A 226,836-nucleotide genomic window follows, 5' to 3' on the forward strand; every position below is an offset into this window, starting at 1 on the left:
CAGCGCCGAGTCCACGATGACCACCGCGCGCACCGAGTCGGGCTGGGTCGCCGCGACCATTGCGGCGACCCAACCGCCCAGCGAGTGCCCGACCAGCACCACCGGTTCCGCGATCACCTCGGTGAGGAACTCGGTGATGTCGGCCGCGAAATCGGTGAGCGCGTAGTGCCCGCCGGCCCAATCGGATCGGCCGTGCCCGCGCAGGTCGGGCGCGTAGATGTTCCAGCCGGGGCCCAGGCTGCGTACGAACGGCCGGAACGTCTGCCAGCGGGCACCGAGGCCGTGCAGCAGGCACAGCGCGGGGCCGTCGCCGCCGAGGTGGGCGTAGTTGAGCATGGCGCCGCCGGCCCGGAAACTTCGCGACTCGATGAGCATCATCGCCCGCTGCCCCAGACCAGCGTCATGCCGGCGTACTTCCACTTGCTGGTCTCGATGGCCAGCAGCATCACGTTGTCGCCCGCGCGCACCCGCCCGGTCGTCGCGGCCTCGTCCAGCGCCAGCGGCACCGCGGCCGATCCGGTCGCGCCGACGCGGGCGATGTTCTCATAAACCTTGTCCCGCAACGCGAGCCATTCGTCGGTGAGCAGCCCGGCCGCCTCGAGCTCGCTGGTCATGTAGCCCGCGTTGCCCTCGGGCACGACCCAGAGCGCGATGTCCTCGGCGGCCAGGTCACTGGCCTGCAACAGAGCCTTCAAGGACCGGGTGATCATGTGCGGAATGAACTTTCCGGATTCGACGACGTCGACCTGGAGTGCCACCAGCCGCTTGGCCAGCGCCTGCTGATGCAGCGGCGCGTGGGTGGCGCCGCCGATCACCTGCATACCCGGCTTCTTCAGGCCGCCCATGGTCTCCAGGACCGAACCCAGCACGCCGGACCGGATACCCGGCACGGCCGCCTCTGCGCGCAGCACGAGTGCGCCCGCGCCGTCGCCGAAGGTGTAGGCCACCAGCCGATCTCGCATCCGCACCCGCTCGGGGTCGATGCCGCGATACAGCGGCACCAGCAGCGGCGAGATGGCCTCACAGCCGACCACGAGCGCGTTGCGGAAGGCGCCGCGCGTCAGGTAGCCGTAGGCGATGTCGGCGGCTTCGACGAAACCCGCGCAGCCGGAACGGATTTCGAGGGTGGCGCACTCGGCGATGCCGAGATGCTGCTGGACGAAGGTGACCGCGGGCGGCAGCTGGTACTCCGGGCTGGCGGTCGACATCACGATGAGGTCGATGTCGGCGGGGCGCAGGCCGGCCCGCTCGATGGCCTGCGCCGCGGCGCGGGCCGCCATCTCCGAGTTGCTGATCAGGTGTTCACCGGTGTGCGGGTCGATCATCCAATGCCGGTGCTGGACTTGGATGCCCTCGAGAATGTCCTCGGGCACCGGCCCGACCAGCGCCTCGACCTGCTTGTTGTCGATGGGCTCGCCGTGCAGGTAGCTGCCGGTGCCTACCAGGTGTACCGACAATCCGTTCGTAGCCATGCGGTGTCCTCGGTCTCTCGTATGTGTCGATCAGCTCGGCGACAGCACGATGCTGAAATGGGTGCCGCCGAGCGAGGAGCTGTTCACCAGCACCGCACCGTCGCGGGGCCGATCGGGCCGGCAGGCGGCCAGCGCCGCCGACAGCAGGCCGCCGACGCCGATCTGCTCGCCCAGCGACCGTTTCGCCGAAACACGGTGCGGCCCGGCGGCACCGAAGATCCGGTCCAGCGCGCGCTGCTCCGGTGCGTCGATAGCCGGCCAGCCGACCTCGTTCATCCACACCTGCGCGATGTCGGAGACCGCCAGCCCGGCGCTCTCGATCGCGGCCCGCATGGCGCGTTCACTGCCCGCGCCCCGCGGATCGGTCCGGCCGACTCCCAGCGCGTCGGCGGCCGAGGCGTGCCCGAGCACCTCGGCGTACACGGTGGCGCCGCGGCGGCGCGCGTTGTCGGCGCTTTCCAGGACGACGGCGGCGGCACCCTCGGCGAGTGTGAACGCGTCCCGCGGACCCATCGGGACGCCGAGCCGGTGGTAGGCGAGGGCGACCAGATCGGTGAGCGTGTCCGCCGCGGTGGCCAGGATCGCGGTGGCGCGGCCGACCGACACCAGGTCGAAGCCATAGCAGAGCGCGTTCGCGCCGGCGGCATGGCCAGCGGTGACCGTGGAGGTCGGGCCGAGCGCGCCGAGCAAAGTGGCCACGCTGCCCGCCGCCGCGTTGTACACGGTGTTCGGGAACACCGCCGGATTCGCGGCGGCCGCACCTTCTTCGCGCAGCGGCCGGACGAACTGCTCCATCGCCTGCATGGGACCGAGGCCGGTGCCGAAGACTACGCCGACCCGGTTCGGATCGTCGGCGATCAGGTCCGCCCCGGCCGCTTGCACGGCCTGCGTCGCGGCGCAGGTCGACAACAGGCCGAGCCGGTCCATCCGGCGAGCCTCGCGCCGGGTCAGATGACCGGCCGGATCGACCTCGATCCGCCCGAGCCGCATGCCGTCTTCGATCCGGCCGCAATCCCGGCCCTCGGTCAGCGCCCGCAACGCCGCCTCGATGCCGACTCCGGCGGCTCCGACGGCCCCCGCCCCGGTCAGCACCACGCGGGTCCGCAGCGCCGCCGGCCGGACGACACCGGTCGGGCGGTCGGCGAAGGCGACACTGGCGTTCGCGCCGGCGAAGGCGAAATTGTTCGAGATCGCGTTGCGCGGCCGGCCGACGCGTGGCTCGACGGCGACATGGTCGAGCCGGCATTCGGCGTCGGGGACAAGGAGATTCGCGGTCGGCGGGAGGACGCCGTGGCGCAGTGCGCCGACCGTGATGATGGCCTCCACCGCGCCCGCCGCGCCCAGCAGATGTCCGATCATCGACTTGGAGCTGCTCACCGGGACCGAGTCGGCGGCGTCCCGCAGGGCCAGGCGGGTCGCTTTGGCTTCGGCGCTGTCATTGCGCGGCGTGCCGGTGCCGTGGCTGTTGATGTAGCCGATCTCGTCGTCGCCCAGGCCCGACCACTCCATCGCGGCGCGCATCGCGCGGGCCGCGCCGGTGCCGTCGGGGCGGGGCGCGGTCGGGTGATAGCCGTCCGCCGAGAGCCCGTATCCCTTGATCTCGCAGAGTGGTTCGATGTCGGCCGCCGCCACCAGGTCGGCACGGGCCAGCACGAGCATGCCGCTGCCCTCGCCGAGCGAGAGCCCGGTTCGCTTGTCCTGGTACGGGGCGGCCGGAGTCGGGGACAGCGAGCCCAGCGAATTGAAGCCGGCATAGGCGACGTCGGAGAGGGCGTCGGTGCCGCCCGCCAGCACGATGTCGGCCCGGCCGAAGGCAATCAGGTCGGCGGCATAGCCGATCGCGTTCGCGCCCGCCGCGCACGCCGTGTTCACCGTCAAGGTTGGTCCCTTGCACTGGAATTCGGCGGCCAGCGACTCGGCGATCGCCTGCGGCGGGCCGTACATCGCCAACTCGGCGGCGCCGTTGCCGGTGCCGTCGCCCAACCACTCCATGGTGCTGAGCAGTCCGGCGTTGCAGGTGCCCAGGACCACCGCCCGCCGCTCCGGAGCGACCCCGGAGACGAGCGTGTGCGCCGCGTCCATCGCCTCCTGGGCGGCGGCGAACGCGAAATCGAAAGCCCGGTCGCGGAATCCGCCGACCGCGGCCGCGACCGGCGAGGGCGGTACGGGGGAGCGCACCTCGCCGCCGATCCGGGTCCGGTACTCGGCCATCGGCAGGTGCTCGACCAGGCGGATCGCGACGTGGCCGGTGCTGACGCCGTCCCACAGCGCTTTCGCGGTGTCACCCTGGGAGGTGACGGCGCCCACGGCGACCACGACCACCGTCTGCATCGGTGTGGTGTCGAATTCTTCTCGTTCCTTCACGACGGACTCCTGTTCGGATTTCAAATGCGCTTGAGGGCCAGCGCCGCGGACTGGCCGGACAGGCCCCGCCCGATCGCGAGGCTGTAGTCGGATTTCAGATCGCGCGCGGTGCCGGGCACCCAGTCCAGGTCACAGTCCGCCGCCGCGTGCTCGAGGTTGAGGGTCGGCGGGACGGCGCCCTCGCGCAGTGCCGCCGCCGCCAGTGCGACATTCATGGCGCCCGCGGCGGACAGCAATTGGCCGACCGCGGGTTGCACGCTGCTTGCCAGGACCGAGTCCGCGCCGGTGCCGAGCGCGGCCCGGAGTCCGCGGGCCTCGGCCGCGTCCGCGCGGGGTACGGCGGCGCCGTCCGCGGCCACGTACCCGACGGCGGCGCCGCCGATGGCGGCTTCGCGCAGCGCGGACCGGGCGGAGGTGGCCAGGCCGGACCCGTCGCCCCAGATTCGGCCGGGCACAACCGGTTCCCAGCCGCCGCCGAAGCCGACGATCTCCGCGTATGGCTCGATGCCGCGACGCAGCGCGGCATCGTAGTTCTCCAGGACGAGAATGCAGGCCCCTTCGCCCAGCACGGTGCCGGAGGCTGCCTGGTCGTAGGGCCGCACCGAGCCGGGGTCGCTTGCCGCCGTGAGTAATTCGAGCCGGTCCAATTTCGAGGCGCACCACCAAGAGACGGCGTCATCGAAAGCGCCCGCGACCGCGACCGCGGTATCACCACGCGCGACAGCCCGATACGCGTTGCCGATCGCGCTGATCCCCGCGTCGCCCGCCCCGGACTGGAAGGCGCTCGGCCCGGCGAACCCGAACTCGTCCGAAAGGAAGAACATTTCGGCCGAGGGCAGCCCCTCGATGAAGAACAGCGGGTACATGTTCGCCGCCGCCTTGCCGAGCCGCTCCATGTCGATCGATCCGTCGTCGGCACGGGCCTCGACCGTCGCGTCCAGCACATGGCGTGGATCGGCGATCTGGTTCTCGCTCGCCAGGTAGACCCCGACCGTGTCGTTGCCGGGTGTCGCCGGGTCGATCCTCGCCTCATCGGCCGCGAGCCGGACCGCAGTGTGTGCCAGCTGATTCGCCCGCGTCATCAGCCGCAGCGATTTCCGGTTGCGCACATAGGGTTTCGCGTCGAAGTCGGCGATCTCGGCGCCGAGCCGCGTGCGCAGCGCGGACGGATCGTAGTGCTGCACGCGGCGTACCGCACTGTGCCCGGCGAGCAGCGCCTTCCACGTCTGGGTGAAGCCGATCCCCAGGGGCGACACCACGCCGATGCCGCTGATCACAACGCGATTCATGGGACTTCCTTAGGTGGGGCCGAATTGTTGACCATGGCCAGTTCCCGGGCGAGCACGACCACGGTGTCGCCGATGGTGATCCGGCCGGACAGCACCGCGTGCGCGCGGTCGTGTTCGCGGATGTCCACCGCCAGCCGGAGCTGGTCGCCCGGGCGCACGTAGTGGCGGAACTGCACCCGGCGCACCCCCGTCAGCTGCCATTGCCCGCCTACCGTCGCGGCGAGCAGGGTGTCGGCCAGATTCGAGATTCCGTGCAGCAGCAGCACTCCCGGCAGCACCGGAAAGCGCTGGAAGTGGGTATCGAACACGGCCAGCGTGTTCGGCACGTTCGCCAGCGCCACCGCCCGGGCACCGACGTGCAACTCGACGATCCGATCCAGGCACAGCCCGCCCGCCCGCGCGAGTTCGTCGGGCGGGACCCGCAGTTCACCGTCCCAGCGCGGCGCGGACAGCATGCTGTCGATGGTCATGGTGCCTCCAGCAGCAGTGAGGCGTTGGTGCCGCCGAAGGCGAAGGAGTTGACCACCGCTACCGAAAGCTCCGCTGCGCGTGCCTGATTCGGGACGTAGTCCAGATCGAGCTTGGGATCGGGTTCGGTGTGGTTGATCGTCGGCGGCACCAGTCCCTCGGCGAATCCGCGCAGTGCGGCAAGGACATTGAGCGCACCCGCACCCGCCGTCAAATGCCCGGTCATCGACTTGGGCGAGGTGACGAGCAACTCGTGCGCATGCGCGCCGAAGACCTGCTTGATCGCCGCGGTCTCGGAGGTGTCGTTGCCCGGCGTGCTGGTGCCGTGGGCGTAAACGCAATCGACGGCGTCCGGACCGATGCCGGCATCGGCGATCGCGTTGGCCATCGCGGTGATGGAACCGCCGCCGTCCGGCGGGGAGTCGGTGATCCGGTAGGCGTTCATCGTCGCCGCGTAGCCGCCGACCCGCCCGAGGATTCGCGTCCCCCGCGCCCGTGCGATCCGCTCGTCCTCGAGCACCATCAGCACCGAGCCCTCGCCGAGCACGAACCCGTCCCGGTTCGCGTCGAACGGTTTGGAGGCCCGGGTCGGATCGTCGTTGTACCTGGTGGTCAGCGCGCCCAGCAAGGAGAAACCGGAGACATCCAGCCACGTCGTCAGCGCGTCCTGTCCACCCGCGATCGCCATGGTGATCTCTCCCGCCTGGATGCGCCGGAAAGCTTCGCCGATCGCGTGCGTGGCCGAGGCGCAGGCGGTGCTGATTCCGCTGATGGGCCCGCGGCAGCCGCCCACTTCGGCGATGGCGGCCAGATCGATCCCTTGATCACAGCGCAGGGTGCTGTCCGGGTCGCGCCGATAGATCTCGGCTCCGTCGCTGCGCTTGCGGGTCAGCCCGATCTCGGCCAGTTCGGCGGCTTCCGGCCGGCCGACATGCCCGCCGACGAAGACGCCCCGTGACTCCGGGGCATGATGCCCGGCCGGGTCGCCCGCGTCAGCGATCGCCTCGGCGGCCGCGACGACGCCGAAAGCCCCTGCACGAGTGAGCAATTCCCAGCGTTGGGTGTGTAGCAGCTCGGGCGCGGGTGCGAAATCGCGCACCATCCCGGCGATCTGCACCGAGAACGAGCCGGGATCGAAGGTGGCGATCCGGCCCACCCCGCTGCGGCCCGCCGCCAGCGCGGACCAGGTGTCGGGCGCGGTGTTGCCGACCGGAGTCACGGCGCCGATGCCGGTGATGACGACCTTGTTGTTCATGAGCGGTCCCCACTTCGCAGGATTTCTTCGCGACCGCGCACCGACTCGGCATCCTCGAGCATGTCGGCGTCGATCAGTGCGCACATCAGGTCCTCGACCTCGAGGACGGTCCGGTCGCCGACCGAGAGCCGGCCCGAGACCACGATGGTGTCTCCGGCCGACTGGATGTCGGCGGCGGCGACGACGTCGTCGCCCGGACCCACCTTCGATCGCGCCAGCACCGCGCCCACCGACAGCAGCACCGCGCGGTGCTTGCGTTCGGTGCTCAGATAGACCAGCCACGCCGCGCTCTGCGCGAGCACTTCGAGCTGTATCGGCAGCGGCATGTAACGGCCGTAATCATCTGCGGCCCAATATGTCTCACTAGAGCTGGTGCGCTTGATCGCCTCGATGCGGGTCCACGGTTCCAGGGCGTCGATGCGATCGACCAGATGGAATCTCATGACCGCACCGCGTCAGCTCGCCGCGCCGACATGCGGAGAGACCAGGTCAGCGAGGTTGCGCACCGTGAAGAGGTTCATCACGTCCTCGGCGGGCAGCTTGCCGCTGAGCTCCGCCGGATCGATCTGCGGCATCACCTTTTCCAGCTGCGCCAGGCCGACTTCGGAGACGACGCCGTCGTCGGTGCCGAACTGCTCGTCCGGGATGCCGCCTTGGATCCGCTCGCTCAGTTCGCTGGTCGTGATCTTGACGCCGAGCCGGCGCTCGATCCGGAAGAGGATGTCGAGCAGGTCGATCGACTCCGCACCGACCTCCCCGAAAAGCGTTGCGTCGGCGCCGACCTCGTCGATGTCGAGCGCGACCGCCTCGGCCACTATCGCACGGACGGCGTCGATGACACTGGTTTCGGACATGGCTGTTCCCTCTATCTGTGGTGGTCCGATCGCACTGACGTTGTGCGCGAGAAACGGGCCCGTCAGCGACGGGCGGTCTTCTTCAGTGGTTTGCCCAGAAGCAAAGTGCCGCCGCCCATTCCGTCGATCGGAATGAGCGCGCCGCTGAGGTGCCTGGTGTGTGCCGCAGCCAGGAAGGACACCACTTCGGCGACCTCCTCGACGGAGGTGGCGCCGGGGACGGGGACCTGCCCGATGATGCCGTCGCTGTTGCCGCCGCTGAGCACGTCGGCGATCATCTCGGTCTCCACGAAACCGGGCAGCACGGCGTTGACCCGGATACCGAACCTGGCGAACTCGAGTGCCGAGGCCTTCGTGAAGGAGTTGATCGCGGCCTTGGACGCGGCGTAGCCGGAGGCTCCCAGCCAGGCTCGCTGGCCCATGACCGAGGAGACGTTGACGATGGCCGCCCCGTCCTGCTGGGTGAGTGCGGCGGAAGCGGCACGCGTGCAGTTGAAGACGCCGCCGAAATTCACTCTCATCACGTCGAGCCAGTCGGCCTCGTCCATCTGCATGATCAGCTGGTTGCGGGTGATACCGCAGTTGTTGACCAGTATGTCGAGCCGGCCGGCCTGGGCCAGGGTTGCCTGTACCACCGCCTCGGCATCGCCTGGGAGTGACACGTCACCCTGTACCGCGATGGCCCGGCCGCCGTTGTTCTCGATCTCCGCGACGATTTTCTCGGCGGCCTGATCGCCGCGAAAATAGTTCACTGCTACGAATGCGCCTTCGGCGGCCAGCCGGCGGCATATCGCTTGTCCGATCCCGCCCGATCCGCCGGTTATCAATGCGGCTCGGCCGGTGTGAATGGATGACATACAGCCCTCCCCTGAGCACTGCTCTCGGAAAGGCAGGACCGTTCGGATAGAACGATCGGATCCACACTTTCCGAAACCGATGATCCAGCTCGAACCAATGCTATGCAACCGACTAAACTGTGACGCTAGTCACATATATGTCGCGGCTAGAAAAGTCGCCGGGGCAGCAATTCCCGAAGAATCGCAGACGGTCTGTTTCGGGGTATTCCCAGGCTGTCGGCATCGCCGGAGTTAATATCCGGGTTCGGCGCTGAAGTTTGCCGGACGTCGATTTTCCGCCCTCCTCGCGGGATTGCGACATCTGATGTTCACGATTTCGTATCACCGGCACCCATCACGAGGCCGGATAAATCAAACTGGGCAGGTGACTTTTTGGGTATCAGAGTGATGCATCCCACTCTCGGGCATAAATTTGTGCCCGCTGCGCGCATAATCGCATCCGTGGGGGCGGCCCCGATGCCGCTGTAAAACGAACCGGTCAGTCGTGGCCCGGATTCTTCGCTTTCGCTGGTATACCCGTATTTCTTGATGGAGATTTCGAAATGCAAACCTCGTACTTGTTTCCCGGTCAAGGTTCCCAGCGGGTCGGGATGGGACGCGATCTGCGCGCTGCCTATCCGGACCTACTCGGTCCGATATTCGATACCGCCGATGAGATTCTCGGTTTCGAACTCTCCCGCCTTTGCTGGGAGGGTCCCGAGGATCGACTGCAGCGCACCGACATCACGCAGCCGGCGGTCTTCCTCGCCAGTTATGCCGCGTACCGAGTGCTTGCTGAAAGATTGCCGCCGCCCGCGGTCGTCGCGGGGCACAGCCTCGGCGAATACACCGCGCTGGTTGCCGCCGGAGTGCTCGAATGGACAGACGCGCTCGCGCTGGTGCGGCGGCGCGGAACATTGATGGCCGAGGTGAACGAGTCGACCCCGGGAGCCATGGCGGCGGCGCTCGGGTTGCCCGCCACCGAAGTCGAACGGATCTGCGCGGCGGTGCGGGCCGAGACCGCCGAGGTGGTCGAGGTCGCGAACTACAACAGCGCTGATCAGACCGTGGTATCCGGCAGTGTGGCAGGCGTCGCCGCGTTCGGCGCGTGGGTGCTGGCGCTGGGCCGGGCGGAAGTGCAGGTCAAGCGCATCAAGGTCGGTGCGCCGTTTCACAGCTCGATGATGGCGGCGGTGGAAGCCGAGTTCGCCACCGATCTGGCCCGGGTGCGGTTCGCTGATCCGGTGCTGCCGATCATCGCGAACGTCACTGCCCAGCCGGTGCGGACGGGGGAGCAGTCGCGTGCTGTGTTGCGTTCCCAGCTCACCGGATCCGTCCGGTGGAGCGACACCCTGACGGCAGTGCTCGGATACGGTGTCGACACTTTCGTCGAAGTCGGGCCGGGCCGCGTCCTGGCCGGTCTCTGTAAACGCGCATATCCCGAAATCGCCTGCTGCTCCGCGGGTGATGCGCGGCGTATCGAAGCTATTGCCGCGGCCGTCGATTCCGAAGTGGATGCCGAATTGCGCGCGTCCTGAGCACTGTTTCTGGTCTTGCGTCCAGTTGAGCGGGCGGGTGATAAGTCGAGCTGAGGGCATGTGGTGATAGCGTGCTGTCGTGCTCTAATTGGGACGATCCGCGACAGTGTCCCAAAACTCCACGGCGAGGGACTCGTAGCGAATTCCGAATTCCAGGACCAGCAATTCGTGGACATCACTTTTAGGGGTTGCGGAAAGTGAGGTGTGCGCGGTGCGATAGCGGTCCAGGCGTTGCTGGTGTGCGGACTTCTCGGCTTCGGCGACTTTCGCGACATCCGCATGAGTGGATAGACTGCCGAAATAGAGCTTCAGCAAGCCGCTGTCCCGCAGTTCGTGTGTGGGTGCGTCCGCGCTGTGCGACAGCCATTCTTCCAGTCGTGCGCGACCGAGATCGGTGATACTATAAATTCGCCGACGGCGGCCTGCCGGTTCCTGATAACCGGAGAGCAGCATCTTGCCGGCCAGGCGCTCGGGTTCGGCGTAGATTTGAGAATGGGGAAAAGACCAGAAGAATCCAATTGAGCGGTCTACATGTTTTTTGATATCGAATGGTGTACAAGGGCCGGTGCGTGCCACCAGGCTCAGTACCAAATATGACGTCGGGCTTAGTTTGAAGTCGGACAAGCGGCTCACTCCTCTCGTGTCGAGGGCTAGCCGCGAATCGAAGCGACGGACCCTTTGTCGGTTGTTTGTGGATTCGCGCGTTTGGTAATTCACATAGTCCACTGTCTGGGACTCAACCTATGGGCCGGACTATACATTTCGGACTGTTGGCGAGTCAACCGGTGTGGGCGTCGCGCGCTATGCACGGCAATGCTTTTCAGATCGAATGTCCCGGCACCGCTGCGGCGCCGGGACATTCGCGGTGTCACTCGGTTGAGACCAAGGGGCTCAACGTTTTTCCCGCGAGTTCGATCACTCCGGGTTGATGGCCGTTGGCAACCATGTTGATGATCAGGCCGTCGACTCCGAGATCGAGCACCTGCTGTTGAATCTGCTCGGCCACCTCGTCGGGACTACCCAGGAACAACCGGCCGGCCATTCCGCCGCGGACTTGGTCGACCTTGTCCGGGTCACCGACCCGGCGGGCGAACATCTCGTCGACCGCGCGGTGCGCGCTTGCGGAGGACTCGTCCATGGCGACGAAGGCGAGATAGCTGACCTCGAGGGTCGAGCGGTCACGCCCGATCTCGTCGCAACGGCGTTGCAATGCCTCCAGCTTGCCGGGCAGTTCGACGGCGTCGCAGCCGATGCTGAGGTGGTCGGCATAGCGCGCCGCCAGGGCGAAGGTCTTCTTCTCACCGGCGCCGCCGAGCATGATGGGGAGGTCGTCGCGGATGCGCGGTTCGTTGATGGCGTTGGCGACGCGATACCACTTGCCCTCGAAGCTCGGCCGGGCTCCGCGCAGCATCGATCGGATGATCTGCAACGCCTCGTCGAGTTTCTCGAAACGCTCGGTGAACGAGCCGAATTCGTAGCCGTAGGACTTGTGTTCGAGTTCGAACCAGCCGGCGCCGATGCCGAGCATGGCCCGGCCCTGACTGACCACGTCCAGCGTGGTCACGATCTTGGCGAGTAACGCGGGGTTGCGGTAGGTATTGCCGGTTACCAAGGTGGACAGCTGAATTCGATCGGTTGTCGTCGCGATGCCGGCCAAGGCGGTGTAGGCCTCGAGCGTCGGTCCGTGCGGGGGGCCGAAGCGCTGGTAGAAGTGGTCGGTCAGGAATACGGTGTCGAAACCGGCGCGCTCGGCCTCCTGGGCCTGCGCGATGACCGTGGGGAAGAGCTTGTCGACCGGTCCGCCGAAATTGAAGTCGGGCATCTGGTATCCGAGGCGAACGATCGCCCGCTCAGCTGTATTCGTCATCTGTTTACTCCGATGCTGATGCGCGGATTTCTCACACGTCTTTGCGGATCAGGGCGCGGCGCCCCCCGAACAGAACACCGAGGGTGAGCAGGACGACCAGGGCCAAGCGTGGCCAGCCGCCCAGTGACCCGATCAGTTCGTCGGCGGCGTCGGCGCTTTGGGACAACTTGCCGACCACGGCGGTCGGGGCCACCAGCGTCATCAGTTTGTGCAATTCGCCGAAGGCAGTGGCGGAGGCCGCTTCCGGCAGCACCACGTGTGCGCTCACCGCGGCCACCGCGCCGGCCGAGCTGCGCAGCATCAGGCCGATGGCCAAGCCGAACAGTGCGACCGCCGGAAAGACCAGGTAGATACCGAGCAGGCCGGGGAAGGCTTGTCCCGCCGCGTATTTAGCGGCATCGATGGTGGCGAGGCCGACCAGGTAGGCCAAGGTGGTGGACAACACCCCCACGATGGCGGAGATCGCCGCCGTGGTGATCACCTTGGCGGCGAACACGGTGTCGCGTTGCGGTGTCGCCGCGAGCACGGGCCGGATGGTGCCGGAAGAGTACTCGGTGGTGATCATCAGCGCGCCCCACGCTCCGATCACCGCTACAGGCAAGGTGAGTGCGGTCAATGATCCGCCGAGCACCGTGTCATCGGCTTCGAGGCTGTCGGAGATTCCGACCAATAGTGCGCTGGCCGGGCCGATGATCACCGCCAGTACCGGCAGGAACCACAGCGATCGTGCGGACCGCGCTTTGACGAGTTCGGATTGCACTTGGAAGCGCAGCGGCGACCAGGAGCGAACGGGAGTGACGGCGGGTGCGGCGGTGCTGGTCATGCGGACTCCTGCATTACTTCATGAGGTTCGAAAGTGTGCTCGCCAGTGACCAATTGGGTATAGACGTCCTCGACCGAGGCTTGCAGCGGGGTCAGTTCGTCGAGCACGATGCCGCGGGCGGCGGCGATCTGGCCGATCTCGCGAGACCGGGTGCCGCGCACGGTGCCGATGTCGCCGCGGATCGAGATACGGTCGCCGAGCGCTTCGGCCAGTTCGGCCAGACCCGTGCTGCGGACCCGAACCGTCGGTTCGGCGACGCGCTCGACGAAGGACGCGGTCGGCTCGTCCGCGATGAGCGTGCCTTTACTCATGACCAGCAGGTGGTCGGCGACCAGTTCGGTCTCGCTCATCATGTGGCTGGACAGCAGGACGGTGCGGCCCTCGTCGGCCATCGCGCGCAGGGTCTGCCGGATCCAGCGGATGCCCTCGGTGTCCAAACCGTTGACCGGTTCGTCGAGAATCAGTACCGACGGGTCGCCGAGCAGTGCCGCGGCGATACCGAGCCGCTGCCGCATGCCGAGGGAGAACCCCTTCACACGCTTGCCTGCCACCTCGGCGAGACCGACCCGATCGAGCACCTGCTCGACGCGCCCGCGGGGAATGCCGTTGCTCGCCGCGAGGAAAGCCAGGTGCTGGGCGGCGGACCGCGATCCCAGCACGTCGCCGGCGTCGAGCAGCGCGCCGACGGTGTGTAGCGGATGGACGAGGTCGCTGTATTTGCGGCCGACCACCGAGACGTTGCCGGAGGTCGGAGTATCCAAGCCCAGGATCAACCGCATCGTGGTCGACTTGCCCGAGCCGTTCGGTCCGAGGAATCCGGTGACGCGGCCGGGTTCGACGGTGAAGGTGAGGTTTTGGATGGCCCGAGTCTTGCCGTAATGCTTGGTCAAGCTACGCGCTTCGATCATGCTTCGAGCCTATGGACGCAGGCAGCGAGGCACATCCCTCCTGCGAGCGAACTTTTGGAGTCACTCTCGAGAGTGACCCCGGTGTCCGAATGTGACAGGTATCCGTCGTTGCGGCCATGGTCGGGACCGTCGATGATTGAGCCATGCCACTGATCCATCGCGTACTGATCGCGGTCTTCCCGGAGGTCGACCTGCTCGACGTCACCGGGCCGGCCGAGGTCTTCGCGTTGGCGAACCGGGAAGGCGCGGTCCGGTACGAGGTCCGCCTCGCTAGTCCCGACGGTGGACCGGTGACCACGTCAGCGGGGGTGCGGTTGCTCACCGATGTGGCGTTCGACGACGTCGACGGCGGTGTCGACACGCTGATCGTGCCGGGTGCGGTGAAGCTGTCCCCGGACGGCCCCGTGGCGTTGGTCGATCCGGAGGTGGTGGCGTGGATCGAGCGGATCGCGCCGCGGGTGAGCCGCATCGCCTCGGTGTGTGTCGGCGCGCATCTGCTGGCTGCCGCGGGTGTGCTGGACGGGAAGGTGGCGACCACGCATTGGTCGACCGCCGATCAACTCGCGGCCGATCATCCGCAGATCGTCGTCGACCCGGACCCGATCTTCGTCCGCTCGGGCCGGGTGTGGACCGGCGCCGGGATCAGTGCCTGCCTGGACCTCGCCTTGGCCCTGGTAACCGAGGATCACGGCGAAGAGTTGGCGCTCGCGGTCGCGCGGCAACTGGTGGTGTACCTGAAACGGCAGGGCGGCCAGAGTCAGTTCAGTGTGCCGCTGAGCCGGCCGCCCGCGTCCCGGCGCGATATCGACGACCTGCGCCTCTACATCGCCGAACACCTCGACCACGACCTGTCGGTCTCGGCGCTGGCGGCCCGGATGTGCTTGAGCGAGCGCCATTTCGCGCGGGTCTTCCGGCAGGAGAGCGGTACCGGCGTCGCCGCCTACGTGGAGCAGGCCCGGGTCGAAGCCGCGCGGCGGCTGCTCGAAACCACCGATGAACCGCTGGCGGCCATCAGCGCCACCGTCGGGCTCGGCTCGGTGGAAACGCTGCACCGTGCCTTCCGCAAACTGCTCGGCGCCAGTCCGGGTGCGTACCGCCGCCGCTTCCGCACCATCGCCTGAATCCCCAACCCCTGTGCCGTAGCCACTCCGGCTGCGGATGCACCGAGTCGTCTCTCGGTACCTTCTCGAAAGGAATTGTCGTGTCTACTGTTTCGCCTTCACCAACGCTGCGCGAGGTCATCGGCCTAGATAACCAGCTACCCCGGCTGGCCGACGCCACCGTCATCATGATCGATTTCCAGAACACCTACCGCACCGGTGTCATGGCGCTGACCGGCCCGGAAGAAGCTCTCGCCGCGGGTGCCCGCCTCCTCGCCGCCGCCAGGGACCTCGGCCGTCCGGTGATCCACATCATCAACGACGGCGGCGCGGGCACGCCCTACGACATCCATGCCGAGATCGGTGCGATCAGCCCCGAAGTCGCGCCGCTGAGTACCGAGCCGGTCGTCGTAAAGCAGTTCCCCAACGCCTTTTTCGGCACCGAACTGGAGCAAACCCTGCAAAACATCGGTGCCGGCACCGATCTCATCCTCTGCGGCTTCATGACCCACATGTGCGTAACCTTCACCGCCCAGGGCGCGTTCAACCTCGGCTACCGGCCCACCGTCGTCGCCGAAGCCACCGCCACCCGCGCCCTGCCCGCCCCTGGCAACTCGGCCCTCTCGGCCGCCGCCCTGCAATCGGCCGCTCTGACCACCATCGCCGATCTGTTCGGGCTCGTCGCTCCCACGGTCGACGACCTGATCGGCTGACCGCCTCACCCGATTTCGAGGACCGCTTTGCCGTGCAAACGGCGTTCTTCCAGCAGGCTCGCGGCAGCGGCGAACTCCGACCAGTCGCCGCGCCAGGAGATGCCGGGGTCCAGCGCACCGGCGGCGACTCGTGTTGCCAGCCAAGACAAGTCGCGGGACAAGCCGGTGCAGGAGAGGAGAAAAAAGGTGACGATCGAGCGGTCGTGGCGACCCTGATCACCGAAGAAAGTGCCGAAGTCGAAGTGCTCGGCTTGACCGGCTGAGTGCCCGACGGCGATCAAAGTGCCTGTCTCGGTAAGGGAGTGGAAGGCTTCGACGAGTTGCGGGCCGCCGACCAGATCGATGACACCGTCGACGCCGGTATCCAGTTCGGCGGGGGTGGCGATGACGCGATCGGCGCCGAGTGCGCGCAGGCCCGCGCTGTGCGCCGAAGGGTTCGCGGTGGTGGCGATCACGTGCGCGCCTGCCTGGTGTGCCAACTGGACGGTGTAGCGGCCGACGCCGCCGGTCGCGCCGGTGATCAGGACCGTTCGCCCCAGGATCGGGCCGAGCCGGTGCAGCGCGCGCAACGCGGTGGCGCCCGCGACCGGGATCGTGCTGATCGCGCCGAGGTCGGCACCCTCGGGTACCACGCCGATCAAATCAGTATCTACAGCACGTAATTCGGCCCAAGCGCCGGCGATGCCCAGCGTCACCACGCGCGCGCCGGCCGCCGGACCGGAACCGTCGGCCGCGGCGCGTTCGACCACACCGGCCGCGTCCCACCCGAGGACCGCGCCTTCGGGTGCGTGTTTCACCGCGAACCGCAATTCCCCGTCGTTCAAAGACGTGGCCGTCACCCGGACCAGCGCCTGATTCGGCGCGGGTTCGGGATCGGGCGCCTCGCCCAGCCGTAGTCCGGCGGGCCGGGAATGGTCGACAAGCAGAGCGCGCATGGGGGACATCGCCTTTCGGAGGTGGCTGCTGGCGAGCCTCAATGTGCCACTCAGTGGCAAACGCCGTCAAGTGGCAAAAGGTGATGGTGGCCGTTAAGCTCTGCCCATGCCTGATGTCGCGACCGAGCTACCGCTGCGTGAACGAAAGAAGTTGCGCACCCGGCAGGCGCTGATCGACACGGCCCTGGCTCTGTTCGACGAACGTGGTTTCGACAGAACGACTTTGGCTGACCTGTGTCAGGGTGTGGAAATCTCCAAGCGCACCTTCTTCCGCACTTTCGCCAGCAAGGAAGCGGTGGCCATGGCTCCCTTGCAGGACATGTGGTCAGCCTTCCTCGACCAGCTCGAGCGCGGCGAGCCCCGCCCCGCCACCCTGCTGGAATTCCTGCAAGAAGCCCTGGTGGCGGCCATCGAAACGACAGCGACCGACGGCTGGGCCCAGCGCGCGACCCGCAGCCATCAACTCGCCCAGGACACCCCCTCGATGGCCGCGCACAATCTGCAGTTCTGTGACCAAACCACCCGCAGCGCCCTACTCGTCCTCCACCGTCAACTCGAACTACCCGACGACCTGCGCCCCCGTCTGGCCCTCGACATCCTGGTCGCGGCCTTCCACCGCGCGCTCGACACCTGGACCACCCGAACAACTTTCGAGACCGCCGACCTCCTCGCCGACCTCAACGCCGCCTTCGCGGCGATCCCTGGCGCGGTCACGCTCAGTGCGAGGATCTCCAGATGAGCATCCGCACGTTGTTCCAGCTGGGCGCTGAAATTGACGGCCCGACGCTCGCCCCCTAGTTGCGCACTGTGCGCGCGGCCTGAACCGAGTGCGCCAGGGCCCGGTGTAGCCACAGTTGGGCGGCGCCGGTGGTGGCGGGGCCGACGAGATCGCCGGTCAGCGTCCAGTAGCGGTGGGTCCACGGGTCGGTTTCGGTGGCGGCGTGCAAGAGCGTGGTGCGGAAGGCGGCGGTGTCGGTCGAGCCCCGTGCGGCGGCGTGGGCGGCGACGAAGTGGTCGAGTATCGGGCCGGGGTGGGGGTCTACGCCGGTGCTGACGAGGTCGGCGACCTGTTCACCGGCTTCCGCGAGACCGACCAGCAGTCCGCGCCGGTCTTTGATATCGGCAGGTTTGGAGCGCCAAATGCTCTGGGACATAGCGGCTTTGGCCGTGGGATAGGTCAGGTGTCGCACGAGTTCGGCGAAGGTGAGCAGTTGTCGAGGGGCGGGGTCGGCCGGGAGCGTGGGGATGTTCATGACAGCGAATGCGTCGAACATCGATGCCGGGAGCGGGCCGAGCAGTCGCCGCCAGAATTCCAGTAGCCGGTCCTCGGCGGCCTTCCGATCCTGCACGGCCGCAAGGAGTTCAAGTCGCCGCAGGGGCTGCCCGGGGTCGTCCTCGATGGCGCGCAGCGCGGAACGGCGCCACGCCAGCGCGGCGAGTTCGTCATCCAGGGCGGCGCGCTCGGCGGCGATCGCGTCGGCCACTCGCACGCCGCCGCTGAGAACGCCTGCGGCCGTGGGCAATCCGAGGCCGACGGCACGGAGCTGCCGCAACAGGGTGAGCTGCTCTACTGCCGCCTGCTCGAACATTCGATGCCCGCCGGTCGTGCGTTCGCACGACAGAACGCCTTCGTCACAGTAGAAGCGGATGGTTCGAACCGGCACTCCGGTCCGCCGCGACAGTTCCCCGATTCCGATCCACCCGCCACCGCGCTCCGCTGTGTCTTCTGTCACGTTGCCTTGAACCTCCACCCGGCTGGAGTTCCTACCGTACTGCTCAACGTACGAGGAAGGCCTAAGCCGATGACCGAGAACCATCCGATGACCGACACCCGAATCTGGGATGCCGTGGCAGATGAACGCCGCAACCTGCACGCTCTGCTCGCCGGCCTCCCCGGCCCTGCCTGGGACCACCCGTCCCTCTGCGCCGACTGGCAAGTCCGCGATGTGGTCGCGCACGTCATCCTGTCGGCCGACGCGGGCCTGGGCTGGATTCTGCGCGAACTGATCCGCGCCCGCGGCAGTCTCGACCGTGCCATCCGCGACACCGCCATCCGCCATGCCCGCCGAACTTCGACCTCCGGCCTACTGGCCGAACTGCATGCCGGTATCCCCAACCGCACCACCGCGCTGGGAACGACCCCCGCGGATCGCCTGATGGACCTGCTCGTCCACGGCCAAGACATCGCCGTCCCCCTCGGCCTGTCCTATGAAATGCCGCACAGCTCAGCGCAAGTGGCACTCGACCGACTCTGGACCACGGGCGCACCGTTCCACGCGCGCAAGAAGTTACGCGGATACCGGCTCGTCGCCACCGACACCGACTGGGCGGCCGGTGCCGGGCAGACGATCGCCGCGCCGATCGCGAGCCTCCTGATGGTGGTTACGGGGCGGGTGGAGGTCGACCGAATCGTCCGGCCCTGAACGCGCTCAACCGACCGGCTCGATGGAGCCGATCGGAAAGGGATCGCTGCGTCCGCGCGCCTCCAACCGGCCGTCGCCCCAGCTCGCGCTGCCGTAGGCGTCCACTTCGATGACGTACGCGCCGACGGCCAGCGTGTCCGGCAATCGCACTGCCGCCCAGGGCTTCCCGTCCACGATATCGAGGTATGTCCGCTGTGGATCACCTACGGCGGCAACGAAGAGGCGCGCGTATTCGAAACGGCTGCGGGCGGTTTCGGCGTCGGCGGGGGTCCACCGGACAATCAGCGATCGGTGTGCGGGATCGGCGGCTTCGATGGTGACGCGCAGGCGGCCCGCGAGTTCGGACTGATCCCGCACGGTTCCTCCTCGGCCAGCCATACGCTGCCTGCGTATTCAGCGTCGCTGACCCCAGGCTGGCACGGACCCCGGTCCGGGGCAAATGCGATCGTGGTCGGATGCGCACCCTCTTTGTCATCGCCCATCCGGAGGCGACGCACCACGTCGATGGTCTCGTCGGCGGCTGGTACGACTCGCGTCTCACCCCGGCCGGTTCGGTGGCCGCGGCCGCGATCGCGGAGTCATTGCGGGCGAGAATCCCCGAATCGGCTGGGGCCGAATTGTTCTCGTCTGACCTGCGCCGAGCACATGAGGCCGCCGCCATCATCGGTGCGCGGCTACAGGTGCAGCCGAAGCTCGATCGGCGATTGCGGGAGAAGTCGTATGGCGAGGCCGAAGGGAAAAGTCAGGACTGGTTGCGACGACGTTTCGTCCCGCCACCCGCGGTGGGGGAGCGGCTGAGCCATGACGAAGGCATCGCCGGTTCGGAGCGGATGATCGACTTCGGACAGCGGGTCTACGCGGCGATGGACGCCGTCCTGCGGCGTGACTGCGAGCACCAGATCATCGTGACCCACGGTGGCGTAATAACTTTCGCGGTCGCGGCGTGGCTCGCGCTACCGCTGGAGGTGCTCGGGTATGCCCGATTCGCGGCCGAGCCGGGCAGCATCACCGAACTGAGCGAGGACGACTATTTCCACAACCGCCGTTTGGTCACGCTCGGTGATGTCGGTCATCTCCGCTGACCGCGCGCGGCAACGTCTGATTCAGCTTGCGTAGCAGCGTGATCAGGGCGCGGCGCTCCTCGCCGGTGAGCCCGGCGAGCAACCGTGTCTCATTGCGCAGGTGCCGGCCGATGGCCTCGTCGATGATCGCCCGGCCCCGGTCGGTGAGCTGGATCAGCCGGCCGCGCGCGTCGCCCTCGGCCGCGCGCCGGTGCACCAGCCCCGCGCGTTCGAGCCGGTCGACCCTTTTGGTGACCGCGCCGGAGGTCACCATCGTCGACCCGCGCAGTTCGCCGGCGCTGAGTTCGAACGGCGCGCCGGAGCGGCGCAGGGTGGCGAGCACATCGAATTCGCCCCGGGACAGGTCGAATTCATCGAAAACCCGGGCCAGCTGTTCCTCCAACATCCAGTGCAGACGGCTGATCCGGCCGATCACCTGCATCGGGCTCGGGTCGAGGTCCGGCCGTTCCCGATGCCACTGGCGTTCGATGCGGTCGATGTCGTCGAGCTCGGTGGAGGTGCGATTCATAGCCATACATTGACATAGTTTCCATGGAAACTAATATGTCTTCCATGGAAACTAATGTCGTGGCGCACCCCCGGTCGGTGACGAGATCGTGGATGAGTGTCGTGGCGATCACCGCGAGCCTGTTCGTCTTCGTCACCACCGAGTTGATGCCGATCGGCCTGCTCACCCCGATCAGCGCGAGTCTGAGTATTTCGGTGGGCGTCGCCGGTCTGATGGTCACCCTGTATGGGCTGTCCGCCGGTCTGGGCGTGCCGTTCATCGTGGCGTGGACCAAGCGCGTCGACCGGCGCGCCCTGTTGTCGGCGCTGCTGGCGATCCTGGCGCTCGGCAATCTGATCACCGCCCTCTCACCGAACTATCCGCTGGTCCTGACGGTCCGGCTGATCATGGGATTCGCCAACGGAGTGTTCTGGGCGATCGGTGTGAGCATGGCCATGCGCGTGGTCCCGGAACGGCAGGCCAGCCGCGCCGCCGCGGTCGCGCTGTCGGGCATCTCGATCGCCACGGTGGTGGGCATACCGCTGGGCACGCTCCTGGAAAGCCTTACCGGCTGGCGCACCACCTTCCTGATCTGGAGTGCGCTGAGCGCCGCGGTGCTGGTCGCGGTCGCCGTCGTCGTGCCCGCACTGCCCTCGGAGAACGCGGTCTCGGTCCGCGAGGTCTTCGGACTTCCGGTGCGGAACACCCAGCTGCGGATAGTGCTGATCGCCGTCACGTGCTATGTGCTCGGCCACTTCGGGGCCTATACCTTCGTCCGTCCGTTCCTCGAGGAGAACTCTTCCGCCACACCGGCATTCATCGCGACCCTGCTGATCATCTACGGCGTCGGCGGCGCGGCCGGCAACTTCCTCGCCGGATACACCGTGACCAAGAATCTGCGGGCCAGCTTCGTCGTCGCCTGCACCGGCCTCGTCGCCGCTTTGCTGTTGCTTCTCACGATCGGGCAGTCGAAGTCCGGCGCGATCCTCGCCCTCGCCCTGTGGGGCGTGTCCTTCGGCGCGGCGAACCTGTGCCAAATCAATCTGACTCTTGCCGCCGCGCCGGACACCTTCGAAGCCGCCATGTCGATCAACACCTTGGCCTACAACATCTCCATCGCCCTCGGTGCGCTGATCGGCGGGCTGTTCGCGGACCGGGTCGGTGTGACCGGTGCTGTCTGGCTCGGCGTCGCACTGATGGCGGTTTCGCTGCTCGTCACCCTCGCCGCACGCCGTAAAGCGGGCGATGTCACAGTCGCGGGGGTTACCTCGTCCTCTTGATGACTGGAATCGAAACGAGAGGGAGCGGTAATGACGAATGCACACGAATCCACGAAAACGGTTGCGCACCCGGCGAAATGGAAGTTCTTTCTACTGACCCTGGCTGGCCTCTATCCGCTGCTGACCGTGCTGGTGACCCTCACCGCACCGCTGGTCGAGCCGCTGCCGGCCCCGCTTCGCCTAGCTTGCATCCTGCCGGTCGCGGTGGCCGCGATGGTGTGGGTAATCATGCCGTTCCTGACCCGGCGCTGCGCCGCTTGGCTCGCCGCCTGAAGTCCTGTTCCGGCCATCTCCAAGACCCGCAACCAGGCCTCCGGGCCCGCGCCGGGGAACGACGTGGAGGTGGGGACGTCGGCTTCGACCTAGCGGAGCGCTTCGTCGGCGAGGGCGAACGCGGCCTCATCCGGCGCGTAACTCGCCAGTGCGGCAACAAGACTGCGAATTCCGTGCCGAACCGGAGCGGGCAGTTGCGCGTGGCGAGCGACATCGAGTTCGTTGGCGATCGTGAGCACGGCGAAGTCACGCAGCTCCGATCCTTGGACCGCTCTGGAGCGACCCGTGAACCGATCGAATATGGGCAACGGCTGCCGACCGAGCCCGGGATAGGTCCGGGTGCGGTCGCCCGCGCCGTAGAGGTACACCAGCGCCTCCGCGTCGGATCCGATGACGTGCCGGAGCAGGCTGCGATCCGCGATCGGGAGCAGCGCGTGCGCGAAGCCGTCGGTGCCGTAGGTGGCGTGGCAGATGGCGGCCAGTCGCGTGCGCGGCGTGGCGTTCCACTCGACTGTCAGCGCGTGCACCCGGTGCAGATGCGTGTGCAGGGTGCCGCCCGGATGGTCGAGGTGCCCGGCTCCCAGTCTCTGTTGTAGTTCGAAGGCGCGACTTACGGCATCGTCGGTGGCGAGCCACAGCCGAGCGTGGTCCACCACCAGGCGCGCGAGTTCCGCCGGAGCATCGCGGGCTACGAGGTGACCTGCCTCGGGCACGCAGGTGACGGTCACGCGATGGTTGGCGGCACGGAAGCGATCCACGTCGGTATCGCCCAGTGGGGTTTGCCGACCCGCGCGTACCAGGAGGATGGGCAGATCCAGTTCGGCGGCGATGGTGAGCAGGGCTTTGCTCGATCCGAGGATGTCCTCCACGAGCTCGGTGAACTGTTCGCGAAGTCCGTGGTCGTCCCGCCATCGGCGCACGCGGTCCGGGTCGGCGTCCGGCACGACGTCGACGAGGACCAGTCCGGCGACCCGGGCCATGACGGACGGTTCCGCGAGGGCGGCCATCGCGGCGAGCCCGCCGAGGGACGCGCCCACCAGCACGATCGGTTCCGGCTCGCGACGCACCATCTCACGCACGTCGTCAGCGATTGCCCGAAGTGTGCCGACGCGGCCGGAGCTCTCCCCGTGACCGCGCAAATCGTAGGCCACCGTCCGCAGCCCGGATGTGTTCATCCGGGCCGCGACCGGCTCCCAGACGCTGCGCCGCTCCCCGCCCGCGTGCAGCATCAGCACCGTGGGTCCGGTGCCGCTCACCGTGGCTCGCAGTGTGACTTCGCCCAGCGTCATATCGACGATCGGCATTGCCCCGCCCCCTCTACCTTGAGCTACCCAGGTAGGCTACGACGGTCAACCTTGGGATGTCAAGGTATGGTTTCGAGTGTGAGCACACCCAGAACGCGGCGGTCGCCGGAGGAGGCGCGCCGGCTGATCATGGACGCCGCGGCGGCGCTCCTCGCCGAAGGCGGCGTCGCAGCCGTGCAGGTGCGCGCGGTGGCCGCCCGCGTCGGCATGACCGACGCCGGTGTGACCCACCACTTCGGCAATCGCGACAAGCTGCTCGCCGAGCTCCTCCGGCACGGTGGCCGCGAACTGCGGGCCGCGCTCCGCACAGCCTGCACCGAATGGCTCGAGCACGGCGCCGATCTACTCGAACTCGTCGAAGCCCTCGAGGCGCTGTACCGGCGCGGCTACGGCGAACTCGCGGTGGCGCTGCACGCCGCGGGCTGGCGCGACCCGGGCAGCGGCATGCTCGACCCGGTCGTCGACGCACTGCATAGGCTCCGCCCGCGCGGCACCTCCCTCGACGACACCCGGCACGCCGTCGCCGCCCTGCACCAGGCGATGGCGACAGAAGCCCTGTACGGCAGCGCCTTCCGGCGTAGCGCCGGCCTCACCGGCCCCGCCGCGAACGATTCGACCGCACACGTGCGCTGGTGGGCCCGCCAACTTCAGCTCGCGCTGGGACCGCTGGATCGATCGTCCTGAACGACCCGTCGCGGGGGCACGCTGACCGGGGATTCGGGAATAGCGAATGACCCCGAGGGCACCGCGGTGCGCGTCGGCTACATCAGGGTCTCGACCCTGGACCAGAACACCATTCGCCAGCTCGACGGGATCGATGTCGAACGCACCTTCACCGACAAGGCCTCGGGCAAGGACGCCACCCGACCTCGAGGAGATGCTCGGCTTCGTCCGCGTCGGCGACACCGTGGTGGTGCACTCCATGGATCACCTCGCCCGCAACCTCGACGACCTCCGCGGCCTCGTGCGTGCGCACCTTGACCGCCAAGGGCGTGCGCGTTGAGTTCGTCGAGGAGAGCCTGACTTTCACCGGCGAGGACACCCCGATGGCCACCCTACTGCTGAGCATGATGGGCGCCTTCGCCGAATTCGAACGGTCCTTGATCCTGGAACGCCAACGCGAAGGCATCGCAGCGGCCAAGGCCCGCGGCGCCTACAAAGGCCGCAAACCCGCGCTGGCCGCCGAGCAGATCACCCAGCTGCGCGGCCGAGCCGCCTCCGGGGAGGCGAAATCCAAGCTGGCCAACGACTTCGGTATCAGCCGCGAAACCGTCTACGCCTACCTGCGCGCCGCATCGTAGCCCGGCTCGCACAAATTTGAACTCGATGCGAGACCGACGTTTGAACCTACGGACCGTCTTCGATTCCTCGGCACTTCAGCCGGGAAAGTCAAGAGGGCTGGATTACCGCACGGAACCCTCTGGCTTCGGGGCGCGTCGTAGACTTCTGACGGGAGCACACATGACGGACACCAACGAAACTCACGCGACTCTGACAGGCGCAGCTCCGGCCCTGATCCGAGCCTTGCGCCACGCCGCCGAGTCAGCCGAGCGCAACGGCCGCGCGTGGTTCGGGGTCGAAGACGTCCTTGCGGTTCTACTCGACGAGAACAAGTCCGCGCTGCGGCACTACGCAGCCCAGCAAGGCTTGGTCGATCAGGTCGATGCGGTCAGCGAGCTGGCACAGTCGATCGTGCCCGGTCCCGCCAGCGGGGCAAGCACACCAGCGGCGCCGGTCAGTGTCGAATTCACGATCACGGGCCCCGACGCCGCTGAGCTAGAGGCGAGTATCCGCGCCTGAGCGTCCTTGTCTCGACCCATCGACTCGACCCTCTCGCGACCCATCTCGGAGCCGATTCAGGAATAGATATAGGTGATACACGTGTTGTGGGTCGTGGGTAAATCGTAGAAAAATCGTAGAAAGCAGGGGTGGACCCCGAAGATGACCAGGTCAGTGGTGGTATAGGCTTTGTCGGTCATGACGTCGGCTCTATCGGGCGGTGCTGCGCCCACCACGGTCTACCTCGATCATGCGGCCACCACTCCGATGCTGCCTGCCGCTATCGAGGCGATGACCGCTGCCCTGGCACTACCCGGGAACGCGTCCTCCCTGCACGGATCGGGCCGGGCGGCCCGCCGCATGCTGGAAGAGGCGCGGGAATCCATCGCCGCCGATCTGGGCGCCCGGCCGTCGGAGGTCATCTTCACCTCCGGGGGGACCGAGAGCGACAATCTGGCGATCAAGGGCATCTATTGGGCGCGGCGAGACGCTGAACCGCGGCGCACGAGGATCATCAGCTCCGCCATCGAGCATCACGCGGTAATCGACGCGATCGAGTGGCTGGAACAGCACGAGGGCGCGCGGGTGACGTGGCTGCCGGTGGACGCCGACGGGGTCGTGGCCCCGCGGGTGCTGCGGGCCGCGCTCGCCGAGCAGGCCGACGAGGTCGCGCTGGTGACCGTCATGTGGGCCAACAACGAGGTCGGCGCCATCCAGCCGATCCGCGAATTGGCTTCCGTGGCACAAGAATTCAGTGTTCCGATGCACAGCGACGCGGTCCAGGCGGCGGCCCAGCTACCCATCGATTTCGCGGCGAGCGGGTTGTCGGCGGCGAGTTTCGCCGGTCACAAGATCGGCGGTCCGCACGGGGTCGGCGTGCTGCTGCTGGGCCGGCAGGTGCCCTGCGTGCCGCTGCTGCACGGTGGCGGGCACGAGCGGGATCTGCGTTCGGGTACCTCCGATACCGCGGCGGCGGTGGGTTTCGCCACCGCGCTGCATCAGGCTGTGACCGAATTGCCCACGCGCGCCGCTGAATTGGCCGCGTTGCGGGACGAATTGATCGAACGGGTGCGGGCGGCGGTGCCGGAGGCGGTCCTCAACGGACCACGCGACGCGCTTCGGCTGCCCGGCAACGCGCACTTCCGGTTCCCTGGCTGCGAGGGCGATTCGCTGCTGATGCTGCTGGATGCCGCCGGAATCGAGTGCTCGACCGGCTCGGCGTGCAACGCGGGCGTCGCCGAGCCCAGTCATGTCTTGATCGCCATGGGCGTGGAGCCGTGGGAGGCGCGTGGATCGCTGCGCTTCTCGCTCGGGCACACCTCGACCCGTGCCGATGTGAATGCCCTGGTGCAGGTCCTGCCCCAGGTAGTGGAGCGAGCCAGAGCGGCTGGTCTTGCCGGTGCGAAAGGTGGTGTGTGATGCGGGTACTCGCGGCGATGAGCGGTGGTGTGGATTCGGCCGTGGCGGCGGCACGCGCCGTCGATGCCGGGCACGAGGTGGTCGGGGTGCATTTGGCGTTGTCGGCGAACCCCGGGACGCTGCGTACCGGCTCCCGCGGCTGCTGCTCGAAGGAGGATGCCGGCGATGCCCGCCGCGCCGCCGACGTGCTCGGAATCCCTTTCTACGTCTGGGATTTCGCGGACCGCTTCAAGGAAGACGTGATCGACGACTTCGTCGCGGCGTACGCGGCGGGGGAGACCCCGAACCCGTGCCTGCGCTGCAACGAGAAGATCAAGTTCTCGGCGCTGGCCGATCGCGCGCTGGCGCTCGGATTCGACGCGGTGGTCACCGGCCACTACGCGCGGCTCGAAGACGGCGTGCTGCGCCGTGCGGTCGACGCGGACAAGGACCAGTCGTATGTGCTCGCGGTGCTCACCGCGGCGCAGCTGTCGCGGGCCATGTTCCCGGTGGGTGACACCCCGAAGCCGCGGATCCGCGAGGAAGCCGCCGAGCGCGGGCTCGCGGTCGCGAACAAGCCCGACTCCCATGACATCTGCTTCATCCCCTCCGGGGACACCCGCGCGTTCCTGGGCGCCAAGATCGGCATCCGGCCCGGCGCGGTCATCGACGCCGACGGTACGAAGCTCGCCGAACACGAAGGTGTGCACGGCTTCACCATCGGTCAGCGCAAGGGGCTGGGGCTGCCGGGGCCCGGCGCCGACGGCAAGCCCCGGTATGTCACCGGTATCGATCCCGAATCCGGCACTGTCCGTGTAGGTTCCGCCGAGGACCTGCAGGTGTGGACCGTGCTGGCCGACCGCGCGATCTGGACCTCCGGCGTGACGCCGCAGGGCCCGATCGAGTGTGTCGCGCAGGTGCGTGCGCACGGGGGCACCGCACCGGCGGTCGCCGAGGCGGTCGGTGACGGTCTGGTCGTGCGCCTGCGGGAACCGCTCACCGGCGTCGCCAAGGGTCAGGCGGTGGTGCTGTACCGCCCCGACACCGCGGGCGACGAGGTGATCGGCAGCGGCACCATCAGCGGCACCGAACGCGACCACAGCGCCGTCGGCAGCGAAACCGGCGCCGCCGCACAGTGATTCCGGCGAATCGGCGCACCCGGGCTGGTTCGGTACGACAGGTGAGTGGCACACGGTTGCGGCAGACGCCGGGTGGTCCCGCCGCGGTGCGCCACTCGGCGCTCCGTTCAGCGAATACCGACTTGGGCAGGGCGTAGTGAGCGAAACTGGAACCGATGTAACCGCAACGGGCACATCGAGATTGTTGCCCGGCGGTATCGCGACCGCGGTGGGGTCCTGGCCGGGCACCGACCCCCGTGAGGCGGCGGCGATCATCGCCGGTGAGCTGCCCGACCTGGCGCATCTGGTCGAATTGCCGGAGCGCGGGGTGGGCGCGGACATGCTCGGCCGGGTGTCCGCGCTGCTGGTGGACATGCGATTCGACACCAGCGCCCGAGGCTATCGGCTCGCCCCGCGCCCGGGTTCGGTATCGCGCCGCGCTCGTGACCTGCTGCGCGCGGACCTCGATGCGCTCGAAGAGGTCTGGGAGACAACGGGTTCGGCGGGAACCGGCCGCGTGGTCAAAGTGCAGGTCGCCGGTCCGTTGACGCTGGCCGCCCAGGTGGAGCTGCCAGGCGGGCATCGCATCCTCACCGATTCCGGTGCGGTGCGCGACCTTTCGGAATCCCTCGCCGAGGGCCTGCGTACGCACGTGGCCGAGGTGCGTAAGCGGCTCGGTGCGGACGTTGTCGTGCAGCTCGACGAACCGTCGCTGACCGACGTACTGAACGGTTCGCTGCGGGGTGTGAGCGTTCTGAACACGGTGCGCGCGGTCCCCGAGCCCGAGGCGCTCGCCGTCCTCGACGCCGTGATCGCCGCGCAATCCGCGCCTGTCCTGGTACACAGCTGTGCCAGCCCGCCGGCGATCGGCTTCCTGCGGGGCAGCGCGGCCGCCGCCATCGGCTTCGACATCACCGCCATCGCGACCCGCGATCTGGACCGGATCGGTGAAACCCTCGACGCCGGAAAGCAATTGGTGCTCGGGCTGGTGCCCACCACGGCTCCGGCGATACCGCCGACCTGGCGCGATATCGCCGAACCCGCGGTCCGGCTGATCGACCGCCTCGGGTTCGCGCGCGGCACCCTGTCCACCCAGATCCTCGTTTCCCCGGCTTGCGGCCTCGGCGCGGCGTCCGCGAGCTGGGCGCGCCGTGCGCTGCACCTGGCCAACGACGTCGCGCGCGCGTTCGCGGACGACCCGGATTCGCTGAGCTTCGACGACCGAGACCAACGGCAGCGCGAACGCGCCGAGGCGCTCGAAGAGCACGCGGACGACTACCGGAATTCCGGCCGCCGCGACGACGCCTGAGCGGCGCCGCTCGGCCGGTCCAGTCGCTGACAAGGCCGTCTGACGTGCCCGAATGTGTCGGTGGGGTGGGCTAGGGTTCCTGGTGTGAGTGACAGTGTCGAATCCCTCCAGAACCCCGCCGGTGACAGTGCGCCCGCGCAGGCGTCGGCGGCGCTGCGCGTGCAATGGCAGCAGTTGGCCGATGAGGTGCGCGAGCATCAGTTCCGGTACTACGTGCGAGACGCGCCGATCATCTCCGACGGCGAATTCGACACGCTGCTACGCGAGCTCCAAGCGCTGGAGGAGCGGCATCCGGATCTCCGGACGCCGGATTCGCCGACCCAGATGGTCGGCGGCGGCTTCGCGACCGATTTCACCGCGGTCGACCATCTGGAGCGAATGCTGTCGCTGGACAATGTCTTCGACTTCGACGAGTTGCGCGCCTGGGCCGCCCGCGTCGAGGCCGAGACCGGATCCGACCTGCACTATCTGTGCGAGGTGAAGATCGATGGTGTCGCGCTGAACCTGGTCTACGAGAACGGCAAGCTGGTGCGCGGCGCCACCCGCGGCGACGGGCGCACCGGCGAGGATGTGACGCTGAACGCGCGCACCATCGAGGACATCCCCGGCGAGCTGACACCCAGCGCGGAATTCCCCGTCCCGGCGCTGCTCGAAGTACGCGGCGAGGCCTACATGCGGCTGGCGGATTTCGAGACGCTGAACGCGTCCATCGTCGCCGACGGCAAACCGCCGTACGCCAATCCGCGCAATACGGCGGCCGGTTCGCTGCGGCAGAAAGATCCGTCGGTGACGGCGCGCCGTCGGTTGCGGATGATCTGCCACGGCTTCGGCCGCATCGAAGGGTACGCGCCGACCTCGCAGCACGAGGCCTACCGGGCGCTCGCCGCGTGGGGGCTGCCGGTGTCCGAGCACACCCGGCTGGTGCAGGGCATCGACGCGGTGATCGAACGAGTCGCTTACTGGGGCGAGCATCGTCACGATATCGAGCACGAGATCGACGGCCAGGTCATCAAGGTCGACGAGATGGCCCTGCAGCGCCGCCTCGGGTCGACATCGCGGGCGCCGCGCTGGGCCATCGCCTACAAGTATCCGCCGGAGGAAGCGACCACCAAGCTCCGCGACATCCAGGTGAATGTCGGTCGTACCGGTCGGGTTACGCCGTTCGCGGTGATGGAGCCGGTCTCGATCGCGGGCTCCACGGTCGCGATGGCCACCTTGCACAACGCGTCCGAGGTGCAGCGCAAGGGCGTGCTGATCGGTGACACGGTCACCATTCGCAAGGCCGGTGATGTGATCCCCGAGGTGCTCGGCCCGGTGGTCGACGCACGCACAGGGGCCGAACGCGAATTCGTCATGCCGACGCACTGCCCCGAATGCGGCACCGAACTCGCACCCGCCAAAGAGGGCGATGCCGATATCCGCTGCCCCAACCAGCAGTATTGCCCGGCGCAGTTGCGGGAGCGGGTCTTCCACGTCGCGGGCCGCGGCGCGTTCGACATCGAAGCACTCGGCTACGAAGCGGCGGTCGACCTGCTCAAATCCGGCGCGATCTCCGACGAGGGCGATTTGTTCGACCTCGACGAACCCGCGCTGCTGAACACCACGCTGTTCGTCAACAAGAGCGGCACGCTGTCCGCCAACGGCAAACGGCTGCTGGAAAATTTGGAATCCGCGAAGGATCGCCCGCTGTGGCGGGTGCTGGTCGGCTTGTCCATCCGCCACGTCGGCCCCACCGCGGCCCGCGCCCTCGCCGCCGAATTCGGCAGCATGGACAGCATCATGGCGGCGTCGGCGGACGAGCTCGGAGCCGCCGACGGTGTCGGCCCGACCATCGCGAACGCGGCCGCCGAATGGTTCACCGTCGACTGGCATCGCGCGATCGTCGAGAAATGGCGCGCCGCCGGCGTCCGCATGGCGGACGAACGCGACGAATCGATCGAGCGCAACCTCGAGGGCTTGTCCATCGTGGTAACCGGCTCGCTGCAGAACTTCACCCGGGACGGAGCCAAGGAGGCGATCCTCGTCCGCGGCGGCAAGGCGGCCAGTTCGGTGTCCAAGAAGACGGCGTTCGTGGTCATCGGCGATTCACCCGGCACCAAGGCCGCCAAAGCCGAGGAACTGGGCGTGCCCATCCTGGACGAGGACGGTTTCCGCCGCCTCCTGGCCGAAGGTCCGGAGGCCGTCACTCCGCCATCGGTGGACGAGTAGCTCTCCCGGGGGCGATGTGACTTACCCACGGGACCGGAGGCTCTTCGGTGGGGCACAGGTGCAGAATTGGCCTGGCCGCAAGGCGACATAGCTTTAGTCGAACCGCGGCTGAACAGGCGTCGGATGCGGACTCGAATTATGGGCTGGTGAGGCGGACTCAGGTCTTCCTGGCTCCGTGCCGGGGGAGGAGGCGTCGCTGCTCTTGGCTAACCAGTCGTAGCGCGAAATGGCCTCCAATCCAAGTCGGACGGTGGCCTGATCGGCGGGACGCCTGTGCTGGCGGACCTCGGCGGCCTGACGTGATGCGGCGCAAAGCCGGTCGCCGATGTCGTCGTCCCCTTGTGCGGGACCTCCGCCGGGCTCAGCTTTGTTCGGATCGTCCCCGGCCCGGTTGTGTGAGTGCGGTGTTCGGTGTTCGGCTGCTACGCCTCGGTGCGTATGTGGGCTGTCGCCGCCAGCCGGATTCGAGGGGCGCGGTGGGGCGGGAGTCTGGGAGGCATGTGGAAGTTGAATCGCCGGTGGCGGCAGGCCACGTTGATCGTTCATCTGGTGGCGGCGGGGGCGTGGATCGGGATCGACGTTATTGTCGCCGTGCTGGTAACCGTAGGACGGTTCGGTTCCGGACGCGAGCTGAGAAGCCTTGCGTATCAAGCGCTTTCGGCGTTCGTGGTGTGGCCGATGCTGGTTTCCGCGCTGGTGTGCCTGGCCTCGGGTCTGCTGCTCGGGTTGGGGACCAAATGGGGTTTGGTTCGCTACTGGTGGGTGCTGGTCAAGCTGGTGCTCAATGTGGCGTTGTGCGCGCTGATCCTGGTGGCGCTCCGCCCTGGCATGGCTGAGGTCGGGCGGTACGGCCGGGAACTGCTGACGGGCGCGCCTGATCCGGCGCAGGTGTCGGAGTTGTTCTTCCCGCCCGCGGTGTCACTGACCGCGCTTACCATCGCGACCGTCCTGGGTGTCGTCAAACCTTGGGGCCGGGTGCGCGGCCGAACCGAGCAGGCCGTCGCGAAGGGCGATGCGGGTAGGCAACGTCCGGTGACTCTCCCTTGACCTGAACCATTGTTCAGGTCACACGATGGTTGGTGACTACCAGGAGGTATCCATGAGTCACCAACGCAACGCTCTGATCACCGGTGCGTCAGCTGGATTCGGGCTGGCGCTCAGCCGGGAACTCGTCCGCCGGAATTGGCGGGTGATCGGCACGGGCCGACGGGAGCACCGACTCGACACCGTTCGAGCGGAACTCGGTACCGCGTTCATCGCCGTAGCCGGAGATGTCACCGACGCCGCGGACCGGGCGCGTTTGGCCGAATCCGCCACTGCCCTCGGCCAACTCGACCTGGTCGTGAACAACGCCAGTGCGCTCGGCCCGAGTCCCATGCCGGTCCTCGCGGAATATCCGCTCGATGCCCTGGAGCAGGTCTACCGCACCAATATGTCAGCACCGCTGGCGATTTTGCAGCTCGTCCTACCGCTGCTGCGACCCGGCGGCGTCGCGGTGAACATCAGCTCCGACGCCGGTGTCGAACCGTATCCGGGCTGGGGCGGCTACGGCTCGTCCAAAGCGGCGCTGGACCACCTCACCGCGATTCTGGCCACCGAGCATCCCGATTTGTCGATCTACTCCTTCGACCCCGGCGACATGCGCACCGAGATGCATCAGGCCGCCTTCCCGGGCGACGACATCTCCGATCGTCCCGCCCCGGAAACAGTGGTGCCCGCACTGCTTCGCCTGATCGCCCAGCGCCCCAAGAGTGCGCGCTACACCGCCGCCGACTTCGCTGCCGAACCGGAGCACACGGGCGGAGGCGTGCGATGACGCTGTCGATGGCGGAGCGGGCCTTCGTGCTGCCGCCGGAGCGCAACGCGACGCAACCACCGGAGGCACGCGGTCTGGCTCGCGACGAGGTGCGCTTACTGGTGGCGCGGAACGGGCTGACCCACGCCCGGTTCCACGAACTGCCGCGGTATCTGCGGGCGGGGGACCTTGTGATAGTGAACAATTCGGCCACCCTGCCCGCCGCGGTGGACGGATTTCTCGGCGACCGTGCCGTCGCGCTGCACTTTTCGACCTGGCTGGATGACGGCCGCTGGGTCGTGGAACTCCGCGCGCCGGAACGGATCCCGTTCCCGCACCGCGAACTCGCGGCGGGCGCGCGCGTCCGGCTCCCCGGTGGCGCACAGGCCACCCTGCGCGCACCCTGGCTCGCACCGGCACGGCGCTTGTGGATCGCTGAACTCACGGTGGATCCGCACCAGCTCATGCGAGCCCACGGATATCCGATCACCTATTCCTATGTGCCGCAACGCTGGTCCGCGTCCTACTACACGACCGCATTCGGCCGCATCCCGGGCAGTGCGGAAATGCCCAGCGCAGCACGGCCGTTCACCGACCGGCTGGTGGTGGATCTGCTCACCTCGGGAATCGGCGTGGCACCGATCACCTTGCACACGGGGGTGTCCTCGCCGGAAACCGGCGAACCACCGAGCCCGGAACGTTTTGCGGTACCCGCCGCCACGGCCCGCCTGGTCAACGACACGAAAGCGGCAGGGGGACAGGTCATCGCGGTCGGTACTACGGTGACCCGCGCTCTGGAATCGGCCGCAGACCCAGCCGGGCGAGTTCGTCCGGCGGCGGGTTGGACCGAACTGGTCCTCGGCCCGGACAATCCGGCGCGGATCGTCGACGGACTGATCACCGGCTGGCACGCCCCGGGTGCGTCACACCTCGACCTGCTCGTCGCGGTAGCGGGCGAACGGGTGGTTCGCGACGCCTACGCCGCGGCCCTGGACACCGGCTACCTCTGGCACGAGTTCGGGGACAGCGCGCTGCTGCTGCGCTGAAGGGTCCTACACCGGGGTGAGTACCACCGACGCCGAGGTCTGCGCGGGCAGCGGGATCTGGGTGCAATGCCCGGGACCGAGTTCCCGGTCGATCGGCTTGGCCTTGCGCCCGGCGTATTCGACGTGCACGTTGACCCGCACCGGTCCCACCGAGCACACCTTGGAGACCCACCGCGGCGACGAGAAACTCGCCGAACCCGCCTGGCAGTGATTGTCTCCGCCTTCGAAGAAGATCCGCGCCGTACCGTCGGGACACGGTGCTCCCGCCACCGCCTCCGGGACGAAAACCACCGATCCGAGACCCATCGCGGCGATAACCGCACTCCGAAGTGCTATCCGCCGTACTGAAATTTCCATCGCTACCTACTCGCTCGAAACTTTCGCACCGCATCGCACACGGCAACTACTGCGCCCAGCATGCTAGTGCGCCGTGCCCACCTTGTCCGCACTTCCGTTATGCGTTACGGCTATCGCCGCCGCGCGGGCGCGGCCCCTTCCGAGGGCGTCGGTGTCGCGGACGCGCCGCGGGCAGGCAAGGATGACACCGTGTTGCGGAGTTTTCAGGTGGAGAATCATCGGTCGCTGGCCGAGCGGCAGGAACTGCGGTTGTACCGGGGGAGTGGGCCGGTGGCTGTGCCGGTGACCGCGGTGCACGGTGTGCCGGCGGCGGGAAAGTCCAGCCTGATCGATGCGCTGGGGCAGATGCGCGACGCGGTGCTGAACTCGGTGACCGGGTGGGATCCGTATGCCGGACCGGTGCGGTCGCCGCACCTCGGATTCCCGGACCGGCCAACGGAATTCGTGGCCGCGTTCGTCGCCGAGGGTGTGCCCTATACCTACGGTTTCCGGTTGGACAACGCCGACGTGACGGCGGAGTGGCTGCACACGCATCCGCGCAACCGGAAGCGAATCGTGTTCGAGCGCAACGGGGACCAGATCAAGGTCGGGCCGATGTTCGAGGCGGCGCGCTACGGGATCGCCGCGCTGGTGCCGCTGGTGCGCCCGAACGCGTTGCTGCTCAGCCTGGCCGGGCAGATGTACGCCGAGGCTCTGGTGCCCGCCTATCGGTGGTTCTCCTCGCTGCTGGAGGTGCAACTGGGTGCGCCGGAGCCGTCGGAGGTGGCGCATCGTCTGGGCGGGCACGTCTCGCGATCCGCGGAGAACGCGGCCCGGCTGCTCCTGCTGTTGCGGACCGCCGACCTGGGTATCACGGATCTGCTTGTCGCCGACCATGATCCGATGTACGCGGACTATCTGCGCGAGCTCGACGCCGATATCGCCGCTACCGCCGAACAGGTCGACCTGTGCGCCACCTCGCCGGGGCACGCGGAAAAATTGTTGCGCGCCAACGGATTCACCCCGCTGCTGCTGGAACGCGAACTCACCAACCTTCGTGCCGCCCGCGACGCACTGTATTCCCGGATGGTCGCCCGCCGCGGCGCCGGACTGAATCTGGTGCACGAGGGCATCGGCACACCGTTCGATATCACCGATGAATCCGCCGCCACGCTGTCGCTGCTCCGGCTGCTCCCGGCCATGCTGGACGCCCTCGACGCCGGCCGCGTCCTCGCCGTCGACGACCTCGGCGCGCACCTGCCCGCCGAGCAGGCCGACCGCCTGATCCAGCTGTTCCAGAACCCGGAAACCAATTCCCGCGGCGCGCAATTGATCTACACCACCAACAACCGTGCTCTCATCGATCGCGGCAACGGCCGTTCGCAGCGCACCCGGACCGCGGTCTGGCAGGTGCGCCGCACCGATCAGGGCGCGAGCGAGCTCGCCGTGCTGTAGCGGCGCTCACTAGGATGAACGGCATGCTGCAGTTCGTCTTCCTCGTGGTCATGGTGGTCGCGCTGGCCGCCCTCGTGGTGCCGTTGCTGCGCGGTCGCGGGGCGGCGCGGATCGCGCAGCCGGAAAACGGCTCGGTGTATGTCACCGGTATCAGTCCGCGCCCGCTGGAGGGGACCGAGGAGTTCGTCACCATCACCGGCAACCTGAGCGGGCCGTCGGTCTCGGAGACGGTCGTCTACGGCCGCTGGGTGTGGGATGTGAACCAGTGGCCGACGGTGGGCGAATTCATCCCGGTTGTCTACCCGGCCGGAAAACCGGACCGCTGGCAGCCCGTGCACCCCGGCGCCCGGTCCCTGTGGGGGTAGGCGCGCGTCGAGCGCCACTGGCACCGGTGGCAATATGCCCGGTATGGGTGCATACGACTCCGCGGTCGTCATCCGGACGGCGAGCCCGGACGAATACGACGCGATCGGCGAACTGACCGTCGACGTCTACGTGGGCGAAGGGTACGTCCAAGCGGACAGCCTGTACGTCGAGGAACTGGCCGACACCGCCAGACGGGCGGCCGCGGCGCAGATCTTGGTGGCCATGCACGGCGATCGAGTCGTCGGCTCGGTCACCGTGGCCCGGCCCGGCACCCCGTACGCCGAGATCGCCCGCCCGGGTGAATTGGAGTTCCGGATGCTGGCGGTGTCCAAACGGGCGCGCGGTCACGGTGCCGGTACGGCGTTGCTCCGGGCCGTGCTCGATATCGCGGCGGCGGAATCGTTCGAGGCGGTGGCGCTCACCACCATGCCCGCGATGGCCGACGCCCGCCGGCTCTATGACCGGTTCGGTTTCGTCTCGGTCCCCGAACGTGACTGGCGTACGCCCTCGGGCGAAGAACTGCGCGTGCTGCGGCTCCAACTCCGCTGAGCCGCACCTGGATTCAGCCCAGGACGGTGGCGACGATCCCGGCGAGGTACCCGAGGCGCGCGACCTCGGACGGCCGGAAATCCGGGCCGCCCGGACGGCCGAGCATCAGCACCTTCCCGGTATTGCCGAGCGGCGCGGCGGCCAATTTGGTGTCCATGTCGCGCCAGATCTGCGGCACCCACTCGGCCTCGGCATCGAGCACCGAGGGCTTCTCCAGCGGCATCCACGGGGCCGACGCCGCTTGCGTCTGCGGGGCACTCTGGCTGCCGACCACACGGTAGGCGCCTTGCGGGCCCATATCGAGAATCGTCGACCAGCCCACGCGCAGCACTCGCGGCGCACCGTCGACCAGGACCTGCATCCGGTCGTCGCGCGCGCTGGCGACCTGATCGATCAGTTCGAGTTCCCGATGGGTGTCGAGCACGCCCGAATACGGGCGGATCGAATCCACGAGCACGTCACCGATGGATTCGGCGGCGGTGATCAGAGTGTCGGGCAGGGCGCCGGGCGGCACCTCCACCACGAGATCGTCGATCGCGAAGCCCGCCCCGCGCTCGACCACGTCGAGGGAGAGGATGTCGGCGCCCACCGAACCCAGTGCGAGAGCCAGGGCGCCGAGGCTTCCCGGGCGATCCGGAAGTTGCACGCGGAGCAGATAAGACACGCGCGTTCCTTTCCCTCTGGGCCGGCCGAGCCTGGTGATCGGTTACCCGGGTCTCGCAATACTTACACCCCGGGACGACAGTTATCGAGTCGAACAGCCTCCAGTGACCAACGCCACCCGGCGTTTTGGCGGCGCGGCGGCGTGTCACGTTAGGCGGGCGGGTGTGTCGGATCGGGCGGCGCAGCCCGCCGAGGCGGGCGAGACCACGGCCCGGGCTGCGGTGGGCGCGGCGCGTCGGCGGGTCGGTAGGCTACCGTCTGGCCGATTCATCATGCTCAACATGCCGAAAGGGGTCCTGCGGTGCCCGCCATCTCCCGCGACGAGGTAGCTCACCTCGCCCGGCTGTCCCGGCTCGCGCTGTCCGAGGCCGAACTGGATCAGTTCGCCGGTCAGCTGGATTCGATCCTGAGTCACGTACGGACCATCAACGAGGTCGCCGCCGCCGACGTCCCGCCCACCTCGTCGCCGAATCCGGCCACGAACGTGACCCGGCCCGATGAGGTCCGGCCGAGCCTGACCCCCGAGGAAGCGCTGTCGGGCGCGCCCGCGGTGGAAGAGCAGCGGTTCATGGTTCCGCAGATCCTGGGGGAGGGCGAATGAGTACAGCATCGCGGGCGACGGGCGGGGCCGACCTGACCACGCGCACCGCCGCGGAGCTCGCCGAGCAGATCCATGCCGGCGAGGTCACCTCCGTCGAGGTCACGCAGGCGCATCTGGATCGCATCGCCGAATCCGACGGTGAGATCCACGCCTTCCTGCACGTTGCCGGGGACAAGGCACTCGAAGCCGCCGAGCGGGTCGACGCCGACCTGGCCGCCGGTAAGGCGCCCGCCTCCGCGTTGGCCGGTGTCCCGCTGGCGCTCAAGGACGTGTTCACCACCACGGACATGCCCACCACCTGTGCCTCGAAGATCCTCGAAGGCTGGGTCTCGCCGTACGACGCGACGGTGACCACCCGCTTGCGCGCGGCCGGTATCCCGATCCTCGGCAAGACCAATATGGACGAGTTCGCCATGGGCTCCTCCACCGAGAACTCGGCCTACGGCCCGACCCGTAATCCGTGGGACACCACCCGCATACCCGGTGGTTCCGGCGGTGGTTCGGCGGCGGCGCTGGCCGCGTACCAGGCCCCGCTGGCCATCGGCACCGACACCGGCGGCTCCATCCGCCAGCCCGCCGCGGTCACCGCGACCGTCGGCACCAAGCCCACCTACGGCACGGTGTCGCGCTTCGGTCTGGTCGCGTGCGCGTCCTCGCTGGATCAGGGTGGCCCGTGTGGCCGCACGGTGCTCGACACCGCGCTGCTGCACGAGGTGATCGCCGGGCACGACCCGCGCGACTCCACCTCGCGGAAGGTGGCGGTCCCGGCCGTGGTCGCCGCGGCACGCGAAGGTGCCAGGGGTGATCTCAGCGGGCTGAAAGTCGGTGTGGTGAAGGAACTGCACTCCGACAGCTATCAGCCGGGCGTGCTCGAATCCTTCGACGCCGCGGTCGCGGTGCTGAAGGAGCTCGGCGCCGAGGTGATCGAGGTGTCGTGCCCGCACTTCGAGTACGCGCTGTCGGCGTACTACCTGGTGATGCCGTCGGAGGTGTCCTCCAATCTCGCGCGCTTCGACGCGATGCGCTACGGCCTGCGCGTGGACGACGACGGCAGGCACAGCGCCGAGCAGGTCATGGCCGCTACCCGCGCCGCCGGTTTCGGCCCGGAAGTCAAGCGGCGCATCATGATCGGCACCTACGCGCTGTCGGCCGGATACTACGACGAGTACTACGGCCAGGCGCTCAAGGTGCGCACGCTGATCACGCGTGATTTCGACCAGGCCTACCAGCAGGTCGACGTGCTGGTCTCGCCGACCAGTCCGTTCACGCCGTGGAAACTGGGCGAGAAGGTCGACGACCCGCTGGCCATGTACCTCTCGGACCTGTGCACCCTGCCCACCAACCTGGCCGGGCATCCGGCGATGTCGGTGCCGTCGGGGCTGAGCAAGGACGACGGAATGCCGGTCGGATTCCAGATCATGGCCCCCGCGTTGGCCGACGATCGGTTGTACCGGGTCGGCACGGCGTACGAGGCGGCGCGCGGCGCGATCGCCTGACCGCGAGATCGTGAGCGGACCGGTGCAGTCGAACGACTTCGCCGGTCCGCTTCGTCGTAGGAAAACCTATGCGGGCCAGATGAATTCGGGGTCTGTCAGGTAGTCCTGGCGGCGCTGATCCAAGGCCATGGCGACCATCTGATGTGCGCCGGGGCCGATCACCTTCCGTACCGGTGGATTGGCCGTGTTCACCAGCGCCAGCAGGCCCTCCGCCGCGACTTCCGGTGCGGCTTCGACCCATTCGCCTGCTGCGGGCTCGGTATCGTCGGCCACGGCGGTCATCGCGGCCGGGTCCGGGTAGTCCGTCATGCCGAGGATGCCGGTGCGCAGATCTCGGTAGGCCGGAAGTCCGGTGGCGAACTTCATGCTCGATTTCGCCCAGTCGGTGTCGAAACCGCCCAGCTGCGCAAGGGTTACGTGGATGCCGAGCGGCCGCAGTTCGTCGGCCAAGGAGGCGCTGAAGCCTTCCAGGGCCCACTTGCTCGCGTTGTACAAGCCGAACAGCGGGAGGCTGCCGACCGCGCCGACCGTCGAGATCTGCACGATATGACCGGAGCCCTGTTCGCGCAGATGCGGCACCGCGGCCTGGGAAACCCAGAGCGCGCCATAGAAATTGGTGTCCATCTGGTCCCGGATCTGTGCTTCGCTCAGCTCCTCGACGGCCCCCACCAACCCGTAGCCGGCGTTGTTGACGATGACATCGATGGTGCCCATCTTCGCGAAAGCAACTCCGACCGTGGCGAATACCTGCTCGCGGTCGCGTACGTCCAACGGCAGCACGGTGAGTCGCTCGTCGGGTAGATCGCTCATGGTCCGCGGATCGCGAGCGGTCGCCACGACCCGGTCACCCTGAGCGAGGGCGGCGGTGGTGAACGCGCGGCCGAGACCGCGGTTGGCGCCGGTGATGAACCAGGTGCGGGTCATGGTTACTCCTCTCGTTACGAGACGGTTCGTCTCGCTTGAACCAACAATGCCAAGCAGAACCCTACTTGTCAAGACGAGACGTTACGTCTCGTAATTGCCGCAGTCGCCACATGCCGATAGCACCCAGCGCAGCACGCGGAGCGCACATGCGCGCGGCCTGGACGAGGCCTACGCCGACGTCGTCCTGGCCGCAGCGCTCACTGCTTTTCGCGCCTGAACCTCAGCAGGGCACTCGGTGGGCTAGCGGAGCTCGGAGAGGTCGATCGCGTCCGCCATCGCGCGGTAGCCCGCGTCGTTCGGGTGGAGGTGGTCGCCGCTGTCGTAGGGCGGATTGAGGCGATGCGGGGCGGTGGGGTCGGCGAGGGCGGTGTCGAGGTCGGCTACCGCGTCGTATTCGCCCGCGGTGCGGATCCATTCGTTGAGGGCTTGGCGTTTGGCCTCCGCCTCGGCGGAGAAATACGGGGAATCGCCGAAGGGCAGCAGGGTCGCTCCGATGACGCGCAGTCCGGCGGCGTGGGCGCGGCGGATCAGCTCGCGGTGAGCGGCGATGAGCTGTTCGGCCGACACCGGCACCGGATCGAAGGCGGGCTCCGCGCTGCTCAGGCCGATGTCGTTGGTGCCCTCCAGGATGATGACGGTGCCCACGCCCGGCTGGTCGAGCACATCACGCTGGAATCGAGTGCGGGCACTGTCGCCCAGCCAGGACGAGTCCACCGTCACCCGGTTGCCGCCGATGCCCTGGTTCAGCACCGCCCGTGCGTTGCCCGCCGCGGCCGAGCGCTCGGCCAGTTCGTCGGGAAAACGGTTGTCCGCGTTGATGGTCGAGCCGACGCCATCGGTGATGGAGTCGCCGAACACGACCACACCGGCGCGGCGCGGTGCCAGGTTCAGCACTTCCACTCCGGCCAGGTAATACCAGGAGTGGGTGGTCTCGGTGAACGCGGCGCCGGACGGATCGGCGCGGTGATCACCGGCCGCGCGATAGCTCGTGGCGGCGGCCTGGGCGTGCATGGTCGCCGGTCCGGTGGGTTCGGCGAGGTAGAGGGTGATCGTCACCGATTCCATCGGCGCCAATGCCAGCGGTGCCGGGTCGGTGTCCACGTCCGCGCCCGCCGGAATGCGGAACGACCGCGCCAGACCCATGGTCAAATCGAGCACGGACTCCGGCCGGATGCCACCGTCCGGCGCGGTACGAGCGATGGTCGCACCCGCCACCGCGAGCGGTGCCGTGCCGTACCGATTGGTCAACTGCACGCGGGTCGCGGCCCCGCCCTCGGTCACCCGGACCACTTGGCGCAGCGTCTGATTCGAGAATCCCGCCTCGGACCAGGTGGGCAGGAAGGCTTTGCTCGGCCGGTGCGGAGCGGTCGTCCACGCACTGCTCCAGCCGGGCGGCTCGGGCGGCTTCGCTTCCGCCGTGCCCACGGCGATCGGCAGTACTACGAGCAGCGATGCCACGAGGGCGCGAACAGTACGCACGGCGAAATCCATTCTGTCGGAAGCCCGTCCGGCGTCGGCCGGACACGCCCGCACAACCTCCGAAATCGGACCTTCGATTCCCGATGTGGCACGTGTCACACGGTGCTCCACGGGCGGGACGGGTCAGTGGGCGTGCAGGGATTCGGCTCGGCGTTGGACGGCGGCGGTCATGCCTTCGAACCCGTTGCGGAGGTGCTTGCCGAGGACCGCGCGGACCACCGGGTTGAGCCAGCCGTTGAGTTCGAAGTGGGATTCGTAGCGGGTGCGGTCGGGTGTCACGGCGGTGACGGTGTGCGAGCGCAGGCTGTGCAGGGCGTTCGGTGGGACCGGCTTCATGGTGTAACTGAATTCGCGGCCGGCGGTGTGGCTGCGCACGTATTCCCGCTGTCGCAGACGTTTGGGGCCGAGTTGTACCAGCATGTCGATCGGTTCGCCGGGGATCAGGCTTGTCTTCGCCTCGAGGCAGAAGGGGTTCCAGTCGCCGTAGTGGTCGAAGTCGGTGAGCACCCGCCAGACCACGTCGGCGGGGGCGTCGATGTAGACAGTGGCGTCGATGGTCAGTCCCATGCGAGAAAACTAGAACACGTTTCAGGCTGCGTCAACGGTCAGCAGGTCCCGAGGGCGGTGCCCTGATCGGTGCCGTAGCGGTGTCCGTGCCCGGCGGGTGCGTCGAGCGCGGCGAGCAGGTCGGCGGTGGTCTGGACGAAGCTCGCGAGTGGAAGCCACTGCGGGACAGGGGCGTCCACGCGAGTTCCGGAGAGATCGGGCGCGCGCCACAGCAGCGTCGGCGACCAGTGCACGACCGGGTCGGAGCTGTTGGCCAGCACGGTCGCACCCGATCGGTGGACGTGACCAGCGGGTGGTCCCGCCCACAGGACCGCGCAGGTGCGCCGATCCTGGTCGGCGTCATCGGCGAAAACCGAGCTGCCGCCGTACGCGCCGAGGCTCTGGCCGTAGACGAACAGCCGGTTCTTCCCGCCGAGTTCGGCGACGCGCTGCTCCACGGCGGTGAACAGGGCGCGGGCGGCGGCGATGGCATCGTCGCGGCCGAAGACGAAGGTCACCCAGCTCGGCGCGTAGGAGTACTGAAGACCGACCACGGCGGCGTCATCGCCGAACCGCTGCTCGAGACCCTTCATCGCGTTGGCGTCGATCCAGCCCGAGCCGGTCGGGACCGCGACGACGATATCGGACCTGGTGAAACCGCCGGACCGCTCCAACTCCCGGACCGCCAGTGCCACACGGGAATCCAGGTCGGGCGCCGACTCCATTCCGACATAGACCCGGACCGGTCCCGCGGCCTGACCGGAGACGAACTTGCGCCCCTCGGCTCCGAGTGAGCCCCAGCTGACCGCCGAATCGGCGCTGCCGGACCTCGTGAAGGAAACCGGCTGCACCAGTGCGGGATCCACGCGATCGTTCGCCGCCACATACGTGCTCTGCCGCCATCCGACGAAACTCGGCATCAGCAACGCGTACCCGGCCACCCCGGCCACCAGAGTCATCGCGACACTGCGCGCGAACCCCAATCGTCGCAGCACCCAGCGGAATCCCCGCGCGAGCCCGGTACAGATACCGACGAGCGCTGCCGCGCCGAGGGCACACCGCAACCAGTAGTCCGGTCCGATCGGCGGCGTCCCCATCGCGGCCCGCAGTGCGTTCTGCCAATGTCCCGCCTGGGCGGCCGCGCCCACGATCAGTAGGGCGTTGATCACGAACAGCGGTCGGCGGGCGGCGGGAAAGCGCAGGTTGAGATCGATATCGCGGCGTCGGAGGATCATTCGGGACAATCCTGCCACCGCGAGCACGATCGCGATCAGCAGTGCGGTCAAGATGGCTTGTGCGCCGGGAGTTCTCGGCAGCAGACCCGGCGACAGCGAAACCAGCGTTCCGATGCCGATGGCAGAGGTCGTACCGATCCGGGGCGAGGCAGACAGCACCCTCCGTGCTGTTGCCGCTACCCGGTGTGGCGGTTGCTCGTTCCTGCCCATGGGCGCCGTGGGGCCGGCGGTGACTTCGCCGACGGCATCGGGCCTTTCGAGGGTGGTCGTCATCGTGAATTCTCCTGAAAAGTGTCTGCAGGCAATGAGTTCGAGGGACCGGCTACCGGCAGGGAATCGACCGTCCCGGTACTTCCGCCGGTGGATTCAGCCGGGCTGTCCGAGCGACGGCTCGCGCACCATGGCTCGGGCAGTGTGTCCGAGCGGGCAGCGATGTCCCGCTCATGCGGTCGCACCAGCGGCGACGGGTGCGAGGCGGGGTCGTCGCAACGCGGGCAGTCGGCCACCGAACAGCGTCCGGGCGAGCGCGAGGAGGGCGGTGAGTCCGAGACCGGCGAGCGCGAAAATTCCGAAATGCCAACTGTTGAGCCCGGATTCGGCGACCGGTGCGCCGTAGTCCTGCCGGCGCGAGTTCAGGTCGACGAAGGCGTCCGCGACATCGGCCATGGTGAAGCATTCGGCGCGGCTGATCGCGGTGCCGCGGGAGGTGCAGGACTCCTGCATGCGACGGTCGAGGGTGGCGTCGACCGCTTGCCGTGCCCAAGGCCCCAGGGGCGCGCCGCTGCGGTCGGCGTAGCGGAGCAGGTCGTACCCGAGATCGTGTGCTCTGCAAGCGAGTTCGAACTCCGCGGGCAGCGGTACCGGCGACGAGCAGTCGCCGCTCGGGTTGACCAGCAGGCCGCGCTCGATGCCCGGCCGGTACCCGATGACCGCCGCGAAATCCGCGGGCAGTCGGTCGGCCGAGCCGGGTCCGCCCGCGGTGAGATCGACGACCGCCGCCGCTGCCGCGGCGTTCTCGCTCCGCGGTTCGGCCGCGACCACGGCATGGGTGACCGGCGCCAATGCGACGGTGGCCGCCATGGTGGTGAGTGCGACCGCGGTCACCGCGGCGCACCGCTCCAGCAGGGTGCGGTACGGGCTCGCGGGGGACATCTCATCGGCCGCTGTTTCAGCGCCGGCCTGCCGTGCGGTGGTCGGGAAGCTCATGATCGGTAACGCTAGGAATCGGCTCCGCCCGCCCACCTCACGCCGAAGTGCGGTTTCGGGCCCCGTGCCTGCGGGGGAGCGGGTGTGCGGTCTCCCTCCCGGGTATGGGGTCGCGGTTCACCCGACGGTATGACGCAGTCCGCGCCGCGGGTTTCTACTGTCATAGGTATGAAGCAGCAAATCCGTGCCCGGACGAAGTCCATGCCGCCGCGCCTGTTGTTCGATATCGGCAGCGTGGCGGTGGCTCTTGTCTTCTTCGTCATCGCGTGGCCGACGCTGCACATCACCCATGTGGTGCCGGTCGCGGCGCAGCCGGGTGTGGCCGCGCTGGCCGCGTTCCCGGTGCTGTTCGTGCGCGTGAACGCGGCGCTGGGCTGGGCGATATCGGCGGGTTCGGCGCTGCTCATCGCGCTGGCGATTCCGCATCAGCCCGGTAATGACATGCCGTTCCAGGTGATTCACGTGCTGGCCCTGCTGATCCTGCTGTTCGCCGTCGGTTTGCGGGCGCCGATGCAGGTGGTCGCGGTGGCGTGGGTGGGCACCGCGTTGCTGTTCGCCACGACCATGCCGGGGCCGGGTGCGGGCGCGGCCTGGGGCTGGCCGATCGGGCTGGCGGCGGTGGTGCTGGTCGCGCTGCTGGTCCGCTGGCTGGTGGCCTCCCGGGTGCAGCTGCTGCAGCAGGAGGAGGCGAACGAACTCGAGCGTGCGCGCCGGGCGATCCTCGAGGAGAAGGCGCGCATCGCCCGCGACCTGCACGACGTGGTGGCCCACCACATGTCGCTGGTGGTGGTGCAGGCGCAGACCGCGCCGTATCGGGTGGAGGGTGTGACGCAGGCCGCACGCGAGGAGTTCGACTCCATCGGCGCGACCGCACGAGAGGCATTGAACGAGATCCGCGGCATGCTCGGGGTACTGCGCAGCGACGGTCAGCTGCCGGAAACCGCCCCGCAGCCCAAGGCCGCCGATCTGCTCGGCTTGTTCGAGGGCGCGCGCCGGGCGGGCGTCGACATCGACTGGACGGTCGAGGGTGACCTCGGCTCGGTTCCGGAAACCACCGGACTGGCGCTCTACCGGATTGCTCAGGAGTCGCTGTCCAACGCGTCCAGGCATGCCCCGGGTGCGCCGGTCCGGGTCGAGCTCGTCAGCGGCGTCGACCTGGCGCTGCGGGTCAGCAATGGCCCCGGTACGACTCCGGCGCGCCCGTCGGCCAATGGCGGGCACGGCATCGCGGGTATGCAGGCCCGCGCATTGGCGGCCGGTGGCGAACTGACCGCGGCGCCGCGGCCGGACGGCGGTTACGAAGTCGAGGCCCGGCTGCCGCTGGGACCACCGCTGCTGTCCACCCCGGACTTCGCGGTGGGCGCGCCGCCGTTGTCCACCTGAGCGTGGCGCGAGGCGCCAGCTCCGCGCGATAGTTCGCGGGGCGGGGACGGGCGTTGTGAGTGGGTGCGCGCGGCTAAGGTGAGCGGGTGGCTATAACGGTTTTGATCGCCGACGACCAGGCGATGGTTCGCCAGGGTTTCGGCGCCCTGCTCGCCGCGCAACCCGACATCAGTGTGATCGGGGACGCGCCGGACGGGAAGGCCGCGGTGGCGGAGGCAAAGCGGCTGCGCCCGGACGTAGTGCTGATGGACGTGCGGATGCCCGAGATGAACGGCTTGGACGCCGCGCGCGCGATTCTGGCCGCCGGGTTCGATCCGCCGGTGCGCGTGCTGATGCTCACGACCTTCGATATCGACGACTATGTCTATGAGGCGTTGAGTTTGGGCGCGAGCGGGTTCCTGCTCAAAGACGCGCCCGCCGAAGAACTGGTGCGCGCGGTGCGGGTGGTCGCCGAGGGGCAGGCGTTACTGGCGCCGACCGTCACGCGCCGCCTGATCGCCGATGTCACCAGCCGCCGCAACCACACACGCGCGAAACCCACTCCGGCCCTTGCCTCTTTGACGCCACGGGAACGGGAAGTGCTGGAGTTGATCGCCAAGGGCATGTCCAACACCGAGATCGCCGAGGCCCTGTTCGTCGCCGAGCAGACGGTGAAAACCCATGTCTCCAAGGTGTTCTCGAAGCTCGACCTGCGGGATCGGGCACAGGCGGTGGTGCTCGCCTACGAGTCGGGCCTGGTCACGCCGGGTTAGGCAGGTTTACCGCGGCACCGTTATTTCGGGCACTTGCCGCCGCGTAGTTCGGTGAGGTGCCGGCCCAGTAGCTCGGCGAGGCTGTCCAGCAGGGCGGTCGCGTCCTCGTAGGTGCCCGAATCGGCTTGCGCGGCAACGGCGATGGCCACCCGGCCGGACTTGGTCGGCACCAGCCCGAACTGGCGGACGGTGTAGATGCCGGTTTCGTCGTCCGGGCCCCAGCCGCCCTTGAACTCGACGTCGTCGAGTTTGCCCAGCCCCCATCCTTGTTCGGGGGTGATCTCGCCCATCAACTTGGTGACGGTGTCGGTCTGGTCCAGGCAAGGCAGTTTCGAAGCGAACTTGACCTGGTCGGTGAGCGTCCATTCGGTGGCGCCGAAGGCGGACCGCTCCAGCCGGGTGTGCGGCGCGCCGGTATCGCTGTCGTCGGCACCGGCTTCGTCGAGCACCTGCTGGACGGCCTTCGCCGCTTCCTCGCCGGCGCCGAGCGAAGCCCAAAGCGCGTCCGCCGCACCGTTATCCGACCAGGTGATGGCGGCTTCGACCTCGCTGAGCACACCTTCGGGATCGTGGCGCAGCGCGGCGATGGCGAGCGGAACCTTGATGGTGGACCAGGCGATGCCGGTGGTCCAGTCACCGAGCACGGTCATCTTGCCGCCGCCGACCGGCATGATCGCCAACCCGACCCGGCCGCCCAAAGCTGGTTGCAGCAGCGCGAAGTCGGCGGCCAGCGACTCCGAGCGAGCGGCCGACCAGGCCGATCGCCACATGCCGTCGGTGGGCAGCACGACCTTGGGCGTCGCCGCTTGCAGCTTGTGTTCGGGGACCAGGCCGCAGGAGGTCAGGGCGAGCGCCGCGACGGCGACGGCCAGACCACGCCAGGCCACCCGGCTCGCGGGAACCGTTCGAGCAGACTTCACTACCGTGTCCTCCCCACCACCGCGGCATGATCAATTGCCTGGTGGTGCACAACTACTCCGCACCCCGCCCGGTTGCCACCGGCCGGTGAGAACATCATCCCAGTCAACTGGGATCGACGTCCCGCTCTCAGTTTCCCTGATATCGGAGCGGAATTCGAAATCAGGAGCTGAGCGGTCGCCTTGTAGGCTGACTTCCTGTCTTTACCGGAAGGGGGTCGCGTTGCTGAACATCGGTGACGTGTTCGCCGGCTACACCGTGGAACGCCTGCTCGGACAGGGCGGCATGGGCTCGGTGTATCTGGCCAGGCATCCGCGCCTGCTCCGGCAGACCGCCCTGAAACTGCTGAACCGAGAGTTGTTCACCGACGCGGAAGTTCGGGCCCGCTTCGAACGTGAGGCCGACCTGGCGGCGCACCTGGACCACCCGAACATCGTCGCCGTCTATGACCGCGGCTCCGAGAACGAGCAACTCTGGATCGCCATGCAGTACATCGACGGGGTGGACGCCGCGACGGTCAACCCGATGACGCTGCCGCCGGATCGGGCCGTGCAGATCATCGAAGGCGTGGCGGGCGCACTAGATTACGCGCACGGCATGGGCGTGCTGCACCGGGACGTGAAACCGGCCAACATCATGCTGGCGAAGGCAGGCGGCGGGCACGGGGAGCGGGTTTTCCTCACCGACTTCGGAATCGCCCGGCTGCGTGAGGATTCCACGCATCTGACCCAGGCGGGCATGTTCACCGCCACCCTCGCCTACGCCTCTCCGGAACAGATGACCGGCCGCCCCCTGGACCACCGTTCGGATCAGTATTCCCTTGGCTGCGCCCTGTATTGGCTGCTCACCGGGATCGGCCCGTTCGACGCCGACAATCCGGCCGACATCATCCGCGGCCACCTGCAGATGGCCCCGGTCCCGGTGTGCGTGCGCAGACCCGGCCTGAATCCGGCGCTGGATCAGGTGCTGGCGGTCGCGATGGCCAAGCTGCCCGACCAGCGGTTCGGGTCGTGCGCCGAATTCGCCGCCGCGGCGAAGAAAGCGCTCAGCGCTCCGGTTCAGCTGGTGCCGCCCACCGTCACCGGGCCGCTCACTCCGCCTTTCACCGCTGGTTTTCCGGCGTACCAGGCCGCCCCGAAACCTGCGCCTGCTCAGCAGATGCCGCCTGCTCAGCCCATGCCGGCTCAACCCATGCCAGCTCAGCCCATGCCTGCCCAGCCCATGCCTGCCCAGCCCATGCCAGCTCAGCCCATGCCTGCCCAACCCATGCCAGCCCAGCCCATGTCGGCCCAGCCCAGGTCCGCAGCGCCGCAGGCCGGCCTAGGCCCGCCCAATTACCCTGTCCCGCACCCGATGTTCCGCCCGCCGCGCAAGCCCGGCAGCGCGCTCGGCTGGATCGCGCTCGCGCTGTTCGTGCTGGCGCTGCTGCTGGTCTTGTTGATCGTTGTGGCGTCCTACGGACCGCTAGCCTGACCCGCGCGGTCCGGACTCAGTCGACCGCCAGCGCCGCCACGATCGGCAGCCGCGCCGCCCGCAACGCCGGTGGGATCGAACCCAGCAGCGCCAGCCCGAGGGCGACGGCCCCGTAGACCAGAATGCGGAGGCTCGGGTCGTAGATCGGGTCGATGGTCATGGCCTGCCCGATCGCGATGAGGGCCAGGTATTGGATGCCTGCGCCGACGACGAGACCTATTGCCGCCCCGACGAATCCGATGCCCGCCGCTTCGGCCAGCACCGAGCGGAGCAGGAATTTGCGATTCGTGCCCATGGCGCGCAGCACGCCGAGTTCGCGGCGGCGTTCCAAGACCGACAGCATCAGGGTGTTCAGCAGCGCGACGGTGGCGACCAGAACCACGATCCAGAGGATGGCGGCGCTCAAGGCCGTGCCTTGGCGCAGACTGCCGGAGATGGCTTCGACCTGCTGCTGACCGGTGGCGATCCGGATGTCGGGCGGTAGGGCGGCGCGCAGGCCGGCCTGCACGGCGGCCGGATCGGCGCCCTCGGCGATATCGACCGCGAGGATCGTCTCGCCGGGCCGTTCGTACCAGGCGCGCATGTGGTCGATATCCATGATCACCGCGCCCGCGACGGCGCTGAAGTACGGAATGACCTGCAACACTCGCGCGGTGTGCGCACCGGTCGGGGTCGGCAGTGTCACCTGCGAACCCGCGGCGACGCCGAGTTCCCGCGCGACATCGCGGGAGATGATCACGCCCTCGCCGCTGGCGAGGCGCGGCAACAGGGTCTTGTCCACCGCCGCGATCCGGACCGCGCCCTTCTCGGTCTCGAAGCCCTGCAACATGACTCGTCCGCTGCCGAGCGTCGCGAACGCCATCTGTGCCGGGCTGACCCCGGCGACACCGGGAACCTGGGCGGCCTTGTCCTTGATGTCGGCGGGCAGCAGCGGTCCGGTCGGAAACTGCTCGGCCGGGGTGAGACTGACATTCAGATCGATGTGACTCAGTTCCTCGAAGGTTTTGCCCGCCGAATCGACCATATTGCGCGACGCGCCACCCATCGCGACGGTGGCGGCCACCCCGATCATCACCGTCATCGCGGTCGCCCAGACCCGGCGCGGCGCGCGTTCCAGCGTGGTGGCGCCGAGTGCGCCGGGCGGGCCGAATCGGCGGGCGATGGCGGCGGTGGCCCGCACGATCAGTCCGGTGGCGGCGAAGCAGAGCACGACGGCCGCGGCATAGGACATCGAGATGGCGACCAGCGACATCCGGCCCAGATCGGCGTTCGCGATGACGATCGCGCCGCCGGCGAGTCCGAGCCCCAGCACGATGGCGGCGATCCGCAAGGCCCGGCTCGTCGTGTCGGTGTGCGCCACGCCGACCGGGACCAGCGCCTCGATCGGCTCTACTTTGTATACCTGGCGTGCGGCGATGGCGGCCGCGATGACGCTGGCCAGCACGCACGCCACGACGGCCGCCGGAATCGCGTACCAGGGCACCAGGTATTCGGTGCGCGCCTCGACCGACTGCACGATGCCGACCGGGAGGCGATCGATACTGACGCGGCCCATCAGGATTCCGATGCCCGCGCCGATCGCGCCGCCGAGCAGGCCGAGCAACCCGGCTTCGGCCAGCAGGTCGCGCACCATCGGCCCGCGTTTACCGCCGATCGCGCGCAGCAGTGACAGCATCGGACGCCGTTGCGCCACAGCCATACTCATCGCGTTGTAGATCAGGAACGCGGACACGATCAGCGCCGCGAACGCGGACATGAGCGTGGAGTACCGCACGATCTGAATCGCGCCCCCGGCTTGAGCCGTGCGCAAGCTCGGGTCGGCGACGACCGCACGGCCACCGACCGCCTCGGTCAAAGCGCCTCGGAGCGCGGCGATATCGGTGCCGGGCTCCGCGATGATCTGCACCGAGTCGAGCCGCCCGGGGCGACCGATCAGCTTTTGCGCCAAACCCAGCTGCGTAGCGACGATATGGCCGCCGTTCAGCTGCTCGGAGGACGCGCGATCCAGCACGCCCGCCACCGTGACGGTCTCGGTGCCGAGCCGGAAGGTATCGCCTTCTTGCCGGCCGAGGGCCGCGCCGACGAGCACGCCGTTGCGCACACTGAGGAGTTTGCGCGCCTGACCGGACATCGCGCCGGTCAACCGGCTGCCGAGTGCGGCGCTGGAGGTATCGGCGCCGATCAGCATCAAGCGGTCATCGCCCGCGCCCATTTGCGCCCGCAGCATCGGCACGGCCGTCCGTACCCCGGGGGTGGCCGAGATCTGCGGTAGCAATTGCTGTTCGAAGCCCGCGTCGGTGATGCCGCTGACCTCCAGCACGGCCGAACCGCCCAGCGCGCGGGTGAGCTTGTCCACCGACCCTGTCACCGAGCCGGAGATACTCAGCACCGCCACCAGCAGCGCCGCCGAAATGCTCATGACCGCCAGCGACATGACGGTGCGGCCGCGGTGCGCCAGCAATTCGCCGATATTGAACAGCCGCAACCGATCCCAGTTCGCGCCCATTACGCGCGCACCGCGCCGCTGTCCCGGACCTCGCGGACCACGGCGTCGGTGGACCCGATCTGCCCGTCCCGCAGCGTGATCACCCGGTCGCAGTATTCCACCGCACCCATGTCGTGGGTCACCATCACCACCGAATTGCCCTCACCCGCGATATCGCCGAGCAACTTCAGGATCGACGCGCCGGTCTTGGAATCGAGGTTGCCGGTGGGCTCGTCGGCCAGGATCAGCGGTGGGTCCATGATCAGCGCGCGCGCCACCGCCACCCGCTGCATCTGGCCGCCGGACAGTTCCGAGGGCCGATGCCCGGCTCGGTCACTCAGACCGACCCGCTCCAGCAGTTCCAGCGCCCGTGGCTCGGCCTTGCGTAACCCGGTGCCGTCCAGCAGCTTCGGGATGGCCACGTTCTCCCACGCGGTCAGTGTCGGCAGCAGGTTGAAGAACTGGAAGATGAATCCGACCTGGTGCCTGCGGAATTCGGATTGGCGCTCGTCGTCGAGTGAGCCGATCTCCGCACCCCGGAACCGGATCGACCCCGATGTCGGGCTGTCCAGCGCTCCGAGCAGATGGAGCAGCGTGCTCTTCCCGGAGCCGGAAGGTCCGATGATCGAGGTGAATTCGCCCGGTTCGATGCGCAGACTCACCCCGTCCAGCGCGCGCACGGACTGCCCGCCCACCCGGTACTCCTTGATGACGTCGGTCAGTTCCAACATGGCCGGCTCCGGCATTGTCGTCCCCCTCTTTCGTTTCGGTGGCTACCGCGCCACAGCTTCGATGGCGAGCTCGAGATACGCGTCCACGGTGGACCTACCCCGGTGTAGTGCGTGTTCCGGCTTCACATCGAGGTGGATCTTCCAGCGGTAGTACAGCGCTCGCGGCAGTCTCGACGGGCCGCCGAACAACCGGTCCAGTTCCGGGGTCACCTCGTACAATTGGGGACTGGCCAGGTCGGCGCGGGTGAGCACGGTGCGCACAATCTCGGTCTGATCTTCCCAGGACATGGGCTCGGCCTTCCGTAATTCGGTGGAATCGACGTTACGGAGACCGGCTACCCGGTGTCGTCGTGCCGGAGCAGCGGATTCGCTTCCTACCCTGGTAGGAGAAGCCGACCATTTCCAGGACGATGTGTCGGCGGGCACAGGCCGCTAGCCTGGCGAGATGGATGTGACGCAAGCCGGCGGATCGCCGGTGTCCGCTCGGCCGGCGCGGATGCTTCCGACCGCCGGGCGCATCCGGGATCGGCTCGCGGCCTTGCGCCGGCACCCGATAGCGGTCTTGCGCGCCAATATGGCGGAGCTGTCCTTCGACTACCCGCCGACCGTCATGATGTGGGCGGAGGCGGTGTGTTTACTGCTCTGCGTGGGGGCAATAGTCCAGCGGTACATGGCTTTCGGGCCGGCGATGCCCTGGCTGGTGCTGTGGATAGCGGTCGCGCTGTGGGCGTTGCTGACACTGCCCACGCTGTACTTGGTCGGCCGGGCCCCCAGCCCGCTGCTGCTGGCGCCCACCGCGCTGATCGGGGCGGCGGTATTTCTGGTCAAGCCGGTGCCGGCCGACTTCGCGCCGTTCATCCTGATCCTGGCGGTGGGCGAGTACGCGGCCATCATGCCGAAACGGTGGAGTGCGCTGTACGCGGTGGTGGCGGTCGCGGAGTTGATCGCCTTCGATGCCGCCGGGCACATCGTCTGGGGCTCCTCGGGTGCGCGGCTGGCGGGCATCCAAATGTACAGCCTGGGCATCGGGCTCGGCCTGATGTGCGGCATGATGCTGCACTACCAGCGCAAATTCCTCTACCAGGAGCGCGAGAGTCAGCAGATCCGCACGATCCAGGCCGCCGACGAGGAACGCCGCCGGATCGCCCGCGAGGTGCACGACGTGATCGCCCATTCGCTGAGCATCACCTTGCTGCATCTCACCGGGGCCCGGCACGCACTGCAAACCGACCGCGATGTCGACGATGCGGTCGAGGCGCTGGTCGACGCCGAGCGGCTGGGCAGACAGGCGATGGCCGATATCCGCCGCACGGTAGGGCTTTTGGACGCTCGTCCGTCGAACTCCGCGCCGGAACCAGGTGTCACGGATATCGAGAGTTTGATCGGCGATTTCGTGCGTGCCGGTCTCGATATCCGCTACACCGGCGCTGAAGATCTCAGCGCGGTCTCCGCCGCCGTCGGGCTCGCGCTGTACCGGATCAGCCAGGAGTCGCTGGCGAATGTCGTGAAGCACGCGCCCGGCGCCGAAACCACTGTGCGGCTTCAGGTCGATTCGGCCGCGGCGACACTTACCGTGGACAACACGCTGCCCGGGGGATCCACCCCGCGGCACGGAAAGGGCATGGGTTTGACCGGAATGCGGCAGCGTACCGAACTGCTCGGCGGCCGGATGGCAGCCGGACGGGTCGGGGACCGCTGGTCGGTGCACGTCGAATTCCCGCTCACCGCGATGCGGAACTGCTGGCTGCCCGATGCCCTCTCCGATACCAAGACCGCCGTGCGCGCGGGCATCGGCATGCTGGGGCTGGGCGCCTCCGATCCGGCCACAGTTGCCCGGGAGGGGACATGATGAACGCCAATGCCGACTCCATCACCGTTCTGGTGGTCGACGATCAGGAGCTGGTGCGCGGTGGCCTGCGCCGAATCCTGCGCCGCCGGGACGGATTCGTGGTGGCCGAGTGCGCGGACGGCGATGAGGTAGTCGCGGCGGTCGCCGCGGAACAGCCCGACGTGGTCCTGATGGACCTGCGCATGAAACGCGTCGGCGGTATCGATGCCACGCGATTGCTACGCGCCAGAGCCAGTACGCCGCCGGTTCTGGTATTGACCACTTTCGATGATGATCAATTGCTGTCGGGCGCTTTACGAGCCGGAGCTGCCGGGTTCATTTTGAAAGACTCGCCAGCGGAGGACCTGATCCGCGCGGTCCGCACCGTCGCGACCGGTGGGGCCTGGCTCGATCCCTCGGTCACCGGACGCGTGCTCTCGGCCTACCGCACCGTCCGGCCGGTAGTAGCCACAGCGCATAGCAGGCTCTCGGAATTGACCGCCCGCGAGTACGAAGTGCTCGAATTGATCGGCCGCGGACGAGTGAACGGAGAAATTGCCAGGGAGCTTGGCATCTCCGAAGTGACGGTGAAAAGCCATGTCGGACACATATTCGGCAAACTCGACCTACGAGATCGGGCCGCCGCGATCGTCTTTGCGTTTGACCACGGGGTGGTCACCCCAGGAGAATCCTCTCCTTGACGGAGCGCCCCGCTTGGCTACGATGATCGCGGGTCCAGGCGGGCGTCCGGGATGTGGAGGTTGTACGGCGTGGACGGACCTGGCTGGAGGGTCGGCAGTCGATTCGGGCCGTACGAGTTGCGTGCGCTGCTGGGCAAAGGCGGGATGGGCGAGGTCTACGAGGCCTACGACACCGTCAAAGAGCGCGTGGTGGCGGTCAAGCTGCTGCCCGAGGAACTCGCCGCGGATCCCGTGTATCAGGTGCGGTTCCGGCGTGAATCGCAGGCGGCGGCCCGGCTGGCCGAACCGCACATCATCCCGATCCACGACTGGGGCGTGATCGACGGCGTCCTGTTCATCGACATGCGTCTGGTGCCGGGCACCGATCTGCGCACCCTGCTGCGCGAGCAAGGGCCGATGGCGCCGCACCGGGCGATCGCCATCATCGAGCAGATCGCCGCCGCGCTGGACGCCGCGCACGCCGACGGGCTCGTGCATCGCGACGTGAAACCGGCGAACATTCTCGTCACCGAAGCCGATTTCGCCTATCTCGCCGATTTCGGCATCGCGCATACCGAAGGCGACGCCGCTGTCACCCAGGTGGGGATGGCGGTCGGGTCCTATGTGTACATGGCGCCCGAGCGGTTCGACGTCGGGCAGGTCACCGGCCGCGCGGACATCTACTCGCTGGCCTGTGTACTGCACGAATGCCTTACCGGCGCAACACCGTTCCCGCAGGCCAGCATGAGCGTGCTGATCCGCTCCCATCTGACCGAGGCGCCGCCGCGGCCGAGCGTGGCCCGGCCCGGGGTACCGCCCGCATTGGATGAGGTCATCGCCCGCGGCATGGCCAAGGACCCGGCCGACCGGTATCCGACCGCCGCGGCATTCGCGCAGGCCGCACGCGCCGCCGCCGGGGCACCCCCCGCGCCCGCGCCGAAATTCGTTGTGCACGCCCCGGATCCGTCCCGCTTCGGGCACCCCGACGCGACGGCGACCCGCAACGTGGTGGTGCCGCCCGAGACCGGCGAGTTCTCGGTCATCCAACCGCCCGGCGCGACCGAGGTCAGTCTCACCGACTTCCATTTCACGCCGCTGCCCGCCCCGGAGCCAGCTGAGCCCGCATCCGGACCGGTGCCCGTCCGCCCGTTCCCCGACGCCCACCTCTACGGCGAGACCGAGCAGTACCCCAGCGGCCAGTTCGCCGCGGTCCCCGAAGCGCCGGTGACCCAGAAATACACGGCGCCCTACGGCTCTGAGCCCCACCCGTACACGCCGCCGGAGAACTACACCGCACCAGAGCGTTTCGCGGACCCGCACGCGTACTCGGCGCCACACGACGACCGCTCCGACACTAATGGTTACGACCGACCCGACTACCCGCACCAGCAGGCGTACTCGGAGCCGAAGCGCTATCCGGCCCCCGAAAGCCATTCGGCGCAAAACGGTTTCACCAGCCAACAGCCACTTCCAGAGCCACACGGCCCCGCCGAGCCGAGCAGTTCGGGCGAGCGGCCGCGATACCCGGGCACCGATGACCATTCGGCACCGCGTGACTTCACGGCGCAGCAGCCCTTCCGGGCGTTCGAGCCGCAGTCCGAGCGACGTGCGCTCGCGGAACCAGAGCCTGATCCGGATGGTGAGGCGCACTCCGTGCCGCGTGGTTTCGCGGTGCCGCAGTCCCGTTCGGAATCTGCGGGCTTTTCGCCGTCGGCGGGTTCGGGGGAGCGGGAAGCGTACTCCGGTCCCGAGAATCATTCAGCGCCGCGTGGTTTCGCGGTGCCGCGGTCCGCAGCCTTCTCGCCCTCGGCGGGTTCGGGGGAAAAGGAGCCGTACTCAGCCCCCGAGGCGCACTCCGCGCCGCGTGGCTTCGAGAAGCCCTACCCGGAAGCCGAGGGCTATCCGGAGTCGCGGGGTTCCGAGGTGCGGCCGCCCTACGCGGATTCGGAATCGCGCGGTTTCGGTGCTCAGCCCTATCCGGATGGCGAGAGCAACTCCGCGCCCCGTGGTTTTGCGCAGCAGCAAGCCTATTCGGCGTCTCCGGACTACTCGAATCCACCGGGTTTCGGCGATCCGGACTATCGGGAGCCGCAGGCGTATTCGGAATCGGAGGGCTATGCGGCTCCGAATCATCCGGAACGGCAGGCATATTCGGATTCGCCGTACGCGCCTGGGGTAGGACGGGGCGCGGCCCAGGACCTCACTGCCGCCGCGCGGGCTTACCCGGTCGAACCGTATGACGAACGGTATCCGGACGAGCCGTACGCGCCGGAAACCCAGCGGTACTCGCAGTACTCGGCGGAGCCGCAGCCGGGATATGAGCCGCAGCACGGTTCCGAGGACGTGTATCGCCCGGCGGCCCAAGCATATTCGGCGTACTCATCCGCGCCGGACTACGACGACGACCGCTACTCGCCACGCGGCGGCTACGGACCGGCCGACGATTCGGACGATCCGTACCATCCCGCGTCCTCGCGCCGCTCGATCCTGCTGCCGATGCTGGTCGGTGTGCTCAGCGTGGTCGTGGTGGCCGTGGCCGGTGCGGTGGGCTGGCAGATGTTCGGCGGCGGCAACTCGCAGCCCGCCGCGGACGCCCCGGCCGGTAGCTCCGTGGTTTCGACCACGCAAGCCGTCTCGCCGGGAACCTCCGCGCCGCAATCGAGTTCGGCAGCCCCGACGACCACGGGTACCGCGGTGAAGCTGCCCGACGGTGCGAAGCCGTGCTCGACGGGTTCGTCGACCGGCAACTACGGTAAGTCCGCCACCGGCAGCGAGGTCACCAGTTGCCAGTTCGCCGAAGCCGTGCGCAAGGCCTATGCCGAATCCGCCTCCGCCACCCGCGCACCGAGCTCGGTGGTAGCGACCAGCCCGGTCACCGGCCGGACGTACACAATGAATTGCGTCGCCCAGGGTCAGCTGGTGACCTGCAGCGGCGGTGAGAACGCGGTGGTTTATGTCTATTCGTAGTCTGCGAAAAGCACTGGGCGGCAGTGCCTTCGCACTGCTTCTGCTGACTTCTTGCGCGCAGGATCCCGGCAACGACGCCGCCGCCGAACCGACCACGATCACCCAGGCGGCGGCCCGTTCCGAACAGCAGAACCTGCAGCTGACCCTCCCCGGCACTCTGGCGCACAGTTTCCAGCAGTTGCAGGGCAGCTGGCGCGGTCATCTCGGCATGGCCGTCTTGCCGGTCGGCGGCACCAAGATCGTCTCCTTCGGCGACTGGTCCACCGGTCCGGCCTGGTCGACCATGAAGGTCCCGCTGACTCTCGCCGCCGTGCGGCGCTCTCCGGCCAACGCCGGCTACACCGCCACCACCGCGATCACCCAGTCCGACAACACCGCCGCCGACACGCTGTGGCAGTCGCTCGGCGGCGCGCAGGAGGCGGCGAAAGCGGTGGAGGCGGTGCTGCGCGAAGGCGGCGACACAAAGACCGTGGTGCCCCCGACCCGCACCCGCGCCGAACATTCGTCGTTCGGTCAGGCGGAGTGGTCGCTGACCGAGCAGGTCCGATTCGCGGCCAAGCTACCGTGTCTGCCGCAGGCCTCGACCGTGCTGAGCATGATGGCGCAGATCATCCCGAACCACCGGTGGGGCCTGGGTACGTTCACCGGCGCCGAATTCAAGGGTGGATGGGGGCCGGATACCTCCGGCGCCTACCTGGTCCGGCAGTTCGGGCTGATCGACACGGCCGGCGGCCAGATCGCGGTCGCCTTTGCCGCGCAACCGGATTCGGGCACGTTCAACGACGGTATGACCGCTCTGGACAAGATGGCGGCGCTGCTTACCCAGCACTTGGACGAGCTTGCCGGAGGTAAGTGCGCCGCCTGAGTGGCATGATGGCGGCCATGCGCATCGGAGTCTTGACCGGAGGCGGAGACTGTCCAGGACTGAACGCGGTTATCCGCGCGGTCGTTCGCACCGCGAACGGCCGCTACGGTGACGCGATCGTCGGCTTTCAAGACGGCTGGCGGGGTCTATTGGAAGACCGCAAGATCATCATCGCCAACGACGACCGCACCGACCGCCTGCTCACCAAGGGCGGCACCATGCTGGGCACCGCCCGCACCAACCCCGACATGCTGCGCGCCGGGCTGGGCCGGATCAAGCGCACCCTCGACGACAACGGCATCGAAGCGCTCATCCCGATCGGCGGCGAAGGCACCCTCACCGCCGCCAGCTGGCTGTCCGACGAGGGCGTGCCGGTAGTCGGCGTGCCCAAGACCATCGACAACGACATCGACTGCACCGACGTCACTTTCGGCCACGACACCGCGCTGAGCATCGCCACCGACGCCATCGACCGCCTGCACACCACCGCGGAGTCACACCAGCGCGTCATGCTGGTCGAGGTGATGGGCCGCCACGCCGGGTGGATCGCGATGCACGCGGGCATGGCAGCGGGCGCGCACCTCACTTTGGTCCCCGAGGTGCCGTTCGACATCGACGAGGTCTGCGCGATGATCAAGCGCCGCTTCCAGCGCGGCGACAAGCACTTCATCTGTGTTGTCGCCGAGGGCTCCGCACCCGCGCCGGATTCCGGCTTCACCCTGCGCCAGGGCGGCATCGACGAATTCGGCCACGAACGCTTCACCGGCGTCGCCCAGCAACTCGGCACCGAGATCGAACGCCGCATCGGCAAGGAAGTCCGCACCACCGTGCTCGGCCACATCCAGCGCGGCGGCAGCCCCACCCCCTACGACCGCGTCCTCGCCACCCGCTTCGGCCTGCACGCCGCCGAGGCCGTCCACGCCGGCCACTTCGGTCAGATGGTCGCCCTGCGCGGCACCGACATCGACATGGTCCCCCTCGCCGAAGCCACCAAACAACTCAAGCGCGTTCCCCAGGACCGCTACCGCGAGGCCGAAGCCTTCTTCGGCTGATCGCCCGCGAAAACGTGACGGGCTATAGCACATCGCTCTAACCTAGCCTGTGACCAAAAATATCCACCACGCCGATGCCATTCCCGTCGCGGGTGTTCATCGCCCGCGACGGTCGAGAACCAGCTCGACTGAGCGCTCGGCGGTCAGGTAGGCCATGTCGACCTCACCAGAGGGCCCAGAGCGACTTGTCACGGTGGAGGAGTTTTCAGCGGGTGATCCGGACGCGTTCGGCGAGATCCATGACGGCGTCCTGATCAGAAGATGCGGGCAATCCCCGCAGCATGATCGCGTGGTCCGCCGGCTGGAAAACGCCATCGACCCGAGCGGTCCCTGCCGAGCCATCCACGTCAACATCCCGATTCTGCTCGCCGATAGTGCGCGCGCCGAATTCGGTGGGCGGTCCGATCTTCGCGATCCGGACGTGGTTATGCGGGACCGCGCCACTGAGCTGTATGGCGTGGAAATGAACGCCTGCGAGACCGTGCTCGTGGCAGAGGTCACGTCGGCTGAGTCGGTTGACGCCGATATCGGAATCAAGCGCGAGTTGTATGCGCGCCACGGCATCCCGGTCTACCTGATCGTGCATTTCGATAAGGACTGGCAGCAAATCTCCGAGATCGAGGAGTGCCGCCTCGACTGGTCGGGACGCCGCTATGTGACTCGGGTCAACCACAGCAGAGTGCTGGTCCTTACCGATCCCGTTACCCTGGCAGTCACTTTCGCCGACCTCCAGAGCCGTCTGCCGCGGCGCAGATAGGTTTCGGCACCATGCGGTGTCGCGTCGGTAGGGTGGGTCCTATGCGGAGCGGGCGACTGATCGCGTTGGTGCTGTTCGTTGTTGCCGTGTTGGTGGCGGGGTGTTCGGAGGAGTCGAACCCGCCGGAGCCGACCACGGGGGACTGGCACGGCAAGATCGAGATACCGGGGAGCCCGCTCGAGCTGGGGGTGACGTTCAAGGATGACGGCACCGCCACCATCGACATTCCGGTGCAGGGGATTTCGGCCGCTCAGTTGAAGGACGTGAAGTCCGACCGGGACGGCGTGGAGTGGGCGATCGCGGATATCCCGGGTGATCCGAAGTTCAAGGGGCGGTACGACTCCGGAGCCGACAAGATCGCCGGAGACTTCACGCAGTCGGGGCAGTCGTTCCCGCTGAGCCTGCAACGCGGGAAGGTCGCGCCGCTGCCGCGTCCGCAGGAACCGAAGCCGCCCTTTCCGTATCAGTCCGAGGACGTGAGCTACCGCAACGGTGAGCTCACCATCGCGGGCACCCTCACCAAACCGCAGGGCGACGGTCCGTTTCCGGCCGTGTTGCTGATCACCGGCAGCGGACCGCAGGACCGCAACGAAGAACTCATGGGGCACAAGCCTTTCCTGCTGCTGGCCGACACGCTGACGCGGGCCGGTTACGCCGTGCTGCGCGCCGACGATCGAGGCGTCGGCGGCACCGGCGGCAAACTCGACGACGCGAACTACGACGACCTGACCGCGGACGCGGCGGCGGGCGTGAACTTCCTGCGCGGGCGTGCGGAGATCGACAAGACGCGCATCGGTCTGCTCGGTCACAGTGAAGGCGGTTATCTCGCACCCCAGGTGGCGGCGCGGCCGGACAGCGGAGTCGCGTTCGTCATCCTGATGGCGGGTCCGTCGGTCTCGGGCCGGGATGTGCTGATCGAACAGAACCGTGTCCTGCTCGGCGCGGCCGGTGAATCGCCGGAGTCGATCGAGAAACAGGTGCGGTTCGTCGCCGAATGGTCGCAGTTGCTGAGCAGCGGCGACGTGGCCGGAGCCAAAGCCGTCCAGCGCAGGCACAACGAGACGGTTCCGCCGGAGCAGCGGCAGCCCGAGGCGGCCCTGGACGCGCTCAACACCCGCTACATGGGTTCGTTCCTGGGTTACGACCCGGCCCCGGCGCTGTCCGCGTTGCGCGTCCCGGTCTTCGCCTTCTTCGGGTCGAAGGATCTGCAGGTCCCGCCGAGTCAGAGCGAACAGCCGATGCGCGATCGCCTGGCCGCCAATCCGGATGCGACCGTGCAGACCTTCCCGGGACTGAACCACCTGATGCAACCCGCACAGACCGGTCAGCCCAGCGAATACACCACCATCGAAACGACCATCGCGCCCGAAGTGCTCACCTCCGTCACCAACTGGCTCACCCAACGCTTCCCGCCGAAGTAACGCCCTGATCCGGCGAAGAGCACGGCGACGCCTTTACATAGGATGGTCGCCATGAGCGAGCGCAGCGAGCGAAAAATAAGCACAGCCAGCTGCTTGGCTGCGGTCATGCCGGAGTCGGGCGATAGCGAGGCGCGGGCATGAGTGCAGCCACGGTCGAGTTGATGGATTACGCCGATGTCATCGCCCGCTTCGAGCCGGTGCTGGGCATGGAGGTCCACGTCGAGCTGTCCACCGCGACCAAGATGTTCTGCGGTTGCCCCACCGAATTCGGCGCCGAACCCAACACCCAGGTCTGCCCGGTGTGCCTGGGCCTGCCGGGTTCGCTGCCGGTGGTGAACGAGAAGGCCGTCGAGTCCGCCATCCGGATCGGTCTCGCGCTGAACTGTTCCATCACTCCGTGGGGCCGCTTCGCGCGCAAGAACTACTTCTACCCGGATCAGCCGAAGAACTACCAGATCAGCCAGTACGACGAGCCGATCTGCGGCAACGGCCATCTCGATGTGCTGCTCGACGACGGCTCCACCTTCCGCGTCGAGATCGAGCGCGCGCACATGGAAGAGGACACCGGCAAGTCGCTGCACGTGGGCGGGGCGACCGGCCGGATTCACGGCGCCAGCCACTCGCTGCTGGACTACAACCGCGCGGGTGTGCCGTTGATCGAGATCGTCACCAAGCCGATCACCGGTGCCGGCGACCGCGCGCCCGAGGTGGCCCGCGCCTACGTCACCGCGCTGCGTGAGGTGCTGAAATCACTCGGTGTCTCCGACGTGAAGATGGAGCAGGGTTCGCTGCGCTGCGACGCGAATGTCTCGCTGATGCCGATCGGCGCCAAGGAATTCGGCACCCGCACCGAAACCAAGAACGTCAACTCGCTGCGCAGCGTCGAGGTCGCGGTGCGCTACGAGATGCGCCGTCAGGCCGCGGTACTCGCCAACGGCGGCACCATCCTGCAGGAGACTCGCCACTTCCACGAGACGGACGGCTCCACCTCGCCGGGTCGCGTGAAGGAGACCTCCGAGGATTACCGGTACTTCCCCGAGCCGGATCTGGAACCCGTTGCGCCCGATGCCGAGTGGATCGAGTCGCTGCGCGGCACCATCCCCGAGTACCCGTGGCTGCGCCGCGCTCGCCTGCAGGCCGAGTGGGGCCTTTCTCCCGAGGTGTTCCGTGACCTGGTCAATGTCGGTGCGCTGGACCTGATCATCGCCACCGTCGACGAGGGCGCCTCGGTGGACGCCGCCCGCGCCTGGTGGGGCAACTCGCTGGCCGCCACCGCCAAGGAGCGCGAGGTCTCCCTGGCGGAACTGCCGATCACGCCGGGCCAGGTCGCCGAAGTGATCAAGCTGGTCGAAGCGAAGACGATCAACAGCAAGGTCGCCAAACAGGTCGTCGACCTCGTCCTCGCGGGCGAGGGTGCGCCCGCCCAGATCGTCGAAGCCAAGGGCTTGGGCATGGTGTCCGACGATTCGGCGTTGCAGACCGAGGTGGAGAAGGCCCTCGCCGCGAACCCTGATATCGCGGACAAGATCCGCTCCGGCAAGGTGCAGGCCGCGGGCAAGATCGTCGGTGATGTCATGAAGGCCACCCGCGGCCAGGCCGACGCGGCCCGCGTCCGCGAACTGGTTCTCGCCGCCTGCGGCGCGAGTTAACCGTCTCGAACGAATGGCGTCCCGCTCGCGCGGGACGCCATTCGCGTCTGCTAGTCCGGCGTGCCGCCGCCACCCGACGGCGGCGGGATCTTCACCACGCGGTCGTCGAACGGGCCGTGGTTGTCGTCGTTGTTGACGGTGGCGACCCAGATCGCCCCGTCGTTGGCCGCCGCGGCTCCGCCGAGCCGCCCGTACTTGTCCTGGTTAGTGAGCGCCGGTTGAGTGGTGATCGCGAACGATTTCGGATCGACCTCCGCGATCGCCAGGGCTTTGGCCCCGGTCATCGAGATCGCCACCATCTCCGGTCCGGCCGCGCATCCCGCGACGCCGGGATGTTCGGGCCAGGTCCAGCCGACGCTGACCGAGCCGTCTTTGCCGACGCGCTGCAACCGATCCTCGGTCGCCGTGCGATCGGTGACCCAGGTGCTGTCCGCGCCGTCCCAGCACAGGTCGCCGCCGGACCCCAGCCCGGACAGCACGACCTCCGTACCGGCCCCCGGTGCGGGCGATTTCACCCGCAGCACCTTCCCGGCCAGTGACGACGGTGTCGAGGCCAGCCCGGGATTTCCGGCGTCACCGGTCAGCACCAGCAGTTCGGTATCCGAGACGAACTCCAGCGCGCCGTGATTGCCGGTGGCGCCCTTCGGGATTCCGGTCACGATGTCCTTGGGCTGCCCGTCCTGCGCGATGCGCACCACCCGATTGTCGGACGGGGTGGTGATGTAGGCGTAGATCAGGCCGTCCTCGTGGTAGGTCGGCGAGAGCACGAGATCGGTGATACCGCCGTCGCCGGTGGCGTCCACGGCCAGCTTGGCGATCTCGACCGGCGGCACCTGCGGGTCGCTCTCGCCGACCGGCACGCTCTTGAGGATGCGCCCGGTGCGCCGCTCGGCAACCAGCGCGGTATCGCCCAGCGCCACGATGCCGCCGGTGGAATCCAGGCAGGTGGACACGACCGCCGGATCCGGATCGATGCACGGGCCCTCCGGCCGCGGCGGCGGTTTCTGCGTGGACTTGGGCGCCTTGGGATTCGCCGGCGCGAAAGTGGGTTCGGGTGTGAACGGGCTGGCGGCGGAATCATCGAAACGCGCACAGCCGACCAGTAGGACCGAGCCGAGCGCCAGACTCAGGGCGACGCGGCCCGCGACAACCAAACTCATGGTAGAGACGTTACGGAAATACCGGCGCGCTCGCTGCTTCCGGGTAGGTGTTGCCGCGATTCGCGCGCGTTAACAGCGGCGCCCGCGCCACGCCGGGATTGACACGCCGTGGAGTGTAAGTCTCCCGCCGAACGATCGTGCGGCATAGGGTATTGCCGTGAGTGAGCGTGAGCTAACCATGGACACAGCCCCGCCGGTAACCGCGGAGCCGATCAGGAGCGAGGTGCGGTTGTGACGGACAAGCCGAAGGACCCCTCCGGTGACCCCGACGCGGGTTCGGCCACCGGTCGTGGTGTGACCAGCCCGTACGATTCGCCGACCGGGCAGTTTCCCCGGGTCGGCGGTGGCCCCGAGTTACGCAAGGACGTGCCCCGCACCGAGGAGGAACTGGGTATCGAACCCGACGTTCCGACGGTGGGGGAGCAGGCGGCCCCCACCGCGCCCTACTCCTACGCCAGCATCCCGCCCGCCGCGAACACCCCGGGCGAGCCGAGTTCCGCGATGCGCCGCCGCGCCGCCGAAAACCGGCGCGGCACATTGGATTTCGGTCTGTTCCTGCTGCGGTTGGTCGTCGGCGGCACCTTCATCTATCACGGCTTGCAGAAGTTGACGGGCTGGTTCCACGGACCGGGCCTGGACGGCACCCGCGACATGATGACCAATGGCGGCTGGGATCACGCCACCGTGTCCGCGATCCTGCTCACCACCGGTGAACTGCTCGGCGGCATCCTGCTGGTGCTCGGTCTGGCCACGCCGCTCGCCGCGGGCGCGGTGCTCGCCGTGATCATCAACGCCTGGCTGTGGAAGCAGGGGATGAATCCCGGCTTCCAGTACAACGCCGGCGTCCGCAGCGGCGTCGAAATGGACAGCATCCTGGTCGGCGCGGCCGCCGCGATCATACTTACCGGTCCGGGTCGCTGGTCTCTGGACCGCAACCGCGGTTGGGCCATCCGCCCGGCGTGGGGTTCGTTCGTGGTCCTGCTGCTGGCCGTCGCGGTCGCGATTCTCACCTTCTGGTTCCTGCACGGCGGCAACCCGCTGACCGGCATCGGTCCGTTCGACTGATCGTCCGAACCGGAAACGCCCCCTTCGCGCTTGGATTAGAGGCGAAGGGGGCGTTTTTCGTAACCTGTTGTGCCGCTGGGAGTTACGGCACGTAGCGGACCGCGCCCTTATCGGCCGAGGTGGCCAGCGCCGCGTAGGCGCGCAACGCCGTGGTGACCGGGCGGTCCCGGTTGACCGGCTGCCAGGGTCGCTCGGAGGCCTCCATCTTCGCGCGCCGCTCGGCCAGCACCGCGTCCTCGACCAGCACCTCGAGCGTGCGGGACGCGACGTCGATGCGGATCTGGTCGCCGTTCTCGATCAGGCCGATCGCACCACCGGCGCCGGCCTCGGGGGACATGTGGCCGATCGACAGGCCCGAGGTGCCGCCGGAGAAGCGCCCGTCGGTGATCAGCGCGCACTGCTTGCCCAGGCCAGAACCCTTGAGGAAAGCGGTGGGGTGCAGCATCTCCTGCATGCCCGGTCCGCCCTTGGGGCCCTCGTACCGGACCACGATCACGTCACCCGGCTTGATCTTCTTGCCCAGGATCGCCGAGACGGCCTCTTCCTGGGATTCGACCACGACGGCCGGGCCCTGGAAGGAGAACAGGTCCTCGTCGATGCCCGCGGTCTTGAGGATCGCGCCGTCGGGAGCGATGTTGCCGCGCAGCACGACCAAACCGCCCTCGACGGTGTAGGCGTGCTCCTTGTCGCGGATGCAGCCCCCGGCCGCGTCGGTGTCCAGCGAGGACCAGCGGTTGTCGGTGGAGAACGGTTCGGTGGTGCGCACGCCGCCGGGCGCGGCGTGGAACAGCTCGATGGCTTCCTGGGAAGCCTTGCCGGAGCGGATATCCCAGGTGTCGAGCCACTGGTCGAAACTCTTGGTGTGCACGGTGGACACGTCCTCGTGCAGCAGCCCGGCGCGCCGCAGTTCGCCCAGGATGGCGGGGATGCCGCCGGCGCGATGCACGTCTTCCATGTGGTAATCCGAGTTCGGCGACACCTTCGACAGGCACGGCACGCGGCGACTGATCTCGTCGATGGTGGTCAGATCGAAGTCGATCTCACCTTCCTGCGCGGCGGCCAGCGTGTGCAGCACCGTGTTGGTGGATCCGCCCATCGCCACGTCCAAGGCCATGGCGTTGCGGAAAGCCTTCTCGTTGGCCACATTTCGCGGCAGCACGGAGGCGTCGTCCTCGCGGTACCAGCGGTTGGCGATATCCACGATCACCGAGCCGGCCCCCTCGAACAGCGCCCGGCGGGCGGCGTGGGTGGCCAGCGTGGAGCCGTTGCCCGGCAGCGCCAGACCCAGCGCCTCGGTGAGGCAGTTCATCGAATTCGCGGTGAACATGCCCGAACAGGAACCGCAGGTCGGGCAGGCGCTGCGCTCGACCTCGTCCAGGCCTTCATCCGAGACAGCCTGATTCGCGCTCGCCGAGATCGCCACGACCAGGTCGGTCGGCGCCTGCGCGACACCGTCGACCACCACGGCCTTACCGGCCTCCATCGGGCCGCCGGAGACGAACACGGCCGGAATGTTCAGTCGCATAGCGGCATTCAGCATGCCGGGGGTGATCTTGTCGCAGTTGGAGATGCACACCAGCGCGTCGGCGGTGTGCGCGTTCGCCATGTATTCGACGGAGTCGGCGATGATCTCGCGCGACGGCAGCGAGTACAGCATGCCGCCGTGCCCCATGGCGATGCCGTCGTCGACCGCGATGGTGTGGAACTCGCGCGGCACGCCGCCCGCGGCGCGCACGGCCTCGGCCACGATCTCGCCGACATCCTTGAGATGCACGTGGCCGGGGACGAACTGCGTGTAGGAGTTCGCGATGGCGATGATCGGCTTGCCGAAATCGGAGTCGGTCATACCGGTGGCGCGCCAGAGCGAGCGGGCGCCCGCGGCATTGCGGCCGATGGTGGTGGTGCGTGAGCGAAGCGGTGGCATGGGCTGGGTCCTCGATGGTCGCGGGGGCTGATGTGCGACGGCGCAGAGCGGATCTACGGCCTGTCCACGGTACTCCCGGGTTCAGCGGGGCTTTCGGGGTGGGCGGACCGCTCAGGTGTCGCGCTGTGTGTTCGCCGCGAGGGTGTCGCGGGTGCCTGCGGTGTCATCGGGGAGTGTCCGGACCGGCTCGGCTGAGGCCCGGTGGTCACCGAGCCGAGGCCAGTCTAGAGGTGTGATTTTCGCGTCATCGAGGCGTGCTGCTCCCCGGGATTCACCGTCTCATCATGTGAGACGCGATCAGTCGGTGCTGTCCTGGGCTTTTTCCGCCGCTTCGGCGGCTTTGCGCTCTTCGTAGGCGCGCTGCTCGGCTTCTTCGGCCGCGGCGAAGAGATCGGGGATCCGGCCCTCGGCGGCGGAGATCAGCTCGCGCAGCCGGTCGTAACCGACGGCCGGAAGCTTCACTTCGGAGCCGTCGGTGAGATGCGCCCGGACGTATCCGCGTTTGGGGATCGAAACGCCTTTCAGCTGATCCCAATCGATGTGCCGCTGCTTGAAAACGGTGCGCAGGTCCAGGCCCGCGTCGGACACCCGCGTCTGCGTGCGCGCGATCCACAGCGCCGCTGCCAGCGGAATCAGGAGTAGCCACCACAGTCCGATCGGCCAGCCCGCGAAGAAGAAGAACACGCAGAAGAACAGCACGACCACGCCGATATAGGACGTCTGCGGAATCCGAATGACCTTCGGTTCGGACCCACCCGTGGCGGATCCTTCGTCGGAGGTGTGGGACGATTTAGCCGGTGGCACGGACTGATGCGGTGATGACACACCACCATCCTCGCATCCTGGTGAACGGACACAAGCAACCGCACTGTCTCACATAATGAGACGCAGGAGTCAGAAGTTTGACTCACCGGTTCACGCCCGCATAACGTCGTGCGCGTGAAACCAATCGAGCTTCTCGTAATCAGCTGGCGCGTCCAGCGTTGAGCTTGGCTCTCTGAGTCGACTACGAAGCTCGCGTTGCGACGCGCCACCCTCGAACAGCCCTGGCTGTCGAGGGTTTTTTTGTGTTCAGGACTAATGTCCGGCGCGGGGCGCTCGCAAGGCACCACGTGTCAAGCACAAGCACGGCATGAGAGGTCAGGCCCGGAGGAGGAAGCTTGCGTAACCACGCAGGGCCCCGATCCTGCCGTCATCACACACAGTTTGTCCGGGGTCTAGAACGAAGTAGTTAGGAACGAAGACGGTGAGTGCACCAACCGCACGGCCCGGGCCCTCGGCCCGCAGGCCGGCGCCTTCGGCGAATCAGCAGGGGACCGCTGCCAATCCGACGACCGCGGCCAACCGCCGCCAGGTCCCGCCCGAGCGGGTCACCGGCGCGCAGTCGGTCGTCCGCTCGCTCGAAGAGCTCGGCGTCGACACCGTATTCGGCATTCCCGGCGGCGCGATCCTCCCGGTCTACGACCCGCTGTTCGACTCCACCAAGGTGCGCCACGTGCTGGTGCGCCACGAGCAGGGCGCGGGTCACGCGGCCACCGGCTATGCCCAGGCCACCGGCAAGGTCGGCGTCTGCATGGCCACCTCCGGTCCCGGCGCGACCAACCTGGTCACTCCGATCGCGGATGCCCAGATGGACTCCGTGCCGCTGGTCGCGATCACCGGCCAGGTCGGCCGCAGCCTGATCGGCACCGACGCCTTCCAGGAAGCCGACATCTCCGGCATCACCATGGCGTGCACCAAGCACAACTTCCTCATCACCGAGGGCGTCGACATCCCGCGCATCATGGCCGAGGCGTTCTACCTGGCGTCCTCCGGCCGTCCGGGCGCGGTGCTGGTCGACATCCCGAAGGACGTGCTGGTCAACCAGACCACCTTCAGCTGGCCGCCGGAGATGCGACTGCCCGGCTACCGCCCGGTCACCAAGCCGCACGGCAAGCAGGTGCGCGAGGCCGCCCGGATGATCATGGAAGCCAAGGCGCCCGTGCTCTACGTCGGCGGCGGCGTCATCAAGGCCGACGCGTCGGCCGAGCTGCTGGAGCTGGCCGAACTCACGGGCATCCCCGTGGTCACCACCCTGATGGCGCGCGGCGCGTTCCCGGACTCGCATGACCTGAACATGGGCATGCCCGGCATGCACGGCACCGTCGGCGCGGTCGCCGCCCTGCAGCGTTCCGATCTGCTGATCACCCTCGGCGCCCGTTTCGACGACCGGGTCACCGGCCAGCTCGACTCGTTCGCGCCCAACGCCCGGGTGATCCACGCCGACATCGACCCGGCCGAGATCGGCAAGAACCGGCACGCCGACGTCCCGATCGTCGGCGACTGCCGCGAGGTGATCGCGGAACTGACCGAGACCCTCAAGGCCGACCCGTCCGCCTCCGCCGGGGCCCCGCTGCTGAACCTGACCGACTGGTGGAAGTACCTGGAGGGTGTGCGCAAGTCGTACCCGCTCGGCTACGCCCCGCAGGAAGACGGTTCGCTCTCGCCCGAGTTCGTCATCGAGAAGCTGGGCGAGCTCGCCGGACCCGACGCCATCTACTGTGCCGGCGTCGGCCAGCACCAGATGTGGGCCGCCCAGTTCATCAAGTACGAGAAGCCGCGCACCTGGCTGAATTCCGGTGGCCTCGGCACCATGGGCTACGCCGTCCCGGCCGCCATGGGCGCCAAGATGGGCGCCCCGGACAAGGAGGTCTGGGCGGTCGACGGTGACGGCTGCTTTCAGATGACCAACCAGGAGCTGGCGACCTGTGCCGTCGAGGGCGTGCCGATCAAGGTCGCGCTGATCAACAACGGCAACCTGGGCATGGTCCGCCAGTGGCAGACCCTGTTCTACGAGGAGCGCTACTCCAACACCGATCTCGGCACGCACACCCTGCGCATCCCCGATTTCGTCAAGCTGGCGGAAGCGCTGGGCTGCGTCGGCATCCGGGTCGAGCGGGCCGAGGACGTGGAGGCCGCGATCCGGGAGGCGCAGTCCATCAACGACCGCCCCGTGGTGATCGACTTCATCGTCGGCAAGGACGCCCAGGTGTGGCCGATGGTCGCCGCCGGCACCGGCAACGACGAGATCATGGCCGCCCGCGGCATCCGCCCGCTGTTCGACGAGGACGAGGCCGCCGCCGAACCCGCCGTCATCCACGAGGCCATGACGCATAGCGAGGGACAGAAATGAGCACCACCCACACCCTGTCCGTCCTGGTCGAGGACAAGCCCGGCGTGCTCGCGCGCGTCGCGGCCCTGTTCTCCCGCCGTGGCTTCAATATCGAGTCGCTGGCGGTCGGCGGCACCGAGATCCCGGACATCTCGCGCATGACCATCGTCGTCACCGTCGAGGATCTGCCGCTCGAGCAGGTCACCAAGCAGCTCAACAAGCTGGTGAACGTCATCAAGATCGTCGAGCAGGACGCCGACAGCTCGGTCGCTCGCGAACTGATCCTGGTGAAGGTGCGCGCCGACGCCAGCGTGCGCACCCAGGTCATCGAGGCCGTCACCCTGTTCCGGGCGAAGGTCATCGACGTGTCCCCGGACGCGCTGACCGTCGAGGCGACCGGAACCCGGTCCAAGCTCGACGCACTGCTGCGGATGCTGGAACCGTATGGCATCCGCGAGATCGTGCAGTCCGGTGTCGTCGCCGTCGGCCGCGGACCCAAGTCGATCACAGCGACTCGCTAGCGCTCGCCGCTGTGAACAGCGCTGTGCTTATTCCGTGGGGGCTCCGCCCCCACACCCCCGCCCGTGTTTAACGCAACTCTCTTAGTATTACCGAATCCAAGAAGGAGATACCCCAAGTGGCAGTCGAGATGTTCTACGACGACGATGCCGATCTGTCGATCATCCAGGGCCGCAAGGTCGCGGTCATCGGCTACGGCAGCCAGGGCCACGCGCATTCGCTGAGCCTGCGCGACTCCGGCGTCGACGTCCGCGTCGGTCTCGCCGAGGGCTCCAAGTCCCGCCCCAAGGCCGAAGAGGCCGGCCTGACCGTCGGCACCCCCGCCGAGGTCTCCGCCTGGGCCGACGTGATCATGGTCCTCGCGCCCGACACCGCGCAGGCCGCCATCTTCACCAACGACATCGAGCCCAACCTGCAGGACGGCGACGCGCTGTTCTTCGGCCACGGCCTCAACATCCACTTCGGTCTGATCAAGGCGCCGGCCAACGTCACCGTCGCCATGGTCGCCCCCAAGGGCCCCGGCCACCTGGTGCGCCGCCAGTTCGTCGACGGCAAGGGCGTTCCGGCCCTGATCGCCGTCGACCAGGACCCGAAGGGCGAGGGCCAGGCCCTGGCGCTGTCCTACGCCGCCGCCATCGGTGGCGCGCGCGCCGGCGTCATCAAGACCACCTTCAAGGAAGAGACCGAGACCGACCTCTTCGGCGAGCAGGCCGTGCTCTGCGGCGGCACCGAAGAACTGGTCAAGACCGGTTTCGAGGTCATGGTCGAGGCCGGCTACGCCCCCGAGATGGCCTACTTCGAGGTGCTGCACGAGCTCAAGCTGATCGTCGACCTCATGTACGAGGGCGGCATCGCCCGCATGAACTACTCGGTCTCCGACACCGCCGAATTCGGTGGCTACCTGTCCGGCCCGCGCGTCATCGACGCCGGCACCAAGGACCGCATGAAGGCGATCCTCGCCGACATCCAGGACGGCACCTTCGTCAAGCGCCTCGTCGCCAACGTCGAGGGCGGCAACAAGGAGCTCGAGGGTCTGCGCAAGGCCAACGCCGAGCACCCGATCGAGGTCACCGGCGCCAAGCTGCGTGGGCTGATGAGCTGGGTCGATCGCCCGATCACCGAAACCGCGTAATTCTCCGCGCATGAAAGGCCCGGCATCCACGCGGTGCCGGGCTTTTCGCTGTCCTGCGGGTGTTTCTCGCGATCGATCCGCGTTCCCGGCCGCTAACGGGCCCTGATGCTCAACGCCTTCGCCCCGGGCGCCGTCTCCGAAATCCCTTGCGCGCCTTCACCATCTCCGTGCCTCTGACAGACGAAAACGTCGCCCGAGCATCCGGCTCGGGCGACGTATTCGTCCTACTGGTTCTGCTGCAACGGCTGACTGAACCGCAACACATTCCCCGACGGATCCCGGAACGCGCAATCCCGTACACCGTAGAACTGATCCGTCGGCTCCTGAATCACCTCGGCTCCCGCCGCACTGATCTGCTCGAAGGTGGCGTCACAATCCTCAGTATTGAAGATGACCCCACGCAACAGCCCCTTCCCGAGCAACTCCGCGGCCGCCGCCTTATCGGCCTCCGACGCATTCGGGTCAGCCACCGCGGGCTCCAGCACGATCGTCACGTCCGGCTGGTTCTTCGGTCCCACCGATATCCAGAACAGCCCTTGCGCCTGCACATCGTTGCGCACTTCGAGCCCGAGCGTGTCCCGATAGAAGGCCAGCGCCTCGTCATGATCGTTCGCCGCGACAAAACATTGTGAGAGTGTGAGTTCCATGCCACCAACGCTATGCCCGGCCCTCTGACCAGCGCTTCTTGATTCCTGATCGGTGTGTACTCAGCCCTGATAAGGCTCCACCGTGAACTCCACCTGCCCCGACGGCGGCACACTCAACGCATTCACGGTGACAGTCCCGACGAACTTCCCGAACCCGGGCTGGAACACCGTCGACTTCGGATCACTGATCCAGAACCCCGGCCCCGTAGCCTTTGCAGTCCGCGTCCCGGTCTCCCCGGTATCCACATTCCGCCAGTGCAGCGTGACATCCAGGCTGCACGACCCGACGCCGGTCATATTGGTGCTGACTGTGAACGTCGCGCTGCTCGGGTACCCGGGGCCGTGCACCGATGAGTCGACCACGGCAAAACACAGGCCGTTGGTGAGCGAGTAGATCGTCTGAAACTTGCCACCGTTGGCTGCCGAAGCGGGGGCTGCGGTGAGGGTGAGCACGGCAGCCGTGGCAATGGCGCCGGCGGCGGGGAGCGTGAGAGTTCTTCTAACCGACTTCATCTGAAACCTCTATAGAGTGGGATGAATTTTCGGAGGATGTGTCGCGAACCATACCCGCTCACGGTTGGTGTCGGATCGGGTTCGGAAACTCTTGACGTACCCACATCTGCGAAGCGAGCCGCAACTATGAACTGCGTGCCGTCGGCCCGTTAAGGAGAGTGGGCGTCTCAATTTTGGAGGCCCTGCGGGTTTCTGGGTGAACCAGTTGCTCGTGGATGCTCTTGAGGGATCATCGTTGCAGGTCGTCGCGGCATCGGAAGGACATTATCGAGCCACGGCGGGACAATCTTTGCGTCGCTGAAGTCGCGGTAGCGAAGAACTCCACGACGCCCTCGCGCATACATCACCGTTGGATAGCTGTGGGTTCAAACCTTCGTGGTACACCTAGCGGCGGTCAGCGGTTCCCCAGATCACGCTCTTGGGCAGCCTTGAGCACGTCGATGATGGACTTGCCTACTGCACGGGCCACTGGAGGGGGGAATGCGTTGCCGACTTGTCGATACTGGGCAGTCTTCCCCCCTGAAAAGTCCCATTCGGGTGGGAACCCCTGAATGATGGCTGCCTGCCGCACGGTTAGCATCGGTCCATCTGGGCCGAAAAGATCGCGAGTCTCGGTCTTTTTCAGCGCGCATGTCTCGGGGTCATTGGCGACGCCCATGCCCGAGATCCCCAGCTGTTTCCACGCGGCTTTCGCCCGGCTGGGGCCGAGGTCAGCGCCGCCGTGTTTCTTGGATCCTCCGACGAGAGTGGGCGCGATACCGCCGCTCTTGGCCCTCAGTTCGCTATCACGACTACGCGCCCGCTCCAGCCACCGCTTATAGGCCGCACGAGCTTCCTTCGCATGGGCGCCTTTGAAGTAGGGCTCGAATCGCTGCTCCATTGAAGCCTGAAGGCTGTCAACGACGCTGACCGGATCCTCGTGTGTTGCCGTGGGCCATTCGTACTTGAGGTCTCGAAGAACGTCATCGCGGAACGCGACAAGGATCGCTCGGGGCCGGAGTTGCGGCACCCCGAAGTCGCTGGCTTCCAAGACGCCCCACTTACACACTGTGTAGCCGAGACCCTCGTCTTCGGTGAACTGACCGTCGTCACCGAAATATGTTCCACCCTGCAGCTTTGCCTGGATCCAGTCTCGATAGGTGGAGAACTTGGGATCCATGATGCCGCGGACGTTCTCGATCATGACTGCACGAGGCTTGAGAATCTCGACTAGTTCCAGCATGCGAGGGAACAGGTCTCGTTCATCATCCTTGCCCAGTTGTTTGCCTGCATGCGAGAACGGCGGGCACGGTACTCCGCCGGCGAGCAGATCCAAGCCCCGTTGCTTGAGCAGGGGACCGCTCTTCACCAGATCGCGGAAGGGATCGAATTCTTTGACGTCAGTTGCGAGGATGTCGCAGTTTTCTCGTTCCCAGGACCACACCTCGTGATCCTCGATGTTGAGCCGCAAGGTATCGGCGGCATTGCCGTCGATCTCAACGAGAGCCAAATGTCCGAAACCTGCCTGGTGCAGTCCTACTGCCTGTCCTCCAGCCCCGGCACAAATCTCAATCGATGTGAATTTCGTTGGCGCCACGTCGGATTCAGATTCAGCTGTGAGCGCTACGGCATCATCGCTGGCGCAGGTCTCGTCAACGAGAAGGTCGGTCACGCTGATACCTTTCGGTGCGGGGGCCGTGGTCGTGTTGTCAGGTACGCGGGAGTATCTTTCCTGATGACACCTAGCTGCCTTGAACTGGGACATACATGACTGAACGCCGAGCGGAAGTGGCGAGGCGGGAGGCCCACGAACGCGGGATCTACCCCGCTCCGCTGAACGAGGGCCGCTCCCGCAATATGCGAGCTAACCGTCGGGCCGGAACGAAGCCGGAAGTGGTGTTGCGAAGTGCCCTGCACCGGTTGGGCTATCGGTACCGCAAGGACTTCAGGCTCGATCTCGGCTCTATGAAGGTCCGGCCCGACATCGTCTTCACGGCCCGCAAAGTAGCGGTCTTCGTAGACGGCTGCTTCTGGCATGTTTGCCCCCAGCACGGCCGCCAGCCGACGACGAATGAGTGGTACTGGACGCCGAAGCTGCGCCGGAACATCGAACGGGATCGTGCCGCGGATGCCGCTCTCGCACAGGCTGGTTGGCAGGTGGTCCGCTTGTGGGAGCACGAGACGCTGGCGACTGCTGTGGCCGCGGTCACCGTCGCGCTTGGCGGAACCGAACATGTGAGCGATCATATGGGAAGTGATCAGGTAACGCTTCGAAGCCGGTAGATTCGCTGGCTATGGGCGCGCCGTTCAGGACTGTGTTGCTGGGCTGGAAGCCGAGCAAAAAGAACAAGCTGAAGTGGGATTGGGTCCCCAACTCCGCTGACACTGACAATGTGACGAGTTTGCGGTTAGCCGGGGATGTTCTCGACCAACTGGGTATGCCGAACCCGAACGTGACGGGGGCTGAACCGGTTGTGGCTCCGGACAATCCCGGTTCCTTGCTGGAGACCCAGGTCATGTCGGACCTAGCCCATCAACTGCCGGCCTTGGACCCACGCCGAGACTGGGACTTCTTCCGAGGCCAAAGCATCGTCAGGTTCGCGCAGTATCAGCATCTGGCCGGGATCGACGCCGCGATAAAACATGATCCGAACCTCCGGGTGACACTCGGCACCGACTACCTGATCAAGCCAGATGTGCTGGTCGCCTTGCGTGGAACACCTACGAGAACCGACCACCTGTGGCTGCATGCTGCCGTTGCCTGCAAGTGGACGATCAGATCTGATCGCGTTCAGAACATTCGCCACGAGAACAGCAACATGATCAGGCACAGGCGCGGACGTCTGCCCCACCTCGTGACCGTGACAGCCGAGCCGTTGCCAACGCGGCTCGCATCTATCGCGCGCGGAACCGGGGAAGTCGACGCGACCTACCACATCGCATACCAAGAACTGCACAATTCTGTTGCTACGCACGGCAGTCTGGAACAACGAGAGGCGTGGGACGAGGTGACCAAGCAGGGTCGGCTGCTCGACTACCGCGATCTCGCGAAGGCGTTGGCTGACTGGTAGTAGGTGATCTGGTGGTAGCGAAGTGCACTGCCCTAGCACCCCCGCGCCGGCGGTGCTAGGGCAGTGATTCCGTTCGGGCTAGTTGCTTTCCAAGGTCTGGCTAACTGTCCATCTCACGGAACTCCGAGGTAGTTCAGGAGAACGAGAACAAAGCCGGTACCGCCGGCGAACCCAATGCCACCTTCGCGGATTGCCGCGGCCTGATGCTCGCCGCGGGCGACTGCCAGCAGCCAGGCGACGATTCCTACGATGATGCCGCTCAGAATTGCGATGGTGATCAGCAAAGCCCTTGCGGTGAGCTCGGACACAAGTTTCCTCTCGGGTGCGTTCGATCCGTACCGAACTGTGGGCCGGTTCGGATCTGAGAACTCGCGCAGAGGAGGGCACATCGGTGCCTGCTCGCATTGGCGAGTTTCAAGTCTCTAAATAGTTGGCCACGCGCGCTTCAGCGATGACGCGGAGGCTCTGAGGTTGGGAGCAGAACTACGACGCGTGAGCGACCAGGCCTGGCGGTGGTGTCTCACGATGTGGACCAGCAAGTGTCGGGCCTGCTAGCTGCCCTTCGTCCCTGAAGTGGCCGCGATGCGCGATGGAGTCAGCCGTCAGCGATCCTCCGAACCGAAGGCCTCGAGTTGACCAGGGTGGACTCCAGCAGAGTGTCGGCGTCGTCGCGTAGGCCTTGTCTGTTGAGTGCGTGCAGGATCCGCAGTACCTCGCCTTCGGCTCGTCGGCCTGCGTAGCTGATTATCGTTTCGGCGGCATCATGCAGATTCAGCTCCCGGGATGATGCGATTGCATCCGCCGTTTCGTCCGGCGAAGTCTCGAGACCTACATGGCGCATCAGGCCGTTGACGCGTTCCCAATCGTCCGAAGTGATGTATCGGGCAAGGTCATGAACAGCCGGCCATGCCGGGCTCGGAGTTTTGCGACTGTGCCGGTCCCCTCTCTGCGGGGGGACCGGCACAGTCTCGGAAGGATGCCTGCTGGCCGGCTTTTCCACCGTCGCCGCCGGGACAGCCGTAGCGGCGGCCGTGCCGCATGAAGCGCATGCCGCAGTAGGAACATCAGGAACGGGCGCCAGGGCACTCCAGAGATCGAAGAGCTCGTCCCACCCGATGACGTTGTCCGCGTCAGTGTGCGAAAGGGCCAGTGTGTGCAGCCGCTTAACGATGTCCAGCGAGGGCGCGCGCTTACGCTTTCCGTTTGCGAGCTCCCACAGGGCTGACTTGCTCAGGTAGGTCTGATCTGCGGCTGCTCGGACCGAGAGACCTGTATTCCGGACCATGGTGCGTACAGCTGTTCCGAACGCCTGCCACTCCCGTGACGTGCCAGGGCTATCGCCTTCGGGTTCCTGTGATCGTTGCTTGCTGGTGGTTGGCAAATGGGCTCTCCGCCACAGTGGTTCGGACAATATTCGCGCGGCCAAGTCTGCACTCTCGAGGGAAATTCCGCTAGTGCGATTCCATATTCACTTACGCCGCGAGCTGCGGCTATTGCCAGTATCTTTGATATGGCCATCGCCACTTCTGCTGAATCTCACTCTGACTGGTTCGTTTTGAGTGTTTCGGAGTGACATCGTTGTCCGGACTTCGATTGAAATTCCGGACAGTGCAGGGCTTTACAAGCTGGCCGCAGATGGGGTTCAGTGACGGGGCCACTATCGACGCTGGTTAGTTGTCGAGTGTTGTTGTAGTTAGCTTGTCGGTTTATCGCCTTACCGAAAGGGTGGACCCGTTGACCATGCCGTCCTGGAGAGACCCCAAACTCGGCACCATGAAGCGTGCGGCCTTGTGGCTGGTGCAAGAGGTCGGTGCCGGAGAGTTGTTCACGAAGACTCAGCTCCGCGAAGCCTTTCCGGAGACATCTCAGATCGACCGCAGGATGCGCGATCTCCGTGACTTCGACTGGCGGATCGACACGAACCGCGAAGATCCGGCTCTGGGCGCGCACGAGCAGCGATTCGTCAAACAAGGTGTTGCAGTCTGGGAGCCCGGGAAAGGAACACGAAAGACAGGGGTAACGATCACCGCCGCCGAGAGACATGCTCTGATGATGCGAGACGGTCACAAGTGTCGCTCGTGTGGCATCGGACCTGGGGAGCAGTACGCCGGCACGTATGTCACGTCGCAACTCGATGTTGCCCGTCGTCTGGTTCGCCTTCCAGATGGTACGGAGAGCATGCAGCTGATGATCGAGTGCAGCCGCTGCCGTATTGGTGGTCGCGAGCTGACTGCAGACTTGGCGGAGGTCCTTTCTCGCATCGGCCGTCTGCCTCTTTACGAGAAAAAGATGCTGGCTTCCTGGGTTGCCCAGGATGCCCGGAAGTTCAGCGAGACAGAAGATTTGTGGGCGGCTTACCGTACGTTGCCGGCGGATTCCCGGGATAAGGTTCGTGTGGCATTGAGTGATGATGCGTGATGGGTTGACCGCTGTGCACCCGACTAGGATGCGACGTCAACCGTAGTCAACTCCGGCCTGCTCTACCGCTAAGATAGGAATTGTCGTCTTGTTCCAAGACTTTGGATTGCCCGCGACTGCTGCGTCCACCCGGTTGAAGGTGGAGCAGCGCATTAGTGAAATTCATGAAAGGCGTGGAGTCGCAGAGACTCTGACGGTAGAGTGGCGGGGTGCGCCGTTGCATCTCGAGGTTATCGATATGCCATTGGTGGATCTTTATTACAATCCGAGCACTCATCGTATACGAGCCCAGCGCGAACTCGATCCGAGTCGTGACGCGGCGCTTACGAAAGATCCCTGGAGCGCGGAGAGCCAAGACTATCTGAGGCATCTACTGACGCGAAGGCCGTCGGCGCCCGAACACCGTGACCCGGATTTCGAAGACCTGAAGGGCCATCTCGAACAACATAAGCAGCTCGAGCCCGGTCTTATCACCCGGGATGGGATCCTCGTCAACGGCAACACGCGGTGTGCTGCCTTGCGGGAACTCTCAGTTGTCAGCATGCGTGTAGGAGTGCTGCCTTCATCCTGCACCTGGGACGATATCAACGATGTCGAGTTGTCGCTGCAGCTACGCTTTGACGAGCGACGCGACTACTCCTATATCAATCGTCTACTCGCGATCGAGGAGCAAAGAGTAACTCTAAATCGCGATTTGTCGGTAATTGCCAGGGCTTTTCATACGGACAGTAAATCGGTTGAACGCGACTTGTGGGTTCTCGCGCAGCTCAAGGATTTGATTGCACGCAGTAAGAAGGGTGGAGGTCCATCGCTGCGTTTGATGGACCTGGAAGGTGCTAAAGAGAGGCTTTTCGAGCTGTATCGTGCATACCGTGACGAGCACGCAAAAAATAAAGAGCGCGCAGATATTCTGAAGGAAACGCGTTTCGCGGCGATTATCTTGGAATTCTCGAAGACTGATGTTCGCTACATCGACCCCGAATTTCCGAAGAAATATCTTGAGAAGAAATTGCCCGAGAATCTGAAGCCGGCGAAGGTCGTTACGGCGCCAAAAGCTATTCCAGGCTTAGGCAGGAGCGTAAAGGCAGAAGGACCAGAAGTCATGGAGGCCCGCGCTTTGACCGATGCACTGCTCCAGACCAAAGCTGTTGAGGTGACTGGTTCAACTCCTGAGGATCGTGCAGCCTCTGCGCTAGTCATACGGTCTTACCGCGAAGCCTTCAACGAAGCACTCGACGGTGCGGGACGCGACTTTCGGCTGCGGAAGAAGCGGCTGGCTGCCCCAGACCGAATCGGTGACGCGTGCAAAGATATCGAGCTGTCCATCACCGATCTCGTCACGTCCAGGGGAAGCTCAAGCCTTGATGAAGGAGCGTTCGATGACGCGCTCGACCAGCTCCGCACCGTTCTTGGAAGGCTAGCTTTCGAAGCGAAGCGGACCGTTGATCTGCCAGGAGCCGGTTTGGACTGGCTGGTCGCCGCTGTGAATGTGAAGCGGCCGGATCATGGGTGACCCAGCGCCCTCACTGTTGCTGCGTTTCGATGTCACTCGAACCAGGGTCGAACTGCGCACATCGCCGGCATACCAGGCCGACTTCGCTCAGTTGGTGGCACGTATGGCTGCGAGTGGTCAATTGGGCCCGCTCTCCGCGGAAATGGACCTCGATGACCTACTCGTCAATATCGGCGAGCTGGCCATGTGGGCTCATCCTGATGTCGAGTGGGACTCCGAGTTGGGGGCGTTGGTCAATGGCGTTCTCGACGACACCGAGGCGGTTGAGCGCAGCCTGACAGGAGGGCGGACCGAGGGCGATCGCGGAACTGTCCATCCGGAAGACGTAGTCGATCTGCTTGGTACCGATTGGACTGCCGACCTGACATCTTTTCAGCGGCGGGACATAGCGCATTTGCTTTCGTTGCGCCACGGAGCCAATTTCAGTGTCCCGGGTGCCGGCAAGACACGCGTTGCATTCGCGGTATATGCCGCGATGCGCGAGCGCGGGGAAGCTGGGCGGCTACTGATTGTCGGACCGAAGTCCGCTCACGAGGCATGGGAGTTCGAGAACTCCGCCTGCTTCAAAGAGCCCTTGCGAACCGCTGTGGCCGGGCGATCCGAGGATCCGCTGGCGGAACTCCGCATCGTGAATTACGAGCGGCTCGACCGTAGGCTGGCAGACCTTACTTCCTGGCTGCGGTCGGGCCCTTCGATGGTCGTACTGGATGAGGCCCATCGAATGAAACTGGGAGCGAGCGGCACGTACGGTGCTGCTTGCTTGGCGTTGGGCCCTCTGGCAGACAGGCGTCTGATCCTCACCGGCACGCCCGCCCCCAATGGCGCGAAGGACTTGGAGAATCTCTTGTCGTTCGTCTGGCCTGGCCACGGCAAAAGAGTGGTGACCGAAGCCGTCGCTGGTGGTGACTTGGCCTACGCCAGTTCCGTTTTGCGCCCGCTATTCACTCGGACAACAAAGCATGAACTGGGGCTGCCGCCCTTTGAACCAAAGATTCGGTACCTGAATATGCCGAGGTGGCATTCGGAAATCTACGAAGCCTTGAAGGGGAATTTCTCGGCCCGTGCTGAAGGCTCTCGACAGAACATCGAGGCGCTGGGCCGGGCGATGCTGAGACTGCTGATGGCGGCAACATGTCCGGCTCTGCTCCTGGAAGGTGCGAGTCGCTACGAACCGTTGGAGTACCAACTGCCTCCGATCGAGCCAGACCCCGGCGACTCCTTGTATGAACTTCTGCAGAATCTTCCGAGTATCGAGCTTTCTCCGAAGTATCAAGAGACTTTGGCGATTGTTGGCAGTAACGCTGCTCAGGGCCGAAAGACCTTGGTGTGGACTACCTTTGTGCGCAGTATCACGACTCTGGAGAACCTGTTAGGGAGCTATAACCCGGCGGTGGTCCACGGCGGCACACCAGACCGTGAAGAGCAGCTGCGACGCTTCCGGCAGGATGCTGACTGCCATGTTCTGATATCCAATCCGGCGACACTGGGCGAGGGAATCAGTCTCCACCAGGTTTGTCATGATGCCGTGTACGTGGACCGCGACTTCATGGCCGGACGGTTCTTGCAGAGTCTCGACCGTATCCATCGCCTCGGTTTGGCTCCCGGCACCGAGACGAGAGTTACAGTTCTGGTGGCTCGCAGGACTGTCGACGAGCAGGTAGCCGAGCGCCTCGAGGACAAGCTGGAATTCATGGGCAGAATCCTCGATGATCCTGGTGTGCAGCGGCTCGCTGACCTCCAAGAAGAACCTGCCGCCGGGGCGGGTATGGATGCAGCCGATGTCCGCGCGCTCCTTCGGCACCTCAAATCGGAGCCAGAGATGTCAGCGACGTAGCTCTGCCATTGGCCGCATAGCAGCCAGGACTTTCGGCAACTAATCCGATGAAGTCGTCGATACTTACCGGCGGTTCAACTTCCACTGCTCTCGCTACTCGACTTCCCGAATCCACCACGCACAACCTTCCCCCCACCAGTCGGCACCCCACTCTCCCGCAGCCGCCCGCTCACCGGCCGCACGAACGTCCCCGCCCCGACAATGATCGCCGCACCAATAGCCGGGTACAGCAGATCCGGGGTGTGGGGGTACCAGAAGTGGCGGTATTTGGTGGTGTCCGCTTTGCATCGATCGTCGGCGACTCGGATCGAGGTTTGCGGGTCGACGCATACCGCCACGTTGGTGGGGTCGTCTGCGCTGGTTGTCGCGACGGGGGTGGGGGTGGCAGGGCGGTCTGGGGTGCCGCAGGCTGCGGAGAGCAGGGAGACGGCGACGGCGGCGGGCAATGTGTAGGAGACTCGGCGGGATTTCAGAGTGCGCTCGTGTGGCCGTTTTTCCGCGGATGCGCCAGGCATCTCCACCCCCGTATTGCGTTAGGCAAGCGGACTGAGGCTAGCAGTGAAGCTGTTTCGCGACAACGGGTTCGGTGGTGGCGGACTAGGTGGTCGGCTGCTGGTATGGGTGGTTCGGGTTGGCGGGGTTGTAGGGGTTGAGCGGGCTGAGGGCGCTCGCCGGGTTCGCCGGGTGGTTGAGGTTGAGGGGGCTGAGGGGGTTGGCGGGGTTGTTCAAGCTGTCGGCCCAGCAGGGGGCGGTGGGTTCGCAGTCGTCGTATTGACCGATGGCGGTGGCGTTCGGTGCGGCCGGCTCGGCCGAGGCGGGAATTGCCAAGGCGGACAACGCGATGGTGGCGAATGCGCCGGCAATGGTGATGCGGGTGAGCGTGCGGGGCTTCGAGGTAGAGAACACCACGGGACCTTTCTGTCAGTTCGGTTGTGCGGGGCCGCGTTCGGTGTTGCCGAAGGCTTTTCGCACATCTCAACTCTGACCTAAGAAATCGCGAAAAGCGCTGTTACCAGCAAGTTCCCAGGGAACTTTCATCCTCGAGAACGATCTCGCAGCTCCTCGGTACTAGGGGTTGTCCCCTAAACCCGGGAGGGATGCCTCGCGCTCCCGTCTGTGGGGACTGGTAATCACACCCTCTGGGGCCGCGGTTGCGCTGATGAGGCATTTGGTGTGAAGGCGCTGCGATGCGAATCGGTTGCCGAGGTGCTGGCAGGAAGGGGATCGCAATGGTCATTCCAGATCGATCCGGAAGCGTATTTTCGCGACTGGCAGCAGCGGGGCTGGCTGTGGAATGACAGGGTCCGACAGCAGATCGTCTACGACAGGAGATCAACCCGGAGTGGACGCCGACGCTCGCGACCGGCCCGACGGAGCTGGTGCTGAGTAAACCGATGCCGGAGCTGTCCAGCAAACTCGGCTCGCTGGCCTTTGAAACCCATACCTGCACAGTCAATTCGAGTGGACGGCTGTCGGAGCTGCGGACCGCGGGGGCAATGTTGCGCTCGATGCGGCGACGAGGAACCTGCCGTGGCGCGCGTCAGATTCGATTGTCGTGCCTGCGAATTCCGCGTGCGCGACGTGCGTCGTTTCCGGCGGATCGCGGTGCTCGCACTGCTGGCGATACCGCTGACGATCGCAGGCGTCCTCGCGGCGCGATCATTCGAGCTCGAACAGCTCTACCTGCCTTTGGCTTTCGCGGTTGGTGCCCGGATGCCTGCCGATCCCGTTGCTGGTAGCGATGCTGGCCTGGAGTCGCTCACGGTTTTCCGCGGATGTATGGATGAACGGCACGGTGGAAGCCCATCGTGTCCGCGCATCCAGATTTCGCGGCCGAGGTGCAGCGCTACCGGGTCCGGAAACACTGAGCACCCCACCGGATTCCCAGCGGGGTGCTGACCAGAATGCTAACTAGCTGCTGCCGAAGAAGAGCCCCGGGGGCCGGTGGTGGCCGAAGCCGTTGAACGGGTCGTGCGGCTTGCGGCGGCGTTCGCAGTTGTCCCAGTCGTCATCCCAGCGGTCATGTCGCCGGTCGTCCCAGCTGTTGTGGTCCCACGGGCGGTGGCGGTGGCAGTCGTCGCCGTGGCGGACCTCGGTGACGTTGGGGACGGCCGGGGTGGCCGAGGCGGGAACGGCCAAGGCGGTCAACGGGATCGCGGTGAGGACGCCGGCGATGGCGACGCGGGCCAAGGTGCGTCGGGCGGCGGACTTTCTCGTCGTATGCAACGTAAATCCTTTCGACTCTACGGCGAACGTCCGCGTTCGCGGTGTTCGCACACCTGACACTGTGCCGTACTCGGGCGGAATGGTCACTGGTGGGAACACATTCGAAGGAGATCTCATTCTCGGGTATGAGACGTCGTCGGGGTGCACCCTGAGGTCCCGGTGGGGTTAACCCTCCTTTCGGCAGCCCGCCCCAATGCGACGCGCGACTCCCGAGTGTTTGCCAGTTGCTTGCCGACCTCGGGCTTTCGGCACCAGACTGGGCAGATGACGCGCGCGACGATTGCCCAGGACCAGCGCCCAGCGGCCGCGGCGGGCCGGGCGGTCCGCAAACAGGTGCCGCGCAGCGCGCACGCGCGATGGCGGCCCGCGAAGCATCGCGCCGATCCGGTCAGCATTCTGGAGCGGCAGGCGCGGACTCGCGTCCCGGACCTGGTGCCCATCCGGTATGCGCGCATGGCGACCGGCCCGTTCCCGTTCTATCGCGGCGCGCCCGCGATCATGGCCGCCGACCTCGCGACCGTGCCGCACACCGACCTCACCGTCCAGCTCTGTGGCGACGCCCATCTGTCAAACTTCGGGCTGTTCGCGTCCCCGGAACGGGATCTTGTCTTCGATCTCAACGACTTCGACGAAACCCTGCCCGGCCCCTTCGAATGGGATGTCAAACGCCTGACCGCCAGCGTTGTGGTGGCGACCCGTGCCAACGGCGGGACCGACGCGCAGGCGCAGCAGGCGGCGCTGGCGGGGGTGCGCGGGTACCGGGAGGCCATGCATCGGCTGGCGAGGATGGACGCGATGACGGTCTGGTACGAACGCACCAACGCCCAGGCGGTCGAGGAACTGATGCACAAGGTGCGGTTTCGCAAAGGCGCGGCGAAGATCATCGCCGACGCGCGGGCCCGCACCAGCGCCCAGGCCTTGCACAAGCTGACCAGGCCGGGGCCGGACGGCACCCCGTGCATCCGCGAGCGGCCGCCGTTCGTCGTGGTGGCGACCGAGGCGGAGAACGGGGTGGTCGGTGCCGCTTTCGGCGACTATCGCCGCACCATCGCCGAGGAGCGCCGGCCGCTGGTGGATCGGTACCGCTTGGTCGACACCGCGCGCAAGGTGGTCGGCGTCGGCAGCGTCGGCACCCGCTGCTTCATCCTGCTGCTCGCCGATCTGTATACGGGCGATCCGCTGTTTCTTCAGGCGAAGCAGGCGGAGGCGTCGATCCTCGCGCCCTATTTGAAACCGAGCAGATTCCGGCACCAGGGCCATCGGGTGGTGGCCGGCCAGCGGCTGATGCAGGCGACCAGTGACATCCTGCTGGGCTGGGCGACCGGTCTGGAGCACCGCTACTACTACGTGCGTCAGTTGCGTGACATGAAGGGATCGGTCGTGCTGGAGGAAATGCCCGCTCCGGTGCTGGCGGCCTACGCTGAACTCTGCGGGGCGACTTTGGCACGAGCACACGCGCGCTCTGGTGATCGCGTCGCGATCGCCGCCTACCTCGGCACCAGCGACGTCTTCGACACAGCGATCGCGGACTTCGCGCACGCGTACGCCGACCAGACCGTCGCCGACCGTCAGGTCATGCTGGAGGCGATCGAATCCGGCCGTATCCAGGCCGCGCCCGAGGCGTACTGAGCCATCCCTACACTGGTTACCGATGAGTAAGTTCTTTGCGTCGGTAGACGAGGTGACCGCGCGGCTGTCCGCGGCGGGTTATCTTCCGTCCACCGACATCGCCACCGCCGTGTTCCTCGCCGGGCACCTGGGCAAGCCGCTGCTGATCGAGGGACCCGCCGGTGTCGGCAAGACCGAACTCGCCAAGGCGGTGGCGGCGGCCACCATCTCGGACCTGGTGCGGTTGCAGTGCTACGAGGGCATCGATGAGGCCCGCGCGCTCTACGAGTGGAACCACGCGAAACAATTGCTGCGGATCACGGCGGAGCGGGAGAACTGGGACAGCACCCGCGGTCACGTCTTCACCGAGGAGTTCCTGCTCGAACGGCCGCTACTCGCGGCGATCCGCAACCCGCACTCGACCGTCCTGCTCATCGATGAACTCGACAAAGCCGACGTCGAACTCGAAGGGCTGCTGCTGGAGGTGCTGGGCGACTTCCAGGTCAGCATCCCCGAACTCGGCACCATCACCGCCGTCCGGAAGCCGTTCGTCGTCCTCACCTCGAACGCCAACCGCGATCTGTCCGAAGCGTTGAAGCGGCGCTGCCTTTATCTCCACATCGACTATCCGACAGCGGAATTGGAACGCGCGATCGTCCGGTTGCGAGTGCCCGAACTGGACGAGGTCGTCGCCGCATCCGCGGTGGAGGTGGTGGGCGCTCTCCGTCAACTTCCGCTCCGCAAGTCTCCGTCCATCGCCGAAACCGTCGACTGGGCAAGGACATTGGTGACGCTCGGGGCCCAGAATCTGTCCAGCGGCGTGGTGCGCTCGACCCTCGGCGTGCTCCTGAAGTATCAGTCCGACCATCGCACCGCGATCGAACGGCTGGCGCTGCTCGACCCGGACTCCGACCGGCGGGAGCGGCGGTGGTGAGCGTGTCGGACAGCCGGACGATGACCGATCGGCTGGTGGACTTCGTGGGAATCCTGCGTGAGCACGGCATCAATGCGGGTCCCAGTGAAACCGTCGACGCGGCCGAGGCGATTCTCGCCCTGGGTCTATCGGACCCGAACAGGCTGAGGTCCGGACTGGCCGCGACGCTGTTGCGCCGCAACGGGCAGCGGACGATCTTCGATCAGCTTTTCGACCTGTACTTCCTCGGTTCCGAACTGCCGCAGCAGGTTCCGGAGATCTCCGTCGACGCGCTCCGTGACCGCCTGGTGGACGCGCTCGCCCAGGACGATCCCGCCGCCGTCACCGAACTCGCGCGGCAGGCGCTCACCATGCTCGGCGGGTACGGCGGTGTCGGCGCCGGACAATCCGATCAGCCCGTCACCACCGCCTCCGGCGCGGGCTGGTCCTCCTACCTCACCATGAAAAACCTTCGCCCGGAAGAGCTTCGGGATCGCATCGTGGAGTCGATGGGCGGCTCCGGTCAACTCGACACCGCGGTGCACACGATCGAGGCCCAGCGCCGGCTGGCCGATTTCCGCACCCAGGTCCAAACCGAGGCGCGCCTGCGTTCCGCCGAGCTGCGCGGCACCGACTACATCGCGCGCCGCGGCATCGAATCGGCCACCGACCAGATCGATTTCCTCGGCGCGCGGGAACAGGACCTCGCCGAAATGCGCCGCCTGGTAAGTCCTTTGGCGCGTAAGCTCGCCACCCGTCTGGCCGCCCGGCGCAAGAAGGCGGTCCGCGGCCAGATCGACATGCGCCGCACCTTGCGCCGCTCCATGGCGACCGGCGGCGTCCCGGTCGATCCGGTGCTGCGCGCGCGTAAACACGGCCGCCCCGACCTCGTGGTACTCGCCGACCTCTCCGGCTCGGTCACCGGTTTCGCCGAATTCACCCTGCAACTGGTGCAGGCCTTGCAGGACCAGTTCAGCCGGGTCCGCAGCTTCGGGTTCGTCGACACCTGCGACGAGATCACCGGCTTCTTCACGCCCGGCGAACCGCCGGAGCCCGGCTTGTCGGCCCGGATTGTGCGCGAATCCCGGGTGGCTCGATTCGGCAGCAGCAATTACGGTGAGGCCTTCCAGGGCTTCACCGAGCACTACCTCGACGCGCTCGGGCCCCGCACCTCCCTGCTCATCCTCGGTGACGCCCGCACCAACCGTACCGACCCGAATCTCGCCGCGCTGCAACAGATGTGCGAACGTGCCAAACATGTCTACTGGCTCAACCCGGAACCGGCGCGGTCCTGGCCGACCGGCGACTCCGCCGCCCACCGCTACGCCGAACAGGTGACCATGCACGAATGCCGCAACGTGCGGCAGCTCGCCGAGGTGGTCTCCCGGCTACTCCCCAGCTGAGAAGCGCAGGATCATCCATTCCTCCGGGGTCTCCAGCGGGTGGAACCCGACCTTCTCGTATACGCCGTGGGCGTCGCCGGTGGCGAGCAGAATGCGCCGCACGCTCGTCGATGCGAAATGGTCGCGGATGGCGGTCGCCAGCGCGATGCCGAATCCCTTCCCGCGAACCGACCGATCGATGTAGACATCGCAGAGCCACGCGAAGGTCGCCAGGTCGCTCACTACTCGCGCGTACCCGACCTGCACGCCGGAAACAGTCTCGTAGACACCGAAGTTCAGCGATCCGGTGACGGCCGCGTCCTGCGCTTCTCGTGTGCGCCCCATGGCCCAGTACGAATCGGTGGACAGCCACTGATGGATGCGGTCGCCATCGAGACGGGTGGGGTCGGTGGAGATTTCGTACCCGTCGGGCAGGGAGGCTGTCATGCTGGGCTCCCGGTGTTCGCTGCCCGCTGTGCCGGTTTCCACGTGCCGTACGCACCCGCGGGTGGGTCGCTGAGCTGCTTCTTCTCCTGAGGTGTCTTTCGCACCAGGCCACGGTAGGACGGCCGTGGCCGGATCGCACCCGAATTTCGGCGTCAATGTGCGCTGTGGATGTATTGCCAGGTGGCCCATCCCGATACGGCGGTGCCCACCAGCATCAAGACCACGCCCGAGGCGAGAAATCGCAGGGTGAGACGCTGGTACAAGCTGGAGCGGGATCGGTTCGTGAAGTAGGCGTCGGTGGGCAGATCGCCGTTGATGAAGCAGGATTCGGCCGCCCGGGCGGCGCGGTCGGCACACGCGTCGGTGAACGCGGAGGCGAGCAAGGCGGTGACGGCGGTGGCGACGCACACGATCGACACAGCGGTGGGCAGGACATGCGACATGGGAACCCCCCCAAGGTATTTCGGCTTCGATCAGCGCGGGCACGCTGTCTACCTCCAGTGTCGCACCGGGGTATGACAATCCACCGCGGCCTGTTCGGACTACCGCTGCCGCACCTCGTGCTGGGCGACCGGGCGGCCCTCACGGCGGGAGAGATCGCAGGCTTCGGCGATGTAGAAGGCTTCCAGGGCGTCGGTGGGGTGGCAGGGGGTGGGGATCGCGCCGGTGGCGACCGAGAGGAATGCGCGCAGTTCGGCGGTGTAAGCCGGGTGGAAGCGCTCCATGAAGTTGGGGTAGGCGGGGGAGGTGGCCGGGGGATAGCCGGATTCGACGGAATGCAGCGGAGCACGGGCGTCCAGACCGACGATGGCGTTGCCGCGCGAGCCCAGGACCTCTAGACGGACGTCGTAACCGGCCCCGTTGTAGCGGGACAGCGAGACCGTGGCGAGGGTGCCGTCGTCCAGGGTGAGCAGGACGGCGGCGGTGTCGACATCGGCCGCGGCGCGGAAGAATTCGGCACCGCGGTTGCCGCCCGTGGCGTAGACCTCGACCACCTCCCGGCCGGTCACCCAGCGGATGATGTCGAAATCGTGGACGCCGCAGTCGCGGAACAATCCTCCTGAGCGGGCGACATACTCGGCGGGCGGTGGCGCCGGGTCGAGGGTGGTGGCGCGCAGGGTGTGCAGCCAGCCGAGTTCACCGGAGGCGATGGCCGCGCGGGCCGCGCGATATCCGGCGTCGAAGCGGCGCTGAAAGCCGATTTGTACCGGGACATCAGAGGTTTCGAGGTGCTCGAGGACCGCGAGGGTGCCGCGGATATCGGCCGCGACGGGTTTCTCGCAGAACACCGGAATACCGCGATCGACCGCGCGGGTGATGAGTTCGGGGTGCGAGTCGGTGGCCGTGGCGACGATCAGACCGGAAAGGCCGGAGCCCAGCAGGGTTTCGACGTCGGGGGCGAACTCCAGGCCGAGTTTGCTGGCGATCGCCTGGGCGCGGGGCGCGTCCGCGTCGGCGACGATCACGGAGCCGACGCCGGGCAGTGCTTTGAGTGTCTCGGCGTGGGCGGCGCCGATGCGGCCGGTGCCGGCGAGGCCGATGCGGAGGTCGGTCGTGGTCATCGAAACTCCTTGGTTGCGTGCGCTGTCGGTGGCGCCGCTCAGGTGAGGGCGGCGGTGGTGGCGCGAACGACGAGGGACGGTTCGACCCGGCGGCGGACCGGGGCGGTGCGTCCGTCGCGTAGGCGTTCGGCGAGCGCCTCGAGGGCGAGACGGCCCATTCGGATACGCGGTTGATCGATGGTGGTGAGCGAGACGTGACGGAGTGCGGCCAGCGAGGTGTTGTCATAGCCGACGATCGACACATCCTCGGGCACCCGCAAGCCGGCCTCCTCCAGCCCGGACATCGCGCCCACGGCGTTGAAGTCGTTGCCGCACACCAGCCCCGTGGGAAAGTCGCTGGGAGAGAAGAGGTTCCGTAGCTGCTGGACGGCGGCCAGACCGGCGGAATCGGTGTGCTCACTCGGCACGACCATCGGCTCCAGGCCGTGGCGCTGCATGGCGGCGCGGTAGCCGCGGCGGCGGGCGGCGGCGGAGAAGGCCGCGCCGCCGTCGATGTGGACGATGCGGCGGTGCCCGAGAGACACCAGATGATCGACGGCCAACGCGGAACCGGCTTCGCCGTCGTCGTTGACGGTGTCGACCTCCGGCACGGTCGAGCCTCGCGACACCAGCACGACCGGACCCTGTTGCGCCGCAACACGAATGGCGGCGGCGGGCAGTACGGGGGAAAGTAGGATGATGCCGCCAGGACGGAAGGCGAGCAGGCTGTCCAACGCGGTGCGCTCCCGGGCGGCGCTGCGGCGTCCGGTGTTGAGGATGAGTTCGAAGCCGAGTTCCTGTGCCGCGCTGTCCATTCCCTCGACCACATCGGCGAAGAACGCGTTGCGCAGATCGGAGACGAGCACACCGACGATGTTCGAGGTCCGGCTCGCCAGCGAGCGCGCCATGATGTGCGGCTGATAGCCGAGATCCTTCGCGGCTTCCAGCACGGCGCGGCGGCGGTGCTCACTGACCTTCGGCGAGTTGCGCATGACCAGCGAGACCAGAGCGCGGGAGACACCGGCGCGGTGGGCGACATCCTCCATGGTCGGTCGCCCCATCTCGCCTCCGGTCCGCCGGACCCGGCAGGCGATGCGCCCGCTCCGGTGCCCGTGCCGCTCGCACGTTACAAGGTCCGTATCGAGGAGGCAATAGAGCGCTCTAACTGCCCGCGCGACCGCCGCCGCTTCGGCTGAATATCGCTGTCTTTCGAGGTAACCCGGCTTTCCGGCGTGACCGCACACCTCTTGACACACTGTGGCGTGCGTTACATAGTTGGAGCGCTCCAATCCGCGAGCGCTCGTGCACAGGTCGGAGAGTCCTGATGGCCGAACCGTTCCACCCGCCGCGTATCGCGGGCGCGCCGATCTCCTGGGGTGTCTGCGAGGTGCCCGGTTGGGGGCACGTCCTCGACGCCCGCACCGTGCTCGCGGAGATGGCCGCGCTGGGCATCACCGCGACCGAGCTCGGACCGCCCGGCTATCTGCCGGCCGATCCGGGGGAGCTGCGCGCGCTGCTGACGGAGTTCGGCATGCGCGCGATCGGCGGATTCCTCGCCGTCCCCCTGCACTGCCGACCCGAACACGCCCTCGCCACCGTCCGCCGCACGGCCACGCTGTTCGCCGCGACCGGTGCCGAGATACTGGTCCTGGCGGCCGCCACCGGTCTCGCGGGCTACGACAGCCGCCCGCCCCTGAGCGCCGCCGAGTGGCGCACCCTCATCGAAACCGCCGCCGCGGCGCGCGATATCGCCGCCGAGCACGGCTTGCGTGCCGTCCTGCACCCGCACGTCGGCACCCAGATCGAAACCCAGGCCGAGGTCGAGCGTTTCCTGGCCGACTCGGACCTGGACCTGTGCCTGGACACCGGGCATCTACTCATCGGCGGCACCGACCCGCTGCAGCTGGCCCGCCGCCATCCCGACCGGATCGGGCACGTCCATCTCAAGGACGTGCGAAGCGAACTCGCCGGCGAAATCCGCGGCGGCAAACTCGAATACAGCCAAGCGGTGCGTCAGGGACTGTATGTTCCGCTGGGTGAGGGCGATGTCGATATCGCAGCGCTGGTGCGCGGCATGCACGAAACCGGATACCGCGGTTGGTATGTCATCGAACAGGACACCGCGCTGGCGCCCGCCGGCCCGGCCGATCAGCCACGCCGGGACACCGAACACAGCTTGCGCAGCCTCGCGGGGATCAGCACCGCGGCGCGGTGTGAGCTCAGCGCCCGAAGGCGGTAGCGAAGCGTGACCACGCAGGGCGTAGTGAACACCGCAATTTCAACCGCCGTCGGGTGGAAATCTAGTTGGGAAGTGATGACAACGATGTCGAGACAGCGCGTACGTCGGTTGGTGCCGTGGATAGCGGCGGCGGCGGTTCTGGCGGCCTGTAGCGGGCCCGGATCGGACGAGCCCGCCAAGACCGAATCCCCGGGCGCCCAGGGCACTTTGGAGTCGGTCGCGGTCGTCACCCACGGCAGCGCGGGTGACGCGTTCTGGAACGTCGTGAAGAACGGCGCCGAGCAGGCGGGCAAGGATCTGGGCGTCCGCGTCGACTACAACTCCTCCGGTGATCCGGGCCAGCAGGCCAAGCTCATCGACAACGCCGTCGCGCAGGGTGTCGGCGGTCTGGTCGTCTCCATGGCCAATCCCGACGCGTTGCGCACCTCGATCGAAAAGGCGGTGGCGGCGGGTATTCCGGTGGTCACCGTCAACTCCGGCGAGAACGAGAGCGCGGCCTTCGGCGCCATCACCCACGTCGGCCAGAGCGAAACCCTGGCCGGGTCGAACGCGGGCAAGCGGCTGGCGGACGCCGGAAAGAAGAAGCTGCTCTGCGTGATTCACGAAGCCGGAAACATCGGCGCGAATCAGCGGTGCGAGGGGGCCACCAAAGCGTTCGGCACCGGCACCACACTGCAGGTCGACATCAACAACCCCACCGACGCCCAGGCCCGGATCAAAGGCGCGGTGGAGGCCGATCGCTCCATCGACGCGGTGCTGACCCTGAACTCCCAGGTCGCGGCCCGCGCCGTCGACGCGGTCAAAGAAGCGAACTCCGCCGCGGCCATCGCCACCTTCGACCTGAATGCCGATGTGGTGGCGGCGATCAAGGCGGACAAGTTGTTGTTCGCGGTCGACCAGCAGCAGTACGAGCAGGGCTACCTGCCGATCGTGCTGTTGAAGCTGTACCAGACCAACCGCAACACGCTCGGCGGCGGCGCGCCCGTGCAGACCGGCCCGGCGTTCGTGGACAAGAACAATGTGGAAGCCGTCGCCGCCCTGGTATCGCGCGGCACCCGCTGAGCAGGAGGCGATGACATGACCGTTGCCACCCCGGTTTCGGAGCAGTCGAGCGAGGTGGCGGCCGGTCCCTCGCTGCTGCACCGGATGCTCGTGCGGCCGGAGGTGGGCGCCGCCCTCGGCGCCCTGCTGGTGTTCGTGTTCTTCTCCCTCATCACCGAGCGTTTCCTCAGCCCGATGGGCATTGCGAACTGGCTCGACGACGCGTCCACCCTCGGCATCATGGCGGTCGCGGTGGCCCTGCTGATGATCGGCGGTGAATTCGATCTGTCGGCGGGTGTGATGACCGCGTCGACAGCGTTGGTCACCGCGCTGCTGGCGGTGCACGCCGGCTGGAATGTCTGGCTCGCGCTGCTGGTTTCGCTGTTGCTCGCTTTGACGGTCGGAGCATTCAACGGCTGGCTCGTCATGCGCACGGGGATGCCGAGTTTCATCGTGACGCTCGGCACGTTCCTGGCGCTGCAAGGCCTCAATCTCGGTGTGACCAGGCTCGTCACGGGAACCGTGCAGGTGGCGGGGATCCGCAGCGCGCCGGGCTATGAGTCCGCGGGATCGGTCTTCGCCTCGACCTTGCGGATCGGCGGCACCAGTGTGCAGGCGTCGGTGCTCTGGTGGATCGTGCTGACCGCGATCGCGGCATTCGTGTTGACCCGCACCAAGTTCGGCAACTGGATCTTCGCCGTCGGCGGATCGCTGCCCAGCGCGCGGGCGGTCGGTGTACCCGCCGACCGGACCAAGATCATTTTGTTCATGACCACCGCCTTCGCGGGCTGGGTCGTCGGCTCCTGCATGATCCTGCGCTTCACCAGTGTCCAAGCGAATCAGGGCATCGGCCTGGAGCTGCATTACATCATCGCGGCGGTGGTGGGCGGTTGCCTGCTCACCGGCGGCTTCGGTTCCGCGGTGGGCGCCGCGATCGGCGCGCTGATCTTCGGTATGGCACGCCAGGGCATCGTGTTCGCACGCTGGGACAGCGATTGGTTCATGCTCTTCCTCGGCGTGCTCCTGCTGGCAGCGGTGCTGGTGAACAACCGTTTTCAGAAGCGAGCCGAAAGGGTACGGCGATGAACGCGCCACTCATCGAAACCATCGATATCGGCAAGAGCTATGGCGGCGTCGTTGCCCTGGAAGATGTTTCGATGGCGGTGCGCGCGGGTGAGGTGGTCTGCGTGCTCGGCGACAACGGCGCGGGTAAGTCGACGCTGATCAAGATTCTCGCCGGTGTGCACCAGCACGATCGGGGCAAGCTGCGGATCGACGGCGAGACCACCCGATTGTCCTCTCCCCGTGCGGCTCTGGATCAAGGCATCGCGACCGTATACCAGGATCTGGCGGTCGTCCCGCTGATGAGCGTGTGGCGCAACTTCGTTCTCGGTTCCGAACCCACCATCGGAGCCGGGCCGTTCCGCATGCTGGACAGTCGCAAGGGACGGGAGATAGCCCGAAAGGGTCTGTCCGACATGGGCATCGAGATCCGCGATATGGAGCAGCCGGTCGGCACGCTCTCCGGTGGCCAGCGCCAATGCGTCGCCATCGCGCGTGCGGTGCACTACGGAGCGCGGGTCCTCATTCTCGACGAGCCCACCGCCGCGCTCGGCGTCAAGCAGGCGGGCGTGGTCCTGCGTTACGTCGTGCAAGCGCGCGACCGTGGGCTCGGCGTCGTCCTCATCACCCATAATCCGCACCACGCCTATCCGGTCGGCGACCATTTCCTGCTCCTCAAACGTGGTGCCGTCCTGGGCTCCTACGCCAAGTCCGAGATCGATGTCTCCGATCTGACGCGCCAGATGGCGGGCGGCGCGGAACTGGACGTACTCGAACACGAACTCCAGCGGGTGGTGAATCCCTCGTGACCGAGCTCGAGGTCTTGACCATCGGCCGGGTCGGCGTCGACCTCTACCCGCAGCAGAGCGGGGTACCCCTCGCGGAGGTCGAGACATTCGCGAAGTCGTTGGGCGGCACCGCGACCAACGTGGCGGTCGCCGCCGCTCGCCTCGGCAGGCGCAGCGCGGTGCTCACCAAGGTCGGGCCCGACGGTTTCGGTGACTACGTGCGGTCCGCGCTCGAAAGCTTCGGCGTGACCGCACGTTACGTCGGGACCTCGCCGAATCTGCAGACCCCCGTGGTCTTCTGCGCGCTGGACCCGCCCGACGACCCGCCGCTGCTCTTCTATCGCGCGCCGATCGCGCCCGACCTGACCATCGAAACCCGGGATGTCCCCTGGGATCTGGTGGAACAGGTGCCGCTGCTCTGGGTCACGGGCACCGGGGTCAGTGCCGAAGCCAGCCGCAGTACCCAGCGCGCGATCCTGCGCCGCCGTGCCCGTCGCGGTCACACCGTGCTCGATCTCGACTATCGCCCCATGTTCTGGCCGGACCCGGCGCTGGCTCGCCCGGAGATCGCCTGGATGCTCGACCACGTCAGCGTCGTGGTGGGCAACCGCACCGAAACCGAAGTCGCGCTGGGGACGGCCGATCCGGACGAGGCGGCGGACCGGATACTCGCCCGGGGCGTGCGCCTCGCGGTCGTCAAACGCGGAGCCGAAGGGGTACTGATCGCTACCGAAGCCGATCGCTGGACGGTGCCGCCGTGCCCCGTGGAGGTCGTCTGCGGGCTCGGCGCGGGTGACGGCTTCGGCGGCGCGCTGATCCATGGCCTGCTCGCGGGCTGGGGTCCGGAACGCATCGCCGTCTACGCCAATGCCGCCGGGGCCCTGGTCGCCGGGCGGCTGGCATGCGCGGACACGATGCCCACGCACGAGGAGATCGAAGCGCTGGCGAGCGGACATCGTCGGCCAGCACCCCGGTGACCGCGCAGGTTCCGGTTCGAAGGAGGCGTGATGTATCTGACCGATGCCCGCTGGCGGGAACTGCTGCGCATCCGCGCCACCGATCCCGGCGCTGTCGCCCGAGCCTATGCCCGGCGCGCCCGCCGTCCAGCTCTGTTGCCGGACAAGCGCACTCTGTTCCTCGTCGCCGCCGACCATCCCGCTCGGGGCGCACTGGAAGTCGGCGCGGACCGCACCGCCATGGCCGGTCGCCGCACCCTTCTGGAGCGCCTGCTCATCGCGCTGTCCAATCCCGCGGTGGACGGCGTCCTGGGGTCCCCGGACGTCGTCGAGGAACTGCTGCTCCTCGGTGCCCTGAACGACAAGGTCGTCATCGGCTCGATGAATCGCGGCGGCTTGGCCGGCGCGGAATGGGAAATCGACGACCGCTTCACCGGCTACGACGCCGAATCGCTGGTGAAATACCGTCTCGACGGCGGCAAAATGCTGCTGCGCCTGGTCGATTCGGATCCCGGCACCGTGCCCACCCTGCACGCCTGCGCCCGAGCGGTCTCCGAACTCGCCGCGCACGGCCTGATGGCCATGGTCGAACCGCTGCCGTACCACCGCGACGAATCCGGCGTTCTGGTCATGAGCAAGGACGCCCCGGCACTGTCTCGCGCCATCACCGTCGCCTCCGGACTCGGCGTGACCTCCGCCTACACCTGGTTGAAAATCCCCGCACCCGAAGACAATTCGGTGCTCGATGCCACGACGCTGCCGGTGGTGGTCCTGGGCGGCATCCCCTCGGGAGACCCGGCCGCCGACGTCACCGCCTGGGGCGGCGCCCTGACCCACGATGTCGTCCGCGGCCTGGTCGTCGGTCGCTCGCTGCTCTACCCGCCGGACGGTGATGTGGCCGCGGCCGTCGATGCCGCGGCGCGCGTGCTGAAGGAAGCCCGATGAGCGCCGGCGAACCCTCTGGAAGGAGCGCGATGACATTGCATCACCCCGCCGGGGCGCTTGCCGATGGCGCGGATCCGGTAGTGCTGACACCGGAGCGCGCGCGGTGGAGTTACGCCGGATTGCGCGTTCTGCGGATTTCGGCCGGTACCCGGCGCACACTGCTCACCGCGGAATTCGAAGCGTTCGTCCTGCCCTTGGCGGGCTCGGGTGTTGTGCGGGTCGACGGACTGACGTTCGAACTGCACGGGCGCGAATCGGTGTTCACCCGGGTCACGGATTTCGTGTACGTTCCGCGCGACGCCGAGGTCGAACTCGCCAGCGCCGACGGACTCGAGGTCGCGCTGCCGATGGCCCGTTGCACGCGTCGTCTGTCGCCGAAATACGGTCCGGCCGAGGATGTTCCGGTGGAAGTCCGCGGGGCGGGACAGGCGACCCGCCAGGTCACCAACTTCGGCGTCCCCGGCGTCTGGGACCATGCCGACAAGCTCAACGCCTGCGAACTGCTCACACCGGACGGCAATTGGTCCTCCTATCCGCCGCACAAACACGACGCGGTCAGCGCCTGCGAGGTCGTCAACGAGGAGATCTACTACTTCCGCATCGCCGATCGGGATGGCATCACTCCGTCCCGTACCGGATTCGGCATGCACCGCACCTACGACGGCGCCCGGGACGAGAACGTCGCGGTCCGCGACGGTGATGTCTTCCTCATCCCGCGTGGCTATCACGGTCCGTGCGTCGCCGCCCCTGGCTACCCGATGTATTACCTGAACGTGCTGGCGGGTCCCGCCGAGCAGCGTTCGATGGCCTTCTGCGACGACCCCGCGCACAGCTGGGTGCGCGACACCTGGAACACCCAAGCCCCCGACCCCCGCTGCCCTGTCACCAACCACCAGGGACGCCTGTAGAGGACGGTTCCGATGAAGTCGACCACCGCACAAGCTCTCGTCTCCTGGCTGATCGCACAGCGCTCGGAAACCCTCGACGGCCGCGAAGTACCGCTGTTCCCCGCGGTGTTCGCGATCTTCGGGCACGGCAACGTGCTCGGGCTGGGTACCGCTCTGCAGGAGCGCCGCGACGAGATACCCACCTGGCGCGGCCAGACCGAACAGGGTATGGCACTCGCCGCCGTCGGCTACGCGAAGGCCACGCATCGTCGCCAGGTGGGTGTCGCCACCTCCTCCATCGGTCCCGGCGCGTTGAACATGGTCACCGCCGCGGGCGTGGCACACGCGAATCGTCTACCGCTGCTGCTGCTTCCGGGCGACACCTTCACCGGCCGCGCGCCCGACCCGGTGCTGCAACAGGTCGAGCACTTCCACGATGCCACCGCCACCGTCAACGATGCCTTCCGCGCCGTCAGCCGCTACTTCGATCGCATCACCCGTCCCGAACAACTCCTCGCCACCCTGCCTCAGGTGGCCCGCGTGCTCACCGATCCGGCCGACGCCGGACCGGTGACGCTGGCTCTGCCGCAGGACGTCCAAGCCGAGACCTTCGATTTTCCGGACGCGCTGTTCGAACCGGTGCTGCACCGAATCCCGCGCTCGCGCCCCGACAGTCGCGTCGTCACCGAAGCCGCGGCCCTCCTGCGCGGCGCCCGGCGGCCGCTGCTCGTGCTCGGCGGTGGTGTCCGCTATTCGGGCGCGGCCGCCCGGATACTGGAATTCGCGGAGCGGCAAGGCATTCCGGTCACCGAAACCACCGCGGGACGCACCCTCGTCGCCCACGACCACCCGCTGCACGCGGGCCCGCTGGGCATCACCGGGTCGGAATCGGCGAATACCCTTGCCGCCGAAGCGGATCTGGTCCTGGCGATCGGCACCCGCCTACAGGACTTCACCACCGCCTCCTGGACCGTCTTCGCCCCGGACGTCCGTCTGCTCACCATCAACACCGCCCGCTTCGACGCGGTCAAGCACGGTGCCGTGGCGATCGTCGGCGACGCCCGCGCCGCTGTCGACGATCTGGCCGAGCACGTGCGGCAGGATTGGCGGGTCGAGGCGTCCTGGACCGCCCGCGCGGCCGCCTTGCGCAGCGCCTGGGACGCCCGCATCGACAAGCTTCGCGCCCCCACCGCGGGCTCGCCCAGTTACGCCCAGGTCGTCGGCGTCGTCAACGAACTCAGCGCACCCACCGACTACGTCATGACCGCATCCGGGGGTCTGCCCGGTGAGCTGATCGGCGGCTGGCGCGCCCACGGTGGCGCTCCGGCCATGGACGTCGAGTACGGCTTCTCCTGCATGGGTTACGAACTGGCGGGCGCGTGGGGCGCGGCGATGGCCCACACCACCGGTCTGGTCACCACATTGCTCGGCGACGGCTCCTACCTGATGGCGAATTCCGACCTGTTCTCCGCCGCCTTCGCCGGCCATCCGTTCGTCGCCGTCGTGTGCGATAACGACGGCTACGCGGTCATCGCGCGCCTGCAAGAGGGGCAGGGTGGAGTTTCGTTCAATAATTTCTACGCCGATTGCCGCAGCACCCTGCCGGACCCGCCCCGGGTGAATTTCGCCGCGCACGCCCGAGCCCTCGGTTGCGAGGTCTATACCGCCACTGACCTGGCCGAATTCCGGGCCGCCTATACCCAGGCGCGCGAGGCGGCCGCAGCGCATTCCCGGCCCGCCGTCGTCGTGGTCCGCACCCAGCCCGCAACCTGGATCGAGGCCGGGGCCTGGTGGGAAGTCGGTGTGCCGCAACATCTTTCCGGCCACGAGGAGTTCGAGCCGGGCAAGCGGGGCCAGCTCCGCTATCTCGCACCGGCCGACCCGAACTTTTCTCAGCCGCGGCACCGGCCGCCGCGCGCGGAACTTCCGGATGGAAATGGGCGCTGAGCGGGGAAAATACTTCCCGAGAGGTGCTCGCCACACGCCTGCGCGGGCGTTGGTTGCCTCACAGTGGGCGGACTTTTTTGTGGCCGAATTCGTCGGATCATGGCATCGTTGATCTACGAGACCAGGGCATTCCGTTTGCCAGAATCTGGCTCGTCAACAAGAAGGTATGAAATGGCTCAGGGTGTAGTTAAGTGGTTCAACAGCGAGAAGGGCTTCGGCTTCATCGCGCAAGACGGCGGAGGCCCCGACGTCTTCGTGCATTACTCGGCCGTTAGCGGCGCGGGTTTCCGGTCCCTCGACGAGGGGCAGCGCGTGGAGTTCGAGATCGGCCAGGGCCAGAAGGGCCCGCAGGCGCAGGACGTCCGCGTTCTCTGATCTCGCGATCTAAGCTTCGACAGCCCCCGTACCGTGCCGGTACGGGGGCTGTCTCACGTTCAGGCCGATGTCGGCCCGTTCTAGGATGATCGGGTGACCCAGGGCACCGTGAAATGGTTCGACTCGAAGAAGGGTTTCGGGTTCATCGTCGAGGACGGCGGCGGCCCCGACGTCTTCGTCGACTACTTGGAACTCCAGGGTTCCGGATTCCGGCATCTCACCGAGGGCCAGCGCGTCGAGTTCGAGATCCGGCACGTCAAGGCGGGCCCGGAGGCCGTCGGCGTCCGCATCGTCGACTGAAGCCGCGCCGCTCCGGGGCGGTGGCCATGCTAGGCAGACCGTGCCGCGTTCCGGAAGAACTCCGTTGTCAGTTCCTTGACCCGAGTCGGATCCTGGTAAGGGTTTTTCGGGAAAGCCGGTGCCGCGCAGTCGAACTCGGATGCGATGAACTCGGCGATGGGTCCGGGGACCGCGCCGCTGCCCATCTCGCGGGTCCGGGACTTCAGCTCGGTGAGATCGGCGACATCAGCCATTCGATCAGAACCGCGTTCCCCGCGACCAGCAGGCGCAGTGCCTTGGCGAGGTCCCAGCCGTTCACGTCCAGCAGACCGACCAGCGGCGTCTCGATGACATCGCGGGCGGGCCAGGGTGTCAGGTAGTTGTCCAGGGCGCCGACGTAGACGAACCGGCAGTCGTAGTCGGAGTCGGGCGAGGGGAAGCCCCAGGCGCGGCTTCCGCTTTCGACGGCGAGGCGCACCGATACCCGGTGCTCGCGCTGCACCCGATCCAGCTCGGCGTCGATGTGCCCGACGACAGCCGGGTCCATCGAGGTGGGGATCACGCGCAGGGTCATGGCCGGTGATGCTAGCTGCGCGGATGTTTGTTCGGCCACATCTTTTCGGGGGGTCGCCGGTCAGCGGCTCTGCGGCGGCAAGGGTGCCCCTCTGCTGCGCGGATATGCCCGTAGCGGGGGACGCCCGGTGTGCCCGAATATGGCGGTTCGCCCGAATGCGACGCCTGCTGAGGAGGGTTCGACCGCATTCGCCGCGGTCTGGTGACTGATTGCGCCGATACCCGATTACAGGGCAATCACGGAAGGATCATTCGGAATTACTCGTGGCACGTTCGCGCATCCATGTCTGTCCGGAAGCGAGCGCGGATTCATTTTTCGATCCGCCTACCTGCAATTCTTAGACGGCTGCCAGAGTTCTCATAAGGAGCGGCGAGCCAGGGCTGAACTGGTCGATCGTCCAGACTGTAGTAGCGCTATTTCCCCAGGTAAAGCCCATATTTCCAGGGGCGACGCGCGTCTTTCGTAGTGTCGCGGGTCACCATCAGGGGAATTCTGTGGCCTGTATCACTAATTATCGGAATTCCGTAACCGCATTAGCGCGGCCCTCGATGTGCCATATGCAAGCCAGTTCGCTGGAAACATCACGACCGAAGAGGTATTCACATGATCCCCGTTATCATCGACACCGGTTCCGCTGCCCTCAACGGCCTGTTCAGCACCCTCGGCGCTGCCTTCGCCGGCATTGTCGACACCCTGTGGACCGGCTCCTTCGGCGGCTGAGTCGAATATTCGATCGACTGATTCGATCGAACCCGCGCCGCCTCGTCGGCGCGAAATGTGGGAAGGCCTCTCGCCTGCGGCGCGGGGCCTTCCGCCGTGTCCGGGCCTGTCCGCGTGGGCCGCACTGACGGCGGGTGCCCACCGGGGGGTAAGGGGACCCACAATCGATCCCACTAAGCTGGGCGGCGGTAAATGCCGACCCCATTCCCCAGGAGTACTCCATCGTGAGCCAAGCAGGCCGTCCCGTTGTCCTGATCGCCGACAAGCTCGCCCAGTCGACCGTCGACGCGCTCGGTGATGGAGTCGAGGTCCGGTGGGTCGACGGCCCCGACCGCCCGGCGCTACTCGCGGCCGTCCCGGACGCCGACGCCCTACTCGTCCGTTCGGCGACCACCGTCGACGCCGAAGTCCTCGAAGCCGGCAAGAACCTGAAGATCGTCGCGCGGGCCGGTGTCGGCCTCGACAATGTCGATGTGCCCGCGGCCACCGAGCGCGGCGTCATGGTCGTGAACGCCCCGACCTCCAACATCCACACCGCCGCCGAACACGCGGTCACCCTGCTGCTCGCCGCTGCCCGGCAGATCCCCGCCGCCGATGCCACCCTGCGTGAGCACACCTGGCAGCGCAGCAAGTTCAACGGCGTCGAGATCTTCGGCAAGACCGTCGGCGTCATCGGCCTGGGCCGCATCGGTCAGCTGTTCGCCCAGCGTCTCGCCGCTTTCGAGACCAAGATCATCGCCTACGATCCCTACACCTCCCCGGCCCGCGCCGCGCAACTCGGCATCGAACTGGTGAGCCTGGACGAGGTGCTCGAGCGCGCCGACTTCATCTCCATCCACCTGCCGAAGACGCCCGAGACCAAGGGCATGATCAACGCCGAGACGATCGCCAAGACCAAGAAGGGCGTCATCATCGTCAACGCCGCCCGCGGCGGCCTGATCGACGAGCAGGCGCTGGCCGACGCCATCACCTCCGGTCACGTGCGCGCCGCCGGCATCGACGTGTTCGAGACCGAGCCCTGCACCGACAGCCCGCTGTTCGGCCTGTCCCAGGTCGTGGTGACCCCGCATCTGGGCGCCTCCACCGCCGAGGCGCAGGACCGCGCCGGTACCGATGTCGCCAAGTCCGTCCAGCTCGCCCTCGCGGGCGAGTTCGTGCCCGGCGCGGTCAACGTGACCGGCGGTTCGGTGACCGACGAGGTCGCGCCGTGGCTGGAGATCGTGCGTAAGCAGGGCGCCCTGCTCGGTGCGCTGGCCTCGGAGCTGCCGGTCAGCCTGGAGGTCCAGGTGCGCGGCGAGTTGTCCGCCAATGATGTTGCCGTGCTGGAGCTTTCGGCCCTGCGCGGTGTCTTCTCCGCGCTCATCGAGGACGCGGTCACCTTCGTCAACGCGCCGTCGCTGGCGAAGGATCGCGGCCTCGAGGCCACGGTCACCACGCACACCGAGAGCCCGACCCACCGCAGCCTGGTCGACCTGCGCGCCGTGTTCGGCGACGGCCGCACCCTGAACGTGGCCGGCACCCTGACCGAGCCGCAGCAGGTGCAGAAGATCGTCAACATCAACGGCCGCAACTACGACATGCGCGCCGAGGGCCTGAACCTGGCCGTGCTCAACTACGAGGACAAGCCGGGCGCGCTGGGCAAGATCGGCACCAAGCTCGGTGCGGCCGGCGTCGACATCCTGGCCGCGCAGCTGAGCCAGGACGTGGACCAGGAAGGCGCGACGGTCATCCTGCGCGTCAACCAGGATGTGGCCGCCGACGTGCAGGCCGCCATCGCCGAATCCGTCGGCGCGGCCAAGGTCGTGCTGGTCGACCTGGGCTGACCTGGCCGAAATCCTTGCCGCCGAGTCCCTTCCACATGTGTGGGAGGGACTCGGCGTATCGGTCAGCGTATGTGGGGTTCTCGCGCTTCGACCGCTTCTTTCGCTTCCACCAGGTCCGCCGCGGGGTCGAGTTTGCGGTACACGCGGATCGCTTGGATCGTTTTGCCTTGGCGCAGCAGTTCGTCGATCTCGGTGTAGTCGAGCGCCAGGCCCGGATCCGAAATGCCCAGATGCTCCAGGACGAGGTCGAGCTTGCGTTCGAGCCGGTCGATCTTCCGCTCGAGTCTGTAGTTGCCGAACATCTGTCCATCCTTACCAAAGCCCGCCGATCTCACTGTGTGAGAGAGGTTTGCCCTGGTGGCAGGGCTGTCGACGGTCCCGGCTATCGTGGCCGTGTCGACGGGCGCTACATCCGAACAGGAGCACTACTTTCATGAAGCTTGCTGTCATCCCTGGTGACGGAATCGGTCCCGAGGTCATCGCCGAGGCGCTCAAAGTGCTCGACGCGGTGCTGCCCGGTGTCGAGAAGACCGAATACGACCTGGGTGCCAAGCGCTACCACGCGACGGGTGAGATCCTGCCCGAGAACGTGCTCCCCGAGTTGAAGCAGCACGACGCCATCCTGCTCGGCGCGATCGGCGACCCGTCGGTGCCCAGCGGCGTGCTGGAACGCGGCCTGCTGCTGCGCACCCGTTTCGCGCTGGACCACCACGTGAACCTGCGCCCCTCCAAGCTGTTCGCCGGCGTCACCAGCCCGCTGGCCGGCAACCCCGACATCGATTTCGTCGTCGTCCGCGAAGGCACCGAGGGGCCGTACACCGGCACCGGCGGCGCCATCCGGGTGGAAACGCCGCACGAGGTGGCCACCGAGGTCAGCACCAACACCCGCTTCGGCATCGAACGCGTCGTCCGCTACGCGTTCGATGTGGCGCGGTCTCGCCGCAAGCACCTCACCCTGGTGCACAAGAACAACGTGCTGACCTTCGCCGGGTCGCTGTGGCAGCGCACCGTCGACGAGGTCGCGACCGAATTCCCCGACGTGACAACGGCTTACCAGCACATCGACGCCGCCACCATCCACATGGTGAACGATCCGGGCCGCTTCGACGTGATCGTCACCGACAACCTGTTCGGCGACATCATCACCGACCTCGCCGCCGCCGTGTCCGGGGGTATCGGCCTGGCCGCCTCCGGCAACATCGACGCCTCCGGCACCAACCCCTCGATGTTCGAGCCGGTCCACGGCAGCGCCCCCGACATCGCGGGCCAGTCCAAGGCCGATCCGACCGCCGCCATCCTCTCGGTCTCCCTGCTGCTCAACCACCTCGGTCACGCCGAGGCCGCGGCCCGCATCGAAGCCGCTGTCGCCAAGGACCTCGCCTCCCGCGCCGGTGTCGCGTCCACCGTGGAAATCGGCGATCGCATCGCCGCCGCGCTCTGACCTCAGGTTCTCCGGCAAGGCCCCGACCATCGGTCGGGGCCTTTTCGCTGGCCGGAGATTGCTCCGCCCGGTGCTGGGTACAGGTCTACTTTGGGCACCGAGTCAGGACAATCAGCTGCTGCGAGACACTTCATGGGAGGCATGATGGCGGCACGCAAGGCCGAAGCCGGCCCGTACACCATTGACGACTTGCACGGCCTCTTCGAAGGCGGCAAAGGCTTCGAACTCGAAGACGGCTGGCTGATCGAAGTCGCCCACGGCGCCCGCCACAACTATGTCGCGCAGCGACTTTCGCGCTTCATCGATATCGCGGTCGGCGGCCGCGCACTGCACGTCTGCCTCTGCGGAGGCTGGGAGATCGCCACACCCAGCGGCGTACGCAAACCCGACATCATCGTCCTGCCCAGAGATGTCGTACGGACCGCCGTGGTCGCCGACACCGATGTGATCCCCGCCGCGGAAGCTCTGCTCGTCGCCGAAGTGGTCGCACCGGGAACCAACAGCGAACGCACCGACCGGGTCCGCAAGGTCCGCGAGTACGCGGCCATCGGAATCCCGCAGTACTGGATCGTCGAGCACCACCCGCAGCCCCTTGTCCACCGTCTGCTGCTCGGCGCGGGCGGCTACCACGCGGACCCGGTCGCCGGCCCCGGCACGGTGTTCAGTGCAGACGTGGTCGCGGACGAAGACTTTCGTGTCCGCTTCGACCCGGCCGCCCTACTGGAGATCTGAACTCCCGAACCGTGGACTCGGCGGTTTCCGCGCGCCGGGCGGGTCAGCGTGGGCTGCCGCTGGTGGGGTCCACCCACGCTGGGCGGGGTTGCCATGGAGCGCCAGGTGGCGGCCCCGGGGTTATGGGTGGTGGCCCAATGCGGCTGCTGCGCAGAGGGATTCGAACCGAGGCCTGCCGGACTCGGCGGTTATCGCGCCTCGGGCGGGTTCGGGGCGTTCGGCGGGTGTGGGCGGTTCGAGGGCGGCGGTGGGGCGGGCGGGTTTCTTTGTGGATGCGGCGGCGTCCGCCAGGAGGTATCGGGGTGTTCGTCCCTCGGGCCGGGATGTGCTGGGGGAGCGGGCCAGTCGTGGCCGCCGGGGCTATCGAAGCGTGGACCGTCCGCCGGTGGCGGCCAGCCGGTGCCGGACGGGGGTGGCCACGGAGCTCCGGGTGGCGGCGGGGGTGGCCACGGAGCTCCGGGCGGTGGCCCCCAATGCGGTTGTGGCGGAGGCGCATCTGAGCTGGGGTGCGGTAGTGGTTCCGAATACCGTTGCTGCCCTGGGTAGTCCGTGTCGGGGTGGGGTGGCGTTTCCGAATAGGGCGGCGGTGCGGAGGGATGGTCCGGGTGGGGTGGCGGCGGTGCGGAGGGAGTGTCCGAATAGGGCGGCGGCGGTGCGGAGGGAGGGTTCGGGTGGGGTGGCGGTTCCAGGTAGGGTTGCCGCCCTCCGAAGGCGGCGTCCGGATGTGGTAGCTGATCCCGATGGTGAGCCGGTCCCGCAGAGTCGGCGGCGGGGTGTGGTGGCGTCTGAACATTGTGCTGCGCATCGCGATTCGCGGCTGGATGGGGCGGCGGGAAGGGGTGGGACGGGCTGATCGGGGGTTGGGGGACGGCTTGGGTGTCGGAGGGGCCACGGGTTGGGGGTGGGGTTCCGGTGGGATCGGTCGGTTCGGTGGGCATGGTTATCTCCTTGGGGCCGAGCGGGATTCAGTACGGACGGCCTGGGCCCGGTGGGTGTCCTGGGCCTGGTGGGCGAACTGGGCCGCGTGGGCGGCCCTGAGTCGGTGGTGGCGGCGGGGTGATGAAATTCGGTGGGGCCGGCGGGCCGGGCGGGAATGGGGGCATCGGTGGGGGTGGTAGCGGGCCGAGGGGTGGCATCGGGCCGCTGAACCGCTGGAAGGCGGCTTGCCGGGAGGTGCCGAGGAGGTCGCCGAGTTCGGCCCAGGTGTGGCCTTCCTCGCGGGCCTGCCGGGCGAGGGTGTGCAGGATGTCGTCGACGAGGCGGCTCAGATTGCGGGTCGCGGTGAGCGCGGCCAGAACCGGGACCTTCGGGTCGCCTTCGGCCGGACGCAGGACTTCGACGACCAGTTCCGCGTTGGCGGACAACAACATTCCGAGAGTTGCCCGTTCGTCCTGTGGGTCGGGGCGCTGTTCTTCGGTCATGTGTAAAGCGTGCCTTGACACCGTCAGGCTGTCAAGGACGGCTTTACATCATCGGCGAGCGGGCTCTCTCGGCACCAGCGGGACCGCGGCGGCGGCCAGGGCCGCGGCGACGAGGTAGGCCGCGGGGAATCCGGTGGCGGTGATCAGTGCGCCGAACGCTGGCGGAACGGCGGCGATGATCAGATTCTGTCCGGTGTTCTGCACGCCCAGGCCGCGTCCGCTCCAGTAGGGCCCCGCGATTTCGGCGACGGCCGTGAAGGCCAGACCGTTGTCGGACACCGTGATCACCGAAGCGGCGACCAGGAGTGGGATCGCGGCCCACCACCATTGCGTCCACGCGGTGAATCCCAGTGCCGCCATGGCGATCGCGGCCGCGATCGCCACCGTGCGCAGCGGACCCATTCGGCTGCCGACCCGATCCGACCACGCGCCCGCGCCGATCCGGCCGAAGGCCCCGAGGATCTGGGTGAACGTCACCAGCAGTCCGGCCGCGGCCAGCGACCAACCCAGATCGCGGTGCAGCCACAGCAGCGCGAACGTCCACACCGTCGCCTGCGGAACAACCAGCAGCACGGAGACCGCGTGTATCCGCCACAGCGTCGATGCGCCTTGATAAGGGTTGGCGCGCAACGTCGGATCGGCCTCGGAGATCTTCGGCCGGGGCGGGTCGACGATGCCCGCCAGGCAGCCGATGGCCGCCAGTCCGGCCATCGCCGCGGGCACCAGAACGGCGGCGGCCACCCCGTATTCGGCGGCCACCCACGGGATCGTCAGCGCGCCGATGCCCACGCCCAGCGGCTGCGCGGTCTGCCGGATGCCCATGGCCAGCCCGCGTCGCCGCGGCGGGAACCAGCCGACGATCACGCGCCCGCTCGCCCCGTTGGTGCTCGCGGCGCCCACGCCGCCGGCGAACAGCAATGCGCCCAAGGCGATGTCGTCGTGTGTCGCGGCGGCGGCGCAGCCCGCGACGAACATCAGCAGTGGTCCGCCGACCAGAACTTTGCGCTCGCCGATCCGGTCGACCACATAGCCCCACGCGATCAGGGTGCACACCAGGCCGACGGTCGGCATCGCCACCAGCAGCCCGGCGGTCGGCAGCGACATGCCCCGCGCGGTCAACGCGGGCAGCAGGAAGGGCACGCCGTGGACGAAGACCGAACTCGAGGCCTGCGCGAAGACGCCGAGGCCGAGCATCGACCACCGTCGAACCGTGCGGATCTCGGTCACGGTAGCCATCGGCTCCACCTCTGAATCTCACTATATGGGATACAGTTCCCACTGTATGAACAACCGCTTTCACACGCTACACCTGCGGCACGGCACACGTTCCCCGGCCCGTCTGTCGTACTTCTCACACCGCCCGCAGTTGCCCGCCGACCTCCTGCCCGCGCCGGTCGGAGCGGGAAGGGGTTCGGCGGCACCCCCTTTCACCCTCGCCCGGACACGCCGACGGGGGTCCGGTCTCGGCCACATTCGGCCAGGTCGAGGCTGGTCGATAGACTGCGGGGCATGCGCCTAGGTCGAGTTGCAAGTCCGGATGGGGTCGCGTTCGTCAGCATCGACGGGCAGGGAAGCGACGCCATCGCGAAGGAAATCGCGGAACACCCGTTCGGTACCCCCACCTTCACCGGACGGAGCTGGCCGCTGGCCGACGTCCGCCTGCTGGCGCCGATCCTGGCCAGTAAAGTCATCTGCGTCGGTAAGAACTACGCCGCGCACGCCGCGGAAATGGGTGGCCCGGCCCCCGAAGAGCCGGTCATCTTCATGAAGCCGAGCACCGCCATCATCGGCCCGAACGCCCCGATCATCCTGCCGCCCAGCTCTTCTCAGGTCGACTACGAGGGCGAACTGGCCGTCGTCATCGGCCGCCCGTGCAAGGACGTGCCCGCCGCCCGCGCCAAGGACGTGATCCTCGGCTACACCGTGGCCAATGACGTCACCGCCCGCGATCAGCAGCGCAAGGACGGCCAGTGGACCCGCGGCAAGGGCTACGACACCTTCTGCCCGATCGGTCCGTGGATCGAAACGTCCTTGGACGCAACGGATGTCGAAATCGTCACCGAACTGGACGGTGAAGTGAAACAGCGCAGTCGCACTTCGCTTCTGCTGCACGACATTCCGAAGCTCGTCGAATGGGTATCCACGGTGATGACCCTGCTGCCGGGTGATCTCATCCTGACCGGCACTCCGGAAGGCGTCGGGCCCATGAAGGATGGACAGCAAGTGTCCATCACCGTCGAGGGTATCGGCACCCTCACCAATCCTGTTGCCACCAAGCGCTGATCGCGAAAGAGAGAAATGACCGAGCCCACCGACCCCGCCGCCGATAGCCGTCCCCCCGGCGTCCGGGTCCGCTTCTGCCCGTCGCCGACCGGAACGCCGCACGTCGGCCTGATCCGCACGGCGCTGTTCAACTGGGCCTACGCCCGCCACCACGGCGGCAAGTTCGTCTTCCGCATCGAAGACACCGACGCCGCACGCGATTCCGAGGAGTCCTACCAGGCGTTGCTGGACGCGCTGCGCTGGCTCGGCCTCACCTGGGACGAGGGCCCCGAGGTGGGCGGCCCGTACGGCCCGTATCGGCAGTCGCAGCGGCGTGAGCTGCATCTCGAGGTGGTGCGCAAGCTGGTGGAGGCGGGCGAAGCCTACGAATCCTTCTCCACGCCAGAAGAAGTCGAGGCGCGCCACCGCGCCGCCGGCCGCGACCCCAAGCTCGGTTACGACAACGCCGACCGGTTCCTGACGCCCGCGGAGATCCAGGCGTTCCGAGATGCCGGACGTCCGGCCGTGATTCGGCTGCGCATGCCCGACGCCGATCTGACCTGGCACGACCTCGTGCGCGGCGAGACCACCTTCAAAGCGGGCACCGTCCCGGACTTCGCCCTGACGCGCGGAAACGGCGATCCGCTCTACACCTTGGTCAACCCCGTCGACGACGCGCTGATGAAGATCACGCATGTCCTGCGCGGTGAGGATTTGCTGTCCTCCACCCCACGGCAGCTCGCGCTGTACGGGGCGCTGCGGCGGATCGGCGTAGCCGAGTTCACCCCCGAGTTCGGTCACCTGCCGTTCGTGATGGGCGCCGGGAACAAGAAGCTTTCCAAGCGCGATCCGGAGTCGAATCTGTTCGCCCATCGCGATCGCGGATTCATCCCCGAAGGTTTGCTGAATTACCTGGCGCTCCTCGGCTGGGGCATCTCCGATGATCACGACGTGTTCTCTATGGCGGAGATGGTCGCGGCATTCGATATTTCGAAGGTCAATTCCAATCCGGCGCGTTTCGACCAGAAGAAGGCAGACGCCCTCAACGCTGAGCACATCCGATTGCTGGAGCCGGGTGATTTCGCGCGCCGACTCCGCGAGTTCCTCACCGGAGCGGGTCATATCGGGGCGGATGTCGATGAGAAGATGTTCGCCGCGGCCGCCGAACTGGTGCAAACCCGCATCGTCGTGCTGAGCGATGCCTGGGAACTGCTGCGATTCCTGTTCGTTTCGCCGGCCGAATTCGCAATTGATCCGGCGGCGGGCGCGAAGAATCTCGGCGCCGACGCGGTGCCGGTATTGGACGCCGCCATTGCCGCGCTGGAGGCACTGAACGCGTGGACCACGCCGGCTATCGAGGAAGCCCTCAAAACCGCGCTTATCGAGGAATTGGGCCTGAAACCACGCAAGGCGTTCGCGCCGGTGCGGGTGGGAGTGACGGGCTCGCACATCAGCCCGCCGCTGTACGAGTCGATGGAGTTGCTGGGCCGGGACACCACGCTGGACCGGCTGCGCGCGGCCCGCGACTGGACCGCAACGGCGTAATTCGTCCGAAAATACGGCTTTGACCAGGCGATTTGTAGTTTACCGGCAGAGGTTTGGTACTCTTCTTCTCGTTCGGAACACGGCCTCACAGTCACCCAGACGGTGGGGTCAAACGTTCTGGTCATTGGGGTATGGTGTAATTGGCAACACAGCTGATTCTGGTTCAGCCATTCTAGGTTCGAGTCCTGGTACCCCAGCTGGAGAATGTTGTTCGTCTCTCGGTTCGCGACCGAAAGTGGTTCAGCATCCGGCGATTTGGTCGCCGAGCATCGGTCAGCTAAGCTAACCGAGCTTCCTCCGAGCGAAAGCTCACAGCGGATGATCCACGAGGTGAAAACCTCAGGAGATCAGTCCTGGCCCCGTCGTCTAGCGGCCTAGGACGCCGCCCTCTCAAGGCGGTAGCGCGGGTTCGAATCCCGTCGGGGCTACACAAGATAGAAGGCTCATGCTCATCGAGAGCATGGGCCTTTTCTTGTTTCGCATTTTTTCTGGGGGCCGAGCCCCCAGGCCCCAGCCGGCGGGGCTTCGCCCCCCGGACCCCCGCTCGGGCTTCGCCCATTGCTGGCTAGGGGGTTGTTGCGAGGAGGGGGAGGTTGGAGGGGGTGTTCCATGTCGGATCACGTAAATCGGTCTTGGGTTTTGCTCATTGCTGGTTCGTGAGGGTTGTGGGTGGTGGGTGTTGCATGTTGGGTCATGTAATTCGGTGCGGGGAGTATCGAGTGGTTTGAGTTGGGGTGACTAGGTGGCCTTGCTGAGGGCCGGAAAAAGGCCCTCCAGCCTGGGCTGGGGGGCCTTTTTGGGGGTTGCTATCCGCTCTTGCGGCGGAATTCGCGCTTGTGGCTGGCGTTGCTGTGTGCGCCGGAGGCCTTGGAGCGGCCGTCCAGGTGGTCGTTGGACTGCGCGTGCTGGGACTTCTTGCGCTCCAGGGCCTCGCGGAACTTGCGCTTCACCTCTTCGGCACTGGTACCCGAATTATCCGCATCCGTCATCGCCTGCTCCTCCTCGTCGACCTCTATCGAACTACCGAACGCTATACCGGTCTCGCGGCGGCTGTCATTCCAGTTCGGCGGTGGGGCGTGCTGGGTCAGTCGAGGGGGTCGGCGGTGGTGCCGCCGCGGGGGAGGGCGGGGAGACCGAGTTTGCGGTGGTCCCAGGAGCGGGTGCGGCCGGGGACGATACGAACGGCTATGCGCTTGTGCAGCATTTGCTCGACGAAGGGGCGCATGTCCTCGGAATAGGGGCCGGTGTAGCGCTCCCAGACGCTGACGCCGACGGCGAACAGCTGATCCGCGTCGTCGATGATCTCGGCGGTGCCTTCGAAGGACACTCCGCGCAGCTGGTCGTAGGTGTCGCCGGCTTCGATCATCACGGTGACGCGCGGGTCGCGGCGTAGATTCACGGCTTTTTGCGATTTGGCCTTCGTCTCGAACCAGATTTCGCCGTCGATCAGGGCGTACCACATGGCGGTGAGGTGTGGCGTGCCGTGCGCGCTGAGGGTGGCCAGGGTGGCGACCCGGCTGCGCTGCAGGAACTCGACGATCTCGGTCTCGGACATGGTGATCTGTGCCCGTTGGTTCACTCCCATGGGTCAACTCTAGAGCCGGGAGCCTAGAACGTGTTACAGACGTTTGTGCAAAGCCTCGGCGGCGGCCACCAGATCGGCGGCCCAGCGGGCGCCGGGGCGGCGGCCCATGCGGTCGATGGGTCCGGATACCGAGACGGCCGCGACGATGGTGCCGGCGCTGTCGCGGACCGGGGCGGAGACGCTGGCCACGCCGGCGGCGCGTTCGGCGGCGCTCTGCGCCCAGCCCCGCTTGCGTACTTCGGACAAGGCGCGTTCGCCGAAGACGGAATCGGCCAGGATGGTGCGCTGCAGCTCCGGGTCGGCCCAGGCGAGCAACACCTTGGCGGCGGAACCGGCGGTCAGCGGTAGCCGGGCGCCGACGGGCACCGTGTCCCGCAGGCCGACCGGCGGCTCCATCGAGGCGATGCAGACCCGGGAGTGGCCGTCGCGCACATAGATCTGCACGCTCTCGCCGGTGATCTCGCGCAGGCGCGGCAGAATGGCCGCCGCTGCCTCCTGGAGCGGGTCGGAGGCGCCCGCGGCCAACTCGGCCAGGGCGGGGCCGGGACGCCAGAGTCCGTTGCTGTCACGGGCCAGCAAACGGTGTACCTCGAGCCCGACGGCCAGCCGGTGCGCGGTGGCGCGGGGCAGGCCGGTGCGGGTGCAGAGTTCGTTCAGACCGCACGGGTGTTCGGCGACGGCGTAGAGCACCGCCACTGCTTTGTCGAGAACGCCGATACCGCTATGCTGTCTCATAGAACGATATTAGCGTCTCGGATGTTGGGATGGTCAACCCTGGGGGTGATCGCACGGCTCCGATGTCGCGGTTATCCAAACTTTTGGCGGCCGCCAGCTCGCGCACTCAGCCCAGATCGCGGGATGACCGGTCGCTCGTCGGAAAGGTGATCGAACATGGCCGACCGCCCACGCACACTGGCCGAAAAGGTGTGGGAACAGCACGTCGTTGCCCACGGTGAAGGCGAAGGCGCCGCCCGCGAGCCCGATTTGATCTATATCGATCTGCATCTGGTGCACGAGGTGACCAGCCCGCAGGCCTTCGACGGCCTGCGCGCCGCGGGACGCCCGGTGCGCCGCCCCGACCTCACCATCGCCACCGAGGACCACAACGTCCCCACCATCGATATCGACAAGCCGATCACGGATCCGATTTCGCGCATCCAGGTGGAAACGCTGCGCCGCAATTGCGCGGAATTCGGTGTGCGGTTGCACCCGATGGGCGATCTCGATCAGGGCATCGTGCACGTGGTCGGCCCGCAGTTGGGCCTGACCCAGCCGGGGATGACCGTGGTCTGCGGTGACAGCCACACCTCCACGCACGGCGCGTTCGGCGCGCTGGCCATGGGTATCGGCACCTCCGAGGTGGAGCATGTGCTTGCCACCCAGACGCTCTCGCTGCGCCCGTTCAAGACCATGGCCATCACCGTGGACGGCCGGTTGCAGCCCGGCGTCACCAGCAAAGACCTGATCCTGGCCGTCATCGCCGAAATCGGCACCGGCGGCGGGCAGGGCTATGTGCTGGAGTATCGCGGCGAGGCCATTCGCGCCATGTCGATGGAAGCCCGAATGACGATCTGCAACATGTCGATCGAAGCGGGTGCGCGGGCGGGCATGATCGCGCCGGACGAAATCACCTATGAATTCCTGAAGGGTCGCCCGCACGCGCCGCAGGGTGCCGACTGGGATGCCGCCGTGGCCGCCTGGGAGTCGCTGAAGACCGACGAGGGCGCCGTTTTCGATCATGAGGTGCACATCGACGCGAACGCCTTGACCCCGTTCGTCACCTGGGGCACCAACCCGGGTCAGGGTGCGCCGCTGGGCGCCGCGGTGCCGAATCCGGCCGACTTCGCCGACGAATCCGCGCGTGACGCGGCGGAGAAAGCTCTGCGGTACATGGATTTGGAGCCGGGTACTCCGCTTCGGGATGTCTCGGTCGACACCGTATTCGTGGGTTCGTGCACCAACGGGCGGATCGAGGATTTGCGGGCGGTCGCCAGCATTTTGGCGGGCCGCAAGGTCGCCGACGGTGTCCGAATGCTTGTCGTACCGGGGTCTATGCGGGTGCGCGCGCAGGCGGAAAAAGAAGGATTGGGCGAGATTTTCACCGCCGCGGGAGCGGAATGGCGGCAGGCGGGCTGCTCGATGTGCTTGGGAATGAACCCTGATCAGCTGGATCCGGGTCAGCGCTGTGCTTCCACGTCCAATCGCAACTTCGAGGGCCGACAGGGCAAAGGTGGCCGTACGCACCTGGTTTCCCCGCTCGTGGCGGCCGCGACGGCGGTCCGCGGGACGCTGTCCTCGCCTGCCGATCTGAGCTGACAGCGTCGAATTCGCGGCGTCCACAAGCCCTCCCTGGTAGCGCTCAGCTGCCGCCTCCGGGCCTGAGCTGACGCCGCGGGCGCGAAACCCTACTCAATCAGGAGATTCTCAAATGGAAGCCTTCACCGTCCACAAGGGCACCGGGGTGCCGCTGCGCCGGTCGAATGTCGATACCGATCAGATCATCCCGGCCGTCTACCTGAAGCGCGTGACTCGCACCGGATTCGAGGACGGGCTGTTCGCGGCATGGCGATCGGATCCGGACTTCATTCTCAACGCCGAGCCTTACAAACACGGCAGTGTGCTGGTCGCCGGTCCGGATTTCGGCACCGGTTCCTCGCGTGAGCACGCCGTGTGGGCGCTGTCGGACTACGGCTTTCGAGTCGTGATCTCGTCGCGCTTCGCGGACATCTTCCGCGGCAATGCCGGTAAGGGCGGGCTACTGGCCGCGCAGATGTCACAGAATGATGTCGAAATGCTCTGGAAGTTGATCGAGGAACAGCCCGGCCTGGAATTGGTTGTAGACCTCCAATCCCGCACCGTAACGGCTGGAACGGTCGTGTTGCCGTTCGATATTGATGACTACACGCGGTGGCGTCTGCTCGAAGGGTTGGACGACATCGGGCTGACGCTACGGCGTAGCGACGTCATCACCGAGTTCGAAAAGGCAAGGCCGGCTTGGAAGCCCGTCACGCTCCCGGCACGTATTTCGCAGGCGTAATCACACCGGACCGATAGCTGGGTACCACGGGAGAGGGTAGCTAGACGTGTGCTAAACCACGATGAATTTTGGCGTGGCACATAGACTCTTGCCCAATGTGGGTTTACCGTGGTACCTAGTCGGTCCGACGACGGGCCATTAGTCTGCGGAGGATTCAATGAACAAGGCGGAACTGATCGACGTTCTGACCGAAAAGTTGGGTACGGACAGGCGCACGGCTACCGCGGCAGTCGAGCATGTTGTCGACACCATCGTTCGCGCGGTTCACAAAGGCCAGAGCGTCACCATCACCGGCTTCGGTGTCTTCGAACAGCGCAAGCGTGCGGCCCGTGTGGCCCGGAACCCGCGCACCGGCGAAACCGTCAAGGTCAAGCCGACTTCGGTGCCCGCTTTCCGCCCCGGCGCCCAGTTCAAGGCCGTCATCGCGGGTAAGCAGAAGCTCGCCGCGAGCGGTCCTGCGGTCAAGCGCGGCGTGAACGCGCCGGTGGCGGCCAAGAAGGCGGCCAAGAAGACGGCGGCGAAGAAGACCACCGCCAAGAAGACCACCGGACCGGCCAAGAAGACCGCCGCCAAGAAGGCGCCCGCAAAGACGGCCGCTCGCAAGGCGACTGCCACCAAGACGGCGGCGAAGAAGGCCCCGGCCAAGAAGACGGCCACCAAGGCCGCGGTCAAGAAGGCGACTCCGGCCAAGAAGGCCACCGCTGCCAAGAAGACGGTCGCCAAGAAGACCGCCGCGAAGAAGGCGCCCGCGAAGAAGACCACTGCCAAGAAGGTCACCGCTCGTCGCGCTCGCTGATCCCCGCCGGCGACTGCTTGCCGGTCGCTCGAAAGGGTCGGCGTCGTCTCGCAACACTGTTCGATATAAGCGGCACGGTTCCTACTGCGCCGCTGGGTAATTCACTGCCATGGCAGTTGAATCACCCGATACGTCGCCCGGAAGTGGCCCCGAGGTTCATCCTCGGGGCCACTTTCGTTTTGTAAGTTTGACGCTGAATCAGCTTGCCGCGTCCGACTTCACGACATCGGTGGACAGTGAACGGTCCAGATGGTCGGCGGCCACCAGCTTTCCGTCCACGAACGACAGCACCCAGGCGCTGCCCTTGCGGTTGCGCGCCGAGGGCAGCGTGACACCGTCGCGTTCGGCCCACCAGGCCAGCAGATCGGGAATTACCTTGCCCTGACTGCACACAACGCGCACCGCGGAATCCGAAACAAGATCGACCATGCGCGCCCGGGCTTCGTCTTTCGCTGCGGCATAACCTGTTTCGGAAAGCAGGGGTTCCAGAGTTATTGGTACGCCTAGTTTTTCGGCCAATGGCTGCACAGTCTGCACACATCGCACCGGATCCGCGGAAAAAACCTCGGATGCGCCGAACGCCAACAGATTCGGGACCAAGCCCTGCGCCTGGGCCTGACCGGCCCGCTCCAACGGACGTTCGGCGTCGGGACCGTCGAAGCGGTCCCGGCGCCCGGCCTTCGCGTGCCGCACCAGCAGCAGCGTGCTGGTGCGCGCGGGCAGCCGGGTGAACGAGCGCAGCACCTGCCGGTCCATCGGATAGGACAGCTGGTCCTGGACCTTGTCCAAGGTGTACCAACCGAGTTGGTCCACTTCGGAATTGGCGGTGAAGGCGCCGCCCGCCACCTCGGCGGACCAGTAGTCCACCCGCTTCAGTTTGCGATGGCCGGGGATCGGATAGGTGACGTGCCCGAGATAGCGCCCGAGGCGGCAGTCCAGCCCCGTCTCCTCGCCGACCTCGCGCACCGCCGCGATCACCGGGGTCTCACCGGGATCGAGCTTGCCCTTGGGCAGCGACCAGTCCAGGTATTTGGGACGGTGCACCACGGCGATCTCCACCGCGCCGGAATCCCCGTACCGCCACAACACCGCACCGGCGGCGTGAATGTTGGCCCGTACTCGGGGATCCCAGAACGGCTGGCCGTTCTCTTCGTAGCCGGTCTTGCCTTTCACCGCTGATCAGGTCTCCGCAATCGCATCAGGAACTCTTGGTGGTCGCGCACTTGGGCGCCGTTGGCTTCGGCGACTCCGTCCGGCCAGGCATGCCAACTGCCGTCGGAATGGAGTACCCAGCAGCGGGTGGCGGGATCCAGGGCCGAATCGAACACTCCCGCGAGTTGTTCGGACAGCCGCGGATCCTTCACCTGGGCCATGACTTCCACCCGCCGGTCCAGATTGCGGTGCATCATGTCGGCGCTGCCGATCCAGTACTGGTCCTGCGCCTGGAAATGCATGATCCGGGAATGCTCCAGGTAGCGGCCGAGGATCGAGCGCACCTCGATGTTGTCGCTCACGCCAGGCACGCCGGGGCGCAACCCGCAGATACCGCGCACCACGATCTGCACCGGGACACCGGCCTGCGAGGCCCGGTACAGCGCGTCGATCACCTGTTCGTCGACGATCGCGTTGGCCTTCATGCGGATCCGCGCCGGCACGCCCTCGCGCGCCAATTCGGTCTCACGTTCGATTCGTTCGATGATGCCCTGGCGGACGCCCTGCGGTGCGACGAGCAGATTCCGATAGTTCGCCTTGCGTGAGTAACCGGTCAGCGAATTGAACAGGTCGGTCAGATCGGCGCCGATTTCCGGTGCGGCGGTAAGCAATCCGACGTCCTCGTAGAGCCGCGCGGTCTTCGGGTTGTAGTTGCCGGTGCCGATGTGGCAGTAGCGGCGGATGGTCGCGCCCTCGCGCCGGACCACCAGGCAGGTCTTGCAGTGCGTCTTGAGACCGATCAGGCCGTAGACCACGTGCACGCCCGCCTGCTCCAGGGCGCGGGCCCATTTGATGTTGGCCTGCTCGTCGAAGCGGGCCTTGATCTCGACCAGCGCCACCACCTGCTTGCCGGCCTCGGCGGCGTCGATGAGCGCGTTGACGATGGGGGAGTCACCGGAGGTGCGGTACAGCGTCTGCTTGATGGCCAGCACCTGCGGATCGGCCGCGGCCTGCTCGATGAAGCGCTGCACGCTGGTGGAGAAGGAATCGTAGGGGTGATGCACCAGCACATCGCCTTCACGCAGCGCCGCGAACACATTGCGCGGGGTCTCGCGTTCGCCGAATGCGGGCGGGGTGGCCGGAACGTACGGGAAATCCTTGAGATTGGGCCGATCGACGCCGTACACCTGCCAGAGGCAGGACAGGTCGAGCAGGCCGGGCACCTGGATGACATCGCCGGGGTCGACGTCGAGTTCTCTGAGCAGCAGATCGAGCATGTGCTCGGTCATGTCGTCGGAAACCTCTAGTCGGACAGGCGATCCGAAGCGTCTGCGGGCCAGTTCGCGCTCCAGCGCCTGCAGCAGATCCTCGTCCCGGTCTTCGTCGACCTCGAAGTCGGCGTTGCGGGTGATCCGGAACGAATGGTGTTCCACCACTTCCATTCCGGGGAACAGCAGCGTGAGGTGTGCGGCGATGAGCGCTTCCATCGGCAGGAAAGCCGCGATGGGCGAGCCGGATTCGGTGCGGCGCACACGGACGAAGCGGTCCACGTTGTCGGGGACCTTGACCCGGGCGAAGTGCTCGCCGCCGGTCGCCGAATCCTTCACCGTCACGGCGAGATTGAGGCTCAGGCCGCTGATGTAGGGGAACGGGTGCGCCGGATCGACCGCCAGCGGGGTGAGCACGGGGAAGACCTGATCCTGGAAGTACCCGGACAGCCGGCGGCGCTCGTCATCGTCGAGATCGGACCAGTCGATGATCGCGATGCCCTCGTCGGTCAGCGCCGGCCGCACCGAATTCATGAAGACCCGGGCGTGCCGGTCGGCGATCTCCTGGGCGCGGCTCGCGATCAGCTCCAGCTGTTCGCTGGGTGAGCGGCCGTCGGCCGAACGCACCGTCAGGCCGGTCTCGGCGCGGCGTTTGAGGCCCGCGACGCGGACCATGTAGAACTCGTCCAGGTTGGAGGCGAAGATCGCGAGGAACTTCGCGCGCTCCAACAGCGGCAGCGAGGCGTCCTCGGCGAGGGCGAGCACCCTGGCGTTGAAGTCCAGCCAGCTCATTTCGCGATTGAGGTAGCGATCACGGGGCAACCGCTGCGCCTCGGGGTCGGCCGACAGTCGTGTCGCGGCGGGCGGTGGCGTCGGCAGCAACTGCTGCTTGACGATTTCCGTATCACTCACACCTACGATCATCCCTTACCCAGGGCGCTGCGCGCAGGTCGACACCCGCCAATGCAGCGAGTCTCACGTCCGTTGGCGATCAGCTAGCACACGCGGCGAACAGCCTCGTGAACCTCGGGCGACCAGCTGATTTCGCGCAGGAGAGCGCGAGTGGCGGCACCGGCGCCGAGCGCGACGGCGGCGTCGAGATCGGCCGCGGTATCGACATCCAGACGTAGCCCTGGCCAGTCACCGTCCAAATCGACGGCGCCGGCGGCGCGGTGGGCTTGCGCCGAGCCGGGACCGAATCGCGGCTCCAAGGCGAGGGTGCCGTCACCGACGAACAGCGCCGCGGTACCGGTGCCCGCGTGGTCGACGACGACCGATCGCTTACCCGCAGGCGCGACGGTCAGCATGTCGGCGAGTTCGTCCGGGCACAGAGCGGGGAGATCGGCTTGCAGGGCAAGCAGTTCGACCGGTCCGTGCCGGTGCCGCAGGGCGCGGGCGGCGTCGGCGAGCGCGCCGTTCAGATCGGCCGATCGGGGCTCGGGATGCACCACCGCCCCGAGTGCGCGCGCCAGACCCGAGACCGCCGGATCGGGCGTGACCACCGTGACCGAGCCGATCCGCGGCACCGCCAGCGCGGCGGTCACGGTGTCGGCCAGCATGGCCAGCACCAGCCGCGCCCGATGTTCGGGGCGCAGGCGGTCGGCCAGGCGGCTCTTGGCCAGATCGAGGTTCTTCACGGCGATCACGGCGTGCACGGAGTGCGGACGCATGAGGCCAATCCTTCCATGCGCCCGCGATGTGAGCGCAGCGGCCGAAGGCGGTCGCGCGGCGTGAGCGGGTCGGCCGGAGCGGACACCGCCCTCGGCGACCGCCGTGGCATATTGGGCAGATGACAAGGGCGGCAGTAATGGGTGCGGGGTCGTGGGGGACCGCGTTCGCGAAGGTGTTGGCAGACGCGGGCACGGAGGTGACCATCTGGGCACGCCGGCCGGAGGTGGCGCACGCACTGGCCACCGAGCATCGCAATCCGTCCTATCTCACCGATGTGCAGCTGCCCGCGGTCTCGGCGACCTCCGATCACGAGGAGGCGCTGGCGGGTGCGCAGATCGTGGTACTCGCGGTTCCATCTCAGACTTTGCGGGCAAATCTCGAGAAGTGGAACGGTGCGCTGGAGCGGGCGGTGCGCGAGCAGGACGCCACGCTGCTGAGCCTGGCCAAAGGCATCGAAACCGGTTCGCTGCTCCGGATGAGCCAGGTGATCGAGCAGGTCACCGGTAACGACCCGAGCCGGATCGCGGTGCTCTCGGGTCCGAACCTGGCCGGTGAGATCGCGGCCGGACAGCCCGCGGCCGCGGTGGTCGCCTGTTCCGACGCGGCCCGCGCGGCCGCCGTGCAACATGCCTGTGCCACCGGATATTTCCGGCCCTATACCAACACCGACGTGATCGGCGCGGAAATCGGCGGCGCCTGCAAGAACGTCATCGCGATAGCGACCGGCATCGCCTCCGGCATGGGCCTGGGTTACAACACCAGAGCCAGCCTGATCACCCGCGGCCTCGCCGAGGTCATGCGGCTCGGCGTGGCGGTCGGCGCCGACCCGGTGACGCTGGCCGGACTGGCCGGGGTGGGCGACCTGGTCGCCACCTGCACCTCGGCGGACTCGCGCAACTACTCCTTCGGGTACGTACTCGGCCAGGGCAAGACGATGGACGCCGCGCAGGAAGCCACTCATGGCCAGGTCGCCGAGGGTGTGAAGTCCTGCACATCGGTGCGCGCGCTGGCCGAGGTGCACCAGGTCGAGATGCCGCTGACGAATGCCGTGCACCAGGTCTGCCACGCGGGTGTGTCGGTGGCCGAGGCGGTCGGGATCCTGCTCGGCAGGCAGATCAAACCGGAGCGCTGATCGTCTGGGTCAGGAGGGTAACGGCGGTCCTGACCGGGTACGGTTCCAGCCATGACGAACCGGATCAGGGTTGCTGTGGTGTTCGGCGGACGGAGCAACGAGCACGAAGTGTCCTGCCGCTCGGCCGGCAGTGTGCTGCGCAATTTGGATCCGGAGAAGTACGAGGCGGTACCGATCGGCATCACCCGCGAAGGCAGTTGGGTGCTGGGCGGTTCCGAGGTCGCCGCGATGGGTCTGCCGGACGCGAGCGGTAAGGCCGCGCTGCCGTCGGTGGACGCCACGGGCGCCGCGCTCACGCTGACCACCGACCCCCAGCGGGCGGGTCAGCTGGTCGCGCTGGACGACGCGCCGATCGCCGAACTCGGTTCGGTCGACGTCGTTTTCCCGATTCTGCACGGCCCGTTCGGTGAGGACGGGACGTTGCAGGGCATGCTCGAATTGGCGGGCGTACCGTACGTGGGGCCGGGCGTGCTGGCCAGCGCGGCGGGCATGGACAAGGAATTCACCAAGAAGCTGTTCGCCGCCGAGGGCCTGCCCATCGGTGTGCAGGTGGTGCTGCGGCCCGGGACCAAGACGCTGACCGACACCGAACGCGAACACCTCGGGCTGCCGGTTTTCGTCAAGCCCGCGCGGGCGGGATCCTCCATCGGGATCACCAAAGTGACGGACTGGGACGATCTGGAGGCCGCGATCGCCCTTGCGCGCGAGCATGATCCGAAGGTGATCGTCGAAGCCGGCATCGTCGGGCGCGAGGTCGAGTGCGCGGTGCTGGAATTCCCGGACGGCCGCGTCGAGGCCAGCGTGGTCGCCGAAATCCTGATGCCCGAAGCCGACGTCACCACCGCCCCGCAGTTCTACGACTTCGACACCAAATACATCGATGACGTCTGTGAATTCGACGTGCCGGCCAAGCTGGACGACGACGTGTCCGATCGAATCCGGGAACTCGCCGTGCAGGCGTTCCGCGCGCTGGACTGCCAGGGGCTGGCGCGGGTCGACTTCTTCGTCACCGCAGACGGCCCGGTGCTCAACGAGATCAACACAATGCCCGGCTTCACCTCGATCTCGCTGTACCCGCGCATGTGGGAGGCGACCGGAATCGACTACACCACGCTGATCTCCACCCTGATCGATACCGCGATCGCGCGCGGCACCGGACTGCGCTAGTTCGGCAGCGGGCCCGGATCGATCGGCTGCTCGGGCAGCGTCGCCTTGATCGCGTCGGAGACCTCCTGCAGCGGCGTGGGCCCGGAGCCGTCCGGAACCGTCAGCGCCACATAGGTTTCGCGGTCGACGGCGAACCAGGTGCTGGTCGCGGCGACTTGATCGCGGGCTTCGAACCATTGCACCCCGTTGACGATCTGCAGTCCGGAGGCGCGGTTGAAGTCCAGCGGGCGGTCCAGGCCGCAGCGCAGCACGATCGGGCTGCCACCGTCGGGTAGCTGCCAGGCCCGGGTGCCCGGCGGCTGCGGGTCGACCAGTTGAGCGTGGGTGTAGTCGCCGAGGTTCGACGGGAGCGCGGGCAGCAGCGCAGTGCACGCGGGGCCCTCGGCGGCGGGCGCGGGGACGGGGCCGAGCACCAGCGGCTCGCGGTCGACCGGGCCGCGGCTGGCCATGACCGCCGCCACGAGCACACCCACGACGAGCACGACCGGCAGCGCCACGGCGGTGGCGACCAGCGCGGGCGGATACGGGGCGGCCCGGCGGTCCTCGGTGTCCACCGGCTCGGCCGGATCCGGAGCCGACTCCGTGTCGTCGACGGTCTTGTCGCGCTCCTGCGCCGCCATGTGTGCCGGTCCTTCCTTGCTCGGTAGTCTCGATTGCCCTGGACAATGTACCGTCGTCCGGATTTCAGCCAGTACGACGCCAGAAGGGGCGGGGTCATCAGCGACAGCAGTGCAGGACCGCAAGCCGTGGAACCGACCGAACCGCTGGGGCGGGTGCGCCCGCAGACGGTGCGGGAGCTCGGGGAGTTCGCGCTCATCGACCGCATCAACGCGGGCCGCGTGCAGGCGCCGGCGGTGCTGCTCGGTCCGGGCGACGACGCCGCGCTAATATCCGCCCCGGACGGCCGGTTCGTGGTCAGCACCGACATGCTGGTCGAGGGACGGCACTTTCGGCTGGACTGGTCGAGTCCGCACGACATCGGCCGCAAGGCGATCGCGCAGAACGCCGCCGACGTGGTCGCGATGGGTGCGGCGCCGACCGCGTTCGTGGTGGCGCTGGGTTGTGCCGCGGACACGCCGGTCGAGGTGGTCGACGGGCTGACCGAGGGAATGTGGTCCGAGGCCGGTCGCGCCGGCGGCTCCATCGCGGGCGGCGACCTGGTGCGCAGCCCCCGGATGGTGATCTCGGTGACCGCCTTCGGTGACCTGCGCGGCAACGCCCCGATCACCAGATCCGGTGCGCGCGTGGGCGATGTGATCGCGGTGGCGGGCCGGCTGGGCTGGTCCGGTGCGGGTCTCGCGGTGCTGGCCTCCGGGGCCGAGATCGCTCCGGCCGCGGATCTCGTTGCCGCGCATCGGGCTCCGCGCCCGCCCTACGGCGTCGTGCTGGACGAGCCGACCCGGCCGAACGCGCTGACCGACGTCTCCGACGGTCTGCTGGCCGATCTCGGGCATATCGCCGATGCCTCCGGTGTGGCCATCGATCTGGATTCGGCGGCGCTGTGGGATCCGGCCCTGGAGGCGCTGGCCGAACGCCTCGCGGTCGAGGTCGCGCTGGATGTCGATGCGGCACAATGGGTTTTGGCCGGCGGCGAGGACCACGCGTTCGTCGCGGCCTGGTCCTCGGGGTCCGAGCTGCCGCTGGGCTGGCGCCGGATCGGGCGGGTGCTGGCTGGTCAGGGCGTCACCGTGGACGGTCTGCGGCAGCCGGGCAACGGCGGCTGGGAATCGTTCCGCGGGGCGGAGCCCGATCGCCGGTAAACCCGGCGCCGAATCGGGCCCGACCTCGGTTGGACTTCGGCCTGCCGCGCCGATTAGGTTGTGCGGTCATGGGCGCGCAGAAACCTTTGGCGGAAATCATGGATCCGGGCTGGGCGCGGGCGCTGGAACCGGTCGCGGATCAGATCCGGGCCATGGGTGAGTTCCTGCGCCTGGAGAATGCCGAGGGGCACGGCTATCTGCCCGCCGGGGAAAACGTACTGCGGGCGTTCCAGCGGCCCTTCGACAATGTGCGCGTGCTCATCGTCGGCCAGGACCCGTATCCGACGCCCGGTCATGCGATGGGCCTGAGTTTCTCTGTGGCGCCGGATGTTTCGCCTATTCCACGCAGCCTGTCGAACATCTTCGCCGAGTTGGCCAAGGATCTCGGGCATCCCGCCCCGTCCTGCGGCGACCTGAGCCCGTGGTCGGATCAGGGCGTGCTGCTGCTGAACCGAGTGCTGACCGTGCGTCCCGGCGCGCCCGCCTCGCACCGCGGCAAGGGCTGGGAAGCGGTGACCGAGCAGGCCATTCGCGCGCTCGTCGCGCGCGATGAGCCGCTCGTGGCTATCCTCTGGGGCCGGGACGCTTCTACTTTGAAGCCGACCCTGACCGCGGCCGAGGTGCCGTTCATCGAATCCGCGCACCCCTCACCGCTGTCCGCTTCGCGCGGGTTCTTCGGCTCCCGGCCGTTCTCGCGAGTGAACGAATTGCTCGACGAACTGGGCGCCGAACCCGTCGACTGGCGACTGCCCTGACCAACTGAATCAGCGGGGGTCACCCCCGCGCCCCCGATCGCCGCGGCGCTTTGCGCCTCGGGTCTCCGGTCGGGGGACCGCACCACCGCTAACCGAACGAGGAGCTCCTTGATGCAGACCCGAACCACTCTCCGCGGCGCCACCGCCGCCTTCGCCCTATGCGCGGCCCTGGCCGGCGGCACCGCCGCCGCGAGCGCCGAGCCGCTGAAGCTCGAACCCGCCGCACCCGAAACCACGGTTTCGGTCTCGGAGCAGATGACCTCCACCGGTTCCTCCACCATCTCGGCCTCGGTGAACGCCAAGGTCGCCTGCGTCTTCCAGAACACGTTGAGCGGCCACAAGCTCGACTGCTGACCCGATTCGCGGAGGCTCATGTGAGCCTTGATTCTTACTGTGCGATCCTCAGATCGTGAGTAACGCGAACAATCTGCTCGGACCGGTTCGGTTGTCGCTGACCGGTTCGGGCGGAATCGAGCTGGCCGCCGACCGATTCGGACCGGCGGCCGGCCCGCTCGTCGTCTTCCTGCACGGCGGCGGGCAGACCCGGCATTCCTGGAAGCAGACCGGCGCGAAGCTCGGTGCGGCCGGAATGCGCGTGGTCACCCTCGACGCCCGTGGGCACGGTGACAGCCAATGGGCGCCCGACCGCGACTACACGCGCACCACGATGGTCGCCGATCTCCTCGCGGTGCTCGAGCAGCTCGGCGCGACCCCGGAGCGCGGTGCGGTGGTCGTCGGCGCGAGCATGGGCGGCATTACCGGCCTGATCGCCAGCGGGGCGCCCGCCGCTCCGATTCGCGCGCTCGTCCTCGTCGACATCGTGACTCGCCCGGAGCAAGAAGGCGTTTCGCGCGTGCTCGATTTCCTCGGCAAGCACCGCGACGGCTTCGACACCCTGGACCAGGCCGCGGACGCGGTCGCGGAGTATCTGCCGCACCGGCCGCGCCCGAAGAGCAGCGAGGGCCTGATGCGCAATCTGCGGGAGCGGGACGGCCGCTTCTACTGGCACTGGGATCCGGACATGCTGCGCGATCGCGTCGAAGACCCGACCGCGATGATCGGCGATATGGAAGCCGCCGCCCGTCAGCTCACCATGCCGGTGCTGCTGGTGCGCGGTCTGCGCTCGGACGTGGTCAGCGCCGAGGGCGCGGCCCAGTTCCAGGAACTCGTGCCGCACGTCCGGATCGCCGAAATAGGCGGCGCCGCACACACAGCCGCGGGCGACGACAACGACGCGTTCACCGACGCCGTCGCCCAGTTCGTCCTCGAGACCTCGACTTAGACCGGGGCCGCTGAGACCGGGATTCGCGGACATCGCCTGTGATGACCGCACGGGCGGCGACAGATCCGGCGGCCCCGAACTCGCGGCACTCACCGCAGTCCGCGCTGGACCGCGACACTCGGCCGCGGTCCAGCGCTGGACAGGGGCGAATCCTGTTGTCTCAGTGAGCCTTCGTGTAGTCCGGCTGACGTTTCTCGACGAACGCGTCAATACCTTCCTGACCCGCGGGAGTGCTCGCCGCGGCGGCGATGGCGTCCCGCTCGGCGTCGAGCTGATCGCTCAGGCTGGCGGAAACCGACTGCGACAGAAGGGTTTTCATGGTCGCGTAAGTGGAGCGTGGTCCGCCCGCGAGTGTTTGCGCCAGGCTCAGTGCCTCGCTGCGGACGTCGTCGTCGGCGGCCAAGCGGCTGAGCAGACCCAGGCGCACGGCCGCGTCGGCGTCCAGAACCGCGTCGGTGAGCAGGATTTCGCGAGCTCGGCCGAGGCCCACGATGCGCGGGAGAGTCCACGACATGCCGCCGTCGGGGCTCAGGCCGATACCCGGGTAGGCGGGGCGCAACTTGGTCGAGGGGCCGCCGATCGCGATGTCCGCGGCGCAGACCAGGCTCATGCCGGCGCCGGCCGCCCAGCCTTGGACGCCGGCCACCACCGGGACCGGGGTGGCGTCGAGAGCGCGCACGAAGTCGTGCAGCGTGGTCGCGAGCGCGTGGATATGCGCGGACCGGTCGTCGGCCGCCGCGAAACCGCGGACATTGCCGCCCGCGCAGAAGTTCGCGCCGGTTCCGGTGAGCAGCACCGCACCCACCTCGGGCGCGAGCCCTTTGAGCGCGGCCGTGCCGGCTTCGATGCCGTCGAAGTCCATGGACGTGCCCGCGGCGGAGGTGGCGATGGTGATCTGCAGGACGCCCTCGGCGATCGAGACGTAATCGGTGCTCATGTCCTGCACCCTAACGGGCCTGGGCTGGGACATGTTCTAGCGGCCGGGCCGCACCATCCGGACCTGCATCGCCGGGCTGAATTCCTCCACCTTGCGGGCGCCGTCGAGTTCGAAACCGTGTTTGCGGTAGAAGGCTCGCGCCCGTGGGTTTTCCTCGAAGACCCACAGTGCGCAGGACACGGCCGGGTCGAGCGCGGCCCGCAGGAGCTCGCTCGCGAGCCCGGTGCCGTACCAGGGGGCGCGCACATAGAGGGCGTTGAGCTCGAACGCGGCCACGGCGTCTTCCGCGCGATCGGGCGCCGCGACGGCGAATCCGACGACGGTGCCCTCGGTCACCGCGACATGCAGACAGCCGGGATTCCTGATCCGATCGCGCTCCCACCGCTTGGCCAACCGCTCGACGTCGAACGCGGCGAGGACGTGCTCGGGCACCAGCCCCTGATAGGCCTCGCGCCAGCACGCGATGTGGCATTCCGCCAGTCCACGCGTGTACCCGGCGGTGAGCGGGCGGATGTGCCAGGGGGTCATCGCTGCCAGTATCCCGCACGATGCGATTGTCGTCACTCCCGCGCGCGGCCGGATGTGCCCGAATTGCCGGAACTATAACGAAATTGGTTAATGGAAGGTTACTTCCACCTGAAAGATCACTCTCGCAGATATTCAGCCTTGCAAACGAGTTGTACTGTCCGATCATCGCAGCGCAGCGATTATCGATCTCCAATTTCACCGGAGCGGCGAAGTGATCAGGACCACTTCCGAAAACTCTTGTCGTCGTTCGCAATGAGTGCGAGTCTGCGGCCCGCCCGGTACCCCCACAAAAGCACATCTCTTTTGATAGGTGGTCGAAATGGCCGATCTGTTGATGAATGAATTCCACGGCGAAATTCGCACCTGGTCCGCGCCGCAGTGGAGCGCGCACGACCTGATCGCGGCGAAACGCGGGCGAACGGTATCGGTCGTCCTGCCCGCGCTGAACGAGGAAGCCACCGTGGGCGATGTCGTTCGTGCGGTCCGCTGCCTGCCCGAAGGGCTGGTCGACGAACTGATCGTGATGGATTCCGGCTCCTCGGACGCCACCATGCGCGTCGCCGCCGACGCGGGCGCCACCGTGGTGCACCGGGAGGCGGTACTGCCAGAGCATCCGCCGGTGCCCGGAAAGGGCGAGGTGCTGTGGCGGTCCCTGGCGGTGGCCTCCGGCGACATCGTGATGTTCATGGATTCCGATCTCCTCGATCCGGATCCGCAATTCGTGCCGAAACTCATCGGGCCGCTGTTGTTCGATGAATCCCTGGTATTCAGCAAGGCCTATTACCGCCGGCCGTTGCTCGTCGGTGAGACTTTCGACGAATCCGGCGGCGGGCGGGTGACCGAGCTGGTGGCACGACCGCTGCTTGCGGCATTGCGACCCGGCTTGCGTCATGTGGTGCAACCGCTCGGCGGCGAATACGCCGCGACCCGTGCTGCGCTCGAACGGCTCTACTTCGCACCGCATTACGGCGTCGAGATCGGTCTGCTGATCGATGTGTACGACACGTACGGGCCGTCGGCCATCGGGCAGGTCGACCTCGGTGTGCGCAAGCACCGCAATCGGCCGCTGCACGAATTGGGCGTCATGAGCCGGCAGATCATGGCGACCGCGCTGGAACGCTGCGGACTGCCCGACTCGGGGGCGGGCATCGTCCAGTTCCCGCTCGGGGCAGCGGGTTTCGAGCCCCGGGAAGCCACCCTGCACACCGCGCACCGGCCGCCGATGCATTCGCTGCTACCGATCGCGTCCTGAACGCCGCTACGGGAGAGGAGAACTCAACTCATGATGCAGAGCGGGCTCATCGAGGACTGGCGGCCCAGGGGCGGCCGGTTGACGATCATCCGTCCCAGCGAGAACGCGCGGGCGGCGGCCATCCGGGCACGCGCCGACGGCACTCCGCCGTCGTTCCAGCAGGACGCCTACCTGGAAATGGCGCGGACCGCCAAGAAGTCGGGCCGCCGTTTCGATCGGCTGATCCTGTGCGCGTTCACCCTCGCGGGTGCACCGGATATCGCGGCGCTGGTCCGGGCGACCACCACGGTGGTGCGCCGGCACGACGCCTTCCACAGCTGGTTCGAGATCGACAGCGACTTCCGGATCCAGCGGCGCGTGCTGGCTGCGACGGAGATCGATCTCGTCGCCGATTCCTGGGGCGAGATCGACGGCTTGCTGATCAGCCGGATCGTGCAGCGCGTCACGCCGGGTCCGACCAGCTGGGACTGCTTCAGCTTCGCGATCATCGATCACGGTGGCTCGTTCACCGTGGTGGTGGCCTGCGATCACCTCAATACCGATGCCGTTTCCGGTGGCATCATCGCCGCTGAAGTCGTCCAGCTGTATTTCGACCCCGCCGCCGCGACGCGGTTGGCGGAGGCCCCGGTGGCCAGCTATCGGGAGTACTGCGGGCGGGAGCGGGCGCAGGCGGCCGAGCTGTCGGCCGAGTCGCCGCAGATCACCCAGTGGGCGGATCGCATCCTGGCCAATGGCGGCAAGTTGCCCGATTTCCCGCTGCCGCTGCGGGATTCCGAGGCCAGGGTGACCGTGCCGGCCGCCTCGGATCGGCGGGTGCTGTTGTCGGGACCGTCGGCCGACGCGTTCGAGGCGGAATGCGCTCGGGCCGGGGTGCGCTTGGTGGCCGGTATTTTCGCCGCGGCCGCCCACACCGATTATCAATTGTCCGGGCGCACACAGTATTTCAACCTGTCGCCGAAGAACACCCGCAGCGGTCCGGCCGAGCAACGCACCGTCGGCTGGTACGCCAGCCTGATCCCGATCGCCTTCGAATTCGATCCCGCCGAAGGCTTCGCCGCGACCGCGCGGCGCGCCGATGCCGCCTTCGCCGCCGGGAAATGGCTGTCGAACGTCTCACTGCACCGGGTGGTGGAGTTGTGGCAGGAGCGGGAGGGATTCCACGTCCGGCGTGGCTGGGTCGCCCCGATGCTGTCGTTCCTGGACCTGCGGAAGCTGCCCGGCGCGGAGTTGTTCTCCGCGCTCGATTTCTCCTTCTTCGGCAGCCGGGGCACCTCCGAGGAGGTATACACCTGGGTGCAGCGCACCGACGACATGATCTGGGCGGCTTCGCTTTTCCCGGACACCCCGATCGCCGCCGCATCGATGACGCGCTATTGCGACGCGCTCACCCGGGTCATGGAATCGGTCGCGCACGCCGGGACCGGTCCGCTCGTGCGGGATGTCGCGTAGTGGGCAACCCGTGAGCGCCCTCGACGTCTCCCTCGAGACCCCGCGTCCCACCCGGACCTCCGCCGTGTGGGCCGGGGTGGTGGCGGTGTTCATCGCCGTCTTCATGCAAATGGTCGATGCGACGATCGTGACCGTCGCGATTCCGGATATCGTCCGCGACCTGGGGGCGAGTTCGGCCGAATCCTCGCTCATGCTCACCGGATACACCGTCGCGCTGGCGTGTGCGCTGTTGCCGAGCGCGCGCCTGGGGATGCGCTGGGGGCGCGGCGGCTTCTTCACCGTCGCGCTCGGCGTCTTCGTCGCGGCCTCGGTGCTGTGCGGCTCGGCGCCGACTCCGCTCGCGCTCATCGCCGCGCGCGTCCTACAGGGGGCCGCGGCCGGGGCCGTCTCGGCGCAACCGATCGCGATCATCAGCGCGCGGTTCGCCGACCCCGCGCGCCGCAACCTGGCGTTCGCGCTCTACGGCGCGACGGCGGGCACCGCGGCCATGCTGGGTCCGTTGCTCGGCGGCGTGCTGCTCGGCGCGGATCCCCTCGGCCTGTCCTGGCGTTCGATCTTCCTGGTGAATGTGATCCCCGGCGCGTTGGCGCTGGCGCTGGCGGTGCGGCACCTGTGCGGAACGGTGGTGCGGGAGCGATGCGCAGTGGACGCGACCGGCGCGGTACTGGCCACGGCGGGTCTGTTCCTGCTCGTCTACGGGCTTTCGATCGGCCGCGAACACCGATGGTCGCTACCGATTCTGGCGATGCTGACGGCCGCGCTGCTGATCTTCGTGGTCTTCGTCGTCCACGAACGGCGGGAGGCCGCACGCGGCGGAACTCCGCTTATCGATCCCGGATTGCTCGCGGCGCCAGGGTTTTTCGGCTGGATCCTGGCATGTGTGGTGGTGTACGGCGTCTTCGGCGCGTATCTGTTCACCATGTCGGTGACGCTGCAGTTCGGGCTCGGCTACAGCGCACTGCGTACGGGCGTGGCGACGTTGCCGTTCTCGGCGGGTGCTGTCCTGGGGGCACTGTCCGCGCCCCGGTTGGCGGGCCGGTTCGGCAATCGGCTGATCGGTATCGGCTGTGCGCTGTTCGGTGTATTGCTGATCGGCTGGCTGCCGGCGCTGCGGCCGGCACCCGCCACACTCTCGTGGCCGGTGCTGCTGATCCCGTTGATCCTGGGCGGGTTGGGTGTGGGCGCGGCGGCCGCGCGCTTACAGATCGCGGTCGTCGCGGCCGCGCCGCGCCGGTTCATCGACTCCGCCTCCGGCCTCGTGCCGACCGCGCAGCAGGTCGGAAACTCGCTCGGCGTGGCGCTGATCGGGGTTTTGTTCTTCCACGCCATCGCGGTCGCCGCGCCGGGGGCGGTGAGTCAGGAACGACCGCGGTTGCAGCGGCAACTCACGACGGTGACACCTTTCGCCTCGGGCATCACCGACGAATTCGCCCGGTGCGCGATCTTGCAACTGCAATCGCCCACCCCGGAACGAACGCCCGACGGCTGCGACCACTCCAATGCCGCGGCGCGGCAGCCGGGGGCGGCCAAGACCGCCGAGCAGGTGACCCCGGTCGTGCAGGCCACCGCACGCAGTCTCTCGGGCACGGTCTTCGTCACGGCCTTCCGGGTGACGGTGATCGTCCTGCTCGGGCTCGTTTCCCTGACCAGCGTCCTGTTGCTGGCTCGACGACGCCGCTAGTCACACAACGCTGGTCCCACAAAAAGAAACGCCCCGGTCATCCAGGACGGATGAACCGGGGCGTTGCTCGCAAACGCTCAGCGGGTGACCTTGCCGGCCTTCAGGCAGGAGGTGCACACGTTCATGCGGCGGGTGTTGCCGGGGGCAACCTGCGCGCGCACGGTCTGGATGTTCGGGTTCCAGCGACGGTTGGTACGCCGGTGCGAGTGCGAGACCGACTTCCCGAAGCCGGGGCCCTTGGCGCAGACGTCGCAGACGGCAGCCATAGTCGCGAACTCCTTCATGTCTAGTGGGGGACCGCTACGACCGACGCAGCATGTCCTGGAAACAATGTCTTCTGCCTTGCCGACTGACGCCGGCCAGCGCGAACCGGCCAAGGCCGCGCGAGGCAACCCTGCAAGGGTAGCTAACGCAGCCCGGTTCCACCAAACCGATGGTTCGGGGAGGTGGGCCGAAGTGGCCGATATGCGGGATCCAGTCTAGCGGGCGGGAGGCACGTGCCGGGCACCCACCTCCTCCGGTCCAGGCCCTGTGCTGTCGGTAACGCCCGCTAACCTGGCGGGGAACACGCGTCGAGACGGGAAAGCGAGGTGCCGGTGCCCGGAGCGCGGGAGGTGATCGATGGTGCGGTTCTACTGCGTTGGGGCCGGATCTGCGTCGAAGGTCTGGAGCTGCGGCGCGCCGAGATCAATGCCCTCAATGTCTTCCCGATCGCCGATTCCGACACCGGGACCAATCTGCTGGCCACGATGCGCGCGGCGCAGGGCACGGCCGAAACCGCCGCCCAGGGTGTGACGGAGATCGCCGCCGCCGAGGTCGCGGCGGCCATGGCCCGGGGCGCCACCTCGGGCGCGCGCGGCAATTCGGGCATCATCCTCACCCAGGTGCTGCGCGGCATCGCCGAAGCCGTGCGCGAAGGCCCGCTCACCGCGGACACGTTGCGGCTGGCGCTGCGCCGGGGCGCGGTGCTGGTGCGCGAATCACTGAGCGTGCCGGTCGAGGGCACCATGCTCACCGTCTTGGACTACGCCGCCGGTTGCGCCGCCGAGTGCCCCGACAGCACGTTGGCCGGGGTGGCGGTGGCCGCCGCCGACGGCGCGGCGAAGGCGCTGAACGACACGCCCGCCCAACTCGGAGTGCTGCGCGCGGCCGGAGTCGTCGACGCGGGGGCGCGCGGGCTACTTGTCCTGTTGGACGGGCTGGTCACCGTGGCCACCGGCGAAGCACCGGCCCGGCCCGAATATCTGCCCGGCGCTCACGACAGCGCCGCCGGACTGGCCGGTGCGCCCACCACGGCCCCGGAAAGTGCCGCGGACGACCCGCATTTCGAGGTGATGTATCTGCTCACCGACACCGACGAGGCACGCATCGCGCGGTTGCGCGACCGCTTGTCCGAACTGGGGGATTCGGTGGTCGTGGTCGGCGACGGCGCGGGTGTGTGGTCATCGCATGTGCACTGTGTCGACGCGGGAGCCGCGGTGGAGGCGGGTTTGGCCGCGGGCACCGTGAGTCGCATCCGTATCGAGAGTTTCGCGGTCACCGCTCCCGTCCAGGCCGGCGCGGGGGACTGTGCGGCGGCCCCCACGGAAACGAGTGGGCCGAACGCGCGCGGGATCCTCGCGGTCGCCACGGGTGCGGGCGCCGCCGCGTTGTTCGAAGCGGCCGGGGCGGTCGTGCTCGAGGACGAACCGGTTACCGCGCAGGCGTTGCTCGCCGCGATCCGGGCCATGCCGAACCGGGAAGTCATGGTCCTGCCCAACGGCGCGCTGCCCGCCCACGAGCTCGTCGCCGTCGGTGTCGCGGCCCGTGACGCGCACCGCGACGTACTGCTCCTGCCGAGTGGATCGATGGTCCAGGGCTTGGCGGCCGCCGCCGTCCACGATCGCGGCCGGATCGCGGTCGACGACGCGTTCGCCATGTCCGAAGCCGCCGCGGCGACCCGGTGGGGTTCGCTGCGCGCCGCGCGGGAGCGCGCGCTGACCATGGTCGGCACGTGCGAGGCGGGTGACGGGCTCGGCCTGGTCGGCCACGACGTCGTGGTGATCGACCACGACGTGCGCGCGGCGGGCCGGACGCTGCTGGACCGCATGCTCGGGCTGGGCGGTGAATTGGTCACGCTGCTGCTGGGCGCGGACGCGCCGGACGGGCTGGCCGACGACCTGGCCGAGCACATCGGGCAAGGTTTCCCCGGTGTCGAGGTGATGGTGTATTCCGGTGGGCAGCACGGTGATCTGGTGCAGATCGGCGTGGAATGAACCTCGCGTCGTGAACATCGCGACTCAGGCACAGACAGGAATGAGGCATGGCGACACTTGGTGACCGGCTGGACCACGTCCTCGGTGTGAAAGCGGCCGAGAAACTGGGTGAGGCCTTCGATATGAACACCGTCGAGGATCTGCTGCGCCACTATCCGCTGCGGTACGCCACCCAGGGGCAGCCGCTCACCGAGAACGAGCCCGAGGACGGCGCGCACATCACCGTGGTCGGGCGGATCGCCAAGACCGAGTTGAAGCCGATGCGCAACCGGCGCGGTTCGCTGCTCAAGGTGCAGCTGGACACCGGTGCGGGAAAGCCGGTCGAGGTCACCTTCTTCAACGGTGACAAGGTGAAATACGTTGTCAAAGAAGGTCTTCGGGCGATGATGTCGGGCACCGTCAGCTACTGGCGGCCCGGCAGCTGGAACCTCAGCCATCCCGGCTATCTGATCCTGCCCGAGGCGGAGGACGATTCGGTCGGCACCTTCACCAAGGTGCGCGGCGGCGGTGACCTGCGCGGGCTCGCCGAGAGCGCGAAAGGCGCCGGGGGCGTGGACGTCTCGTTCATGGAACGGGAGTTCATCCCGGTCTACCCGGCGACGGCGAAGGTGCAGAGCTGGGATCTGCTGGCCTGTGTGCGGCAGGTGCTCGAACAGCTCGACCCGATCGATGATCCACTGCCGGAAGAGGTTCGCCGGGACCGCGCGCTGATGGCGGTGTCCGACGCGCTGCGGCTGATCCATCTGCCGGAGCGCAAGACCGATATCGACCAGGCCAAGGAGCGGTTGCGTTTCGACGAGGCGCTGGCGTTGCAGCTGGTGCTGGCCGAACGCCGGCACGAGATCTCGGGCCGCACGGCGCGACCCTGCCCGCCGCGGGCCGACGGTATCGCCGCCGCGTTCGAGAAGAAGTTGCCGTTCGAGTTGACGGCGGGTCAGCGGCAGGTGATCGCGGAAATCTCCGACGATCTGTCGCGGGTACAGCCGATGCACCGGCTGCTCCAAGGCGAGGTGGGTTCGGGTAAGACCATCGTGGCGCTGCACGCCATGCTCCAGGTGGTCGACGCCGGTCAGCAGTGCGCTCTGCTCGCGCCGACGGAAGTGCTTGCCGCCCAGCACTATCGGTCGCTGCGGAATATGCTCGGCGAGCTCGGGACGGCGGGGGAGCTGGGCGCGGCCGAGCAGGCGACGAAGGTCGTGCTGGTGACCGGATCGATGTCCGCGCCGGCGAAGAAGGCGGCGCTGCTGGACGCGGTGACCGGCGAGGCGGGCATCGTCATCGGCACGCACGCGCTGATTCAGGACGCGGTGGAGTTCTTCGATCTCGGCATGGTGATCGTCGACGAACAGCACCGGTTCGGTGTCGAACAGCGAGACGCGTTGCGCGCCAAGGCGAAAAAGGGCGTCAGCCCGCATCTGCTGGTGATGACCGCGACCCCGATTCCGCGCACCATCGCGATGACGACGCTGGGTGATCTGGAAACCTCCACGCTCACCGAACTGCCGCGCGGCCGGTCGCCGATCACCTCGAAAGTCGTTCCGCGCAAACAGCATCCGGCCTGGGTGGACCGGGCGTGGGAACGCATCCTGGAGGAAGTCGAGGCCGGTCGGCAAGCCTATGTGGTGTGTTCGCGCATCGGCGACGACGAGGAAAGTGGTTCGGGCAAAGGCAAGAAGGGCAAGAAGGACGAGGAGAAGGAGGCGCCGACCACGGCGGCCGCGCTCGACGTCTTCGACAGTCTGCGCACCGGCCCGCTGTCGAAAGTTCGTGTCGGCTTGCTGCACGGCCGCCTGCCGTCGGACGAAAAAGACCAGGTGATGCGCGATTTCAACGCGGGTGACATCGACGTGCTGGTGTGCACCACCGTGGTCGAGGTCGGCGTCGACGTGCCTAACGCGACGGTCATGGTCATCGTGGACGCCGACCGCTTCGGCGTCAGCCAGCTGCATCAGCTGCGCGGGCGCATCGGCCGCGGCAAACACGCCGGGCTCTGTCTGCTCATCACCGATGCTTCGCCCGGCGGTTCGGCGATGACGCGCCTGGAAGCGGTGGCCGGGACCACCGACGGCTTCGAACTGTCCGTGCTCGATCTGCGGCAGCGCCGCGAGGGTGACGTGCTCGGCGCCGCCCAGTCCGGCACGGCCCGCTCACTGCGCCTGCTCTCGCTACTCGACGACCTCGAAGTCATCACGGCGGCACAGGATTTGGCGCGTGAGCTGGTCGAAGCCGATCCGGGACTGAAGAACCATCCAGGGTTGGCGGGCATGATGAGCGCCGCGGTCGACGCCGAGCGCCTGGAGTACTTGGCGAAGTCCTGACATCGCCTCGGGCGGATATCGCCCTCGATATCCGCCCGGTGCTGTTCGCCTACACGGCAACGGCGTCCGTACGCGGAGCGGCGGCGTCTCCCTGCTCGCCGCGCGAATCCGCCGTCCACATTCCGATGACCGCGGCGGCTATCGAGATGAGGCCGCCGATCAGCAGCGCCCGCTGGAACCCGGAGGTCATCGCGTCCAGCGGCGGATGCCCGGCGGCCGCCTGCGCGGCGGTACGGGAGGTCGCGACGGCGGTGAGGACGGCGATACCGAGCGCGCCGCCGATCTGCTGGGCCGTATTCAGCAGTGCCGCGGCCAGTCCGGCCTGTTCGGCGGGCACACCGGCATTGGCGGCGGTGGTGTTGGCGACGAAGACCGCGCCCGCGCCGACCGCCATGATCATCATGCCGGGCAGCACGTCGGTCAGGTAGGAGCCGTCGGTCGGAATCCTCGACAGCAGGATCAGGCCGAGCCCGCAGATCGCCGCGCCCGCGACGATGACCGGACGAGTTCCGATGCGCGGGAAGAGTTTCGCGGCCAGTCCGGCGGCGATGCCGATGGTCAGGCTGATCGGCAGATAGGCGTTACCGGCTTGGAGTTCGCTATACCCGAGCACCGACTGCATGTACAGCGTGACGAAGAAGAACATCGCCAGCATGCCCGCCGCGAGCGTCAGATGCGTCAGGTTGGCGGCGGCCAGGCCGCGGACGCGGAAAATCGACAGCGGAACCAGGGGATCGGCGGTGCGGCGTTCGTTGATCAGGAAACCGATCAGCAGAGCCGCGGCCGCGCCGAGCAGCGCGATCGTGCGGGCCGCGCCCCAGCCGTGCTCGGGCGCCTCGACCAGGCCGTACACCAGCAGCATCAGCCCGCCGGTACCCAGCGCCGTGCCGAGAACGTCGAAGCCGCCGCGGATTTCGTTGCGCTTGTCGTCGGGAATCAGCGCCGGAACGACCGCCAGCACCAGCAGACAGACCGGGGTGTTGACGTAGAACACCCAGCGCCAGCCCGGACCCTCGCTGAGCAGCCCGCCGAGGAAAACTCCAGCGGCCGAGGCCAATCCGGCGGCACCACCCCACACGCTGAGCGCGGTGTGCCGGTCCGAACCCTCGCGGAAGCTGGTGGTCAGGATCGACAGCGCCGCGGGCAGCATCAGCGCCGCACCTACGCCCTGCATCAGCCGTGCGCCGATCAGCGGTCCGGCGCTGTCGGAGAGCCCGCCGACCGCGGAGGCGACCGCCACGAGCACGGTGCCCGCGATGAGCACGCGACGGCGGCCGAGCAGGTCGGCCAGCCGCCCGCCCAGCAGCATGAGACCGCCGTAGGTGAGCAGGTAGCCGCTGGTCACCCATTGCAGCGTGGACACCGGCAAGCCGAGTTCACGCTGAATGGCCGGCAAGGCGACATTGACGATGGAGCCGTCGACGAAGTCGAGGAAGGCGACGGTGCACAGCAAGGCCAGCGTCAGCTTGCCGCGACGGGTCGCCAGATACGAGGGTGATTCGGTGGATGACTGCACTGCGATGTCCTCTCCCGGGGTCCGGACGCGTTTTCGTCCGTTCCCGAACCCAGAGCGGGCCGGACCGGGTGGGCGTGACATCGTGAGAGTCGGATCACACGGGGCCGAAGATGTCACGTTCCGGGCGGCGAGTTCCCTCTAAGGAGCGACACCGGAACAGAGGAGGCCAGATGAGCGACAGCGTCGGCGACGAGGCGACCCGGATCTTCGCCGAGCATCGGGAACTGCTGTTCTCCATCGTGTACAACCTGCTGGGCACCGTCGCCGACACCGAGGACGTGCTCCAGGACACCTGGCTGGCCTGGGTGCCGCGCAATCGGCCCGGCGCCGCGGCGATCACCAGCCCGCGCGCGTACCTGGTGCGGATCGCGGTCAACAACGCGCTCGCCCGGCGCGCGGTCCTGGCGCGACGGCGCGAAACCTATGTCGGCCCTTGGCTGCCCGAGCCGCTGGTCTCCGATACTCCGGAGGTCCGCGACAGTGCCGACCCGGCCGACCCCGCACTGCGGGCGGAATCGGTGTCCATGGCGATGCTGGTGGTCTTGGAAACGCTGTCGCCGCTGGAACGCGCGGTCTTCGTCCTGCACGACGTCTTCGGTTATCCGCACGCCGAGATCGGCGAGATCCTGGGCCGGGAGACCACCGCGATCCGCCAGCTCGCACACCGGGCACGTGCCCACGTGCACGCCCGGCGTCCCCGCTACCAGGCCGACCCGCGGACGCAGCGCGCGGTGACCGAGCGGTTCCTGGCCGCGCAGGTCGGCGGCGACGTGAACGCGCTGCTGGAACTGCTGGCCCCGGATGTGACCTTCTGGTCCGACGGCGGCGGCAAGTCGCGGGCCGCGCTGCGCCCGATTCAGGGCGCGGACAAGATCGCGCGCCTGATCACCAGCCCGGTGGTCACCGGGGTGCCCGAGCTGGGCATCGAGCACCGCTGGGTCGGCGGCGATCCCTCGGCGGTGATCCTTTCCGGCCGTTCGCTTTTCGCGGTCGTGGTGCTCGACATCGATCCGGACACCGAGAAGGTCCGCGGCATCTACGCGGTCCGGAATCCGGAGAAGCTGACGCACATCGACGCGTAACTCACCCGCCCACCCGGGGATAGGGCAGATCGGTGCTGGTGTGCTCGGCGACCGAGAGCGGCGCGCCGATCTGCGGGAAGGCGCGCTGCGGGCAGGCGGGTCGATCGCACACCTTGCAGCCCGCGCCGATCGGCACCGCCGCGGCCGGTTCGTCGAGTTGCAGCCCGGTGGAATACACCAGCCGGTCGGCGTATTCGATATCGCAGCCCAGGCCGATCGCGAAATTCTTTGTCGCCGTGCCATATCCGTGCGGCGCGGTCGCGGTGGTGCGCGCGATCCACAGGTAACGCCGCCCGTCCGGCATGGCCGCGATCTGGGTGAGTACCCGGCCCGGATGCGCGAACGCCTCGTGCACCACCCACAGCGGGCAGCTTCCGCCGACCCGGGAGAAGTGAAACGCGGTGGCGGACTGGCGTTTAGAGATATTGCCCGCCCGGTCGGTGCGGACCAGGAAGAACGGCACTCCGCGCTGCCCTTGCCGCTGCAGGGTGCTCAGCCGGTGGCAGATGGTTTCGAAGCCGACCTCGAAACGCAGGCTGAGCAGGTCGATGTCGTAGCGCAGTTCCTCGGCCGAGCGCAGGAACCGGCCGTAGGGCAGGACCAGCGCCCCCGCGAAATAGTTGGCCAGGCCGATCCGGGCGAGCGCGCGCGATTCTCCGGACAGCGAGGGGGTTTCGTCGAGTACCGCGTTCAGATCGTTGCCGTAGAGCAGGAATCCGAGGGTGGTGGCGATCTGGAAGGCGCGCTGCCCGGGGCGCAAGCGCCGGGCCAGGGTGAGGGTTCGGCTGTCCGGATCGTAGTGGCGTTTGGGGATGGACGGATCCGCGCCGTCGCCGCGCACCAGGACGGTGACGCCCGCGCGTTCGTCCGCGATCCGGGCCAGCTGCCGGTCCAGCGAGCCGATGGTCAGCCCGGACTCCTCGAACAGGTGCTCGGCGAGCAGGTCGAGGTGCGGGATGTGATTGTGGTGGTCGTAGAAGAAGTCCCGGACGTCTTCGTAGGGCATCGGCACGCCCGGTACGCCCATCGGGGCGGTGACCCGGGAGGACAGCAGGTCGAGTTGGTCTGTGGCGGCGCGTAACCGCCGGTGCATGGCGACCAGGATGCGCGCGACCTCCGGCTGCCGGGTGGCCAGTTCCTCCACCTCGGTCAGCGGTGCGCTGTCGCCGCCGGCCGCGTCGACCAGCACCTCGTGCAGGTCCGAGACCAGCCGGGCGTCGGAGTCGGCGGCGAAGAACTGCACGTCGAGATCGAACGTCGAATTCAGTTTCAGCAGCACCGGAATGGTGAGCGGACGCTGATCGCGTTCGAGCTGATTGAGATAGCTGGGCGAGAGATCCAGCGACTTGGCCAGTGCCGCCTGGGTCATCCGCCGTTCCTCGCGCAATCGCCGCAACCGGGCTCCCGCGTACATCTTGCGCACGAAAGGGATGGTAGCCCTCAGGCTTCGCAAACATCGCAGAATGCGGGGTTATCGCCCGCAAAAATCTACTGGTGCAAGGTGTTTTGCGAATAAACGCCCATGCGTAGCGTGCGAAGTACGGCGGAGGACGCCGCCGGTGACTTCGGAGGACGGATGAAGACTCATATCGTACGCGCCCGCCCTGCGGCGGAACAGCTGCCGCGCGCGGAACATCTGGCAACCAAGATCGCGGAAGTTGCTACGGATCCGGTCGCGGTATCCCCGCAGGTCTGCGAGATGATCGTGAACCGGATCATCGACAACGCGGCGGTAGCGGCGGCCGCGCTGGTACGCCGACCGGTGGCGAGCGCCCGGGCGCAAGCGCTGGCGCAGCCGTACCGGGTGCGCGAGGGCCGTTTCGGCGCAACGGTATTCGGCCGCCCCGAACGTATCTCGCCGGAGTGGGCGGCCTGGGCCAACGGCGTCGCGGTGCGGGAACTCGACTTCCACGACACGTTCTTGGCCGCCGATTACTCCCACCCCGGCGACAACATCCCGCCGATTCTCGCTGTCGCCCAGCACACCGGGCGCGGCGGCGCGGACCTGATCCGGGGCCTGGCCACCGGGTACGAGATCCAGATCGATCTGGTGCGCGGAATCTGCCTGCACGAGCACAAGATCGACCACGTCGCGCATCTCGGTCCGTCCGCGGCCGCGGGCATCGGCACGCTGCTCGGACTCGACACCGAGACGATCTATCAGGCCGTCGGGCAGGCACTGCACACGACGACGGCGACGCGGCAATCCCGCAAGGGCGAGATCTCCAGCTGGAAGGCCTTCGCGCCCGCGTTCGCGGGGAAGATGGCCGTGGAAGCGGTCGATCGAGCGATGCGCGGGGAGGGCGCGCCCGCACCGATCTGGGAGGGCGCGGACGGTGTCATCGCGTGGCTGCTGGGCGGTCCGGACGCGGAATACCACGTACCGCTGCCCGGTCCGGGCGAGGCCAAGCGCGCCATCCTGGACAGCTACACCAAGGAGCACTCCGCCGAATACCAGAGCCAGGCGCTGATCGACCTGGCCCGCCGGATGCGTTCGGCGATCGGCGATCTCGATCGAATCGACTCGATCGTGCTGCACACCAGTCACCACACCCACGTCGTGATCGGCACCGGCTCCGGCGACCCGCAGAAGTTCGATCCGCGCGCCAGTCGCGAGACCCTGGACCACTCGGTCATGTACATCTTCGCGGTCGCGTTGCAAGACGGCGCCTGGCATCACGAACACTCCTACGCGCCCGCACGCGCGCAGCGCCCGGACACCGTCGCGCTGTGGCACAAGATCTCGACGGTCGAGGACCCGGAGTGGACGCGGCGCTACCACTCGAATGATCCGGCGCGGAAGGCCTTCGGTGCTCGGGCCGTGGTCACGCTGCGCAGCGGGGAAACCATCGCCGACGAACTCGCCGTGGCCGACGCGCATCCGCTCGGGGCGCGCCCGTTCGGCCGGGCACAGTACATCGACAAGTTCCGCACGCTCGCGGACGGAGTCATCGATCCCGGAGAGCAGGACCGCTTTCTCGACGCCGCGGAGCGTACGCCGGAGCTGGCCGCGGGCGAGCTCGATCAATTGACCTTCGCTGTCGCACCCGAGGTGCTCGGCCGGGCGGCCGCGATCCGCGAGGGGATCTTCTGATGCCCGGCCTACTCCATGAACCCGCCCCAGACCAGGGCCTGGGCGGCGATGACAGCGGTGCCGTTGAAGGTCACCGCGGGTGGCCCGTGCAGGCGGTAACCCTCATCGAGCAGATCGCTGATTCGTTTGCAGAACACGGCGTCATCCACTCCGGTGATCAGCCGGTAGCGCAGCGGTTGGTCGGCGGACATGGGATCAGCCTAGGACGGTGGGGGCGGTGAACCCGGTCGCCACGGCCGCGACCGGCGCGGCGGGCAAACGGGCCGCATTCCGGGCCGGGCTGGCGTCCGGACGGATCCAGCGGCTGCCCGGCGCGTTCAACCCGCTCGTCGCCGCGCTGATCCAGGAGCTGGGATTCGAGGGAGTGTACGTCTCGGGTGCGGTGCTCTCCGCCGAACTCGCGTTGCCCGATATCGGACTGACCACGCTGACCGAAGTGACCGAGCGGGGTCGGCAGATCGCGCGGGTCACCGATCTGCCGGTGCTGATCGATGCCGACACCGGTTTCGGCGAGCCGATGAACGCGGCGCGCACGGTGAGCCTGCTCGAGGATGCCGGGCTGGCGGGGTGCCACCTCGAGGATCAGGTGAATCCGAAGCGGTGCGGGCATCTCGACGGCAAGGCGGTGGTGCCCGTCGCGGAGATGGTGCGGCGGGTGCGAGCCGCGGTCTCGGCGCGGCGTGACCCGAACTTCGTCGTCTGCGCGCGGACCGACGCCCGCGGGACCGAGGGGTTGGCGGCCGCCATCGACCGGGCAAAGGCCTACGCCGACGCCGGCGCCGACCTGATCTTCACCGAGGCGCTGGCGGATGCGGCCGAGTTCGCGAAATTCCGTGCCTCGGTGGATATCCCGCTGCTGGCGAACATGACCGAGTTCGGCAAGTCCGCGCTGCTCCCGGCGGCCGAGCTGGAGAGTCTGGGCTAAAACGCGGTCATCTATCCGGTCACCACGCTGCGGTTGGCGATGTACGCGGTGGAGCGCGGACTGCGCGACATCGCCGCGACCGGAACGCAATCCGGTCTGCTGGAGCGCATGCAGCACCGATCCCGGCTCTACGAACTGCTGAATTACCAGCGCTACAACGAATTCGATGCCGGAATCTTCGATTTCACGACGACGGGTGAAGCATGAGCGAGATCAAGAAGGGCCTGGCGGGGGTGGTCGTCGACACCACGGCCATCTCCAAGGTGGTGCCGGAGACCAATTCGCTGACCTACCGCGGCTACGCGGTGCAGGAGCTGGCGCGGCACTGCTCCTTCGAGGAGGTGGCGTATCTGCTGTGGTACGGGGAACTTCCGCGAGTCGCCGAGCTGGAGCTGCTGTGCCGGCGCGAGCGGGCCTGGCGGCGGGTCGACCGGTCCATTCTGTCCCTGATCGGGAAGATGCCGGATTCCTGCCATCCGATGGATGTGGTCCGCACGGTGGTGAGTTATCTCGGCACCGAGGACCCCGAGGCCGAGTCGGCCGAACCGCGATCGCTGTCGGACAAGGCATTACGGCTGACCGCGGTGCTGCCCACCGTGATCGCGGCCGACATGCGGCGGCGCCGCGGCCTGGACCCGGTCGCGCCGCATTCGCAGCTGGGCTTCGCCGAGAACTTTCTGTACATGTGCTTCGGCGAGTTCCCCGACGCCCGGCTGGTCCGCGCTTTCGAAATATCGTTGATTCTCTACGCGGAGCACAGTTTCAATGCCTCCACCTTCACCGCCCGCGTGGTGACCTCCACCTGTTCGGACCTGTACAGCGCGGTGACCGCCGCCATCGGTGCGCTCAAGGGTCCGCTGCACGGCGGTGCGAACGAGGCCGTCATGCGCGCCATGCTGGAGATCGGCGAGCCCGGCAACGCGCGAGAGTGGTTGCGCGCCAAGCTCGCCGCGAAACAGAAGGTGATGGGTTTCGGTCACCGCGTCTACAAGCACGGTGACTCCCGCGTCCCGACCATGCGAGCGGCGTTCGCGGAGGTCGCCGAGGTAACCGGCGGTGAACGCTGGCTGCGCCTGTACACCGAACTCGAGCGAGCCATGGCCGAGGCCACCGGCATCGAACCGAATCTCGACTTTCCGGCCGGTCCCACCTACTACCTGATGGGTTTCGACATCGACATGTTCACGCCGATCTTCGTCATGAGCCGCATCGTCGGGTGGACCGCGCACATCGCCGAGCAAACCGCCTCCAACGCTCTGATCCGCCCACTGTCCGAATACACCGGTGTGCCACAGCGTGATCTGCGTTCGGCGGGTGCGCGCGGCTGAAGGCGATCCCGGCAATCCATGTTCAACCAAGCGATTGTTTGGTTGAATCGGAGGCTCAGCCCGAAGGAAAGTGAGTCGCCCCGATGACCAGCCCTGACGACCTCGTCCGCGCCATGTGCCAGGCCTGGTCGGACCCCGACCCTGCCGCGATCGCCGAATACTTCGCCGAAGACGCCGTGTACCACAACATTCCGATGGAGCCCGTGGTGGGCCGGGCCGCGATCACCGAGTTCGTCACCAGCATGCTCGTGCCCTTCACCGGCATCGATTTCGATATCCACCTGCAGGTGAGCAACGGCGCCACCGTCATGAACGAGCGCACCGACACCCTGCGCGGCAGAGACGGCCGCGACACCCCGCTGCCGGTCGTCGGCGTCTTCGAAGTCCACGACGGTCTGATCACAGCGTGGCGCGATTACTTCGACATGGCCGCCATCACCCGCGCCTTCGGCGGCTGACGGTACCGCCCACCGCAACTTTCTGCGGAAATAGCGGAACCGAATCACCGAATCCCGCGTCGAAGGATTACAGCAGGGGACAACAGGGTCCCCGGGTGACCGAGGAGCGCGGCATGGTGTGTTGTCCGGAAAATCCGAAGTCATGGCGGCTGGGAGTCAGCGGGAAAGCGCGGATGCGTCCGGTGGTCCGGGCGGGGGAGGCGTGTGAGAGTTTCACCTCCCGGCGCAGGCAACATCCGAAGCCGAAGCCGGAAACCGATTGCGGGACATGATCAGCGGGCGGCTTCCTCCGGGAGCAGGTGTGCCAGCAGCAGTTTGATGAGCAGAACCGGTGCGAACCAGGCTGCGACGTGCGGCACGGTGAGGAGGCCGGAGGTGATCGCGATGCCGAAGGCGGTGGCGGCGAAGGCGATCGGACGGCGCAGGGGTTGGGCGGAGATGGTCACGATCAGCGCGCCGAGCAGGGCCACCGCGTAGATCGTGGCGGCGGCGAGCCAGGTGAAGCCGGGCAGCGCCAGGGCGAGCAGGAACGGTTGGATGTGCACGGCGACGAAGCCGAGATGATGCCGGGCGGTGCGCCCCGGCCGGTGGTACCAGAGTTTCGCGGCGGCAGTGGAATTGACGACCGCACCACCGAACAGGTCGAATGCGATCACCGCGAGCACGGCGACCCGCCAGAGCGCCAGTTCGGCATGGACTCCGAGGCCGAAAACCACTGCCGCGCCGAGGAACGCGGCTCCGAACCCGCACACCACCTCGCCCCGGCTCGCGTTCGGCGCGATCAAGCGATCGGTGAGCGTCACCGCCGTATCCCTTCCACGCAGATCTGGATGACCGGTTCGGCCAGCTCCCGCAGCGGTAGTTCGCGATCGACCAGGGCCTGTACCAGGCAGCCCTCGATCGCCCCGACGATCACCACGGCGTGCTCGGCGCCGATCCCCGGCCGCAGCGCACCCTCGGCGGCCGCCTCGGCCAGCAAACCCGCTATCGCGCCCCGATATTCGCGATACATCGCGGCCATGTCGATGGGCGGATTCGATGCCCACACGTCCAGCAGCACCCGCGCGTGGTCCGGATGCGCGGCCAGCATCTCGATGGCCGCCCGGACCAGCCGGGTCAGCCGCTCCAGCGGCGCACCGCCCCCCAGCTCCGCCAATACGCGCGCCGACTTCGTGGCGTAACTTTCGAAAACCCCAGACAGCAACGCACTCCGGCTGTCGAAATACAGATATACGCTGCCTTTGGCGATCCCCGCCTGCACCGCCACATCCTCGATACGCGAGGCCGCAAACCCCTTGCGCGCGAACACCTTCACCGCGGCATCGAGAATCTCCTCGCGCCGCGCGACCTTATCGACAATCTTCGGCATGCCCTCAATTATGAATGACCGGTCAGTCATAAACAAGCCCGACTCAGCGCCCTGGCTCGCCTGGAGCCGCCGAATCGAGGCGGCAGGCATGGATACCGAGCTGGTGCCGACCGGCCGCAGGCGAACCTGCGGCCGGTCCTTCGTCTAGCGAACCGCGTGTGCGGCAGCCACCATGTTGCGCAGCGAGGCTTCCACTTCGACCGCGCCGCGGGTCTTCAACCCGCAGTCGGGATTCACCCAGAGGCGTTCAGCGGGAACGGCTTTCAGCGCGGATCGCAAAGCGGCGGTGATTTCGTCCACGCTCGGTACCCGGGGGGAGTGGATGTCGTAGACGCCCGGGCCGACGCCGAGGTCGAAGCCTGCGGCGTTGAGGTCGTCGAGCACCTCCATGTGGGAGCGTGCCGCCTCGATCGATGTTACGTCGGCGTCCAATCCCGCGATGGCGTCGATGACCTCACCGAATTCCGAATAGCAGAGGTGCGTGTGGATTTGGGTGGTGTCCGCGACGCCCGAGGTGGCGAGCCGGAAGGCCCGCACCGACCAATCCAGATAGCCGGGCTGGTCGGCGGTACGCAGTGGAAGCAGCTCGCGCAGTGCGGGTTCGTCGACCTGGATGATGCGGATGCCCGCTGCCTCGAGGTCGACCGTTTCGTCGCGGATCGCCAGTGCCACCTGGGCGGCGGAGTCGGCGAGCGGCTGGTCGTCGCGCACGAACGACCAGGCGAGAATGGTCACCGGACCGGTGAGCATGCCCTTGACCGGCTTGTCGGTGAGCGATTGCGCGTAGCTGATCCAGTCGACGGTCATCGGTGCCCGCCGCGACACATCGCCGTACAGGATCGGCGGCCGCACGCAGCGGGTGCCGTAGGACTGCACCCAGCCCGATTCGGTGGTGGCGAACCCGTCGAGTTGTTCGGCGAAGTACTGCACCATGTCGTTGCGTTCGGGCTCGCCGTGCACCAGCACGTCCAGGCCCAGTTTCTCCTGGAGCGCGATCACCTCCGCGATCTCGGCGCGCATCCGCCGGACGTATTCGGCCTGATCGATCTCGCCTTTGCGCAGGGCCGCGCGGGCCAGCCGGATCGCCGAGGTCTGGGGATAGGACCCGATCGTGGTGGTCGGCAGGACGGGCAAGTGCAGGTGCTCGGCCTGGCCGGCGCGGCGTTCGGCGGCGGGTGTGCGCCGGTCGGCGTCCGCGCCGAGCGCACCCAGGCGGGCCTGCACCTGCGGGTCGGCTAGCCGCGGGTCGTTCCGGCGCGAGTCCAGAGCGGCACGGACCGTGGCCAATTCGGCGGCTACCGACTCCGGGCCCGACCGCAGCGCGGTGGCCAGCAGCCGCACCTCGGCGATCTTCTCGGCACCGAAGGCCAGCCAGGATCGCAGCTGGTCGTCCAGCCCGGTTTCGGCCGCCAGCGTGTAGGGGACATGCAGGAGTGAGCAGGAGGTCGAAACCGCCACCGCCGACGCGCGCACGCCACTCACTGTGGCCAGCGCCTGATCGAGGTCGGTGCGCCACACATTGCGGCCGTCGACCACACCGGCCACCAGCAGCTTGTTGTCCACCGCGGGAACATCGGCCGCCGCCATCGCGGTGAAATCGACGGCGACGCCCTCGATTCCGGTTTCCAGCAGAGCGTCCAGCGTCGAGCCGGGTCGACCGAAATAGGTGGCGACCAGGATCGCCGGACGCTCGGACTCGGCCGACAGTTCGGCGTAAGTGCTTCGCACCAGCTCGATTTCGGCGGCGCTGAGATCGGTGACCAGCACCGGTTCGTCGATCTGCGTCCACTGCGCCCCGGCCGCGGCCAACTGCCGCAACAACTCCCGGTACAGCGGCACCAGTTCATCGAGACGGTTCAGTGCCGCGCCGCCGGTCGCTTTCGCCAGTTTCAGGAACGTGATCGGCCCGATCACCACCGGACGAGCGGGGACGCCGAGCGCGATCGCCTCGGCCAGTTCCGCCAGCAGCTTGTCGGCGTGCAGCGAAAAGACTGTGTCCGCACCGATTTCGGGCACCAGGTAGTGGTAATTGGTGTCGAACCACTTGGTCATCTCGAGCGGTTCGATGGTGTCGGTGCCGCGCGCCGCGGCGAAATAGCGATCCAGCGGGTCCTCGATCCCGGCCACCCGCGGCGGCAGCGCGCCGAGCAACACGGCGGTATCGAGCATCTGGTCGTAGTAGGAGAAGGTGCCGACCGGCACCGAATCGATTCCGGCGGCGGCCAATTCGTCGTATTGCCGGCGACGTAGCGCGGCGGCGACGTCGTGCAGCCCGGCCGCGTCCAGCCGCCCGGCCCAGTAGGACTCGGTGGCTCGCTTGAGTTCCCGACGAGGTCCGACTCGCGGGAGCCCGAGAACCGTTGCGGTGAACGGAGAAGAAGTAACAGTCACGATGTTCTCCAGTGCTGTGTGGGTCGTGAACCATCGCCGTTCGGGCGGGCAGCACCGAGCGGACACTTCGGCAACCGCGAAGAACGGAGCCCGAAACGTCAGCACTGGTGGTCCGCGCGCCCATTCCACGAGGCGGTGGCCGCCGGATACGGCGTATCCGGCACAGCTGGCAGGTCTTCGGACTTGCGGGCACGGGCCTTCTGGCCGACCCCCGGGCGGGGGCTCACCTACTGGCCGTCGCTTCCCAGACCAACCCGACTCCGCTGACGACCCCACCAGGGTGGCGGTCGGGCGACGGGCCGGTCCAGTGCTCGATGACGGCGGTCGTTCCTGCATACCGCTGCGGGACAGTCCCGGATTCTCACCGGGTTCCCTCTCGATCCCCGATTCAGCGGAGGGATCTCGACTCCGATGCGTGACGTCGGGGCTCCAACTCGTCGCGCACCGGAGAAACCAGCTGCGTTGTCCAGCATAAGCCGAGCCGCGAATATTCCGCGCGATCTCGAGGATGTCGCTGTGCCGCGCGTCCATCGTTCCCGCGCACCGCCGCCCAGGTCGGACGGTGAGATGTGACGCCGCGATTTCCACAACTTCGCAACCCTGCTAGGCCCGGTTGTGAAGATGACCGCGAAGCCCGCATCCGTGTCGGAGCTGTGCTCTGCGCCAGGTACCTTGGGTCAATGTTCTCGAAAGTCTTGGTTGCCAATCGCGGCGAAATCGCCATCCGCGCCTTCCGCGCGGCCTACGAACTGGGCATCGGGACGGTCGCCGTCTTTCCCTACGAGGACCGCAACTCGGTCCATCGTCTGAAGGCCGCCGAGTCCTACCAGATCGGCGAGCAGGGGCACCCGGTGCGGGCGTACCTGTCCATCGACGCGATCATCGACGCGGCCAAGTCCGCCGGCGCGGACGCGATCTATCCGGGCTACGGCTTCCTCTCCGAGAACCCCGACCTGGCGGCGGCGTGTGCCCGGGAAGGCATCACCTTCATCGGCCCGTCGGCCGAGGTGCTGGAGATGGCGGGCAACAAGGCCACGGCCATCGAGGCCGCCAGAGCCGCCGGGCTGCCGGTGCTGAAGTCCAGCGCGCCTTCGGCCGATATCGACGAACTGCTGGCCGCCGCGCGGCAACTGGAATACCCGATCTTCGTGAAGGCCGTCGCGGGCGGCGGCGGGCGCGGTATGCGCCGCGTCGCCGAACCCGAGCAGCTGCGCGAATCGATCGAGGCCGCGTCCCGCGAGGCCGAGTCGGCCTTCGGTGACCCGACCGTGTTTCTCGAGCAGGCCGTGGTCAATCCGCGCCACATCGAGGTGCAGATCCTGGCCGACCAGCACGGCAATGTGATGCATCTGTTCGAGCGCGACTGCTCGGTGCAGCGCCGCCACCAGAAGGTCATCGAACTCGCGCCCGCGCCCAACCTGGACCCGGCGCTGCGCGAACGCATCTGCAACGACGCCGTGGCCTTCGCGCGGCAGATCGGCTACAGCAACGCGGGCACCGTGGAGTTCCTGCTCGACGAGCGCGGCAACCACGTCTTCATCGAGATGAACCCGCGCATCCAGGTCGAGCACACGGTGACCGAGGAGATCACCGATGTCGATCTGGTGCAGTCACAGCTGCGCATCGCCGCCGGGGAGAGCCTGGAAGACCTTGGCCTGAGCCAGGATTCGGTATCCATCCGGGGCACGGCGTTGCAGTGCCGGATCACCACCGAAGACCCGGCCAACGGGTTCCGCCCCGACACCGGCCGCATCACCGCGTACCGCACTCCGGGCGGCGCGGGCATCCGCCTGGACGGCGGGGCGAACCTGGGCGCGGAGATCGGCGCCTACTTCGACTCGATGCTGGTGAAGCTGACCTGCCGCGGTCGCGACCTGCCCGCCGCGGCCGCCAGAGCCAGGCGCGCCCTCGCCGAGTTCCGGATCCGCGGCGTCACGACCAACATCCCGTTCCTGCTCGCGGTGCTCGACGATGCCGACTTCAACGCCGGCCGGGTCACCACCTCGTTCATCGACGAGCGTCCGCAGCTGTTGACGTCGCGCGGCTCGGCCGACCGCGGCACCAAGATCCTCAACTATCTGGCCGACATCACCGTCAACAAGCCGCACGGGGAACGCCGCAGCGCCGTCTACCCGCACGACAAACTGCCCGCCATCGACTCGAGCGCGCCGCCGCCGGACGGTTCCCGGCAGAAGCTGCTGCGCCTCGGCCCGGAAGGTTTCGCCCAGGCGCTGCGGGAGCAGAAGGCGGTCGGCGTCACCGACACCACCTTCCGCGACGCGCACCAGTCGCTGCTGGCCACCCGCGTCCGCACCAGCGGCCTCCTGGCCGTGGCCGGGCACGTCGCCCGGATGACGCCGGAACTGCTGTCCATCGAATGCTGGGGCGGCGCGACCTACGACGTGGCGCTGCGCTTCCTGTACGAGGACCCGTGGGAGCGCCTGGCCGCCCTGCGCGAAGCCGTGCCGAACATCAACCTGCAGATGCTGCTGCGCGGCCGCAACACCGTTGGGTACACCCCTTACCCCGAAAAGGTCACGCGCGCTTTCGTTTCCGAGGCGGCCGCGACCGGTATCGATATCTTCCGGATCTTCGACGCGCTGAACAACGTCGACCAGATGCGCCCGGCCATCGACGCGGTCCGCGAAACCGGCAGCACCCTGGCCGAAGTCGCGATGAGCTACACCGGTGACCTGTCGAACCCGAACGAGACCCTCTACACCCTCGACTACTACCTGAAGCTGGCCGAGCAGATCGTCGACGCGGGCGCGCACGTGCTCGCGATCAAGGACATGGCGGGCCTGTTGCGCGCACCGGCGGCCACGAAACTCGTTACCGCCCTGCGCAGTAACTTCGATCTGCCGGTGCACGTGCACACGCACGACACTCCTGGCGGGCAGCTGGCCACCTACCTCGCCGCCTGGCAGGCGGGTGCCGACGCGGTCGACGGCGCGAGCGCGGCGATGGCCGGAACCACCAGCCAGCCCGCGTTGTCCGCGATCGTGGCCGCCGCCGCGCACAGCGAATTCGATACCGGCCTGAACCTGCAGAATGTCTGCGACCTGGAGCCGTACTGGGAGGCGCTGCGAAAGGTCTACGCCCCCTTCGAATCCGGGCTTCCCGCTCCCACCGGCCGGGTGTACACCCACGAGATCCCCGGCGGTCAGCTGTCGAATCTGCGGCAGCAGGCCATCGCGCTCGGACTCGGGGACCAGTTCGAAGAGGTCGAGGCGAAATACGCTGCGGCCGACCGGCTCCTGGGCCGCCTGGTCAAGGTGACGCCGTCCTCGAAGGTGGTCGGCGACCTCGCCTTGGCGCTGGTCGGCACCGGCGTCAGCGTGGAGGAATTCGCCGCCGACCCCGGCCGCTACGACATTCCGGACTCCGTAATCGGTTTCCTCCGTGGCGAACTCGGCACCCCGGCGGGCGGCTGGCCGGAACCCTTCCGCACCAAGGCCCTGGCCGGTCGCGGGCCCGCGAAACCGGAAACCGAACTCACCCCGGCGGACGAAGCCGGTCTGGCGGGCACGTCGCTGGAGCGCCGCACCACCCTGAACCGGCTCCTGTTCCCCGGCCCCGCCGCCGAATTCGAGGCACACCGGGAGAAGTACGGCGACACCTCGGGGCTGTCGGCCAACCAATTCTTCTACGGCCTGCGCCACGGTGAGGAGCACCGCGTCCAGCTGGAGAAGGGCGTCACCCTGCTCATCGGCCTCGAAGCCATCTCCGAACCCGACGACCGCGGCATGCGCACCGTCATGTGCATCCTCAACGGCCAATTGCGTCCGGTCGCGGTGCGGGACCGGTCCATCGCCAGCGACGTCCCGGTCGCCGAGAAGGCCGACAAGTCCAACGCCGGCCACCTCGCCGCCCCGTTCGCCGGTGTCGTGACTCTGGCTGTGTCCGAAGGGGATTCGGTCTCGGCGGGCGACACCATCGGCACCATCGAGGCGATGAAGATGGAAGCCGCGATCACCGCGCCGCGCGCCGGCACCGTCGCGCGCGTCGCCATCGCGACGGTGCAGCAGGTCGAGGGCGGCGACCTGCTGGTCGAGCTGGCGCTCACGGAGGCCGCCGCCGAATGACGCGCATTGTCGCGGGAGCGGCCGGCGGGCGGCGCCTGCGGGTGCCGCCCGCCGGCACCCGGCCCACCTCGGACCGGGTGCGCGAAGCGCTGTTCAGCGCCATCGACGCGCGCCTGGACCTCGACGGTGTCCGGGTGCTCGATCTGTACGCCGGTTCCGGCGCGCTCGGCCTGGAAGCCATCTCCCGTGGCGCCGCCCACGCCCTGCTGGTCGAATCCGACCGCAAAGCCGCGGCCATCGTGCAGGGCAACATCGGGACCCTGGGCCTGCCGGGCGCGGAACTGCGCCTGGGATCGGTCGCCTCGGTGCTGCAACGGGGCGGCTCGGGTGAATTCGATCTCGTCTTCTCCGACCCGCCCTATGACGTCGACACCGAAACGGTCATCGCCGACCTTCGACTGCTGGCCGACCACCACTGGCTGGCCCACGACGCGCTCGTCGTCGTGGAACGCTCCATCCGATCACCCGAGATCGTCTGGCCGGCCGGCTACACGGCGGCCAAGTCCCGCAAGTACGGCGAAACGCGGATCGAACTGGCCGAGTTCACCGGCTGAGCGGCCTGATAGCGTCCACTCATGGCTGGAGCACTGTGCCCCGGGTCCTTCGACCCGGTCACCAATGGGCATCTCGACGTATTCAACCGGGCGGCGGCGCAATTCGACGAGGTCGTGGTGACCGTCTCGATCAACCCGAAGAAGCAGGGCATGTTCACCGTCGAGGAGCGGATGGAGATGTTGCGCGAGGCCACCGCGCACCTGCCCAATGTGCGGGTCGCCTCCTGGCAGGGCCTGACCGTGGATTTCGCCAAGCAGGAGGGCATCGGCGCGATCGTGAAGGGCCTGCGCGACGGCAACGACTTCGGTTACGAGTTGCAGATGGCGCAGATGAACAAGAAGCTCACCGGCGTGGACACCTTCTTCATCGCCACCAACCCGGTCTTCAGCTACCTGTCCAGCTCGCTGGTCAAAGAGGTGGCGGCTTACGGCGGCGACGTCGCCGACATGCTGCCGCCGCTGGTGCACAAACGCCTGCTCGCCCGCCTCGCCGAACGGCGCGGCTGAGACGAAAACAAGCCCCGGTTCCGCGTCGGAACCGGGGCTTTCGCGTTGTGTCAGAAGACGAGACCGCGCAGCGCGAGGAAGCGCAAGCCGCCGACCGCGGCGGTCAGGGCCAGGACCGCGCCGGCCTGCGCCGCCCCGCCGAGTCCGGGGGCCCAGATCTCCAGGGCCGCCAATCCGGCCGTGCTGATGCCGAGCCCGATCAGCGCAAGCCCGCCGCCTTCCCATTGGGCGGTGAACCAGCCGACCCGGCCGGCCGCGTGGAAGGTGAGCTGACGGTGCAGTTCATTGGCGATGACCGTGCTGACCACCGAACCCGCGACATTCGCGACCAGCGGTCCGACGCCGTGCATCGCGAAGAACAGCAGCACGTAGGCGACGTTGCTGGATCCACCGACCAGCGCGAACCGGATCAACTGGGCGAAGGCCCGATCGCCGCGCAGGAATCGCATCAACCGCGCGAATCGCAGGCCCGTCAGATCGCCCATGGCCGGGTATGCGACAGCCCACGGGGTGTACATACTCGCCGGCAGAACCACCTGCCGTGGAGCTTCGAGAACCGTCATGGTCATATCCGATCGAACTGAGCTTATGAAGATCTTTCTCAGGTCTTCATTAAGAATGTAACACCAAGCGGAGGGTGTCTCTCCACTTCTTTTGTGTGGCGTGCGAGACACTGGGGCGACACACCGGTAGAGGTCTCGGCCTGGGCCGTGATCGCAGGCACACTGGCTCAGGTAGACACGGCAGAGAAGCGGGAGTGATCCATGTATCGCGTATTCGAAGCACTCGACGAGTTGGTGGCCATCGTCGAAGAGGCGCGCGGCATCCCGCCGACCCGCAACTGCATCGTGCCGCGCGGTGACGTGCTCGAGCTGCTCGACGACGTGCGCGACGCGCTGCCGGGCGAACTCGATGACGCCCAGGATGTCCTCGACCACCGCGACAAACTCGTCAATGACGCCAGATCCGCGGCCGAGACCACCGTGACCACGGCCAATGAACAGGCCGAAGAGACCGTCGGCGCGGCCCGCGCCGAAGCCGATCGCATCCTCGCCGACGCCAAGGCGCACGCCGACCGGATGGTCGCCGAGGCGGGCGCGCACGCCGACCGCCTGGTCGCCAGCGCTCAAGCCGAGGCCGACCGCGTGGTGGCCGATGGCAATGCCGAGTACGAGGCCGTCACCGGCCGGGCCAGGATCGAATCCGAGCGCATGATCGAGGCGGGTCAGGCCTCCTACGACCGCTCGGTCGCCGAAGGTCAGGCCGAGCAGTCCCGCCTGGTGCAGCAGACCGAGGTGGTGCGCGCCGCGCACGCGGAATCCGCGCGGCTCATCGACTCCGCCCAGGCCGAGGCGGACCGGATGCGCGACGAGTGCGACCACTATGTCGACTCCACCCTCGCCGACTTCGAGGAGACGCTGAACGCCACGCTGCGCACCGTCGGTCGCGGCCGGCACCAATTGCGCAGCGGCGCGGGCGCTCCCGACTACGTGTCGGAATACCGCCGCTGACCGCTAGTTTTCCGGGTCGGCGGACGCCGGTGGGCAGCGCCTCCATTTGGGACTGAGCCGTCCATTCCAGTACTGTGGAGTGGTTGCCCATTCTCTTTTCGATCGTGAGGTGAGTTCGTGATGTCCGCTGACAGCGGTCGTGAATCGCGTTCGCGTGCGGCCTCGCGCCGCGAACCCGATGGCGTCTTCGTCATCGATACCCGCAGCCTGGGGCGCCGCCCCGGCGACATGCAGGAGTTGCGGCGCACCGTCACCCTCACCGACCGGATGGGGCTGGAGTTGATCGCCGTCCCCAAGGGCGCCGAGATGCGGCTCGATCTGATGCTGCAGTCGGTATCCGAGGGTGTGCTGGTCACCGGCACGGTGACCGCCCCGACCGAGGGGGAGTGCTCGCGCTGCTTGGAGCCGTTCACCGGTGAGGTGCGGCTGTACCTCACCGAGCTGTACGCCTACCCGAACAGCGCCACCGAGCAGACCACCGAGGAAGACGAAGTGCAGCGCCTGGTCGACGACACGATCGACCTGGAGCCGGTGATCATCGACGCCATCGGTCTGGAGTTGCCGCTCCAGCCGACGTGCACCCCGGATTGCCCGGGATTGTGCGCGCAGTGCGGTGTGCGGATGGCGATTGCGGGATCTGATCACTCGCATGAGATACTTGACCCTCGCTGGGCCAAGCTCGCGTCATTTGCCGCTGAATCGCCCCAGCAAGACCAAGACCAGAAGTAACGAAACCCCCCGTTAAGAACTAGGAGAGTCAGTCGTGGCCGTTCCCAAGCGCCGGATGTCCCGTTCCAACACCAGGTCGCGGCGCAGCCAGTGGAAGGCCACCGCGCCGACCCTGATCACCTGCCCGAACCGCGCCTGCGGCGAGAAGACCCTGCCGCACATCGCGTGCCCCTCCTGCGGCACGTACAAGGGCCGCCAGGTCACCGCAGCCGTCTGACGGTCGATTTCCACCCGTACCGACGTGACCGAGCGCAGCGAGGGAACCATCAGTACCGCACCGCTGGTCGCGGCGGAGCCGAGCGCCAGCGAGGCACGGCCGTGACCGCCAGCAAGGACGCCACCGGAGCAACCGGCGATCACGCGAGCCTGCTCGCCGCACTCGGAGTCGACGTACGACCGGATCTGCTACGCCTCGCGCTGACGCACCGGTCGTACGCCTACGAGAACGGCGGGCTGCCGACCAATGAGCGCCTGGAATTCCTGGGCGACTCCGTCCTCGGCTTGAGCATCACCGAGCGCCTTTACCACGAGCACCCGGAGAAGTCCGAGGGCGAGCTGGCGAAGCTGCGTGCGAGTGTGGTGAATATGCACGCGCTCGCCGAGGTGGCGCGCGGGCTCGGCGAGGGCGGTCTCGGACCGCACCTGCTGCTCGGTAAGGGCGAAGAGCTCACCGGCGGCCGGGACAAGCCGAGCATTCTCGCCGACGGCATGGAGTCGCTGCTGGGCGCCGTGCATCTCGAGCACGGCATCGAGGTGGCCCGCGACGTCGTACTGCGGCTGTTCGCCGATCTGCTCGAACGCGGGCCCCGCATGGGCGCGGGTCTGGACTGGAAGACCAGCCTGCAGGAACTCACCGCCGAACGTGGTATCGGCGTGCCCAGTTACGAGATCACCTCGACGGGCCCCGACCACGACAAGGAATTCACCGCGACCACGGTGATCGGCGGCCGTTCCTACGGTCAGGGCATCGGTCGCTCCAAGAAGGAAGCAGAGCAGAAGGCGGCGGGCGCCGCCTATCAGGCCCTGACCGCCGAATCGTGAGCGCTGGAGCCTGAGGCGTGCCGGAACTTCCCGAGGTCGAGGTGGTTCGGCGCGGTCTGGCCGAGCATGTCGTCGGCCGGTCCATCGAGTCGGTCTCGGTCACCCATCCCAGGTCGGTGCGACGCCATCTCGAAGGCGCCGCCGATCTCGCCGCCCGTTTGCAAGGGCTGCGGGTCGATTCCGCGCGGCGGCGCGGGAAATTCTTGTGGCTCACCTTCGACGAGCCCGATACGGCATTGGTCGTCCATCTCGGCATGAGCGGGCAGATGCTGGTGCAAGCGGCGGACGCTCCCGTCGAGAAGCACGCGCATATTCGCGCCACCCTCGATGACGGAACCCAGCTGCGCTTCGTCGACCAGCGCACCTTCGGCGGCTGGGCGCTCGCGCCCCTCGTTGAGGTCGACGGCACCCCGGTCCCCGAACCCGTCGCACACATCGCCCGCGATCCCCTGGATCCACTGTTCGATCTCGACGCGGCGGTGGCGGCCGTGCGCGCCAAGCGGACCGAGATCAAACGGGTGCTGCTCGATCAGACGGTGATCTCCGGCGTCGGAAATATCTATGCCGACGAATCCCTGTGGCGGGCGAAGATTCACGGCAACCGGCCGGCCTCCGGCTTGACCCGTCCGGCGGTGCGGACCTTGCTCACCGAGGTCGGCACTGTGATGGAGGAGGCGCTCGCGGCCGGTGGCACCTCGTTCGACGCGCTGTATGTGAACGTCAACGGTCAGTCCGGCTACTTCGAGCGTTCGCTGGCGGTGTACGGGCGCGAAGACGAGCCCTGCCGTCGGTGCGGCGCGGCGCTGGTGCGGGAGAAGTTCATGAACCGTTCCTCCTTCTCCTGCCCGCGTTGCCAGCCGCGGCCCCGGCACTGAACGGTTCGATCCACTCTTTTTCGGTTATTCGCCGTAGTGGTGGCGACAGGAGAGGATCACGGCGGTGTCGTCTTCGATCACGTAGACGATGCGATGCTCGGAAGTGATCCGCCGCGACCAGTATCCGGACAAGTTGTGTTGCAATGGTTCCGGCTTGCCGATGCCGGTGTAGCCGTTGCGTTTGATATCGGCGATCAGCTTGTTGATCCGCTTCACGTTCTGGCGGTCGTTGGCGACGAACCATTGATAGTCGTCCCAGGCTTCATCGGTGAACGTGAGTTTGTTGACGTCGGTCACTTGGCCTTCGCCGCCTTGCGCTTGGGCCGCTCGGCCGCTTTCGTCCGCTTGACGGCGAGGGTGTTCGCGGCATCTACGCGGTCGATCGCCTGTTCGGGCTCGTCATCGATTTCGACGAGTTCGCGGGGGATGGCCTGTCCGGCACGGTGCTGGGCGATGGACCGCTCGAGGTGGCGCGCGTTGGCGGGGGTGCCGAGCAAGTATGCGGTCTCCTTCAGGGCCTCGTATTCGCGCAGCGACACGACGACAGCCGGCTCGTGGCCGGCGCGGGTGATCACCACCTCTTCGAGGTCCTCGGTAGCGGCGTCTAGTACCGAGGCGAGGTTGGCTCGTGCGTCGGTGTAGGTCATCGGCTTCATACCGCTACTGTACAGAAAGCTGTACAGAAAGCTGTACAGGTCTGGAGGTGCGTGCTGTGTGGCCCAGTCGGCATCCGCCGGATGGCGCGGTAAAGCCTCGCCGGGTGTCGGCTGACCGAGCTACCGTTTCTGTCAGGGGGCCGGGCAGGAGTCCGGCCGCTGGGCAGGAAGGACCATATGCGCAAGCTCACGTATTACGTCGCGTCGACGATCGACGGTTTCATCGCCACCGAGGAGGGTTCGGTCGATTTCTTCCCGGTGGGGGGCGACCACGGGCCGGCGATCACCGCGCAATACCCGGAGACGCTGCCGGCGAAGGTGCGCGAGGCCAGAGGCATCACCAAGAAGGCCGCTTATTTCGACACGGTGCTGATGGGACGTAAGACGCACGACTTCGGGGTGCGGACCGGCACGTCGAGTCCTTACGCGCATCTACGCCAATTCGTGGTGTCCACCACGCTGCCCGAAAACCCGGACCCCGCAGTGGAATTGATCGCGGCCGACCCGGTGTCCAAGGTGCGGGAGCTCAAACGTGAGAAGGGCTTGGGCATCTGGCTCTGCGGCGGCGGGGAACTCGCACAGGTGCTGCTGCCGGAGATCGATCAGATCTTTCTGAAGCTGTATCCGATCGTGCTGGGGCGCGGCAAGTCGCTGTTCGGTTCCGGCCCGCGGCTGCCCGATCCGGCCCGGTTCCGGGTGATCACCAGCCGCGTCTTCGAGGATGGAGTCGCCTTCGTGAAGTACAGCCGGATTCGATAGCCGCGATGGCCGACCAGGATCCGACCGTGCCGGGCCCCACACCGGGCCCGGTGGAAGCGCTGCGCGAGATCGGGTTCTGGTTGGAACGCGCTCGCGCCGAGACCCATCGGGTGAAGGCGTACCGGCGTGCGGCCGATGTGGTCGCCGAGCTGTCCCCCGCCGAGCGCGCGCAGCACGAACGGGCGCACAGCTGGCAGGAACTGTCCGGGATCGGGCCGAAGACCGCCGCCGTCATCGAGCAGGCGTGCGCCGGTGCGGTCCCGGACTACTTGGCCGATCTGAGGTCCGACGCGAAACCTATCGGCGCGCCGGGTAAACCGTTGCGCTCGCGGTTGCGCGGCGATCTGCACACGCACTCCAACTGGTCCGACGGCGGCAGTCCGATCAACGAAATGATGAGCGTCGCCGCGGCATTGGGGCACGAGTACTGCGCGCTGACCGATCATTCGCCGCGGCTGACCGTCGCCAACGGGTTGTCCGCGGACCGTTTGCGGCGGCAACTGGAGATCGTGGCCGAACTGAACGAGCAGCTCGCGCCGTTCCGGATCCTCACCGGTATCGAGGTCGACATCCTCGACGACGGCACCCTCGATCAAGAGGCGGATCTGCTCGCTCAACTGGATATCGTTGTGGCGAGCGTGCATTCGCATCTGCGTGCCGACAGCGAGGTGATGACCAAGCGAATGGTGTATGCCGTAGCGAATCCGAATGTGGACGTGCTCGGACACTGCACCGGCCGCCTGTTGACCGGCGGGCGCGGCACCCGCCCCGAATCGTCCTTCGACGCCGAGGTGGTGTTCGAGGCCTGTAAGCAGTACGGCACGGCCGTGGAGATCAACTGCCGCCCGGAACGCCAGGATCCGCCCTCGCGGTTGATGAAACTCGCCGTGGAGACCGGCTGCTATTTCGCCATCGACACCGACGCGCACGCGCCCGGCCAGCTGGACTGGCAAGGGTACGGCTGCGAACGCGCGGTCGCGAACGAGGTCCCCGCGGAGCGCGTCATCAATACTTGGCCACTGGACGAGTTGCTCGCTTGGCGGACCCGCTAGCCCGGCTTCGTGTCACATTTGCCGGGGCTGTCTCGTCTAGTTGGTGAAGACCGACGAAAGGACATCGAATGCCTCGCCTGAACCTGCCCGAACTCGCGCCCGAGGTCTATAAAGGCTGGTACGACGCCGAGATGGCGATCCGCCGCGGGCCGCTCGACGCGACGGTCCGGGAGCTGGTCAAGATCCGGGTCTCCCAGATCAACGGCTGCCTGTTCTGCATCGACATGCATACCACCGACGCCCGGCTGCACGGCGAAACCGAGCAGCGTATCTACTACCTGAACGCCTGGCGGGAGTCGGTGAAGTTCACCGATGCGGAGAAGGCCGCGCTCGCGTACGCCGAGGAGGTGACCACACTGGGTCCGCACGGCGTGACCGATGCGGTTTGGGCCGAGGTCGAGAAGCATTTCGAGGAAGGCGCCCGCGCGGGTCTGGTGGCGGTGACGGCCATGATCAACCTGTGGAACCGGATCGGCGTACCGCTGCGAATGGAGCCGGCCGCGCCGTGAGCAGGGCACTCAATCGGTCGGCGGCAGGATCGGGCGGCTGAACAGTTCCTCGATCGGCTGCGGGCCGGTGTAGCGCCGGCAGCCGCACTGGATCCACTCGTACAGACCGCCCATATTGCGGCGGCGAATCTCACTGTGGCACAGACCTTTTTCCGGGTCGTGCATCGACAGGTCGTGGCCGCAGCCGCAGCGGGCGACCACCGCGGTGGCGCGGGCGGGGCGGCGGGCGTATCGGCCCACGACCCAGCCGGCTCCGAGGAGCCCGGCTCCGACGGCGAGACTGAGGGGATCGAACATGCTTCCAGGGTAGGCCACCGCCGACTTGTCAGTGGTCTGAGCCAGGATGGAGGGTATGACGGAACTATCGCTGCGGGAACTGAACCGGACGCTGCTGGTGCGCCAGATGCTGGCCGAGCGGGTCGAGCTCACGCCGCTGGAGCTGGTCCGGCATCTGGTGGCGGTACAGGGCCAGGAACCGAACTGGCCCTACGTCGGATTGTGGACGCGGCTGGTCGATTTCACCCACGCCGAGCTCGAAGCTCTGCTGCACGACCGGAAATTGGTGCGCTCCACCATGATTCGCCGCACTGTGCACCTCGCCGCCGCCGAGGATTTCGCCTGGCTGCGGCCCACGATGCAGCCCTGGATCGACGCGATGCTGAAAGCGGCCTATTACCGCGAGGAGATCGAGGGCGTCGACCTGGAGCGCTTGGCCGCCACCGGCCGCGCGCTGTTGTCCGGTAAGGCATTGTCCCGCAGTGATTTCGGCAAACTCCTCGCCGAGCACTTCCCGGACCGCCATGTTCGCCGCCTCGCCGAATCCGTCGAAGTCATGGTCCCGCTCGCACACAGCCCCGAAACCGGCGCCTGGGGGCGCTGGCGCAACCGTTACGTCACCGTCGGCCTCGCCGACGAGTGGATCGGCACGCCCCTCGCCGCCGCCGACCCGCAGCAGCTGATCCGCCGCTATCTCGCCGCCTTCGGCCCGGCCACCGTAGCCGACATGCAGGCATGGTCCGGCACCACCAAGCTCGCCGAGGTGATCGACGATATGCGTTCGGAGCTGGCGGTTTTCACCGACGACCAGCACAAGGTCCTCTTCGATCTGCCCGACGCTCCGCTGGCCGATCCCGACCTGGAGGTCCCGGTCCGCTTCCTGCCCGCCTTCGACAACGCCGTCCTCGGTCACAAAGACCGCCGCCGCATCATCGCCGAGGAAGATCGCCTGCGCATCGCCAAGGAGGCCTCCGCCGGTGTCCCCATGTACCTGGTAGACGGCTTCGTCCACGGCCGCTGGGCACTCGACGACGCCACCATCCGCATCACGCCCTGGTATCCGCTGTCCAGCGCCGACGAGGCCGCCGTACGCGCCGAGGCCGAAGCGCTGCTGCCGTTCATCGCGCCGGGCGCGGAGGGGAAGGTCGTCATCGAGGGGTAGGCGGCGCCGGCTCACGCTGTCGTGGCGGGTGCCTTGACGCGGCTGCGCAGGACGACTTCGCCCTGCTGGATGCGCACGGTGGTACCGGAGGGGTCGCGGAATGCGGAATCCCTTGGCCCCCAAGGGCGATCGACGGGTTCCTGGAGGACTTCGGCACCGGCGGCTCTGACACGTTCGAAGGTGGCGTCGAGGTCGTCGGTGGTGAAGACGAGCATGGGGAGGATGCCCTTGGTTAGCAGGGTCTGGAGGGCGTCGCCGTCTTCCTGGGTGCGGCCGGCGTGCGGTCGGGAGAGGACGTACTCGAGGCCGGGCTGGGCCGGGCTGCTGAGGGTGACCCAGCGTTTGTCGCCGGAGCCGAGGTCGTTGACGAGTTCCAGGCCGAGGGCGTCGCGGTAGAAGGCCAGGGATTCGTCGATATCGGTGACGGTCACCTGGAGGTACTGCAGGGCCGGGGCGGTGGGGCGGGGCGGCTGGAACGGTGTGTTGCACATGAGAATTACGGTAGGTGTGCGCAGGGTGCCGGGGCTTCTCGATTCCTGATCACTGATGTGCTTGGCTGACCTGATGCGGAAACGGACCTGGCTGACAGTTGGCGGTGTCGTGCTGACGCTGTTGTGGGGTGAGTGGGAGAACTGGCGGGCCTCCCGCCGGGAAGTAGGGTCCGCGCAGGGCGGCTCCGAGGCCGTCGTGGTGCTCGGGTACCGCAACGCGGGGGCGCGCGCCAACGCGATGAACAAGTGGCGGGTGCGTGCTGGTCTGAGGTCGATCGACTCCGAGGCGGACGAGAGTCGGCTCGTGCTGTGCGGCGGCGCGTGCGGGGGCCCGCGCAGCGAAGCGGCGCTGATGGCCGAGTACGCCAGAGACAGGTGTGGGTATCGCGGAACGCTCGTGCTCGAGGAGCAGAGCCGGAGTACTTGGGAGAACATCGCTTTCGCGATTCCGCTGCTCGACGACGTGGACCGTATCAAGATCGTTTCGCTGCCCCTGCACGCGGAGAAGGCCCGGCGTTATCTCGCTCGTCAACGTCCCGACCTGGCGTCGCGTCTGGTCCCCGGCGCGGAGTACCGGTTCGGTGAGTGGATGCCGCTGAAACCGGTGCTCGCGCTCTACGGTTTGCGAAAGGACGCGCAGGGTCGCTAACGCGGCGTCGACCGGGTGATTTGTGGTGGGCGGTGAGCGGGGAACACCGGTGGGAGTGTCGTGGGTGTAGCGGTGTACTGACCGCCGGTGGGGGTTGTCGGAATCAGCGGTGTGGGGGTCGCTGGTGGGGGTCGTGGGGGTCAGCGGTGCGGGGGTCCCCGGCGCGGTTGTCGGAATCAGCGGTGCGGGGGTCCCCGGCGCGGGTGTCGTTGTGGGGGTCAGCGGCGGAGCGCCCCCCGGCGGAGGTGTCGCCGTGGAGGTGAACGGTTCAGTGATCACCGGGTAGGTGAAGGGTCGCTGCTGGTTGAGGGGGACTTCTTCGAGGGTGGATTCGAAAGCCAGTACCCCGCCGAGCATTAGAGTTGCGGTTGTCACCGCGCCGAGCGCGAAACGCAGGACCGAATTGCTGTGCCATCGGGTGGGACCATCGGATTGCCTGTCGTGCCGCATAACAACTCCCACCTGTACCCCTCACGAAATCGATCGGGGTAGGCGGCGCGAAGGTTACGGGCCATTAAGCTCGGCGCATGAATTCGGTGTCGATGGCCGGTACGGATTGCACTGCCTGTGCGGCATTCTCGCCGCGGTCGGCTGAGAAAGGCTGTCCCGCTGGGTCGGACGGCCTTGCGCACGGTGCGGGTGGCGAGCACACGTGAGCGGCGGCGGAGTGACGATCGGCCAGGCCGCCGCGTTCGTCGGCGTCACGATCAAGACCGTGCGGCACTACCACAAGCAGGGTTTGGTCGCTGAACCCGAACGCGACAGCTCCGGCTATCGCCGATACGGTTCGGCTGACCTATTGCGCCTGGTCCAGGTCCGCACGCTGGCCGCCGCGGGGGTGCCGCTGGCCGAGATCGGCCCGTTGCTCGACGCCGACGCGGACCAGTTCGCCGCCGCCCTCGCCGACGTCGAACGGGAACTCACCGCCCGGATCGCGGAATTGTCCGCCCGCCGCGACACGCTGCACCGGCTCGCCGACGGCAACCGCACGCTCCTGCCTGACCGCGCGGTCGCGCTGCTGGAGCGGATGCCCGGCCTGGGCTTTCCGCCGGCGGAGGTGGAGACCGCCCGGGAAGGCTGGGTGCTGGCCAAGGCGCTGGCGCCGGAAGGTTTCGACGAGTACCTCACCCACCTCGAGCGCGCCCTCGACGACCCCCGGTTCGTCGCCATCAGCCTGCGCGGTTCGGAGGTGACGAGCTGGGCGCCGGATGATCCCCGCATCGAGGAACTCGCCACCGACATGGTCGAGCACTATCTCGCCAACCCCGAACAGCTGAAGATCCTGACCGGGATGCAGGCGCGCACCGAGGCCGCGACGCGCTACCGGATCATCGCCCACCACGGCGAAACACAGGAGTCGGCGGCGGCGCAGGTGGCGGCGCTGATCGAGGCCAAGTTGCGTGCCGCGGGCATCTACATCCCGAGACCGGATCCGCACTGACCGATCACCCCCGGATGGGGTACCGCTGGTCCAGATCCAGGTTCAGCCGCAACACGTTGACGCGCTGTTCACCGAGGAATCCGAGGGCGCGGCCCTTGGTATGCGCCGCGACCACCTCCCGCACTTGCTCGACGGTGGCCCCGCGCACGTCGGCGACTCGCGCCACCTGGATAGCCGCGTACTCGGGGGAGATGTCCGGGTCCAGTCCGCTGCCGCTCGCGGTCACGGCGTCGGCGGGGACAGCGGGCTCGGCGGAGGCATTTCCCCGAATCGGCACAATCAGCCCGGCGGCGTAGTCCTCGCCCGGCTGCGCGCATTCGACAGTGACGCCGCGATAGGAACCGAGGAAAGGCGTTGCGGGACAGAGCTGATTGACGCTGACCACGCGGGTCGGGTGCGCGACATCGCCGTCCGTGCCCCGCGTTCCGAGCACGGACAGCACCGCTCCGACTCCATCCTCGGTGCAGAATGGCCGGGATCCATCGACGCGCTCCCGGTCGCCTATCGCCCTGCTTCGCGCGCACACCTGCGTCAAAAGGCTTGCGCGCGCGTCGGTGTCGACGATGTCCTCCGGTCCGAGGTTGCTCGCCGCACTCGACATCGGGTCGTATCCGTCGCCCGCCGCCGACGGCCTGCTCTGGAAGTACGGCAGCGCGTTGCCCTCGGCATCGGTGAAGGACTGACCGATCAGACTGGAGCCCACCACCTTTCCGCCGGCCCGCTGCAGCGAGCCCTCGGCTCCGTCGCGCAGCCCTGGAAGCTGCGCGGCGGCGTAAACCGCCAGGGGATAAACGATTCCGGTGCACACGGTCAGGATCAGGAGCGCGCGTAACGCGGCGAGGTGTTGCCGGATCCAGGTCGACAGTCGCATATCAGGCCATCCCAGGGAGGTGTTGGACGATGAGGTCGATGAGTTTGATGCCGAGGAAGGGCGCGATGATGCCGCCGAGCCCGTAGACCAACAGGTTGCGGCTCAACAGCTTCGAGGCATGGGACGGCTGGTAGCGCACGCCGCGCAGCGCCAGCGGAATCAGCGCGATGATCACCAGGGCGTTGAACACGACCGCGGACAGGATCGCCGTCTGCGGGCTGTGCAGCCGCATGATGTTGAGCAGGTCCAAGCCGGGGAACAGCGCCACGAACAGCGCGGGAATGATCGCGAAGTACTTGGCGATGTCGTTGGCGATGGAGAACGTGGTGAGCGCGCCGCGGGTGATGAGCAGCTGTTTGCCGATTTCCACGATCTCGATCAGCTTGGTCGGATCCGAATCCAGATCCACCATGTTGCCCGCCTCTTTGGCGGCCGAGGTGCCGGTGTTCATGGCGACGCCGACGTCGGCCTGGGCGAGGGCGGGCGCGTCGTTGGTGCCGTCACCGGTCATGGCGACCAGGCGTCCGCCGTCCTGTTCGGACTTGATCAGCGCCAGCTTGTCCTCGGGGGTGGCTTCGGCGAGAAAGTCGTCGACACCGGCCTCCTCGGCGATCGCCTTGGCGGTCAACGGGTTGTCCCCGGTGATCATCACGGTGCGAATCCCCATGCGGCGCATTTCGTCGAAACGCTCGCGCATGCCTTGTTTGACGACATCCTTCAGGTGGATCACGCCGAGCACGCGCGCGGAGCCGTTCGCGGTTTCGCCGACGACCAGGGGGGTGCCGCCGGACGCGGAGATCCCGTCCACCAGGGCTCCGAGTTCGGTTGGGACGGAGCCGCCTTGGGCGCGCACCCACTCGGTGACCGCACTCGCCGCGCCCTTGCGCAGCTGACGGTGGTCGATGTCCACACCCGACATCCGGGTCTGGGCGGTGAATTCCACCCAGTGCGCGTGGGTCAGCTCGCCGGGGGAGCGCTCCCGCAGGCCGTGGGCTTGCTTGGCGTAGACGACGATGGACCGGCCCTCCGGCGTCTCGTCGGCGAGGCTGGAAAGCTGTGCGGCATCGGCCAATTCGGCCGCTGTCACCCCGGGCACCGCAGCGAAGCCGGAGGCCTGGCGGTTGCCGAGGGTGATGGTGCCGGTCTTGTCCAGCAACAACGTGTTCACGTCACCGGCGGCTTCGACCGCGCGACCCGACATGGCCAGCACATTGCGCTGCACCAGCCGGTCCATGCCCGCGATGCCGATCGCGGACAACAGCGCGCCGATGGTGGTGGGGATCAGGCAGACCAGCAGGGAGACCAGCACGATGCCGGTGATGCCATGACCGTCCAGGGCGGCGGTGTCGGCGACGCCGGGACTGTTCTGCTTGGCGTAGATCGCCAGCGGTTGCAGGGTCACCACCGCGAAGACGAAGATCAGCGTCAGTGCGGCGAGCAGGATGTTCAGCGCGATCTCGTTCGGCGTCTTCTGCCGTGACGCGCCCTCGACCAGAGCGATCATCTTGTCGATGAAGCTGGCCCCGGGCTCCTGGGTGATCTTGACGACGATCCGGTCCGACAGCACCGTGGTGCCGCCGGTGACCGCGGACCGGTCACCGCCGGATTCCCGGATGACGGGCGCGGATTCGCCGGTGATGGCCGATTCGTCCACCGACGCGATGCCTTCGACCACGTCACCGTCACCGGGAATGACCCCGCCCGCCTCGACCACCACGTAGTCACCGCGCCGTAATTCGGGGGCCGCCACGGTTTCCTCCGGCCCGGCGGCGCCGGGCGCCCAGTGCACCAGGCGGCGCGCGACGGTGTCGGTCTTGGCCTTGCGCAACGAGTCGGCCTGCGCCTTACCCCTGCCCTCGGCCACCGCTTCGGCGAGATTGGCGAAAACGACGGTGAGCCAAAGCCATACGACGATGGCCCAGGCGAAGAAGGACGGTGTCGCGATCGCCAGCACGGTGGCCCAGAGCGCGCCGAGTTCGACGACGAGCAGCACCGGATTGCGCCACAGCGTGCGCGGGTCCAGCTTGCGGATCGCGCCGGGCAGCGACTTGCGCATCATCTCGGGGTCGAGCAGCCCGCTGCGCACGTTCCGCGGTCGCCGCACGGCAACGACAGTGTCGAGTTCTGCTACTGCGGTACTTGGCATTTCAGTGGATTCCCTCGGCGAGCGGCCCGAGCGCGAGCGCGGGCAGGAAGGTGAGCGCGACCAGGATGAACGTGACTCCGACGACCAGGCCGACGAACTGTGGCCGGTGGGTGGGCAGCGTGCCGATCGACGCGGGGGTATGACCTTGCCGGGCAAGCGAACCGGCCAGGGCGAGCACGAACAGGACGGGCAGGAACCGGCCGAACGCCATGGCCAGCCCGAGCGCGGTGTTGTACCAGTCGGTGTTGCCGGACAGACCCGCGAACGCCGAACCGTTGTTGTTCGCGGCGGAGGTGAAGGCGTACAGCACTTCCGAGAGTCCGTGCGGCCCGGAGTTCAGCATCGCCGCCCGCTGACCGGGCATGGCCATCGCGATAGCCGTGCCCACCAGCACGATCAGCGGGCTGATCAGGAAATAGGAAGCCGCGAGCTTGATTTCGCGCGGCGTGATCTTCTTGCCCAGGAATTCCGGCGTCCGGCCGACCATGAGCCCGGCGAGGAAGACTGTGATCACCGCCAGGATCAGCATGCCGTAGAGCCCCGAACCCACACCGCCGGGCGCGATTTCGCCGAGTTGCATGTTGAACATCGTCATCATGCCGCCGAGGCTGGTGTAGGAGTCGTGGAAGGAGTTCACCGCACCCGTCGAGGTGAGCGTGGTCGCGGAAGCGAAAGCGGCCGAATTCGCTACGCCGAAACGCTGTTCCACGCCTTCCATGGACGCGCCGATCGCGGTCGGCACCGTGCCGTGGTGCTGCGATTGGAAGACGCTCAGCAGCGTCACACTCAGCAACGCGAGCGTGCCCATCACCGCCACGATGGCGTAACCCTGCTTGGGACTACCCACCATGCGCCCGAAGGTGCGTGGCAGCGAGAAGCTGATCACCAGCAGCAGGAAGATCTCCAGCCAGTTGGTCCAGGTGTTCGGGTTCTCGAACGGGTGCGCGGAGTTGGTGTTGTAGAAACCGCCGCCGTTGGTACCGAGTTCCTTGATCACCTCCTGGCTGGCCACCGGCCCACCGGGGATGGTTTGCGTTGCGCCACCGAGGGTTTGGGCTACCTGGTCGTGTAACTGGAAGTTCTGCACGACACCGCCCGCGACCAGCACGAGCGCCGAGACGAACGCGATCGGCAGCAGGATGCGGAGCGTGCCGCGCACCAGATCGACCCAGAAGTTGCCCAGGTCTCCGGTGCGGTGACGGGCGAATCCGCGCACCAGTGCCATCGCTACCGACATGCCGACCGCCGCGGACACGAAATTCTGTACCGCCAGCCCCGCCATCTGCACCAGGTGCCCCAGGGTGGACTCGCCCGCGTAGTTCTGCCAGTTGGTGTTCGTCACGAAACTGACCGCGGTGTTCCAGGCCAGCGCGGCGGTCATCGGCGTGCCGGGATCGTCCAGATGCCAGGGTAGGTGGCCCTGCAACAGCAGGAAGAAGTACAGGAAGAAGACGCTGATCGCGGAGAAGGCCAGCACGCTGCGCGCGTACACCGGCCAGGTCTGCTCGACTTCGGGTTGCACACCGATCATCCGAAAGATGACCCGTTCGAACCGAGAGTGCTTGTCGCCGTTGTACACCCGGTACATGTAGTCGCCGAGCGGCCTGTGTACCAGGGCCAGCGCGAGAACCAGGGACGCGAGGAAGACGATCCCGGCGGTAGTCGTGTTCACCTAGAACCTTTCCGGGAAGAGCAGCGCCGCGACCATGTAGAGCGCGACGCCGATGGCCAGGATCAGGCCGATCAGATTCGCGATCACAGCCGCTCCACCCCGCGCTGGATCAGGCCGAGCAAGGCGAAAACCGCCACGGTGAGCACCGTGAACACCACGACAGACATGAATTCCACAACCTCCATCCGCGTTCCGGACGAGAACGCGCCAGGGCGAGTCAAGTCGCTGTTCGAGGCTCGGCCGACGTTCCTTACGGCTCCTTAGCGTCGTGAACGCGCGCATTGACGGTTCGTTTACGCCCGGCTGTGGATTGCTGGAAAGGTGCCGTCAAATTGCGCTCCGGAAGCGTCAACACACCGTAAAGATCCCGCTCGAGGAGCAGGACGCCGGTAGAACTCGAGTACCGGCCGAAGACAATCCCAGGAGCCGGAGCATCAGGGTGGAGAGGATCGGCCATGTCAAGTGTCGCCATCGCGCTCATCGGCGGCTTCCTGTGTTGCGCGCTGCTCATTCGCGCGCTGGGCGCCCGGTCCGCCCCAGTGGATCGCTCGGCATTTGCTGTACCGCCGGCGCGGTTCGCGCGGCGGCGTTCGAGCGTGGGTGCACGGCGCGCGATGATGGATCAGTGAAACGCGGCCAACTTCGCATCTACCTCGGCGCGGCCCCCGGTGTCGGCAAGACCTTCGCCATGCTCGGCGAGGCCCATCGCCGCCTCGAGCGCGGAGCCGACGTGGTGGCGGCGATCGTGGAGACGCACGGGCGGTGCAAGACAGCCGCGCTGCTCGAGGGGCTCGAGCGGATTCCGCCGAAACTGGTGACCTATCGCGGTACCGAACTGCCCGAACTCGATGTCGAGGCGGTCCTGGCGCGCCGGCCCGGCGTGGTCCTGGTCGATGAGCTGGCGCATACCAACGCGCCGGGCAGCGCCCACGACAAGCGCTGGCAGGACGTCGAGGATCTGCTCGCCGCGGGCATCGACGTGATCTCCACCGTCAATGTGCAGCATTTGGAAAGCCTCAACGACGTGGTCGAACAGATCACCGGTATCCAGCAGCGCGAGACCGTGCCGGATTCGGTGGTGCGCGGCGCGGACCAGGTGGAACTGGTCGACATCACCCCGGAAGCCTTGCGGCGCAGACTTTCGCACGGGAACGTGTACCGGGCCGACAAGATCGACGCGGCGCTGCGCAACTATTTCCGGCCCGGCAACCTCACCGCGCTGCGGGAACTGGCACTGCTGTGGCTGGCCGATCAGGTCGACGCGGCGCTCGCGAAATACCGGGCCGACCACAAGATCACCGAGCTCTGGGAGGCGCGCGAACGGGTGGTCGTCGCGGTCACCGGCGGTGTGGAATCGGAGACGGTGGTACGCCGCGCCGGTCGGATCGCCACCAAGTCCAGTGCCGATCTCGTGCTCGTGCATGTGGTGCGCGGCGACGGCTTGGCCGGAGTGTCGACCGAACGGCTGAACCGGCTGCGCGAGCTCGCCCGGAGCTTGAACGCCAGTCTGCACACCGTCACCGGCACCGATGTGCCGACCGCACTGCTGGAATTCGCGCGCGAGGTGAACGCCACCCAGCTGGTGCTCGGGACCTCCCGGCGCTCCCGCTGGGCCCGGATCTTCGACGAGGGCATCGGCTCCGCGGTGGTCCAGCGGTCCGGCAAGATCGACGTGCACATGGTCACCCACGAGCAGGCGAATTCCGGCGTCCGACGGTCTTCGCTGCGGCCGCGGCTGCCGGTGCTCGCGTGGGCCGGGGCGCTGCTGATACCCGGGTCGGTCTGTGCTCTCGGTCTGACACTGCTCGATCGGCACCTGGAACTCGGCGGTATCAGCGCCCTGTTCTTCGTCGGTGTGCTCGCGGTCGCGCTGCTCGGTGGCGTGGTGCCCGCGGTGTTGTCGGCGCTGCTGTCCGGTCTGCTGCTGAACTGGTTCTTCACGACACCGCGGTACAGCCTGGCCATCTCCGAACCGGACAACTTCGTCACGGTGGTCGTACTGCTGATGGTGGCGGTCGCGGTCGCCGCCCTGGTGGATCTGGGCGCGAAGCGAACGTTGCAGGCGCGCAAGGCTTCCCGGCAGGCGGAACTGCTCACCATGTTCGCCGGCGCGGTGCTGCACGGTGCGGATCTGCCGAAGCTGCTGGAACAGGTCCGGGAAAGCTTCGGCCAGCGTGCGGTGAGTCTGCGCGACGGCGACCAGGTACTGGCCCGGGTCGGGGAGCAGCCGCCGCTCGAGGTCGCCGACGCGGATACCGCGATCGAGGCCGGGGATGGCTCCAGCCTGTTGTTGCTGTCCGGCCGTTCGATCGAATCCGGCGACCGGCCGGTGCTCAACGCGGTGGCCAATCAGGCCGCGGGGCTGGTGCGCCAGTCGCGGCTGGCCGAGGAAGCGGGCGCGGCGGCGGCACTGTTGGCGGCCGATCGGCTGCGGCGCGCGTTGCTCTCCGCCGTCAGCCACGACCTGCGCACGCCGCTGGCCGGGGCCAAAGCCGCGGTGTCGAGTCTGCGCAGCGACGACATCGAGTTCTCCACCGAGGACACCGCCGAATTGCTGGAGACCATCGAGGAATCCGTGGACCAGTTGACCGCGCTGGTCGGCAATCTGCTCGATTCCTCCCGGCTGGCGGTCGGGGTGGTGACGCCGCGGCTGCGCCAGGTGTACCTGGACGAGGTGGTGCACCGGGCCCTGGTGAGCGTCGGGATGGGCGCGCGTGGTCTGCGCCGCGCCGCGATGGACCGGGTGCGGGTAGAGGTCGGGGAAGTGGCGGTCCGCGCCGACGCGGGTCTGCTGGAACGTGTGCTGGCCAACCTGATCGATAACGCCGTGCGGCACGCCCCGCGCGACTCTTCGGTCCGGGTGACCGCGGAAGTCACCGGCGACCGGGTGTCGATCGCCGTCGTCGACACCGGACCGGGTATCGCGCCGGGTAGTGAGGAGCAGCTGTTCGAACCGTTCCAGCGGCTCGGCGATCGCGACAACACCACCGGCGTCGGCCTCGGTTTGGCGGTGGTCCGCGGTTTCGTCGAGGCGATGGGCGGGACCGTGCACGCCGAACCGACGCCGGGCGGCGGCCTGACCATGCTGGTGGACCTGGCCGCGGACGAGCGCGCCGCGGCGGGCGGTACCGGTGCGGCGGTGGGTTTTCGCGAAGACGCGGTCCGCGCGGCGCTGACCCCGCTGCGGACCGGTGAGACCGGCCCGATTCCGGTGCCCGGCCCCGACGATCGTGCGACCGGCAACCGGCAGTGACCACGGAGGCACAGGAATTCACCATGACAGACAAGATGCCGGCGACCAAGGTGCTCGTCGTCGACGACGAACCGCAGATCGTCCGTGCGCTGCGGATCAACCTGTCGGTGCGCGGTTATGAGGTGCTGACCGCGGGCACCGGTGCGGCGGCCTTGCGGATAGCCGCCGACAAACACCCCGACGTGGTCATTCTCGATCTCGGACTGCCCGACCTCGACGGGATCGAGGTGCTCGCCGGACTACGTGGCTGGACCTCGACTCCGGTGATCGTGTTGTCGGCCCGCACCGACTCGGCCGACAAGGTGGAGGCGCTGGACGCGGGCGCCGACGACTACGTGACCAAACCCTTCGGCATGGACGAACTGCTCGCCCGGCTCCGGGCGGCGGTGCGGCGCGGCGCCGGCGATCCGGGTACACACGAACCCGTGGTCGAGACCGCGTCGTTCACCGTCGACCTGGCTATGAAGAAGGTCACCAAGAACGGTGCGGCCGTGCATCTGACGCCGACGGAGTGGGGCATGCTCGAGATGCTGGTCCGCAATCGCGGCAAGCTGGTCGGGCGCAAGGAGTTGCTGCGCGAGGTGTGGGGTCCGGCGTATGCCACCGAAACCCATTATCTGCGGGTGTATCTGGCGCAGCTGCGGCGCAAACTCGAGGACGATCCCGCGCGGCCCAAGCATTTGCTGACCGAGGCGGGCATGGGGTACCGGTTTCAGGAATAGGAATGTGTCAGTTTTGCCCGACGTTGCCAGGCATGCACTGCAAGATCTGATCGAGATGGCAGGATCGTGACCATGGTTGACGAAAACCCGACCACCCTGTGGGTCGAGCGCACAGGTACCCGGGCCTACACCGGCCGCAGCTCGCGCGGCGCGGAAGTGCTGATCGCGAGCCAGGGCGTGCCCGGTGCCTTCACCCCGGGTGAGTTGCTGAAGATCGCGCTGGCCGGCTGCTCCGGCCTGAGCGCCGACTTCACGCTCTCGCGCCGGCTCGGTGACAACTTCGACGCGACCATCCGCGTCTCCGGAGACGCCGACCGGGAGAACGAGGTGTATCCGCAGCTGGACGAGCAGTTCGAACTCGACCTCAGCGAACTCGACGACGCCACCCGGGATCGTCTCCTGGTCGCGGTGCAGCGCGCCATCGACAAGGCCTGCACGGTCGGGCGGACGCTGAAGGCCGGCACCAAGGTCAACTTGAACTTCGACGTCGACGCGTAGATGGACGCGGTTCGGCTGAGCGCGTGGGTGCACGGCACGGTGCAGGGCGTCGGGTTCCGCTGGTGGACCCGCTCCCGCGCACTGGAACTCGGCCTGACCGGGTACGCCCGCAACGCGCGTGACGGACGGGTGCACGTGATCGCCGAGGGTCCGCGCGCGGCCGGGGAGAAGTTGCTCGGGCTGTTGCGTTCCGGTCAAACTCCTGGCCGGGTCAGCTTGGTTGTGGAAAGCTGGGAGCCCGCGCGGGGTGATATGTCCGGGTTCGAGGAGCGGTAGTGAGGGCGAATCGGTGAGCACGCAGCATCCGGGCGACGGCGAGAAGTTCCCTGACGCCACCCCGCCGACCGGTGAGCCGGGCGAAGCGCATCCGGGTTGGCCGGTGTCCGATCAGGGCCAGACGGAACCGCAGCGGCCGGAACTGGCCCTGCCGCCCGAGGAACCCCGGTACGGCAGCATCCAGCGACAGGAACCCGGCCGCACCCAGCCGCGCCCGCCGACCGTGGCCGAGGCACGCGCCCGGGACAAGGCCCGCCAACGCGCCGACCAAGAGCGCCGGGCCGCGGAAGCCGCCGAGGCCGCCAAGAAGAAGACCCGCAAGCGCGTGCTGATGGGTAGCGTCGCCGTCGTCGGCGTCGCCGGGCTCGTCGGCGGCGGATACCTGGTCTACAAGGCGGTCAACAAACCGGACCAGGTGACCGCGCACTGCGTGCAGATCGACCAGAACGGCAAGGAAGTCGTTGTCCCCGATGACAAGTGCGGGCCCGGCAAGCAGGGCTTCAGCGACGACGACCGCTGGCACGGCGGCGGCGGGCTCATCATCCTCGGTGGCTGGCCGCAGTATCGCTACTACTACGGCGGCAACCCCACCATCGGGCAGGCGCCGGTCGGCGGCAGCACCGTGAAGCCCAAGGGCGCGGAGATCAAGACCAAGAGCGGCACCACCGTGCAGCGCGGCGGGCTCGGCAGCAAGAGCTCGGGCGGGGGGTCCTGATGCGGCGCGTCCGTGGTACGCCCCGGCCCGGCTGGCAGCAGATCATCGAGGAACAGGGTCTCGTCTACGGTGCGCCCGGCCGGGATGCCAGCGGGCAGCCCCGTCCGTATTGGGACGAGTCGGTGCACTACGAGTTCGACATGGACGAAATCCTCGCGCTGGAAGCGGATGTCGAACTGCTGCACTCCATGTGCCTGCATGCCGTCGAGCAGGTGATCCTCACCGAACGGTTCCGGGATTTCGGTCTGCCCGAATGGACTTGGGAGCCGATCACCGAATCCTGGCGGCGCAACGATCCTTACGTGTACGGACGGTTCGATCTGCGCTACGACGCGCGCCGGCCCGCGAAACTGCTGGAGTACAACGCGGATACGCCGACGTCACTGCTGGAAGCCGCGATCATCCAGTGGCACTGGCTGACTGCGCGATATCCCGGTGACGATCAATGGAATTCGTTGCACGAGAAGCTGGTCGAGCGGTGGTCTTCGCTGCGGGACACGCTGCCGTCCGCGCATCTGCATTTCGCCTGGTCCGCCGCGGACGGGTCCGGCGAGGACAACGTCACCACGGCCTATATGCAGGAGACCGCGGCCGAGGCCGGGTTCGACACCATCGCGCTGCCCATCGAGGAGGTCGGCTTCGACCTCGAGCTGGAGCGTTTCGTGGATCTGGCGGAGGCGCCGATCGAAGCGATCTTCAAGCTGTACCCGTGGGAGTGGGTGCTCGACGACGACTTCGGTAAACGGGTGATCGCGAGTCTGCCCGCGACCATGTGGGTCGAGCCGCTGTGGAAGACGCTGCTGAGCAACAAGGCGATCCTGGCGGTGCTGTGGGAGATGTACCCCGGGCACCCGAACCTGTTGCCCGCCTACCTCGATCAGCCCAACGAGCTCACCGAGTACATCCGCAAACCGAAACTCGGTCGCGAGGGCGCCAATATGACCATCGTCGGCGCGGGCATGGAGACCGCGACCGGCGGCGTGTACGGCGCCGAAGGGTTCGTCTACCAGTTGCTCGATCCGCTACCGGAATTCGACGATATGCGACCGGTCCTCGGCGCCTGGATGGTCGGGGACAGCTCCGCGGGCCTCGGTATCCGGGAAACCGCGGGCCTGATCACCGACGACGGCGCCGCCTTCGTCCCGCACCGTATCCCCACCACCTGACACCGTTCCTGGAAGGACACTCGATGACCATACTTGCCCTCGAGCAGGATTACTGGCGCCTGCTCGGCGAAGGCGTCGGGGCCATCATCCTGTACGCCATCATCGGCCTGGTGCTGATGCTGATCGGTTTCTATGCCATCGATCTCACCACGCCGGGCCGGCTGCGCGGCCTGGTCGCCGAGGGCAAGCCCAACGCCATCGTCGTCACCGCCGCGGGCCTGATCAGCATGGCGTTCATCGTCGTGGTCGCCATCTACACCTCCGGCGGCGACCTGCTGGAGGGGCTCATCGCCTCGACCGTCTTCGGCCTCATCGGCATTGCCGCCCAGGTCATTTCGGTGCGGGTGCTGGAGCGTGCCGTCGGCATCCATATCGGCAACGCGCTGCACGCGGATACTTTCACCCCCGCTTCCCTCGTCGTCGCGGCGGCCCATTTCGCTCTGGGTCTGGTAGTTGCCTTCGCGGTCTTCTGAGTCCGCGCGCTGGGCGCGCGTGCGTTCGCGGCCGGTGCGCGCCGGCACCGAACTGCTCGCCTGGATCGCGACGGTCGCGGGTGCGACCGGGATCGCGCTGCACTTCAGCCGGTCATCGGCGCGCCTGCTGGTCTTGGCGGCGTCCGTCGCGCCCTATCTGATGTGCTCGGCAGTTGTTGCGGCCGTGACCTTTACGGTTCTGCGGCGCCGGTCGGGTGCGGCGGCGGCGGTTATCGTTGCGGCGCTGGGGGTGTGGACTCAAGTACCGCTGTACGCCGGTGACTCGGGCGCGGGCAGCGGTCCCGAGTTGACCGTCATGCAGGCCAACCTGCTGTTCGAGGGCGCCGACCCGCGGGCGCTGGTCGAGGAGGTCCGCGCCCGGCGCGTCACCATCCTGACCGTCAACGAGCTCACCCCCGCGGCCCTCGGCGAACTCACCCTGGCGGGCCTGGATCACCTGCTGCCGCACCGCTATGTCTCCCCGGGCAGAACCGCGACCGGCACCGGCATCTACAGCGCCTATCCGCTCACCGACACGGTCGAATACGACGGCTACGTCCTGAACCAGCTCTCCGCCACCGCGACCGTTCCGGGCGCGGGTCCGGTCACCGTATACGCTTTCCACCCGGTCCCGCCGATCTACGGCACCGACGTTTGGTCCGACGAACTGTCCCGCCTGCGCGCGATCCTCGACCGCGCTCCGGGCGACCGCCCGGCCATCGCGGGCGGCGACTTCAACGCCACCTTCGACCACTCCCAGTTCCGGGCCATGCTTTCCGGCCGTTTCCACGACGCCGCCGAACAGTCCGGCGCCGGCCACCTGGTCACCTACCCCACCGACAAGGCCTTTCCGCCCCTGATCGGCATCGACCACATCCTGCTCGCCGGCGCGCACGCCACCAGGGTGGCGACCGTCGCCCTGCCGGGTGCCGACCATCGCGCCTTGGTCGCGGACCTCCGTCTGGCTTCCGCTGTCCAGCCCCGGCAATGACGCTCTCGCGCTGAAAGGCCGGACGAGCCGGCCCGCTACCTCGTAGCCTGGTACTCCACGGGTGTGCGACTCGGGAGTTGCGGTGGCCTACGAACTCAGCGCGGTGATCGGCGAATCGGCTTTACTCGAAGCGATCGGCAGTGCATACGACGTGCCGGTCGTGCTGCTCGCGGAGGGATTCGGCTTGATCCCGCTCACCGAGGAGATCGTGACCGTGCTGTTGGCGCCGAACCGTCGCTTCGAAGAAGTGCTGCGCGAGTGGTCGACTCGCGGTCCGGTCATCTACGCCTGGTCTGAAATGCACGCGGGCCTCGGCGTCCAAGCAGCCACCATCTGGGAAAACGGCGTTGTCACCTACCACGAGACCGGATATCCCGGACGCGGCCCGATCTCCCTCGCGCTGCGACGCCTCGGCGCGGCCGGCGGCAGCGACCGTCGCGACGAATTCGACATCGTCGGACTGGGCCGCCACCGCCGCACCAGCGCGTGGGTCCCCGAGTGATCAGTGACCGCGGGCTATCCAGTCGGACAGGGAAGGCTTTTCGGCGGCAATGGTGGTGGTGTCACCGTGGCCGGTATGGACCGTTGTTTCCACCGGCAGCGTGAGCAGCCGGTCGCGGATCGAGTCGATGATGGTGTCGAAGTCGGAGTAGGAGCGGCCGGTGGCGCCCGGGCCGCCGGAGAACAAGGTGTCGCCGGTGAACAGCGCGGCGAGGTCGGGGGCGTGCAGCGAGACCGAGCCGGGCGAGTGCCCGGGGGTGTGCAGGATGTCGATGTCGATGCCCGCCAGGGTGATTCGTTGTGTGTCCGCCAGTGATCGGTAGTCGACGTCGGGGTGGGTCATGCGCCAGAGCACGTCGTCCGCCGGGTGCAGGAAGACGGGCGCGTCGAAGTGGCGGGACAGGTGCGGGGCGACGGTGATGTGGTCGTTGTGGGCATGGGTGCACAGGATGCCGAGCACCTGCCGATCGCCGACGGCGTCGACGATGGGTTCGGTGTCGTGCGCGGCGTCGACGATGAGAACTTCGGTGTCGTCGCCGATCAGCCAGATGTTGTTGTCGACATCCCAGGTGCCGCCGTCGAGGGAGAAGGTGCCGGAGGTGACGACGCGGTCGACCCGGGCGGTCACCAGACCACCACCGAGCGCAGCACATCGCCGGTGTGCATGGCGTGGAAGGCTTTTTCCACCTCGTCCAGTGCGATGCGCTCGGAGACGAAGCGCTCCAGCGGAAGACGACCCTGGCGGTACAGGTCGATGAGCATGGGGAAGTCGCGTTCGGGGAGGCAGTCGCCGTACCAGGAGGACTTCAGGGCGCCGCCCCGGGAGAACAGATCGATCAGCGGCATCTCCAGGGTCATGTCGGGGGTCGGGACGCCGACCAGGACCACGGTCCCGGCGAGGTCGCGGCCGTAGAAGGCCTGTTTCCAGGTTTCCGGGCGGCCCACCGCTTCGATGACGACATCCGCGCCGAAGCCGCCGGTGAGCTCCTGGATGCGCTCGACCACATCCTCGGTACTCGCGTCGATGGTGTCGGTGGCGCCGAAATCCTTGGCCCACTCCAGTTTCCGGGCATCGCGGTCGATGGCGATGATGGTGCGGGCGCCGGCGAGGCGAGCGCCGACGATGGCCGCGTCGCCGACACCGCCGCAGCCGATGACCGCCACAGTGTCGCCGCGCGAGACATTTCCGGTGTTCATGGCCGCGCCGATACCGGCCATCACGCCACACCCGAGCAGTCCGGCCACCGCCGGGTCGGTGCCGGGAGCTACTTTGGTGCACTGCCTTTCGTGCACGAGGGTCTTGTCGGCGAACGCGCCGATACCGAGGGCCGGGCTGAGCTCGGTGCCGTCGGTGAGGGTCATCTTCCGGCTGGCGTTGCTGGAGTCGAAGCAGTACCAGGGACGGCCGCGCTGACAGGCCCGGCACTCGCCGCAGATCGCGCGCCAGTTCAGCACCACGAAATCGCCGGCGGCGACGTGGGTGACCGCGCTGCCCACGGTCTCCACGACGCCCGCCGCCTCGTGCCCGAGCAGGAACGGGAACTCGTCGTTGATGCCGCCCTCGCGGTAGTGCAGGTCGGTGTGGCAAACACCGCAGGCCTGGACCCGCACCACGACATCGTGCGGCCCGGGATCGGGGATGACGATATCGACGAGTTCGACGGGGGCGCCTTTGCCGCGGGCAATGACACCGCGCACGGTCTCGGACACGGAACAACCTCCTCGATCAGTGTGCCAACGGCGGCACCGGTCCCATATTGCCGTGCGCATGCCTGCACGTCATCCGAAAGGGGACGCCTCGCCGACGCGGATCGCCCGGCCGAGACAGAACTCTTGACATTCCATAGTGGAGGGTTCATCCTGAGAATACCTTCCAATGTGGAATATAGAACCGAAGGACACCTGACATGGACATCACCACCGGCACCCGCGCCTCAGACGCCGAACGCGACGATGTGGTGCGCCTGCTCGGCCGGCATCTGGCCGACGGCCGCCTCGATCTGGCCGAATACGACAAGCGAGTTGCCCAGGTCTACGCGACCACCACGCGCGAAGACCTCGGTGCGGTGCTCACCGACCTGCCGAAACTGTCCAAGGAAACCCCCGGCGGCTTCACCAAAGCCGCTGCTGCGCGCCGATTCCCGATCTGGCAGCGGATCGAGGCGAGCTCCTGGCTCGGCGTCAGCATCCTGGTGCTGGTGATCTGGGCCGCCATCTCGATCGGCGTCGGCGAACTCACCTATTTCTGGCCGGTGTGGGTCATCGGCCCGTGGGGCGCGGTCCTGGCCTTCCGGGTGCTCACCGGCTTCGAATCCGGCAAACGACACTGCTGACCACAGATCGGTGGTGAGCCGCCATGCTCACAATCCACATAGTGTCCGGAAGCCTCGGCCTGCTGCTCGGCCCCGTCGTCATGTGGCTGGACGGCAGGTCGCGCGGCCGCCGCGCGGGCTACGCCTACCTCTGGACCGTCCTCGTCATCTGCGCCTCGGCGGTGGTGCTGGTGCTCACCCGCAGGCACGATCTGTGGTGGCTGATTCCCGTGTCCGCGCTCACGCTCGCCTTGGCTCTGCTTGCCCGCCGAGCTCTTTCCCGAAACGGCATCGGCTGGAGCCACGCCTATGTCCACGGCCAGGGCGGCTCCTACATCGCCCTCGTCACCGCGACGATCGTGGTCAGCTTCGCCATCGACGGACCGCTGACCGGCGCGAACCAGCTCATCGCCTGGCTCGGCCCCACGGTCGTCGGCACGCCACTGATCGAGCTGTGGCGACGCGAGCTGGTGGGGGAGCGCGCCCAATGGCCGATCAGCGATTGCGACGCGCTCGCGACGGGGTCGCGCGCGGAGGGTCGTAGTCCGCGTCCGCGTCGAGACGGTTCAGCGGGACCTGAACGGGTCGATCGGTGACGGCTTGCCCGCGCCGGGCGTTGCGATCGGAATCGTTGTCGGCCAGGCGATCTCGTCGTGCGGAGGCGGCGCGGCCAGGCGTGCGCGGCGGGGGCAGGTCTGGCTGCGAACGCCGCCCGCGCCGCGTCGAATCGTCGCGCGCGTCCGGAATGTTTTGCTCGCGTCGGTCATCCGCGTCAGCCCTGAGGGGCTGTTCGGTGCGCCGTGCGGGAGCGGGGTAATCGAGTGACGGGCGTTTGCGCGCGGCCTGCGCGACCTGCTGATCGGGGACCGCACGCGAGCGCCGCGGTGGAATCTCCGGTTCCGCCTCCGGTTCGAACGGCGGCAGGCGACGCCCACGCGCACTGGACGGTCGCGAATTACGTTGCGGTTCTTCGTCTTCGGTGCGTCGGCGTTCTGTGGTCCCGGTGGGCTGGTGTTCCGCTACCCCGGTGCGTCGGCGTTTTGCCGTCCCGGTGGGCTGTCGTTCTGTGGTTCTGCTGCGTGGTCGTTCCGCGGCTGCGCTGTCCGGTCGCTCTGCGGAACCGGTGGACTGCCGCGAGGTTTCCGAGCTCATGGTCCGGCTCCGAGTCGATGCGGCCCTGGGCAGTCCGGCCTTCAGCACCGGCAGCTCCCGGGTGACCTCCGTGGGATTGTCGCCCTTCTCCCGATAGGTTCCCGGCACCTGCTGGGCGCGCAACCACGCGCCGGGGTCCGCGCGGCCGTGCCGATCCAGTTGCGGGATCATCTTTTCCAGCAGCCGGAGCAGGTCACTGGCGTCGTCGCCGAGGGCGGCGCGGATGGCGGGGAAGGCGGCGGGGCGAAAGGTCCACGACCATTCGTAGTCGGATTCCAGGTCGCGGCCGTGCAGTACCAGATTGCCCGAGCGGGCGATGCGGCCGCGGATGACGCGGTCGCCGGTTTCGTAACGCAGATCTTCGGTGCCGGTATTGCCATTTCGTGCCGAGCGCTCGTCCATCATGATCTCGAACCACGCCGCGCCGATTCCGGCCATGCCGAAAGCGGCCGCGAGCAGGATCTCGACCCACACGTCGGAGAACATCGAGCTTTTGCTGCGCTCACAGGCGTAGAGAAACAGCAGGCTGCCGACGATGAGCGCGGCGATCCGAGCGAGCCGGTAGCTGGTGCTGGTCCCGAAGAGGGGTGGCATCGGCGGATACTCCCGAATAACGGTGCGCTGGCAAATCAGGGTGGATGGTATGTGCCCGAGGTGTCCGGTACTCGGATTTGGTGATTACGGGTTGGCATCGAATTCGGGTGGGCGGGTAATGCGCTCCCCGCGTACCGGCCGGACGGCGCCGGGTGGATATCATGGCTGGTCGCCCGCCCCGATCATGCCGGCTCCCGAAAGGTCGTCGAATTGCATTTGAAGAGTCTGACGTTGAAGGGATTCAAGTCCTTCGCGTCCGCGACGACCCTGCGGTTCGAACCCGGCATCACCTGCGTGGTCGGTCCCAACGGCTCCGGCAAATCGAATGTCGTCGACGCGCTCACCTGGGTGATGGGCGAGCAGGGGGCGAAAGCGCTGCGCGGCGGCAAGATGCAAGACGTCATCTTCGCGGGCACCTCCGGCCGGGCCGCGCTGGGACGCGCCGAGGTGACGCTGACCATCGACAACTCCGACGGCGCGCTGCCCATCGACTACGCGGAAGTATCGATCACCCGGCGGATGTTCCGCGACGGCGCGGGTGAGTACGAAATCAACGGCAGCAGCTGCCGTTTGATGGACGTGCAGGAACTGCTCAGCGACTCCGGAATCGGCCGGGAGATGCACGTCATCGTGGGTCAGGGTCAGCTCTCGGCGATTCTGGAATCGCGGCCGGAGGACCGGCGCGCGTTCGTCGAGGAAGCCGCCGGCGTGCTCAAGCACCGCAAGCGCAAAGAAAAGGCGGTGCGCAAACTCGAGGCGATGCAGGCCAATCTGGCCCGCCTGACCGATCTCACCACCGAATTGCGCCGTCAGCTCAAGCCGCTGGGCCGGCAGGCCGAGGTGGCGCGCCGGGCGCAGACCGTGCAGGCCGACCTGCGCGACGCCCGATTGCGGCTGGCCGCCGACGATCTGGTGACGCGGCGCCGGGAGCTGGAGAGCCAGCAGAGTAAAGAGGCCTACGCGCGGGAGCAGCACATCACGGTGCAGTCCGAGCTGGATGCCGCCAATGCCGTGCTGGCGCAACAAGAATTCCAGCTGTCGCGGTTGACGCCGAGCGCGGAGGCGGCGGCCCAGACCTGGTTCCAATTGTCGGCGCTGGCCGAACGGGTGAACGCCACCATCCGGATCGCCGGTGACCGGGCGCGTCATCTGGATACCGAGGTGCAGGTCGGCACCGGGCGCGATCCGGAGCAGCTCGAAGCCGAGGCCGCGCGGGTGGAAGCCGAGGAAGCCGAACTGCGGGAGGCCGTGGAGATGGCGACCGAAACGCTGGAGGCCGCGCGCGAGGCGCTGGCCGAGCGTGAGTACGCCGCGAAGGCCGCCGAGCAGGCGCATCTGGCCGCGGTGCGGGCCATCGCCGACCGTCGTGAGGGCTTGGCGCGGCTGTCGGGTCAGGTCGATACCTTGCGTACCAAAGCGCAGTCGATGGACGCGGACATCGCGCGGCTGACGGTGGCGATCACCGAGGCGCGGCAGCGCGGGGAGGCGGCGCAGGCCGAATTCGACTCGGTGCAGGGTGAACTCGACGAACTCGACGCCGGCGAGGCAGGCCTCGACGCGCAGCACGAACACGCGGTGCAGGCGCTGGAGTTGGCCGATCAGCGCGTGCGGGAACTGCGCGAGCAGGATCGTGACGCCGGTCGGCTGGTCGCCTCGCTGAGTGCGCGGATCGAAGCGTTGAGCATGGGGCTGGCGCGCCGGGACGGTGCGGCCTGGCTGGTGGAGAACCAGACCCAGGGTTTGTTGGGTCCGCTCTCCGGTCTGCTGCGGGTGCACAGCGGATTCGAAGCGGCCGTGGCCGCGACGCTCGGCCCGCTGGCGGACGCGGTCGCCGCCGACAGCGCCGACCACGCGCATGCCGCGGTGCGCTCGTTGAAGGAAGCCGACGGCGGCCGGGTCGCGCTGGTCTTCGGTGCGGACGAAGCCGGAGCGACGCCTGAGGGCGCGCTGCCGGGGTCGGCGCGCTGGCTGGCCGAGGTCGTGGACTGCCCGGATTCGGTGCGCGGCGCCATCGCGGCGTTGACCGCGGGCGTGGTCGTGGTCGAAGACCTTTCCGCCGCAACCGAACTGCTTCGGGTCCGTCCGGAGTTGCGTGTCGTCACCCGCGAGGGCGACCTCACCGGCACCGGCTGGATCCTCGGTGGCTCCGATCGCGCGCCCAGCCAACTGGAGATCCAAGCCGATATCGACGCCGCCAAAGCCGACCTGATTGGCGCACAGCGCCACGCCGAGGAATTGGAAGCCGCGCTGTCCGGTGCGCTGGACGAGCAATCCGACCGCAAGGACGCCGTCGACCAGGCGCTGCTGGCCCTGCACGAGTCCGACCAGGCGCTGATGACGATCTACGACCGCCTCGGCCGCCTCGGCCAGGCCGCACGCGCCGCAGCCGGGGACAGTGAGCGGCTCCTGCGGCAGCGCAGCGCGGCTGAAGCGGGCCGCGCGGAATCGCTCACCGCGCTGGCCGAATTGGAAGACCGCCTGCGCGCGGTCGAAGTCGAGCAGGACGATTCCGAAATGGCCTCGGCCGGAACCGAATCCGCGGGTCGCGAGCGCGAAGAGGCGGCCGCCGCGCTGGCCGAGGCACGCTCGATGGAGGTGGAGGCGCGCCTGGCGGTGCGCACCGCCGAGGAACGCGCGGAATCGGTGCGCGGCAAAGCGGATTCGCTGCGCCGTGCCGCCCGCGCCGAACGCGAGGCTCGGGCCCGCGCCGAACGCGCGCACGCCGCCCGCAGGCAGGCCGCCGAAGTGGCGGCGGCCGTCGCCGAATCCGGTGCGCGCATCGCCGCCGAGCTGGAGAAAGTCGTCGCCGAGGCGAGTGCCCGGCGCGACGAACTGGTGCGCCGTCGGACCGAGGCCGCCGCGCAGGTCGAGCAGATCAAGGAACGGGTGCGCGTACTCGGCACGCAGCTGGCTCAACTCACCGACGCCGTGCACCGCGACGAGGTCGCCAAAGCCCAAGCGGCACTGCGCATCGAACAGCTCGAAGCCAATATCTCCGAGCAGTTCGGCATCGCGCTCAACGACCTGATCGAGGAATACGGCCCCGACGTGCCGCTGCCCGCCAGCGACCTGGAATGGCAGGAATACGATCAGGCCCGGGAACGCGGTGAACAGGTCACCCCGCCCACCGCCATGCCCTACGACCGCGCCACCCAGGAGCGCCGCGCCAAACGCGCCGAGAAGGATCTGGCCACTCTCGGCAAGGTGAATCCGCTTGCGCTGGAAGAGTTCGCAGCGCTGGAAGAGCGCTACAACTTCCTGTCCACGCAGCTCGAGGATGTCAAGAGCGCCCGGAAGGATCTGCTGGACGTGGTCGCCGAGGTGGACGCCCGCATCCTGCAGGTGTTCACCGAGGCCTACGAGGATGTGGAACGCGAATTCGTCGGCGTCTTCGCGAAGCTGTTTCCGGGCGGCGAGGGGCGGCTGGTCCTCACCGACCCCACCGACATGCTCACCACCGGTATCGAGGTGGAGGCTCGCCCGCCCGGCAAGAAGGTCAAGCGTCTCTCGCTGCTCTCCGGGGGCGAAAAGTCGTTGACCGCGGTCGCTTTGCTGGTCGCCATCTTCCGCGCCCGCCCTTCCCCGTTCTACGTCATGGACGAGGTGGAAGCGGCCCTGGACGACACCAACCTGCGCCGCCTCATCGGCCTGTTCGAGCAGCTCCGGGAAAAGAGCCAGCTCATCGTCATCACCCACCAGAAGCCCACCATGGAGATCGCCGACGCCCTCTACGGCGTGAGCATGCGCGGCGACGGCATCACCCAGGTGATCTCCCAGCGCATGCGCGGGCAGAACCTGGTGGGCGCGGCGGCGAACTGAATTCCCCGGCAGGTCGGCGGCGGCCTACCGCCGACGCTGCATCGAGCGGCGCATGACCGCCGGATGGCGGAGCATGGCCGGGACCAGCCGGATCGCCACGAGGGTGAGCGCGAGCCAGGGGCGCAGGTGCGGGGCGAAGCGGCGGATTCGACCGTCGGCGTCCAGGTCGACGATCATCGCGTCGGTCAATCGCACCGGCCCGATCTTGGCGTGCCCCAGGATGACTCGCCGGTCCCCGGTGCCGATCGGCGGCTCCCAACTGCTGTCGGACAGCGCCGAGTACACCGTGGTGAGCAATACCCGGAGGTCGTCGTGGCCGCGGAAGACCGACCGCCCGGACAGCGGAGAGATCAGGACAGCGTCCGGCGCGACCGCTTTCATCATCGTGTCGAAATCGCGTGCCACGGAAGCGGCGCAATACTGAGCCAGGAAATCATCCACTGCTGAACCCCTCACCTGCCGGACGGCTTATCCGTTCGAATCTACGCCTGCGCGCCGCGACAGACTTCGGTGTTCAGTTCGCGAGAATGGCCTTCAACTGGTCGGAACCGGTAGCGGTGAGCCAGGATTCGAGGGTCATCAGGCCGGGGTGGATCGCGCGCAGCGGGTGGATATCGGCGTGCCAGCCACCGGTGTTGCGGCTCTCCCGCCAGACATCGGCGATCTCCGGACCGATGGCCACCGCATCGGATTCGGTGAGTTCCCGGTAGCGGACGGGCTGTCCGATGTGCGCGCTGATCAGCGCGGCCGCGTCCGTGGGGGTGATCGCGTCACCCGCGATTTCGAGAGTCAGTCCGTGGAAGCGGTCGGGATCGGCGAAGGCCAGTGCGGCGAATTCGGCGACATCGGCGACCGCGATCATCTGCAACGGGCGATCGGCCGGGAACAGGTGCTGATGCACGCCCGCATGGATGCCGTCCACCGGAAAACCTTGCATCAGATAGTTTTCCATGAACCGCACCGGGCGCAGGATGGTGTAGCGCAGACCGCTGGCGATGACGGCCTGTTCGATGCGGCGCTTACCGCCGGTGCCCCAGTGCTCGTCGTCGCTCATGGACGCGATGCCGGTAAAGACCAGGTGGTCGACTCCGGCCTTGCGGGCCGAGTCCACCAGGGCCTCCCCGCGCCGGGCTTCCAGCTCGGCATCCCAGCCACCCGCTTCATACGTGGCGGGCGGCACGACGAACACGCCGCCGGCGCCGGTGAGCGCGCCCTCGAGGGTGTCGGGCGCGTCGAAATCGCCGATCACCAGCTCGGCTCCGGCCGCGGCCAAAGCCTGTGCTGCCGGGGCGTTCTGGTCTCGGACCAGCGCGCGGACCGCGACACCGTCGGCGAGCAGCCGATGGGCGGTGGCGCGGCCCTGCTTGCCGGTGGCGCCGGTGACGAGGATCGGATTCTGCGGGAAGGACATTCGTTACCTGCTTCTGTGCGACTGCTAGATTCAATCGGGTCGGACGACCCGCTTTCGGACCATACGGGTGATCCGCCCCGCTCGACCAGGCACGAAAACGGAAGGCCGTAACGAAATGTCCGCTCCGCCTCGCGCTCCCGGCCCCGTTTCCCGTACCGACGCCCGGCGCAACCGCGCCCTGGTGCTGGCCGCCGCGCAGCAGGCCTTCGCGGCACAGGGAATCTCGGTGTCGCTGGCCGAGATCGCCCGGCGCGCCGGTGTCGGCGCGGGCACCGTCTACCGGCATTTCCCCACGAAAGCCGATCTGCTGGAAGCGGTTATGCAGCAGCGCATCGATCGGCTGGCCCGTTTCGCCGCCGAGCGCCTGAACGCACCGGACCCGGGCGCGGCGTTCTTCGCCGTGTGCACCGAGGTGATCGCCTCCACCCCCGGCAACCAGGCCCTATGCGACATAGTGCAATCCGACGACGGCTGGCCGCGCGCGCTGATCCAGAGCGCGGGCGCGCGCTTGCACCGCACCCTCGAAGCATTGCTCGACGCCGCCCAGCGGCAGGGCTCGGTCCGCGCCGACATCACCCTGGCCGACGTCCTCGACATCTTCACCGGATGCGTTGCCATCCAACGACATCAACGACCGGACCGCAGCCTGGTCCGGGGCGCGGCCCTGGTTCTGGAGTCCCTGCGCGCGGCCCCCGCGGCCGACGGCGTAACGAAACCCGGACCATCCGGCAATTCACGCGACGAAACTTCGGTCCGTAACGAAACCGGTGCGCCCACTCGCTGCCCGGTCTGCGCTTCGTCCGTCCCCCGCTCGAGTACCGGCCGCCCCGCGCGCTACTGCTCCGCGGCCTGTCGCCAGAAGGCTCACCGCCGCCGGCTCCGTGCGCAGTGGCCGTCCGCGAACGCGATGTCCTGAGGACCGAACGTGCGTGCCGCGGAACCGGCCTCGACGGGTTAGAGCAGGTCGCTCACGTCGTCCGGCACGTCGACGGCGTACTTGCGCAGGATGTCCATGGAGATGACCTCCAAGGCGTTCTCGTGTGTGGCAGCGAGCACAACCGGCGCGGCGACGCCGTCCTCGTGGGCGTGCAGCCAGCGCACCGCGACAACACACCATCTGTCCCCGGGTTGTAAGCCGGGGAAATTGTTGTCCGGGCGAGGGGTGGACAGATCGTTGCCGATGGAGGCCTGATGTTCCAGGAATTCGGCCGTGACGACGGTGCACACGGTGTGGCTGCCGAGATCCTCCGGTCCGGTGCTACAGCAGCCATCCCGGTAGAAGCCGGTGACAGGATCGGCGCCGCACTCTTCGAGCGGCCCTCCCAGCACGTTTCGGTCGGTCACGGCCCCACCTCGCTGACGCCCGGCTGCACCGCACCCACAGGTGCTGTGTTCTCGGTTCCCTCGCTCCGCTCGCTCACGCTGCCGATCCTATTGTCAGTTCGCGAGAAGTTCCGCAGGACAAGAAATCTCGCTGGTGGTAGCCAGGGCGCGGCCGGCTTCTGCCTGGTACACCCGCCGCCGCTGCCGGACTCGTCCAGTTGTGCCTAGTCGGCGGCGTGTCGGTGTTCTGCAAGGATGGTGCCCGTGAGAGAGCGAAGCGAGCGAACCATGTGTCTGCGTCTGGCACGCATGCTGGAGCCGAGCGTCAGTGAGGCCGCAGCGTGAGTACCCAAACTTGGATTCTGATCGCCGCGGTTGCCGCGCTGCTGCTGGTGGCGCTTGTTGCCGGTTCCATCCGGTACAAGCGACGCCGGGTGTCGCTGACGCCGCCGACCACGGACAAGGAGGTGACCGACCGGTCCGGCGGTTATACGGCCCAGGGTGGATTCAGCTTCAGCCAGGGTGGCACCGACACCGCCACTCGCGAACCCGTGCCGCTGGAGCGGACCGATGACGAAGGACAGCCGCACATCGGCGACGACGCGGCGATCCCGCGGGACGCGCCGAAGCGTGGCATCACCAACGTCACCCTGCCGGACGGCGATGTCGAAGCGGTGGAGACAGTCGAAGTTGTCGAGACCGTCGAGGCTGTCGAGACGGCCGAAGCTGTCGAGACGGTCGAAGTTGTCGAGACGGTGCAGACCGTCGAGGTGCCGGAAGCGCCCGAAATCCCCCTCGACGAGATCGAGCCCGCCGAAGGCCGCCTGTTCCGCTTGCGCGGCCGCCTGGCCCGTTCCCAGAACGCGGTCGGCAAGAGCCTGCTCGGCCTGCTCGGCGCCGGCGACCTCGACGAGGATTCGTGGGAGGAGATCGAGGACACCCTAGTCCTCGCCGACCTCGGCACCGCCAGCACCGCCGCCGTGGTCGGCCGCCTGCGCGAGGAGATCGCCGCCCACAGCGTGCGCAGCGCCGAGGAGGCCCGAGCCATCCTGCGCAAGGTGCTGATCGAGGCGCTGCGCCCCGACCTGGATCGGTCGGTGCGCGCCCTGCCGCACGACGATCATCCGTCGATCCTGCTGGTCGTCGGCGTCAACGGCACCGGCAAGACCACCACCACCGGGAAACTGGCCCGCGTCCTGGTCGCCGACGGTCGTCGCGTGCTGCTCGGCGCGGCCGACACCTTCCGTGCCGCCGCCGCCGATCAGCTGCAGACCTGGGGTGAGCGCGTCGGCGCCGAAACCGTGCGCGGTAAGGAAGCCGCCGACCCGGCCGCCGTGGCATTCGACGCGGTCAGCGCCGGCATCGACCGCGGCGTCGACGTCGTGCTCATCGACACCGCGGGCCGGCTGCACACCAAGACCGGTCTGATGGACGAACTCGGCAAGGTCAAGCGCGTCATCGAGAAGAAGGCCGCGGTCGACGAGGTGCTGCTCGTACTCGACGCCACCATCGGCCAGAACGGCCTCATGCAGGCCCGGGTCTTCGCCGAGGTGGTCGACATCACCGGCGTCGTGCTGACCAAACTGGACGGAACGGCCAAGGGCGGCATCGTCTTCCAGGTGCAGCACGAACTCGGTGTCCCGGTGAAGCTCGTCGGGCTCGGCGAAGGCGCGGACGATCTCGCGCCGTTCGAGCCGGGCGCGTTCGTCGACGCGCTGCTGGGCTGACACGTCATACGACGGCCGGGCGGGAGCACCCGCCCGGCCGTCGTCGTATTCACCGGACGTTTGCCACGCGCCGAGCCTCACACCAGCGCTTTTGCGGATAGTCGGCGCTACGAAACGTAGACGCAACACAACTGGCTCATCCGTTCACGCACGCGAAACCTCACGGCACGCCAGATGAAACACCGAGTGAGGAACCTTTCTGTTCAGGTCCATATCGCCGTTGGTCGGCTGGGCCCGAGATGAGGAGGACTTCAAGGTGGCATTTCCCGTAATCGGCGCGCCGGACGCCGGCGATACCGCATGGATGCTGACGAGCTCAGCACTCGTGCTGTTGATGACACCCGGACTCGCGTTCTTCTACGGCGGCATGGTCCGCAGTAAGAACGTGCTGAACATGATCATGATGAGCATCAGCGCCATGGGGTTGGTTTCCATCCTCTGGGCGCTGTACGGCTTCTCGATGACCTTCGGTAACGACAAGGGCAATCTCTTCGGTGATCCCGGTCAGTACTTCGGTCTGAAGCAGATCTTCGGCGGCGCCGACCAGTCCAACGTGCTGGCCGACGTGGAGACCGCGGTACCGCTGGCGGGCACCATCCCGCTGCCGGTGTTCGTCGCGTTCCAGCTCATGTTCGCCATCATCACCGTGGCACTCATCTCGGGCGCGGTCGCCGACCGCCTCAAGTTCGGCTCCTGGCTGCTGTTCGCCGGCATCTGGGCGACGGTCGTGTACTTCCCGGTCGCGCACTGGGTCTTCGCCTTCGACGGCATCACCGCCGAGCAGGGCGGCTGGATCGCGAACAACCTCAAGGCCATCGACTTCGCCGGTGGTACCGCGGTGCACATCAACGCCGGTGTCGCGGGCCTGGTGCTGGCCGTCGTCCTGGGCAAGCGCAAGGGCTGGCCGAAGACGCCGTTCCGTCCGCACAACCTGCCCTTCGTCATGCTCGGCGCGGGTCTGCTGTGGTTCGGCTGGTACGGCTTCAACGCCGGTTCCGCCGTCGGCGCCACCGCCACCGCGGGTGCAACCTTCCTCACCACCACGATCGCCACGGCCACCGCGATGCTGGCCTGGTTGCTGGTGGAGAAGTTCCGCGACGGCCACCCCACCTCCCTCGGTGCGGCCTCGGGCATCGTGGCCGGTCTGGTCGCCATCACCCCCGCCTGTTCCTCGGTGAACGCGGTCGGCGCCATCGCCATCGGCGCGGTCGCCGGTGCTCTGTGCGCCCTCGCGGTCGGCCTGAAGTTCCGCTTCGGTTTCGACGACTCGCTCGACGTGGTCGGCGTGCACCTGGTGGGAGGTCTGGTCGGCACCCTGATGGTCGGCCTGGTCGCGACGGAAGAAGCTCCGGCGGCAGTCAAGGGCTTGTTCTACGGTGGTGGGATCGAGCAGTTGAAGCTGCAGGCCGTCGGAGCGTTCGCCGTCCTCGCATACTCGCTGGTCGCGACGACCGTTATCGCCTACATCATCAAGTTCACGATCGGTCTGCGCGCTGACGAAGAAGGCGAGTCGGTGGGCCTGGACGAGTCCGAGCACGCGGAAACCGCATACGATTTCGCTGCTGTGGGTGGCACGGCACGCTCGGCCGGCTCGGTCCCGAGCTCGCTCGTCAAGGAGGCATGACGTCCATGAAGTTGATCACCGCAATCGTCAAACCGTTCACGCTCGAAGACGTCAAATCCGCGCTCGAGCAGGCGGGCGTCCTCGGCATGACGGTCAGTGAGGTCCAGGGTTACGGGCGGCAGAAGGGACACACCGAGGTCTACCGCGGTGCTGAGTACTCCGTCGACTTCGTGCCGAAGGTTCGCGTGGAGGTCGTCGTGGACGACGCCTCGGTCGACAAGGTCGTCGAGGTGATCGTCGAAGCGTCGCGCACCGGCAAGATCGGTGACGGCAAGGTCTGGGTCACCCCGGTCGAGTCGATCATCCGGGTCCGGACCGGCGAACGCGGTACCGACGCTCTGTAATACCGAACGACAATCGAGCGGCGGCCTCGCTCCTACCGGTTTCCCCGGTCAGGGGCGGGGCCGCCCGCATTGGGCGCGGGTGAACTCGGCGCCCGGGGGCCGTAGCGAAGCGGAACCACGCAGGACGTAGTCAGCGCCGCGAATCGGATACAGGTGGTGGGTTGTGAGTCAGTCGAATGGAGCGGCCGAACTGGTCGCGGCACGGAAACAACTGCTCGACGGAGGCGTGCCCAGGAATCCGCGCCTGGACTCCGAGTCGGTGCGGGCGGCACTGGTCGATCTCTATGAACTGTGGCTGACCACCAAGGGCGCCGAACTCGGCATCACCGCCGACAGCGGGTTGGCCGTGGTGGCCGTCGGCGGACTCGGGCGCAAGGAGATGCTGCCGTACTCGGACCTGGACCTGGTGCTGCTGCACGACGATGTCGATCCGGCCCGGGTCGCCGAGGTGGCCGATCAGCTCTGGTATCCGCTGTGGGACGCCCATATCAAGCTCGATCACAGCGTGCGGACCGTGCCGCAGGCGCTACGGGTGGCCTCCGACGACCTGATCGCCGCCATGGGCATGCTCGAGGCCCGGCACATCGTCGGTGACGCGGATCTGAGCCATCTGCTGATCGGCGGGGTGCGCCGGGAATGGCGGACCGGGATCCGCGGGCGATTCGACGAGATCATCGCGCAGGCCGAAACCCGCTGGCAGCGTAGCGGCGAAATCGCGCACCGCGCCGAACCGGACTTGAAGAACGGGCGCGGTGGGCTGCGCGACATCCAACTGCTGGACGCGCTGGCTATCGCCCAGTTGACCGACGCCATGCCGGGGCTCGGTCCGGAGGTGCCGGGTGGCGGCTTGAAGACGGCCCATCGTCGTTTGCTGGATGTCCGGACGGAGCTGCACCGGGTGGCCGGTCGCGCGCGCGACCAATTGCGCGCCCAGGACGCCGACGAGATCGGCAGCGCCCTGCGGATCGGTGACCGCTTCGATCTCGCACGGACATTGAGCGATTCGGCGCGCACGGTCAGCTACTCGGTCGATGTCGGCTTGCGGACAGCGGCCAACGCGCTGCCCCGCCGCGGCCTGGCCCGGCTGCGTAGACCGCCGGTGCGCCGACCACTCGATGAGGGGGTGGTCGAGCACGCGGGCGAGGTGGTGCTGGCCCGGGACGCGCGGCCGCAGCGCGATCCGGGGCTGATCCTGCGGGTCGCGGCGGCATCGGCGCAGACCGGGCTGCCGATGTCGGCGACCACGTTGAACCGGCTCTCCGAGGACGCGCCCGAGTTGCGCGAGCCGTGGCCCAAGGACGCGCTGAACGACCTGCTCGTGCTGCTCGGCTCCGGTCGCGGCATCATCGACGCGATCGAGGCACTCGACCGCACCGGACTGTGGGGTCGTCTGCTACCGGAATGGGGTGCGGTGCGCGATCTTCCGCCGCGCGACGCGATGCACACCTGGACCGTCGACCGCCATCTGATGGAAACCGTCGCTTACGCAAGCGCTTTGAGCACCCGGGTCGCGCGCCCGGACCTGCTCGCGCTCGGCGCGCTGCTGCACGACATCGGCAAGGGCCGCGCGGGGGACCACAGCGTCGTCGGCGCGGAACTGGCCACCCACATCGGCCGCCGGCTGGGTCTGTGGCCGCAGGACGTGCGGACGTTGTCCGCGATGGTGCGGCACCATCTGCTGTTGCCGGACACCGCGACCCGCCGCGACCTCGCCGACCCGGACACCGTGCAGTACGTTGTCGACGCCCTCGACGGCGACAGCCAATTGCTGGAACTGCTGCACGCGCTGGCGGAAGCCGATTCGCTGGCCACCGGGCCCGGTGTCTGGGGTGACTGGAAGGCGTCGCTCATCGGTGATCTGGTGCGCCGGTGCCGTCTGGTGCTGCGCGGCGATCCGCTGCCGACGCCGGAACCCATCGCGCCGGAACTCATCGCCAAGGCCGAGTCGGGGGGCGTGCACATCGACTTGCGGCCTGCCGAAGGCAAATACACCTACACCGTCACCATCATCGCGCCGGACAATCCGGGTCTGCTTTCCGATTCGGCGGGTGTGCTCGCCCTGCATTCGCTGCGTGTGCTGTCCGCGGCGGTCGGCGGGGCGGGGGAGTCGGCGATCAACACCTTCGTGGTCTCGCCGAAGTTCGGTGATCCGCCGGACGCCGGTTTGCTGCGCCAGGAACTGATTCGCGCCATCGCGGGTGATCTCGATCTGTCCGCGCTGCTGGCGAAGCGCGAACGCGACGCGGGGATCATTCCGAGTCCCTACGCGCAGGCCGAGCCGCGCCTGATCTGGTTGCCCGCGGGCCCGCCCGGCCAGGTGCTGCTGGAGTTGCGCGCCGAGGACCGGATCGGATTGCTGAGCCGGCTGGCGGCCGCGTTCGCGGCCGGTGGCGCCAATGTCCGGTGGGCGAAAGTCGTGACCATGGGCTCGGCCGTGGTGGACTCGTTCTGCCTGGACCTCGGGTCCGACGACAGCCCGGGACGCCGCGAAACCGTCGAAAAGGCTGTCATGGAAGTGGTCCCGCGACCGGCGCCGAAGAAGCCGGAGGAGACTGCCGCCACATAAAACGGCCCACGCTATCAAACCGTTGCACGCTATTTGCTGGAACCCATAGGCAGAGGCATGTCCGCACCCTAGTATCAGAGCGTCTGGCTATCGCGAGCATGAGGGGAGCAAGTCGGTGGCAATTGAAGTCGTGTCGGCGTCGATGATGACGAGCAACGAGACAACGCATATGGCGCGCTGTGTCGGCGGTGACCGCTGGGTCGTCTCGTGGCTACCGGGCCGGACCCTCACCGGTCAGCAGGCCGTGACCGCCATGACCATCGCTGTGACCGCCGCCTCCACCGACACCCCGACCGACGCCGACTACGCCCTGCTCGACGACCTCGCCCTCAAGCTCGGCCTCACCGGCCGCGAAGCGATGTTCATGGTCGGCGCCGAAAATCACGACTACCGCAAGACGGTCAAACCGCGCCGCCGCTCGCTCGACTGATCCCCGCCCCGTGCGCGATCACCGGTGTTCTCCGATTACTCTGGGGTGGTTGACCTCCCATGGGGCCTACCCGCCCCGCCGGCTCCGCCGGCTGCCATCCCCGTAGAGATTCAGGAGCGCGATCGGTGTTCGAATCACTGTCCGACCGGCTAACCGGTGCCCTCAAGGATCTGCGCGGCAAGGGGCGTCTGTCACCGGCCGACATCGACGCCACCTGTCGCGAGATCCGGCTCGCACTGCTCGAAGCCGATGTCGCGCTGCCCGTGGTGCGCGGCTTCATCGCCAAGATCAAGGAGCGCGCCAAGGGCGCCGAGGTTTCCGCGGCGCTGAATCCGGCGCAGCAGGTTGTCAAGATCGTCAACGAGGAGCTCGTCGGCATCCTCGGTGGCGAGACCCGTCGCATCACCTTCGCCAAGACGCCGCCGACGGTGGTCATGCTCGCCGGTCTGCAGGGTTCCGGTAAGACCACCCTGGCCGGCAAGCTCGCGAAATGGCTGAAGGGACAAGGGCATACGCCGCTACTCGTGGCCTGTGACCTGCAGCGCCCCGGCGCCGTCACCCAGCTGCAAGTGGTCGGTGAGCGTGCCGGTGCGGCCGTGTTCGCGCCGCACCCCGGCACCTCGATCGGCGGTGGCGAGAATCCGCTCGGCATCACCGCGGCCGACCCGGTCGAGGTCGCGCGCGCCGGTGTCGAAGAGGCGAAGGCCAAGCAGTACGACGTCGTGATCGTCGACACCGCCGGCCGTCTCGGCATCGACGCCGAGCTCATGGCGCAGGCCGCGGGCATCCGTGACGCCGTGCGGCCGGACGAAACCCTGTTCGTGCTCGACGCCATGATCGGTCAGGACGCGGTGCACACCGCCGAATCCTTCCGTGACGGAGTCGGGTTCACCGGTGTGGTGCTCACCAAGCTCGACGGTGACGCGCGCGGTGGTGCGGCGCTGTCGGTGCGCGAGATCACCGGCGCGCCGATCATGTTCGCCTCCTCCGGTGAGAAGCTGGAGGACTTCGACGTCTTCCATCCCGACCGGATGGCTTCGCGCATCCTCGGCATGGGCGACGTGCTGTCGCTGATCGAGCAGGCCGAACAGGTCTACGACGCGCAGCAGGCCGAGGAAGCCGCCCGCAAGATCGGCAGCGGCGAACTCACCCTCGAGGACTTCCTCGATCAAATGCTGGCCATCCGCAAGATGGGCCCCATCGGCAACCTGCTCGGCATGCTCCCCGGCGCGGGCCAGATGAAAGACATGCTCGCCCAGGTCGACGACAAGCAGCTCGACCGCGTGCAGGCCATCATCCGCGGCATGACCCCGGCCGAGCGGGAGAACCCGAAGATCATCAACGCCTCCCGTCGTCTGCGCATCGCCAACGGCTCGGGCGTTCAGGTCTCGGAGGTCAATCAGCTCGTCGACCGCTTCTTCGAGGCGAAGAAGATGATGACGATGATGGGCCGTCAGATGGGTCTGCCCGGCGGCAACCGGCGCAACAACAAAAAGGGCGGCAAGAAGGGCAAGAAGGGCGGCCGCGGCCCGACCCCGCCGAAGGTGCGCGGTGGTTTCCCGGGCATGCCCGGCCTGCCCGGCGGAATGCCCGCGGGGATGCCCGACATCTCCGACATGCCGCCCGGCCTCGATCAGCTGCCGCCGGGTCTGGAGGGCTTCGACCTGTCGAAGCTGAAGTTCCCCAAGAAGTAGTCGACACCGCACGGCACGACCGCGCGCCCGGCCCATCGGCCGGGCGCGCGGCGTTTCAGCCGTGCAGAACTTCGCTGTAGCCGTAGGTCGCTTGCCGGAGCCAGATCTGGGGCGCGCCACAGGAGCAGCGTGTGTAGCGCACCGTGCCTTCGGAGGTGCGGTGGCACGAGACCGAGGGATGCGGTTGTTCGACGACGCTTCCACAACTGCGGCAACGGATCGCGGAATCGCCGGAGCTCGGCGCCAGGGGAGAAGGAGGCATGTACGAAGTATTCGTCGCGCCGATATGTGAATCCAGCAAAAGATTCCGCATTGAATCGTGTTGAATTGCCACATGATCGACCCGCGTTTGCAGACTCTGCGGATGCTGCGCGAACATGGCACGGTCACCGCTGCCGCGGCGGCGCTGCACCTCACCCCTTCGACGGTGTCGCAGCAATTGCGTCAGCTGGCCCATGACCTGGACGTGGTCCTGCTGGAGCAGGTCGGTCGGCGGGTGCAGCTGACGGCCGCCGCGCACACTTTGCTACGGCACGCGGACGATCTCTTCGCCCGAGCCGAACTGGCTCGCGCGGACGTGGCCGCGCACCGCGACGACCTGGCGGGTGTGCTGCGAATCAGCGCGATGCCGACGGCGATGGTCGCCCTGGTGGCTCCGGCGGCGGCTCGATTGCGCGCCGAGCATCCCCGGCTGGCGTTGGAGATCAACGAGGACGAGAGCCGCCATTGCTTCGACCTGCTGCTGTCCGGTGAGACCGACATCGGCGTCGTCATTCCCGCCGCGGACGGCCCGTCCCCGGCTGACCCGCGCTTCGAGCAGCATCCCCTCGCCGACGAACCGCAAGATCTGCTCGTGCCGGTGGGGCATCGGCTGGCGGACTGCGCGAGCGTCGAACTCGCCGCGGCCGCCGCGGAGGACTGGATCGGCGCGCCGGAGCGTGTCGCGCACTGTCAGCTCCAGCTGAGCGCTTGTGCCGCAGCGGGTTTCACACCGCGCGTAGTACACCGCGGGATGGATTGGATCGGTATCTCGGCGCTCGTCACCCGCGGTTTCGGCGTCAGCCTGATCCCGCGCCTGGCGTATCTGCCCGCCGAACACGACGTGGTCCGGGTGCGCCTGCACGGCCCGTCCGCCCCGAGCCGCCGCCATGTCGCCTTCGTTCGCCGCGGCAGCAGCACGCACCCCTCGATCGCCGCGGGCCTGGCCGCCGTCCGCGCGATCTGCCGCGAACGCACCGACATCACAGCGGTAGTGATCTAGAAGCGCGGGGTGCCGGGCGGTAGTTTGGATTCGCCGGCGACGTCCAGGAGGTAGTTGTGCATCTGCGTGGTGTGGTTCTCCCCGATGACGAGGTGCGCGACCTGTGGGTGCGCGACGGCGTGGTGTCCTTCGAGCCGGTTCCCGGCGCGGAAACACTGTGTGGCGCAGGCTGGATCGTGCCGGGCCTGGTCGACGCGCACTGCCATGTCGGCATCCGGTACGGCGGCGGCGACGAGGACCGCGCCGGTGCGATCGCGCAGGCCGAGACCGAGCGGGATGCCGGTGCGCTGCTGCTGCGTGACGCCGGTTCGCCGATCGATACGCGGTTCATCGACGAGCACGAGGAACTGCCGAAGATCATTCGCGCGGGGCGGCACATCGCCCGGCCCAAACGCTATATCCGGGAACTCGGGATCGAACTGGACGACGAACGCGATCTGCCCGAAATCGTCGCGGAGCAGGCACGTTTCGGCGACGGCTGGGTGAAGATCGTCGGCGATTGGATCGACCGCTCGGTCGGCGACCTGCGGCCGCTCTGGAGCGACGCGATCTTGCAGAAGGCCATCGACGCCGCCCACGCCAACGGCGCGCGGGTCACCGCGCACGTCTTCGGTGAGGACGCGCTGCCCGGACTGATCAACGCCGGCATCGATTGCCTCGAACACGGCACCGGCCTCACCGACGACACCATCGAGCTGATGGTCGAACACGGCACGGCGCTGGTTCCGACCCTGATCAATATCGACACCTTTCCCGAGATCGCCGACAGCGCGGGCAAATTCCCCACCTACGCCGCCCATATGCGCGATCTGCACCGCCGCGTCCGCGATACCGTCGGCAACGCGCACGACGCGGGTGTCCCGATCTTCGCGGGCACCGACGCGGGCGGCTCCATCCGGCACGGCCGCATCGCCGACGAGATCAGCGCGCTCGCCGGGGCCGGACTCTCGAAGCACGAGGCACTGGGCGCGGCGTCCTGGCACGCCCGGACTTGGCTCGGCCGCCCCGGCATCGAACACGGCGCGCCCGCGGATTTCGTTGTCTACCAGGAAGATCCGCGCGGCAACTCGGCCATGCTGACCGATCCGCAGTGGGTGGTGCTGCGCGGTCGCGTCGTGAAGACGCCCAACCCGGTCACCGGACACCGGTGAACCCACACCGTCCGGCACCCGGCCGCCCCGTGACACCCGGAGTTTCGCCGCCCGCCACCGGATTTTCACCGAGCGGTGCCCACCGGGCGGCGTATCGTCGGGTGCTGTGACCATTCGCCTCGGTTATCAGATGCCCAACTTCAGCTATGGGCAGCCAGTGCGTGAGCTGTTCCCGACTGTGGTGGCGCAGGCCCGGGAAGCCGAAGCCGCGGGCTTCGACACCGTGTTCGTGATGGACCACTTCTACCAGCTGCCGGGGATCGGTTCGCCCGACCAGCCGATGCTGGAGAGCTATACGACGCTCGGTGCTCTGGCGGCCTCGACCGACCGAATCCAGTTGTCCGCGTTGGTGACCGGCAACACCTACCGCAATCCGGCGCTGCTCGCCAAGACCGTCACCACCCTGGATGTGGTCAGCGGTGGCCGCGCGGTGCTCGGTATCGGCGCGGGCTGGTTCGAGCTGGAGCACAAGTCCTACGGCTTCGAATTCGGCACGTTCAGCGATCGTTTCCGCCGGCTGGACGAAGCATTGCAGATCATTCATCCGATGCTGCGCGGCGAACGCCCCACCTTCACGGGCGAGTGGTACCACACCGACGAGGCCATGAACGAGCCGCGCATCCGCGAGGATCTGCCCATCCTGCTCGGCGGTGGCGGGGAGAAGAAGACCTTCGCGCTCGCGGCCCGCTACGCCGACCACCTCAACATCATCTGCAACGCCTCCGATCTGCCCCGCAAGATGGACGCGCTGCACCAGCGCTGCGCCGAGATCGGACGCGACCCGGAGACGCTGGAGGTCAGCTACCTCGCGTTCCTGATCATCGACGAAGACGGTGACCGGGCACGCAAGCAACAGCAGGATCTGTTCAGCGCCAACGGGGTCGACCTGTCCACCTTGTCCGAGGAGCAGCGTCGGCAGACCCCCGCCGACCGCCAATTCGCCGGTGCGCCCGATGAGGTCGTCGAGCAATTGCGGTCCCGGGTCTTGGCGCACGGTGTGCAGGGCTTGATCGTCAACATGGTCACCAACGGCCACGAACCAGGAGCCGTCGACCTCGCGGGACGCACCCTCGCTCCGCTCCTGCGCTGAGTCGGGTCACCGGTGATCGCGCTGCCCCTGCGCCCATTCGACGCACCGGTGAATTCCGGGCGACCGGATCGTCTGTACTGACGGATCTGTCTCCAGCGGAAGGGCCGAATCATGCGCGACTTGGTGGTTACCGAGAACATCACCCTCGATGGGGTGATCGATGCGAGCGCGGGCTGGTTCACGGTCGGCAATGACGCTGTCGACGATCAGTCCGACATCCTGGCGGAGCTCGCGGCGCATACCGCCGCCTGCGACGCCGTGCTGTTCGGACGGCGGACGTTCGAGGAGATGCGCGGATATTGGCCGGAGCAGGACGATGATCAGACCGGGATCACCGACGATCTGAATCAGATCGCGAAGTATGTGGTGTCGCGCACCATGGATGATCCGAGATGGCAGAACTCCGTAGTGCTGCGCGACCTGGAGGCGGTCCGGGCGTTGAAGGAGCAGCCGGGGAAAGACATCGTCAGCACCGGCAGCATCGCCCTGGTGCATGACCTGATGGCGGCGGGCCTGGTGGACGAGTACCGGTTGTTCGTCTACCCGGTGGTGCTCGGTCGCGGCGCGCGATTGTTCCAAGAGGGGCTGAAAGCGCCCGGGTTGCGGCTCGTGGAAACCAAGCCGTTCAAGTCCGGTGTGGTGCTCCTGCGTTATCGCCCCGCGTAATCGCTCAGGTCACAGCGTTGAGCAGGCCGCGCAGCGCGCCGCCGACGACGCGGAACAGCGCGGGCAGCGCGAACTCACCACCGGCCACCGCGGCTTCGGCGACGGTATCGTCGACCCCGGACTCGCGGCCTTTGCGGCGCTTGCGCTTACGGCGGAAGATCCCCATGCCTACTTCGACGTTCGCCACCGCTGTCCGGTTCCCGCGGTCGTGGTGGCATGGATCACACCGTGGCTCGGCGCAGGCCCGGTCGACCACCGATTTCAGGCTCCGTCGGCCCGTCTGGCAGAATGAACCCTCGTCCTTCGAAGGACAGTGTCAGCCCGTCTCCGGTTACGTACCGCGCGGCGGTCACACACTCCAAGCGTGAAACCGGGCTCGCAGGCCATGCGGGTCGCTGAATTGCGCCGTGACCAACCTACTGAAAGAGGCAGATCAGCATGGCTGTGAAGATCAAGCTCACCCGTATGGGCAAGATTCGCAACCCGCAGTACCGCGTCGTCGTCGCCGACGCCCGCACCCGTCGTGACGGCCGGGCCATCGAGTCCATCGGCAAGTACCACCCGAAGGAAGAGCCGTCGTTCATCGAGATCGATTCCGAGCGCGCGCAGTACTGGCTGGGTGTCGGCGCGCAGCCGACCGAGTCGGTCCAGCGTCTGCTGGAGATCACCGGTGACTGGCAGAAGTTCAAGGGCCTGCCGGGCACCGAGGGCACCCTCAAGGTGAAGGCCCCGAAGCCGTCCAAGCTGGATCTGTTCAACGCCGCGCTGGCCGCTGCCGACAACGCGCCGGTCGCCGACGCCGTCACCCCCAAGAAGTCGAAGGCCGCCAAGAAGGACGAGGCCGCCGCTGAGGCGCCCGCCGAGACCGAAGCCGCCGAGTAATGTCGGCCGTCGTGGCCGATGCCGTCGAACATTTGGTTCGCGGCATCGTCGCCAATCCCGATGACGTCCGCGTCGAGCTGATCACCGGCCGTCGCGGGCGCACCGTCGAGGTGCATGTGCACCCCGAGGATCTGGGCAAGGTCATCGGCCGCGGCGGTCGCACGGCGACCGCGCTGCGTACGCTCGTCGCCGGTATCGGCGGCCGGGGTATCCGCGTCGACGTGGTCGACACCGACGCCTAGATGGAACTCGTCGTAGGCCGGGTCGCCAAGTCGCACGGTGTGCGCGGCGAACTCGTCGTCGAGATTCGTACCGACGATCCGGAATCCCGGTTCGCCCCCGGCACTACCTTGCGGGGAAAGTTGCCGCGGTCCACGGAGGTTCGTGAGTTCACCATCGAGTCGGTCCGGGAACACTCGGGCCGGCTTCTGGTGTTCGTCCGCGGCGTCGCCGACCGCACCGCCGCCGACGCGCTGCGCGGCACCCTGTTCGTCGTCGACAGCGCGGACCTGCCGCCCTCGGACGACCCGGACGAGTACTACGACCACGAGCTGGAGGGCTTGACCGTCCAGCTCACCGACGGCACCGTCGTCGGCACGGTCACCGAGGTGCTGCATTCGGCCGCGGGCGAACTGCTGTCGGTCGAGTCGGCCGAGGACAAGCGGGAGATTCTGATCCCGTTCGTCACCGCCATCGTGCCGACGGTGTCGATCGCCGACAAACTTGTCGTCATCGATCCGCCCGAGGGTCTGCTCGATCCCGAATAGCGTGGACGAGACCGAATTCGACCGGGGGACAAGAGTTCTCCCGGTCGAGTGGTATCCGGGCCGAGTGAAACAGGAGATCCGATGAAGCTCGACGTGGTCACGATCTTCCCGGAGTACCTCGAACCCCTGCGGACCGCGTTGCTGGGCAAAGCCATCGAGAAGGGCTTGATCTCCGTCGACGTGCACGACCTGCGTCGTTGGACGCACGACGTGCACAAGTCCGTCGATGACGCGCCCTACGGCGGTGGTCCCGGCATGGTGATGAAGCCGACCGTCTGGGGCGACGCCCTCGACGAGGTCTGCCCCGACGAGGCGCTGCTCGTCGTACCGACCCCGGCCGGTGTCCCGTTCACCCAGCGCACCGCCGAGCGCTGGGCCACCGAAGAGCACATCGTCTTCGCCTGCGGGCGCTACGAGGGCATCGATCAACGCGTCTTCGACGACGCCGCCCGGCGCGTCCGCGTCGAAGAGGTCAGTATCGGTGACTACGTGCTGATCGGGGGCGAGGCCGCCGTTCTGGTGATGACCGAGGCTTTTGTCCGCCTCATCCCCGGGGTTCTGGGCAACCAGCAATCGCACCAGGAGGATTCGTTCTCGGTCGGGGCGGCGGGGCGGGAGGGACTCGGACTGCTGGAAGGGCCCAGCTACACCCGTCCGGTTTCCTGGCGCGGACTCGACGTCCCGCCGATCCTGCTGTCGGGTGACCACGCCAAGGTCGCCGCGTGGCGGCGTGAGCAGTCGCTGGAGCGCACCCGGGAACGCCGCCCGGATCTTCTCCCGCCCGACTGACCCGGTCCGCGGACCGGCCACCTCCTTTCAGGGGTGGTGCTGAACCGATGTGAGCCACATCATGTTGGAGACAGTGCGACAGTCCGCGGAGGAGATCAAGCCATGCCAGTGGTTCCTGGGCAGCCCAGTTACGCGTCCGGTGCGTCGGAAGCCCCCTTGCTCGGGGACACGATCGGCGCCGACTTCGATCGTGCCGTCGCCGCCTTCCCGGGGCGAGAGGCGCTGGTCGACGTGCCGTCCGGCCGGCGCTGGACCTACCGCGAACTCGCCTCCGCCATCGATTCGCTCGCCACCGGACTGACGGCGCTGGGCATCGACAAGGGCGACCGGGTCGGCATCTGGGCGCCGAACTGCGCCGAATGGTTCCTCGTGCAGTACGCGACCGCGAAAATCGGTGCGGTGCTGGTGAATATCAATCCCGCCTACCGCACCAGCGAACTGGAATATGTGCTGCGCCAGGCCGGCGTGCGGCTGCTGATCGCCGCGCCGGAATTCAAGACCTCGAACTGTGTCGCGATGATCGATGAGGTCCGGCCGAACTGTCCAGGGCTGGAGCAGGTGCTGATCCTCGGCACGGTGGCCTGGGATGTGCTGGCGAGCTACGAGATCGACGCCCCGCGATTGGTGGAGATCGCGGGCACGCTGTCCATGGACGATCCGATCAACATCCAATACACCTCGGGCACAACGGGTTTCCCCAAGGGCGCTACCCTCAGCCATCACAACATCCTGAACAACGGCCATTTCGTCGGTGAGTTGTGCGGATATACCGAACAGGACCGGATCTGCCTCCCGGTGCCCTTCTATCACTGTTTCGGGATGGTCATGGGCAACCTCGCCGCCACCAGTCACGGTGCGGCAGTGGTGATTCCGGCTCCCGCCTTCGATCCGGCGGCAACGCTGGCGGCGGTCGCGGCGGAACGCTGCACCTCCCTCTACGGCGTCCCCACCATGTTCATCGCCATGCTCGGCGAGCTCGACAAGGGTGCGGCGCCGGATCTTTCGAGCCTGCGCACCGGCATCATGGCGGGTTCGCCCTGCCCGGTCGAGGTGATGAAACGGGTCATCGATCGCATGGGCATGTCCGAGGTCTGCATCTGCTACGGCATGACCGAGACCTCGCCGGTGTCCACCCAGACCCGCCGCGACGACAGCCTGGACCGCCGCACCGCCACCGTGGGCCGGGTGCTGCCGCATCTCGAAGTCAAGATCGTCGATCCCGCAACGGGTTTGACGGTGCCGCGCGGTGAGCCGGGGGAACTGTGCACCCGCGGCTACTCGGTCATGCTCGGCTACTGGGACCAGCCGGAGAAGACCGCCGAGGCGATCGACACGGCCCGCTGGATGCACACCGGCGACATCGGCGTGATGGACGCCGACGGCTATCTGGCGGTCACCGGCCGGATCAAGGACATGGTCATCCGCGGCGGCGAGAACATCTACCCGCGCGAGATCGAAGAATTCCTCTACACCCATCCCGACATCCTGGACGCGCAGGTGATCGGCGTACCCGACCCGAAATACGGTGAGGAACTGATGGCTTGGGTCCGGATGCGCGAGGGCGCGCCCACACTGGACGCCGACGCGATCCGGGCATTCTGCGCGGGCAAACTGGCGCACTTCAAGATTCCGCGCTATGTCCACATCGTGGACGAATTTCCGATGACCGTCACCGGGAAAGTGCGCAAGGCCGAGATGCGGGAAATGGCGAAAGCGCTGGTCCCGGCTCCGGGGAAAGATGCGGCGGGCGAAGGGTTCACCCGGGGGTAGGTCGTTTGTCAGGCGGCGGCGGTAGTGTTGGCGGCCGTGACGACAGCGCCCGAGATCGCCAGTTCAGAGCCGAACAGCACCGACACGTCCGCCGCCGTGCCCACACCCCTGGCCAGCGTGGGGCGGCGGATCGCCGACGAGCTAGGGGTGCGCGAGTCCCAGGTTCGCGCCGCCGTGGAGTTGCTCGACGCCGGTTCGACGGTGCCGTTCATCGCGCGCTATCGCAAGGAGGTCACCGGCGGTCTCGACGACGCGCAGCTCCGTCAGCTCGACGAACGCCTGAGCTACCTGCGCGAACTCGACGAGCGCCGCGGCGCGATCATCGAATCCATCAGGGGCCAGGGCAAACTCGACAACGCGCTGCTCGGGCAGCTGATGCTGGCCGAGACCAAGGCCCGGCTCGAGGACATCTACCTGCCGTTCAAGCCCAAGCGCCGCACCAAGGCGCAGATCGCGCGCGAGGCGGGCCACGAACCGGTCGCCGACGCGCTGATCAACGACCCCGGCACCGATCCGGCCCAGTACAACGCCGAGCAGCTCGACGGCGCCCGCGCGATCCTGGTGGAGCGTTTCGCCGAGGACGCCGACCTGGTCGGCGAGCTGCGCGAATTGATGTGGAACCGCGGGCAGATCAAGTCCACGGTGCGTCCGGGCAAGGAGGAGGCGGGCGCGAAGTTCGCCGACTACTTCGAGTTCAGCGAGCCGTTCGCCAAGCTCCCCTCGCACCGCATCCTGGCGCTGCTGCGCGGTGAGAAGGAAGATGTTCTCAGCCTCCAGCTGGACACCGAGACAACGGAATTGGAGCCGGGCGAGCGCTCCGTCTACGAGGGCCGCATCGCGGTCAAGTTCGGCATCGCCGACAAGGGCCGCCCCGCCGATTCCTGGCTGCTCGATACGGTCCGCTGGGCCTGGCGCACCAAACTCCAGGTGAGCCTGGGCATCGATACCCGCATGCGTTTGCGTCAGTCCGCCGAGAAGGACGCGGTCGACGTGTTCGCCGCGAACCTGCGCGACCTGCTGCTGGCCGCCCCCGCGGGCACTCGCACCACGATGGGCCTGGACCCGGGCTACCGCACCGGCGTGAAGGTCGCGGTCGTGGACGCCACCGGTAAGGCCGTCGCCACCGAGGTCATCTATCCGCACAAGCCGCAGAACCAGACCGAGAAGTCGCTCGCCGTGCTCGGCGCGCTGGTCGCCCGGTTCAATGTGGAGCTGATCGCCATCGGCAACGGCACCGCCTCGCGCGAGACCGACGCGCTTGCCACCGAACTGATCTCGCGTATCGCGGCATCGTCGCCGAACGGAGCGAACAAGCCCACCAAGATCGTGGTCTCCGAAGCGGGCGCCTCGGTGTATTCCGCGTCGGCCTACGCCTCGCAGGAACTGCCCGATATGGACGTGTCGCTGCGCGGCGCGGTGTCCATCGCGCGCCGCCTGCAGGATCCGCTCGCCGAGCTGGTGAAGATCGATCCGAAGTCGATCGGTGTCGGCCAGTATCAGCACGATGTGTCGGAGACTCTGCTGGCCCGCTCGCTGGGCGCGGTGGTCGAGGACGCGGTGAACGCGGTCGGCGTCGATGTGAATACCGCCTCGGTGCCGCTGCTGTCCCGGGTCTCCGGCATCACCGGTTCGGTGGCGGAATCCATTGTGGCCCACCGGGATCAGCACGGTTCGTATCGCAGCCGCAAGGCGCTGCTGGAGGTGCCGCGACTGGGCCCGAAGGCCTTCGAGCAGTGCGCGGGCTTCCTGCGCATTCGTGGCGGCGACGACCCGCTGGACTCCTCCGCGGTGCACCCCGAGGCCTACCCGGTGGTGCGGCGCATCCTGGAGAAGACCGGCAGCGGCGTCACCGAACTGATCGGCAACACCGGCGTGCTGCGCTCGCTGCGGCCCGACGAGTTCACCGACGAGACCTTCGGCGTGCCCACGGTCACCGACATCATCTCCGAGCTGGAGAAGCCCGGCCGCGACCCGCGCCCGGAGTTCAAGACCGCAGAATTCGCCGCCGGCGTGGAGAAGGTCGCCGATCTGGAGCCCGGCATGGTGCTCGAGGGTGTCGTCACCAATGTGGCCGCGTTCGGCGCGTTCGTCGACGTCGGCGTCCACCAGGACGGTTTGGTGCACGTGTCGGCCATGTCGCACAACTTCGTCAAGGATCCGCGCGAGGTCGTGAAATCCGGTGACGTGGTGAAGGTGAAGGTGCTCGAGGTCGACGTGGCGCGGCAGCGAATCGGACTGTCGCTGCGGCTGGACGACGAACCGGGCGGCGCGGCGAAACCCGAACGCGGCAGCGGAAGTCGTGGCGGCGGCCCGCGTGGCCAGTCCGGCCAGGACAACCGCCAGCGGCAGAATGGACAGCACAAGCCGCAGGCCCGCAATCAGGGCGGTCAACGGCGCGGCAGCGCGCCCGCGCCGAGCGGCTCCATGGCCGACGCACTGCGCCGGGCGGGTTTCGGTAAGTAGGGCTTTCGACACGCGGGAGGTTGGCGGGCGGCCATGCGCAGATGGCTCGAGAACGATGTGATCGCGCAGGGCCGCTTACCGCTGCTGTGCTTCCTGCTCGGGTTCATCGTCGGCTTCCTGTTCATTCGGATCAGCGTCCGGCTGATCCGTAAACAGGTGCGCTGGTGGCCCGGCAATCTCCGCGCGGGGGACACCCACATCCATCACATGGTCATCGGGGTGGTGCTGGTCCTCGGCTCCGGCCTCGGCCTGATCGCGGTGTACGACAGCGGTTCCGAACCGGTCGTGGCGGCCTTCGCCGCCGCGTTCGGCGTCGGCGCCGCCCTGGTCCTCGACGAATTCGCGCTCATCTACTACCTGCGCGATGTCTACTGGGAAGAACAGGGCCGCACGTCGGTCGACGCCGTGTTCGTCGCGCTGGCGGTGACCGGACTGCTCCTGCTCGGCTTCCATCCGCTCTCGATTCTCGAGATCGGTGACGTGCGCAGCTCCATCGGCACCGACGCCAAAGCCGTCGCCACGGTGATCGCCCTGTCGAACATGATGCTGGCGGCGGTCGTCATCGCCAAGGGCAAAATCTGGACCGGCCTGTTCGGCATGTTCTTCCCGCCGCTGCTGTGGATCGGTGCGCTGCGTCTGAGCCGCCCAGGCGCGCCGTGGGCCCGCTGGCGCTACGCCGAACGCCGCCGCCTGATGTACCGCGCGATCGTCCGCGAACGCCGATATCGACGACCGGTCATCCGCGCCAAGATCTTCATCCAGGATCTGATCGCCGGCAAGCCGGACGTCGAGCACATCCGTTCCGCCGCCGAGGCGGAGTTGGCCCGCAAGGTGGTCCCGGCCCCACCGGCCCCGCATCCGCATCCCCTGTTCTCACCGGAGCATTCGCTGTTCACGCCGGAGCACAAGCCCGAGCGCTGAAGTGCGTTAGCGTCGTGCAGTGGAGTTGCGACAGTTGCGGTACTTCCTCGCGGTGGCCGAGGAACGCAATCTCACCCGCGCCGCCGAGCTGGTCGGCATCCGGCCGACGTCGCTGAGTCAGCAGATCATCGCGCTGGAACGAGAGCTCGATGCGGCGTTGTTCGTCCGCACATCCGCCGGAATGTCACCCACTCCCGCTGCCCTGCGGCTGATCCCGCACGCGCGGGCCGCGGTCGATTCGGCGTGCCGTGCCCAGCGATCGGTGCGCGAAAGCCGGGCACTGCGGCTGGCTGTCACGCCCGGAGCGCCGCCGCGGTTCGCCGCGACCATCTGGCAGGCCGCCGGTGACATGGCCGCGGAAGTCGTCGATTGCCAAACAGCGGAACAGCTTTCGCGCCTGCGGGCTGGATCTCTCGACGCCGGTGTCCTGCTCCTCCCGGCCGATCTGGCCGGGCTGGACCACGTGGTCGTCGCGGACGCCGAGCTGGGTGTGGTGGTCGCGACCGAGCATCGACTGGCCGGGCACCAGACCGTCGACTGGACCGACCTCGACGGCAGCGCTCTGCTGTGGTTCGCGCGGTCGTCAGCACCGGGCTACCACGACGCCGTCCGTGCTTCCTGGACCCGGGCCGGCTGGCATCCCACTGCCGTTCGCGCGAGTTCGCCGCGCCGAACACTGTTCACCGCCGAACTGTGCTTCGGCGGTGATGTCGTCGCGCTCCGCCCGGCCTGGGAGGTCCGGCCCGGTGACGGCTTGACCTGGATACCGTTTGCCGCCGAGGCGCCCCGCATCCGCTACGCCCTGGTCTGGAACGCCGCCGATTCCGCCGCCGTCCGCTACCGCGAGATAGCCGCTGACCTGGCGTCTACGGTTCCGCCGCAGGTCCGTGCGGCGCTACCTCGTGGACAGTCCGGCTCGTAATCGGTTGAGCTGGAACGCGATCCGGTCACCCGCCAGGGGTGACCGAACCGCACTCCGAGAGGTACCGACATGGCGCTCACCGCCTGGGGATTCATCTACACCGCCGCCGGCAGCGATCCGGCCGCCGAAACGATCGTCGACACACCCCGCTGCCGCTCGATATTCGTCGGGGTGGACGATCCCCAGCAGGTGCTCGACGTGGCGCGCCGTCTCGTGGACAGCGGTGTGCAGTTGATCGAGTTGTGCGGCGGTTTCGGCCCGGTGTGGACGGCCCGGGTGATCGAGGCGATCGGGGGAGCCGTGCCGGTCGGCGCTGTGGCGTACGGCACCGAAGCCGTCGACCAGGTCTATGCTCTCTTCGCCGACTGACGGCACACCCGTCCAGTGCCGACCGGTGACCCGGGGCGGTCGCACACCGCACGTGCGCGTCCGCTGGTCAGAACCGTGATCGGTGGTGCTCATCAGGGCCGATTTCTCCAGGCGACCCGAGGTCTGGCACAATAATCGGGTTGCCCTGGGGAGATCTCTGTCCCGGGAGCACCCCCTAATTCGGAGCATGAACCGGTCGCGCGCCCTCAGCTGTAGCACGAGGGAATGCCGCCAGGGTCCTCTGTTCGCGCAAACATCACAAAGGATGAAAATGAACACCCTTGACTTCGTCGACGAAAAGTCGCTGCGCAGCGACGTGCCGGACTTCCGCCCCGGTGACACGCTGAACGTGCACGTGAAGGTCATCGAAGGCTCGAAGGAGCGCATCCAGGTCTTCAAGGGCGTCGTGATCCGCCGCCAGGGTGGTGGCATCCGCGAGACCTTCACCGTCCGCAAGGTCTCCTTCGGTGTCGGCGTCGAGCGCACCTTCCCGGTGCACAGCCCCAACATCGACCACATCGACGTCGTGACCCGCGGTGACGTCCGTCGCGCCAAGCTGTACTACCTGCGCGACCTGCGCGGCAAGGCCGCCAAGATCAAGGAAAAGCGCTGAATCGGTAGCGCCCTTCCCGGCACGACAGCTGCTTCGTAGCCCGGTACCCGCCGTCCGGCAGGGTACCGGGCTACTCTGTTCGGCGTGGCAGACGAAAGTGGGTCGGTGTCGGTGTCGGGTGCGGACGACGAAGGGGCACAGCGGAAGACCTCCAGGGCGCGGCGCGCCAAGAAGACCAAGAAGCAGCGGCCGTTCTGGCAGGAACTGCCCATCCTCATCGTGATCGCGGCCGTCATCGCCGCGCTGATGGTCACCTTCGTCGGCCGCCCGTACGTGATTCCCTCCCAGTCGATGGAACCGACGCTGCACGGCTGCCCCGGCTGTGTCGGCGACCGCATCTATGTGGAGAAGCTCAGCTATTACTTCGGTGATCCGAAGCCGGGCGATGTCGTGGTGTTCGTCGGCCCGCCGTCCTGGAACACCCGCTATCAGTCGATCCGCTCGGACAACACCATGGTCCGCGGCGTGCAGAACTTCTTCTCCTTCTTCGGCCTGGTGCCGCCGGACGAGAACGACCTCGTCAAGCGCGTCATCGCGATCGGCGGCCAGACCGTGCAGTGCTGTGACGCCGAGGGCCGCATCCTGGTCGACGGCAAGCCGCTCGACGAGCCCTACGTGCAGAACGACTACCCGTGGTTCCCCGGCAAGCAGAACGCCAGCTACCCGGCCGGACGCGTGTTCGGCCCGGTGAAGGTGCCCGAGGGCAACCTGTGGGTGATGGGTGACAACCGCGACCAGTCCGCCGACTCCCGCGCGCACGTCTCCGACTCGCTGCAGGGCACCGTCCCGGTCGACAACGTCCGCGGCAAGGCGGTGTTCAAGATCTGGCCGCCGAGCCGGATCGGATCGGTCAGTTCGATCGATCCACAGGTGAACTGACACCCTGACGAACTGAAAGCGCGCGGCGGCAGGATAATTGGATCGTGGGGTACACCCGGAGCACCACTTGTTGGCCGCCACGCGTCGTCATGCGCAAGGCGGGCGGTTTGCGCACCCTGGAGGCGGCGCTGATCCGCAGCGGGCTGGGCCCGGTCGCGGGCGTCGACGAAGCCGGGCGCGGTCCCTGTGCGGGTCCGCTGGTGGTCGCCGCCTGCTTGCTCGCTCCCAAGGCCTACGACCGGCTCGGCGGGCTCGACGACTCCAAGAAGCTCAGCGAAGCCACCCGCGAGGAGCTGTTTCCGATCATCCAGCGGCTGGCCCTGGCCTATCAGGTCGTGGTCGTCCCGGCCTGGGAGATCGATGCCATCGGCATCCACGTCGCCAATATCGAAGGTATGCGCCGCGCGGTCGCCGGCCTCGGGCAGACGCCGGGCTACGTGCTCACCGACGGTTTCCGGGTGCCCGGCATCCCCGCGCCGTCACTGCCGGTGATCGGCGGCGACGCGGCGGCCGCCTGCATCGCGGCCGCCAGCATCCTGGCCAAGGTCACCCGCGACCGGATCATGGTCGAGCTGGACCAGCGCCTGCCCGGCTACGGCTTCGCCGCGCACAAGGGCTACAACACGCCCGAGCACACCGAGGCGTTGCAGCGGCTGGGGCCCAGCAGCGAGCATCGGCGTTCCTGGCGCAATGTGCGGGAAACGGCGGGCCTCGTGCCCGTCGATCCGGCCCTGGAATACGCCGACGCGGTGCTGGCCGAGGATGCGCAACAAGGCCGGGTGGCTAGCGACGCGGTGCATGCGAGATGATGTGCTCTACCGACGCCGCCAGTGCTGTGTCTCATCAAGGACCGCGAATTAGGAGGACTTCCACCCGATGAGTGCCGAGGACCTCGAGAAGTACGAAACCGAGATGGAACTCTCGCTGTATCGCGAGTACAAAGACATCGTCGGTCAGTTCTCGTACGTGGTGGAGACCGAACGCCGCTTCTACCTCGCCAATTCCGTCGAGCTACGGCCGCAGAACGCCGACGGCGAGGTGTACTTCGAAGTGCGTATGAGCGATGCCTGGGTGTGGGATATGTACCGCCCGGCGCGTTTCGTCAAACACGTCCGGGTGATCACCTTCAAGGACGTGAATATCGAAGAGCTGGAGAAGCCGGACCTGCGGCTTCCCGAATAGTTCCCGGCTAGCACGGTCCAGCGGCGGGATCTGTCCGCGCCGGGCGCCGCGACCGCGGGTTGTCCACAGCTGAACGGTTATCCACAGCCCTTCCGTTTCCCCAGGTCGGCTGGGCAGCGCTACCACGGCCGGCCCGCACGCTGGGCGGGTGACGGATAACAAGGCGCTCGGCGCGCGAGGCGAAGAGCTGGCGGCGCGGTACCTGCTGGCGACCGGCTGGGAGATCGTCGGCCGGAACTGGCGGTGCCGCTTCGGGGAACTGGATCTCATCGCCCACGATTCGAAGGTCACCGCGTTCATCGAGGTGAAGACCAGACGCGGCCTCGGTTTCGGCCGCCCCGAAGAGTCGGTCACCTACCAGAAGCGACGGCGTATCCGGCAGCTCGCGCTGCTGTGGTTACACGAACAGGACGGGCCGTTCCGCTGGGTCCGGTTCGACGTGATCTCGGTGCTGCTGCTGCCGGGTGAGCAACCCGCCATCGAACATCTCGAGGCGGTGTTCTGATGCCCCTCGGACGCGCGCACTCGGTCGCGGTCACCGGCGTGGATGGGCAGATCGTGGAGATCGAGGCCGATATCGGCCAGGGCCTGCCCTCGGTGCACCTCGTCGGCTTGCCCGACACGGCTTTGCAGGAATCGCGGAACCGGGTGCGCTCGGCGGTCGCGAACTCGGGCGAGAAGTGGCCCGACGGCCGGGTGATCCTGGCGTTGTCACCGGCCACGCTGCCCAAGGTGGGCAGCGTGTACGACCTCGCGCTGGCGGTCTCGGTCCTGGACGCGGCGGGCGCGGTGCCCGCCGAACGGCTGGCCAAGACCGTGGTACTCGGCGAGCTCGCCCTGGACGGCCGGTTGCGGCGGGTGCGCGGCATCCTGCCCGCGGTGATCGCCGCCCGCAACGCGGGCTGGCCGACGGTCGTGGTGCCCGAACCCGCACTGGCCGAGGCGGGCCTGGTCGACGGCATCGAAGTGCTCGGAGCACCCAGTCTGCGCGCGATGGTCGCCTGGTTGCGCGGCGAGGGCACACTGATCGAACCCGCCGGCGCGCTACCGCCCGCCCTGCACACCGGCGGTGACCTGAGCGAGGTCGTCGGCCAGGACGAAGCGCGCTGGGCACTGGAAGTCGCCGCCGCCGGTGGCCACCATCTGTTGCTCACCGGCCCGCCGGGCATCGGGAAAACCATGCTGGCCCAACGACTCCCGGGTCTGTTGCCGCCGCTCTCGGAATCCGAGGCGCTGGAGGTGACGGCGATCCATTCGATGGCGGGCCTGCTCTCCGACAACCACCCGCTGATCACCATGCCGCCCTTCGTCGCCCCGCACCATTCCACCTCCGCCGCGGCCATGGTCGGCGGTGGTTCCGGTTCGGCCCGGCCGGGCGCGGTCAGCTGTGCGCACCGCGGCGTGCTCTTCCTCGACGAATGCGCCGAGATAGGCACCAAGGTCCTCGAGGCGCTACGAACCCCTTTGGAAGAAGGTGAGATCCGTATCGCGCGCCGCGACGGTGTGGCCCGCTACCCGGCCCGATTCCAATTGATCCTCGCCGCCAACCCTTGCCCCTGCGCCCCCGCCCGGGATGTCGACTGCATCTGCGCCCCGATGGCGCGTCGCCGCTACCTCGGCAAGCTCTCCGGCCCCCTCATCGACCGCATCGACATCTGGGTACAGATGCGCGGCCATTCCGGAGCCGGCTTCAGCTCGGAAAAAGCTGAGCCCAGCGCCGTGGTACGAACCCGCGTGGCCGCCGCCCGCCGAGCCGCCGCCGCCCGCTGGAAAGACGACGGCTGGACCACCAACGCCGAAGTCCCCGGCCACGTCCTGCGCCAACAGTTCCGCCTACCGCACGACTCCATCGCCCCCATAGAAGCCGCCCTCCGCATGGGCCGAATGTCCGCCCGAGGCGCCGACCGCGCCATCCGAGTCGCCTGGACAATCTCCGACCTACGTGGCGCGCCCATCCCCAGCGCCCAGGACGTAATGCTGGCCTTGAACTTTCGCCAGCGGGGTGCACAGTGAGCCGCCGCAGTGAACGAACTGACTCCCGCCGCGGGGCGAGGGGAGCGAAGCGCGCCCTTGGTGAGTGGATCCTTGGCCGGTGTGGGTGGCTGGGACGCGTAAGGCGGTCCTCCGGTGAGCGGTTCGTGGGCCTATGCGGGTTGTCGGGTCGCGCGCGACGAGGTTGCGAGCAGTGGATCTTGTGTTCGCGTGGGCGGGGTTGCCAAGGGCGAGTTGACGAGGTGCGGGGATGAATGAGGCGAAGCGTGTCGGTCCTGCTGTTGTGGCTCCGGTGGGGGAGTGTGTGCGCGGAGCATGGGTTGGAGACATGGCCGGGGTGGTGGATCGTGTGGTCGAACTCGACTCCGAGCGGTCTGGGCGGGTCCGGTCTCTGGGCAGCGCGGCGGGTTGCGCTGCGGCGGTGCCTGGGGCGAGTTCGGGTTGGGCTTCGGCGGAGGCAGATGAGCGGCGGGTGGCTTGGGTGTATCTGTCGCGGGTGGTTGAAGGGCCGTGTGCGGCGTTGTCGGCGCTGATCGATTCCATCGGGGTGATCGAGGCGGCGCGGGCGGTGCGGGAGTGTGAGCTGCCGGAGGCGTTGCGTGGGCCGACCGCGAAGCGGCGTGAGAGTGCTTGTGCTGAGCGGGATCTGGAGTTAGTCGAGCGCCTCGGTGGACGGGTTGTTACTCCGGATGACGCGGAGTGGCCAACCTGGCGGTTGCTCGGGCTCCGTCAGCTCACGGCGGGGCGGGATCAGGATGGGGCGGTTCCGCTCGTGTTGTGGGTGCGGGGGTCGCGGTCGTTGCTCGAGACCAGTGAGCGGGCGTTGGCGGTGGTCGGTGCGCGCAGCAGTACGCCGTACGGCGATCAGCTGACCGGGGAGATGGTGAGTGACGTCGCGGCAGCGGGATGGACGATTGTTTCCGGAGCCGCCTACGGCATCGATGCGATGGCCCATCGAGCGGCGCTGGCCTGTGGCGCCCCCACGATCGCCGTACTCGCGTGCGGCGTGGACCGCCCCTACCCGGCCGAGCACGACCGGCTACTGGCCGAGATCGCCGATTTCGGCCTGATCGTCAGCGAATACCCGCCCGGCACCGTCGCCCGAAAGCACCAATTCCTCGCCCGCAACCGGCTGATCGCCGCACTGGCCGACGGCGTCCTGGTGGTCGAGGCAGGCTTGCGCAGCGGTGCCCGCAACACCGTGAAATGGGCCCGCCGCCTGGGTCGTCCGGCCATGGCGGTACCCGGCTCGGTCAACTCGGCCTCGTCGGTGGGCTGCCACCACATGATCCGCGACGGCGAAGCGCTGCTCGTCACCCGATCGGAGGAAGTGATCAACGAAGCCGGACCGCTCCAACTGCCCTTACCCGGTGCGGCGACCCCGACTGTCACTCCCGAAGACGCACTGACCGGCGACGAGGCGACAGTCTTCGCGGCGCTCCCGAAATCCGGCTTCCGCATGCCTGTCGAACTAGCCGGCCACACCAACCTTCCGCTGCCTACGGTGCGCGCCACATTGGCCGCCCTCGAGCTGGCGGAATTGGTCGGCGTAGGCGAGAGCGGTTGGTATCGCCTGGCCGCCAGGCGTAGGGGGTCGGATCACCTTTGATCTTCGCCAAGGTGCGACGCCGCCGGTATCTGTGAAACCCCATGTGCGGCGCGGGAGCTTGCCAATGAAAGGGGGTGCGGGCCACGGTAGTCCGTATGGAGGAACTGCCTGAGGATCTGGAAGCGCTGTTGGCGGAGTATCAGCGGCATCTGCGGCTCGGGCAGAATCGGTCGGCGCATACGGTGCGGGCATACCTCGGGGATGCGCGGTCGTTGCTGGCGCATCTGTGTGAGCGGGCGGCGGATTCGGCTGTGCGCGAACTGGATTTGGCGTTGCTGCGGTCGTGGTTGTCGGTGCAGGCGGGGAAGGGGGCGGCGCGGAGCACGATGGCGCGGCGGGCCTCGTCGGCGCGGACGTTCACGGCGTGGCTGACCAAGAACGGGCACCTGACTGTCGATCCGGGGTTGCGACTCGGTTCGCCCAAGGCGCATCGCACGCTACCCGCCGTACTGGGCAGACAGCAGGCGGTGGAGGCTATGGAAGCGGCGGAATCGGGTGCTGCACAACGAGATCCGATCGCATTGCGCGATCGATTGATCGTGGAGTTGCTGTATGCGACCGGCATCCGGGTGAGCGAGTTGTGCGGTTTGGATCTCGACGACATCGACCGGGAACGGCATCTGATCCGGGTGCTCGGCAAGGGCAACAAGGAGCGGTCGGTCCCGTTCGGCGGTCCCGCCGACCAGGCGATCGAAGGGTGGTTGCGTTATGGCCGGCCCGCCGTGGTCAACGCTGAATCCGGTCGGGCGCTGTTGCTCGGCCGGCGCGGACGCAGGCTGGACCAGCGCCAGGCCAGAGACGTTGTGCACGAGGTGGTCTCGGCAATCCCTGGTGCGCCGGACATGGGACCGCACGGGCTGCGGCACAGCGCCGCCACGCACCTGCTCGAAGGCGGCGCCGACCTGCGTGTGGTCCAGGAGTTGCTGGGTCACGCCAGCATGGCGACCACTCAGCTCTACACCCACGTGTCGATCGAACGCCTGAAGAAGGTGCACGACCAGGCGCATCCGCGCGCCTGAACACGGTCGGCGCGAAAGCCTTTGCCGATGTGGCGACGCACCCTATTCTGAAACAAGTTCTAGTTTGGGAGGCTTCGTGAACGACGCAGGCGCCGTGCACAACGTGCTCGGCAAAGAGATCAGGATGCCGGTCCGGATCCGGCAGGCCCGTGCCTTCATGGCGTCTTACCTGGTCGCCGACGACGCCGCGCAGCGTGTCATCGACTACTCGGGGCTGCGGGTCATCCGCGTGCCGGGCAATCGAGCGCTGTGCACCCTGGTCTTCGTCCAGTACATCGATGGGGACCTCGGCCCCTACCACGAATTCGGTGTGTCGTTCTCGGTCGGCCACCACACCGCCACGGCCACCGGCGGCCTCGCCGACGTGCGGGCACTCGCGAGTGGCAAGGCGGGCGTGTTCATCCATCGCTTGCCCGTCGACGGCGAATTCACCCTGGCGGCCGGGCGCGGCATCTGGGGCTTTCCCAAGGAAATCGCCGACTTCCGCGTCGACTACGAGGGCGCGCATCGGCACGGCGTCCTGCATCACAACGGTGAACTGGTAGTCGACCTGACCGTCCGCCCCGGCTTCGCCACCCCGGCCAAGCGCGGCGCGGGCACCTCCTTCGACGCCTACTCCCACATCGACGGCATCACTCGCTGCACCCAGTGGGACATGGAACCCGCGGGCATGCACGCCCGTCCGGGCGGCGCCGACCTCGTCCTCGGTGATCACCCGTGGGCCCGGGAACTGGCCGGCCTCGGGCTGCCCAAGCGCGCCTCGATGACCTCGACCATCGCCCGGCTCCAGATGACCTTCCAGGACGCCACTCCGGTGTGAAGCGCGGGGTCACCGGCTTTGCCCCATCCGGACGTTAGGGTGAAATCCCCGGCCGGATTGGAGAGGTGAGGTGAACCCCGAGTCGCAGGCAGCAGCGGGCGAAACGCAACTCGATTACCGCTTCGACCTCGCCAACGAGCGGACCTTCCTGGCTTGGATGCGCACCTCGCTCGGTTTGCTCGCCGGCGGCGTCGCGGTGCACACACTGGTACAACCGTTCAAGACCGCGGGGCTCCGCCGGGCGCTCGCGGTGAGTTGCATCCTGCTCGCGGTCATCGTGGCGGTCGGCGCATACGGCTATTGGCGTCGTGTCGGTATCGCGATGCGGCGCGGGGACCCGCTGCCGCGCACCGTGATGGTGCCGATTCTGTCCGGCGGTATCGCCATCATCTCCGTACTGGCCGGTATCGCGGTGCTGCTGAAGTGATGGCGCGCGATCCGGGACTGGCGGCGGAACGCACTGCGCTGGCATGGCGTCGCACGGCGGTCTCGGCGATGGTCTGCGCCGCGCTCTTTCTCAACCACGCGGTGGGCAGCAGCTGGCGACCGGCCCAATTGGCGCCACTGGGCGCGGCCGTCACCATGGGCGCGCTGGCTGTCCTGTGTTACGTACGCAATCGCACCTTGCAGGAAGGTCGCCACGGCAACGGGCGCGCCGCAGTCGCCGTTACCGCGCTCGCGGTGGTCACGGTCGCCGGTGTCGCGTTCGCGTTGGGTCTCACCATGCCACGTCCCTGATCACCACAGGAGGATGCAGATGAGTGGAAATGAGCCGAGCAGCTTCATCGTCGCGCAGCACCAGCGGGCGGCGGCCGAACTCCCGTTCTCCGATGACGCCGATCGCGCCGATGCCCGGCGCGGATTCATCGCGGCACTGGAACCCGGGGTGGTGACCACGGCGGACGGAACCGTGGTGTGGGACAACGACTCCTACGCCTTCTTGCGTGAACCCTGCCCCGCCTCGGTGCATCCCAGTCTGTGGCGACAGTCCGGGTTGGTGATCGAGCAGGGGCTCTACGAAGTAACCGCGGGCATCTATCAGGTCCGCGGCTTGGACCTGTCGAATATGACTCTGGTGGAAGGCGATACGGGGGTCGTCGTCATCGATCCACTCATCTCGGCCGAGACCGCGGCGGCGGGCTTGGCGCTATACCGTGCGCACCGTGGTGATCGCCCGGTGACAGGGCTCGTCTATACCCATTCCCACGTCGACCATTTCGGCGGAGCGATGGGCGTCATCACCGCTGACCAGGTCGCGGCCGGTCGGTGCCCGGTGCTGGCACCGGCGGGTTTCCTGGAACACGCTGTCGCGGAGAATATTTACGCCGGTACCGCGATGACTCGGCGCGCGGCGTACATGTACGGCGCGGTGCTGCCGCGCGGGCCGCTCGGCCAGGTGGGCGCGGGTCTGGGCCAGACCACCTCGCTGGGCACGGTGACGCTGATCGCCCCCACCCTCGACATCACCGCCACCGGTCAGACCGAGACCATCGACGGCGTCGAGATGGTCTTTCAGATCACCCCCGGCACCGAGGCGCCGGCCGAGATGAACTTCTACTTCCCGCACCATCGGGCCCTCTGCATGGCCGAGAACGCGACGCACACCCTGCACAACCTGCTGACGTTGCGGGGCGCGCTCGTCCGCGACCCGCATATTTGGGCCAAGTATCTGACCGAGGCGATCACCCTGTTCGGCCGGGACTCCGATGTCCTGTTCGCCTCCCATCACTGGCCCACCTGGGGCACCGATCGTCTGATGGAATACCTTGCGCTGCAACGGGACCTGTACGCCTACCTGCACGATCAGACATTGCGGATGCTGAACCAGGGTTATGTGGGCGCCGAGATCGCCGAGCGCATCCAACTGCCGCCCGCCATCGAAAAGACCTGGCACACAAAGGGTTACTACGGCTCGGTGAGCCACAATGTGAAGGCCATCTATCAGCGCTACATGGGCTGGTTCGACGGAAATCCGGCCCACCTGTGGGAGCATCCGCCGGTCGAGAGCGCGCGCCGGCACGTCGAATTCATGGGCGGGGCGAACCAGGTGCTGCGCAAGGCACGGGAGTCTTACGACGCGGGCGACTATCGGTGGGTGGCACAGGTACTCAACTATGTGATCTTCGCGGACCCGGACAACCGCGCCGCCCGGGACCTGCAGGCAACTACTTTCGAGCAGCTCGGCTACGGCGCGGAGAACGCCACCTGGCGCAATTTCTACCTCAGCGGCGCCTACGAACTCCGCTATGGCTCCTTCGGCACCCCCACCACTACCAACGCGCCGACCATGCTGGCCGCGCTCACCGTCGACCAAATCTTCGACGCCCTGTCGTTGCGGGTCGACGGCCCCAGGGCCTGGAATCTGCGCGTCGTCACGGAGTGGCGGATCTCCGACGAAAACCGCACACACCGAGTCGAATTGAGCAACGGTGTGCTGACGCACTACAACCGCCCCGACGGCACCGCCCTACCCGCCCCGGACGCGACCTTCACGCTGACCCGCCCCACCCTCATCCGAGTCCTGCTGACCGGAGCGGACTTCGGCGTAGCGGTCGCCGCGGGCGATATCACCATCGACGGGGATCCAACCGGCCTCACCAAACTGGTCGGCGTCTTCGACGAGCCGGACCCCGATTTCGCCATCGTCACGCCGTGAGGCGTCCGTCAATATCCCGGCGCGACTCCCGGCTGAGCGGGCCGGGAGATCGCTGAATCGACGGTCGGGGTGCTCCGCGGAGGTGACTCGCTGGAAATCACCGAGGCGGACATCGCTGCCATCATCCGCTCACGGACCACGGACCACGGACCACGGACCACGGACCACGGACCACGGACCACGGACCACGGACCACGGACCACGGACCACGGACCACGGACCACGGACCACGGACCGCAGGCCACAGGTTCGGGGACCGGGGACCGAGCATCGAGATCGAGCATCGAAGACCGGGGATCGAAGACCCAGACCGGAGACCGGGGATCGACGAACCTGACCGGAGACCGGAGACCGGAGACCGGAGACCGGAGACCGGAGACCGGAGACCGGTGAGCACTGAGCTGAGCACGGCTGCGCCGCAGCGCAATACGGCGACTGCGATCGGTTGGGGCATGTGAACAGGTCGGGGGCCGACGTAAATTTGCTGGCAGTCCTTTTGTAGGACAGAAGTCGGTTAATTTCAGCTATCCTGACGCTGCCGGTCGAGCGCAAGCGGTTGTAGGGTGGCGTGGCAGATATCGATCAATTGACTGAGCGGTTCAGCTCGGCACTGCGACTCGGTGGGGGCGATATCTCCGCCGCGTGTCAGGCGTGTCTGCACGTCCTTCCGGTGCGCGGTGCGGCGATCCTGATCGGCGAACGACATCTCGGTCTGTGGCCGTGGTCGGTCGTCGGCGAGGACGCCGCCCGGATCGAGAGTTTGCAGGCGGTGGTCGCCGCCGGTCCCGCTGTCTACGCATTTGCCACCGGAGTGTCGGTACCGTTGCCGGATCTCACCACCCCTTGCCCGCGGTGGCCCGAGTTCGTCGCCGCTATGACACGGGAGAAGATCGCCGGTGCCATGATCTCGGTGCCGCTCCGGCTGGGCATGGCGCGGATCGGCACCCTCGACCTGTTCGACCCGGACCCCGGCATGGCCGCACCGCCGACTGTTTCCGCGGCCCGGCGGTTGGCGGATCTGCTCACCGCGCAGCTCATTTCGGCCCACTCGGCAGGGTCAGCCGGCTGGCTGACGCCGCCGCGCGAGAGCGTCCTGATCCACCAGGCGGCGGGCATGGTGATAGATCATCTGCATGTCGGCGCCCCCGATGCCTACGCGTGGTTACGGTCTCTGGCTGCCCGGCAAGGCCTTTCGCTATCCGAGGTCGCCGAGCGCATAATCGAGCGGCGGCTGCCGATCGCGGCGGCGCTCGACGTACCTCCGTCGAATACCCGCCGCAACTGAAGGTTTCGCTGGAGGCCGATCGGTCCATACCATGGTGACTTGGGCCGGGTGTGGCGCAGGATCTCCGTGGCGGACTATTAGAGGTCGGCGGGTACAGGAGTGGTTCGGATGTCTGACAGCGAGCTGCTGGTAACAGCGCTGGCGAGGCTCGCGCGTCTCATGGCCGCCGATGACGTCGCCGCGGTGCTGGAGCACGTGCTCGTCAGTGCCACCGACCTTTTGCACCTGTCCGGCGCCACCGTGCTGCGAGTATGGGACGAAGCGGGGCAGTCCGAGGGCCATCCGGCATCGATCAGCGCGTCGACGGAGTCGCTGGCGGAGCTGGCACGTAGCCAGCTAGACGCGGCTCGGGGCCCGGCGCTGGAAGCCATGCGGCACGGCGAAGCCGTCACTGTGACCGAGATCGGCAAATACCTCGACGTCTGGCCCGAATATGCGAGTGCGGCCGAGCGGCACGGCATGTCCTCGGTGGCCAGCACTCCGCTGCGGCACGACGATCTCAGCTTCGGAGCGCTCTGCATCTATTCCGCGGAGCGCCGGGACTGGGCCCCGCCGGACCTATCGGTGGGTGAACTATTGGCTGAGTTGACGGCCGGGCACCTCGTCACCGTGGACCGGCTGCGCGAAAAACAGCAACTCGCCGACCAGTTACAGCACGCCCTGGACGCACGCATCGTCATCGAACAGGCCAAAGGCGTGATCGCCAACGCCCGCAACATCACCCCCGACGCCGCCTACAAACTGATCCGGACGCACGCCCGCCGCAACCGCATCAGCGTGCAGGCGGTCGCCACCGGCATCGTCGAGCTGCGGCTGCGCATCTGACACGCATGCGAGCCGATGCTCAACGCATCTCCCACGCCATACGAGCCGATGCTCAACGTATCTCCCAGGCATGCGAGCCGATGCTCAACGCGTCTCCCGCGCCGACTGGATCCGCACGCCCTGATCCATCCGTGCCACGCCAGGTGTGCACGATGTCAGTTCGTCGGCAGCGTGCCGATGTATCGACCGGCGACAAACCGCTGAACGACCCGCACCACCGGCCCGCCGAGTCTGGTGTACCAAGTCCCGGGACGCGAGAACGCGACCACCAACCCGTAGACACTCTCGTCTGCGGGGTCGTACTCCACCGCGAACAATTCCTCGCCCGACTGGGGATGCCCGGGCAGCGTCCCATAGGCGAATCCGCGCCGATTCTCTTCCGCCAGTACCTGCACCACCCGGCATGGCGCGACTATCCCGACCGGCCCTACTCCGAGCCGCACCGTCAGCACCGTGCCAGGCTCCGCTGTCGGCGTACTCGCCTCGCGAAAGATCCTGATGCCCTTCTGCATTCGATACGCCAGAATCGCGGCCCCGGCCCGTTCGAACAGCTCCCGCCCGCGCCCGATGCGCCGTCGCAACCGAAACTGGTGATACCCCTCCGGCATCGTCGTCAGCGTCGCGCCGACCTCGGCATAGGTGAATGGTGGATCGCCAGCGTTCTGCATGCACTGATTCTTTACCCGCCACCCGGCGAGACGGAAGCCGACTCTTCGGGTTGTCCTTTCGAGTCGTTGTCCTTTCGAGTCATCGTGAACTGATCCGCGTCGGAGTCACCGGTTTCAATCGAACCGGCGAAATACGCAGCAGTGCTAGCGGATCCAGGTATTCGTACGCGCCGGGTCTGCTCGAATCTCGACGCGCGCCCCAGTGCAGGCAGGCGACCGCGCAGCCTTCGTGCCCGGCTTGCAGGGTGCCGATGGGCGCGCCTCGGACAACTCGGCGGCCTACCGCCACATCCGCCTCGACCGGCTCGTAGGTCGTGCGCAAACCGCCGGGGTGATCGATCGACACCACCGGCTTTCCAGCCACCTCCCCGGCGAACACCACGATCCCGGCACCGGCCGCCAGCACTGCCTGCCCCGGCATCCCCGCCAAGTCGACGCCGCGATGCCCGGGTAACCAGTTCCGCGCCGGTTTGTCGAAACGCCGCTCGATCGCGGGTCGCGGTCGCAAGGGCCAGCCGAACTCACCGGCCACCGGAGCTGCCACCGCTTGCTCGACCAGGCCCGCGCCAGCCACTGTCAGACCGGCCAGGAGCACACCGAACCAGCGCATACGCAGGCGGCCCTGGCCGATCCTCAGTGCAGTGCGTCCGGCCACCCTCAGCTCGTGCCCCACTGCAGCGTGACCAGCACGGTGACCTCCGGCGCGCACGACTCCTCAGACGGACAGCGGGTGTCGAGGTCATCCTTATTGGGATCCGAACCGGACGATTTCGGATCGGTGCCGGACAACCGCAGCACCAGCGGCGGAGACTGCCGCGCTCGTGGTGACGGATCGCCGGGCGTCGATCGCGGCTTCGGGGTGCGTGTCCGAGTAGGCGGTGGGGGAGAAGCCTCCTCCGGGTCGGTCGGCGATTGGCTTGCCGCCGGCGGCGCTGCCGCTTGCCCGATCAGGCCGCTCATCAACTCCGCGGTCAACGGCACCAGCCGCGCGAGTGGCGGACCGAATTCCGCGATCAAACGCTCGATATCGGTAGCCGACTGCCCCAGCGCCTCGGCGATGCGCGGCACCGCCTCGGCCGCGAGCGGTACCAACTGTGCCAGGGGCGGGCCGAATTCGGTGACGAGGCGGTCGACCTCGCCCGCCGGGACACCGAGCGCCGCCGCGAGGCGGGGTACGAATTCCGCCGTCAGCGGCGCCAACCGCAGCAGCGGTGGACCGAATTGCGTGACGAGTCGTTCTATCTCGGCGGCGGAAATTCCGGGCGCGGGAGGGACGTGGTCGATCCGCCGCGGCGTGCTGCACACGGAGCCGGTGCACTGCCCGGCTACCGGATCGGGGACGGCTCGCGCGGGTGCGGCGGTGAACATCGCCCCCGCGAAGGCCAGCGGAACGAGCATGGTCGTGGTGATCGAGATTCGGGTCATGCGGTCGAGACTCGTCTCGCCGGTTGCGTGTCGTAACCCGCGTTCCGGCGAGTGGGGACAACTTCGCGGACTGTGGATATCTCGCATTTCTCCTGGTCAGCGGTCCGGGTGCAGGCCGATTTAGAGCAGGAGCCCGCACGCCGTAGACTGGTTGAGCGGTCTGTGCTTGCTATGGACCGACTTCGCGCGCCATCCGTGCTTGTTCGTAACGGCGCTGTTCGAACCA

General features: G+C 67.5%; 222 protein-coding genes, 2 tRNA genes, 2 pseudogenes and 1 riboswitch (1 of these 227 cut by a window edge). Of the genes and pseudogenes, 143 read left to right on the top strand and 83 right to left on the bottom strand.

Going from position 1 to position 226,836, the window contains the following annotated elements; all coding sequences use genetic code 11:
- The 9 genes from BJ987_RS13855 to BJ987_RS13895 all read right to left on the bottom strand — a co-directional run.
- Positions 1–378 carry the 5' end (the start) of an alpha/beta fold hydrolase gene (locus BJ987_RS13855; protein ID WP_209889199.1) on the bottom strand. It extends 396 nt beyond the left edge of the window, so 378 of the gene's 774 nt are visible here — the first part of the coding sequence; the start codon lies at positions 376–378; its stop codon lies off the left edge, out of view.
- Positions 375–1,472 carry a 3-oxoacyl-ACP synthase III family protein gene (locus BJ987_RS13860; protein WP_209889201.1) on the bottom strand — a complete coding sequence of 366 codons (1,098 nt, stop codon included), beginning with the start codon at positions 1,470–1,472 and terminating at the stop codon, positions 375–377. The genes BJ987_RS13855 and BJ987_RS13860 overlap by 4 nt, the downstream gene beginning before the upstream one ends.
- Before the next feature lie 30 nt (positions 1,473–1,502).
- Positions 1,503–3,836, bottom strand: a complete 2,334-nt coding sequence (locus BJ987_RS13865) for a beta-ketoacyl synthase N-terminal-like domain-containing protein (RefSeq protein WP_307869599.1) — start codon at positions 3,834–3,836, stop codon at positions 1,503–1,505.
- Between the two features lie 20 nt (positions 3,837–3,856).
- Entirely contained in the window at positions 3,857–5,125 is a 1,269-nt protein-coding gene (locus tag BJ987_RS13870; RefSeq protein WP_209889202.1) for a beta-ketoacyl-[acyl-carrier-protein] synthase family protein, read from the bottom strand.
- Complete coding sequence (locus BJ987_RS13875; RefSeq protein ID WP_209889204.1) at positions 5,122–5,595, bottom strand: 3-hydroxyacyl-ACP dehydratase FabZ family protein; 474 nt, start codon at positions 5,593–5,595, stop codon at positions 5,122–5,124. Before BJ987_RS13875 ends, BJ987_RS13870 begins: the two co-directional genes overlap by 4 nt.
- Positions 5,592–6,848, bottom strand: a complete 1,257-nt coding sequence (locus BJ987_RS13880; RefSeq protein WP_209889206.1) for a beta-ketoacyl-[acyl-carrier-protein] synthase family protein — start codon at positions 6,846–6,848, stop codon at positions 5,592–5,594. The genes BJ987_RS13875 and BJ987_RS13880 overlap by 4 nt, the downstream gene beginning before the upstream one ends.
- Positions 6,845–7,291 (bottom strand): hotdog family protein, encoded by a 447-nt coding sequence (locus tag BJ987_RS13885; RefSeq protein ID WP_209889208.1) that lies wholly within the window; start codon positions 7,289–7,291, stop codon positions 6,845–6,847. The genes BJ987_RS13880 and BJ987_RS13885 overlap by 4 nt, the downstream gene beginning before the upstream one ends.
- 12 nt (positions 7,292–7,303) lie before the next feature.
- A complete protein-coding gene (locus BJ987_RS13890; RefSeq protein ID WP_209889209.1) occupies positions 7,304–7,702 on the bottom strand; it encodes an acyl carrier protein in 399 nt (132 codons plus the stop codon).
- Positions 7,703–7,764: 62 nt separating this feature from the next.
- A complete protein-coding gene (locus tag BJ987_RS13895) occupies positions 7,765–8,559 on the bottom strand; it encodes a 3-oxoacyl-ACP reductase family protein (protein WP_209889212.1) in 795 nt (264 codons plus the stop codon).
- 542 nt (positions 8,560–9,101) lie between these two features.
- On the opposite strand from BJ987_RS13895, the gene fabD reads away from it, so the two are divergent.
- The gene (gene fabD, locus BJ987_RS13900) at positions 9,102–10,076 is read left to right on the top strand and encodes an ACP S-malonyltransferase (protein ID WP_209889215.1); all 975 of its coding nucleotides are present in this window, start codon (positions 9,102–9,104) and stop codon (positions 10,074–10,076) included.
- A gap of 84 nt (positions 10,077–10,160) precedes the next feature.
- Here the strand turns inward: fabD and BJ987_RS13905 are convergent, their stop codons facing one another.
- The 4 genes from BJ987_RS13905 to BJ987_RS13920 form a co-directional block, all read right to left on the bottom strand.
- Positions 10,161–10,700, bottom strand: a complete 540-nt coding sequence (locus tag BJ987_RS13905; protein WP_209889218.1) for a PadR family transcriptional regulator — start codon at positions 10,698–10,700, stop codon at positions 10,161–10,163.
- Positions 10,701–10,944: 244 nt separating this feature from the next.
- Positions 10,945–11,943: an LLM class F420-dependent oxidoreductase gene (locus tag BJ987_RS13910; RefSeq protein ID WP_209889221.1), complete on the bottom strand. Its 999-nt coding sequence runs from the start codon at positions 11,941–11,943 to the stop codon at positions 10,945–10,947.
- A 31-nt stretch (positions 11,944–11,974) separates the two neighbouring features.
- Positions 11,975–12,766: an ABC transporter permease gene (locus tag BJ987_RS13915; protein ID WP_209889224.1), complete on the bottom strand. Its 792-nt coding sequence runs from the start codon at positions 12,764–12,766 to the stop codon at positions 11,975–11,977.
- Positions 12,763–13,674, bottom strand: a complete 912-nt coding sequence (locus BJ987_RS13920; protein ID WP_209889238.1) for an ABC transporter ATP-binding protein — start codon at positions 13,672–13,674, stop codon at positions 12,763–12,765. Before BJ987_RS13920 ends, BJ987_RS13915 begins: the two co-directional genes overlap by 4 nt.
- 143 nt (positions 13,675–13,817) lie before the next feature.
- Here BJ987_RS13920 and BJ987_RS13925 point away from each other — a divergent pair, with 143 nt between their 5' ends.
- Both BJ987_RS13925 and BJ987_RS13930 read left to right on the top strand, forming a co-directional pair.
- Complete coding sequence (locus BJ987_RS13925) at positions 13,818–14,795, top strand: GlxA family transcriptional regulator (protein WP_209889241.1); 978 nt, start codon at positions 13,818–13,820, stop codon at positions 14,793–14,795.
- Between the two features lie 80 nt (positions 14,796–14,875).
- Positions 14,876–15,487, top strand: a complete 612-nt coding sequence (locus BJ987_RS13930; RefSeq protein ID WP_307869600.1) for an isochorismatase family protein — start codon at positions 14,876–14,878, stop codon at positions 15,485–15,487.
- Between the two features lie 5 nt (positions 15,488–15,492).
- On the opposite strand, the gene BJ987_RS13935 is transcribed toward BJ987_RS13930, so the two are convergent.
- Positions 15,493–16,422: a zinc-binding dehydrogenase gene (locus tag BJ987_RS13935; RefSeq protein WP_209889244.1), complete on the bottom strand. Its 930-nt coding sequence runs from the start codon at positions 16,420–16,422 to the stop codon at positions 15,493–15,495.
- Between the two features lie 106 nt (positions 16,423–16,528).
- On the opposite strand from BJ987_RS13935, the gene BJ987_RS13940 reads away from it, so the two are divergent.
- Positions 16,529–17,161, top strand: a complete 633-nt coding sequence (locus tag BJ987_RS13940) for a TetR/AcrR family transcriptional regulator (protein WP_209889247.1) — start codon at positions 16,529–16,531, stop codon at positions 17,159–17,161.
- 55 nt (positions 17,162–17,216) lie between these two features.
- On the opposite strand, the gene BJ987_RS13945 is transcribed toward BJ987_RS13940, so the two are convergent.
- On the bottom strand, positions 17,217–18,155 hold the full coding sequence (locus BJ987_RS13945) for a helix-turn-helix domain-containing protein (RefSeq protein WP_209889250.1): 939 nt from the start codon (positions 18,153–18,155) through the stop codon (positions 17,217–17,219).
- Positions 18,156–18,224: 69 nt separating this feature from the next.
- Between BJ987_RS13945 and BJ987_RS13950 the strand changes: the two genes are divergently transcribed.
- A complete protein-coding gene (locus tag BJ987_RS13950; protein WP_209889253.1) occupies positions 18,225–18,845 on the top strand; it encodes a maleylpyruvate isomerase family mycothiol-dependent enzyme in 621 nt (206 codons plus the stop codon).
- Between the two features lie 6 nt (positions 18,846–18,851).
- Here BJ987_RS13950 and BJ987_RS13955 read toward each other — a convergent pair whose 3' ends face one another.
- Positions 18,852–19,202, bottom strand: a complete 351-nt coding sequence (locus tag BJ987_RS13955) for a hypothetical protein (RefSeq protein WP_209889256.1) — start codon at positions 19,200–19,202, stop codon at positions 18,852–18,854.
- Positions 19,203–19,300: 98 nt separating this feature from the next.
- Between BJ987_RS13955 and BJ987_RS13960 the strand changes: the two genes are divergently transcribed.
- Complete coding sequence (locus tag BJ987_RS13960; protein ID WP_209889259.1) at positions 19,301–19,927, top strand: histidine phosphatase family protein; 627 nt, start codon at positions 19,301–19,303, stop codon at positions 19,925–19,927.
- Here BJ987_RS13960 and BJ987_RS13965 read toward each other — a convergent pair.
- Positions 19,896–20,435, bottom strand: coding sequence for a MarR family winged helix-turn-helix transcriptional regulator (locus tag BJ987_RS13965; RefSeq protein WP_209889261.1), 540 nt, complete (start codon positions 20,433–20,435; stop codon positions 19,896–19,898). The genes BJ987_RS13960 and BJ987_RS13965 overlap by 32 nt on opposite strands.
- Before the next feature lie 92 nt (positions 20,436–20,527).
- Between BJ987_RS13965 and BJ987_RS13970 the strand changes: the two genes are divergently transcribed.
- Together BJ987_RS13970 and BJ987_RS13975 are read left to right on the top strand one after the other, a co-directional pair.
- Entirely contained in the window at positions 20,528–21,694 is a 1,167-nt protein-coding gene (locus BJ987_RS13970; RefSeq protein WP_209889264.1) for an MFS transporter, read from the top strand.
- Positions 21,695–21,724: 30 nt separating this feature from the next.
- Entirely contained in the window at positions 21,725–21,967 is a 243-nt protein-coding gene (locus BJ987_RS13975) for a putative antibiotic biosynthesis monooxygenase (RefSeq protein WP_209889268.1), read from the top strand.
- Between the two features lie 89 nt (positions 21,968–22,056).
- On the opposite strand, the gene BJ987_RS13980 is transcribed toward BJ987_RS13975, so the two are convergent.
- Positions 22,057–23,271, bottom strand: a complete 1,215-nt coding sequence (locus tag BJ987_RS13980; RefSeq protein ID WP_209889271.1) for an alpha/beta fold hydrolase — start codon at positions 23,269–23,271, stop codon at positions 22,057–22,059.
- Between the two features lie 78 nt (positions 23,272–23,349).
- Between BJ987_RS13980 and BJ987_RS13985 the strand changes: the two genes are divergently transcribed.
- The 10 genes and pseudogenes from BJ987_RS13985 to BJ987_RS14030 all read left to right on the top strand — a co-directional run bounded on the left by BJ987_RS13985 (position 23,350) and on the right by BJ987_RS14030 (position 33,924).
- Positions 23,350–23,955: a TetR family transcriptional regulator gene (locus tag BJ987_RS13985; protein WP_307869601.1), complete on the top strand. Its 606-nt coding sequence runs from the start codon at positions 23,350–23,352 to the stop codon at positions 23,953–23,955.
- A gap of 66 nt (positions 23,956–24,021) precedes the next feature.
- Positions 24,022–24,572 (top strand): annotated as a pseudogene (locus tag BJ987_RS13990) (recombinase family protein).
- A gap of 160 nt (positions 24,573–24,732) precedes the next feature.
- Entirely contained in the window at positions 24,733–25,071 is a 339-nt protein-coding gene (locus BJ987_RS13995) for a hypothetical protein (protein WP_209889277.1), read from the top strand.
- A 177-nt stretch (positions 25,072–25,248) separates the two neighbouring features.
- Entirely contained in the window at positions 25,249–26,469 is a 1,221-nt protein-coding gene (locus BJ987_RS14000; protein WP_209889280.1) for a cysteine desulfurase family protein, read from the top strand.
- Complete coding sequence (gene mnmA / locus BJ987_RS14005) at positions 26,469–27,587, top strand: tRNA 2-thiouridine(34) synthase MnmA (protein WP_209889283.1); 1,119 nt, start codon at positions 26,469–26,471, stop codon at positions 27,585–27,587. The genes BJ987_RS14000 and mnmA overlap by 1 nt, the downstream gene beginning before the upstream one ends.
- A gap of 136 nt (positions 27,588–27,723) precedes the next feature.
- Positions 27,724–28,875, top strand: coding sequence for a methionine synthase (locus tag BJ987_RS14010; RefSeq protein ID WP_372446861.1), 1,152 nt, complete (start codon positions 27,724–27,726; stop codon positions 28,873–28,875).
- 153 nt (positions 28,876–29,028) lie between these two features.
- Positions 29,029–31,083 (top strand): NAD-dependent DNA ligase LigA, encoded by a 2,055-nt coding sequence (gene ligA, locus BJ987_RS14015; protein WP_245366967.1) that lies wholly within the window; start codon positions 29,029–29,031, stop codon positions 31,081–31,083.
- Positions 31,084–31,581: 498 nt separating this feature from the next.
- The gene (locus BJ987_RS14020; RefSeq protein WP_209889288.1) at positions 31,582–32,130 is read left to right on the top strand and encodes a hypothetical protein; all 549 of its coding nucleotides are present in this window, start codon (positions 31,582–31,584) and stop codon (positions 32,128–32,130) included.
- Positions 32,131–32,182: 52 nt separating this feature from the next.
- Positions 32,183–32,899 carry an SDR family NAD(P)-dependent oxidoreductase gene (locus BJ987_RS14025; RefSeq protein WP_209889291.1) on the top strand — a complete coding sequence of 239 codons (717 nt, stop codon included), beginning with the start codon at positions 32,183–32,185 and terminating at the stop codon, positions 32,897–32,899.
- Positions 32,896–33,924, top strand: a complete 1,029-nt coding sequence (locus BJ987_RS14030) for an S-adenosylmethionine:tRNA ribosyltransferase-isomerase (RefSeq protein ID WP_209889294.1) — start codon at positions 32,896–32,898, stop codon at positions 33,922–33,924. Before BJ987_RS14025 ends, BJ987_RS14030 begins: the two co-directional genes overlap by 4 nt.
- A 6-nt stretch (positions 33,925–33,930) precedes the next feature.
- Here BJ987_RS14030 and BJ987_RS14035 read toward each other — a convergent pair whose 3' ends face one another.
- Positions 33,931–34,281: a hypothetical protein gene (locus BJ987_RS14035; protein ID WP_209889295.1), complete on the bottom strand. Its 351-nt coding sequence runs from the start codon at positions 34,279–34,281 to the stop codon at positions 33,931–33,933.
- 189 nt (positions 34,282–34,470) lie between these two features.
- Here BJ987_RS14035 and BJ987_RS14040 point away from each other — a divergent pair, with 189 nt between their 5' ends.
- Genes BJ987_RS14040 through BJ987_RS14050 form a run of 3 tightly spaced genes read left to right on the top strand, consistent with a single transcriptional unit; the run spans position 34,471 to position 36,630 of the window.
- Positions 34,471–35,715 (top strand): AAA family ATPase, encoded by a 1,245-nt coding sequence (locus BJ987_RS14040; protein WP_209898338.1) that lies wholly within the window; start codon positions 34,471–34,473, stop codon positions 35,713–35,715.
- Positions 35,716–35,738: 23 nt separating this feature from the next.
- Positions 35,739–36,080 carry a hypothetical protein gene (locus tag BJ987_RS14045; protein ID WP_245365954.1) on the top strand — a complete coding sequence of 114 codons (342 nt, stop codon included), beginning with the start codon at positions 35,739–35,741 and terminating at the stop codon, positions 36,078–36,080.
- Positions 36,081–36,123: 43 nt separating this feature from the next.
- Entirely contained in the window at positions 36,124–36,630 is a 507-nt protein-coding gene (locus BJ987_RS14050) for a GNAT family N-acetyltransferase (RefSeq protein WP_209889299.1), read from the top strand.
- A 13-nt stretch (positions 36,631–36,643) separates the two neighbouring features.
- Here BJ987_RS14050 and BJ987_RS14055 read toward each other — a convergent pair whose 3' ends face one another.
- Entirely contained in the window at positions 36,644–37,294 is a 651-nt protein-coding gene (locus BJ987_RS14055; protein ID WP_209889301.1) for an ACT domain-containing protein, read from the bottom strand.
- A 300-nt stretch (positions 37,295–37,594) separates the two neighbouring features.
- On the opposite strand from BJ987_RS14055, the gene gatC reads away from it, so the two are divergent.
- Together gatC and gatA are read left to right on the top strand one after the other, a co-directional pair.
- Positions 37,595–37,894 carry an Asp-tRNA(Asn)/Glu-tRNA(Gln) amidotransferase subunit GatC gene (gatC, locus tag BJ987_RS14060; RefSeq protein WP_209889303.1) on the top strand — a complete coding sequence of 100 codons (300 nt, stop codon included), beginning with the start codon at positions 37,595–37,597 and terminating at the stop codon, positions 37,892–37,894.
- Complete coding sequence (gatA, locus tag BJ987_RS14065; protein WP_209889306.1) at positions 37,891–39,390, top strand: Asp-tRNA(Asn)/Glu-tRNA(Gln) amidotransferase subunit GatA; 1,500 nt, start codon at positions 37,891–37,893, stop codon at positions 39,388–39,390. The genes gatC and gatA overlap by 4 nt, the downstream gene beginning before the upstream one ends.
- 66 nt (positions 39,391–39,456) lie before the next feature.
- Here gatA and BJ987_RS14070 read toward each other — a convergent pair whose 3' ends face one another.
- From BJ987_RS14070 to BJ987_RS14090, 5 genes are all read right to left on the bottom strand, one after another.
- Positions 39,457–40,314: an SDR family NAD(P)-dependent oxidoreductase gene (locus tag BJ987_RS14070; protein WP_209889309.1), complete on the bottom strand. Its 858-nt coding sequence runs from the start codon at positions 40,312–40,314 to the stop codon at positions 39,457–39,459.
- A gap of 240 nt (positions 40,315–40,554) precedes the next feature.
- Positions 40,555–41,793, bottom strand: coding sequence for an SGNH/GDSL hydrolase family protein (locus BJ987_RS14075; RefSeq protein ID WP_307869602.1), 1,239 nt, complete (start codon positions 41,791–41,793; stop codon positions 40,555–40,557).
- Between the two features lie 123 nt (positions 41,794–41,916).
- Positions 41,917–42,360, bottom strand: a complete 444-nt coding sequence (locus BJ987_RS14080; RefSeq protein WP_209889312.1) for an SRPBCC domain-containing protein — start codon at positions 42,358–42,360, stop codon at positions 41,917–41,919.
- A 38-nt stretch (positions 42,361–42,398) separates the two neighbouring features.
- Positions 42,399–43,847, bottom strand: coding sequence for an alpha/beta-hydrolase family protein (locus BJ987_RS14085; protein WP_245365955.1), 1,449 nt, complete (start codon positions 43,845–43,847; stop codon positions 42,399–42,401).
- 168 nt (positions 43,848–44,015) lie between these two features.
- Complete coding sequence (locus BJ987_RS14090) at positions 44,016–44,780, bottom strand: hypothetical protein (RefSeq protein WP_209889314.1); 765 nt, start codon at positions 44,778–44,780, stop codon at positions 44,016–44,018.
- A 168-nt stretch (positions 44,781–44,948) separates the two neighbouring features.
- Here BJ987_RS14090 and BJ987_RS14095 point away from each other — a divergent pair, with 168 nt between their 5' ends.
- Positions 44,949–46,163 (top strand): sensor histidine kinase, encoded by a 1,215-nt coding sequence (locus BJ987_RS14095; RefSeq protein ID WP_245365956.1) that lies wholly within the window; start codon positions 44,949–44,951, stop codon positions 46,161–46,163.
- 86 nt (positions 46,164–46,249) lie between these two features.
- Entirely contained in the window at positions 46,250–46,915 is a 666-nt protein-coding gene (locus tag BJ987_RS14100; RefSeq protein ID WP_194814781.1) for a response regulator, read from the top strand.
- A gap of 20 nt (positions 46,916–46,935) precedes the next feature.
- On the opposite strand, the gene BJ987_RS14105 is transcribed toward BJ987_RS14100, so the two are convergent.
- Entirely contained in the window at positions 46,936–47,835 is a 900-nt protein-coding gene (locus BJ987_RS14105) for a serine hydrolase (RefSeq protein WP_209889317.1), read from the bottom strand.
- A 220-nt stretch (positions 47,836–48,055) separates the two neighbouring features.
- Here BJ987_RS14105 and BJ987_RS14110 point away from each other — a divergent pair, with 220 nt between their 5' ends.
- Positions 48,056–49,306, top strand: coding sequence for a serine/threonine-protein kinase (locus BJ987_RS14110; protein WP_209889319.1), 1,251 nt, complete (start codon positions 48,056–48,058; stop codon positions 49,304–49,306).
- A 16-nt stretch (positions 49,307–49,322) separates the two neighbouring features.
- On the opposite strand, the gene BJ987_RS14115 is transcribed toward BJ987_RS14110, so the two are convergent.
- From BJ987_RS14115 to BJ987_RS14125, 3 genes are read right to left on the bottom strand one after another with little or no spacing between them, the layout of a single operon-like run.
- Entirely contained in the window at positions 49,323–51,812 is a 2,490-nt protein-coding gene (locus BJ987_RS14115) for an ABC transporter permease (RefSeq protein WP_209889322.1), read from the bottom strand.
- The gene (locus BJ987_RS14120; RefSeq protein WP_209889325.1) at positions 51,812–52,537 is read right to left on the bottom strand and encodes an ABC transporter ATP-binding protein; all 726 of its coding nucleotides are present in this window, start codon (positions 52,535–52,537) and stop codon (positions 51,812–51,814) included. The genes BJ987_RS14115 and BJ987_RS14120 overlap by 1 nt, the downstream gene beginning before the upstream one ends.
- A gap of 27 nt (positions 52,538–52,564) precedes the next feature.
- Positions 52,565–52,810 carry a hypothetical protein gene (locus BJ987_RS14125; RefSeq protein WP_209889328.1) on the bottom strand — a complete coding sequence of 82 codons (246 nt, stop codon included), beginning with the start codon at positions 52,808–52,810 and terminating at the stop codon, positions 52,565–52,567.
- A gap of 157 nt (positions 52,811–52,967) precedes the next feature.
- Between BJ987_RS14125 and BJ987_RS14130 the strand changes: the two genes are divergently transcribed.
- The 8 genes from BJ987_RS14130 to gatB all read left to right on the top strand — a co-directional run bounded on the left by BJ987_RS14130 (position 52,968) and on the right by gatB (position 63,741).
- Complete coding sequence (locus tag BJ987_RS14130; RefSeq protein WP_209889331.1) at positions 52,968–54,371, top strand: sensor histidine kinase; 1,404 nt, start codon at positions 52,968–52,970, stop codon at positions 54,369–54,371.
- A complete protein-coding gene (locus BJ987_RS14135) occupies positions 54,368–55,051 on the top strand; it encodes a response regulator (protein WP_245365957.1) in 684 nt (227 codons plus the stop codon). The genes BJ987_RS14130 and BJ987_RS14135 overlap by 4 nt, the downstream gene beginning before the upstream one ends.
- A 69-nt stretch (positions 55,052–55,120) precedes the next feature.
- Positions 55,121–57,997 (top strand): serine/threonine protein kinase, encoded by a 2,877-nt coding sequence (locus tag BJ987_RS38210; RefSeq protein WP_372446862.1) that lies wholly within the window; start codon positions 55,121–55,123, stop codon positions 57,995–57,997.
- Positions 57,984–58,862 carry a serine hydrolase gene (locus BJ987_RS14145; protein ID WP_245365958.1) on the top strand — a complete coding sequence of 293 codons (879 nt, stop codon included), beginning with the start codon at positions 57,984–57,986 and terminating at the stop codon, positions 58,860–58,862. Before BJ987_RS38210 ends, BJ987_RS14145 begins: the two co-directional genes overlap by 14 nt.
- A gap of 17 nt (positions 58,863–58,879) precedes the next feature.
- Positions 58,880–59,914, top strand: coding sequence for an ATP-dependent 6-phosphofructokinase (locus BJ987_RS14150; RefSeq protein WP_209889337.1), 1,035 nt, complete (start codon positions 58,880–58,882; stop codon positions 59,912–59,914).
- Between the two features lie 154 nt (positions 59,915–60,068).
- A complete protein-coding gene (locus BJ987_RS14155; RefSeq protein WP_209889340.1) occupies positions 60,069–60,671 on the top strand; it encodes a Uma2 family endonuclease in 603 nt (200 codons plus the stop codon).
- A gap of 41 nt (positions 60,672–60,712) precedes the next feature.
- A complete protein-coding gene (locus BJ987_RS14160; RefSeq protein ID WP_209889343.1) occupies positions 60,713–62,092 on the top strand; it encodes an alpha/beta hydrolase family protein in 1,380 nt (459 codons plus the stop codon).
- 137 nt (positions 62,093–62,229) lie between these two features.
- On the top strand, positions 62,230–63,741 hold the full coding sequence (gene gatB / locus BJ987_RS14165; RefSeq protein WP_209889345.1) for an Asp-tRNA(Asn)/Glu-tRNA(Gln) amidotransferase subunit GatB: 1,512 nt from the start codon (positions 62,230–62,232) through the stop codon (positions 63,739–63,741).
- Between the two features lie 50 nt (positions 63,742–63,791).
- Here the strand turns inward: gatB and BJ987_RS14170 are convergent, their stop codons facing one another.
- Positions 63,792–64,901 (bottom strand): PQQ-dependent sugar dehydrogenase, encoded by a 1,110-nt coding sequence (locus BJ987_RS14170; protein ID WP_209889348.1) that lies wholly within the window; start codon positions 64,899–64,901, stop codon positions 63,792–63,794.
- Between the two features lie 231 nt (positions 64,902–65,132).
- Between BJ987_RS14170 and BJ987_RS14175 the strand changes: the two genes are divergently transcribed.
- Positions 65,133–65,966: a DoxX family protein gene (locus BJ987_RS14175; protein ID WP_209889351.1), complete on the top strand. Its 834-nt coding sequence runs from the start codon at positions 65,133–65,135 to the stop codon at positions 65,964–65,966.
- 82 nt (positions 65,967–66,048) lie between these two features.
- Here the strand turns inward: BJ987_RS14175 and ilvD are convergent, their stop codons facing one another.
- Both ilvD and BJ987_RS14185 read right to left on the bottom strand, forming a co-directional pair.
- On the bottom strand, positions 66,049–67,890 hold the full coding sequence (ilvD, locus tag BJ987_RS14180; RefSeq protein ID WP_209889354.1) for a dihydroxy-acid dehydratase: 1,842 nt from the start codon (positions 67,888–67,890) through the stop codon (positions 66,049–66,051).
- A gap of 297 nt (positions 67,891–68,187) precedes the next feature.
- The gene (locus BJ987_RS14185) at positions 68,188–68,715 is read right to left on the bottom strand and encodes a PH domain-containing protein (protein ID WP_209889357.1); all 528 of its coding nucleotides are present in this window, start codon (positions 68,713–68,715) and stop codon (positions 68,188–68,190) included.
- Between the two features lie 421 nt (positions 68,716–69,136).
- Here BJ987_RS14185 and BJ987_RS14190 point away from each other — a divergent pair, with 421 nt between their 5' ends.
- The 3 genes from BJ987_RS14190 (at position 69,137) to ilvC (ending at position 72,692) form a co-directional block, all read left to right on the top strand.
- On the top strand, positions 69,137–71,062 hold the full coding sequence (locus BJ987_RS14190; protein WP_209889360.1) for an acetolactate synthase large subunit: 1,926 nt from the start codon (positions 69,137–69,139) through the stop codon (positions 71,060–71,062).
- Positions 71,059–71,562, top strand: a complete 504-nt coding sequence (gene ilvN / locus BJ987_RS14195) for an acetolactate synthase small subunit (protein ID WP_209889371.1) — start codon at positions 71,059–71,061, stop codon at positions 71,560–71,562. The genes BJ987_RS14190 and ilvN overlap by 4 nt, the downstream gene beginning before the upstream one ends.
- 128 nt (positions 71,563–71,690) lie before the next feature.
- Entirely contained in the window at positions 71,691–72,692 is a 1,002-nt protein-coding gene (gene ilvC / locus BJ987_RS14200; RefSeq protein ID WP_209898351.1) for a ketol-acid reductoisomerase, read from the top strand.
- Between the two features lie 224 nt (positions 72,693–72,916).
- On the opposite strand, the gene BJ987_RS14205 is transcribed toward ilvC, so the two are convergent.
- The 3 genes from BJ987_RS14205 to BJ987_RS14215 form a co-directional block, all read right to left on the bottom strand.
- Positions 72,917–73,339, bottom strand: a complete 423-nt coding sequence (locus BJ987_RS14205; protein ID WP_209889374.1) for a VOC family protein — start codon at positions 73,337–73,339, stop codon at positions 72,917–72,919.
- Between the two features lie 60 nt (positions 73,340–73,399).
- Positions 73,400–73,852 carry a hypothetical protein gene (locus BJ987_RS14210; RefSeq protein ID WP_209889377.1) on the bottom strand — a complete coding sequence of 151 codons (453 nt, stop codon included), beginning with the start codon at positions 73,850–73,852 and terminating at the stop codon, positions 73,400–73,402.
- A gap of 394 nt (positions 73,853–74,246) precedes the next feature.
- Positions 74,247–75,404 carry a DNA cytosine methyltransferase gene (locus BJ987_RS14215; RefSeq protein WP_443677976.1) on the bottom strand — a complete coding sequence of 386 codons (1,158 nt, stop codon included), beginning with the start codon at positions 75,402–75,404 and terminating at the stop codon, positions 74,247–74,249.
- 194 nt (positions 75,405–75,598) lie between these two features.
- Here BJ987_RS14215 and BJ987_RS14220 point away from each other — a divergent pair, with 194 nt between their 5' ends.
- On the top strand, positions 75,599–76,114 hold the full coding sequence (locus BJ987_RS14220; protein WP_209889383.1) for a very short patch repair endonuclease: 516 nt from the start codon (positions 75,599–75,601) through the stop codon (positions 76,112–76,114).
- An 11-nt stretch (positions 76,115–76,125) separates the two neighbouring features.
- Positions 76,126–76,902: an NgoMIV family type II restriction endonuclease gene (locus BJ987_RS14225; RefSeq protein WP_209889387.1), complete on the top strand. Its 777-nt coding sequence runs from the start codon at positions 76,126–76,128 to the stop codon at positions 76,900–76,902.
- Positions 76,903–77,015: 113 nt separating this feature from the next.
- Here BJ987_RS14225 and BJ987_RS14230 read toward each other — a convergent pair whose 3' ends face one another.
- Positions 77,016–77,210 (bottom strand): hypothetical protein, encoded by a 195-nt coding sequence (locus tag BJ987_RS14230; RefSeq protein WP_209889390.1) that lies wholly within the window; start codon positions 77,208–77,210, stop codon positions 77,016–77,018.
- Between the two features lie 1,465 nt (positions 77,211–78,675).
- Here BJ987_RS14230 and BJ987_RS14235 point away from each other — a divergent pair.
- The 3 genes from BJ987_RS14235 (at position 78,676) to BJ987_RS14245 (ending at position 82,667) form a co-directional block, all read left to right on the top strand.
- The gene (locus tag BJ987_RS14235; RefSeq protein ID WP_209889393.1) at positions 78,676–79,320 is read left to right on the top strand and encodes a KpnI family restriction enzyme N-terminal domain-containing protein; all 645 of its coding nucleotides are present in this window, start codon (positions 78,676–78,678) and stop codon (positions 79,318–79,320) included.
- A gap of 238 nt (positions 79,321–79,558) precedes the next feature.
- Positions 79,559–80,833, top strand: a complete 1,275-nt coding sequence (locus BJ987_RS14240) for a ParB N-terminal domain-containing protein (protein ID WP_245365960.1) — start codon at positions 79,559–79,561, stop codon at positions 80,831–80,833.
- Positions 80,826–82,667 (top strand): DEAD/DEAH box helicase, encoded by a 1,842-nt coding sequence (locus BJ987_RS14245; protein WP_209889399.1) that lies wholly within the window; start codon positions 80,826–80,828, stop codon positions 82,665–82,667. Before BJ987_RS14240 ends, BJ987_RS14245 begins: the two co-directional genes overlap by 8 nt.
- Before the next feature lie 597 nt (positions 82,668–83,264).
- Here the strand turns inward: BJ987_RS14245 and BJ987_RS37255 are convergent.
- Together BJ987_RS37255 and BJ987_RS14255 are read right to left on the bottom strand one after the other, a co-directional pair.
- Positions 83,265–83,573 carry a hypothetical protein gene (locus BJ987_RS37255; RefSeq protein WP_245367874.1) on the bottom strand — a complete coding sequence of 103 codons (309 nt, stop codon included), beginning with the start codon at positions 83,571–83,573 and terminating at the stop codon, positions 83,265–83,267.
- Positions 83,574–84,578: 1,005 nt separating this feature from the next.
- Positions 84,579–84,893, bottom strand: coding sequence for a hypothetical protein (locus tag BJ987_RS14255; protein WP_209889402.1), 315 nt, complete (start codon positions 84,891–84,893; stop codon positions 84,579–84,581).
- 264 nt (positions 84,894–85,157) lie between these two features.
- On the opposite strand from BJ987_RS14255, the gene BJ987_RS14260 reads away from it, so the two are divergent.
- From BJ987_RS14260 to BJ987_RS14270, 3 genes are read left to right on the top strand one after another with little or no spacing between them, the layout of a single operon-like run.
- A complete protein-coding gene (locus tag BJ987_RS14260) occupies positions 85,158–86,522 on the top strand; it encodes a DUF2252 domain-containing protein (protein WP_209889405.1) in 1,365 nt (454 codons plus the stop codon).
- 22 nt (positions 86,523–86,544) lie between these two features.
- Positions 86,545–87,435 carry an AAA family ATPase gene (locus tag BJ987_RS14265; protein ID WP_209889406.1) on the top strand — a complete coding sequence of 297 codons (891 nt, stop codon included), beginning with the start codon at positions 86,545–86,547 and terminating at the stop codon, positions 87,433–87,435.
- Positions 87,432–88,817 (top strand): vWA domain-containing protein, encoded by a 1,386-nt coding sequence (locus BJ987_RS14270; RefSeq protein WP_307869604.1) that lies wholly within the window; start codon positions 87,432–87,434, stop codon positions 88,815–88,817. Before BJ987_RS14265 ends, BJ987_RS14270 begins: the two co-directional genes overlap by 4 nt.
- Here the strand turns inward: BJ987_RS14270 and BJ987_RS14275 are convergent.
- From BJ987_RS14275 to BJ987_RS14290, 4 genes are all read right to left on the bottom strand, one after another.
- Positions 88,803–89,243 (bottom strand): GNAT family N-acetyltransferase, encoded by a 441-nt coding sequence (locus tag BJ987_RS14275; protein ID WP_209889410.1) that lies wholly within the window; start codon positions 89,241–89,243, stop codon positions 88,803–88,805. The genes BJ987_RS14270 and BJ987_RS14275 overlap by 15 nt on opposite strands.
- Positions 89,244–89,395: 152 nt before the next feature.
- Entirely contained in the window at positions 89,396–89,686 is a 291-nt protein-coding gene (locus tag BJ987_RS14280) for a hypothetical protein (RefSeq protein WP_209889413.1), read from the bottom strand.
- 99 nt (positions 89,687–89,785) lie between these two features.
- The gene (locus tag BJ987_RS14285; RefSeq protein ID WP_209889416.1) at positions 89,786–90,805 is read right to left on the bottom strand and encodes a Gfo/Idh/MocA family protein; all 1,020 of its coding nucleotides are present in this window, start codon (positions 90,803–90,805) and stop codon (positions 89,786–89,788) included.
- Between the two features lie 38 nt (positions 90,806–90,843).
- On the bottom strand, positions 90,844–91,845 hold the full coding sequence (locus BJ987_RS14290) for a LacI family DNA-binding transcriptional regulator (RefSeq protein WP_209889420.1): 1,002 nt from the start codon (positions 91,843–91,845) through the stop codon (positions 90,844–90,846).
- A gap of 263 nt (positions 91,846–92,108) precedes the next feature.
- On the opposite strand from BJ987_RS14290, the gene BJ987_RS14295 reads away from it, so the two are divergent.
- The 10 genes from BJ987_RS14295 (at position 92,109) to BJ987_RS14340 (ending at position 101,324) form a co-directional block, all read left to right on the top strand.
- Entirely contained in the window at positions 92,109–93,023 is a 915-nt protein-coding gene (locus BJ987_RS14295; protein ID WP_209889424.1) for a TIM barrel protein, read from the top strand.
- A gap of 84 nt (positions 93,024–93,107) precedes the next feature.
- Positions 93,108–94,085, top strand: a complete 978-nt coding sequence (locus BJ987_RS14300; protein WP_245365962.1) for a sugar ABC transporter substrate-binding protein — start codon at positions 93,108–93,110, stop codon at positions 94,083–94,085.
- A gap of 15 nt (positions 94,086–94,100) precedes the next feature.
- Entirely contained in the window at positions 94,101–95,150 is a 1,050-nt protein-coding gene (locus BJ987_RS14305; RefSeq protein WP_245365963.1) for an ABC transporter permease, read from the top strand.
- On the top strand, positions 95,147–95,935 hold the full coding sequence (locus tag BJ987_RS14310; protein WP_209889427.1) for an ATP-binding cassette domain-containing protein: 789 nt from the start codon (positions 95,147–95,149) through the stop codon (positions 95,933–95,935). Before BJ987_RS14305 ends, BJ987_RS14310 begins: the two co-directional genes overlap by 4 nt.
- Complete coding sequence (gene iolC / locus BJ987_RS14315) at positions 95,932–96,891, top strand: 5-dehydro-2-deoxygluconokinase (RefSeq protein WP_209889428.1); 960 nt, start codon at positions 95,932–95,934, stop codon at positions 96,889–96,891. The genes BJ987_RS14310 and iolC overlap by 4 nt, the downstream gene beginning before the upstream one ends.
- A gap of 30 nt (positions 96,892–96,921) precedes the next feature.
- Complete coding sequence (locus BJ987_RS14320; RefSeq protein WP_209889435.1) at positions 96,922–97,815, top strand: Cgl0159 family (beta/alpha)8-fold protein; 894 nt, start codon at positions 96,922–96,924, stop codon at positions 97,813–97,815.
- A 29-nt stretch (positions 97,816–97,844) separates the two neighbouring features.
- Positions 97,845–98,723: a 5-deoxy-glucuronate isomerase gene (gene iolB, locus BJ987_RS14325; RefSeq protein WP_209889437.1), complete on the top strand. Its 879-nt coding sequence runs from the start codon at positions 97,845–97,847 to the stop codon at positions 98,721–98,723.
- A 12-nt stretch (positions 98,724–98,735) separates the two neighbouring features.
- Positions 98,736–100,649 (top strand): 3D-(3,5/4)-trihydroxycyclohexane-1,2-dione acylhydrolase (decyclizing), encoded by a 1,914-nt coding sequence (iolD, locus tag BJ987_RS14330; RefSeq protein WP_209889440.1) that lies wholly within the window; start codon positions 98,736–98,738, stop codon positions 100,647–100,649.
- Positions 100,650–100,820: 171 nt separating this feature from the next.
- Complete coding sequence (locus BJ987_RS14335) at positions 100,821–101,024, top strand: cold-shock protein (RefSeq protein ID WP_194814734.1); 204 nt, start codon at positions 100,821–100,823, stop codon at positions 101,022–101,024.
- 93 nt (positions 101,025–101,117) lie between these two features.
- Positions 101,118–101,324 carry a cold-shock protein gene (locus BJ987_RS14340; RefSeq protein ID WP_209889442.1) on the top strand — a complete coding sequence of 69 codons (207 nt, stop codon included), beginning with the start codon at positions 101,118–101,120 and terminating at the stop codon, positions 101,322–101,324.
- 29 nt (positions 101,325–101,353) lie between these two features.
- On the opposite strand, the gene BJ987_RS37260 is transcribed toward BJ987_RS14340, so the two are convergent.
- Both BJ987_RS37260 and BJ987_RS14345 read right to left on the bottom strand, forming a co-directional pair.
- The gene (locus BJ987_RS37260; protein WP_245365964.1) at positions 101,354–101,557 is read right to left on the bottom strand and encodes a hypothetical protein; all 204 of its coding nucleotides are present in this window, start codon (positions 101,555–101,557) and stop codon (positions 101,354–101,356) included.
- Positions 101,527–101,877 carry a nucleotidyltransferase domain-containing protein gene (locus BJ987_RS14345; RefSeq protein WP_245365966.1) on the bottom strand — a complete coding sequence of 117 codons (351 nt, stop codon included), beginning with the start codon at positions 101,875–101,877 and terminating at the stop codon, positions 101,527–101,529. The genes BJ987_RS37260 and BJ987_RS14345 overlap by 31 nt, the downstream gene beginning before the upstream one ends.
- Before the next feature lie 944 nt (positions 101,878–102,821).
- Between BJ987_RS14345 and serA the strand changes: the two genes are divergently transcribed.
- Positions 102,822–104,420: a phosphoglycerate dehydrogenase gene (serA, locus tag BJ987_RS14350; RefSeq protein WP_209889445.1), complete on the top strand. Its 1,599-nt coding sequence runs from the start codon at positions 102,822–102,824 to the stop codon at positions 104,418–104,420.
- Between the two features lie 62 nt (positions 104,421–104,482).
- On the opposite strand, the gene BJ987_RS14355 is transcribed toward serA, so the two are convergent.
- Positions 104,483–104,722, bottom strand: a complete 240-nt coding sequence (locus BJ987_RS14355; protein WP_209889448.1) for a hypothetical protein — start codon at positions 104,720–104,722, stop codon at positions 104,483–104,485.
- A gap of 131 nt (positions 104,723–104,853) precedes the next feature.
- On the opposite strand from BJ987_RS14355, the gene BJ987_RS14360 reads away from it, so the two are divergent.
- Entirely contained in the window at positions 104,854–105,861 is a 1,008-nt protein-coding gene (locus BJ987_RS14360) for a 3-isopropylmalate dehydrogenase (RefSeq protein WP_209889451.1), read from the top strand.
- A gap of 144 nt (positions 105,862–106,005) precedes the next feature.
- Positions 106,006–106,593, top strand: coding sequence for a Uma2 family endonuclease (locus tag BJ987_RS14365; protein ID WP_209889454.1), 588 nt, complete (start codon positions 106,006–106,008; stop codon positions 106,591–106,593).
- A 965-nt stretch (positions 106,594–107,558) separates the two neighbouring features.
- Here BJ987_RS14365 and BJ987_RS14370 read toward each other — a convergent pair.
- Complete coding sequence (locus tag BJ987_RS14370) at positions 107,559–108,014, bottom strand: hypothetical protein (protein ID WP_209889457.1); 456 nt, start codon at positions 108,012–108,014, stop codon at positions 107,559–107,561.
- Positions 108,015–108,062: 48 nt separating this feature from the next.
- Entirely contained in the window at positions 108,063–109,250 is a 1,188-nt protein-coding gene (locus tag BJ987_RS14375; protein ID WP_209889460.1) for an MFS transporter, read from the bottom strand.
- A 273-nt stretch (positions 109,251–109,523) separates the two neighbouring features.
- Between BJ987_RS14375 and BJ987_RS14380 the strand changes: the two genes are divergently transcribed.
- From BJ987_RS14380 to BJ987_RS14395, 4 genes are all read left to right on the top strand, one after another.
- On the top strand, positions 109,524–110,297 hold the full coding sequence (locus tag BJ987_RS14380) for a fumarylacetoacetate hydrolase family protein (RefSeq protein WP_209889463.1): 774 nt from the start codon (positions 109,524–109,526) through the stop codon (positions 110,295–110,297).
- Between the two features lie 15 nt (positions 110,298–110,312).
- Complete coding sequence (gene gltX, locus BJ987_RS14385) at positions 110,313–111,821, top strand: glutamate--tRNA ligase (protein ID WP_209889465.1); 1,509 nt, start codon at positions 110,313–110,315, stop codon at positions 111,819–111,821.
- Positions 111,822–111,946: 125 nt separating this feature from the next.
- Positions 111,947–112,018 (top strand) — tRNA-Gln (locus BJ987_RS14390).
- A gap of 158 nt (positions 112,019–112,176) precedes the next feature.
- Positions 112,177–112,249 (top strand) — tRNA-Glu (locus BJ987_RS14395).
- Positions 112,250–112,627: 378 nt separating this feature from the next.
- Here the strand turns inward: BJ987_RS14395 and BJ987_RS14400 are convergent.
- From BJ987_RS14400 to BJ987_RS14410, 3 genes are all read right to left on the bottom strand, one after another.
- Positions 112,628–112,810, bottom strand: coding sequence for a DUF5302 domain-containing protein (locus BJ987_RS14400; protein WP_209889467.1), 183 nt, complete (start codon positions 112,808–112,810; stop codon positions 112,628–112,630).
- Between the two features lie 95 nt (positions 112,811–112,905).
- Positions 112,906–113,406 (bottom strand): PPOX class F420-dependent oxidoreductase, encoded by a 501-nt coding sequence (locus BJ987_RS14405; RefSeq protein ID WP_209889469.1) that lies wholly within the window; start codon positions 113,404–113,406, stop codon positions 112,906–112,908.
- A gap of 33 nt (positions 113,407–113,439) precedes the next feature.
- Complete coding sequence (locus BJ987_RS14410; protein WP_209889470.1) at positions 113,440–114,141, bottom strand: IclR family transcriptional regulator; 702 nt, start codon at positions 114,139–114,141, stop codon at positions 113,440–113,442.
- Positions 114,142–114,297: 156 nt separating this feature from the next.
- On the opposite strand from BJ987_RS14410, the gene leuC reads away from it, so the two are divergent.
- The 3 genes from leuC to BJ987_RS14425 all read left to right on the top strand — a co-directional run bounded on the left by leuC (position 114,298) and on the right by BJ987_RS14425 (position 117,239).
- Positions 114,298–115,722: a 3-isopropylmalate dehydratase large subunit gene (gene leuC / locus BJ987_RS14415; RefSeq protein ID WP_209889473.1), complete on the top strand. Its 1,425-nt coding sequence runs from the start codon at positions 114,298–114,300 to the stop codon at positions 115,720–115,722.
- A gap of 112 nt (positions 115,723–115,834) precedes the next feature.
- Complete coding sequence (leuD, locus tag BJ987_RS14420; protein ID WP_209889475.1) at positions 115,835–116,443, top strand: 3-isopropylmalate dehydratase small subunit; 609 nt, start codon at positions 115,835–115,837, stop codon at positions 116,441–116,443.
- A 157-nt stretch (positions 116,444–116,600) separates the two neighbouring features.
- Positions 116,601–117,239: an HU family DNA-binding protein gene (locus BJ987_RS14425; protein WP_209889478.1), complete on the top strand. Its 639-nt coding sequence runs from the start codon at positions 116,601–116,603 to the stop codon at positions 117,237–117,239.
- A 198-nt stretch (positions 117,240–117,437) separates the two neighbouring features.
- Here BJ987_RS14425 and BJ987_RS14430 read toward each other — a convergent pair whose 3' ends face one another.
- The 3 genes from BJ987_RS14430 to cofC all read right to left on the bottom strand — a co-directional run bounded on the left by BJ987_RS14430 (position 117,438) and on the right by cofC (position 121,329).
- On the bottom strand, positions 117,438–118,412 hold the full coding sequence (locus BJ987_RS14430; protein ID WP_209889481.1) for an NUDIX hydrolase: 975 nt from the start codon (positions 118,410–118,412) through the stop codon (positions 117,438–117,440).
- On the bottom strand, positions 118,409–120,583 hold the full coding sequence (locus tag BJ987_RS14435; protein WP_209889484.1) for an RNA degradosome polyphosphate kinase: 2,175 nt from the start codon (positions 120,581–120,583) through the stop codon (positions 118,409–118,411). The genes BJ987_RS14430 and BJ987_RS14435 overlap by 4 nt, the downstream gene beginning before the upstream one ends.
- Before the next feature lie 71 nt (positions 120,584–120,654).
- A complete protein-coding gene (gene cofC, locus BJ987_RS14440; protein WP_209889487.1) occupies positions 120,655–121,329 on the bottom strand; it encodes a 2-phospho-L-lactate guanylyltransferase in 675 nt (224 codons plus the stop codon).
- A 119-nt stretch (positions 121,330–121,448) separates the two neighbouring features.
- On the opposite strand from cofC, the gene BJ987_RS14445 reads away from it, so the two are divergent.
- Entirely contained in the window at positions 121,449–122,462 is a 1,014-nt protein-coding gene (locus tag BJ987_RS14445; RefSeq protein WP_209889490.1) for an NAD(P)H-dependent glycerol-3-phosphate dehydrogenase, read from the top strand.
- 51 nt (positions 122,463–122,513) lie between these two features.
- On the top strand, positions 122,514–123,629 hold the full coding sequence (locus BJ987_RS14450) for a D-alanine--D-alanine ligase family protein (protein ID WP_209889492.1): 1,116 nt from the start codon (positions 122,514–122,516) through the stop codon (positions 123,627–123,629).
- Here the strand turns inward: BJ987_RS14450 and BJ987_RS14455 are convergent.
- Entirely contained in the window at positions 123,626–124,249 is a 624-nt protein-coding gene (locus BJ987_RS14455) for a DUF3515 domain-containing protein (RefSeq protein WP_209889495.1), read from the bottom strand. The genes BJ987_RS14450 and BJ987_RS14455 overlap by 4 nt on opposite strands.
- A gap of 168 nt (positions 124,250–124,417) precedes the next feature.
- On the opposite strand from BJ987_RS14455, the gene BJ987_RS14460 reads away from it, so the two are divergent.
- The 4 genes from BJ987_RS14460 to BJ987_RS14475 all read left to right on the top strand — a co-directional run bounded on the left by BJ987_RS14460 (position 124,418) and on the right by BJ987_RS14475 (position 127,426).
- Positions 124,418–125,389, top strand: coding sequence for a thiamine-phosphate kinase (locus BJ987_RS14460; protein ID WP_307869896.1), 972 nt, complete (start codon positions 124,418–124,420; stop codon positions 125,387–125,389).
- Between the two features lie 68 nt (positions 125,390–125,457).
- Positions 125,458–126,144 carry a uracil-DNA glycosylase gene (locus BJ987_RS14465; protein ID WP_209889498.1) on the top strand — a complete coding sequence of 229 codons (687 nt, stop codon included), beginning with the start codon at positions 125,458–125,460 and terminating at the stop codon, positions 126,142–126,144.
- 111 nt (positions 126,145–126,255) lie between these two features.
- Entirely contained in the window at positions 126,256–126,498 is a 243-nt protein-coding gene (locus tag BJ987_RS14470) for a hypothetical protein (protein ID WP_209889501.1), read from the top strand.
- Positions 126,499–126,553: 55 nt separating this feature from the next.
- Positions 126,554–127,426: an alpha/beta fold hydrolase gene (locus BJ987_RS14475; RefSeq protein ID WP_209889504.1), complete on the top strand. Its 873-nt coding sequence runs from the start codon at positions 126,554–126,556 to the stop codon at positions 127,424–127,426.
- A 160-nt stretch (positions 127,427–127,586) separates the two neighbouring features.
- Here BJ987_RS14475 and BJ987_RS14480 read toward each other — a convergent pair whose 3' ends face one another.
- Entirely contained in the window at positions 127,587–128,363 is a 777-nt protein-coding gene (locus BJ987_RS14480; protein WP_209889507.1) for an enoyl-CoA hydratase/isomerase family protein, read from the bottom strand.
- Positions 128,364–128,399: 36 nt separating this feature from the next.
- Positions 128,400–128,891, bottom strand: a complete 492-nt coding sequence (locus tag BJ987_RS14485) for a GNAT family N-acetyltransferase (RefSeq protein WP_209889510.1) — start codon at positions 128,889–128,891, stop codon at positions 128,400–128,402.
- Positions 128,892–129,210: 319 nt separating this feature from the next.
- Between BJ987_RS14485 and BJ987_RS14490 the strand changes: the two genes are divergently transcribed.
- From BJ987_RS14490 to BJ987_RS14500, 3 genes are read left to right on the top strand one after another with little or no spacing between them, the layout of a single operon-like run.
- Positions 129,211–130,143: a glucosyl-3-phosphoglycerate synthase gene (locus BJ987_RS14490; RefSeq protein WP_209889512.1), complete on the top strand. Its 933-nt coding sequence runs from the start codon at positions 129,211–129,213 to the stop codon at positions 130,141–130,143.
- A 30-nt stretch (positions 130,144–130,173) separates the two neighbouring features.
- Entirely contained in the window at positions 130,174–131,592 is a 1,419-nt protein-coding gene (locus BJ987_RS14495; RefSeq protein WP_209889515.1) for a condensation domain-containing protein, read from the top strand.
- A gap of 10 nt (positions 131,593–131,602) precedes the next feature.
- Entirely contained in the window at positions 131,603–133,273 is a 1,671-nt protein-coding gene (locus BJ987_RS14500; RefSeq protein ID WP_209889518.1) for an MFS transporter, read from the top strand.
- A gap of 77 nt (positions 133,274–133,350) precedes the next feature.
- On the opposite strand, the gene rpmB is transcribed toward BJ987_RS14500, so the two are convergent.
- Entirely contained in the window at positions 133,351–133,539 is a 189-nt protein-coding gene (gene rpmB / locus BJ987_RS14505; protein WP_209889521.1) for a 50S ribosomal protein L28, read from the bottom strand.
- Positions 133,540–133,863: 324 nt separating this feature from the next.
- Between rpmB and BJ987_RS14510 the strand changes: the two genes are divergently transcribed.
- The gene (locus BJ987_RS14510; RefSeq protein WP_372446864.1) at positions 133,864–135,528 is read left to right on the top strand and encodes a DAK2 domain-containing protein; all 1,665 of its coding nucleotides are present in this window, start codon (positions 133,864–133,866) and stop codon (positions 135,526–135,528) included.
- 47 nt (positions 135,529–135,575) lie between these two features.
- Positions 135,576–137,846 (top strand): ATP-dependent DNA helicase RecG, encoded by a 2,271-nt coding sequence (recG, locus tag BJ987_RS14515; RefSeq protein ID WP_209889524.1) that lies wholly within the window; start codon positions 135,576–135,578, stop codon positions 137,844–137,846.
- A gap of 49 nt (positions 137,847–137,895) precedes the next feature.
- Here the strand turns inward: recG and BJ987_RS14520 are convergent, their stop codons facing one another.
- Complete coding sequence (locus BJ987_RS14520) at positions 137,896–139,362, bottom strand: MFS transporter (RefSeq protein ID WP_307869605.1); 1,467 nt, start codon at positions 139,360–139,362, stop codon at positions 137,896–137,898.
- Positions 139,363–139,532: 170 nt separating this feature from the next.
- Between BJ987_RS14520 and sigJ the strand changes: the two genes are divergently transcribed.
- Positions 139,533–140,444, top strand: a complete 912-nt coding sequence (sigJ, locus tag BJ987_RS14525; RefSeq protein ID WP_209889530.1) for an RNA polymerase sigma factor SigJ — start codon at positions 139,533–139,535, stop codon at positions 140,442–140,444.
- Position 140,445: 1 nt separating this feature from the next.
- Here the strand turns inward: sigJ and BJ987_RS14530 are convergent, their stop codons facing one another.
- Positions 140,446–141,867 carry a short-chain fatty acyl-CoA regulator family protein gene (locus BJ987_RS14530; protein WP_209889533.1) on the bottom strand — a complete coding sequence of 474 codons (1,422 nt, stop codon included), beginning with the start codon at positions 141,865–141,867 and terminating at the stop codon, positions 140,446–140,448.
- A gap of 153 nt (positions 141,868–142,020) precedes the next feature.
- On the opposite strand from BJ987_RS14530, the gene prpD reads away from it, so the two are divergent.
- The gene (gene prpD, locus BJ987_RS14535) at positions 142,021–143,538 is read left to right on the top strand and encodes a 2-methylcitrate dehydratase PrpD (RefSeq protein ID WP_209889536.1); all 1,518 of its coding nucleotides are present in this window, start codon (positions 142,021–142,023) and stop codon (positions 143,536–143,538) included.
- An 8-nt stretch (positions 143,539–143,546) separates the two neighbouring features.
- Here the strand turns inward: prpD and BJ987_RS14540 are convergent, their stop codons facing one another.
- Positions 143,547–143,729, bottom strand: a complete 183-nt coding sequence (locus BJ987_RS14540) for a DUF1737 domain-containing protein (protein WP_209889539.1) — start codon at positions 143,727–143,729, stop codon at positions 143,547–143,549.
- A gap of 26 nt (positions 143,730–143,755) precedes the next feature.
- Here BJ987_RS14540 and prpB point away from each other — a divergent pair.
- The 3 genes and pseudogenes from prpB to BJ987_RS14555 all read left to right on the top strand — a co-directional run bounded on the left by prpB (position 143,756) and on the right by BJ987_RS14555 (position 146,249).
- A pseudogene (prpB, locus tag BJ987_RS14545) lies at positions 143,756–144,670 on the top strand (methylisocitrate lyase).
- Positions 144,667–145,791, top strand: coding sequence for a bifunctional 2-methylcitrate synthase/citrate synthase (locus BJ987_RS14550; RefSeq protein ID WP_209889542.1), 1,125 nt, complete (start codon positions 144,667–144,669; stop codon positions 145,789–145,791). The pseudogene prpB and the gene BJ987_RS14550 overlap by 4 nt, the downstream one beginning before the upstream one ends.
- 83 nt (positions 145,792–145,874) lie before the next feature.
- Positions 145,875–146,249: an SgcJ/EcaC family oxidoreductase gene (locus tag BJ987_RS14555; protein WP_209889547.1), complete on the top strand. Its 375-nt coding sequence runs from the start codon at positions 145,875–145,877 to the stop codon at positions 146,247–146,249.
- A 272-nt stretch (positions 146,250–146,521) separates the two neighbouring features.
- On the opposite strand, the gene BJ987_RS14560 is transcribed toward BJ987_RS14555, so the two are convergent.
- The 3 genes from BJ987_RS14560 to metE form a co-directional block, all read right to left on the bottom strand.
- Positions 146,522–147,052, bottom strand: coding sequence for a hypothetical protein (locus BJ987_RS14560; RefSeq protein WP_209889550.1), 531 nt, complete (start codon positions 147,050–147,052; stop codon positions 146,522–146,524).
- A complete protein-coding gene (locus BJ987_RS14565; protein ID WP_209889553.1) occupies positions 147,049–147,618 on the bottom strand; it encodes a TetR/AcrR family transcriptional regulator in 570 nt (189 codons plus the stop codon). Before BJ987_RS14565 ends, BJ987_RS14560 begins: the two co-directional genes overlap by 4 nt.
- A gap of 144 nt (positions 147,619–147,762) precedes the next feature.
- On the bottom strand, positions 147,763–150,012 hold the full coding sequence (gene metE / locus BJ987_RS14570) for a 5-methyltetrahydropteroyltriglutamate--homocysteine S-methyltransferase (protein ID WP_209898370.1): 2,250 nt from the start codon (positions 150,010–150,012) through the stop codon (positions 147,763–147,765).
- 148 nt (positions 150,013–150,160) lie between these two features.
- Positions 150,161–150,431: riboswitch (cobalamin riboswitch) on the bottom strand.
- A gap of 258 nt (positions 150,432–150,689) precedes the next feature.
- Here metE and BJ987_RS14575 point away from each other — a divergent pair.
- The 3 genes from BJ987_RS14575 to coaD are packed head-to-tail and all read left to right on the top strand — an operon-like array spanning position 150,690 to position 155,155.
- On the top strand, positions 150,690–154,094 hold the full coding sequence (locus BJ987_RS14575) for a pyruvate carboxylase (RefSeq protein WP_209889556.1): 3,405 nt from the start codon (positions 150,690–150,692) through the stop codon (positions 154,092–154,094).
- The gene (gene rsmD, locus BJ987_RS14580) at positions 154,091–154,648 is read left to right on the top strand and encodes a 16S rRNA (guanine(966)-N(2))-methyltransferase RsmD (protein WP_209889559.1); all 558 of its coding nucleotides are present in this window, start codon (positions 154,091–154,093) and stop codon (positions 154,646–154,648) included. Before BJ987_RS14575 ends, rsmD begins: the two co-directional genes overlap by 4 nt.
- Positions 154,649–154,669: 21 nt before the next feature.
- Positions 154,670–155,155 (top strand): pantetheine-phosphate adenylyltransferase, encoded by a 486-nt coding sequence (gene coaD / locus BJ987_RS14585; RefSeq protein WP_209889562.1) that lies wholly within the window; start codon positions 154,670–154,672, stop codon positions 155,153–155,155.
- Positions 155,156–155,205: 50 nt separating this feature from the next.
- On the opposite strand, the gene BJ987_RS14590 is transcribed toward coaD, so the two are convergent.
- A complete protein-coding gene (locus BJ987_RS14590) occupies positions 155,206–155,718 on the bottom strand; it encodes a GtrA family protein (RefSeq protein ID WP_209889565.1) in 513 nt (170 codons plus the stop codon).
- A gap of 201 nt (positions 155,719–155,919) precedes the next feature.
- On the opposite strand from BJ987_RS14590, the gene BJ987_RS14595 reads away from it, so the two are divergent.
- The 5 genes from BJ987_RS14595 to mutM all read left to right on the top strand — a co-directional run bounded on the left by BJ987_RS14595 (position 155,920) and on the right by mutM (position 159,311).
- Complete coding sequence (locus tag BJ987_RS14595) at positions 155,920–156,666, top strand: DivIVA domain-containing protein (RefSeq protein ID WP_209889568.1); 747 nt, start codon at positions 155,920–155,922, stop codon at positions 156,664–156,666.
- A gap of 120 nt (positions 156,667–156,786) precedes the next feature.
- Positions 156,787–157,395, top strand: a complete 609-nt coding sequence (locus BJ987_RS14600) for a YceD family protein (RefSeq protein ID WP_209889571.1) — start codon at positions 156,787–156,789, stop codon at positions 157,393–157,395.
- Positions 157,396–157,429: 34 nt separating this feature from the next.
- Positions 157,430–157,612 carry a 50S ribosomal protein L32 gene (rpmF, locus tag BJ987_RS14605; protein WP_014987105.1) on the top strand — a complete coding sequence of 61 codons (183 nt, stop codon included), beginning with the start codon at positions 157,430–157,432 and terminating at the stop codon, positions 157,610–157,612.
- A 101-nt stretch (positions 157,613–157,713) separates the two neighbouring features.
- Positions 157,714–158,436: a ribonuclease III gene (gene rnc, locus BJ987_RS14610; RefSeq protein ID WP_209889574.1), complete on the top strand. Its 723-nt coding sequence runs from the start codon at positions 157,714–157,716 to the stop codon at positions 158,434–158,436.
- A 17-nt stretch (positions 158,437–158,453) separates the two neighbouring features.
- Complete coding sequence (gene mutM / locus BJ987_RS14615) at positions 158,454–159,311, top strand: bifunctional DNA-formamidopyrimidine glycosylase/DNA-(apurinic or apyrimidinic site) lyase (RefSeq protein ID WP_209889576.1); 858 nt, start codon at positions 158,454–158,456, stop codon at positions 159,309–159,311.
- Positions 159,312–159,335: 24 nt separating this feature from the next.
- Here mutM and BJ987_RS14620 read toward each other — a convergent pair whose 3' ends face one another.
- Positions 159,336–159,608 carry a Txe/YoeB family addiction module toxin gene (locus BJ987_RS14620; RefSeq protein ID WP_209889579.1) on the bottom strand — a complete coding sequence of 91 codons (273 nt, stop codon included), beginning with the start codon at positions 159,606–159,608 and terminating at the stop codon, positions 159,336–159,338.
- Entirely contained in the window at positions 159,605–159,967 is a 363-nt protein-coding gene (locus BJ987_RS14625; RefSeq protein WP_209889583.1) for a type II toxin-antitoxin system Phd/YefM family antitoxin, read from the bottom strand. Before BJ987_RS14625 ends, BJ987_RS14620 begins: the two co-directional genes overlap by 4 nt.
- 177 nt (positions 159,968–160,144) lie before the next feature.
- On the opposite strand from BJ987_RS14625, the gene BJ987_RS14630 reads away from it, so the two are divergent.
- The 3 genes from BJ987_RS14630 to BJ987_RS14640 all read left to right on the top strand — a co-directional run bounded on the left by BJ987_RS14630 (position 160,145) and on the right by BJ987_RS14640 (position 162,287).
- A complete protein-coding gene (locus BJ987_RS14630; protein WP_209889586.1) occupies positions 160,145–160,726 on the top strand; it encodes a dihydrofolate reductase family protein in 582 nt (193 codons plus the stop codon).
- Between the two features lie 5 nt (positions 160,727–160,731).
- Complete coding sequence (locus tag BJ987_RS14635; RefSeq protein WP_209889589.1) at positions 160,732–161,778, top strand: PHP domain-containing protein; 1,047 nt, start codon at positions 160,732–160,734, stop codon at positions 161,776–161,778.
- A 68-nt stretch (positions 161,779–161,846) separates the two neighbouring features.
- Complete coding sequence (locus BJ987_RS14640; RefSeq protein WP_245365968.1) at positions 161,847–162,287, top strand: carboxymuconolactone decarboxylase family protein; 441 nt, start codon at positions 161,847–161,849, stop codon at positions 162,285–162,287.
- 9 nt (positions 162,288–162,296) lie between these two features.
- On the opposite strand, the gene BJ987_RS14645 is transcribed toward BJ987_RS14640, so the two are convergent.
- Positions 162,297–162,584 (bottom strand): hypothetical protein, encoded by a 288-nt coding sequence (locus tag BJ987_RS14645; protein ID WP_209889592.1) that lies wholly within the window; start codon positions 162,582–162,584, stop codon positions 162,297–162,299.
- A 55-nt stretch (positions 162,585–162,639) separates the two neighbouring features.
- Between BJ987_RS14645 and BJ987_RS14650 the strand changes: the two genes are divergently transcribed.
- Complete coding sequence (locus BJ987_RS14650; protein ID WP_209889595.1) at positions 162,640–163,725, top strand: winged helix DNA-binding domain-containing protein; 1,086 nt, start codon at positions 162,640–162,642, stop codon at positions 163,723–163,725.
- Positions 163,726–163,736: 11 nt separating this feature from the next.
- On the opposite strand, the gene BJ987_RS14655 is transcribed toward BJ987_RS14650, so the two are convergent.
- A complete protein-coding gene (locus BJ987_RS14655) occupies positions 163,737–164,216 on the bottom strand; it encodes a VOC family protein (RefSeq protein WP_209889598.1) in 480 nt (159 codons plus the stop codon).
- Between the two features lie 73 nt (positions 164,217–164,289).
- On the opposite strand from BJ987_RS14655, the gene BJ987_RS14660 reads away from it, so the two are divergent.
- Entirely contained in the window at positions 164,290–164,865 is a 576-nt protein-coding gene (locus tag BJ987_RS14660) for a YdcF family protein (RefSeq protein WP_209889601.1), read from the top strand.
- A gap of 652 nt (positions 164,866–165,517) precedes the next feature.
- On the top strand, positions 165,518–166,306 hold the full coding sequence (locus tag BJ987_RS14665) for a MerR family transcriptional regulator (protein WP_209889604.1): 789 nt from the start codon (positions 165,518–165,520) through the stop codon (positions 166,304–166,306).
- 4 nt (positions 166,307–166,310) lie between these two features.
- On the opposite strand, the gene BJ987_RS14670 is transcribed toward BJ987_RS14665, so the two are convergent.
- The 5 genes from BJ987_RS14670 to BJ987_RS37265 are packed head-to-tail and all read right to left on the bottom strand — an operon-like array spanning position 166,311 to position 171,162.
- Positions 166,311–167,177 carry a potassium-transporting ATPase subunit C gene (locus BJ987_RS14670; protein ID WP_209889607.1) on the bottom strand — a complete coding sequence of 289 codons (867 nt, stop codon included), beginning with the start codon at positions 167,175–167,177 and terminating at the stop codon, positions 166,311–166,313.
- A 1-nt stretch (position 167,178) separates the two neighbouring features.
- Positions 167,179–169,323 (bottom strand): potassium-transporting ATPase subunit KdpB, encoded by a 2,145-nt coding sequence (kdpB, locus tag BJ987_RS14675; RefSeq protein WP_209889609.1) that lies wholly within the window; start codon positions 169,321–169,323, stop codon positions 167,179–167,181.
- Position 169,324: 1 nt separating this feature from the next.
- Positions 169,325–170,995, bottom strand: a complete 1,671-nt coding sequence (gene kdpA, locus BJ987_RS14680) for a potassium-transporting ATPase subunit KdpA (protein WP_209889614.1) — start codon at positions 170,993–170,995, stop codon at positions 169,325–169,327.
- Entirely contained in the window at positions 170,996–171,082 is an 87-nt protein-coding gene (locus tag BJ987_RS38215) for a potassium-transporting ATPase subunit F (RefSeq protein WP_372446938.1), read from the bottom strand.
- The gene (locus BJ987_RS37265; protein WP_245367001.1) at positions 171,079–171,162 is read right to left on the bottom strand and encodes a potassium-transporting ATPase; all 84 of its coding nucleotides are present in this window, start codon (positions 171,160–171,162) and stop codon (positions 171,079–171,081) included. The genes BJ987_RS38215 and BJ987_RS37265 overlap by 4 nt, the downstream gene beginning before the upstream one ends.
- 288 nt (positions 171,163–171,450) lie before the next feature.
- Here BJ987_RS37265 and BJ987_RS14690 point away from each other — a divergent pair, with 288 nt between their 5' ends.
- The 10 genes from BJ987_RS14690 (at position 171,451) to BJ987_RS14735 (ending at position 179,591) form a co-directional block, all read left to right on the top strand.
- Positions 171,451–171,624, top strand: a complete 174-nt coding sequence (locus BJ987_RS14690; protein ID WP_209889632.1) for a hypothetical protein — start codon at positions 171,451–171,453, stop codon at positions 171,622–171,624.
- Positions 171,621–174,248 carry a sensor histidine kinase gene (locus BJ987_RS14695; RefSeq protein WP_209889635.1) on the top strand — a complete coding sequence of 876 codons (2,628 nt, stop codon included), beginning with the start codon at positions 171,621–171,623 and terminating at the stop codon, positions 174,246–174,248. The genes BJ987_RS14690 and BJ987_RS14695 overlap by 4 nt, the downstream gene beginning before the upstream one ends.
- 23 nt (positions 174,249–174,271) lie before the next feature.
- Positions 174,272–174,970, top strand: coding sequence for a response regulator (locus tag BJ987_RS14700; RefSeq protein WP_209889637.1), 699 nt, complete (start codon positions 174,272–174,274; stop codon positions 174,968–174,970).
- A gap of 72 nt (positions 174,971–175,042) precedes the next feature.
- On the top strand, positions 175,043–175,468 hold the full coding sequence (locus tag BJ987_RS14705) for an OsmC family protein (protein WP_209889640.1): 426 nt from the start codon (positions 175,043–175,045) through the stop codon (positions 175,466–175,468).
- Entirely contained in the window at positions 175,469–175,744 is a 276-nt protein-coding gene (locus BJ987_RS14710) for an acylphosphatase (protein ID WP_209889643.1), read from the top strand.
- A gap of 178 nt (positions 175,745–175,922) precedes the next feature.
- Positions 175,923–176,459: a hypothetical protein gene (locus BJ987_RS14715; protein WP_209898376.1), complete on the top strand. Its 537-nt coding sequence runs from the start codon at positions 175,923–175,925 to the stop codon at positions 176,457–176,459.
- Entirely contained in the window at positions 176,459–177,625 is a 1,167-nt protein-coding gene (locus tag BJ987_RS14720; RefSeq protein ID WP_209889646.1) for a glutathionylspermidine synthase family protein, read from the top strand. Before BJ987_RS14715 ends, BJ987_RS14720 begins: the two co-directional genes overlap by 1 nt.
- 23 nt (positions 177,626–177,648) lie before the next feature.
- Positions 177,649–178,098, top strand: a complete 450-nt coding sequence (locus tag BJ987_RS14725; protein WP_209889649.1) for a DUF350 domain-containing protein — start codon at positions 177,649–177,651, stop codon at positions 178,096–178,098.
- A gap of 19 nt (positions 178,099–178,117) precedes the next feature.
- Positions 178,118–179,089 carry an endonuclease/exonuclease/phosphatase family protein gene (locus BJ987_RS14730; RefSeq protein ID WP_307869607.1) on the top strand — a complete coding sequence of 324 codons (972 nt, stop codon included), beginning with the start codon at positions 178,118–178,120 and terminating at the stop codon, positions 179,087–179,089.
- Between the two features lie 82 nt (positions 179,090–179,171).
- The gene (locus BJ987_RS14735) at positions 179,172–179,591 is read left to right on the top strand and encodes a hypothetical protein (RefSeq protein ID WP_209889652.1); all 420 of its coding nucleotides are present in this window, start codon (positions 179,172–179,174) and stop codon (positions 179,589–179,591) included.
- Here the strand turns inward: BJ987_RS14735 and BJ987_RS14740 are convergent, their stop codons facing one another.
- Together BJ987_RS14740 and BJ987_RS14745 are read right to left on the bottom strand one after the other, a co-directional pair.
- Positions 179,592–180,218: an MBL fold metallo-hydrolase gene (locus BJ987_RS14740; protein WP_209889655.1), complete on the bottom strand. Its 627-nt coding sequence runs from the start codon at positions 180,216–180,218 to the stop codon at positions 179,592–179,594.
- Complete coding sequence (locus tag BJ987_RS14745) at positions 180,215–181,300, bottom strand: S-(hydroxymethyl)mycothiol dehydrogenase (protein WP_209889658.1); 1,086 nt, start codon at positions 181,298–181,300, stop codon at positions 180,215–180,217. Before BJ987_RS14745 ends, BJ987_RS14740 begins: the two co-directional genes overlap by 4 nt.
- Positions 181,301–181,497: 197 nt before the next feature.
- On the opposite strand from BJ987_RS14745, the gene BJ987_RS14750 reads away from it, so the two are divergent.
- Together BJ987_RS14750 and BJ987_RS14755 are read left to right on the top strand one after the other, a co-directional pair.
- On the top strand, positions 181,498–181,923 hold the full coding sequence (locus BJ987_RS14750) for a DUF1707 SHOCT-like domain-containing protein (RefSeq protein ID WP_209889662.1): 426 nt from the start codon (positions 181,498–181,500) through the stop codon (positions 181,921–181,923).
- A 41-nt stretch (positions 181,924–181,964) separates the two neighbouring features.
- Positions 181,965–182,498: a hypothetical protein gene (locus BJ987_RS14755; RefSeq protein ID WP_209889665.1), complete on the top strand. Its 534-nt coding sequence runs from the start codon at positions 181,965–181,967 to the stop codon at positions 182,496–182,498.
- Here the strand turns inward: BJ987_RS14755 and BJ987_RS14760 are convergent.
- The gene (locus BJ987_RS14760; RefSeq protein ID WP_209889668.1) at positions 182,398–183,648 is read right to left on the bottom strand and encodes a hypothetical protein; all 1,251 of its coding nucleotides are present in this window, start codon (positions 183,646–183,648) and stop codon (positions 182,398–182,400) included. The genes BJ987_RS14755 and BJ987_RS14760 overlap by 101 nt on opposite strands.
- 210 nt (positions 183,649–183,858) lie before the next feature.
- Here BJ987_RS14760 and smc point away from each other — a divergent pair, with 210 nt between their 5' ends.
- Positions 183,859–187,467 (top strand): chromosome segregation protein SMC, encoded by a 3,609-nt coding sequence (gene smc, locus BJ987_RS14765; protein WP_209889671.1) that lies wholly within the window; start codon positions 183,859–183,861, stop codon positions 187,465–187,467.
- 24 nt (positions 187,468–187,491) lie between these two features.
- Here smc and BJ987_RS14770 read toward each other — a convergent pair whose 3' ends face one another.
- Together BJ987_RS14770 and BJ987_RS14775 are read right to left on the bottom strand one after the other, a co-directional pair.
- Entirely contained in the window at positions 187,492–187,908 is a 417-nt protein-coding gene (locus BJ987_RS14770; RefSeq protein ID WP_307869608.1) for a nuclear transport factor 2 family protein, read from the bottom strand.
- Between the two features lie 73 nt (positions 187,909–187,981).
- Positions 187,982–188,878 carry an NmrA/HSCARG family protein gene (locus BJ987_RS14775; RefSeq protein WP_209889674.1) on the bottom strand — a complete coding sequence of 299 codons (897 nt, stop codon included), beginning with the start codon at positions 188,876–188,878 and terminating at the stop codon, positions 187,982–187,984.
- Between the two features lie 115 nt (positions 188,879–188,993).
- Between BJ987_RS14775 and BJ987_RS14780 the strand changes: the two genes are divergently transcribed.
- Positions 188,994–189,794 carry a TetR/AcrR family transcriptional regulator gene (locus tag BJ987_RS14780; protein WP_209889677.1) on the top strand — a complete coding sequence of 267 codons (801 nt, stop codon included), beginning with the start codon at positions 188,994–188,996 and terminating at the stop codon, positions 189,792–189,794.
- A 38-nt stretch (positions 189,795–189,832) separates the two neighbouring features.
- Here BJ987_RS14780 and BJ987_RS14785 read toward each other — a convergent pair whose 3' ends face one another.
- The gene (locus tag BJ987_RS14785; RefSeq protein ID WP_209889680.1) at positions 189,833–190,222 is read right to left on the bottom strand and encodes a DUF2237 family protein; all 390 of its coding nucleotides are present in this window, start codon (positions 190,220–190,222) and stop codon (positions 189,833–189,835) included.
- Between the two features lie 320 nt (positions 190,223–190,542).
- Here BJ987_RS14785 and ftsY point away from each other — a divergent pair, with 320 nt between their 5' ends.
- The 10 genes from ftsY (at position 190,543) to BJ987_RS14835 (ending at position 202,754) form a co-directional block, all read left to right on the top strand.
- Positions 190,543–191,928 carry a signal recognition particle-docking protein FtsY gene (gene ftsY, locus BJ987_RS14790; protein WP_209889683.1) on the top strand — a complete coding sequence of 462 codons (1,386 nt, stop codon included), beginning with the start codon at positions 190,543–190,545 and terminating at the stop codon, positions 191,926–191,928.
- Between the two features lie 304 nt (positions 191,929–192,232).
- On the top strand, positions 192,233–193,552 hold the full coding sequence (locus tag BJ987_RS14795; protein ID WP_209898385.1) for an ammonium transporter: 1,320 nt from the start codon (positions 192,233–192,235) through the stop codon (positions 193,550–193,552).
- A gap of 5 nt (positions 193,553–193,557) precedes the next feature.
- Entirely contained in the window at positions 193,558–193,896 is a 339-nt protein-coding gene (locus BJ987_RS14800; RefSeq protein ID WP_209898388.1) for a P-II family nitrogen regulator, read from the top strand.
- Between the two features lie 163 nt (positions 193,897–194,059).
- Positions 194,060–196,462 (top strand): [protein-PII] uridylyltransferase, encoded by a 2,403-nt coding sequence (locus BJ987_RS14805; protein ID WP_307869609.1) that lies wholly within the window; start codon positions 194,060–194,062, stop codon positions 196,460–196,462.
- Positions 196,463–196,577: 115 nt separating this feature from the next.
- Positions 196,578–196,892: a hypothetical protein gene (locus tag BJ987_RS14810; RefSeq protein WP_307869610.1), complete on the top strand. Its 315-nt coding sequence runs from the start codon at positions 196,578–196,580 to the stop codon at positions 196,890–196,892.
- A 125-nt stretch (positions 196,893–197,017) separates the two neighbouring features.
- Positions 197,018–198,586, top strand: coding sequence for a signal recognition particle protein (gene ffh / locus BJ987_RS14815; RefSeq protein WP_209889686.1), 1,569 nt, complete (start codon positions 197,018–197,020; stop codon positions 198,584–198,586).
- A 334-nt stretch (positions 198,587–198,920) separates the two neighbouring features.
- Positions 198,921–199,847: a LysR family transcriptional regulator gene (locus tag BJ987_RS14820; protein ID WP_209889689.1), complete on the top strand. Its 927-nt coding sequence runs from the start codon at positions 198,921–198,923 to the stop codon at positions 199,845–199,847.
- 56 nt (positions 199,848–199,903) lie between these two features.
- A complete protein-coding gene (locus BJ987_RS14825) occupies positions 199,904–200,998 on the top strand; it encodes an amidohydrolase family protein (RefSeq protein WP_209889692.1) in 1,095 nt (364 codons plus the stop codon).
- Between the two features lie 106 nt (positions 200,999–201,104).
- Entirely contained in the window at positions 201,105–202,088 is a 984-nt protein-coding gene (locus BJ987_RS14830; RefSeq protein WP_209889695.1) for an LLM class F420-dependent oxidoreductase, read from the top strand.
- Between the two features lie 111 nt (positions 202,089–202,199).
- Positions 202,200–202,754, top strand: a complete 555-nt coding sequence (locus BJ987_RS14835; protein ID WP_209889699.1) for a dihydrofolate reductase family protein — start codon at positions 202,200–202,202, stop codon at positions 202,752–202,754.
- A gap of 4 nt (positions 202,755–202,758) precedes the next feature.
- On the opposite strand, the gene BJ987_RS14840 is transcribed toward BJ987_RS14835, so the two are convergent.
- Entirely contained in the window at positions 202,759–202,941 is a 183-nt protein-coding gene (locus tag BJ987_RS14840) for a hypothetical protein (RefSeq protein ID WP_209889702.1), read from the bottom strand.
- Positions 202,942–203,192: 251 nt separating this feature from the next.
- On the opposite strand from BJ987_RS14840, the gene rpsP reads away from it, so the two are divergent.
- From rpsP to BJ987_RS14955, 23 genes are all read left to right on the top strand, one after another.
- On the top strand, positions 203,193–203,636 hold the full coding sequence (gene rpsP / locus BJ987_RS14845) for a 30S ribosomal protein S16 (protein ID WP_209889705.1): 444 nt from the start codon (positions 203,193–203,195) through the stop codon (positions 203,634–203,636).
- On the top strand, positions 203,636–203,878 hold the full coding sequence (locus BJ987_RS14850; protein ID WP_163822793.1) for an RNA-binding protein: 243 nt from the start codon (positions 203,636–203,638) through the stop codon (positions 203,876–203,878). The genes rpsP and BJ987_RS14850 overlap by 1 nt, the downstream gene beginning before the upstream one ends.
- Positions 203,879–204,403, top strand: coding sequence for a ribosome maturation factor RimM (gene rimM, locus BJ987_RS14855; RefSeq protein WP_209889708.1), 525 nt, complete (start codon positions 203,879–203,881; stop codon positions 204,401–204,403).
- 81 nt (positions 204,404–204,484) lie between these two features.
- The gene (gene trmD, locus BJ987_RS14860) at positions 204,485–205,192 is read left to right on the top strand and encodes a tRNA (guanosine(37)-N1)-methyltransferase TrmD (protein WP_209889711.1); all 708 of its coding nucleotides are present in this window, start codon (positions 204,485–204,487) and stop codon (positions 205,190–205,192) included.
- 102 nt (positions 205,193–205,294) lie between these two features.
- Entirely contained in the window at positions 205,295–206,962 is a 1,668-nt protein-coding gene (locus BJ987_RS14865) for an AMP-binding protein (RefSeq protein ID WP_209889714.1), read from the top strand.
- Between the two features lie 96 nt (positions 206,963–207,058).
- A complete protein-coding gene (locus BJ987_RS14870; protein WP_209898396.1) occupies positions 207,059–209,425 on the top strand; it encodes a Tex family protein in 2,367 nt (788 codons plus the stop codon).
- Between the two features lie 33 nt (positions 209,426–209,458).
- Positions 209,459–210,346 (top strand): hypothetical protein, encoded by an 888-nt coding sequence (locus BJ987_RS14875; RefSeq protein ID WP_209889717.1) that lies wholly within the window; start codon positions 209,459–209,461, stop codon positions 210,344–210,346.
- Between the two features lie 19 nt (positions 210,347–210,365).
- Positions 210,366–211,268 carry a LysR family transcriptional regulator gene (locus tag BJ987_RS14880; protein ID WP_209889720.1) on the top strand — a complete coding sequence of 301 codons (903 nt, stop codon included), beginning with the start codon at positions 210,366–210,368 and terminating at the stop codon, positions 211,266–211,268.
- 69 nt (positions 211,269–211,337) lie between these two features.
- On the top strand, positions 211,338–211,637 hold the full coding sequence (locus BJ987_RS14885; RefSeq protein ID WP_209889723.1) for a DUF6506 family protein: 300 nt from the start codon (positions 211,338–211,340) through the stop codon (positions 211,635–211,637).
- Positions 211,638–211,908: 271 nt separating this feature from the next.
- Complete coding sequence (gene rplS, locus BJ987_RS14890; protein ID WP_011210681.1) at positions 211,909–212,250, top strand: 50S ribosomal protein L19; 342 nt, start codon at positions 211,909–211,911, stop codon at positions 212,248–212,250.
- 84 nt (positions 212,251–212,334) lie between these two features.
- On the top strand, positions 212,335–213,129 hold the full coding sequence (lepB, locus tag BJ987_RS14895) for a signal peptidase I (RefSeq protein ID WP_307869611.1): 795 nt from the start codon (positions 212,335–212,337) through the stop codon (positions 213,127–213,129).
- A 44-nt stretch (positions 213,130–213,173) separates the two neighbouring features.
- Positions 213,174–213,938, top strand: coding sequence for a ribonuclease HII (locus tag BJ987_RS14900; protein WP_307869612.1), 765 nt, complete (start codon positions 213,174–213,176; stop codon positions 213,936–213,938).
- A 67-nt stretch (positions 213,939–214,005) separates the two neighbouring features.
- Positions 214,006–214,311 carry a DUF2469 domain-containing protein gene (locus tag BJ987_RS14905; protein ID WP_011210678.1) on the top strand — a complete coding sequence of 102 codons (306 nt, stop codon included), beginning with the start codon at positions 214,006–214,008 and terminating at the stop codon, positions 214,309–214,311.
- Positions 214,312–214,459: 148 nt separating this feature from the next.
- On the top strand, positions 214,460–214,816 hold the full coding sequence (locus BJ987_RS14910; RefSeq protein WP_209889726.1) for a YraN family protein: 357 nt from the start codon (positions 214,460–214,462) through the stop codon (positions 214,814–214,816).
- Complete coding sequence (locus tag BJ987_RS14915; protein ID WP_209889729.1) at positions 214,816–216,324, top strand: YifB family Mg chelatase-like AAA ATPase; 1,509 nt, start codon at positions 214,816–214,818, stop codon at positions 216,322–216,324. Before BJ987_RS14910 ends, BJ987_RS14915 begins: the two co-directional genes overlap by 1 nt.
- A gap of 451 nt (positions 216,325–216,775) precedes the next feature.
- Positions 216,776–217,912 (top strand): DNA-processing protein DprA, encoded by a 1,137-nt coding sequence (dprA, locus tag BJ987_RS14920; RefSeq protein ID WP_307869613.1) that lies wholly within the window; start codon positions 216,776–216,778, stop codon positions 217,910–217,912.
- A gap of 95 nt (positions 217,913–218,007) precedes the next feature.
- Entirely contained in the window at positions 218,008–218,931 is a 924-nt protein-coding gene (locus BJ987_RS14925; protein ID WP_209889735.1) for a tyrosine recombinase XerC, read from the top strand.
- 124 nt (positions 218,932–219,055) lie between these two features.
- A complete protein-coding gene (locus BJ987_RS14930) occupies positions 219,056–219,751 on the top strand; it encodes an acetoacetate decarboxylase family protein (RefSeq protein ID WP_209898405.1) in 696 nt (231 codons plus the stop codon).
- Between the two features lie 70 nt (positions 219,752–219,821).
- On the top strand, positions 219,822–220,178 hold the full coding sequence (locus tag BJ987_RS14935; protein ID WP_307869614.1) for a YidH family protein: 357 nt from the start codon (positions 219,822–219,824) through the stop codon (positions 220,176–220,178).
- Entirely contained in the window at positions 220,178–220,489 is a 312-nt protein-coding gene (locus tag BJ987_RS14940) for a DUF202 domain-containing protein (protein WP_209889738.1), read from the top strand. The genes BJ987_RS14935 and BJ987_RS14940 overlap by 1 nt, the downstream gene beginning before the upstream one ends.
- A gap of 19 nt (positions 220,490–220,508) precedes the next feature.
- Positions 220,509–222,407: an alkyl/aryl-sulfatase gene (locus BJ987_RS14945; RefSeq protein ID WP_209889741.1), complete on the top strand. Its 1,899-nt coding sequence runs from the start codon at positions 220,509–220,511 to the stop codon at positions 222,405–222,407.
- Positions 222,408–222,975: 568 nt separating this feature from the next.
- Positions 222,976–223,692 (top strand): ANTAR domain-containing protein, encoded by a 717-nt coding sequence (locus BJ987_RS38005; RefSeq protein WP_209889744.1) that lies wholly within the window; start codon positions 222,976–222,978, stop codon positions 223,690–223,692.
- 108 nt (positions 223,693–223,800) lie between these two features.
- On the top strand, positions 223,801–224,517 hold the full coding sequence (locus tag BJ987_RS14955) for a GAF and ANTAR domain-containing protein (protein ID WP_209889747.1): 717 nt from the start codon (positions 223,801–223,803) through the stop codon (positions 224,515–224,517).
- Between the two features lie 155 nt (positions 224,518–224,672).
- Here BJ987_RS14955 and BJ987_RS14960 read toward each other — a convergent pair whose 3' ends face one another.
- The 3 genes from BJ987_RS14960 to BJ987_RS14970 all read right to left on the bottom strand — a co-directional run bounded on the left by BJ987_RS14960 (position 224,673) and on the right by BJ987_RS14970 (position 226,610).
- Positions 224,673–225,185 (bottom strand): DUF1990 domain-containing protein, encoded by a 513-nt coding sequence (locus BJ987_RS14960; RefSeq protein WP_209889750.1) that lies wholly within the window; start codon positions 225,183–225,185, stop codon positions 224,673–224,675.
- A gap of 79 nt (positions 225,186–225,264) precedes the next feature.
- Positions 225,265–225,795, bottom strand: coding sequence for a M23 family metallopeptidase (locus BJ987_RS14965; protein ID WP_209898411.1), 531 nt, complete (start codon positions 225,793–225,795; stop codon positions 225,265–225,267).
- A 47-nt stretch (positions 225,796–225,842) separates the two neighbouring features.
- Positions 225,843–226,610, bottom strand: a complete 768-nt coding sequence (locus BJ987_RS14970; protein ID WP_209889753.1) for a hypothetical protein — start codon at positions 226,608–226,610, stop codon at positions 225,843–225,845.
- Positions 226,611–226,836 lie beyond the last annotated feature (226 nt).

This window comes from Nocardia goodfellowii, from assembly GCF_017875645.1.
GTDB lineage: Bacteria > Actinomycetota > Actinomycetes > Mycobacteriales > Mycobacteriaceae > Nocardia > Nocardia goodfellowii.

Excerpts from the sequence above, each read along its gene's own strand:
- BJ987_RS13860 (WP_209889201.1), bottom strand. The coding sequence starts at position 1,472 with ATGGCTACGAACGGATTGTCGGTACACCTGGTAGGCACCGGCAGCTAC.
- BJ987_RS13870 (WP_209889202.1), bottom strand. The coding sequence starts at position 5,125 with ATGAATCGCGTTGTGATCAGCGGCATCGGCGTGGTGTCGCCCCTGGGG.
- BJ987_RS13875 (WP_209889204.1), bottom strand. The coding sequence starts at position 5,595 with ATGACCATCGACAGCATGCTGTCCGCGCCGCGCTGGGACGGTGAACTG.
- BJ987_RS13880 (WP_209889206.1), bottom strand. The coding sequence starts at position 6,848 with ATGAACAACAAGGTCGTCATCACCGGCATCGGCGCCGTGACTCCGGTC.
- BJ987_RS13885 (WP_209889208.1), bottom strand. The coding sequence starts at position 7,291 with ATGAGATTCCATCTGGTCGATCGCATCGACGCCCTGGAACCGTGGACC.
- BJ987_RS13890 (WP_209889209.1), bottom strand. The coding sequence starts at position 7,702 with ATGTCCGAAACCAGTGTCATCGACGCCGTCCGTGCGATAGTGGCCGAG.
- BJ987_RS13895 (WP_209889212.1), bottom strand. The coding sequence starts at position 8,559 with ATGTCATCCATTCACACCGGCCGAGCCGCATTGATAACCGGCGGATCG.
- fabD (WP_209889215.1), top strand. The coding sequence starts at position 9,102 with ATGCAAACCTCGTACTTGTTTCCCGGTCAAGGTTCCCAGCGGGTCGGG.
- BJ987_RS13910 (WP_209889221.1), bottom strand. The coding sequence starts at position 11,943 with ATGACGAATACAGCTGAGCGGGCGATCGTTCGCCTCGGATACCAGATG.
- BJ987_RS13915 (WP_209889224.1), bottom strand. The coding sequence starts at position 12,766 with ATGACCAGCACCGCCGCACCCGCCGTCACTCCCGTTCGCTCCTGGTCG.
- BJ987_RS13920 (WP_209889238.1), bottom strand. The coding sequence starts at position 13,674 with ATGATCGAAGCGCGTAGCTTGACCAAGCATTACGGCAAGACTCGGGCC.
- BJ987_RS13925 (WP_209889241.1), top strand. The coding sequence starts at position 13,818 with ATGCCACTGATCCATCGCGTACTGATCGCGGTCTTCCCGGAGGTCGAC.
- BJ987_RS13935 (WP_209889244.1), bottom strand. The coding sequence starts at position 16,422 with ATGCGCGCTCTGCTTGTCGACCATTCCCGGCCCGCCGGACTACGGCTG.
- BJ987_RS13940 (WP_209889247.1), top strand. The coding sequence starts at position 16,529 with ATGCCTGATGTCGCGACCGAGCTACCGCTGCGTGAACGAAAGAAGTTG.
- BJ987_RS13950 (WP_209889253.1), top strand. The coding sequence starts at position 18,225 with ATGACCGAGAACCATCCGATGACCGACACCCGAATCTGGGATGCCGTG.
- BJ987_RS13960 (WP_209889259.1), top strand. The coding sequence starts at position 19,301 with ATGCGCACCCTCTTTGTCATCGCCCATCCGGAGGCGACGCACCACGTC.
- BJ987_RS13965 (WP_209889261.1), bottom strand. The coding sequence starts at position 20,435 with ATGAATCGCACCTCCACCGAGCTCGACGACATCGACCGCATCGAACGC.
- BJ987_RS13970 (WP_209889264.1), top strand. The coding sequence starts at position 20,528 with ATGAGTGTCGTGGCGATCACCGCGAGCCTGTTCGTCTTCGTCACCACC.
- BJ987_RS13975 (WP_209889268.1), top strand. The coding sequence starts at position 21,725 with ATGACGAATGCACACGAATCCACGAAAACGGTTGCGCACCCGGCGAAA.
- BJ987_RS13980 (WP_209889271.1), bottom strand. The coding sequence starts at position 23,271 with ATGCCGATCGTCGATATGACGCTGGGCGAAGTCACACTGCGAGCCACG.
- BJ987_RS13995 (WP_209889277.1), top strand. The coding sequence starts at position 24,733 with ATGACGGACACCAACGAAACTCACGCGACTCTGACAGGCGCAGCTCCG.
- BJ987_RS14000 (WP_209889280.1), top strand. The coding sequence starts at position 25,249 with ATGACGTCGGCTCTATCGGGCGGTGCTGCGCCCACCACGGTCTACCTC.
- mnmA (WP_209889283.1), top strand. The coding sequence starts at position 26,469 with ATGCGGGTACTCGCGGCGATGAGCGGTGGTGTGGATTCGGCCGTGGCG.
- BJ987_RS14020 (WP_209889288.1), top strand. The coding sequence starts at position 31,582 with ATGTGGAAGTTGAATCGCCGGTGGCGGCAGGCCACGTTGATCGTTCAT.
- BJ987_RS14025 (WP_209889291.1), top strand. The coding sequence starts at position 32,183 with ATGAGTCACCAACGCAACGCTCTGATCACCGGTGCGTCAGCTGGATTC.
- BJ987_RS14030 (WP_209889294.1), top strand. The coding sequence starts at position 32,896 with ATGACGCTGTCGATGGCGGAGCGGGCCTTCGTGCTGCCGCCGGAGCGC.
- BJ987_RS14035 (WP_209889295.1), bottom strand. The coding sequence starts at position 34,281 with ATGGAAATTTCAGTACGGCGGATAGCACTTCGGAGTGCGGTTATCGCC.
- BJ987_RS14045 (WP_245365954.1), top strand. The coding sequence starts at position 35,739 with ATGCTGCAGTTCGTCTTCCTCGTGGTCATGGTGGTCGCGCTGGCCGCC.
- BJ987_RS14050 (WP_209889299.1), top strand. The coding sequence starts at position 36,124 with ATGGGTGCATACGACTCCGCGGTCGTCATCCGGACGGCGAGCCCGGAC.
- gatA (WP_209889306.1), top strand. The coding sequence starts at position 37,891 with ATGAGTACAGCATCGCGGGCGACGGGCGGGGCCGACCTGACCACGCGC.
- BJ987_RS14070 (WP_209889309.1), bottom strand. The coding sequence starts at position 40,314 with ATGACCCGCACCTGGTTCATCACCGGCGCCAACCGCGGTCTCGGCCGC.
- BJ987_RS14080 (WP_209889312.1), bottom strand. The coding sequence starts at position 42,360 with ATGGGACTGACCATCGACGCCACTGTCTACATCGACGCCCCCGCCGAC.
- BJ987_RS14085 (WP_245365955.1), bottom strand. The coding sequence starts at position 43,847 with ATGACGACCACCCTCGAAAGGCCCGATGCCGTCGGCGAAGTCACCGCC.
- BJ987_RS14090 (WP_209889314.1), bottom strand. The coding sequence starts at position 44,780 with ATGAGCTTCCCGACCACCGCACGGCAGGCCGGCGCTGAAACAGCGGCC.
- BJ987_RS14095 (WP_245365956.1), top strand. The coding sequence starts at position 44,949 with ATGAAGCAGCAAATCCGTGCCCGGACGAAGTCCATGCCGCCGCGCCTG.
- BJ987_RS14115 (WP_209889322.1), bottom strand. The coding sequence starts at position 51,812 with ATGGGCGCGAACTGGGATCGGTTGCGGCTGTTCAATATCGGCGAATTG.
- BJ987_RS14120 (WP_209889325.1), bottom strand. The coding sequence starts at position 52,537 with ATGCCGGAGCCGGCCATGTTGGAACTGACCGACGTCATCAAGGAGTAC.
- BJ987_RS14125 (WP_209889328.1), bottom strand. The coding sequence starts at position 52,810 with ATGTCCTGGGAAGATCAGACCGAGATTGTGCGCACCGTGCTCACCCGC.
- BJ987_RS14130 (WP_209889331.1), top strand. The coding sequence starts at position 52,968 with ATGGATGTGACGCAAGCCGGCGGATCGCCGGTGTCCGCTCGGCCGGCG.
- BJ987_RS14135 (WP_245365957.1), top strand. The coding sequence starts at position 54,368 with ATGATGAACGCCAATGCCGACTCCATCACCGTTCTGGTGGTCGACGAT.
- BJ987_RS14145 (WP_245365958.1), top strand. The coding sequence starts at position 57,984 with ATGTCTATTCGTAGTCTGCGAAAAGCACTGGGCGGCAGTGCCTTCGCA.
- BJ987_RS14150 (WP_209889337.1), top strand. The coding sequence starts at position 58,880 with ATGCGCATCGGAGTCTTGACCGGAGGCGGAGACTGTCCAGGACTGAAC.
- BJ987_RS14155 (WP_209889340.1), top strand. The coding sequence starts at position 60,069 with ATGTCGACCTCACCAGAGGGCCCAGAGCGACTTGTCACGGTGGAGGAG.
- BJ987_RS14160 (WP_209889343.1), top strand. The coding sequence starts at position 60,713 with ATGCGGAGCGGGCGACTGATCGCGTTGGTGCTGTTCGTTGTTGCCGTG.
- gatB (WP_209889345.1), top strand. The coding sequence starts at position 62,230 with ATGAGTGCAGCCACGGTCGAGTTGATGGATTACGCCGATGTCATCGCC.
- BJ987_RS14170 (WP_209889348.1), bottom strand. The coding sequence starts at position 64,901 with ATGAGTTTGGTTGTCGCGGGCCGCGTCGCCCTGAGTCTGGCGCTCGGC.
- ilvD (WP_209889354.1), bottom strand. The coding sequence starts at position 67,890 with ATGCCACCGCTTCGCTCACGCACCACCACCATCGGCCGCAATGCCGCG.
- ilvN (WP_209889371.1), top strand. The coding sequence starts at position 71,059 with ATGAGCACCACCCACACCCTGTCCGTCCTGGTCGAGGACAAGCCCGGC.
- ilvC (WP_209898351.1), top strand. The coding sequence starts at position 71,691 with ATGTTCTACGACGACGATGCCGATCTGTCGATCATCCAGGGCCGCAAG.
- BJ987_RS14205 (WP_209889374.1), bottom strand. The coding sequence starts at position 73,339 with ATGGAACTCACACTCTCACAATGTTTTGTCGCGGCGAACGATCATGAC.
- BJ987_RS14210 (WP_209889377.1), bottom strand. The coding sequence starts at position 73,852 with ATGAAGTCGGTTAGAAGAACTCTCACGCTCCCCGCCGCCGGCGCCATT.
- BJ987_RS14220 (WP_209889383.1), top strand. The coding sequence starts at position 75,599 with ATGACTGAACGCCGAGCGGAAGTGGCGAGGCGGGAGGCCCACGAACGC.
- BJ987_RS14225 (WP_209889387.1), top strand. The coding sequence starts at position 76,126 with ATGGGCGCGCCGTTCAGGACTGTGTTGCTGGGCTGGAAGCCGAGCAAA.
- BJ987_RS14235 (WP_209889393.1), top strand. The coding sequence starts at position 78,676 with ATGAAGCGTGCGGCCTTGTGGCTGGTGCAAGAGGTCGGTGCCGGAGAG.
- BJ987_RS14240 (WP_245365960.1), top strand. The coding sequence starts at position 79,559 with ATGCCATTGGTGGATCTTTATTACAATCCGAGCACTCATCGTATACGA.
- BJ987_RS14245 (WP_209889399.1), top strand. The coding sequence starts at position 80,826 with ATGGGTGACCCAGCGCCCTCACTGTTGCTGCGTTTCGATGTCACTCGA.
- BJ987_RS14260 (WP_209889405.1), top strand. The coding sequence starts at position 85,158 with ATGACGCGCGCGACGATTGCCCAGGACCAGCGCCCAGCGGCCGCGGCG.
- BJ987_RS14265 (WP_209889406.1), top strand. The coding sequence starts at position 86,545 with ATGAGTAAGTTCTTTGCGTCGGTAGACGAGGTGACCGCGCGGCTGTCC.
- BJ987_RS14275 (WP_209889410.1), bottom strand. The coding sequence starts at position 89,243 with ATGACAGCCTCCCTGCCCGACGGGTACGAAATCTCCACCGACCCCACC.
- BJ987_RS14280 (WP_209889413.1), bottom strand. The coding sequence starts at position 89,686 with ATGTCGCATGTCCTGCCCACCGCTGTGTCGATCGTGTGCGTCGCCACC.
- BJ987_RS14285 (WP_209889416.1), bottom strand. The coding sequence starts at position 90,805 with ATGACCACGACCGACCTCCGCATCGGCCTCGCCGGCACCGGCCGCATC.
- BJ987_RS14290 (WP_209889420.1), bottom strand. The coding sequence starts at position 91,845 with ATGGGGCGACCGACCATGGAGGATGTCGCCCACCGCGCCGGTGTCTCC.
- BJ987_RS14295 (WP_209889424.1), top strand. The coding sequence starts at position 92,109 with ATGGCCGAACCGTTCCACCCGCCGCGTATCGCGGGCGCGCCGATCTCC.
- BJ987_RS14300 (WP_245365962.1), top strand. The coding sequence starts at position 93,108 with ATGTCGAGACAGCGCGTACGTCGGTTGGTGCCGTGGATAGCGGCGGCG.
- BJ987_RS14305 (WP_245365963.1), top strand. The coding sequence starts at position 94,101 with ATGACCGTTGCCACCCCGGTTTCGGAGCAGTCGAGCGAGGTGGCGGCC.
- BJ987_RS14310 (WP_209889427.1), top strand. The coding sequence starts at position 95,147 with ATGAACGCGCCACTCATCGAAACCATCGATATCGGCAAGAGCTATGGC.
- BJ987_RS14320 (WP_209889435.1), top strand. The coding sequence starts at position 96,922 with ATGTATCTGACCGATGCCCGCTGGCGGGAACTGCTGCGCATCCGCGCC.
- iolB (WP_209889437.1), top strand. The coding sequence starts at position 97,845 with ATGACATTGCATCACCCCGCCGGGGCGCTTGCCGATGGCGCGGATCCG.
- iolD (WP_209889440.1), top strand. The coding sequence starts at position 98,736 with ATGAAGTCGACCACCGCACAAGCTCTCGTCTCCTGGCTGATCGCACAG.
- BJ987_RS14335 (WP_194814734.1), top strand. The coding sequence starts at position 100,821 with ATGGCTCAGGGTGTAGTTAAGTGGTTCAACAGCGAGAAGGGCTTCGGC.
- BJ987_RS37260 (WP_245365964.1), bottom strand. The coding sequence starts at position 101,557 with ATGGCTGATGTCGCCGATCTCACCGAGCTGAAGTCCCGGACCCGCGAG.
- BJ987_RS14345 (WP_245365966.1), bottom strand. The coding sequence starts at position 101,877 with ATGACCCTGCGCGTGATCCCCACCTCGATGGACCCGGCTGTCGTCGGG.
- BJ987_RS14355 (WP_209889448.1), bottom strand. The coding sequence starts at position 104,722 with ATGTTCGGCAACTACAGACTCGAGCGGAAGATCGACCGGCTCGAACGC.
- BJ987_RS14360 (WP_209889451.1), top strand. The coding sequence starts at position 104,854 with ATGAAGCTTGCTGTCATCCCTGGTGACGGAATCGGTCCCGAGGTCATC.
- BJ987_RS14365 (WP_209889454.1), top strand. The coding sequence starts at position 106,006 with ATGGCGGCACGCAAGGCCGAAGCCGGCCCGTACACCATTGACGACTTG.
- BJ987_RS14370 (WP_209889457.1), bottom strand. The coding sequence starts at position 108,014 with ATGACCGAAGAACAGCGCCCCGACCCACAGGACGAACGGGCAACTCTC.
- BJ987_RS14375 (WP_209889460.1), bottom strand. The coding sequence starts at position 109,250 with ATGGCTACCGTGACCGAGATCCGCACGGTTCGACGGTGGTCGATGCTC.
- BJ987_RS14380 (WP_209889463.1), top strand. The coding sequence starts at position 109,524 with ATGCGCCTAGGTCGAGTTGCAAGTCCGGATGGGGTCGCGTTCGTCAGC.
- gltX (WP_209889465.1), top strand. The coding sequence starts at position 110,313 with ATGACCGAGCCCACCGACCCCGCCGCCGATAGCCGTCCCCCCGGCGTC.
- BJ987_RS14400 (WP_209889467.1), bottom strand. The coding sequence starts at position 112,810 with ATGACGGATGCGGATAATTCGGGTACCAGTGCCGAAGAGGTGAAGCGC.
- BJ987_RS14405 (WP_209889469.1), bottom strand. The coding sequence starts at position 113,406 with ATGGGAGTGAACCAACGGGCACAGATCACCATGTCCGAGACCGAGATC.
- BJ987_RS14410 (WP_209889470.1), bottom strand. The coding sequence starts at position 114,141 with ATGAGACAGCATAGCGGTATCGGCGTTCTCGACAAAGCAGTGGCGGTG.
- leuC (WP_209889473.1), top strand. The coding sequence starts at position 114,298 with ATGGCCGACCGCCCACGCACACTGGCCGAAAAGGTGTGGGAACAGCAC.
- leuD (WP_209889475.1), top strand. The coding sequence starts at position 115,835 with ATGGAAGCCTTCACCGTCCACAAGGGCACCGGGGTGCCGCTGCGCCGG.
- BJ987_RS14425 (WP_209889478.1), top strand. The coding sequence starts at position 116,601 with ATGAACAAGGCGGAACTGATCGACGTTCTGACCGAAAAGTTGGGTACG.
- BJ987_RS14435 (WP_209889484.1), bottom strand. The coding sequence starts at position 120,583 with ATGATCGTAGGTGTGAGTGATACGGAAATCGTCAAGCAGCAGTTGCTG.
- cofC (WP_209889487.1), bottom strand. The coding sequence starts at position 121,329 with ATGCGTCCGCACTCCGTGCACGCCGTGATCGCCGTGAAGAACCTCGAT.
- BJ987_RS14445 (WP_209889490.1), top strand. The coding sequence starts at position 121,449 with ATGACAAGGGCGGCAGTAATGGGTGCGGGGTCGTGGGGGACCGCGTTC.
- BJ987_RS14450 (WP_209889492.1), top strand. The coding sequence starts at position 122,514 with ATGACGAACCGGATCAGGGTTGCTGTGGTGTTCGGCGGACGGAGCAAC.
- BJ987_RS14455 (WP_209889495.1), bottom strand. The coding sequence starts at position 124,249 with ATGGCGGCGCAGGAGCGCGACAAGACCGTCGACGACACGGAGTCGGCT.
- BJ987_RS14465 (WP_209889498.1), top strand. The coding sequence starts at position 125,458 with ATGGGCGCGCAGAAACCTTTGGCGGAAATCATGGATCCGGGCTGGGCG.
- BJ987_RS14470 (WP_209889501.1), top strand. The coding sequence starts at position 126,256 with ATGCAGACCCGAACCACTCTCCGCGGCGCCACCGCCGCCTTCGCCCTA.
- BJ987_RS14480 (WP_209889507.1), bottom strand. The coding sequence starts at position 128,363 with ATGAGCACCGATTACGTCTCGATCGCCGAGGGCGTCCTGCAGATCACC.
- BJ987_RS14485 (WP_209889510.1), bottom strand. The coding sequence starts at position 128,891 with ATGACCCCCTGGCACATCCGCCCGCTCACCGCCGGGTACACGCGTGGA.
- BJ987_RS14490 (WP_209889512.1), top strand. The coding sequence starts at position 129,211 with ATGGCCGATCTGTTGATGAATGAATTCCACGGCGAAATTCGCACCTGG.
- BJ987_RS14495 (WP_209889515.1), top strand. The coding sequence starts at position 130,174 with ATGATGCAGAGCGGGCTCATCGAGGACTGGCGGCCCAGGGGCGGCCGG.
- rpmB (WP_209889521.1), bottom strand. The coding sequence starts at position 133,539 with ATGGCTGCCGTCTGCGACGTCTGCGCCAAGGGCCCCGGCTTCGGGAAG.
- recG (WP_209889524.1), top strand. The coding sequence starts at position 135,576 with ATGGCGACACTTGGTGACCGGCTGGACCACGTCCTCGGTGTGAAAGCG.
- sigJ (WP_209889530.1), top strand. The coding sequence starts at position 139,533 with ATGAGCGACAGCGTCGGCGACGAGGCGACCCGGATCTTCGCCGAGCAT.
- prpD (WP_209889536.1), top strand. The coding sequence starts at position 142,021 with ATGAAGACTCATATCGTACGCGCCCGCCCTGCGGCGGAACAGCTGCCG.
- BJ987_RS14540 (WP_209889539.1), bottom strand. The coding sequence starts at position 143,729 with ATGTCCGCCGACCAACCGCTGCGCTACCGGCTGATCACCGGAGTGGAT.
- BJ987_RS14550 (WP_209889542.1), top strand. The coding sequence starts at position 144,667 with ATGAGCGAGATCAAGAAGGGCCTGGCGGGGGTGGTCGTCGACACCACG.
- BJ987_RS14555 (WP_209889547.1), top strand. The coding sequence starts at position 145,875 with ATGACCAGCCCTGACGACCTCGTCCGCGCCATGTGCCAGGCCTGGTCG.
- BJ987_RS14565 (WP_209889553.1), bottom strand. The coding sequence starts at position 147,618 with ATGCCGAAGATTGTCGATAAGGTCGCGCGGCGCGAGGAGATTCTCGAT.
- BJ987_RS14575 (WP_209889556.1), top strand. The coding sequence starts at position 150,690 with ATGTTCTCGAAAGTCTTGGTTGCCAATCGCGGCGAAATCGCCATCCGC.
- rsmD (WP_209889559.1), top strand. The coding sequence starts at position 154,091 with ATGACGCGCATTGTCGCGGGAGCGGCCGGCGGGCGGCGCCTGCGGGTG.
- coaD (WP_209889562.1), top strand. The coding sequence starts at position 154,670 with ATGGCTGGAGCACTGTGCCCCGGGTCCTTCGACCCGGTCACCAATGGG.
- BJ987_RS14590 (WP_209889565.1), bottom strand. The coding sequence starts at position 155,718 with ATGACGGTTCTCGAAGCTCCACGGCAGGTGGTTCTGCCGGCGAGTATG.
- BJ987_RS14595 (WP_209889568.1), top strand. The coding sequence starts at position 155,920 with ATGTATCGCGTATTCGAAGCACTCGACGAGTTGGTGGCCATCGTCGAA.
- BJ987_RS14600 (WP_209889571.1), top strand. The coding sequence starts at position 156,787 with ATGTCCGCTGACAGCGGTCGTGAATCGCGTTCGCGTGCGGCCTCGCGC.
- BJ987_RS14625 (WP_209889583.1), bottom strand. The coding sequence starts at position 159,967 with ATGAAGCCGATGACCTACACCGACGCACGAGCCAACCTCGCCTCGGTA.
- BJ987_RS14630 (WP_209889586.1), top strand. The coding sequence starts at position 160,145 with ATGCGCAAGCTCACGTATTACGTCGCGTCGACGATCGACGGTTTCATC.
- BJ987_RS14635 (WP_209889589.1), top strand. The coding sequence starts at position 160,732 with ATGGCCGACCAGGATCCGACCGTGCCGGGCCCCACACCGGGCCCGGTG.
- BJ987_RS14640 (WP_245365968.1), top strand. The coding sequence starts at position 161,847 with ATGCCTCGCCTGAACCTGCCCGAACTCGCGCCCGAGGTCTATAAAGGC.
- BJ987_RS14645 (WP_209889592.1), bottom strand. The coding sequence starts at position 162,584 with ATGTTCGATCCCCTCAGTCTCGCCGTCGGAGCCGGGCTCCTCGGAGCC.
- BJ987_RS14650 (WP_209889595.1), top strand. The coding sequence starts at position 162,640 with ATGACGGAACTATCGCTGCGGGAACTGAACCGGACGCTGCTGGTGCGC.
- BJ987_RS14655 (WP_209889598.1), bottom strand. The coding sequence starts at position 164,216 with ATGTGCAACACACCGTTCCAGCCGCCCCGCCCCACCGCCCCGGCCCTG.
- BJ987_RS14660 (WP_209889601.1), top strand. The coding sequence starts at position 164,290 with ATGCGGAAACGGACCTGGCTGACAGTTGGCGGTGTCGTGCTGACGCTG.
- BJ987_RS14670 (WP_209889607.1), bottom strand. The coding sequence starts at position 167,177 with ATGCGACTGTCGACCTGGATCCGGCAACACCTCGCCGCGTTACGCGCG.
- kdpB (WP_209889609.1), bottom strand. The coding sequence starts at position 169,323 with ATGCCAAGTACCGCAGTAGCAGAACTCGACACTGTCGTTGCCGTGCGG.
- BJ987_RS37265 (WP_245367001.1), bottom strand. The coding sequence starts at position 171,162 with ATGTCTGTCGTGGTGTTCACGGTGCTCACCGTGGCGGTTTTCGCCTTG.
- BJ987_RS14690 (WP_209889632.1), top strand. The coding sequence starts at position 171,451 with ATGTCAAGTGTCGCCATCGCGCTCATCGGCGGCTTCCTGTGTTGCGCG.
- BJ987_RS14700 (WP_209889637.1), top strand. The coding sequence starts at position 174,272 with ATGACAGACAAGATGCCGGCGACCAAGGTGCTCGTCGTCGACGACGAA.
- BJ987_RS14705 (WP_209889640.1), top strand. The coding sequence starts at position 175,043 with ATGGTTGACGAAAACCCGACCACCCTGTGGGTCGAGCGCACAGGTACC.
- BJ987_RS14710 (WP_209889643.1), top strand. The coding sequence starts at position 175,469 with ATGGACGCGGTTCGGCTGAGCGCGTGGGTGCACGGCACGGTGCAGGGC.
- BJ987_RS14720 (WP_209889646.1), top strand. The coding sequence starts at position 176,459 with ATGCGGCGCGTCCGTGGTACGCCCCGGCCCGGCTGGCAGCAGATCATC.
- BJ987_RS14725 (WP_209889649.1), top strand. The coding sequence starts at position 177,649 with ATGACCATACTTGCCCTCGAGCAGGATTACTGGCGCCTGCTCGGCGAA.
- BJ987_RS14750 (WP_209889662.1), top strand. The coding sequence starts at position 181,498 with ATGGACATCACCACCGGCACCCGCGCCTCAGACGCCGAACGCGACGAT.
- BJ987_RS14760 (WP_209889668.1), bottom strand. The coding sequence starts at position 183,648 with ATGCCACCCCTCTTCGGGACCAGCACCAGCTACCGGCTCGCTCGGATC.
- BJ987_RS14775 (WP_209889674.1), bottom strand. The coding sequence starts at position 188,878 with ATGTCCTTCCCGCAGAATCCGATCCTCGTCACCGGCGCCACCGGCAAG.
- BJ987_RS14780 (WP_209889677.1), top strand. The coding sequence starts at position 188,994 with ATGTCCGCTCCGCCTCGCGCTCCCGGCCCCGTTTCCCGTACCGACGCC.
- BJ987_RS14795 (WP_209898385.1), top strand. The coding sequence starts at position 192,233 with ATGCTGACGAGCTCAGCACTCGTGCTGTTGATGACACCCGGACTCGCG.
- BJ987_RS14800 (WP_209898388.1), top strand. The coding sequence starts at position 193,558 with ATGAAGTTGATCACCGCAATCGTCAAACCGTTCACGCTCGAAGACGTC.
- BJ987_RS14820 (WP_209889689.1), top strand. The coding sequence starts at position 198,921 with ATGATCGACCCGCGTTTGCAGACTCTGCGGATGCTGCGCGAACATGGC.
- BJ987_RS14835 (WP_209889699.1), top strand. The coding sequence starts at position 202,200 with ATGCGCGACTTGGTGGTTACCGAGAACATCACCCTCGATGGGGTGATC.
- rpsP (WP_209889705.1), top strand. The coding sequence starts at position 203,193 with ATGGCTGTGAAGATCAAGCTCACCCGTATGGGCAAGATTCGCAACCCG.
- BJ987_RS14850 (WP_163822793.1), top strand. The coding sequence starts at position 203,636 with ATGTCGGCCGTCGTGGCCGATGCCGTCGAACATTTGGTTCGCGGCATC.
- rimM (WP_209889708.1), top strand. The coding sequence starts at position 203,879 with ATGGAACTCGTCGTAGGCCGGGTCGCCAAGTCGCACGGTGTGCGCGGC.
- trmD (WP_209889711.1), top strand. The coding sequence starts at position 204,485 with ATGAAGCTCGACGTGGTCACGATCTTCCCGGAGTACCTCGAACCCCTG.
- BJ987_RS14865 (WP_209889714.1), top strand. The coding sequence starts at position 205,295 with ATGCCAGTGGTTCCTGGGCAGCCCAGTTACGCGTCCGGTGCGTCGGAA.
- BJ987_RS14875 (WP_209889717.1), top strand. The coding sequence starts at position 209,459 with ATGCGCAGATGGCTCGAGAACGATGTGATCGCGCAGGGCCGCTTACCG.
- BJ987_RS14885 (WP_209889723.1), top strand. The coding sequence starts at position 211,338 with ATGGCGCTCACCGCCTGGGGATTCATCTACACCGCCGCCGGCAGCGAT.
- rplS (WP_011210681.1), top strand. The coding sequence starts at position 211,909 with ATGAACACCCTTGACTTCGTCGACGAAAAGTCGCTGCGCAGCGACGTG.
- BJ987_RS14905 (WP_011210678.1), top strand. The coding sequence starts at position 214,006 with ATGAGTGCCGAGGACCTCGAGAAGTACGAAACCGAGATGGAACTCTCG.
- BJ987_RS14915 (WP_209889729.1), top strand. The coding sequence starts at position 214,816 with ATGCCCCTCGGACGCGCGCACTCGGTCGCGGTCACCGGCGTGGATGGG.
- BJ987_RS14925 (WP_209889735.1), top strand. The coding sequence starts at position 218,008 with ATGGAGGAACTGCCTGAGGATCTGGAAGCGCTGTTGGCGGAGTATCAG.
- BJ987_RS14930 (WP_209898405.1), top strand. The coding sequence starts at position 219,056 with ATGCCGGTCCGGATCCGGCAGGCCCGTGCCTTCATGGCGTCTTACCTG.
- BJ987_RS14940 (WP_209889738.1), top strand. The coding sequence starts at position 220,178 with ATGGCGCGCGATCCGGGACTGGCGGCGGAACGCACTGCGCTGGCATGG.
- BJ987_RS14945 (WP_209889741.1), top strand. The coding sequence starts at position 220,509 with ATGAGTGGAAATGAGCCGAGCAGCTTCATCGTCGCGCAGCACCAGCGG.
- BJ987_RS14955 (WP_209889747.1), top strand. The coding sequence starts at position 223,801 with ATGTCTGACAGCGAGCTGCTGGTAACAGCGCTGGCGAGGCTCGCGCGT.
- BJ987_RS14960 (WP_209889750.1), bottom strand. The coding sequence starts at position 225,185 with ATGCAGAACGCTGGCGATCCACCATTCACCTATGCCGAGGTCGGCGCG.
- BJ987_RS14965 (WP_209898411.1), bottom strand. The coding sequence starts at position 225,795 with ATGCGCTGGTTCGGTGTGCTCCTGGCCGGTCTGACAGTGGCTGGCGCG.
- BJ987_RS14970 (WP_209889753.1), bottom strand. The coding sequence starts at position 226,610 with ATGACCCGAATCTCGATCACCACGACCATGCTCGTTCCGCTGGCCTTC.